This window comes from Prosthecobacter fusiformis (assembly GCF_004364345.1).
Lineage (GTDB): Bacteria > Verrucomicrobiota > Verrucomicrobiia > Verrucomicrobiales > Verrucomicrobiaceae > Prosthecobacter > Prosthecobacter fusiformis.
On record NZ_SOCA01000002.1, the window covers coordinates 75,711 to 306,396 of the forward strand.

The 230,686-nt window shown below is 57.5% G+C and carries 186 protein-coding genes and 1 tRNA gene (1 of these 187 running past the window's edge); 88 read left to right on the forward strand and 99 right to left on the reverse strand.

Translation table 11 applies throughout. The annotated features are described in order from the left end of the window. The 5 genes from EI77_RS06305 to EI77_RS06325 all read left to right on the forward strand — a co-directional run. Nucleotides 1–2,411: COR domain-containing protein (locus tag EI77_RS06305; protein ID WP_208300290.1), on the forward strand; the 2,411-nt coding region annotated here is incomplete at its 5' end. A gap of 78 nt (nt 2,412–2,489) precedes the next feature. Beyond that, nucleotides 2,490–3,164, forward strand: coding sequence for a DUF1573 domain-containing protein (locus tag EI77_RS06310; RefSeq protein ID WP_166647077.1), 675 nt, complete (start codon nt 2,490–2,492; stop codon nt 3,162–3,164). After that, nucleotides 3,161–3,598, forward strand: coding sequence for a rhodanese-like domain-containing protein (locus EI77_RS06315; RefSeq protein ID WP_133793946.1), 438 nt, complete (start codon nt 3,161–3,163; stop codon nt 3,596–3,598). The genes EI77_RS06310 and EI77_RS06315 overlap by 4 nt, the downstream gene beginning before the upstream one ends. An 11-nt stretch (nt 3,599–3,609) precedes the next feature. Next, complete coding sequence (locus EI77_RS06320) at nt 3,610–4,359, forward strand: M14 family metallopeptidase (RefSeq protein ID WP_133793947.1); 750 nt, start codon at nt 3,610–3,612, stop codon at nt 4,357–4,359. Nucleotides 4,360–4,368: 9 nt separating this feature from the next. Continuing rightward, the gene (locus EI77_RS06325; RefSeq protein WP_133793948.1) at nt 4,369–5,340 is read left to right on the forward strand and encodes an alpha/beta fold hydrolase; all 972 of its coding nucleotides are present in this window, start codon (nt 4,369–4,371) and stop codon (nt 5,338–5,340) included. A 3-nt stretch (nt 5,341–5,343) separates the two neighbouring features. On the opposite strand, the gene EI77_RS06330 is transcribed toward EI77_RS06325, so the two are convergent. From EI77_RS06330 to EI77_RS06340, 3 genes are all read right to left on the reverse strand, one after another. Next, nucleotides 5,344–6,453, reverse strand: coding sequence for a substrate-binding domain-containing protein (locus EI77_RS06330; RefSeq protein ID WP_133793949.1), 1,110 nt, complete (start codon nt 6,451–6,453; stop codon nt 5,344–5,346). 9 nt (nt 6,454–6,462) lie between these two features. Then, on the reverse strand, nt 6,463–7,956 hold the full coding sequence (locus EI77_RS06335) for an efflux transporter outer membrane subunit (RefSeq protein ID WP_133793950.1): 1,494 nt from the start codon (nt 7,954–7,956) through the stop codon (nt 6,463–6,465). Nucleotides 7,957–8,144: 188 nt separating this feature from the next. After that, nucleotides 8,145–9,482 (reverse strand): DUF1501 domain-containing protein, encoded by a 1,338-nt coding sequence (locus EI77_RS06340; protein WP_133793951.1) that lies wholly within the window; start codon nt 9,480–9,482, stop codon nt 8,145–8,147. A 138-nt stretch (nt 9,483–9,620) separates the two neighbouring features. Between EI77_RS06340 and EI77_RS06345 the strand changes: the two genes are divergently transcribed. Next, nucleotides 9,621–10,628, forward strand: coding sequence for an ABC transporter substrate-binding protein (locus EI77_RS06345; protein WP_133793952.1), 1,008 nt, complete (start codon nt 9,621–9,623; stop codon nt 10,626–10,628). A gap of 6 nt (nt 10,629–10,634) precedes the next feature. Here EI77_RS06345 and EI77_RS06350 read toward each other — a convergent pair whose 3' ends face one another. Next, nucleotides 10,635–11,483 (reverse strand): FAD:protein FMN transferase, encoded by an 849-nt coding sequence (locus tag EI77_RS06350; RefSeq protein WP_133793953.1) that lies wholly within the window; start codon nt 11,481–11,483, stop codon nt 10,635–10,637. Further along, nucleotides 11,480–13,228, reverse strand: coding sequence for a flippase activity-associated protein Agl23 (locus EI77_RS06355; protein WP_133793954.1), 1,749 nt, complete (start codon nt 13,226–13,228; stop codon nt 11,480–11,482). Before EI77_RS06355 ends, EI77_RS06350 begins: the two co-directional genes overlap by 4 nt. Before the next feature lie 176 nt (nt 13,229–13,404). On the opposite strand from EI77_RS06355, the gene EI77_RS06360 reads away from it, so the two are divergent. Next, nucleotides 13,405–13,479: transfer RNA gene (locus EI77_RS06360), tRNA-Gly, on the forward strand. Between the two features lie 51 nt (nt 13,480–13,530). Further along, on the forward strand, nt 13,531–14,379 hold the full coding sequence (locus tag EI77_RS06365) for a 50S ribosomal protein L11 methyltransferase (RefSeq protein ID WP_133793955.1): 849 nt from the start codon (nt 13,531–13,533) through the stop codon (nt 14,377–14,379). Here the strand turns inward: EI77_RS06365 and EI77_RS06370 are convergent. Continuing rightward, complete coding sequence (locus EI77_RS06370) at nt 14,376–14,837, reverse strand: cytidine/deoxycytidylate deaminase family protein (RefSeq protein ID WP_208300291.1); 462 nt, start codon at nt 14,835–14,837, stop codon at nt 14,376–14,378. The two genes, EI77_RS06365 and EI77_RS06370, sit on opposite strands and share 4 nt — an antisense overlap. A gap of 79 nt (nt 14,838–14,916) precedes the next feature. Between EI77_RS06370 and EI77_RS23295 the strand changes: the two genes are divergently transcribed. The 4 genes from EI77_RS23295 to EI77_RS06385 all read left to right on the forward strand — a co-directional run bounded on the left by EI77_RS23295 (nt 14,917) and on the right by EI77_RS06385 (nt 20,284). Next, nucleotides 14,917–15,186: a hypothetical protein gene (locus EI77_RS23295; RefSeq protein WP_166647078.1), complete on the forward strand. Its 270-nt coding sequence runs from the start codon at nt 14,917–14,919 to the stop codon at nt 15,184–15,186. 200 nt (nt 15,187–15,386) lie between these two features. Next, complete coding sequence (locus EI77_RS06375) at nt 15,387–17,171, forward strand: porin family protein (protein ID WP_133793956.1); 1,785 nt, start codon at nt 15,387–15,389, stop codon at nt 17,169–17,171. A 51-nt stretch (nt 17,172–17,222) separates the two neighbouring features. Continuing rightward, nucleotides 17,223–17,948: a polysaccharide biosynthesis/export family protein gene (locus tag EI77_RS06380; protein ID WP_133793957.1), complete on the forward strand. Its 726-nt coding sequence runs from the start codon at nt 17,223–17,225 to the stop codon at nt 17,946–17,948. 149 nt (nt 17,949–18,097) lie between these two features. Further along, a complete protein-coding gene (locus EI77_RS06385; protein WP_133793958.1) occupies nt 18,098–20,284 on the forward strand; it encodes a polysaccharide biosynthesis tyrosine autokinase in 2,187 nt (728 codons plus the stop codon). Between the two features lie 388 nt (nt 20,285–20,672). Here the strand turns inward: EI77_RS06385 and EI77_RS06390 are convergent, their stop codons facing one another. Beyond that, nucleotides 20,673–21,560, reverse strand: a complete 888-nt coding sequence (locus EI77_RS06390; protein ID WP_133793959.1) for a TerC family protein — start codon at nt 21,558–21,560, stop codon at nt 20,673–20,675. A 152-nt stretch (nt 21,561–21,712) separates the two neighbouring features. On the opposite strand from EI77_RS06390, the gene EI77_RS06395 reads away from it, so the two are divergent. Beyond that, entirely contained in the window at nt 21,713–22,690 is a 978-nt protein-coding gene (locus EI77_RS06395) for a L,D-transpeptidase (protein ID WP_166647079.1), read from the forward strand. Nucleotides 22,691–22,778: 88 nt separating this feature from the next. Here the strand turns inward: EI77_RS06395 and EI77_RS06400 are convergent, their stop codons facing one another. Further along, nucleotides 22,779–23,495: a carboxylesterase family protein gene (locus EI77_RS06400; protein ID WP_133793961.1), complete on the reverse strand. Its 717-nt coding sequence runs from the start codon at nt 23,493–23,495 to the stop codon at nt 22,779–22,781. 374 nt (nt 23,496–23,869) lie between these two features. Here EI77_RS06400 and EI77_RS06410 point away from each other — a divergent pair, with 374 nt between their 5' ends. Next, nucleotides 23,870–24,070, forward strand: coding sequence for a PIN domain-containing protein (locus tag EI77_RS06410; RefSeq protein ID WP_133793963.1), 201 nt, complete (start codon nt 23,870–23,872; stop codon nt 24,068–24,070). Nucleotides 24,071–24,090: 20 nt separating this feature from the next. On the opposite strand, the gene EI77_RS06415 is transcribed toward EI77_RS06410, so the two are convergent. From EI77_RS06415 to EI77_RS06430, 4 genes are all read right to left on the reverse strand, one after another. Further along, nucleotides 24,091–24,654, reverse strand: coding sequence for a DMP19 family protein (locus tag EI77_RS06415; protein ID WP_166647080.1), 564 nt, complete (start codon nt 24,652–24,654; stop codon nt 24,091–24,093). A gap of 61 nt (nt 24,655–24,715) precedes the next feature. Continuing rightward, the gene (locus EI77_RS06420) at nt 24,716–25,912 is read right to left on the reverse strand and encodes a 3-dehydroquinate synthase (protein WP_243838700.1); all 1,197 of its coding nucleotides are present in this window, start codon (nt 25,910–25,912) and stop codon (nt 24,716–24,718) included. Between the two features lie 89 nt (nt 25,913–26,001). Beyond that, entirely contained in the window at nt 26,002–26,970 is a 969-nt protein-coding gene (locus EI77_RS06425) for a UbiA family prenyltransferase (protein ID WP_133793965.1), read from the reverse strand. 76 nt (nt 26,971–27,046) lie between these two features. Next, the gene (locus EI77_RS06430; RefSeq protein ID WP_133793966.1) at nt 27,047–28,291 is read right to left on the reverse strand and encodes a phospholipase D-like domain-containing protein; all 1,245 of its coding nucleotides are present in this window, start codon (nt 28,289–28,291) and stop codon (nt 27,047–27,049) included. A 225-nt stretch (nt 28,292–28,516) separates the two neighbouring features. On the opposite strand from EI77_RS06430, the gene EI77_RS06435 reads away from it, so the two are divergent. The 4 genes from EI77_RS06435 (at nt 28,517) to EI77_RS06450 (ending at nt 33,882) form a co-directional block, all read left to right on the forward strand. Then, on the forward strand, nt 28,517–30,790 hold the full coding sequence (locus tag EI77_RS06435) for a TonB-dependent receptor (protein WP_133793967.1): 2,274 nt from the start codon (nt 28,517–28,519) through the stop codon (nt 30,788–30,790). Nucleotides 30,791–30,875: 85 nt separating this feature from the next. Further along, nucleotides 30,876–31,568 (forward strand): Fe2+-dependent dioxygenase, encoded by a 693-nt coding sequence (locus EI77_RS06440; protein ID WP_133793968.1) that lies wholly within the window; start codon nt 30,876–30,878, stop codon nt 31,566–31,568. Between the two features lie 78 nt (nt 31,569–31,646). Next, nucleotides 31,647–32,978: a PepSY-associated TM helix domain-containing protein gene (locus EI77_RS06445; RefSeq protein WP_133793969.1), complete on the forward strand. Its 1,332-nt coding sequence runs from the start codon at nt 31,647–31,649 to the stop codon at nt 32,976–32,978. Between the two features lie 154 nt (nt 32,979–33,132). Continuing rightward, entirely contained in the window at nt 33,133–33,882 is a 750-nt protein-coding gene (locus EI77_RS06450; protein ID WP_133793970.1) for a metallophosphoesterase family protein, read from the forward strand. 10 nt (nt 33,883–33,892) lie between these two features. Here EI77_RS06450 and EI77_RS06455 read toward each other — a convergent pair whose 3' ends face one another. Together EI77_RS06455 and EI77_RS06460 are read right to left on the reverse strand one after the other, a co-directional pair. Beyond that, a complete protein-coding gene (locus tag EI77_RS06455; RefSeq protein WP_133793971.1) occupies nt 33,893–35,359 on the reverse strand; it encodes a sensor histidine kinase in 1,467 nt (488 codons plus the stop codon). A gap of 14 nt (nt 35,360–35,373) precedes the next feature. After that, nucleotides 35,374–36,660, reverse strand: a complete 1,287-nt coding sequence (locus EI77_RS06460) for an OmpP1/FadL family transporter (protein ID WP_166647081.1) — start codon at nt 36,658–36,660, stop codon at nt 35,374–35,376. A gap of 524 nt (nt 36,661–37,184) precedes the next feature. Here EI77_RS06460 and EI77_RS06465 point away from each other — a divergent pair. From EI77_RS06465 to EI77_RS06485, 5 genes are all read left to right on the forward strand, one after another. Further along, complete coding sequence (locus EI77_RS06465; protein ID WP_133793973.1) at nt 37,185–37,688, forward strand: hypothetical protein; 504 nt, start codon at nt 37,185–37,187, stop codon at nt 37,686–37,688. Between the two features lie 254 nt (nt 37,689–37,942). Next, nucleotides 37,943–38,833 (forward strand): ParA family protein, encoded by an 891-nt coding sequence (locus EI77_RS06470; protein WP_133793974.1) that lies wholly within the window; start codon nt 37,943–37,945, stop codon nt 38,831–38,833. 4 nt (nt 38,834–38,837) lie between these two features. Further along, on the forward strand, nt 38,838–39,455 hold the full coding sequence (locus tag EI77_RS06475) for a hypothetical protein (protein ID WP_133793975.1): 618 nt from the start codon (nt 38,838–38,840) through the stop codon (nt 39,453–39,455). Between the two features lie 3 nt (nt 39,456–39,458). Beyond that, nucleotides 39,459–39,920, forward strand: a complete 462-nt coding sequence (locus EI77_RS06480; protein WP_133793976.1) for an endonuclease NucS domain-containing protein — start codon at nt 39,459–39,461, stop codon at nt 39,918–39,920. A gap of 67 nt (nt 39,921–39,987) precedes the next feature. Beyond that, entirely contained in the window at nt 39,988–41,277 is a 1,290-nt protein-coding gene (locus EI77_RS06485) for a DUF1501 domain-containing protein (RefSeq protein WP_133793977.1), read from the forward strand. A 58-nt stretch (nt 41,278–41,335) separates the two neighbouring features. Here the strand turns inward: EI77_RS06485 and EI77_RS06490 are convergent, their stop codons facing one another. From EI77_RS06490 to EI77_RS06505, 4 genes are all read right to left on the reverse strand, one after another. Continuing rightward, nucleotides 41,336–41,881: a hypothetical protein gene (locus EI77_RS06490; RefSeq protein WP_133793978.1), complete on the reverse strand. Its 546-nt coding sequence runs from the start codon at nt 41,879–41,881 to the stop codon at nt 41,336–41,338. Continuing rightward, a complete protein-coding gene (locus EI77_RS06495; protein WP_133793979.1) occupies nt 41,878–42,333 on the reverse strand; it encodes an ExbD/TolR family protein in 456 nt (151 codons plus the stop codon). The genes EI77_RS06490 and EI77_RS06495 overlap by 4 nt, the downstream gene beginning before the upstream one ends. Nucleotides 42,334–42,359: 26 nt before the next feature. Beyond that, nucleotides 42,360–43,007 carry a MotA/TolQ/ExbB proton channel family protein gene (locus EI77_RS06500; protein WP_133793980.1) on the reverse strand — a complete coding sequence of 216 codons (648 nt, stop codon included), beginning with the start codon at nt 43,005–43,007 and terminating at the stop codon, nt 42,360–42,362. 81 nt (nt 43,008–43,088) lie between these two features. After that, nucleotides 43,089–43,958 (reverse strand): energy transducer TonB, encoded by an 870-nt coding sequence (locus EI77_RS06505; protein WP_133793981.1) that lies wholly within the window; start codon nt 43,956–43,958, stop codon nt 43,089–43,091. A 101-nt stretch (nt 43,959–44,059) separates the two neighbouring features. Here EI77_RS06505 and EI77_RS06510 point away from each other — a divergent pair, with 101 nt between their 5' ends. Then, nucleotides 44,060–45,136 (forward strand): hypothetical protein, encoded by a 1,077-nt coding sequence (locus tag EI77_RS06510; protein ID WP_208300292.1) that lies wholly within the window; start codon nt 44,060–44,062, stop codon nt 45,134–45,136. Nucleotides 45,137–45,238: 102 nt separating this feature from the next. Beyond that, nucleotides 45,239–47,260, forward strand: coding sequence for a monovalent cation:proton antiporter family protein (locus tag EI77_RS06515; protein ID WP_133793983.1), 2,022 nt, complete (start codon nt 45,239–45,241; stop codon nt 47,258–47,260). Nucleotides 47,261–47,271: 11 nt separating this feature from the next. On the opposite strand, the gene EI77_RS06520 is transcribed toward EI77_RS06515, so the two are convergent. The 3 genes from EI77_RS06520 to EI77_RS06530 form a co-directional block, all read right to left on the reverse strand. Continuing rightward, nucleotides 47,272–48,129: an FAD:protein FMN transferase gene (locus EI77_RS06520; protein ID WP_166647082.1), complete on the reverse strand. Its 858-nt coding sequence runs from the start codon at nt 48,127–48,129 to the stop codon at nt 47,272–47,274. Nucleotides 48,130–48,257: 128 nt separating this feature from the next. Further along, nucleotides 48,258–49,529, reverse strand: a complete 1,272-nt coding sequence (locus EI77_RS06525) for an adenylosuccinate synthase (RefSeq protein ID WP_133793985.1) — start codon at nt 49,527–49,529, stop codon at nt 48,258–48,260. A 131-nt stretch (nt 49,530–49,660) separates the two neighbouring features. Beyond that, nucleotides 49,661–50,155, reverse strand: coding sequence for an FHA domain-containing protein (locus EI77_RS06530; protein WP_133793986.1), 495 nt, complete (start codon nt 50,153–50,155; stop codon nt 49,661–49,663). A 145-nt stretch (nt 50,156–50,300) separates the two neighbouring features. On the opposite strand from EI77_RS06530, the gene EI77_RS06535 reads away from it, so the two are divergent. Continuing rightward, nucleotides 50,301–51,314 carry an SAM-dependent methyltransferase gene (locus tag EI77_RS06535; protein ID WP_133793987.1) on the forward strand — a complete coding sequence of 338 codons (1,014 nt, stop codon included), beginning with the start codon at nt 50,301–50,303 and terminating at the stop codon, nt 51,312–51,314. A 27-nt stretch (nt 51,315–51,341) separates the two neighbouring features. On the opposite strand, the gene EI77_RS06540 is transcribed toward EI77_RS06535, so the two are convergent. The 4 genes from EI77_RS06540 to EI77_RS06555 form a co-directional block, all read right to left on the reverse strand. After that, nucleotides 51,342–54,002 carry a protein kinase domain-containing protein gene (locus EI77_RS06540; protein ID WP_133793988.1) on the reverse strand — a complete coding sequence of 887 codons (2,661 nt, stop codon included), beginning with the start codon at nt 54,000–54,002 and terminating at the stop codon, nt 51,342–51,344. A 112-nt stretch (nt 54,003–54,114) separates the two neighbouring features. Beyond that, nucleotides 54,115–55,194 carry an ABC transporter ATP-binding protein gene (locus EI77_RS06545; protein ID WP_133793989.1) on the reverse strand — a complete coding sequence of 360 codons (1,080 nt, stop codon included), beginning with the start codon at nt 55,192–55,194 and terminating at the stop codon, nt 54,115–54,117. 88 nt (nt 55,195–55,282) lie between these two features. After that, the gene (gene speA / locus EI77_RS06550) at nt 55,283–57,229 is read right to left on the reverse strand and encodes a biosynthetic arginine decarboxylase (RefSeq protein ID WP_133793990.1); all 1,947 of its coding nucleotides are present in this window, start codon (nt 57,227–57,229) and stop codon (nt 55,283–55,285) included. Nucleotides 57,230–57,394: 165 nt separating this feature from the next. Next, nucleotides 57,395–60,148, reverse strand: a complete 2,754-nt coding sequence (locus EI77_RS06555; protein ID WP_208300293.1) for a PVC-type heme-binding CxxCH protein — start codon at nt 60,146–60,148, stop codon at nt 57,395–57,397. Nucleotides 60,149–60,307: 159 nt separating this feature from the next. Here EI77_RS06555 and dnaB point away from each other — a divergent pair, with 159 nt between their 5' ends. Continuing rightward, nucleotides 60,308–61,843: a replicative DNA helicase gene (gene dnaB, locus EI77_RS06560; protein WP_133793991.1), complete on the forward strand. Its 1,536-nt coding sequence runs from the start codon at nt 60,308–60,310 to the stop codon at nt 61,841–61,843. 24 nt (nt 61,844–61,867) lie between these two features. On the opposite strand, the gene EI77_RS06565 is transcribed toward dnaB, so the two are convergent. From EI77_RS06565 to EI77_RS06595, 7 genes are all read right to left on the reverse strand, one after another. Then, complete coding sequence (locus EI77_RS06565; protein WP_133793992.1) at nt 61,868–62,497, reverse strand: class I SAM-dependent methyltransferase; 630 nt, start codon at nt 62,495–62,497, stop codon at nt 61,868–61,870. Further along, nucleotides 62,494–63,675, reverse strand: coding sequence for a BtaA family protein (locus tag EI77_RS06570; protein WP_133793993.1), 1,182 nt, complete (start codon nt 63,673–63,675; stop codon nt 62,494–62,496). Before EI77_RS06570 ends, EI77_RS06565 begins: the two co-directional genes overlap by 4 nt. A gap of 71 nt (nt 63,676–63,746) precedes the next feature. Further along, nucleotides 63,747–65,411, reverse strand: a complete 1,665-nt coding sequence (locus EI77_RS06575; protein ID WP_133793994.1) for an ABC1 kinase family protein — start codon at nt 65,409–65,411, stop codon at nt 63,747–63,749. 67 nt (nt 65,412–65,478) lie between these two features. Next, entirely contained in the window at nt 65,479–67,119 is a 1,641-nt protein-coding gene (locus tag EI77_RS06580; RefSeq protein ID WP_133793995.1) for a fumarate hydratase, read from the reverse strand. Between the two features lie 364 nt (nt 67,120–67,483). Next, a complete protein-coding gene (locus EI77_RS06585) occupies nt 67,484–69,100 on the reverse strand; it encodes a sialate O-acetylesterase (RefSeq protein WP_166647083.1) in 1,617 nt (538 codons plus the stop codon). A 105-nt stretch (nt 69,101–69,205) separates the two neighbouring features. Next, nucleotides 69,206–70,693, reverse strand: a complete 1,488-nt coding sequence (locus EI77_RS06590; protein WP_166647084.1) for a LysM peptidoglycan-binding domain-containing protein — start codon at nt 70,691–70,693, stop codon at nt 69,206–69,208. 173 nt (nt 70,694–70,866) lie between these two features. After that, nucleotides 70,867–73,479 (reverse strand): beta strand repeat-containing protein, encoded by a 2,613-nt coding sequence (locus EI77_RS06595; RefSeq protein WP_166647085.1) that lies wholly within the window; start codon nt 73,477–73,479, stop codon nt 70,867–70,869. A 203-nt stretch (nt 73,480–73,682) separates the two neighbouring features. On the opposite strand from EI77_RS06595, the gene EI77_RS06600 reads away from it, so the two are divergent. Both EI77_RS06600 and EI77_RS06605 read left to right on the forward strand, forming a co-directional pair. Continuing rightward, complete coding sequence (locus EI77_RS06600) at nt 73,683–74,387, forward strand: zinc ribbon domain-containing protein (RefSeq protein ID WP_133793999.1); 705 nt, start codon at nt 73,683–73,685, stop codon at nt 74,385–74,387. 9 nt (nt 74,388–74,396) lie between these two features. After that, complete coding sequence (locus EI77_RS06605; protein ID WP_133794000.1) at nt 74,397–74,741, forward strand: DMT family protein; 345 nt, start codon at nt 74,397–74,399, stop codon at nt 74,739–74,741. Nucleotides 74,742–74,748: 7 nt separating this feature from the next. Here EI77_RS06605 and EI77_RS06610 read toward each other — a convergent pair whose 3' ends face one another. From EI77_RS06610 to polA, 4 genes are all read right to left on the reverse strand, one after another. Further along, nucleotides 74,749–75,174: a rhodanese-like domain-containing protein gene (locus EI77_RS06610; RefSeq protein WP_166647086.1), complete on the reverse strand. Its 426-nt coding sequence runs from the start codon at nt 75,172–75,174 to the stop codon at nt 74,749–74,751. Nucleotides 75,175–75,221: 47 nt separating this feature from the next. Continuing rightward, nucleotides 75,222–76,751: a molybdate ABC transporter substrate-binding protein gene (gene modA / locus EI77_RS06615; RefSeq protein ID WP_133794002.1), complete on the reverse strand. Its 1,530-nt coding sequence runs from the start codon at nt 76,749–76,751 to the stop codon at nt 75,222–75,224. A 9-nt stretch (nt 76,752–76,760) separates the two neighbouring features. After that, nucleotides 76,761–77,753, reverse strand: coding sequence for a hypothetical protein (locus tag EI77_RS06620; RefSeq protein ID WP_133794003.1), 993 nt, complete (start codon nt 77,751–77,753; stop codon nt 76,761–76,763). Between the two features lie 95 nt (nt 77,754–77,848). Then, on the reverse strand, nt 77,849–80,749 hold the full coding sequence (gene polA / locus EI77_RS06625; protein ID WP_133794004.1) for a DNA polymerase I: 2,901 nt from the start codon (nt 80,747–80,749) through the stop codon (nt 77,849–77,851). 114 nt (nt 80,750–80,863) lie between these two features. Between polA and EI77_RS06630 the strand changes: the two genes are divergently transcribed. After that, entirely contained in the window at nt 80,864–82,138 is a 1,275-nt protein-coding gene (locus EI77_RS06630; protein WP_133794005.1) for a DUF3142 domain-containing protein, read from the forward strand. Between the two features lie 39 nt (nt 82,139–82,177). Next, nucleotides 82,178–84,451, forward strand: a complete 2,274-nt coding sequence (locus tag EI77_RS06635) for a tetratricopeptide repeat protein (RefSeq protein ID WP_133794006.1) — start codon at nt 82,178–82,180, stop codon at nt 84,449–84,451. Nucleotides 84,452–84,470: 19 nt separating this feature from the next. Here EI77_RS06635 and ilvD read toward each other — a convergent pair whose 3' ends face one another. Further along, complete coding sequence (ilvD, locus tag EI77_RS06640) at nt 84,471–86,156, reverse strand: dihydroxy-acid dehydratase (RefSeq protein ID WP_133794007.1); 1,686 nt, start codon at nt 86,154–86,156, stop codon at nt 84,471–84,473. Between the two features lie 91 nt (nt 86,157–86,247). Between ilvD and EI77_RS06645 the strand changes: the two genes are divergently transcribed. Beyond that, complete coding sequence (locus tag EI77_RS06645; protein WP_133794008.1) at nt 86,248–87,141, forward strand: LysR substrate-binding domain-containing protein; 894 nt, start codon at nt 86,248–86,250, stop codon at nt 87,139–87,141. An 11-nt stretch (nt 87,142–87,152) separates the two neighbouring features. Here the strand turns inward: EI77_RS06645 and EI77_RS06650 are convergent, their stop codons facing one another. The 4 genes from EI77_RS06650 to EI77_RS06665 are packed head-to-tail and all read right to left on the reverse strand — an operon-like array spanning nt 87,153 to nt 92,034. Next, nucleotides 87,153–88,199 carry an NHL repeat-containing protein gene (locus tag EI77_RS06650; protein ID WP_133794009.1) on the reverse strand — a complete coding sequence of 349 codons (1,047 nt, stop codon included), beginning with the start codon at nt 88,197–88,199 and terminating at the stop codon, nt 87,153–87,155. Nucleotides 88,200–88,250: 51 nt separating this feature from the next. Then, nucleotides 88,251–88,562: a hypothetical protein gene (locus EI77_RS06655; RefSeq protein WP_133794010.1), complete on the reverse strand. Its 312-nt coding sequence runs from the start codon at nt 88,560–88,562 to the stop codon at nt 88,251–88,253. Between the two features lie 16 nt (nt 88,563–88,578). After that, entirely contained in the window at nt 88,579–89,460 is an 882-nt protein-coding gene (locus EI77_RS06660) for a transglutaminase family protein (RefSeq protein ID WP_133794011.1), read from the reverse strand. Between the two features lie 36 nt (nt 89,461–89,496). After that, nucleotides 89,497–92,034, reverse strand: coding sequence for a circularly permuted type 2 ATP-grasp protein (locus tag EI77_RS06665; protein WP_133794012.1), 2,538 nt, complete (start codon nt 92,032–92,034; stop codon nt 89,497–89,499). Between the two features lie 585 nt (nt 92,035–92,619). On the opposite strand from EI77_RS06665, the gene EI77_RS06670 reads away from it, so the two are divergent. The 6 genes from EI77_RS06670 (at nt 92,620) to EI77_RS06695 (ending at nt 97,880) form a co-directional block, all read left to right on the forward strand. Continuing rightward, a complete protein-coding gene (locus tag EI77_RS06670) occupies nt 92,620–93,414 on the forward strand; it encodes a DUF3450 family protein (RefSeq protein ID WP_133794013.1) in 795 nt (264 codons plus the stop codon). A 29-nt stretch (nt 93,415–93,443) separates the two neighbouring features. Beyond that, the gene (locus EI77_RS23740) at nt 93,444–94,952 is read left to right on the forward strand and encodes a MotA/TolQ/ExbB proton channel family protein (protein ID WP_243838704.1); all 1,509 of its coding nucleotides are present in this window, start codon (nt 93,444–93,446) and stop codon (nt 94,950–94,952) included. Nucleotides 94,953–94,955: 3 nt separating this feature from the next. After that, nucleotides 94,956–95,363, forward strand: coding sequence for an ExbD/TolR family protein (locus tag EI77_RS06680; protein WP_133794014.1), 408 nt, complete (start codon nt 94,956–94,958; stop codon nt 95,361–95,363). 28 nt (nt 95,364–95,391) lie between these two features. Further along, nucleotides 95,392–96,069 (forward strand): energy transducer TonB, encoded by a 678-nt coding sequence (locus tag EI77_RS06685; protein WP_166647087.1) that lies wholly within the window; start codon nt 95,392–95,394, stop codon nt 96,067–96,069. Further along, nucleotides 96,066–97,436, forward strand: a complete 1,371-nt coding sequence (locus EI77_RS06690; protein WP_133794016.1) for a tetratricopeptide repeat protein — start codon at nt 96,066–96,068, stop codon at nt 97,434–97,436. The genes EI77_RS06685 and EI77_RS06690 overlap by 4 nt, the downstream gene beginning before the upstream one ends. Before the next feature lie 123 nt (nt 97,437–97,559). Continuing rightward, entirely contained in the window at nt 97,560–97,880 is a 321-nt protein-coding gene (locus EI77_RS06695) for a PadR family transcriptional regulator (RefSeq protein ID WP_133794017.1), read from the forward strand. Between the two features lie 21 nt (nt 97,881–97,901). Here the strand turns inward: EI77_RS06695 and EI77_RS06700 are convergent, their stop codons facing one another. The 4 genes from EI77_RS06700 to EI77_RS06715 form a co-directional block, all read right to left on the reverse strand. Continuing rightward, on the reverse strand, nt 97,902–99,299 hold the full coding sequence (locus tag EI77_RS06700) for an efflux transporter outer membrane subunit (protein ID WP_133794018.1): 1,398 nt from the start codon (nt 99,297–99,299) through the stop codon (nt 97,902–97,904). Nucleotides 99,300–99,313: 14 nt separating this feature from the next. Then, a complete protein-coding gene (locus EI77_RS06705) occupies nt 99,314–102,445 on the reverse strand; it encodes an efflux RND transporter permease subunit (RefSeq protein WP_133794019.1) in 3,132 nt (1,043 codons plus the stop codon). Between the two features lie 318 nt (nt 102,446–102,763). Beyond that, on the reverse strand, nt 102,764–103,855 hold the full coding sequence (locus EI77_RS06710) for an efflux RND transporter periplasmic adaptor subunit (RefSeq protein ID WP_133794020.1): 1,092 nt from the start codon (nt 103,853–103,855) through the stop codon (nt 102,764–102,766). Next, complete coding sequence (locus EI77_RS06715) at nt 103,852–104,553, reverse strand: CerR family C-terminal domain-containing protein (RefSeq protein ID WP_133794021.1); 702 nt, start codon at nt 104,551–104,553, stop codon at nt 103,852–103,854. The genes EI77_RS06710 and EI77_RS06715 overlap by 4 nt, the downstream gene beginning before the upstream one ends. Nucleotides 104,554–104,785: 232 nt before the next feature. Here EI77_RS06715 and EI77_RS06720 point away from each other — a divergent pair, with 232 nt between their 5' ends. From EI77_RS06720 to EI77_RS06730, 3 genes are all read left to right on the forward strand, one after another. Continuing rightward, a complete protein-coding gene (locus tag EI77_RS06720; protein ID WP_133794022.1) occupies nt 104,786–107,980 on the forward strand; it encodes an efflux RND transporter permease subunit in 3,195 nt (1,064 codons plus the stop codon). A gap of 57 nt (nt 107,981–108,037) precedes the next feature. Beyond that, nucleotides 108,038–109,096, forward strand: a complete 1,059-nt coding sequence (locus tag EI77_RS06725) for an efflux RND transporter periplasmic adaptor subunit (protein WP_133794023.1) — start codon at nt 108,038–108,040, stop codon at nt 109,094–109,096. Nucleotides 109,097–109,438: 342 nt separating this feature from the next. Further along, nucleotides 109,439–110,743: a TolC family protein gene (locus EI77_RS06730; RefSeq protein WP_166647088.1), complete on the forward strand. Its 1,305-nt coding sequence runs from the start codon at nt 109,439–109,441 to the stop codon at nt 110,741–110,743. Between the two features lie 24 nt (nt 110,744–110,767). Here EI77_RS06730 and EI77_RS06735 read toward each other — a convergent pair whose 3' ends face one another. Then, complete coding sequence (locus tag EI77_RS06735) at nt 110,768–111,679, reverse strand: TlpA family protein disulfide reductase (protein WP_133794025.1); 912 nt, start codon at nt 111,677–111,679, stop codon at nt 110,768–110,770. Between the two features lie 33 nt (nt 111,680–111,712). Here EI77_RS06735 and miaA point away from each other — a divergent pair, with 33 nt between their 5' ends. Together miaA and aroB are read left to right on the forward strand one after the other, a co-directional pair. Continuing rightward, the gene (miaA, locus tag EI77_RS06740) at nt 111,713–112,654 is read left to right on the forward strand and encodes a tRNA (adenosine(37)-N6)-dimethylallyltransferase MiaA (protein ID WP_133794026.1); all 942 of its coding nucleotides are present in this window, start codon (nt 111,713–111,715) and stop codon (nt 112,652–112,654) included. Next, nucleotides 112,612–113,709 (forward strand): 3-dehydroquinate synthase, encoded by a 1,098-nt coding sequence (aroB, locus tag EI77_RS06745; RefSeq protein WP_133794027.1) that lies wholly within the window; start codon nt 112,612–112,614, stop codon nt 113,707–113,709. The genes miaA and aroB overlap by 43 nt, the downstream gene beginning before the upstream one ends. Before the next feature lie 151 nt (nt 113,710–113,860). Here aroB and EI77_RS06750 read toward each other — a convergent pair whose 3' ends face one another. Further along, nucleotides 113,861–114,670: a hypothetical protein gene (locus EI77_RS06750; protein WP_133794028.1), complete on the reverse strand. Its 810-nt coding sequence runs from the start codon at nt 114,668–114,670 to the stop codon at nt 113,861–113,863. Between the two features lie 297 nt (nt 114,671–114,967). Here EI77_RS06750 and EI77_RS06755 point away from each other — a divergent pair, with 297 nt between their 5' ends. The 4 genes from EI77_RS06755 (at nt 114,968) to EI77_RS06770 (ending at nt 120,266) form a co-directional block, all read left to right on the forward strand. Next, nucleotides 114,968–116,341, forward strand: a complete 1,374-nt coding sequence (locus EI77_RS06755; protein WP_133794029.1) for a sigma-54-dependent transcriptional regulator — start codon at nt 114,968–114,970, stop codon at nt 116,339–116,341. A 94-nt stretch (nt 116,342–116,435) separates the two neighbouring features. Then, nucleotides 116,436–117,143 carry an outer membrane lipoprotein-sorting protein gene (locus tag EI77_RS06760; RefSeq protein WP_133794030.1) on the forward strand — a complete coding sequence of 236 codons (708 nt, stop codon included), beginning with the start codon at nt 116,436–116,438 and terminating at the stop codon, nt 117,141–117,143. A 109-nt stretch (nt 117,144–117,252) separates the two neighbouring features. Next, nucleotides 117,253–119,976, forward strand: a complete 2,724-nt coding sequence (locus EI77_RS06765) for a DEAD/DEAH box helicase (RefSeq protein WP_166647089.1) — start codon at nt 117,253–117,255, stop codon at nt 119,974–119,976. Between the two features lie 50 nt (nt 119,977–120,026). Next, nucleotides 120,027–120,266, forward strand: a complete 240-nt coding sequence (locus EI77_RS06770) for a hypothetical protein (RefSeq protein ID WP_133794032.1) — start codon at nt 120,027–120,029, stop codon at nt 120,264–120,266. A 65-nt stretch (nt 120,267–120,331) separates the two neighbouring features. Here the strand turns inward: EI77_RS06770 and EI77_RS06775 are convergent, their stop codons facing one another. The 15 genes from EI77_RS06775 to EI77_RS06845 form a co-directional block, all read right to left on the reverse strand. Beyond that, complete coding sequence (locus EI77_RS06775; protein WP_133794033.1) at nt 120,332–123,040, reverse strand: secretin N-terminal domain-containing protein; 2,709 nt, start codon at nt 123,038–123,040, stop codon at nt 120,332–120,334. A gap of 47 nt (nt 123,041–123,087) precedes the next feature. Beyond that, nucleotides 123,088–123,738, reverse strand: coding sequence for a hypothetical protein (locus tag EI77_RS06780; RefSeq protein WP_133794034.1), 651 nt, complete (start codon nt 123,736–123,738; stop codon nt 123,088–123,090). A gap of 12 nt (nt 123,739–123,750) precedes the next feature. Next, nucleotides 123,751–124,302, reverse strand: a complete 552-nt coding sequence (locus tag EI77_RS06785; protein WP_133794035.1) for a hypothetical protein — start codon at nt 124,300–124,302, stop codon at nt 123,751–123,753. Nucleotides 124,303–124,335: 33 nt separating this feature from the next. Continuing rightward, a complete protein-coding gene (locus tag EI77_RS06790; RefSeq protein ID WP_133794036.1) occupies nt 124,336–125,646 on the reverse strand; it encodes a PilN domain-containing protein in 1,311 nt (436 codons plus the stop codon). A gap of 19 nt (nt 125,647–125,665) precedes the next feature. Then, nucleotides 125,666–126,634 carry a type II secretion system minor pseudopilin gene (locus EI77_RS06795; RefSeq protein WP_133794037.1) on the reverse strand — a complete coding sequence of 323 codons (969 nt, stop codon included), beginning with the start codon at nt 126,632–126,634 and terminating at the stop codon, nt 125,666–125,668. Next, a complete protein-coding gene (locus tag EI77_RS06800; protein ID WP_133794038.1) occupies nt 126,631–127,476 on the reverse strand; it encodes a prepilin-type N-terminal cleavage/methylation domain-containing protein in 846 nt (281 codons plus the stop codon). Before EI77_RS06800 ends, EI77_RS06795 begins: the two co-directional genes overlap by 4 nt. Continuing rightward, entirely contained in the window at nt 127,451–127,858 is a 408-nt protein-coding gene (locus EI77_RS06805) for a type IV pilus modification PilV family protein (RefSeq protein WP_133794039.1), read from the reverse strand. Before EI77_RS06805 ends, EI77_RS06800 begins: the two co-directional genes overlap by 26 nt. 14 nt (nt 127,859–127,872) lie before the next feature. Then, nucleotides 127,873–128,532 (reverse strand): pilus assembly FimT family protein, encoded by a 660-nt coding sequence (locus EI77_RS06810; protein ID WP_166647090.1) that lies wholly within the window; start codon nt 128,530–128,532, stop codon nt 127,873–127,875. A gap of 143 nt (nt 128,533–128,675) precedes the next feature. Continuing rightward, the gene (gene gspG, locus EI77_RS06815) at nt 128,676–129,125 is read right to left on the reverse strand and encodes a type II secretion system major pseudopilin GspG (RefSeq protein ID WP_133794041.1); all 450 of its coding nucleotides are present in this window, start codon (nt 129,123–129,125) and stop codon (nt 128,676–128,678) included. Between the two features lie 64 nt (nt 129,126–129,189). Next, the gene (locus tag EI77_RS06820) at nt 129,190–130,428 is read right to left on the reverse strand and encodes a type II secretion system F family protein (protein WP_133794042.1); all 1,239 of its coding nucleotides are present in this window, start codon (nt 130,426–130,428) and stop codon (nt 129,190–129,192) included. 7 nt (nt 130,429–130,435) lie between these two features. Beyond that, entirely contained in the window at nt 130,436–130,732 is a 297-nt protein-coding gene (locus tag EI77_RS06825; protein ID WP_133794043.1) for a type II toxin-antitoxin system RelE/ParE family toxin, read from the reverse strand. Then, complete coding sequence (locus EI77_RS06830) at nt 130,729–130,968, reverse strand: addiction module protein (protein ID WP_133794044.1); 240 nt, start codon at nt 130,966–130,968, stop codon at nt 130,729–130,731. Before EI77_RS06830 ends, EI77_RS06825 begins: the two co-directional genes overlap by 4 nt. Before the next feature lie 36 nt (nt 130,969–131,004). After that, the gene (locus tag EI77_RS06835) at nt 131,005–132,699 is read right to left on the reverse strand and encodes a GspE/PulE family protein (RefSeq protein ID WP_133794045.1); all 1,695 of its coding nucleotides are present in this window, start codon (nt 132,697–132,699) and stop codon (nt 131,005–131,007) included. 113 nt (nt 132,700–132,812) lie between these two features. Next, nucleotides 132,813–134,639 carry a tetratricopeptide repeat protein gene (locus tag EI77_RS06840; protein ID WP_133794046.1) on the reverse strand — a complete coding sequence of 609 codons (1,827 nt, stop codon included), beginning with the start codon at nt 134,637–134,639 and terminating at the stop codon, nt 132,813–132,815. A gap of 123 nt (nt 134,640–134,762) precedes the next feature. Continuing rightward, nucleotides 134,763–136,127, reverse strand: coding sequence for a Gfo/Idh/MocA family protein (locus tag EI77_RS06845; protein ID WP_133794047.1), 1,365 nt, complete (start codon nt 136,125–136,127; stop codon nt 134,763–134,765). Nucleotides 136,128–136,372: 245 nt separating this feature from the next. On the opposite strand from EI77_RS06845, the gene EI77_RS06850 reads away from it, so the two are divergent. The 13 genes from EI77_RS06850 to EI77_RS06910 all read left to right on the forward strand — a co-directional run bounded on the left by EI77_RS06850 (nt 136,373) and on the right by EI77_RS06910 (nt 157,729). Continuing rightward, nucleotides 136,373–137,101 (forward strand): ABC transporter ATP-binding protein, encoded by a 729-nt coding sequence (locus EI77_RS06850; RefSeq protein WP_133794048.1) that lies wholly within the window; start codon nt 136,373–136,375, stop codon nt 137,099–137,101. 39 nt (nt 137,102–137,140) lie between these two features. Next, a complete protein-coding gene (locus tag EI77_RS06855; protein ID WP_133794049.1) occupies nt 137,141–137,899 on the forward strand; it encodes an ABC transporter permease subunit in 759 nt (252 codons plus the stop codon). A 37-nt stretch (nt 137,900–137,936) separates the two neighbouring features. Beyond that, entirely contained in the window at nt 137,937–139,922 is a 1,986-nt protein-coding gene (locus EI77_RS06860) for a GldG family protein (RefSeq protein WP_133794050.1), read from the forward strand. A 35-nt stretch (nt 139,923–139,957) separates the two neighbouring features. Further along, nucleotides 139,958–141,328, forward strand: a complete 1,371-nt coding sequence (locus EI77_RS06865; protein ID WP_133794051.1) for a DUF4340 domain-containing protein — start codon at nt 139,958–139,960, stop codon at nt 141,326–141,328. A gap of 237 nt (nt 141,329–141,565) precedes the next feature. After that, complete coding sequence (locus EI77_RS06870; protein ID WP_133794052.1) at nt 141,566–147,160, forward strand: hypothetical protein; 5,595 nt, start codon at nt 141,566–141,568, stop codon at nt 147,158–147,160. Between the two features lie 700 nt (nt 147,161–147,860). After that, complete coding sequence (locus EI77_RS06875; RefSeq protein ID WP_133794053.1) at nt 147,861–148,931, forward strand: Gfo/Idh/MocA family protein; 1,071 nt, start codon at nt 147,861–147,863, stop codon at nt 148,929–148,931. A gap of 33 nt (nt 148,932–148,964) precedes the next feature. Then, a complete protein-coding gene (gene lpxA, locus EI77_RS06880; RefSeq protein ID WP_133794054.1) occupies nt 148,965–149,759 on the forward strand; it encodes an acyl-ACP--UDP-N-acetylglucosamine O-acyltransferase in 795 nt (264 codons plus the stop codon). A gap of 131 nt (nt 149,760–149,890) precedes the next feature. Beyond that, on the forward strand, nt 149,891–152,314 hold the full coding sequence (locus tag EI77_RS06885; protein WP_133794055.1) for an LPS-assembly protein LptD: 2,424 nt from the start codon (nt 149,891–149,893) through the stop codon (nt 152,312–152,314). Between the two features lie 128 nt (nt 152,315–152,442). Next, entirely contained in the window at nt 152,443–153,759 is a 1,317-nt protein-coding gene (locus EI77_RS06890) for a UDP-glucose dehydrogenase family protein (protein ID WP_133794056.1), read from the forward strand. A gap of 57 nt (nt 153,760–153,816) precedes the next feature. Further along, on the forward strand, nt 153,817–155,070 hold the full coding sequence (rsmB, locus tag EI77_RS06895) for a 16S rRNA (cytosine(967)-C(5))-methyltransferase RsmB (protein WP_279586902.1): 1,254 nt from the start codon (nt 153,817–153,819) through the stop codon (nt 155,068–155,070). Next, nucleotides 155,067–155,474 (forward strand): RNA-binding S4 domain-containing protein, encoded by a 408-nt coding sequence (locus EI77_RS06900; RefSeq protein WP_133794058.1) that lies wholly within the window; start codon nt 155,067–155,069, stop codon nt 155,472–155,474. The genes rsmB and EI77_RS06900 overlap by 4 nt, the downstream gene beginning before the upstream one ends. A 172-nt stretch (nt 155,475–155,646) precedes the next feature. Beyond that, the gene (locus tag EI77_RS06905) at nt 155,647–156,576 is read left to right on the forward strand and encodes a D-alanyl-D-alanine carboxypeptidase family protein (RefSeq protein ID WP_166647092.1); all 930 of its coding nucleotides are present in this window, start codon (nt 155,647–155,649) and stop codon (nt 156,574–156,576) included. Nucleotides 156,577–156,637: 61 nt separating this feature from the next. After that, a complete protein-coding gene (locus EI77_RS06910; RefSeq protein WP_133794060.1) occupies nt 156,638–157,729 on the forward strand; it encodes a 6-phosphofructokinase in 1,092 nt (363 codons plus the stop codon). A 52-nt stretch (nt 157,730–157,781) separates the two neighbouring features. On the opposite strand, the gene EI77_RS06915 is transcribed toward EI77_RS06910, so the two are convergent. Continuing rightward, the gene (locus EI77_RS06915) at nt 157,782–158,279 is read right to left on the reverse strand and encodes a hypothetical protein (protein ID WP_133794061.1); all 498 of its coding nucleotides are present in this window, start codon (nt 158,277–158,279) and stop codon (nt 157,782–157,784) included. Between the two features lie 170 nt (nt 158,280–158,449). On the opposite strand from EI77_RS06915, the gene EI77_RS06920 reads away from it, so the two are divergent. Both EI77_RS06920 and EI77_RS06925 read left to right on the forward strand, forming a co-directional pair. Continuing rightward, nucleotides 158,450–159,130, forward strand: coding sequence for a hypothetical protein (locus tag EI77_RS06920; RefSeq protein ID WP_133794062.1), 681 nt, complete (start codon nt 158,450–158,452; stop codon nt 159,128–159,130). Nucleotides 159,131–159,190: 60 nt separating this feature from the next. After that, nucleotides 159,191–159,607 (forward strand): hypothetical protein, encoded by a 417-nt coding sequence (locus EI77_RS06925; RefSeq protein WP_133794063.1) that lies wholly within the window; start codon nt 159,191–159,193, stop codon nt 159,605–159,607. Between the two features lie 135 nt (nt 159,608–159,742). On the opposite strand, the gene EI77_RS06930 is transcribed toward EI77_RS06925, so the two are convergent. Then, the gene (locus EI77_RS06930) at nt 159,743–160,795 is read right to left on the reverse strand and encodes a Gfo/Idh/MocA family protein (RefSeq protein ID WP_243838708.1); all 1,053 of its coding nucleotides are present in this window, start codon (nt 160,793–160,795) and stop codon (nt 159,743–159,745) included. Between the two features lie 534 nt (nt 160,796–161,329). Continuing rightward, nucleotides 161,330–165,583: a CheR family methyltransferase gene (locus EI77_RS06935; RefSeq protein WP_133794064.1), complete on the reverse strand. Its 4,254-nt coding sequence runs from the start codon at nt 165,581–165,583 to the stop codon at nt 161,330–161,332. Between the two features lie 230 nt (nt 165,584–165,813). Here EI77_RS06935 and EI77_RS06940 point away from each other — a divergent pair, with 230 nt between their 5' ends. Then, the gene (locus EI77_RS06940) at nt 165,814–166,266 is read left to right on the forward strand and encodes a DUF4019 domain-containing protein (RefSeq protein ID WP_133794065.1); all 453 of its coding nucleotides are present in this window, start codon (nt 165,814–165,816) and stop codon (nt 166,264–166,266) included. A 67-nt stretch (nt 166,267–166,333) separates the two neighbouring features. Here the strand turns inward: EI77_RS06940 and xylA are convergent, their stop codons facing one another. After that, nucleotides 166,334–167,644 carry a xylose isomerase gene (xylA, locus tag EI77_RS06945; RefSeq protein WP_133794066.1) on the reverse strand — a complete coding sequence of 437 codons (1,311 nt, stop codon included), beginning with the start codon at nt 167,642–167,644 and terminating at the stop codon, nt 166,334–166,336. Nucleotides 167,645–168,067: 423 nt separating this feature from the next. Between xylA and EI77_RS06950 the strand changes: the two genes are divergently transcribed. Beyond that, entirely contained in the window at nt 168,068–168,571 is a 504-nt protein-coding gene (locus tag EI77_RS06950) for a hypothetical protein (RefSeq protein ID WP_133794067.1), read from the forward strand. A gap of 32 nt (nt 168,572–168,603) precedes the next feature. After that, on the forward strand, nt 168,604–168,981 hold the full coding sequence (locus EI77_RS06955; protein ID WP_133794068.1) for a hypothetical protein: 378 nt from the start codon (nt 168,604–168,606) through the stop codon (nt 168,979–168,981). A 12-nt stretch (nt 168,982–168,993) separates the two neighbouring features. On the opposite strand, the gene thrH is transcribed toward EI77_RS06955, so the two are convergent. Next, entirely contained in the window at nt 168,994–169,602 is a 609-nt protein-coding gene (gene thrH, locus EI77_RS06960; protein ID WP_133794069.1) for a bifunctional phosphoserine phosphatase/homoserine phosphotransferase ThrH, read from the reverse strand. A 183-nt stretch (nt 169,603–169,785) separates the two neighbouring features. On the opposite strand from thrH, the gene EI77_RS06965 reads away from it, so the two are divergent. After that, a complete protein-coding gene (locus tag EI77_RS06965; RefSeq protein ID WP_133794070.1) occupies nt 169,786–169,995 on the forward strand; it encodes a hypothetical protein in 210 nt (69 codons plus the stop codon). A gap of 12 nt (nt 169,996–170,007) precedes the next feature. On the opposite strand, the gene acpS is transcribed toward EI77_RS06965, so the two are convergent. The 5 genes from acpS to EI77_RS06990 form a co-directional block, all read right to left on the reverse strand. Continuing rightward, nucleotides 170,008–170,388 (reverse strand): holo-ACP synthase, encoded by a 381-nt coding sequence (acpS, locus tag EI77_RS06970; RefSeq protein WP_133794071.1) that lies wholly within the window; start codon nt 170,386–170,388, stop codon nt 170,008–170,010. Then, a complete protein-coding gene (locus EI77_RS06975; protein WP_133794073.1) occupies nt 170,385–171,140 on the reverse strand; it encodes a pyridoxine 5'-phosphate synthase in 756 nt (251 codons plus the stop codon). The genes acpS and EI77_RS06975 overlap by 4 nt, the downstream gene beginning before the upstream one ends. An 18-nt stretch (nt 171,141–171,158) precedes the next feature. Next, nucleotides 171,159–172,697 carry a bifunctional phosphoribosylaminoimidazolecarboxamide formyltransferase/IMP cyclohydrolase gene (gene purH / locus EI77_RS06980; protein WP_133794074.1) on the reverse strand — a complete coding sequence of 513 codons (1,539 nt, stop codon included), beginning with the start codon at nt 172,695–172,697 and terminating at the stop codon, nt 171,159–171,161. Nucleotides 172,698–173,180: 483 nt separating this feature from the next. Further along, nucleotides 173,181–175,271 carry an SGNH/GDSL hydrolase family protein gene (locus EI77_RS06985; RefSeq protein ID WP_133794076.1) on the reverse strand — a complete coding sequence of 697 codons (2,091 nt, stop codon included), beginning with the start codon at nt 175,269–175,271 and terminating at the stop codon, nt 173,181–173,183. A gap of 110 nt (nt 175,272–175,381) precedes the next feature. Then, complete coding sequence (locus EI77_RS06990) at nt 175,382–179,881, reverse strand: DUF7133 domain-containing protein (protein WP_133794078.1); 4,500 nt, start codon at nt 179,879–179,881, stop codon at nt 175,382–175,384. Between the two features lie 153 nt (nt 179,882–180,034). Between EI77_RS06990 and EI77_RS06995 the strand changes: the two genes are divergently transcribed. The 5 genes from EI77_RS06995 (at nt 180,035) to EI77_RS07015 (ending at nt 184,133) form a co-directional block, all read left to right on the forward strand. Then, nucleotides 180,035–180,295: a type II toxin-antitoxin system VapB family antitoxin gene (locus tag EI77_RS06995; RefSeq protein WP_133794080.1), complete on the forward strand. Its 261-nt coding sequence runs from the start codon at nt 180,035–180,037 to the stop codon at nt 180,293–180,295. Continuing rightward, nucleotides 180,282–180,650: a type II toxin-antitoxin system VapC family toxin gene (locus tag EI77_RS07000; protein WP_133794082.1), complete on the forward strand. Its 369-nt coding sequence runs from the start codon at nt 180,282–180,284 to the stop codon at nt 180,648–180,650. The genes EI77_RS06995 and EI77_RS07000 overlap by 14 nt, the downstream gene beginning before the upstream one ends. A gap of 57 nt (nt 180,651–180,707) precedes the next feature. Next, a complete protein-coding gene (gene plsY, locus EI77_RS07005; RefSeq protein WP_425606516.1) occupies nt 180,708–181,334 on the forward strand; it encodes a glycerol-3-phosphate 1-O-acyltransferase PlsY in 627 nt (208 codons plus the stop codon). Between the two features lie 39 nt (nt 181,335–181,373). Then, nucleotides 181,374–182,330: a uracil-DNA glycosylase gene (locus EI77_RS07010; RefSeq protein WP_133794084.1), complete on the forward strand. Its 957-nt coding sequence runs from the start codon at nt 181,374–181,376 to the stop codon at nt 182,328–182,330. A gap of 105 nt (nt 182,331–182,435) precedes the next feature. After that, nucleotides 182,436–184,133: a glutamine--tRNA ligase/YqeY domain fusion protein gene (locus EI77_RS07015; RefSeq protein WP_133794085.1), complete on the forward strand. Its 1,698-nt coding sequence runs from the start codon at nt 182,436–182,438 to the stop codon at nt 184,131–184,133. A 125-nt stretch (nt 184,134–184,258) separates the two neighbouring features. On the opposite strand, the gene EI77_RS07020 is transcribed toward EI77_RS07015, so the two are convergent. The 5 genes from EI77_RS07020 to pyrF all read right to left on the reverse strand — a co-directional run bounded on the left by EI77_RS07020 (nt 184,259) and on the right by pyrF (nt 189,301). Then, a complete protein-coding gene (locus tag EI77_RS07020; protein WP_133794087.1) occupies nt 184,259–185,269 on the reverse strand; it encodes a dihydroxyacetone kinase subunit DhaK in 1,011 nt (336 codons plus the stop codon). Nucleotides 185,270–185,344: 75 nt separating this feature from the next. Beyond that, on the reverse strand, nt 185,345–185,896 hold the full coding sequence (locus EI77_RS07025) for a YraN family protein (protein ID WP_166647093.1): 552 nt from the start codon (nt 185,894–185,896) through the stop codon (nt 185,345–185,347). Continuing rightward, nucleotides 185,893–186,588, reverse strand: a complete 696-nt coding sequence (gene surE / locus EI77_RS07030) for a 5'/3'-nucleotidase SurE (protein WP_133794091.1) — start codon at nt 186,586–186,588, stop codon at nt 185,893–185,895. The genes EI77_RS07025 and surE overlap by 4 nt, the downstream gene beginning before the upstream one ends. Nucleotides 186,589–186,649: 61 nt before the next feature. Next, entirely contained in the window at nt 186,650–188,455 is a 1,806-nt protein-coding gene (locus EI77_RS07035; RefSeq protein WP_133794092.1) for a bifunctional lysophospholipid acyltransferase family protein/GNAT family N-acetyltransferase, read from the reverse strand. Nucleotides 188,456–188,548: 93 nt separating this feature from the next. Further along, nucleotides 188,549–189,301: an orotidine-5'-phosphate decarboxylase gene (gene pyrF, locus EI77_RS07040; RefSeq protein WP_133794094.1), complete on the reverse strand. Its 753-nt coding sequence runs from the start codon at nt 189,299–189,301 to the stop codon at nt 188,549–188,551. Nucleotides 189,302–189,375: 74 nt separating this feature from the next. Between pyrF and purE the strand changes: the two genes are divergently transcribed. After that, entirely contained in the window at nt 189,376–189,876 is a 501-nt protein-coding gene (gene purE / locus EI77_RS07045) for a 5-(carboxyamino)imidazole ribonucleotide mutase (RefSeq protein WP_133794096.1), read from the forward strand. Between the two features lie 225 nt (nt 189,877–190,101). Here purE and EI77_RS07050 read toward each other — a convergent pair whose 3' ends face one another. Then, nucleotides 190,102–190,983, reverse strand: a complete 882-nt coding sequence (locus EI77_RS07050) for a LysR family transcriptional regulator (protein WP_133794098.1) — start codon at nt 190,981–190,983, stop codon at nt 190,102–190,104. Between EI77_RS07050 and EI77_RS07055 the strand changes: the two genes are divergently transcribed. The 4 genes from EI77_RS07055 to EI77_RS07070 all read left to right on the forward strand — a co-directional run bounded on the left by EI77_RS07055 (nt 190,982) and on the right by EI77_RS07070 (nt 196,964). Next, on the forward strand, nt 190,982–192,646 hold the full coding sequence (locus EI77_RS07055) for a proton-conducting transporter transmembrane domain-containing protein (RefSeq protein WP_133794100.1): 1,665 nt from the start codon (nt 190,982–190,984) through the stop codon (nt 192,644–192,646). The two genes, EI77_RS07050 and EI77_RS07055, sit on opposite strands and share 2 nt — an antisense overlap. Nucleotides 192,647–192,665: 19 nt before the next feature. Next, complete coding sequence (locus EI77_RS07060) at nt 192,666–195,167, forward strand: YbcC family protein (RefSeq protein ID WP_166647094.1); 2,502 nt, start codon at nt 192,666–192,668, stop codon at nt 195,165–195,167. A gap of 88 nt (nt 195,168–195,255) precedes the next feature. After that, nucleotides 195,256–195,582 (forward strand): hypothetical protein, encoded by a 327-nt coding sequence (locus EI77_RS07065; RefSeq protein ID WP_133794104.1) that lies wholly within the window; start codon nt 195,256–195,258, stop codon nt 195,580–195,582. Between the two features lie 239 nt (nt 195,583–195,821). Then, nucleotides 195,822–196,964 carry a 5-(carboxyamino)imidazole ribonucleotide synthase gene (locus tag EI77_RS07070; protein WP_133794106.1) on the forward strand — a complete coding sequence of 381 codons (1,143 nt, stop codon included), beginning with the start codon at nt 195,822–195,824 and terminating at the stop codon, nt 196,962–196,964. Nucleotides 196,965–197,165: 201 nt separating this feature from the next. On the opposite strand, the gene EI77_RS23965 is transcribed toward EI77_RS07070, so the two are convergent. After that, nucleotides 197,166–197,528 carry an RNA recognition motif domain-containing protein gene (locus EI77_RS23965; protein WP_133794108.1) on the reverse strand — a complete coding sequence of 121 codons (363 nt, stop codon included), beginning with the start codon at nt 197,526–197,528 and terminating at the stop codon, nt 197,166–197,168. Nucleotides 197,529–197,758: 230 nt separating this feature from the next. Between EI77_RS23965 and EI77_RS07080 the strand changes: the two genes are divergently transcribed. Continuing rightward, entirely contained in the window at nt 197,759–198,787 is a 1,029-nt protein-coding gene (locus tag EI77_RS07080) for a tRNA dihydrouridine synthase (RefSeq protein ID WP_208300295.1), read from the forward strand. Between the two features lie 95 nt (nt 198,788–198,882). Here the strand turns inward: EI77_RS07080 and EI77_RS07085 are convergent, their stop codons facing one another. The 5 genes from EI77_RS07085 to EI77_RS07105 form a co-directional block, all read right to left on the reverse strand. Next, complete coding sequence (locus EI77_RS07085) at nt 198,883–199,419, reverse strand: ferritin (RefSeq protein ID WP_166647095.1); 537 nt, start codon at nt 199,417–199,419, stop codon at nt 198,883–198,885. A gap of 121 nt (nt 199,420–199,540) precedes the next feature. Then, nucleotides 199,541–200,155, reverse strand: coding sequence for an arginine-tRNA-protein transferase (locus EI77_RS07090; RefSeq protein WP_166647096.1), 615 nt, complete (start codon nt 200,153–200,155; stop codon nt 199,541–199,543). A 107-nt stretch (nt 200,156–200,262) separates the two neighbouring features. After that, complete coding sequence (pstB, locus tag EI77_RS07095) at nt 200,263–201,036, reverse strand: phosphate ABC transporter ATP-binding protein PstB (protein WP_133794114.1); 774 nt, start codon at nt 201,034–201,036, stop codon at nt 200,263–200,265. A gap of 139 nt (nt 201,037–201,175) precedes the next feature. Further along, nucleotides 201,176–202,996: an ABC transporter permease subunit gene (locus EI77_RS23755; protein WP_243838711.1), complete on the reverse strand. Its 1,821-nt coding sequence runs from the start codon at nt 202,994–202,996 to the stop codon at nt 201,176–201,178. After that, a complete protein-coding gene (locus tag EI77_RS07105; RefSeq protein ID WP_133794115.1) occupies nt 202,996–205,377 on the reverse strand; it encodes an ABC transporter permease subunit in 2,382 nt (793 codons plus the stop codon). Before EI77_RS07105 ends, EI77_RS23755 begins: the two co-directional genes overlap by 1 nt. Before the next feature lie 622 nt (nt 205,378–205,999). On the opposite strand from EI77_RS07105, the gene EI77_RS07110 reads away from it, so the two are divergent. After that, nucleotides 206,000–206,611 carry a superoxide dismutase gene (locus tag EI77_RS07110; protein ID WP_133794117.1) on the forward strand — a complete coding sequence of 204 codons (612 nt, stop codon included), beginning with the start codon at nt 206,000–206,002 and terminating at the stop codon, nt 206,609–206,611. 214 nt (nt 206,612–206,825) lie between these two features. Here EI77_RS07110 and EI77_RS07115 read toward each other — a convergent pair whose 3' ends face one another. Beyond that, nucleotides 206,826–207,887, reverse strand: a complete 1,062-nt coding sequence (locus EI77_RS07115) for a phenylacetate--CoA ligase family protein (protein ID WP_133794119.1) — start codon at nt 207,885–207,887, stop codon at nt 206,826–206,828. A 160-nt stretch (nt 207,888–208,047) separates the two neighbouring features. Here EI77_RS07115 and EI77_RS07120 point away from each other — a divergent pair, with 160 nt between their 5' ends. Beyond that, complete coding sequence (locus EI77_RS07120) at nt 208,048–208,473, forward strand: hypothetical protein (protein WP_133794121.1); 426 nt, start codon at nt 208,048–208,050, stop codon at nt 208,471–208,473. Nucleotides 208,474–208,538: 65 nt separating this feature from the next. Here EI77_RS07120 and EI77_RS07125 read toward each other — a convergent pair whose 3' ends face one another. Beyond that, nucleotides 208,539–209,081, reverse strand: coding sequence for a glutathione peroxidase (locus tag EI77_RS07125; RefSeq protein ID WP_133794122.1), 543 nt, complete (start codon nt 209,079–209,081; stop codon nt 208,539–208,541). A 130-nt stretch (nt 209,082–209,211) separates the two neighbouring features. Here EI77_RS07125 and EI77_RS07130 point away from each other — a divergent pair, with 130 nt between their 5' ends. The 3 genes from EI77_RS07130 (at nt 209,212) to smpB (ending at nt 210,990) form a co-directional block, all read left to right on the forward strand. Further along, nucleotides 209,212–210,177 (forward strand): sugar phosphate isomerase/epimerase family protein, encoded by a 966-nt coding sequence (locus EI77_RS07130; protein ID WP_133794124.1) that lies wholly within the window; start codon nt 209,212–209,214, stop codon nt 210,175–210,177. Between the two features lie 99 nt (nt 210,178–210,276). Then, entirely contained in the window at nt 210,277–210,486 is a 210-nt protein-coding gene (locus tag EI77_RS07135) for a DNA-directed RNA polymerase subunit omega (protein WP_133794126.1), read from the forward strand. Between the two features lie 39 nt (nt 210,487–210,525). Then, on the forward strand, nt 210,526–210,990 hold the full coding sequence (gene smpB / locus EI77_RS07140) for an SsrA-binding protein SmpB (protein WP_133794128.1): 465 nt from the start codon (nt 210,526–210,528) through the stop codon (nt 210,988–210,990). 148 nt (nt 210,991–211,138) lie between these two features. Here smpB and EI77_RS07145 read toward each other — a convergent pair whose 3' ends face one another. From EI77_RS07145 to EI77_RS07170, 6 genes are all read right to left on the reverse strand, one after another. Further along, nucleotides 211,139–211,561, reverse strand: coding sequence for a secondary thiamine-phosphate synthase enzyme YjbQ (locus EI77_RS07145; protein WP_133794130.1), 423 nt, complete (start codon nt 211,559–211,561; stop codon nt 211,139–211,141). 49 nt (nt 211,562–211,610) lie between these two features. Next, nucleotides 211,611–212,180 (reverse strand): hypothetical protein, encoded by a 570-nt coding sequence (locus tag EI77_RS07150; protein WP_133794132.1) that lies wholly within the window; start codon nt 212,178–212,180, stop codon nt 211,611–211,613. A gap of 9 nt (nt 212,181–212,189) precedes the next feature. Beyond that, nucleotides 212,190–212,573: a HesB/IscA family protein gene (locus EI77_RS07155; protein ID WP_133794134.1), complete on the reverse strand. Its 384-nt coding sequence runs from the start codon at nt 212,571–212,573 to the stop codon at nt 212,190–212,192. Between the two features lie 17 nt (nt 212,574–212,590). Then, nucleotides 212,591–213,388: an Hsp33 family molecular chaperone HslO gene (locus EI77_RS07160; RefSeq protein ID WP_133794136.1), complete on the reverse strand. Its 798-nt coding sequence runs from the start codon at nt 213,386–213,388 to the stop codon at nt 212,591–212,593. A gap of 75 nt (nt 213,389–213,463) precedes the next feature. After that, nucleotides 213,464–214,165 (reverse strand): 3-keto-disaccharide hydrolase, encoded by a 702-nt coding sequence (locus EI77_RS07165; RefSeq protein WP_133794138.1) that lies wholly within the window; start codon nt 214,163–214,165, stop codon nt 213,464–213,466. A gap of 44 nt (nt 214,166–214,209) precedes the next feature. Then, nucleotides 214,210–215,226: an NAD(P)H-dependent glycerol-3-phosphate dehydrogenase gene (locus EI77_RS07170; protein WP_133794140.1), complete on the reverse strand. Its 1,017-nt coding sequence runs from the start codon at nt 215,224–215,226 to the stop codon at nt 214,210–214,212. Between the two features lie 161 nt (nt 215,227–215,387). Here EI77_RS07170 and EI77_RS07175 point away from each other — a divergent pair, with 161 nt between their 5' ends. The 3 genes from EI77_RS07175 (at nt 215,388) to EI77_RS07185 (ending at nt 218,375) form a co-directional block, all read left to right on the forward strand. Then, nucleotides 215,388–216,599 (forward strand): AGE family epimerase/isomerase, encoded by a 1,212-nt coding sequence (locus EI77_RS07175; RefSeq protein ID WP_133794142.1) that lies wholly within the window; start codon nt 215,388–215,390, stop codon nt 216,597–216,599. A gap of 129 nt (nt 216,600–216,728) precedes the next feature. Continuing rightward, nucleotides 216,729–217,367, forward strand: a complete 639-nt coding sequence (locus EI77_RS07180; protein WP_133794144.1) for a TetR/AcrR family transcriptional regulator — start codon at nt 216,729–216,731, stop codon at nt 217,365–217,367. An 87-nt stretch (nt 217,368–217,454) separates the two neighbouring features. Next, on the forward strand, nt 217,455–218,375 hold the full coding sequence (locus EI77_RS07185; RefSeq protein WP_208300296.1) for a dihydrodipicolinate synthase family protein: 921 nt from the start codon (nt 217,455–217,457) through the stop codon (nt 218,373–218,375). A 202-nt stretch (nt 218,376–218,577) separates the two neighbouring features. Here the strand turns inward: EI77_RS07185 and EI77_RS07190 are convergent, their stop codons facing one another. The 6 genes from EI77_RS07190 to EI77_RS07215 form a co-directional block, all read right to left on the reverse strand. Beyond that, nucleotides 218,578–219,375, reverse strand: coding sequence for a thymidylate synthase (locus EI77_RS07190; protein ID WP_133794146.1), 798 nt, complete (start codon nt 219,373–219,375; stop codon nt 218,578–218,580). 22 nt (nt 219,376–219,397) lie between these two features. Then, a complete protein-coding gene (gene ilvE, locus EI77_RS07195) occupies nt 219,398–220,294 on the reverse strand; it encodes a branched-chain-amino-acid transaminase (RefSeq protein WP_133794148.1) in 897 nt (298 codons plus the stop codon). Between the two features lie 109 nt (nt 220,295–220,403). Further along, nucleotides 220,404–220,856, reverse strand: coding sequence for a hypothetical protein (locus tag EI77_RS07200; RefSeq protein WP_133794150.1), 453 nt, complete (start codon nt 220,854–220,856; stop codon nt 220,404–220,406). 52 nt (nt 220,857–220,908) lie between these two features. Further along, nucleotides 220,909–221,334 carry a DUF6941 family protein gene (locus EI77_RS07205; protein ID WP_133794152.1) on the reverse strand — a complete coding sequence of 142 codons (426 nt, stop codon included), beginning with the start codon at nt 221,332–221,334 and terminating at the stop codon, nt 220,909–220,911. Nucleotides 221,335–221,355: 21 nt separating this feature from the next. Further along, complete coding sequence (locus EI77_RS07210) at nt 221,356–223,395, reverse strand: penicillin-binding transpeptidase domain-containing protein (protein ID WP_133794153.1); 2,040 nt, start codon at nt 223,393–223,395, stop codon at nt 221,356–221,358. Nucleotides 223,396–223,472: 77 nt separating this feature from the next. Beyond that, nucleotides 223,473–224,078 (reverse strand): riboflavin synthase, encoded by a 606-nt coding sequence (locus EI77_RS07215; protein WP_133794155.1) that lies wholly within the window; start codon nt 224,076–224,078, stop codon nt 223,473–223,475. A 174-nt stretch (nt 224,079–224,252) separates the two neighbouring features. On the opposite strand from EI77_RS07215, the gene EI77_RS07220 reads away from it, so the two are divergent. Beyond that, the gene (locus EI77_RS07220) at nt 224,253–226,520 is read left to right on the forward strand and encodes a heparinase II/III family protein (RefSeq protein ID WP_133794157.1); all 2,268 of its coding nucleotides are present in this window, start codon (nt 224,253–224,255) and stop codon (nt 226,518–226,520) included. 55 nt (nt 226,521–226,575) lie between these two features. Continuing rightward, nucleotides 226,576–227,013 carry a hypothetical protein gene (locus EI77_RS07225; RefSeq protein WP_133794158.1) on the forward strand — a complete coding sequence of 146 codons (438 nt, stop codon included), beginning with the start codon at nt 226,576–226,578 and terminating at the stop codon, nt 227,011–227,013. A gap of 86 nt (nt 227,014–227,099) precedes the next feature. On the opposite strand, the gene EI77_RS07230 is transcribed toward EI77_RS07225, so the two are convergent. Then, a complete protein-coding gene (locus EI77_RS07230) occupies nt 227,100–228,833 on the reverse strand; it encodes an NADH-quinone oxidoreductase subunit G (RefSeq protein ID WP_133794160.1) in 1,734 nt (577 codons plus the stop codon). A gap of 644 nt (nt 228,834–229,477) precedes the next feature. Between EI77_RS07230 and EI77_RS07235 the strand changes: the two genes are divergently transcribed. Further along, nucleotides 229,478–230,686: the start of an SdrD B-like domain-containing protein gene (locus EI77_RS07235; protein ID WP_208300297.1), read on the forward strand. The gene runs 22,227 nt beyond the window's last position; the window shows 1,209 of its 23,436 coding nt (coding positions 1–1,209); its start codon is at nt 229,478–229,480; its stop codon lies off the right edge, out of view.

The following is a 230,686-nucleotide window of genomic DNA, read 5'->3' on the forward strand; positions in this document are numbered from 1 at the left end:
TCAGCAGCCTGCCAGCCGAGATCGGTCAGCTCACCTCGCTGACATCACTTTACCTCTCTGGCAACGAGGTCAGCAGCCTGCCTGCCGAGATTGGCCAGCTCACCTTGCTGACAGAGCTTGACCTCTCTAACAATCAGCTCAGCAGCCTGCCAGCCGAGATCGGCCTCTTAAGCAACTTGGAACGCCTAATTCTTGAGCAAAATGACTTGCGCGACCTGCCTCTTTCATTGCTTGATCTGAAGAATCTTCAAGAGCTGACACTTCATGATAACATTTTATTGGAGCTTTCCATTGAGATGTTGGGGCCGCATTATGGCGATTCCGATAAGGAAAAAAATCCTCCAGCTCGGCCACAGGAAATCCTGGCCTTCTACTTTGCCCAGAAACGTGGGGCCCGCCGCCCCCTCAATGAGGTGAAGGTGCTAGTGGTGGGGGAGAGCGAAGTGGGCAAGACCTCGCTCATCCGCCAGCTACGGGGCGAAAATCACAACCCCAAGGAGGACAAGACCCATGGCATCGAGAGGCATCGGGTTCCCATGCAGTGCAGCGGTCTAGGTGCGGTTCGACTCAATGTCTGGGATTTTGGCGGGCAGGACATCATGCATGCCACGCATCAGTTTTTCCTGACCCATCGCAGCCTTTATATTCTGGTGCTGGACAGCCGCCAGAACGAGCGCCAGACGCGCATGGATTACTGGCTGAAATTGATTGCCTCGTACGGTGGCGATTCCCCCGTCATCATCGTCTGCAACAAGGCCGACCAGGAAGTGATGCAACTCAACTGGACTGGCCTGCAGCGGGACTATCCACAAATTAAGGGCTTCGCTAGAGAAGTCTGTTGTTACCACTTTGAGGGTACAGACCGCCGCAAGGGCCTTGTGGAACTGAGCCAGCTGATCGCCCAGACCGTCGAAGACCATGTGGCCGAGGTGGACCGACCCATCTTGACATCCTGGCTGGATCTGAAAGACGAGCTGGAAACCGATGGCCGTCCCTACCTGACGCTCGATCAGTATCATTTGTTAGCTGAAAAACGTGGCATCACGATCCGTCAAGATCGGGAGATTCTGCTCAGCCTCATGCATCAGCTCGGCAGCGTGCTGCATTTCAGTGAGCACGCCATCTTTGAAAAGGACAAAGCCCTCGATGCAACTCCCGCCCATGTGGAGGAGTTGAATGTCCTGGATCCAGGCTGGGTCACCGGCGCCATCTACAAGCTGCTCAATGACGCCGATCTCATCCGCGCCGGGGGACGAATGGACCGTGGCAGCATGGCAAGCTCCCTGGCCAAGCTGAAGGGCCATGAGTATCCGGGCAGCAGAAAAGACTTCATCATTGCCATGATGCGGCGGTTTGAGATCTGCTTCGCCTTCGATGGGGAGAGGGACCAGTGGTTCCTGCCGGACCTGCTGCATAAGGATGAGGTAGATACCGGGAACTGGCAAGGTGCCACGACCTTTCGCTACAAATACGAAGTGCTGCCCGGCAGCATCATCAGCCGCCTGATGGTGAGGCTGCATCACCACATCGCCAAACACTGTCTGTGGCGCACAGGGGCTAAGTTTAACCAAGGCCCATGCGAAGCCCTGGTCCGCAGCGATATGGAAAACGCACGAATCGACCTCTACGTGCGCGGAGGCAGCAAGGGCCAAAGGCAGGCTTTCCTGATGCTCATCCGTGGAACGCTTGAGGACATCCACCGCTCTTTCTCGGGTCACCTGGGAGTGGAGGAACAATTGCCCCTGCCAGCGCACCCGGAGGTTTATGTGGACTATGAAAAGTACCTGCTCATGGAAGAGGACGGCACTCTTCTCGATCACGTCAAAGTAAACGGAAAGGTGGAAGAGATTGAGGTGACTGCCGTGCTCAACCAGGCGAGCCAACGACCTCAGCGGAATTCCGAACGGGAACGTCGTAAACCCAAAGACGAGTCCAGGCTGGGGCAGCTTAAAAGAGGCCGAAGCATCCAGTTCCACACTTCCGTTCATCTCGGAGACGTCATTAACAACAACGATCAAAGCACCATGAAAACCATCCACGACGACCACAGCACCGGCAAGACCAGCATCACCGACAGCTTCAAAGGAAACGTCAACAGCCAGGTGGGCCAGACGCTGAGCCAGTGCACCCTCATGGTGCAGCAGCAGACCGCAGGGGAGGTGAAAAGTCTGCTGGAGAGCCTAACCAAGGATGTCAAAACGCTGATCGAAAAGCTGCCTGAGGACAAGCAGGAGGAAGCGGCCACCAACCTGGAACTGCTGACCAAGGCCGTCACCATCGCCAAGCCCAACCGCGCGTGGTACTCGGTGTCTGCCGAAGGGTTGATTGAAGCGTCGAAGTTTGTTAAAGATTTCACGGGCAACATCGCGGGCACGGTGGGGCAGTTGAGGAAGCTGGTCTTCCCAGACTAAACCGCCCGGAGCGCTCTAGCCCCCCTGAAAATGTTGACGGACGCCCACGAGAAGCGTTCATTTAGCATAGCCATCGATATGAAAACCCTTTCCATCCTCGTCCTGCTCACCTGTTTTCTGCCTTTGGCCTCCCAGGCGGAGCTGGCGCTGGAGGTCCCGCTCATTGAGCTGAAGCCCAAGCCCCAGGATGAATCCGTCACCACCACCTTTGTTTTTCATAACAAAGGCACGAAACCGGTGCGTGTCCTCTCCATTGACAGCGCCTGTTCCTGCTTGAGCGCCGCGCTGGACAAAGCCATTTACCAACCCGGTGAAAAAGGCACGGGGACCGCAGAATTCCAGGTTTCCAGTTTCGTCGGGAGGCATGAAAAATCTGTCCATATCCAGACCGATGATCCAGACCAGGCGGAGTGGATTGTCCCATTTATGCTGGAAGTGCCCGAAGTCATCCGCATTGAGCCGAAGACCCTGCAATGGTGGATCGGCGACGAGGCCCAGTCGAAGACCGCCAAGGTCATCATGACTGGCGAGGTCCCCATGGCCATCAAGGGCATCACCTCCACCCGCGAAAATGTGGAGTATAGCTGGAAGGAAATCACCCCCGGCCGCGAATACGAAGTTACCGTCAAGCCCAAGAACACCACGGATGTCATGCTCGGTGCCTTGAGGATCGAGACCGATAGCACCATCCCCAAATACCAGCGCCAGATGGCCTTCTTCTCCGTGTATAGAAAGCCCGCCTCCCAGCCATGAGCGCATCTGTCCTTCAGGCTGCCCTGCTCGTCGTACTCGCCGCAGGTGCTGCTGCCATCACTCACGCAGTTCATCCCCGCGCCCCGGCCCTGTATCTGAGCGAGGCCCCGCTGCGGGAGGATGAGGTGAGTTTAAAACAGATCCAGGAACGCTGGCAGGGCGATGTCATCTGGCTGGATGCACGTCCGCAGGAGGTCTTTGAAAAAGGCCATATTCCAGAAGCGCGGATGCTCAATGAACAAGGCTTTCAGGAGCAACTCCTGGAACTGCTGGATGTGCTTCAGACAACAGATAAACCCGTCATCATCTACTGCGGGGGCGAGAAGTGCGAAGCCAGCCGCACCATCCGTGAGAAACTCCTCCCCCTCGTGCCCCTGGAGCATTGTTATATCCTCAAAGGCGGCTGGCCTGCCTGGCAGGCTGCGCAGAAATAGCCCCCTCTCGAATGCCGCTTCTGCCCCTCCATCAAGCCCACGACTACCGCGCCCTCATGGCCCGCTGGCGTGGCCTCGCAGGACGGCTGAAAGTGAAGTTTCAGACCCTCACCGAGGTGCAGGGAGTCAAAGTCCACTGGCTGGAAACAGGCCACGGGGATGAACCCGTCATTTACCTTTCCTCCGGCGTGCATGGGGATGAGGTGGGTGCCGCTTGGGGCTTGCTCTTGTGGGCGGAGGAAAACGAAGCCCTCCTGCTCAAGCATCGCTTCCTCATCTTCCCCTGCCTGAACCCTTTCGGGCTGATGCTCAATACCCGTGCCGACCATCATGGCCAGGACCTCAATCGCCGCTTTCATATTGAGGATGACGATATCTGCGGCCCCTGGCGCAGGCTCATGGTCGGCCGCTCACTCGGCATCGGCCTCTGCCTTCATGAGGACTATGATGGCCAGGGCTGTTATGTGTATGAGCTCAGCCACCACCGTCAGGCATTAAGCCAGGACATCATGGCCAATCTCCGAACCTTGCCGCCGGATCCCCGCAAGTCCATCGATGGTAGCCGGGCTGTGCTGGGTGTCATTCGGCGTAAGAAAGTGCCCCTCCGTCTTCCTGGCTTGCCGGAAGCCATCGTGCTCCACCAGCTCGGCTGCGAGACCACGCTCACTTTTGAAACACCTTCCGAATTCAGCCTGGATGACCGGGTTCAAGCGCAGGTGGAGTTTGTGAATGCGGTCTTGTCAGCCGCGCAGATCCTTTAATACTGCGGCATGACCAACCCTGTCCGCCGGATGCCGGGCCTGTGCCTGCTGCTGCTGGCCATGCTGCTCAGTGCCTGCTCCTCCATGCCTCAGGCCCAGCCGCGTCCAGAGCTCCGGCCGCAGGAATGGGTGAGCTATGATGGCAAGGTCATGCCCTCGCAGACTTGGGCTGTGCCGGTCGGCAGCAAGCCGCGCGGCATCGTCATCGCAGTGCATGGCCTCAGCGGGGCCTCATCGGACTACTGGCTCCTCGGCGAACGACTCCCGGCAAAGGGATACACCGTCTATGCCTACAATGTTCGCGGGCAGGGGAAGGACCCCGTCATTGCGGACCGTGGGGATATCAAGTCATCACGTCAGTGGCTGCGGGATCTGGAGACGTTTCACCTGCTGGTACGTCGCCAGCATCCCGGCGTGCCCGTCTTCTGGTATGGCGAGAGCCTGGGCAGCCTCATCTGCCTGCACACCGCCGCCAGCCGCCTCAATGCCCGGCAGGATCCCGCAGGCATCGTGCTGGCCTCCCCCGTGGCCGGGCTTAAGGTTACCGTCTCCGGTTTCAAACGCTTCCTTTTGGAAACCGCAGCCACTTTGTCGCCTCGGTCACGTTATTCGTTAGGCGATCTGGCCGGCGTGGATGAAAAGAACATCCAGGTCACCAACAAAACGACCCATGGCTCCCAGATGGCGGTGACGGAGCATCACATCAGCAGCTTCACCCTGCGCCTGCTGACGGAAATTGGCGGTCTGCTGGATACGAACCCGAATGCGGCCAAGCGGCTGCGCATGCCGGTGCTCTTCCTGGCCACGCCGAATGACATCCTCTCCTCTCCAGATCAGGTGCAGACCCTTTTCAGCCAAGTGCGCTCGCCCAGCAAGCGGCTGCTCTGGTACACCCGCAGCTATCACCTGTTGCTGCATGATGTACAGCGGGAGGAGGTGGCGCAGGATCTGGCCCGGTGGCTGGATTTGCGGGCACGCTAATGCCTAACGAAAAGCGTGTTTGATGGGGCTGCGGGCTGCTGGCCCCAGGGTGCCGCCTTTCAGGAAATCCGGCATTAGCAGAGGTGCCGGGGCGCGTCCGGGGCCACCGTCACCAAAGGTGGTGATCAGCCGGGCCAGCTTCTTGGCAAAGGTCTCCGCACTGCGCCGGTAGCGGGTCGGTTCTGGGTGCAAATGCTGGAGGAAAGGCTCATCATCCCGGGAAATCAGGGACATCTGCCCAGGGATACTGACGCCCTGCTGCAGCAACCAGGTCAGCGTGGTGGCGAAGTGCTCCGCGCGCAGCACAAACAGGGCCGTCGGGGCTGCCTGCGCAGTGATGACCTGGCGCAGGCTGGCGATCACCCCCTCCGTCGTATCATTGTGCGTGGCCACCTCCACCCTCGCCTCGCCTGCGCCTTCGCGGAAACCGGCGATGCTTTCGGCATCCCCGGCCAGTTGCGCACGCGGCGTCAGGATGACAAGGTGCCGGTGGCCCAGGGCAGCGAGTCGGGCTGCGGCATGGCGGGAGGCCGCACGATAGTCCGTATCCACCTGCGGTAGGGAGCTGCCCTCATGCCGCGTCCCGGCGATCACGGCACGCATACCCTGTTTTTCAAACCATTGCTGCATGTTGGCCGTGGAGCGGTGGAGTATAAACACAGCACTGGATTGCTCCGCTGTCAGGCCTTCAAGTATATGCCCAGGGGAGCGGCGGTAGGCAGCGGATTCCACCCTCACCTGCATCTTCCATCCAGCTCCGGCCAGTCGCATACGCAGGGCTTCCATCCACAGAAGAGTGGAGGAGGCCAGCGCGTGGTAGGGGATGCCTAGCAGCAGCACGGCCAGTTGCGTCGGGCTGTCAGTGGGTGGATGGACGGTGCCGGTGACTTCGCGGCGGCGGCCGGACTGGGTCTTCAGGAGGTTTTCGGCCTCAAGCTGGGCCAGCGCGGCCCGGATGGTATTGCGGCCCACTTGAAGCTGCCGGGCCAGCTCCATCTCCCCCGGTAGCAGCCGGGGCCAGGCTCCCGCCAGCAGCCGCTCACGTAGAAAGGCCGCAGCCTCTGCCGCACGTGAAGCACGCCGGGGTAGGGCAGGGGCAGTCTCCAGGCTCATGGATGCACATCACTTGCTTACACCCGCCCAACCGCCACCGATGGCGCGCAGCATCTGGACCGTGGCGGTGAGACGCTGACCATCCAATTGGGCCAGGGTCAGTCGGGTGGTCAGGACAATGCGGTCCGCATCCACCACTTCAAAATAACTCGCCAGCCCCTTCTCATAACGCAGGCGTGACAGGCGGCTGGTTTCCTGGGAGGAGGCGACCGCCGCCGCGACGGCAGCCCGTTGTTTGCTGAATCCTTTGAGGTCCAGCATGGCATCTTCCACCTCTCTCAGGGAAGTCAAAATAGTCTGTTTATAGCTGGCGAGGCTCTCGTCATACCTCGCTTGGCTGGCGCGCAAGTTTCCGCGCAGGCGACCCCCTTGAAAGATGGGCAGGGTGACCTGAGGACCGATGCTTCCCACGCGGCTGTTCCATTCCAGGAAATCTTCAGCGCCCAGGCTTTCGAGACCGCCGCTGCCGGTCAGGCTGAATGCGGGATAAAAGCTGGCTTTGGCCACGCCGATGTCAGCATTGGCAGCGCGGAGGTTTTGCTCCGCAGCGCGGATGTCCGGGCGGCGTTGCAGCAGGCTGCTTGGCAGGCCGGCAGGAACGCGGGGCGGTGCGGGCAAACGACGGTTTTTACCCAAGCGAAATTCAGCCGGGATCTCTCCACAAAGGACAGCCAGGGAATGCTCGATGGCCCCGCGCTGTCGCTCGATAGCCGCGAGGTCGTTCTTGGCCAGTTCCAGCTCCGTGCGCGCACGGGCCACATCCATTTCATTGGCCAGTCCCCCTTCAAAGCGGGACTGTTGCAGGCTGCGGGCCTCTTCACGCAGGGAGATAGTTTCGCGCAGTACCTGTTCCTGATTGTCTAGTGAGGCCCCCAGGAAATAACTGCGGGCGACTTCGGCCGCGATGACCAGCCGTTGGGCGGTCAGGTTGTCAAAAGCGGCATCCTCACGGGCACGTGCACCCTCCACCCGGCGCCGGACTCGGCCCCAAAGATCCACCTCATAGTTCAAGCCTAACAGAGTGGAATAACTGTCCCGCTCCAGATCAATGCCTCCTCCTCCCCCACCGACCCCGCCGATGCCCCCGGCTCCGCCTCCCCCTCCCCCCTGTCCACCACCTATCAGATTGTTTTGAGACAGCCGGTTAAAAGTGGCAGTGCTCTGCAAATTAAGCTGGGGAAACCAGTCCGCCCTCTCCACACCCGTGAGTGCGCGCGCCTGCGCCACTCGGGCCTCACTCCCTCGCAGGTCCTGGTTGTTCACCAGCGCCCGCTCCACCAGGCCATTGAGAGTGCGGTCTTTAAACAGTGTCCACCATTGGTCCGGCACGGGCAGGTCAGAGATATCCGTGGTCTGCTTCCAGCGTGAGGAAAGCCCCAGCAGCGGCCTTTCATAATCCGGCCCGACGGTACAAGAGGCGGCTGTCAGCATCACCGTACCCATCAGGGCGATCCGGGAGTGCCTGGACAAGGACGAAGTCAGAAGGGGGAAACTGAAAGGCATGAGAGGATGATTAGAGATCGTCTTGGAAACATTATTCGCTCTTTTTTTTCGATTCGCACCTCGTAAAGACTTCTCTGATCACCGTGGCCGTAGCCTGTAAAATGCCCGCTTCTTGGCACAGGCACAGAAGATACTGCTCTTCTCGCTAGCGGGAAGCGGGATTGGCTACACCCACAGGGAGGGCAGGTTTATACAAACAGCTCCTTGATCACCTTGCCGCCGTTCACGAGCTGTACCGGACGCCCCGTGCTGGTATGCAGAGTCTGATGCGGATCAATGCCCAGCTTGGTATAGAGCGAGACGGCAAAGTCCTCCGGCGAATAGATGTTCTCCGCAGCATAATAGCCTTTGGGGTCGGTCGCGCCGACGATCTGTCCGCCAGGGATACCGGCACCAGCCATCACCACGCTCATCGCGCCTGGCCAGTGGTCACGCCCAGCATCTTTATTCACCTTCGGTGTCCGGCCAAATTCGCCCAGACAGATGACGAGCGTGCTATCCAGCATGCCGCGCTGGTCCAGATCCGTGATCAGGCCGCTGAGACCCTGGTCCAGCTTTGCCGCATAGCTGTCTTTAAATGTCTTGAACAAACCCCGATGATGATCCCACCCACCCCAGTAGGCGACGGTGAATGAGACCCCCACCTCAGCAAGACGACGTGCCAGCAACAAGCGCTGACCGAAGTCATGCTCGCCATAAAGTTTGCGAGTCGCTTCCGGTTCCTGGCTCAATTCAAAGGCTGCCTGCGCAGTGTCCGAAGTCACCAATTCCATGCCTTGCTGGTAAAACTGGTCAAATCCCACAGTCGGGTCTTCCGCCGCCTGATGGGTGATGCGTTTCATCTTGTCCAGGGAGGCACGCAGGCTGTTGCGGCTGAGCGCACGGCCCTCGCTGATGTCCTGGGGAATCGCCAGATCACGCACGCGAAAAGTTTTGCTGTTAGGGTCCCCGCCGATCACGAAAGGGGCATGCTGCGCACCCAGGAAATTGGGACCGCCGGAGCGTGAGACATTCGGCAGGCTCATGTAACCTGGCAAGCCACCGCGCACGCCACGCTCATGGGAGACCATGGATCCAAAGGAAGGATGAAAGGAGACGAAGGCACCGCAACCGACCGGCACCGGAGTCGGCGTGCCGGTCATCAGGTAATGATTGCCGCCGCCGTGGTTGGGATCCTTGTGGCAGATCGAACGCACCACGGTGAACTTGTCGAAACTTTTGGCCAGTTTCGGCATCGTTTCACAAAAGTGCACACCAGGGACGCTAGTGGGGATGGATTTAAACTCGCCCCGGATTTCCTTCGGAGCATCCGGCTTGGGATCGAAGGTTTCGTAATGTGAGGGTCCCCCGTCCAGCCACACAAGGATGCAGTTGATCTGGTCCGGGCTGGCCTTGCCACGCGCGGCCGCAGCCTGGGCCCGCAAGGCCAGGATGTCTGAAAAGGCCACACCCCCAATGGCACCCAAGCCAAGCTGGAGGAAATCGCGGCGGCCTACGCCAGCGCAGTTGTATCGGGGGCCATTCATCACTGCCTGAACCTACGCAGGTGCAGGCATGCATCTTGCGGGGCGTTTTTCGGATGACCCACGCCGCAGGTGCAGTGGGATGAGATTCCTCACAGCTTGCCCTTGCCCCGTGGCAGGGATGGCGTTTCCTCAGCAATTATGAAGGCACTCTGGTTTTTGCTTCTTTCCACCCTCACCCTCACCGCTGCCGAGACGCTGCATGTTTATACTTGGGCCGACTACATCTCGCCAGATATCGTGGAGAAGTTTGAGGATAAGAACGATTGCCGCGTGGTCATTGACACCTTCGATTCCAATGAGGCCATGTTTGCCAAACTGAAGGCTGGTGCAGCCGGTTATGATGTTATTTTTCCCACCACGTATATGATCCAGGTCATGGTGGCGGAGGGCATGCTCAGCAGCCTGGATGCAGCCGCCCTGCCTAACATGAAGCAGGTGGATCCAGCCGTAGTGGAGAAAATCGGCAACGGGGGCATGAAGCACAGTGTTCCTTATACGGTAGGTTATGCCATCACCGCCTATCGCAAGGACAAGGTGACCACCGCCCCGGCTTCCTGGACTGCCTTTACACAACCGGCGCTGGCGGGACGCATGACCCTGCTAGATGACATGCGCGAGACCATCGGCGCAGCTTTAAAAAGCCTCGGCTACAGCATCAATACCCGTGATGAAAAGCAGCTCGCCGAAGCGCAGCAGGTGCTCCTGGGCTGGAAAAAGAACATCGCCAAATTCGATAACGAGGGGTACAAAGCCGGACTGGATTCAGGGGAATTCCTGCTGGTGCATGGCTACAGCGGTGACCTTTTCCAGGTAGCGCAGGAAAACAGCAAGGTAGGCCTGCTCATCCCGCAGGAAGGCGTGACCATGAGCTGTGATGAAATGGTCATCCCGAAATCAGCCCCCAAACCTGCCCTCGCCCATGCGTTCATCAATTTCCTACTGGACCCAGAGATCGCGGCGGAAAACATGGAGTGGATGGGCTACCTCTGCCCCAACCCAGATGCTCTGAAAAAAGTCAGTCCCGAGTTTTTACAAAATCCGGCGGTCATCATCCCGGAGGACATCAAGGCTAAAAGCGAGGTCATCCAAGACGTGGGCGCGGATCTGGCGAAATATACCCGTGTATGGGATGCTGTGAAGAAGTGAAGGTCCTCACAGCTCCAGCCAGGCGACTCCGGGATAACGGGTGCAGAGGGTGTGGATCTCTTCCGGACTCATAATCATGAAAGCCGTCGAAAGCGCATCGGAAAGGGCCGCCGTGGGGGCCAGGGCGTAACTGCGTTTCTCCTGGACGGGCACAGGCCGTAGAGTCCGCGGGTTCATGAGGTGTGCGCCCTGCACCATGAATCCGCTGCCGCTTAGCGCCTGATCCCGCAGGGTTTTTTCCAGCGCACCCTCCGCCAGTGTCACTGGCCAGGCTTCCTCCCCAGAGGGACCGTCCAGCGCCAGCAGGGTGCTGTCCCCTGCATTGAGAAAAACACGGCTGATTTCCCAATCCTGCAAAATCTGCACCGCCTGATCCAGCGCGTAACCTTTCCCCACAGCTCCCAGGTCAAAGACCATGTGGTCCGCCAGTGCGCGCACTCGGCAGCCATCTTCCTCCAGTTCAAAAAGCTCGCTGCCGATGCTCTTGCGTGCCAGGGCCAGCCTTTCCGCCTCCGGCTCATGCAGGCTGCCATCCGGGCTGCGCCAAAGCTGCATGAGCGGGCCGATGGTGATGTCAAAGGCACCGTCCGTCTCTGCATGGACACTTTTAGCCAGATTCAGGCAATCCCAGGCGGCCAGGGAAACGGCCAGACTTTCGCCGGCGCGCAGGCGATTTAGACGGGAGATTTCACTGGTGGGGCGGAAGCGGCTCAGCTCATCCTCCAACCGGTCGATCTCCGCAAACACCGCCTCTGCCGCCTGGGCCGCATACGTTGCATCCACATCGTCCTGCGCAATGATGATCTCAAAAGCGGTGGCCATGGCCTCATGGCTGAAGCGATGATAATCCGTCATGGCTGCGGAAGTGGCACCAGGGTACTGCCCGGCATCGCTGGGAGGGAAGGGGAAAAGCTCGGCGGGGCAGAAAGCGTGCCCTCCGGCGGCAGCGGCGGCGGGGCATTATTGGCAGGCTGGACAGAATCCAGTGGGGCAGGGGCGGGGACTGGCTCTGGAGCCGGAGCGACTGGTTTCTTGAGCAGGAGAGTCAGAATGATTCCCGGGCGCAGGCCGAAGGGGTAATGCTCCGTATAGGCATCCGCAGGTAACCGCGTTTTCACTTCATCATAAAATTCTGCGTCAGCCACGATGACATCCGCATCCACTGTTTCAGGGACGGTTTCCTGATAACCGACGTTTTTCCAAGTCCGCCAATACCACGGCAGCGGCCAGCCGGAATCCCGAGTGATGACCTGGATCTTCACCTCGGCGTCCTGTTTTTTAACGTAGGCCTCCACCTCGCCCATCATTTTCAGCAGGCTTTTCTGAGTATGCGAATAGACGTATGGGTTGCGGGCATCGGCTGAATAATCGAACTGCGGATTCCCGCTAGTCCCGGTCAGGCGCATGCTTTGCAGGCACAAATGCCAGATGCCCACCAGCAGACCTATATTAAACAGCAGTCGCATGAACTTGCCGGGCATGACCCTGGACCACATGGCCGCAGCACCCACGCCCGCCAGCAGAGTCAGCGAATGCTGGGCGCTCAGGATGGACCAGGGCGTCTTGTAACTGAGAATCGAATAACCTCCCAGCAGTGCCAGGGTATAAACAGAGAGAAAGACGAGAAAGGGCTGCCGACCTGGGGTCTTTTGAAAATCACCTGCCACGGAATAAATCATGCCGATGACGGCTAAGCCGCAGATCAGGGCCTCGCTCCAAACGAGGGTGTCCTTGTGCCAAAAAAGCAGCATCAGATAGTAGTGCCAGGGCTTCTCATGCCCGCTGCCGCCGCTACGCTCTAAATAATTCAGGTACGTGGTGAAACTGTCCTGTACGTTATGCCAGTCGCGGAAGCCATTGGAATAAGCGGCCACGGAGACCACAGCCGCCGGAATAGCCACCCAGAGCCAGGGGCGGGATGGGCGCCCTTTGCTACGGGAGGGGCCAATACGGAAACTGCTGCTTTTGCGCGGCTCGAATTCGCCCACCATGGAGCGTGCGGCTGCCCAGCCGACAAACGCCGCAGCGACATTCAAAACAAACGTTTCCTTCGTGGCATGCTGAAAACCCAGAGCACAGCCGCCCACCAGCAGCCAAAGCCGGGTGCCTCCTTGCGAATATCGCCAAAAACAACCGAGGCTGAGCGAGACCAGCAGCACCAGTTGCATCTCCATGATGAAATAGCGGCTGTAAAAAACCATCATGGGGGAAACTGCCGTCAGCAGCATGGCCACGGCGGTGCCATACCTCCCCAGGGCATCTGCAAAAAGCAAGGTCGTCAGCAGAACCCCCATGCCACAGAGCACGGCGACTAAACGCAGGTCTGCCTCAGTCCAGGTCTCAGGCGCACCCCACCCTGTCATCTTTCCCCACAGCATACTGGTCTGATGGAGACCAGGGCCGTGGAAATCGCTCGGATCATATTGGAAGTGTCCGGTATTCCAAAACTCGCCCAGCTTAACCCCGAGGATGGCTTCATCCGTATGCATCGGCCTCAGGTCCAGTCCCGCGAAGCGGTAATGAGATGCCAGACCGAGGGCCAGGAAGACCAGGAGAAGGAATGCGACCAGGGAGAGGGTGACTTCTTTGCGGGGGGGCATGCTCCTTTATGATGGCGGCTCTCCGTCCACGTGCCAGCGGGAATATTGCAATAGAATATGCTTCTATCAGGGGGAGAGAACGGGTGCGACCTCTTGGGATCAGAAAAAATGCAAAAATATCAATTTTAAACTTGCACGGTTTTAGACTCTGAACCATAATCACGGCCCGCCGAAAAGCGGGTGTAGCTCAGTGGTAGAGCACTTCCTTGCCAAGGAAGATGTCGCGCGTTCGAATCGCGTCACCCGCTCCAGTTCTAAAATCAAAGAACTGGAGGCCCTCCTCAGCCCCTTTATACTCATCCATGTTCGTTTGGTCCAAGCTGTCGTCTGAGAAATGGAGTGATGCCTGGGAAGAAAGATTCGCCGGAAATCCAGCACTCAGTTTGGTCATCACCACCGTGCCGGGACGCACGACCATTCGGGTAGAAGCTTATGCTGAAAAGCGACGCGATGTTACTGCTGTGCAGAAGATGTTTGGTGGCAGCGTTAGGGAGATTAAGAACCGCAACTGGGCGGCCCTATCATCGGAGCCGCTTCCACCCATTCAGGTACGGGGAAAGCTGGTCGTTTGCAGTGCCCGTACTGTGGCTGAATACAAAAAAGCACAGAGCCTTCATGCGGGTAAACAAGTCATTGCTATCCCTGCGGATATGGCTTTCGGCACCGGGCACCACGCGACGACGGCTACAGTTCTTCGCATGCTCGTAGATGCGGCCTCACCTCTCCTGGATACAAAATGGAAAATGGCGGACCTCGGCTGCGGCAGCGGGATCTTGGCGATCGCGGCAGCTAAGCTGGGAGCCTCCAAAGTTTGGGGCTGCGACTTTGACCCAAAAGCTGTCGAAGTTTCCCAAGAGAACGCCATTCGCAATGGCACTCCGGACATTAAGTTTACCGAGACGGATGTACTCAAGTGGAAAGCCAAGGAGCAATACGACATCGTCATTGCCAATATCTTCTATGACATTTTAGAAGCAGGTTTTCCTCAGATCGTCCGGGCTGTTCGTCCGGGCGGCACTCTCATGGTCTCCGGCATCCTCAAATCCCAGGCTGCACCTTGCTTGGCTGTCGCTTCTGACTTGGGTGTTACTTGGGACCGCATCGTCACCCGTGGCAAATGGGTTTCCGCCTCCGGCACGGTTCCCGCCTAAAACTGGGGTTCCTCAAAGGCTGAAACGATCTGCGGGTAATCAGTTAACTGGACCAATTGGATACTGTAGCGGTGGGCAATCGCGTCCGCTTCGGATTCAGGATAGTCATCCCGGTAATAGACCTGCTTGACCCCATAAGCGCAGAGCATCTGCATGCAACTCGTGCAGGGTTTCGTCGTACAGGCCACCAATCTGACATTCCCTCGGGTGAAAAGGCTGCACAGATTCACCTCCGCATGCAGCATGTATTTCCGACGCTCGTCTCGGTCGCTCCAAAAATCGGGTGTGGCATCATAGCCCGGAGCCAGTCCGTTATACGCCGTGCCAATAACACGATTATCAAAGTCGATCGCCACAGCCCCGACTTTTCGAAAAGGGTCTTCAGAGCGCAGACTGGCCACGTGGGCCAGAGCCATCGCGTACTCAGGAATGGTGAGACGGGTGCGTGAGGTGGGCATCGCCTGACTGAGGCGGGTCCGTGTAAATCGTCAATAAAGAAGGCTTAAAGGCGAATAATTATGACAAGTGTTCAATTGAGTGCTTGATAAATATGTTCATATGAACTTAAATCCTGTTCATCCACCTTATATTATGAACCAAATGCGCCAGACCAAACTCTCCCGCCTCTTTCGTCATCTCAAACATGTCATTCATGCAGATGAAGGTACTCTAGTTCGCCGCCGTGATTTGCTCTCAAGCCGACAGGGAGATGTGCAGCTCGAGCTAGATTTAGGGGACGGACGTTCTTTGCTGAGCCGTCAAAAGTGGTTGGAAATGGGTGTCCCCGGTGAATCGTCAACTTGTTGATGGTGAAGAAGCTGAGTGCCAGCGGAAGGGTTCTGAATGCGTGCAAAAGTGGCTCCAAGTGATAAAAATGTGACATTTGCAATGTGTCATCGGCTCATTAGGTCGTTTTTAGTATAGACAAGCGGGGCCGCAGTTGCTTTTATAAACTTTTTAGCGAATCGGAATTTATCGCCCCCCCACTCCGTTCTTCACCTTTACGTATGACAGCACGCCCACTTTTCCTTCATCGTTCGTCGTTGATCGCCATTGCATTAGGTGCGGTGCAGTTGATGAGCCTGTCTTCGGTTTTTGCTCAGTATGGTGCGTCACCTACACAGACCGGCTTGTTTTTCGATGATCTGCGCGCACGCCAAAAGGCGGAAAAAGCAGCCACGACTGACGATACACGGGATGGCGACGTGACGTATGATTACGACAGTGGCGTTTACCGTGCCAATGATGACGGTGGAGACACCATGGGGCGGCGCACGACGGATTATGAATCTGCACGTGAGGTCAGCCGTCCCTCCGTACGCAGTGGCAGCAGTGCCTTCGCTGCTCGCACGGTCGGGGACTATACGAACTACGCGGGGCAGTACACTTCGCCGACGGGCTTTTTCGCCCCCACCTACATTTCAGATCCTTTCCTGAGCGGCCGCCGCAACGTGCGTCTTGGGCCTATCAATGTCGGTTTTGGCCTCTACCAGGGATTCGAATACAATGACAACGTTAACCGTTCGGGGACTAACCCTGAGGAAGACTTCATCAGCACCACTCTTCTGAATATTGATGCGAACTATCAGATCACGCAGAACAACCGTCTGTCCCTGAGCACGGCCATCGGATTCGACCACTATTTTAATAACCCTGATCTGGCTCCGTATGGTGGTGGCGATTTCGTCCTGAACGTCCTGCCTGGCAGTACCCTGGCCTTCGATATCAAAGCCGGCCCGGTTTACATCACCATCTACAATCGCACATCGGTCCGTCCAGCCGCGCGCAATGACTTTGCTCTGACTCGCAGCCAAGTCTTCGGCGTGCTGCAAAACGACACGGGTGTGGCTGCCAACTGGCGCATTAATTCCGCCTGGACTCTGGCGATGAACTACATGCATTCCATTGCCAGCCCGCTAGATACTGAGCAAAATGACGGAGTCGATCCCGTGGATGACACCAACAATTTCGGACGCACCACAGACTCCCTGCACGGTTCCCTTTCTTTCAGCCCCAGCGGCACCTGGGTGCTGGGTGCAGAAGGCGGTATCACCAGCCTCAAGTATGACGGTCGCTTTAATAATGATGGTACTCTCCTCAATGCCGGTGCCTTCCTGGTGATACCTGTCGGCGACAAGACTTACATTCGCCTCGCCGGTGGATATCAGCACTTTGAATTCAAAGATATTGCCACTCTGGCTGATGGGACCTTCCCTCGTATTGGGCCTGTTCCCGCCACGGCTGCTCCTTTGACCAACGAAGATAATTCTGACCTGAGTGATTTCTACTACGGTGTCACCATCAGCAACCAGCTCAATTCACGGGTGAGCCAGTCTCTCAATTTCGGTCGCGAATCTTCTCTGAATGTGACGTCTAACTACATCACATCGAACTACATCAACTATGGCATGTCCATCATCGCTTGGAAAGGCAGCCGTGTTTCTCTAAGTGGATACTATGAACAGGCAGAAGGGTCCGGGGGTGTCTATGCTCAGGAATTGAGCCAGTATGGTCTGGATGCTTATCTGTCACATCGCATCAATTCCAAAATCACGGCCGGTTTCGGTTACCACTTTGGGCGCACGGATACAAACGCTGTGGGTGACAAAGCCATTCGTGGTAACTTCGACCAGCATGCTCTGAATTTCGATATCACCTATGCTCTTTCTCCCAAGTCTAGCATGGTGCTCGGGTATCGGTTTTTCATGACCGATGTCACCACTGGGCCGAGGTTTGATGACCAGGACTTTGAGCAGAATCGCATTATCCTGGGCTTCAATTACAACTTCTGATTTTTACTGAGTTCGTTTTTCGTTCCTGTTCGTTATTCAATTTAGATCTCCATGTTTGTTACACGCACATGCGCTTTTTTGCTGATTGCTTCAGCTTCTGTCGGTCTGGCTCAGGATCCCGGCTTTCGTGAAATTGATGACCGGCGTCCTGCCGCTCCGGCACCCGCTCCGACGGGGGATGTCGCCCGTTCTGCGGCTGTGCTCAATTCCATGGATGTGCTGGATGACAGTCAGGTCATTGAGTCTGGAGACCTCATCAGCATGCGCGTCGTGGAGGATCGTGGTGCCCCCCAGCAGATGCGTGTGGGTGCGACAGGAGAAGTGAATGCTCCCCACATTGGGTTGGTCAAAGCAGCAGGACGTACTTGCAGACAGCTCGCCTACGAGGTGAAGCGTCGTCTCGAAATGAATTACTACAATTCCGCGACCGTCGTCGTGGCCATTGACTTGAAGCGTCAGGACGATCCAAACGCTCGTGTGCGTTACGGCAGCTCAGAAATTGATTTCTTTACCGTCTATGGCCAGGTGCTGCGCCAGGGAAAATACGAACTGCCAGCGGATGAAGATATCACCATCAGCCAGGCCATTCTGCGCGCTGGCGGCTTTGCCCAGTTCGCTAATCCACAGCGTGTGAAGCTGGTTCGCAAGACTCCTCAGGGTAACAAGACCATTCTGGTCAATCTTGACAGCATCATGCGTCAGGGAAATCTTGATTTTGACGTCTATATTCGTAACAATGACGTGCTGATTGTGGACGAGAAGAAAATCAATTTCTAAGCGCAAGAGGGGCTTGGGGAGACCTCTGACCTGTGCGTGTATCGTTTTTTAAGTGCAGGCAGCTCTGCAACATGGCATCCTGACCATCTGCGTGGCACCAGCACGCATCCAACCCCATTTCTGTTGTGAATAATCCGCCTCCTTTCCCCATGGACCCCAATCTGGCTTTGCCTGGCCAGGGGACGTCCAATAACATGAACCGGATTCATGAGACTTCGGCCAAGTTTCAGCGCTATAAGATCCTGCTTTCCCGCCGCTGGTGGTTTTTGCTGCTGACCGCCAGCATCGGTGTCTGCATCGCCGCGCTGAACATCATGAATCAGCCGGTAAACTATACCTCCCTGGCTAAGCTTGTGGCAGGTGGTCGTATGGTCGCGCAGGGAGACCTGAACTGGCAGGAAACGATGCAGGACTTTTATGGGACCATCATTGAGACCCTGGAAAGTGCAGACCTGAAGAAACGTGCTCTCACCCGAATTCAGGCTCTGCATCCCGAGATGAAGGATTCTGAGGTGGAGATTCGCGTCAGCCAGACTCGAGGATCGGCCATCTTCAATGTTTTCGCCATTGGACCGGAGCAAAAGTACACCCAAATTTTCCTGGAATCCTTGTTGGAAGAGTTTGTGAACTTCCGCCAGCAGATCCGTGAACAGGGGCTGGAACGTGCTCTGAATACGTTCACGGAAACCGTGGTCATCAAGAGCAAAGAACTCGAAGAACGCGGGGCCAAGCTGGAGGCCTTTCGCAAGGCCAATAACATTGTCACCCTGACGAACGGCAACAACGAGGCCGCAGCTTTTCTCATCAATCTCAAAATCAAAAAGAAGTCTCTTGAGACTGAACTCAATGACATCTCCCTGGCCCTTCAGGATGTGGATCAGGCGATGATTAATCGTGAGCGTGGCATGACCACCGGCACCCAACAAGGAGGTGCCGGCTCAAATCCAACGGCCGTAGATAAATCTGCGCCTTCTGTTGAAACCGCTCAAAACAGCTTGGGACTGACCTCGGTGGAGCGTGATTATCTCGAAACCCGCAAGGGAATCCTCCGGCTTGAAAACGAGCGTCTTAAGCTGCTGAAATCCTTCAAGGGGCAGCATCCAAGTGTGGTTCAGGTGGACGAGCAGATCGAATCTGAAAAAGCTCTCCTCGCCAATTTCCAGGAGGAGATCATCAAGGAGCTTCGCGGCCAGCAGGCAGATTTAGAGCGCCGTATCCGTGGCCTCGATCAACAACTCATTGCTCAGGAAAAAGAAGCCATCGAGCTGGGATCTAAGCTGGCTCAGCATGAACGTCTCGAGGAAGAGTTCAGGGCAACGAAGCTGGCTTACGACCGCATGTTTGAGCGCGTCCAGGAGTTTCAGCAGTTGCAGAATGTGCAGACTGACTTTGTGGCCATCCAGGAACATGCCTCATTGGCCCTCAAAGCAGAGCCAAAATGGGTGCCCCCGCTCTCCATCGGATTCATCCTGGGACTGGGCCTCGGTATCCTGATTCTGCTCATCTTTGACCATTTGGATGACCGCATGAATTCCTTCAGCGAGTTTCAGTCCTTGTTCCCCAACGAGGCGGTGCTTGGCCAGGTGCCAGACCAGCGCCAGCGCGGCGATGTGCAGCTACTGCAACCGAATGACGAACGGCATCTGTATGCGGAGGCCTTCCGCAATATCCGTTCCTCCATCCTCTTCAAAAACTGGCAGGGTAAGCCACCCAAGACCATCTTGGTCACCAGTGCTGTCCCCAATGAAGGCAAGACGACGGTTACCTCCAATCTGGCTGTCACGCTGGCTCTGGGCGGGGCGCGTGTACTCCTGGCGGATTGTGACTTGCGCCGTGGTGGTGTCAGCGAGCTTTTCAAGCTGCCTTCCAGTCCTGGTCTGACGGAGGTTCTTCGTGGTAGCCTTCACTGGCGTGATGCGGTGCAGGAGACAAGTACACGTAACCTCCACCTTTTGGCCCGTGGTGAAGTCTTTGACCAGACCTCGGAAATGCTTCTCTCCAAGAAGGCTGAAGAGGTATTGAAGGAAATGGGAGCTGAGTATGATTACGTCGTCTTCGACAGTGCTCCGGTATTGGTCGCCGATGATACGGGCAGCTTTGCTCCGAAACTGGATACCGTTCTATTCGTCGTCCGTATGTCCTCCACCATTGCCCGCCTCAGCAGTAAGGCATTGGATTCACTTTATGAGCGCCAGGTCAATGTGGGTGGCGTCATTCTCAATCGCGCCTCCACCAGCCTCAAAGAGTACACGTATTACAATTACGCCAGCTACTACTACACACCCGTGGCCAGCAAAAAGAGCCCGGTGCCCGTTCCTCCCAAGAGTCTTTCTTGATCGAAGGTAAGCAGGGGGCAGGGGATGGCGATAGCTATCGCAGCCCGCAGCTCCCCTATGCGAATAGGGCCGTAGCTCCACATCTATACCCAAGGGTGGATGAATCTGGTGAAATGAATGCCGCGTGAGGCAGGCGGAACCGAAGTACTCCAGAGCTTTAGCTCGCCAAAACCCCGCTTTTAATTCGGCTCGATTTTCGTCGGCATGGTATAGCGAAATCACAGAATTGATTTCCGAAACTTGAGTCCGCGCTCGTAAGCTGGCCCCGCTTCAACATGCAAGGCTGGATGTGTTTCTCGCATCACCGCATCGTCCACGCCTCTCGCCCCTTCGCAACCTATCCGGCTGTTTCCTGAACGTGCGGAGTCCAATGCACCACCCTCCCCCCTTACATCGCAGGAGGTGGAGTGGGGGCTACTGAGGCTTTGCTTTTGAAGAGTCCAATGATGAGGGTGAATGGCAAAAGCACGATCTTCAGAACCAGTCCGACAGTCATCGCGACGATCTTCATGGGCACACGTAGGGCTTTGAAGAGGGGCCGCAGGGCGACCTGGACGCTCGGGACTTTGGCATAGAGGAGAGAGATGCCAAGGATGAGGAGGATGCCGATGAACTTGCGACCTGTGCCGACATGGACGGGACCCGGGAAGACCTGGAAACCACTGCTTGGATCGCTCAGGAGCTCGAAGACGAGGATGCCACCGACATAGCCGATGAGGATAAAGGCGGTGTCTGCGAGGATGGGGAATTTTTCCAGCAGCTTGATGCAGGCACCGGCGACGAAACGGAGGGCCAAAATGCCGATGAAGACGCCTGTGCACACGACCCAGAGCTTGGGGCTCATGGCGACAGCTGCGACGACGTTGTCCACACTGAGGCTGAGGTCCATGATCTCGATGCCGATGACAGTGGGCCAGAAGCCGCGCTGATTGGGACTGTCTGGGGTACCGTCGTTGTTTTCATCTCCGGCACCGGTGAAGTGCTCACTCATGAGATAGAGGAGATAGGCGGCACCGCAGATTTTCAGCCAGGGGTTGGCGATGATCCAGAAGGCGAAGGCCATGCAGAGACCGCGGAAGAAATAGGCACCGATGATGCCAAACTTGAGGGCAAGATACTTTTGCTTTTCTGGAAGATGGTTAGCCATGGCGGCGATCGCCAGGGCATTGTCCACGCTAAGCAGGCCCTCAATGATGATGAGGGAGATGATGATGGGGATAGCATCAATGATTTCTGCGGAGGTAGGCAGGGCAAATGCGAGCAGGGTGTCGAGCATGGGGAAAACGGTAAACGCTTAACTACATGGAGCGGGACGGATGCCAATGGGTTTTTTGGGAGTGGATTTTTTTCCTTAGGCCTGGGAAGGGAAGGGCGGAGGTGTAAGCAACGTGTGCTCGCCAAATGCCGATTTTCATTCATGATCAGGAGATGCGAACAATCGTCTTTTTCCTGCTCATGGTCTGTTCCCTGCAATGGAGCTGGGCGCAGGATCCAGGGCCGCCTCCTGAGGATGGGGCTGTGCCCACGGATCCGAACGTGGTGCTGCAGTTGCAGATCTTTTTAGACCGTCATCTATTCGGCCCTGGCAAGCTGGATGGGGCGGCAGGGGAGTTCACTTATAAGGCGGTGGTGAACTATAACTTCGCCATGGGCTATCGTGATCTTTATGACTGGACACCTGCCCTGCGTGCGGCGGCGGAGGAGGTGCCAGTGATCTTTGCGGCCTTCAATATTCGCGGGGACCTGGATACATTTGTGAACCCCGCGCTGCCGGAAAAACCGGAGGAGCAGGTGCATCATTCATACATGGCGTATCGCAGTTATGCGGAGCTGGTGGCTGAGCGGTTCCACACGGACGAGGGTTTTCTGGCCAAGTGCAATCCTGAACTGGACGTCACGCGGTTGAGGCCTGGGGATGTGGTGGTGGTGCCCAATGTACGCTCCTTCCGCATTGAGGAGGTGAAGTCCATGCAGAGCTTTGGCAAGGATGTGAAGCTGAGCGCGAATACGATCGTGGTGGATACCACGGAGCGGATGGCAGCGGTGTATTCGCCGGATGAGCGTTTGCTAGCGGCTTTTCCCATCACCCCCGGGAAGCCGGAATTCATCCCTGTGGGCACCTGGAGTATGAAGACGATGATGACGACGCCGAGCTTCCGTTATGACAAACAATTCCTGGAGGGCGGCGTGCGTGGCAAGGAGGCGTATCAACTGCCACCGGGACCGAATAGCCCAGTGGGCATCATCTGGTGCGGATTGAGCAAATCCGGCATCGGCCTGCATGGCACGGCACTGCCGAGGACGATCGGGCGGAGCCAGAGCGCGGGCTGTGTGCGGCTGGCCAACTGGGATGCCATCCGGCTGCCGACGCTGGTGAGGCCGGACTCACGGGTGATTGTGAGGTGAACGGAAAGTATTCCCGAGCTTCAGATCGGCAAGCGGCTGTCAGCTCATGCGATGCGGAACTGTTGTCCTACCTTCTTTCGGGAGTACTTTACGGACGCTTTTGGGCAAAGAGCCAGGTCCAGAATTCTTCGTTGTCGTAGGTCTGGGTCCAGGAATCGTGGCCCACGCCAGGGTAAAGGGTGAGCTTGGCTGAGCTGCCGATTTTTTGCAGGGCCCCATGCATCTTGATGGAGAAGTCCACAGTGACGGCACGGTCGTTGTCACCATGGAAGATCCAGCAAGGAAGGTCTTTGATACGCTCAGCCATGACATGGCCGACACCTGCCCCGCCGCAGATGGGCGCGATGGCAGCATAAGTATCCGGATAGGCCAGTGCGGTATCCCATGTGCCAAATCCTCCCATGCTAATGCCGGTAAGGTAGATCCGGGAGGTGTCCACCCGATGGGTGCGGACCATCTCGTCCGTGAGGGCTTTGACGCCGTGCTCGTTCCAGATATTTTTCAGCGGCACCTGGGGACAGACCACGATGGCTTCGAACTTTTTGCCAGCCGCGATGAGCTTGGGCGGGCCGTGCTTTTTGAGGAGTTCCAGGTCGTCTCCCCGTTCACCGGCACCATGGAGAAAGACCAGGAGCGGCCATTTTTTAGCGGTATCGGCCTCATATCCTTCGGGGAGCGTGAGGAGGTATTTGTAACCGACTTTCAAGGTCACTTCGCCTTCGAAGGACTGTGGGGTCTGTTCGGCAGCGGGGAGGAGAGTGGTCATGGCGAGCGCCAGGAAGAGAGAGAAGAGGGGGCGGGGCATAGTCGTTAAACGCGCATCTGAGGGAGCTCTAGCCAAGTGTTTTTGAGGAGAAAGAAGATGAAAAATCCCGCATCCGGGGCCATGCTTGCTCAATCAGAAGCAAGGTATGAAAATGAACGAGGTTCAGGCGGCCAAGACTCATCTCTCTCGTCTTGTTGAAGACGCAGTGGCCGGAGAGGAAATTGTTTTGGGAAAAGCAGGCAAGCCCATGGTTCGTCTTGTTCCTGATGTGGTGCCCCAGGGAAATCGTGTGGGAGGGCAGTTTCGAGGCCAAATTTGGGAAGCTGAGGACTGCTGGGCGCATTCGGAAGATCTGCGGAGGGATTCAGTTTCAGGGCCGCATCGCGAAGGGAAAGCTAAGGATGCCGCAGGGAATGCTGGCGATCCTGAAAGTAGATGGCATTGAGCCTTTGGACATTACCTGCGCCCATGCTGAAGCCTCCCTGACCCTGGCTCCCATTCATGCGGCTCCCTTTGACCGGCTGCTTGTGGCTCAGGCCATGATTGAGAACATGATCCTGGTAACACGGGATGATGTGATCCCTGGTTATCCAATCCAGGTGATGAGGGCGTGATGGGTGCTTGATGAATGGGGTCATTCGGCACAGTAGTCTTCGAGATGGGAGAGAATATACTCGCCCATCAAGTGGTAGGGCGTCACAGGTTGTTGGTAGAAGGCGTCGTCGATTGGTTCCAACTCGGGCAATCTCTCGGTCTTGTTAGGCGGGGCATTGTAGTACAGGTCTCGTGCCTTGGTGTATAACTGCAAGAACTGAGTGGCTCCAATAAAGCGTAAATCGGATTCCGTCTCAGCATCAAACTCACCTCGATTGTTCCAAAAAAACTGGTCGTGGCCCCCATTTTCCACCTCGGCTTGCAGCCAGCAAACGGTATAAACAGCCCGCCAATGTTGCGGTAGCTTGTGAAGATTTTTGGCCTCTTCCTCCCCACTTGTATTTTTAGAACCCGTGGTATCCAGAACTTTGAAATATAAGTAATCTGCAACTTCGGCTGGAGATTTCTTGAAAAGTTCTTGCCTTGTGACGTTTGGCAAGTTGGTGGAAGAGCCTGATGAGTTGATGGGAGATTCAGCGAAACTAGAGGTCGTATTGGGTGTCTTGGGGTTGCAAGCGCCTATCGCAACAAGACAAAATGCCATAAAAGGGTGTGTGAGGTGCATATGATTCAGTCGTGCTGACCTCAATTCAAAGAACGTCGATTTACCTCCCGACCGAAGCCAGGCTGTGCACCTCTGCGCTGACTCTCAGCTCCTCCATCGCCGCCAATATCAGGTCGCGGTCCATTTCATGGACTTCGATTTTTTGACCGATTTTGGGGACGAGGGTGACGGTGAGTTCGCCGCCGAGGTGCTCGCGGAATTCTTCGAGGCCTTCGAGGATGGTGGCGTCGCCCGATTTGCCTTCAGCGAGGAGATCGGGGTGATAAGTCTCGAAGCCGATGCGCTCGATGAGTTCAATCACGCGGCGGGCGGTGGCGGCATCGAGGATGCCTTTTTTGACGGAATAGACGAGGTCCACGGCGATGCCGATGGCGACTGCTTCACCATGGCTGACGGCAAAGTGGGTGATCTGCTCCAGCTTATGGGCGGCCCAATGGCCGAAGTCCAGGGGGCGGGCGCTGCCGAGTTCGAAGGGGTCTCCGCCTGTGGCGATGTGCTCCACATGGAGCTCGGCGCTGCGCTGGACGACGCGCTCCAGGGCAGGCTGCTCCAGGCGTGAGAGGGCATCGGCCATGCGCTCCATTTCCTCAAAGAAAGCGCGGTCGCGAATGAGGGCGACCTTGATGGCTTCGATGATGCCGTTGCGGCGCTCGCGCTGGGGCAGGGACTCGAGAAAAGCGAAGTCATTGACGACGGCAAAAGGGACGGAGAAGCTGCCGACCCAGTTCTTTTTCTCGAAAAAATTGACGCCGTTTTTCACACCGACTCCGCCATCGCCCTGGCTGAGAGTGGTGGTGGGAAAGCGTATGTGGCGGATGCCGCGATGGGCGGTGGAGGCAGCGAAGCAGACGAGGTCCAGGGTAGCACCACCGCCGATGACGAAGACGTAGCTGTGGCGGTCCAGCCCGGCGTCGTTGATGGCCTGCCAGCAGTGTTGAACGAGGGAGAAGTCGTTTTTACAAGACTCACCACCCGGGAGGATGACGGGATCTCCGGCCAGGTCCAGTACCTCGGCATGGGCGCGGGCATAGGTGCGCAGGCTGTCCATGAGCTGTGGATTGGCGGAGGCCACATGGTCATCCACAAAGACCAGGACGCGGGGCACCTTGTTGGGGTGATCCAGGAGGAGCAGGTCGCGGATGGTCGTGTTTGCAGGGGCAAACACATCGCGGGTGAAAAGGATGCGATGGGCGTATTCGAGCCTGATTTTCTTCTCCAGCATGGGCAGTTGGGTCACAGAGAGCTTACGCCAGAGGCGTGCAAAGGGAAAGACTAGAACGCGGTTTCACACGCTTTCATGCAGCCAGGAATGCGGGAAATGCAGCCTCAGGTGGCGGCGATCCAGCGCTGCCATAGGCGGAGAAGCGGGGCCGTTAAGACAAAGCCGCAGGCCAGGGACAGAGAAACCTGCATGACGGCCAGGGCATCCACCACGGCAATGCCTGCCAGGAGGATGCCGACGGCGCGGCCGATGGCGGGACCACCCCGGCGCATGAGGCGGGTGGCATGGAAGACCATGGCGATGAAGATGAGGATGAAGGGCAGGGGAGCCAGCGGGGTGAAGTCTGCCAGGAGGGGGATCAATCTCCAGTTAGCCCGGCTGAGCCAGAAATACAGGGCGACCAGGGCAGGTGCATAAAGGAGACCTTTGGCAAACAAGGCACGCAGGGGTATGGTGACGGCTCCTCTGGCCTCCATGCGGGCGACCATGGTGAGTCCGACGATGTAAGAGCCGAGGGTGAGGCCCATGATCCATACCCCTGGAGGCATGTGGGCAAGCATGGCCAGTGTCTGCGGGTAACCCGGGCAGGCCAAAACAGTCCTCTGAGCATCCAAGAGCAACGGAATCACGGCTGAGCCGGCCATGCAAAAAAGCAGTACCCGGCAGGCTCCCATGACCCATACTGCGCCCGGCCAGGGCTTGTGGTAGAGGTCATAAAACAGGATGGCCAGCATGAGCGCGCCGATAATCGGCACACTGGCGGATGTGAAAAGAAAACCGATGAGGCCCCCGCTAAGCATCATGCCAAGGCCCACCGTCCAAGCGGCGGCGAGGCTGACTTTGCCACTGGGGATGGGGCGTTCCTTACGTTGCTCACGATCATGTTGAACATCGGCGGCATCGTTCAGGATCATGCCGCCGGTATAGAGGAGTGACCCGGCGAGGAGGAGCCAGCCAAGCTGCGCATTCACTGGCAGCCACGCCCCACCCGCTAGCAGCCAGGCGGCGGTGACGTTGGTCCAGACGGTGGGCAGGTTGGAGATGCGGGCGAGTTCGAGCCAGGGACGGAGCATGAGGACTTTTGGAGTTCTTTTAGCAGGAGAAAATGGGTAGTGCTCGCGAAGGTACTGCCGATGCGGGCTGGCGGGGTCACATCTGGTATTCAAAGATCCGGCAGAAGGCGGCCTGGAAACGGCGGCCTAACGAAAGGTTCAGATCGGCACGCTCAAGGCGTTTGCTGCGCTGCTTGTCCCGCTCCACCATGTCCAGCTGGCGGGCGCTGAAGGCGGCATCGAGCACGTTGAGGTTGTTCTCGTCATTGATGAAAAAGGAGCGCTGATCCAGGTTGGTGGATCCGGCGATGCTGAGGTGGCCGTCCACGATCACAAGCTTGCCATGGGTCATGGTGGGCTGGAATTCATAGAGCTCTGCGCCTGCGGCGACAAGCTGGCGCAGGTAGCGGGTATTCACGGAGCGTGAGGCGGGGAAATCAATGTGCTTTCCGGGGATGATGATCTGGACCTTCACGCCACGTTTGAGGGCGTCCTTCAGTGCATCCCGCAGGGGGGCATTGGGGATGAAGTAGGCATGAGCGATGACGATGGATTTCTGCGCGGCGCGGAAGGCGAGAAGGTAAGTGCTGCCCAGGGTATCCCCGAGTTTTTCGGGTGAACCCAGGGCCATCTGGGCTTTCAAGTTTCCTGCTTTGGCCAGGGGAGGATAGTAGTCCGGGCCAGTGAGCCTGTGACCGGTAAGCTCTTCCCAGTTGTCATTGAAGTTATCTTGAAGTTGAGCGACCACGGGGCCGCGCAGCTCATACTGGGTATCTCGCCAGCGGTGCACGTTTTCCGCATGGCCATCCCAGCAGTAGGCCCAGCCAGCACCGCCCATAAAGCCCACCTTTCCATCGGCGACGAGAGCTCTGCGGTGGGTGCGATGGATGAACTTCCACGGCACCAGCAGATTCATGGGGCGGTACAGGTGAAGCTGCACCCCGGCATCCCGCATGACTTTGAGATTGGCCTCTCCATACTTGGAACAGCCGAAGGCATCCAGGAGCACATGCACTCGGACACCAGCCCGGGCGCGCTCGGCAAACATCTGGCTGAAGCGCTGGGTGGGCTCACTGTCCACACAGACGTAGGACTCGAAGGTGAGGGTCTTTTTCGCCTCGCGCATGGCTTTGAGCATCGCGGGAAAATAGTTACCCCCATTTTCCAAAGTCAGGATCGCATTACCCTCGGTCCACGGGGTTTTGGCGATGTGGGACAGCTCCTGGGCAAAGGCCGGTGTCTGCACCGGGGGAGGGGATTTAGAGACGCGCTGAAAGCCGGTGGCGACGCAGGAACTGAGCAGCGGCAGGCAGAGAAAGGCAATGAGAAACAGTCGGGTCACAATCAGCAGCACTATGCACGGCGCTAAGCTATGGACAACGTTGAGGGTGACTTCCCGCGCGTAGCTGAGCGAAATTTGGTCTTAATCGCTCTAATTTTGCGCTGACGCGACAAATTCTCAAAAAGAAATTGACTGTAATGCTTCTGAGACTTAATCGCACAATGCAATCTCTATTGCGACTGAAACTCATTCCGTTTCCACCCACGAGACGATTGACTCCCATACATGAAACTCAACACATCCTCGATCCGATCCCTGCCTCAGGGACTCGCCTGGACGTCCACTCTGGGCTTCCTCGGCAGCTTGGCCGCCCAAACAGTCGCACCTGCGCCTATCACACCTAAACCTACTGCAACAGCTGAAGATAGCGACGAACTTCCTGAAGTGGTCGTCACGGCTGAGACGGAAAAGGTCTATAAACCAGAGCGCCTACAGTCCCCTAAATATACAGAGCCATTGCGTGATGTTGCTCAGACCATCACCGTGATCCCGAAAACGGTGATCGAAGACCGCGGCGCATTCAGCTTGCGCGATGTGTTGCGCAATACCCCAGGCATTTCCATGCAGGCTGGTGAAGGTGGTGGTGGCCTGCCCGGTGACAACCTGACCATCCGTGGCTTTAGCTCCCGAAGCGACTTTTATCTAGACGGTGTTCGCGACATCGGCTCTTACAATCGTGACCCTTTCAACACCGAGCAGGTGGAAGTGACCAAGGGTCCAGCTTCCACTAACGCCGGACGCGGATCCACTGGAGGATCCATTAACCTTGCCACCAAGATGGCCAATCTGGAACAGGGCGGCGCGATATCCCAGTCCTTTGGCACGGATAACCTCTACCGCAGCACACTGGACTACAATCAGACAATTTCTGAGCATTCCGCCCTGCGTATCAATGCCCTGTACCATTCTGCCGATACCCCAGGACGTGACATCACCAATCAGGAGCGTTACGGCATAGCTGCCTCCTTGGCCTTCGGTCTGGGCACCGACACTCGTGTGTTCCTGAACTATCAGCACCTGACGGAAAACAACATCCCGGACTACGGTATTCCTTGGGTGCCTAACAACGGCACGTTTAGCGGCAGCGGTGCCAGTCTGGCTGGACATGAGGACGGACCGCCGCCCGTCAGCTTTGACAGCTTTTACGGACGTGAAAACACCGACTTCGAAGACGTGCAAAGCGATGTCATTACCGCCATCATCGAACACGACTTTTCAGACAATCTGAAACTGCGCAATGTGCTGCGTTATGGCCGCACCCACCGCAACTCCGTCATTACCGCGCCACGCTTCTTTGACACCGTTCCAACCGCACAAATCCCTGATCCCCTCAATCCAGGGGGATTCATCGATGATCCAACTACCGTAGGCAACCAATACACCAGCCGCATCAACCGCCAGATGCAGGCCCGTGAGCAGACCCAGGAAATCATTTCCAACCAGACAAACCTGAACGCCAACTTTGAAACAGGCCTTCTTAAACACGCCCTGGTGGCGGGGATGGAGATCTCGATGGAACGCCAGGTCAATGCCAACGCTGCCCGTGCTGATGCCGGATCGCGTGGAGATGTTCTGGATCCGAACTTTAACGATGACGCCTACACCGGTCGCCCACTATTGCCGACGCCTGCGGAATCCCACTTGGACACCGTCGCCTTCTATCTCTTTGATACGATTAACATCACCCGTTTTGTGGAACTGAACGGCGGCCTGCGCTTTGATCACATTGAGGCAGATGTCCGTGGTGTGGGTGCAACCCCTGACCAGTTCCGCCGGGATGACATGCTGAGCTGGAAGGTTGGCATCGTGCTGAAGCCGGTGGAATACGGCAGCATCTACTTTGGCTATGGCACGTCCTTCAACCCCTCCATTGACACCAATACCGGTCTCGGCCTGAGCACCGCACAAGTGAGCCTGGAGCCTGAGGAAAACCGCAACATGGAACTGGGCACGAAGTGGGACTTCCTGGACGAGCGGCTCTCGTTCACCGCCGCGCTCTTCCGCTCAGAAAAGACCAATGCCCGCACCACTGACGTCGGCGGCGCAACTGTCCTCGCCGGAAATCAGTTGGTAGATGGTGTGGAATTCGGAGTCGCGGGTTCCATCACCAAGGATTGGCAGATTTTTGCTGGTTATGCCTACATGCAGAGTGAAATCGAAGAGTCGGGCAACGCTGCAGAGTTGGGCCAGTCTCTTGGCAACACGCCAGACCATTCCTTCAACATTTGGACCACCTACAATCTGCCCTTCCGCGTACAGGTCGGCTTTGGTGCCCAATATGTGGGTGATCGCCAGAATGGTAACACCAACACGGCCCGCACCGCTCCAGGCTACTGGACATGCGATGCCATGCTGAACTATCAGGTCAATGACAAGTTCAATGTCCGTCTGAATGTTTATAACATCGCGGACGAACGTTACATCGACCGTGTCGGTGGCGGTCACTTCATCCCAGGTGCAGGCCGTTCGGCCGCCCTTACGGCCAGCTATAAATTCTAAGCCTTCTCTGCCGTGCAACCGGCCGGGGGCGATGACACGTGAAGACTGTGTGCATCGCTCCCGGCCTCTTCTCTTTTCATTACCTATGCTCCTCACCATTCCAGATGTCCTCACGCCAGGCCAGGTCGCCCATGCAAGGCAATTGCTGGATGCCACAGACTGGATAGATGGCAAGGCCACGACTGGCTACCAATCCGCCAAGGCCAAGGACAACATGCAGCTTCCTGAAAACAGTCCCGTGGCGAGGGAATTGGGAGACATGATTTTGGCCGCCCTTTCACAAAACCCGCTCTTTGTTGCCGCTGCCTTGCCTCTGCGCATCCTGCCGCCCATGTTCAATCGCTATGCCGGAGGGCAATCCTTCGGCACACATGTGGACAATGCCATCCGCCAATTTCCCAATGCGCCTATTCGCATCCGCACCGACCTCAGCGCGACACTCTTTTTTTCAGACCCGGAAGAGTATGAGGGCGGCGAGCTCTGCATCGAAGACCTCTATGGCGCGAAGGCCATAAAGCTGCCTCCTGGTCACATGGTGCTTTATCCTTCCACCAGTCTGCATCACGTTACACCAGTTACTCGCGGTGCCCGTGTGAGTTCGTTTTTCTGGCTGCAAAGCATGATCCGCGACAATGGCCAGAGGTCCCTCCTCTTTGATCTTGATCTCTCTATCCAGCGCCTCGGCCAGGAACTGGCCGGTAACGATGTGGCTGAAAAAACCGGCGTTCAGCTCACGGGTGTATATCACAACCTCCTTCGCCAGTGGGCTGAGATGTGATTCTCACAAAAAACAATCCAGCCTAACAACTAGCGCGCTCAAACGCTTTCTCCAAGTTTCCTACGTCAGCTCCCCTCAATGCATCTCACCTTCCATCGTACAATCTTTTGGGTCCACCTCATCAGCGGCCTCATTGCCGGTATTGTCATCATGTCCATGTCCGTCACCGGACTGCTTATTGCCTATGAAACCCAGCTTATGGAATGGGTAAACCGGGACCTGCGCGTGACACCGCCTGCCGCCAATGCGGTGCATCTGGATGTGGAAACCCTGCTGGCCAAAGTGCGTGAAACCAAGCCGGGTTTCAATCCCAGCGGCATCACTTGGAAAGGGGATCCGGAAGCACCGATGACGCTCAGCCTCGGCCGTGAAGGCGCTTTTTTCATCAATCCTTATACGGGGGAAGTGCTCGGGGAAGGGAACCACACCTGGCATGACTTTTTTCATGCGGCCACAGACTGGCATCGTTTCCTCTCTGGCACCGGGCTGTCGCGGGATGTGGGCAAGATGCTCACGGGTGCGGGCACTCTGGTTTTTGGCATCCTTTTGGTTAGCGGCATCTATCTCTGGTGGCCAAAGCACTGGCGCTGGAGCAACTTGCGTGCGGTCACTCTCTTCAACCGTAAGTTGAAAGGCCGCGCTCGTGATTGGAACTGGCACAACGTCATTGGTTTCTGGAGCGCATTTCCCATGCTCTTCATCATCCTCACCGGGCTCATCATGTCTTACTCTTGGGCCAACAACCTGCTTTACAGAGCTACAGGTAATGAACCGCCGCCACCACGCACCCGCACGATGGGAACCTTCGGCGGAGCCCCTCAAGGTGGCATGGCCCAAAGCGGTTCTCGGCCCGAAGGCGGACCCCGTGGTGAAGGTGGCGAGCGTCGCTCCGAAGGTGGAACTCGCGGCGAAGGTGGCGAACGTCGCTCCGAAGGTGCACCACGCCGTGAAGGTGAGCGCCCGGCCGGTGCGCCAGGAATGGGCATGCGTGGTGAGCGGCCCGCCGGTCCACCCCCATCATTGACAGGTCTAGCTCCTTTGCTAGCCCAGGCCCGGGCGCAAGTCGCCGACTGGACAAGCATGAGCCTGCGCATGCCGCTGAAACCTGGAGATCCCTTTCCGCTCATGGTGGATCGGGGTGGTCGCGGCCAGGTGCATTTGCGCACCATGTTTAATCTGGATGTGGCCCAACAAAAAGTGATCGAAAGCCCCGACAATCTGAGCAATCAAAATCTGGGACGTCGCCTGCGCATGTATTCCCGCTATCTGCATACGGGTGAGCTCTTCGGCTTCTGGGGGCAGACTGTGGCTGCTCTTTGCACCCTCGCTGGGGCCATGCTCGTCTGGACCGGATTTGCCCTTGCCTGGCGCAGGTTCTTCAAGCGTAAGAACAAGACTTCAGCCGCTTGATGCACATATAAAACACTGAGTCGGCATGCCCCGTGAGATCTTGTCGAATAGAGCCTCGGTTTTCTCCATTCTGTGGGAGGAACTGAGGCTAGGGTGGCGCTAAACGTATTATGAGCTGGATTCTGGAGCGATGGAGTCCATATCCTAAGCCTTTATGCGTCTCCGTATTCTCAGTGATTTGCATCGTGAGTTCGGCCCAACATCCATCCCAGCGATGGATGCAGATGTTGTTATCCTAGCCGGAGACATTGGGACAAAGCAGAATGCCTTGCCTTGGATTCATGAAGTCACAGGCAACACGCCAACCGTTTATGTATGCGGTAACCATGAATTCTATGGAGACAAGCTACCCCGCGTCACCGAACGGCTGAAGGAGCAAACGGCGGGCTCTCACATTCATGTTTTAGAAAACGAGGCCTTTGAGGTGGATGGATGGCACATTTATGGATGCACCTTGTGGACGGATCTGGCCCTGCATGGAGAATGGAGCGAGGGAGCCAACGAGGCTGGTGATCGAATGAACGATTACAAACGCATTCGAACCTCAAGCCAAGGCTACCGCAAGCTGTTGCCTCGGGACACTCGTGCCATTCATCTGGAATCCGTCCAACGTCTTAGCGAATTCCTTTCCACTCACGATCCGCAACGCACTATCATTGTCACGCACCACGCGCCTTCTGCCCGGTCTCTCCCAGAAAGTCGTCGAGCTGAGTTGATCAGTAGTGCTTATGCTTCACATTTGGATGGTTTCATCGAAAACCATCAACCCTACCTCTGGATTCATGGGCATATTCATCACAGCCAAGATTACTGCATTGGCACCACCCGAGTCATTGCTAATCCCCAAGGGTATCCAAATTATCCGAATATTGATTTCCTCCCACGGTTGGTCGTGGAGATCTGAGTTGTTCCCATTAAACAGGCGTCTGGCTCCCAGCCAGTTTCCAGGGCGGTGCCTGCGGCAAAGGAGGGCTGGCTAGGGGACGGGTGAGTGAGCGGAAAATTTTAGGCTGGAGGTCTTCGGGGGCACCTAGAGGAAGGCTGAGAGTGAAGGTGGTGCCTTTGCCAAGTTGGCTGTGGCATTCCACGCTGCCGTTCATGCCTTGGGCCATGCGATGCACGATCCAAAGGCCGAGGCCGTTGGAGCTTTCGCCCCCGGTGGGTCGTGGGGTGAGTTTGGAAAATTTCTTGAATAGGTTGGCTTGATCCGCCTCGCTCAGTCCAGGGCCTTCATCACAAATTTGAATAGCGACTGAATCCTTGGAGGTAGTGCAGACGCAGCGCACCACGGTGCCTTGGGGAGAATACTTGATGGCATTGGAGATCAGGTTGTCCAGGATCTGGTCCATGGCATTTTCATCCGCCATGACACAGGTGCGGGCCGTGTCCCCTTCCAGCAGCAGGCGGATGTTTTTGTTCTGCGCCCGGAGCTGATAGGTGGCGATCATTTTTGTCAAAACCGGCTCCACTGGACAGCCGACGATTTTCATCTTGATGGAGCCTTCCTCGATGCGCTGGACATCGAGAAGATTGGAAATGATTTCCAGCATGCGCTTGCATTGCTTTTGGATGACCGTGGACGTCTCGGCAATTTTCTCCGGGGTGGGGTTGGTATAATACCCCAGCAGTTCCGCATAACCACTGATGCCGCAAAGAGGGTTCTTCAGGTCATGCGCGGCGATGTTGAGAAACTCGTCCTTCTCATGGTGCAACTTCAGCAGCCTTTGATTGGCGGTGGAAAGCTGGTCCAGAGCCAGCTGCATTTGTTGGAAAGCACGTTTGCGGGTTAGCTCGAAGATGCATCCCAGCAGGGTCATGAAACAGATCAGCCCGCAATAGCCTGCGAAGCTGATGTACGGCTCCCAGCTCATGTCATAGGTATGGACGACCTCGATGCCAAAGACTCCCAGGAGGCCGAAAGCCCCTGCTGCCAGGAAGCATAGGCCTGACCAAATGAGAGCATCCTTGATCTCGAGTAGCAAGAGCACACAGAGCGGGATGGATGCGAGCCAGGCAATGGCATGCCCGTAAAGCCCACCCTCAATGGCGCAGAGTCCTGTAAAGCCACAAAAGAGGATGAGAGCAAAAAGGTGGCCCGTGAGGCGGAGGTTCCTCCCACGCCGGAGAATCACCGGAATCATCGCAAAGCACATGCTGCAGATGATGATAATGGCGGCTCCCCACAGATGATCCGCCAGCATGTAAAAAGAGGCGTAAGCGAGGCCAAAAAGAGCTCCCATCCAGCCAAAACGGAGCTGTAGGCGGCTGCGGCGCAGGATTTCTGGATCCTGGCTCAACTCCGTCGGGAGGTAAGTATCCCATAACTTTAACCCCCTGGACGGGATCATCGGGGTAGTGAGACTGGGGGGGACAATCATCATGGGTGGACGTTTTGTCAGAATGCAATCTTGGTGGTCAGTCCAATCCAGTGAGACTGCAATTTTACACGGCTGTCTTTGTATTCCGGCCCCTGGATGGAGCGGGCACTGGAATGCTGCACCGCAGGAAGGTCATACTGGTAGGCGAGGTCGATCTGGTAACGACCGCGAGTATAACCAAGACCGAGAGCAAGCGTATGCTCGGAAATGGCGGCCGTCGTGGGCAGCAATGTATCCGTGGAGACCGGGTTGCTGCCATAGGCATACCCCATACGCAGGGACAGGGATTCGGTGAGTTCGTATTCGAAACCAAGACGGAAGACAAAGCTGTCTTTCCAGTTGAGATCAATGTCGTCATCAAGCGATTTGGAACCTGTGGTGGCATTCACGGCCGGATTGGATCCATTGGCCAGCCGCACCTCCAGCACATCGTAGGCATTGCTCCAATCCACCCATTCCGCCTGACCGCCGACACGCAATTTTTTGAGGGCCTGCCAGGTCATCCCCACGGCGGCTTTCTGCGGCAGGTGGGTGGCCACTTTGGCATCGTATTTGAATTCTCCAGGTACACCCACCAGGCCCGCATCCACTAGCTGGCGGGTCACATCTCCTCGCGCCGTGCCCTCGGTATTGAACTGGGTGGCGGTGCGGTAGCTGAAAGCCATGGCGAAGTCCTTGGTGGGTTTCCAGTGCAGAGCCAGATCACCATTCGCCCCAAAGCCTTCCGTTTCCAGATCCAGCAGTGTTTTAAAGCCTTTAAGCGCGGGCTGCGTCTGGAACGTGTAGGGGGTGGTCAGTTCGTTACGGTTGTAAACAAGGCCGACACTCGCCCCGAGGGCTAATTGATCCGTCAGCCGCCAGCCCAAGCCCAGGGCAGCGCGCATATTGATGATGGAGGAGCGGTGATGCTGCTGGCCATAGCTGGTGGTGCCGGTGGCTCCGCCAGCAGGATCACGAAAGTACCAGTCCGCTAGGCGGGTGGAATCCGTAATCAGGCTCATGCTCATAGCCAGTCTGTCTGCCAAAGGCTGGCGATAGACGATTTCCGGCAGAAGACCCCATGTATCCGTAAGTTTCCCACCCTCATTTTGAGCGTTGTCATATCTGCCACTTGCCCACGCTCCCGCGATGCCCAGAGAGACGTCGGACTTTTCCAGGAAACCGAGTGCGGCAGGGTTCTGCGCTGCCGAAGTCACCGCATCCAGGTCATCCGCCAAGGTAGCTCCCGCCATGCCCATGCTGCGTGCGCCTATGCCATTTCGGTCAATGCCGCTAGCCTGCACTTCGGGCGCAAAAAAGCCCAAAATCCCGATAAAGGATCCAAGTAGCCACAAGGAGCTTTGAACTCTCTCAAGACTAAAGGAACGCCGGGGGAGCGAAAAACGACACATATGGAAAATATGGTTCGTGTTAATAATTAAACCATCTTCTTTTTGTGAATTTTCGCCTTAACGGCTTCATTTTCAGCGAAATTAATGGAATTTCAGGTATAAACAACGTCTGTTAATACGAAAAAGAATTATTTCAATTCGGCGGTTTATCCTTTCGGCCATAAGCGGAAGTTAGCCGTGTATAGGTCAAGAATGGTTATCTCTTTTGGAGGTATGAGGAATGGGTAAAGGTTTGGTTGAGAAAAAGCCTGATCGAGAAGCCAGGTTTTGGCAGATATGCCGCTGATTCTATTCTGATTTTGAGTCAAGCGGTGATAAGATGGCCTAACCAATGAAATATGATAAATTGAAGCTCAGCTTGATGCGGCAGGTGATGCTTTGTCAGTTGGTTTTGCTTTGCTTCTTTGGGTCGCTATAGATATGCCGAGAGTCATCTCATGAAACGTCTTGTTATAATCTCCATCAGCTCTCTCATCGCGGGCGGATTCCTGCTATGGGGCTTTTACATCTGGAAAACACGCAGCACACCGCACATTGCAGTCACAGGAGGGCGTCCACTATCCATCCTTTTGCCCGCGAATGGCACTCACTTCATGCAAAACGATACTCGTTGGGCGAAGGAGAAAATAGGTGGCTCGGAGGAGACGATCCGAAGTGTGGGATGTGCGATGTGCAGCGTGGCCAGTGCCGCCCAGTACCTCGGAGAAACAACAGATCCCGCCACATTCAATCGCCAACTGATTGCTGCTGGAGGATATACTGAGCAGGGCTGGCTGGTATGGTCAGCTGTCTCGAAGATTTTTGAAAAGCGCATCGAGGTTACCGTGCTTAGCCACCCCCTCCCATTCGGCGATGGATCGGGCCTTAGAGCGTGGAGAATATCCAGTCATCAAATTCATCCTCCCGGCAGGCATTCCCCATTGGGTGGTGGTGGTGGGTAAGGATGGATATGAATACCTCGTCCAGGATCCCCTCGTCGCATCAGCTAAGCCGGTCCCACTGTCCATCCGCGCCTCCGGCATTTATTCGGTAAGGGTAGTGAGGCGGAATGCTTGAGCAGTTTCCGGACCGCAGTTCAAGAAGCAAGCCAAGCGGGTGCCTATTCCTGGCTATGAAGGAGATTCTAACGAAATTTGCGCAATGGACTTGCCTAAGTGAAGAGACTGCCCACTGTCGTGATCTGTCCTGAGCAACTATGAGTGCTACCACAATCGCGTTCCTGAATTTCAAAGGCGGTGTCGGCAAGACAGCCACGACAGTGAATCTAGCGGCTGCGCTGGCGCATTATCACCAGCAAAGGGTGCTGATTGTGGATCTGGATCCTCAGTGTAATGCCAGCTTCTGGCTGATGCCACCGGCGGACTGGAAAGCGCATGTGGATGGCGGCAGGCATTCGAGCTTCCAGATTTTTCAGGATGAAATCATGGGGACGCACCGCTTTGATTTCGACAAGGCGGTGGTCAGGGCTGTGCCGCGCAAGGGCGGTATTTCGATGATCTCCCGTCTGGACATCCTGCCTGCGGCGGTGCAGTTGATCACTATTGAAGACCGCATCCACCAGAACAAGTATGCGCGTTTTTTTGAGTTTCTGTACAAGGCTCTAAAACCGCATTACAAGGATTACGACTACATTTTCTTCGATTGCCCACCGAACGTGTACTCCATTTCAAAAAATGCACTCTATGCTGCTGAGAACTGCGTAGTGCCTTACGTGCCGGACTTTCTCTCACTCTCGGGTTTCCAGCTTCTGGCCGAGCAGATCGAGCAGTTCAATGACCGGATCAGCGGTTTTAAAGGACTGCGCAGAAGAGCTTCGATCGTTGGCTTGCTGGCCAGTCATTACAAAGCCAGCAAAACCCATGACCAGGGGCTGAATGAACTGGAGGTGACGCTGGGCCGCCTGAAATCTGAGGGGTTGACGCATCATGAGGCGAAGTTGTTGCTTCCACCCATCCGCCATCTGGCGGATGTGTCTGAATCCACCAATGAGCATCTGCCCGTGATTCTCCACAAGCCTAACGGGTTGGGTGCGGAGGACTATAGCAAGCTCGCCAAATCCTTTCACCAGCATTTCCAATCTCTCTGAATCCATGAACGACCTTGCCCAACGTCTGCGTGCTCTGGCTGGCAGCCTTGAGAAACACGCCCCAAATCTGGACAGCGCGGCCTTTGTCAAAAAGGCGGTGACGTTCAGCAAAGCCCTGACCGGCTTTGAAAGCGCCACAGCGGAAGCACTCAGCGGGTTGGCTCCAGGGCTGCATGAACTGGAGAAACTTCTGGCGAGTCCAGATAAAAAAGCGCTGAAGGAGCCTGTGATGAAAAAGCTGTTTCAAGAGGTGCTGCAGACAAAGCCTCCGGCGGATGCCAAACTGCCTGCGCAGCACAAGCTGTTTTTGAAACTGGTCAAAGAGAATGGGGCGGGTGAACTGGCTTTGGCGGCTGTCCGTAGTGCCGTGAGCAAAGCTCAGCTACCGGTCGAGCCGCCACCGAAGGATAAGGAATCCCTACAGGCGGAGCTTCTACGCTTGGGTCGGCTGGATGAGGGGGGCTTTGCGGACGAATTGGATGTGCGCTACAAAAAACTGACGGACCTGAAGAGTCTGGCCAAGGCGAATGCGCTGCCTGTGCCCAAAGCGGTGGAGAAAGCCTGGTTAGTACGAGAGCTGCGACGTATCTCCCTCCGTGTGGCCAGTCACCAATTGACCTGAGAAATGGCACGCACCGCTCTGGAGATCCTGCGATACACCCGCACTGAGGCGTGGGTGGAGGATCTTCTTTTTGCGCATCCAGAACTCTTGTCCCCAAATCTGCCACCGCCACGGCGGCAAGTGTCGTTTGCTGGCAGCAGGGTGGACTTGCTGTTTGAGGATGAGGAACAGACAGTGCTGGTAGAGATCAAACGCGGCGTCATCGACCTAGCTGCATTGGCGCAGATGAAGCGATACCGGGTGCTTTTGAAACAGCCAGGCCGCCTTTTTACTGGCTATCTGGTGGGGGCTTCGATTTCGGACGAAGCGGCTGAATCTCTGAAAAAATCGGGAGGGCGGCTGAAGTTTCGGCAGATAGGCAGGGATATTCCAAGGGAGATTAACCTGTGCCAGAAATGCCGCCGGGCGAGGCATCAGGCGATCTCGGCCTGCCCATTTTGCGGGGAGAAACAGATTTTGCGCTGATCTTTTCCTGAAAGGTCACGCCCGGCCCCATCGTTTCGGCGGGCGTAACTGTAAATACCCCCTGTTTATGAACCCCACTTCCACCTCCTTTGGTCGCCGCCAGTTCGTCGCAGGCGCGGCGCAGTCCTTTCTTGGCGTGACGGCGCTCAGCCAGCTAGGTACGAAAGCCTTTGCTGCCGGGGAAAACACAAGCCCGTTGAAGCAGGTGCCGACGGCTCGCAATGTGATCTATTTGTACATGACTGGGGGCATGAGTCACCTGGATACATGGGATCCAAAGCCGGAGAGCGATGTGATGGGATTGACAAAAACCATCAAAACCAAGGTGGACGGCATCCGCCTGAGTGAAAACATCCCCCTGCTGGCGCGTCATGCGGACAAGCTGGCCATCCTTCGCGGCATGAATTCCACCCAGGGTGCGCATGAGCAGGGAAACTACTACATGCACACCAGCTACACGCAGCGGAGCAGCATCCGCCATCCCTCCATGGGCGCGTGGTTGCAGAAATTTCAGGACCGGGGTAACCCAACATTGCCGGGCAGTGTGATGATCGGTAATGACAGCCGCCATCCGGGAGCAGGCTTTTTTGAATCCCGCTTCTCCCCGCTGATGATCAATGATCCCGCCAGCGGCATCAATAACGTGCGTCCGCTGGATTGGTTCACGGAGGATCGCTTCGCCAGCCGTCTGAGCCTGGCCAAAAAGCTAGACCAGAAATTCGCCTCCACTTACGACGTCAAGAACGTGCGCGCCTATAGCGACATGTACGATGATGCGGTGAAGATGATGAAGAGCGAGGAACTGAAGGCCTTTGACCTGGATGCCGAGCCGGATGCTCTGCGTGAAAAGTATGGGCGTGACAGCTTCGGCCAGGGCTGCCTGCTGGCCCGCCGCCTGGTGGAGCATGGGGTGCGGCATGTGGAGGTGAGCTTTGGCAACTGGGATACCCACAATGCCAACTTTACCCGTGTGCCGGAACTCTGCGATGAACTGGACTCCGCCATGAGCGCCCTGATTGGCGATCTGGAAGCCCGTGGCATGCTGAATGAAACGCTCGTGGTGCTAGCCACCGAATTCGGCCGCACGCCCGAGATCAATGCCAATGATGGACGCGACCATCACCCTGCCGGATTTAGCTGTGTGATGGCCGGTGGTGGTATCCGTGGTGGCCAGATTTATGGGGCCACGGACGAGAACGGGGATAAGGTGGTGGAAGGTTCCACGACCATTCCAGATTTGAATGCAACCATTGGTTATGCCCTTGGCCTGCCTTTGGATCAGGTGCTGTATTCTCCGACAAAGCGCCCCTTCACCATTGCGGACAAGGGCAAGCCGCTGACTCAGCTCTTTGGCTGATTTGCTATAAAAAAGCCCTGGCCGCAATGCGCGGGCTAGGGCTTTTTTGTGGATACACTTATTGGGACTTGGCCAGCTTGTTATACTTTTCCACAAGCGCGTTGTATTCCCTCACCTGGGTATTCAGTTTGGTGATGGCACTGTCGCGTTCGCTAGCCAGTTGTTTGATGGTGTCATTCGCTTTCTCGATGGCAGTATTCTGGGCGCTGACTTCGCTGTTGCGGTCCTTAAGGGCATCCGTGCCTTTGCCAGCGAGCTGTTTATAGGCTGCCAACTCAGCCTTAGCCGTCCGGGCATCATTCATCCAGATGCCGATGCTGTATCCGCGTGAAGTCTGGTCCACGGTGAGGAGCTGTACCTGCTCCGTGGCATCGAGCAGGGCGGATTCAGTCTCGGCACGCAGGGTGGTGATGCGTGCTATTTCCTGTTCGAGGCGCAGGCCCTTTTCTTCGGCTTGGATGCGCAGTTCATTTTCTGCGATGAGCTGGGCCGTGAGCTCTTCAATGCGTTCATTGAGGACAAATTCGCGCTTCCATTGAACGATGCAGATGCCGCAAAGGCCGAGGACGATGAGGCTTAGCAGAAAGAATAGAAAGGCCTTCATTGAGCGGGAGCGGGGGCAGGGGAGCTAGCCGGTGCGGGTGCGCTGGCGGAAGGTTTGACATTGATGGCCACTTTATTGAAACCCATGCGGCGGACCGTATCCAAAGCGCGGACCATTTGGGACCAGACGGTGCCTGAATCACCACTGATATAAACAGGCGTATTGGGATCTTTTTTGAATCGCTCCGAAAGCCTGTTTTCCAGGTCTGGAAGGGAGATGGGATTCTTGTCCAGGAAGAGGTCACCAGCCTGGTTGACGCCCAGGTTGATCATGTCCGGCTTGAAGTCCGACTGGGCAGATGAAGCCACCGGAAGGTTCACCTTGATGTTCTGCTGCTTGGTCATCGTCAGACTGACCATCATGAAGGAGGCCAGGAGGAAGAACATCACATCAATGAGAGGGATGATCTCCAGCCGGGTTTTTTTATGGGCGATGGGGGAGTGAATTTTCACAGGAATGGTTAGGCTGTTGCCCGGGATCAATGCTTCTTGTGGACCTGGTCAAAGCCGTGCTGAGCCGCCAGGATAAGCACGTTGTTGGCTGCGGCCTCGAGATCAAACTGGAGCTTGGCCAGCCTGCTGTGGAAGTAATTCATCGGCACCAGGGTGGCGATGGCAATACCCAGACCGGCGGCTGTCGCGATGAGCGCTTCACCAATGCCCCCGGTCACTTTTTCCACGGCCAGCTCTGAGTCACCAATGGAGGAGAAGGAACCCATGATGCCGGTGACGGTGCCCAGAAGGCCCAGGAGAGGTCCGAGAGTGACGACGGTGTCCATGGCTCCGAGGAATCTTCCTGCGGCCTGCAGCTCATGGCCGGCTGCCACTTCCAGCGCGCCCTGCATGGAGCTATGCTGGTGCTTGAGGCCATGATGAATCATGCGCACCACCGGATCCGTGGTTGTTTCTGAAAGGGAGATGGCCTTGGCCTGATCTCCGCCCTCCAAAGCTGCATAGACCTGATCTAGCTGTTTGGCTGAGCGGCGGGCGCTGAAACGCAGCCACCAAAAGATACGCTCCACCAGGACGCAAATGGCAAAACCTCCCACAACAAGAATGGGATACATGATGGGACCACCATCGTGAATGAATTTGATGACAACGTTGGCGAGGGGGAGCTGGAGCATTGAGTGGAGGTTAAGGGGGAATGGGAGGCAGTTTCCTGGGGTTCAGGAAGCTGATAAGGCACTTGCCGGGTGGAGCATTGGCTACCTGAGCTGGAATCTGACGGGCAATCTGAGGTTGCCCATTCTGCCAGGAAGATACCAATTGCGGCAGATATAAGATGAAAGCTGGCTCTGCTCTGAAGCGGTGAATCCGCCGTTGCTGCAATTGCTGGAAACAACGGCCGCGTACTCGACTTTCCCAGCGGGGCTGACCCGAAGGCTAAAGGTCACTGTTCCCGTGACACCTCGTGAGCGCGCTCCAGAGGGGAATGGTGGCGTGGGCAGTCTGCCTTTACCTGCTCCGGCACCGGCTCTTCCTGTGCCACCACCGCCGCCGCCGCTGCCTGCCGTACCGCCAGCGGTTGTCATGGTGCTGGTGGCGGGGCGGCTGGCAGGTTTTGCCACCGCAGGGCGCGGCTGGGTTTTCGGTTTAGGCTTGGCAGGATCCACCGGCTTTTGCACCGTTTCGATCTTGGGGGCAGCAGGCACGGTGAAAAGATCTTCCGTCACCAGCGGTTCCATCATCTCCGGTAGTTCCAGTGTCTCGATCTGCACTTCGACGGGTTCCGGTATTTCAAGGGTCTCCTCCACCACCTCCTCGGTGGGATTCTCTTGGGACTCTTCCACCTCAGCCAGCAATTCAGCCATGGAGACATCGGTGGAATCATTATCCACCGCACCCAGTCCGGCTCTCCCGGCAAAGGTAATGGGCTCGAAGTTCTGAAACCGCAGCATTCCCACAATGCCGATGAGCAAAAAGGTGCCTGCGATGCCTGTCAGCCAAGCGACACCGCACAGGCTATCGTCAGGGCAGCGAAAGCGCCAGACAGTCGCCTGCTTAGGCGTGGCCACAGCTTCAGCCTTTTTGGAAAGGCTGAGTGCAGGGGATCCTAAAAGTGCCAGTTGCGACATGGTGGAGAGTGAATTGAGATACGTTTTCGATAATGACGATTGATCAGAGATCGTCAAGCGTCTATTGCGACGTAATCTCACAAAATGACATTTTGTGTCTCATGTCCTCTTTGATGCCTGATACCCCTTCTGACATTCACGCCGAAGCCAGCCGCTGGACGCTTCACGGCATCTCTCTGCTGGAAAAGGGGGATCACGATTCCTTGCAGCAAGCCCAGATCTGTTTTGAGCACGCCATCGCCTTGCGTGAAAATCTGTCCCTGGAGGAGAATCCGTTATTTCGTTGGGGACTGACGGCTGGCTGGATGAACCGGGGAGATGTATTGACCCGCCTGGGTGGCCCTGAGCGGCTGCAGGAGGCGCTGGGCAGTTACGATATCGCCATTGCACATCTGCACCAACTTCCTTTGGACCGTGACCCTGTTTTTCGCTGGCGGTTATGCGTTGCCTGGATGAACCGGGGAGTCACCGAACAAGCCGTAAAAGAGGCGGGTGCGCATGAGCGGGCACTGCGCTGTTTTGACAAAGCTATCGAGACGATGCATGGCCACGAATCCAGCGAGCGGGCTGACTACCAGCAGGTGCAGGCCAGTGCCTGGATGAACCGGGCCAATGAACTGCTGCAAAGCAGCCTCCCAGCCTGGCTGTCCGCTGTGGAGGCCGCGCGCCATTCGCTTGATCATTGTCGGCATCTTGATGAGAAAGACTTAGTGGGCAGGGAGGCTGGCATCAAGGCGCGGCATACTCTCTGCCGAGCGTTGGCCAGTCTGCTGGAGGCTCCTTCTGTCGATTCAGACCAAGCGGAAGCCTGGATCTTGGAGGCTACGGATGCGGTGGAGGATGTGATGCGACTGACCCAGGCTGATCCCCATTTTCAGCAGATCCGTGAAGAGATGTTTCACTTTGGCTGCCGCATGTATCGCGCTTTCCAACCTCACTTTTTGGCCGGATTTTTAGATGACGGCATGATGGCTGGCGGGATGTCTGAAGAAATGAGGCAGGCAGCCCGTGAAGCGCTGGCACAGGCGGCTTTCCAAATCCAGCAGGAGAATCTGGCGGGTTATACTCCCTCGCGTCTGGACCGCCTCCTCCATACCTTGCAATCGCTCAGTGAAGCAGGTGAAAAGCTGGGATTCAGGGATGGCTCACCACCCGGTAATCCACCTATCGGCACATGAAGGGTTGACCCCTTTGCCATCTGTGTGCAGTAAGTGATATGGCGGCAGGTGGCCAAGCCTGCCGGACAAGTGTGTACTTTGTCTTCCAGTGAGCTGACGCCTATGCACCATATTGACTTTCTCCAGGATCTGTCGGTCGTGATGATCATCGCGGCGGTGGTGACTATCTTGTTCCGGCAGATGAAGCAGCCCGTTGTCCTGGGTTACATCCTGGCGGGGGTGATCATTGGTCCGCATACCCCCCCGTATGCTTTGATCGAAGATGAGCATACCATTGAGACGCTTTCAGAGCTGGGAGTGATCTTCCTCATGTTCGCCCTGGGGTTGGAGTTCAGTTTAAAGAAGCTGACCAAAGTCGGTTCCACAGCCCTGATTGCAGCTTCTGCGGAAATCGTGCTGATGATCTGGGCCGGATACCATCTGGGGCGGACCTTTGGCTGGGGCACCATGGACAGCGTGTTCCTGGGGGCCATCCTTTCCATCTCGTCCACCACCATCATCATCAAGGCCCTGGAGGAGATCGGGAAGACGAAGGAGCGCTTCGCCCAGATGATTTTTGGTATCCTCATCGTGGAGGACATCCTGGCCATCCTCATGATCGCCATGCTGTCCGGTTTTGCCACGACTGGATCACTGGCCGTGGAGGATGTGGCACTCACAGTGGGAAAGCTGGTCACCTTTTTGGGTGTGCTGCTGATTTTTGGCCTGATCTTGGTGCCGCGTCTCTTGAACTGGGTGGCCAAGTTTAAGAGCAATGAGATGCTGCTGGTGACAGTCGTGGGGCTGTGTTTTGGCGTATCCCTGCTGGCGGTGAAACTGGGCTATAGCGTGGCTCTGGGCGCGTTCATCATCGGCGCCATCATTGCGGAGGCACGTCACATCGCACACATCGAGACACTGATGCATCCGGTGCGGGATCTCTTCAGTGCCGTGTTTTTCGTCTCCATCGGCCTGCTGATCGATCCTCAGGTTCTGAAGGAACAATGGGGGCCCATCCTGATCATCACGGCGGTGGTCGTCGTGGGCAAGGTATTGACCTGTGGGCTGGGCACCTTTGTGGCCGGAAATGACCTGAAATCTTCCATGCGCGTGGGCATGGGGCTGGCGCAGATTGGTGAATTTTCATTCATCATCGCCGCTCTGGGGCTTTCGCTGAAGGTGACCAGTGACTTCCTTTATCCCATCGCCGTTGCCGTATCTGCCCTGACCACGCTGCTGACGCCTTATCTCATTCGCAGCTCGGATGCCACGGTGAAAGGCATCAGCCATATCACACCGACGGGACTGATGAATGCCCTGGATGCCTACACGAAGTGGGTTGGCAGTCTCAGTTCAGGCAGCAACCGCAAGACCCCGGCCAAGTTCCTGCGCAAATGGGGCTGGCAGATCGTGGTGAACATCATCCTCATCGCCGGCGTTTTTATCACCGCTGCCTTCATGAAGGATCATGTGGAAAAATGGTGGCCTGATGCCCCTGGCGGATACAATGGCATCAAGGGCATGCTCTGGCTTGGGGCCATGATTCTCAGCCTCCCCATGCTGATCGCCATCGTCAGGAAGTGGCAGGCCTTTGGCATGCTGGTGAGTGAAATGAGCGTGTCCAGCGCGGTCGCCAAGGACAACACCATGCCCCTGCGCGGCATCATTTCGAACGTCGTCCTTACCGCCGGCTGCGCTGCCTTATTCCTCATCATCTTGGTTCTCAGTTCAGCTATCCTGCCTTCACGGAATCTGCTCATCGTGCTGGGGCTCCTGCTGGTCGCACTCACCATTCTGCTCTGGCGGGTCTTCGTGCGGGTGCATACAAAGGCCCAGTTCGCCCTCTATGAAACGCTGAATGAGGCCCCGCTGCCGCATCATGCGCCGGATGCTTTGGACATTCCCCCGCTGCTGCGCCATGCCGAATTGCTGACACTCAGTATTTCCCCGACCTCCATGGCCGCAGGAAAAGTCATTTCTGAACTGCAACTCCGCAGCCGCACAGGGGCGAGCATCGTCGGCATTGAGCGCGGGGGTGACAACATCATCAACCCTGGTATCTCTGAGGAGATCCGCCCTGGGGATTCCGTGCTACTCATCGGCAGTGCCGAGCAAATCCAGCTGGCAAAGGAAATGCTGGAGTAAGCAGCTCCCGTTCAGGGAGCGGTGGAGAAAAGCACTTCAATGCCTGGCAGTCTATCCGCCAGTTTCTCTCCCTTCTCCTTCCCGAGCACACACATCGCCGTGGCCAGCGCATCACTCGTCGTGCAATCCGGCGCGATGACTGAGCAGGCGATCCTTTCCGTGAGCCCCAGTCCGGTCTTGGGAGATAGGATGTGTGAATAGCGGATGCCTGCGATTTCGGTGTATTGGTAAAGATCTCCTGAGGTAGAAACAGCACGGTTTGCCAGGAGGAGAGTCTTCAGGCTGTCCTCATCCCCCGGTCGTGTAAACGTGCGCAGCTTGATCTCCCAGCCTTTTTGGCCGGGGGGCGCATCCCCCACCGCCGTATCCCCACCCGCCTGGGCGACGGCGCAGGGCAGGCCATGCTGGCGCATGATGCGCAGGCATTCATCTGCCGCATAGCCTTTCGCGATGCCCCCCAGATCCAGCAAAGTCCCGCGCTGTAGGGTGATTTGGCACTCGTCTTTCTCCTGTGTGATCCGCCGCCAGTCAGTGGCTGCGATGGCGGATCGCAGCCGGTCCGCCGGGGGCAGCCTGCCCTGACGCCGCGCCCTCCGCCAGAGCTGGGATAAATGGCCGCAGGTGGGGTCAAATGCCCCATCAGTAATTCGGGCGAACTCGATGGAGCGGTCCAATAAGTCCCGCATGGGCGTGCTGACGGCCATGGGATAAGTGGCGTCAGGAGCACAAAGCCGCATCAGCTCACTGGTCGGGTCGTAATCCGTGAAAATCTGGTTTAATACCGCAATGCGGGCGAAGCAGGCATCCGCTGCCTTTTCAGCCTTGGCCCGGTCATCCGTATAACAAGAGATGCGGAAGGTGGTGGCCATGCCTGGCCCGCTGAAATCATGCCTCTGGAGGGCAGGGGACTCAGCTCGGGCGTGAGCCGCCCAGAAACAAAACGCCCCGCATGCCAGGAGGCAGGCGGGGCGCAAGAAGGTCATGAACGCGTGTGCGGTTAGGCCACGAGAGTCTGGTCACGAGAAGGCCCGACGCCGAGGAGGCTGACGCGTGCCCCGGTCAATTCTTCCAGACGCTTCAGGTAGGCCTTGGCCAGGTCAGGAAGGTCAGCGAAGTTTTTGATCTGGCTGAGGTCCTGTTTCCAGCCCTGGTGGGTTTCGTAAACAGGCACACATTCCTCGATGTCCTCGATCGTGCTCGGCGGATAGTGGATGGTCTCACCACGCAATGTGTAGGCGGTGCAGATCTGGATGGTATCCAGACCGTCCAGGCCGTCCAGGTTAGTGATGGCCAGTTCATCGGCACCATTGATCATGACCGCATAGCGCACCAGCACTGCATCCAGCCAGCCGCAGCGGCGGGCACGACCCGTGGTGGCACCGTATTCACGGCCCATGTTGTGCAGCATGTCGCCGATGTCTTCATTCTCTGTGATGAAGGGGCCTGAGCCGACACGGGTGGTGTAAGCCTTGGCCACCGCCACCACTTTATCGATCATGCGTGGAGGCACGCCGGAGCCTGTGCAGGCTCCGCCGGAGGTGGTGTTGGAACTGGTGACAAAAGGATAGGTGCCGTGGTCGATGTCCAGGTAAGTCCCCTGGGCTCCTTCAAAAAGGAGGCTCTTGCCGGCACGGATCGCCTCGTGGCAATAGACGGCCGTATTCGTGATATGGGGAGCCAGGACCTTGGCTGCGGCCAGGACACTGGTGATGGTTTCTTCCACGGGCACTTCAGCCACGCCGACAGCGCGGAAAGTCTCATTGTGCATGAGCAGGCGGCTGCGCAGCTCACTTTCAAGCTGCTCAGGGCGGGTTAGCAGAATGGCACGCAGGCCACTGCGCTCCACCTTATCCGCATAAGCCGGGCCGATGCCGCGACCTGTGGTGCCGATCTTTTTATCGCCCAGCCGGGCCTCGCGGGCCTGATCCAGACCTTTGTGATAAGGCAGCACCAGGTGGGCCGTCTCGCTGATCTTGAGGTTCTCCGGGGTGATCTTCACGCCCTGGGCGCGCAGCTTGGCCATTTCTTCCAGCAGGCCCAGGATGTCCATCACCACGCCATTGCCGATGACGCACATCTTGTCTTCCCACAGGATGCCGCTCGGGATCAGGTGCAGGATGTATTTGGTGCCGTTGTTGATGACGGTGTGCCCGGCGTTGTTCCCGCCTGCAGCGCGTACGACGACGTCTGTGTGTTCTGTGAGGTAGTCAACGATCTTACCTTTTCCTTCATCGCCCCACTGGGCACCGACAACAATGGTATTGGACATTTACTTGAGCTTCTTTGCGGCGCAGGGAGGCCGCTTCCTTGGTTTGTTTTTTTTGGACAAATGAGTCACGCCAGCGGGCAGGTGGCTGCCGCCAGGGGATCGCTAAAAAAGGCGATCACCGGACCCGGTAGTTAAGCAGTCATTTGGCTGAATGAAAAGACGGCATAAGCACAGACCAGCAGCGCCAGGACTCCCAGGCCGATGAGCGGGGCATAACCATTGCTCTTGGGCTTGGCCTTGGTGCCGAAGCCGGAGCGGTGGCTGCGGTCGAGCGGGGTAGCGCCGTAACCACTGCTGGACACAGTGCGGGTCGGGGCGCTGTAGGCAGGGGCTTCCTCGAAGTCGCCAATGAAGACGCAATCCACATGACCCAGGGTAAAGGTGCCGCCGTGTCCCAGTTCCACGCGCTCGATGCGCTCACCACCGATCTTGGTGCCGTTGGTGGAGCCGAGGTCGGTCAGCACCCAGGAGTCACCCTCGATGGCCACTTCGCCATGATGGCTGGAGACGGAGTCGTGGGCGATGACGATCATGTTGTCATCGGCGCGGCCGAGCGACATGCGCTCAGCGGTCAACTCGACTTCGCCAGTGGTGCCTTCGGGGGTAGTGTACTGAATTTTTGCCATAGCGTCAGAGGATTTAGCAGGCCCGCGCGTAGCTGGCAAGCCGCAATCCTGAGTGCGGGGCAGGGGATTTTGAGGTGAGGTGGGCGCCGGGAGTGCCGTTTACGGCTCGCATGAGCGGATTTTCTGTGGCATAGGAGGGGGCTACATGCTTCCAACCTTCCTTTTTGCTACCTGCCGTTTCGGTTCTGAGCCCGCGCTCAAACGGGAGGTGGCCGCCCGATATGCGGGACTGCTGACACCGGCCTTCATGCGCCCTCAGCTCATTACTTGGAAGATTCAGGGGGAATTGCCGCCAGATTTCCGTTTTGGAGGTCTTTTTGCCCAGGTGGCGGGCATATCCCTGGGCATGGCGGAGTCTGCGGCGGAGGTGCCAGCCTTGTTGTCCACCCTTTCCCAGCGGCCAGCACTGCTCCATGTTTTCCCCCGGGAAGTGCCGGAAGATGGCGTTCCTGAGGAAACCTGGGCACGGGTGGATGCCCTGGAGGCGGAATTGACTGCACTTCTGGATCTGCCTACCGCCTCCGCTCCGCGTCCTGCGGAATACATCCTGGATGTGATTGTCGGTGCTCCGGGTGAGCCCATGCTGGTGGGCCTTCACCAGTACCAGCCTGGGGAATTTAAAACCGCAGGTGGCTTGTCCCGCATGCAACTGCCCCCGGAATCCCCGTCACGTGCGTGGCTGAAGATGGAGCAGTCACTGATCTGGCTAGGCGTTGAAAATGAACTGAAAGGCCGTGTGGTCCTGGAGCTGGGTTCCGCTCCTGGCGGTGCCACCTTATCGCTGCTCAATCGTGGAGCCACCGTTTACGGCGTGGATACCGGGGCGATGGATGAGCGGGTGCTGGCGCATCCTCAGTTCCATCACCTGCGTGTTTCTGCCGGGGATCTCCAGCCCTCCATGCTGCCGGACCAAGTGGACGTCCTGGTTTCCGACATCAATCTGGAGCCTCGCATCATCTGCCAGTATGTGGAAAAATTTGCCTCCCGCCTGCCACCTCTCGGGCTGATTCTGACACTGAAGCTGAACTCCGCCAAAGTGGAGCAGGAGCTTCCCCCGCTAATACAAAAGGTCCGCCACTGGGCACCAGGGCCAGTTTATACCCGTCAGCTTCCAGCCAACCGCCGCGAGGTGACGCTAGTCTCCTGGGCGGAGCGTTAGCAATGGCTGAACGGAATGCCGCAGCGGTTATTTAGGCAGGGCTTTGACCACCATTTTTTGCACGCGGAAGAGTTCACCTTCATGGGGGATTGTTTTGGCCCGCACACGCAGCCGGTAGATGCCAGGTTGCTCCACCTGCACATTGCCCACAACGAAGCCTTTAAAATCTGATGCGCCGCCAGTTTTGACTGCGGCAGTCAGCAGTGTTTGGCCAGCCAGCAGAACCTCATACGTGCCGAGCTGGTCACTGGTATGGGATTGATAAATGGCGATTTCATACGGGCCACTTTGCGGGAACTCCACCAGCCAGGAGGCCCAGTCCCCCTCTTGAGTCCAGTTGATCAAAATATCCTTTTCTAAGGCTATGGAGCTATCGGACCGGTAATCCGCCTTTTCCGCCGGCAACTGGGCTGTGCCGTTTGGTGCAACAGGAAGGACCTGGGTCAGTTTATTGCGAAAGATCTCGGCGAGGTCACGGGCCTCAGCTTTCAGGGAATCATCCGCCTCATTGGCGAATTCTTCAAAAAAGGCGGCAGTCCCCGGGGCGATGACGCGGCTCATGATGCCAGCTACATAGCGCTTCTCCTCAGTGTCACGGGTGTTGCTATAGAGGCTTTGCACCTGGAGAAAAAGAGTCTGCTGGGAGCTGGGGCCAGGATTGCCGACCAACTCTCGGGCCGCCAGGAGCAGATAAATGCGGCAGGCTTCATCCTCCTCTTTTAAAAAGCGGGTCGTGATGATGGCCAGCGGTTCATGCGTGGGATATTGTGCCAAGGTCGTAATGGCAGCCAATCGCAGCTTTTGCGATGGATCTGCGATTGCTTCGGTGACGATGTCCAAGGTTTCATCTCCACCCACATGCGTCAGCACATTGAAAAAGAGGGTTCGGTTTTCTGCCTGGCCTGTGGATTGACGGTAGGCACGCAGTACGTGCTGGGTGGCCACCTTCGGGTCCAAGGCTCCTCGGATCGCGGCGATCAGAGATTGTTCGACCATCTTCAGGTCACTGCCGCTGCTTTTGCGCGCTTGGGCCAGCACCTGAGGCAGTTTTTCCTCTGGAGTAATACGACCTAAGGCTAACCAAACGGCCTCCCGCACATCGGTGCGCGGATCATTCGTCATGCGCAGCAGGGGTTCGACAGCCGCAATGCTACGACGCTGGCCAGTGATCTGCACCAGACGTGCTGCCGCTCGGTGGTTTTTAATTTCCTCCAGGTGCTCGCTAAGGATGTCGTCAATGTAGCTGCCACCACGAATCTGGGTCAGAGCTTTGGCCGCTTGGTCCTGGTGGGCAGGATCTTGCAGAAATTCCAGTAACATCCGGATATCCACATCCGACCCCTCTGGCTGATCACTTTCACTCAATTGCAGCAGACGTTGCTCACGCGCCTCCCGACCTGCGTATTTGAAATAGCTGACTATGGCAAGCTGGGCCAAAAGGACGAATCCAAACGCAGTGAAGATCATCACCAAGCTGGATCGGCGTTTCGTCCCGGGCCGCATGGATGCCTGTGCAGGACGGCGCGCAGTCTCTGCCCGGCTCGTCGGCTTTGCTGGCTCTGCATGGGTAGCAGAAACTGCGGCGGGAAGCAGCGCGGGCTCCTCTGTGCGGAAGGATTTCGGCTCCAAAGCGGAAGATGTTTCAGGCTCAGAAGAAACATCCACCATGGGCGATTCCTCCTCCTCTCCATAAACAGTTGTAACGGGTGGTTCAGGAGATGTTTCTGGCTCATCGGCCAGCACTGAAAGGACCGATGTCTCCTCTTCATCCAAAGTGAGCAAGACTGGCTCTTCGTCGGGCTCATCGTCCGGAAGCACCGCAGGCAGTTCCTCATCTTCCAGAACCATGACTGCTGCTTCGGTGACGCTTGTCGCTGCCTGCACTTGCAGATTCGTGCCCAGCCTGCGGAAGGCGGCCAGGGCTGCCGCTGCACTCGGGGGGCGGTCGGTCGGTTTGACACGGATCAATTGCTCCACCCACAGGCACAAAGCATCGCTGAGATCTGGCCGCAGCTCTCCTAGTGGCTGGCGCGGCGGATACAGATGGGAGGTGATCACCTGCGCCTTCTCTTCCCCTGGAAAAGGAAGCTGGCCCGTGAGGGCAAAGTAATACACACAGCCCAGAGCATACAGATCCGTCCGCACATCCACATAACCGCTCCCGAACTGCTCCGGTGCCATAAAATAAATGGATCCGGCCATGGAATCCTGCAATCCGCCGTCAGCGGGCAGTTCCTGAGCCAGGCCAAAATCAATCAGCTTCACCTCCAGGTGCCCATGCTGATTCCATGGCAGCATGATGTTCTCTGGTTTCAGATCCCGGTGGATCAGCCCTGCATCATGGGCCGCACCAACGGCTTCCAGGGTTTGGGTTACCAGCAGCTTAAAGGCCGCGAGGTCCAGGGGCCCTCGGGACAGTCGCTTGTCCAGGGATTCTCCCTTGATCAGTTCCATCACCAGATAGGCCCCTTGGTCATCACTGCCGTAATCGTAAACCGTAACGATGTAAGGATGGCGCAGGGCATAAAGAGTGCGTGCCTCCCGTACCAGCGCCGCTTGATGGGCGGTATTGAGGTGGTTCAGGCGTTTGATCGCCACATCGCGGTTTTCAGTCCTGTCCCAGGCCTGCTGGATACTGCCGCTGCCTCCGGAGGCGAGGGTGGAGATGATGTGATAGCGCTCGTTCATTGATTCACCAAACTGACTGCCGTGGAGTGAACAAAGGTCCACTGGGGATTCCAGGTGCGCAGATATAACGCTGAAAAAAGGGCAGATAATGCGCCTTGAAACCGTGGAATGGTCATTCCCCTCTCAGCATCACAATGTCTTGCGGCATGGCCATGGCACGTACAGGTATGTCGGACGGCTGGCGGACAGGAGATGGATTCACTTCACTCACCATGATCTCCGGTCCATTCTGAATGCGCAGCTTGTACTGGGCTGTGGAGCCGAGGTAAGTGGTGTCCACAATATGACCCGGAAAATGGTTGGGGGAATTCAGCAGGTGGCCAAAGGTCAATGCCTCCGGGCGAATGGATAGCAGGGTCTTTTCCCCATGCAGCGGCTGCCAATCCGGGCTGGAAAGACGCGCCCGCAATGTGGCGAACGATGTTTGCACTTCATAGAGCCCGTCCGCTGCATGGGCCTGAACGGTCCCTGGAATAAAACAAGACTCGCCAATAAATTCCGCCACCATGCGTGAAGCTGGATTTCGATAGACTTCCTCAGGTGTGCCGGATTGCACCACACGGCCCACATCCATGATGGCTAGGCGGTCTGCCATGCTCAAGGCTTCATCCCGGTCATGGGTCACGTAAATGGCCGTCAGACCAAATTCCTTGCAGATACGTCGGATCTCAGACCGCATTTCGTGGCGCAGTTTCGCATCCAAATTGGAAAGCGGCTCATCCAGGAGCAGGCAGCGCGGGCGCACGACCAGTGCACGGGCCAGCGCCACTCTCTGCTGCTGCCCACCTGAAAGCTGGGCGATCTTGCGCGTGCCCAGTCCATCCAGTTTCACCACTTCCAGAGCTTCAGCCACTCGGTGCTCGATCTCAGGCCTGGGCCGGTTCCTTTCTTCCAGACCGAAGGCGATGTTTTGGGCCACGTTTAAATGGGGCCACAGGGCATAGCTTTGAAACATCATGCCAGTCCCACGCTTGTGCGCAGGCAGGCGGGTCACATCATCGCCATCAAATAAAATCTGACCTTCATTCGGCTGATAAAATCCGGCCAGATGGCGCAGCAGTGTGGTCTTTCCACATCCGCTGGGCCCCAGCAAAAAGAACAGCTCTCCCTCACCAATGTCCAGGCTCACACGGTCCAGCACCGTCTGGTTACCAAAGCGTTTGGTTAAGTCGCGGATGGAGATGTGAACCATGCTAAATAGCTCTAAACCAAAGCATTGCATCAAGCAAGCCTGCTGACAGCTTCACTGGGAAGCATGAAAGTCGTCTTGAATCTGGCGGCTAGGTTTCGAAGTAGGTGTAACCTCTCAGACCGGCGTCATAGGCTCCCATGATCTCGCGGCGCTCAGCAGCTGTGATACGCTTGGAAACGACCGCGCTTTCAGCCAGATTGCGGAAGCGGGTGGCCAGGTCCTTCGGATCATACTCCACATAGCTGAGCACTTCGGAGACGCTGTCGCCTTCCTGCTCACGGCGGTATTTGAGCTTGCCGTTTTCGATGCTGATGCTGACGACATTGGTGTCGCCTAACAAATTGTGCAGATCCCCCAGGGTCTCCTGGTAGGCACCGACGAGGAAGATGCCCAGCATGTAATCCTCACCTTTTTCGAAATCAGGATCATGCAGCGGCAAGCTGCCGCAGATCTCACCACCATGGGCAAATTTGTCAATCTTACCGTCACTGTCACAAGTGATGTCGGAAAGCACGGCATTGCGCGTGGGCTTCTCTTTCAGCCGGTGAATGGGCATCACCGGGAAAATCTGGTCGATGGCCCAAAGGTCAGGCAGGCTCTGGAAGACGCTGAAATTCCCGTAATAGTAATCCGTCATCACGGTGCTCATGCGCTCCATCTGGCTGCCGTCATGGCCCACAGATTCCAGCTTGCCGGAAATCCATGTCATGATGGACCAGTACATTTCTTCGCCTTGGGAGCGCTCGCGCAGGCCCACTTTGCCGTAGTTGAATTCGCTCCGCAGTTTGTCGCGGTAATAGACCGCATCGTTGTAGATTTCCTGCACGCGGTCACGGGTCAGCTTGGAGGCGTCTTTGCCAAATTCTTCCCGCAGTTCTGCCAGATTGCGCAGGAGTTGGGGGGAATCTTTTTTCAGCTCAATAGGGCCACGTCCTGGCTCGAAGCGGTTGACGTCCAGGATGTTGATCACCAAGACCGAGTAATAAGCCACCACTGCACGGCCAGATTCAGTGATGATGTCCGGATGCGGCACGCCTGCTTCAGCGGTAACTTCCGAAATGGCCTCAATGACGTCCGCGCAGTATTCCTTGGTGCCGTAATTGCTCGATGCAGAGGTGGCACCCTTGAATCCGTCATAGCTGATGGCCAGACCGCCGCCCAGATCCAGAATGCCCATGCGGGCACCTTCGTGTACAAGGCCGCAATAAACGCGCGTAGCTTCCGTCACCGCCTGGCGGATGGCACGGATGTTGGGGATCTGCGAGCCCTGGTGATAATGCAGCATGCGCAGGCAATCCAGCATGCCCTGGTCGCGCAGATGATCCACCACGCCCATGAGCTGGCTGATGTTCAGGCCAAAGACGCTGGCGTCACCGCCGGAGCCGCTCCAGTAACCGGCGCTTTCTGCACTCAGGCGAAACCGAACGCCGAGGGTGGGGCGAACGCCCATTTTTTTGGATCGCTCCAGGATCAGGGCCAGTTCGCTGGGCATCTCCAGCACCAGGATGACCTGCAGGCCCATCTTTTGGGCATTGAGCGCCAGGTCGATGAACTCCTCATCCTTGTAACCATTGCAGACAATGTAAGCTTCCGGGTCATGCATGTAGGCCAGCGCAGCGATGAGCTCCGGTTTGCTGCCAGCTTCGAGACCGTAATGATACTTGCGGCCATAGCGGGTGATCTCTTCGATGACCTCCTGCTGCTGGTTCACCTTGATCGGATACACCCCGCGATAAAGCCCCTGATATTTGGCCTCCTTGATGGCGGAGTGAAAACCTTCATTCAGCTCATCAATGCGCCAGCGCAGCAGATCACCAAAACGGATCAGCACCGGAAGCTGGGTGCCGCGCTCACGCAGACCCTTGACGATTTCAGAAAGAGAAACCGGCTTCGGTTTTTTGCCATCTTTCAGGTTCACGACGACCTCGCCCTTGGCGGACACATCGAAATAACCATGACCCCACTCACGAATGCCGTAAAGGTCGGCGCTGTCGTTGATGGTCCAGGGGGAGGTTTTGGGGGTGCGGCGTTCCATGTAAGTCTGAGCGCGCGATTATGGGGGCAATCCGGCGGATGAAAAGTGAAAGTCTTGGGATTGCGTGTCTCCCTGACATGTTAATAGGCTCTTTATTCACCCAAGGAACCTGTAAAAAACGCGGCAACAGTCTGCTGCCACGTTTCATAAGGCATGATTTAGGGCTTACTCCGCCTGGCGCATATAGGCCACAATGTCCGCAATATCCTGCGCCGTTAGGCCCAATTGCGATCCGCTGAGCATGAGGGAGCGAGTCATCTTGGTGCGGTTGGCGATCCTCTTGCGCGGCACAAACTGCGTCTGCCCGCCCATGCTGCGGACGATGAACACATCCCCCTCAGCCAAGACCATGCCATGGATTTTCAGGCCGTCCTTGGTCAGGATCTCCACGCCATCGAAGCCGTGGGCGATGTCCTTGCTGGGATCAATGATGGCCTGGGCAATGATATCGGTCGGCTGGCTGAGCCCCCATCCCTGAAGGCTTGGGCCGAATTCGACGCCTTGCCCATTGATCTGGTGACACATCACACAGCGCACGACCAGGGATGACCCGTTTTTGGCGTCGCCTTTGAGCTTGAGCACATCTTCAAGTTTCACCAGACTTTCACCTGCAGGTGGGATCTCAATGGTCACCAGCTTGATGGCATCGGGATCGAAGATGCCCTGGGCTTTCAGCTCTCCGGCGATGTTGTATTCATTCCAGTCATTGGTGCTGCGGTTGATCAGCCACCACATGGCATCGCCATGGATCGGGGATTCCTTGTCTTTGGCCACGGCCAGCATGGCATTGGCAGCACTTGGGTCCTGGGTAAAGGCCAGCGTATCCAGCGCCAGCTTGCGCTGTGGAGCGGAAAGTTTGGCAGAAAGCGCCCGTGCTTTCACATCTTCGACGGCCGCCACCGGATGCAGACGCCAGGTTGCCTGGGCGAAGGCATCGGACCAGTCTTCTGCGGCTGTTCCATTGCCTGCTTTTTTGAGGGCGGCCCACACTTCAGCTTCTTTGCCTGTGCAGCCGATGCCCCAGGCTTCCAGGTAGGAGCGGTCCTTGCCATTGTACCGCTTGGCCAGTTCCACTAAAATTTTACCGCTTTGGGCAAAGGGCACATCACGCATCGCCACGGCCACTTCGCTGCGCACTGCGGCAGAGCCATCCGCGGCCATGCTGTTGTAAAGGTCCAGCAGATCCCCACCGGCAGCCCGCAGGGCACGGAAGGCCACGAGCCGCTTGTCTGCATCATCAGACTCCAGCCATGGGCGGATACGCAGGCTAGCCTTTTCACCCATCTGCGCCAGCAGCCACACAGCACGCGCAGCGATGTACGGATTCTCGTCGTTCAGCAGCGCCGTCACCGCAGGCAGTGATTTTTCACCCTGCTCCTTCAGTTTCACAAATCCGCTGTGGCGCACATTCGTGGCCGGGGACTTCAGCGCGGCGATCTGGCCTTCCGTCGTGTCATAGCTGATCTTCGGCTGCTGGGCTTTGAATCCCTTTGGAGCGATGCGGTAAATGGTGCCGCTGCAGGTTTCATCCGTGTCCATGTGCCCGCCGGTGCGTTTGTCGAACCAGTCACTCACGTAGATGGCCCCGTCTGCACCCACGCACACATCACTCGGACGGAAGAGTGTGTGGCTTTCATCGGACATGTTATCCTTGCCGCCCACGAAGTCGCTGCCCTTGAAGACACCGGTTGTGTTGGTGGTGCAGAAATCAAAACGCTCCAGCTTGAAGCCCGCGCCATCTAGTTTTGGCAGGTAGCCAAAGACGACGTTGCGGCCGGTTTCACAGCTCAGCAGCAGGCCCTTCCATTTGTCACCCAGCGCACCGTTTTCATAATAGCACATGCCGGTAGGTGCGCCGCCGCCATAGACGTCACCCGCAGGGATGCTGCCCGGATCTTCCTGCCGCCATTCGGCGATGGCTGTGGTCTGCCCAGGCCGCTTGTCTGCCCGCCACTGGCGTTTGCCATCACGCGAGAAGAAACCAAAGCTGCCGCCTTCGATGAGGTGGCTGACCCGGCAAGCCGGCGGATCGTCATTGTCATTCAGAAACATGTTTCCAAAGGAGTTCTTCACGCCCTCATAGCTGTTGCGATAATTGAAGCCCAGGACGCGCGCATTATGCCCATTGGGTTCCATGCTGGCCGTGAAACCGCCCACATAGACGTGGCCGTCGTCGCTCTTTTCACCAACGTAAGTGTTGTTAAGGTAACCGCTACCGATGCGAAACGTGTTCCCGCTTTTGTCAGTAAACTGCGCACCGCAATTGCCATTGCTGAAATACCAGCGGCCATCTGGACCGGCATAGACGGAGTGCAGGCTGTGATCATGCTGCGGCTGCTCAAAGCCGGACAGAAGCACCTCGCGCTTGTCCACGGAGGGGTCGAATTTCAGGTCCCGGTCCACATCGGTATAAACGATGATGTTCGGCGTATTCGAGACCACGATGACGTTATCGAACACCGCCACCCCCAGCGGACATTCCAGCTCCTTTTCCCGGACGAAGACATGCGATTCATCCGCTTTTCCATCCCCATCGGTATCCTGCAGAACGCGGATAGCATCCCCTTCGCGGCTGCGGCCGCTATTACGGCGGTAGTTGATCCCCTCAGCCACCCAGATGCGGCCCGCGTGGTCCACATCCATATTGGCCGGGTTAAAAAGCATCGGCGATGTTGCCCAGACGGAGATCTCCAGTCCCTCCGGCACTTTGAACATACTCGTATCCAGATGCACGGGCACTGCTGCTTTTTCGTCAAACGCAGGCACCGCAGGATCCGCCGTGAAGGCAGGCTTGGCTGGGACGAATTCCTTGACGGGACGTACAGGCTTTTCCGGGCGGGCAGGCTTTTCAGGCTTCGCAGCGAAAGCAGTCACCGTCACAACGGCGAGGAGGGCTAGGGCGGTGGTGGGTCGGAGCATGGGGGCGGTTTCAACGAGCAATTTCCCCCTCATCTTACGCCGTGGCACAAGATCGTGACCAGCCCAGAGTTTTTCACAAACCGAACTAAGTTGTTCACAGACGTATACACAGGTTGCTCCCATTGCATCGTGGAGGGCCTCCGCCATTGGTAAGGTGACATGGCAGAATCCGTTTCCAACCTTGTCCAGGCCGCCGCAGCTTTGGGAGAACTCCCCGAAAAAGCTGCCCCGAAGCCGCAGGCCAATCCCTTTGGCCGCAAGCGCAATGAAATACCCACGGCTGAGGAACTCCTGGCCAACATCAACCGCGCCCTCCCTTTCAGTGACGAAGCTGAAAAAGGCGTCATTTCCAGTCTGCTGCAGGATCCCAACGAGCGTCTGAGCGAAAGCCGCGTAACCCTCCCGGCGGCTGCCTTTTATCACGAGGCGAACCGGACGGTGTATGAAATGCTTCTATCGTTCTACGATAAAAACTTGCCGGTGGATCCGGTGATGGTCACCAATGCCCTGCGCGACCAGGGCCTGCTGGATCGTGTGGGCGGCCCAGCGATGATCACGGAGCTGTTCACCTTCGTCCCGGTCCCTTCGCATTACAGTTACTACAAAAAAATCGTCCAGGACAAGCACATCCTGCGGCAGATGATCCATGCCTGCTCCCTTAACATCGAGGCTTCTTATGAGCACGGGCGTAGCGAACTGGAGGCGGACATCAATACCCTCATTGACCACAGTGAGCAGCGCATCCTGGCCGTGCGTGAAACCATGTCTGGCAAAAGCGATGGCGTGAAAAGCCTCTCCGCTCATGTCGCTGAGGCCATTGATTCCATCCAGTACATGCTGGAGCATCCCGGCCAGTTACGCGGTCTCTCCACCGGTTACAGCAAGCTGGACAGCATGAGCAGCGGCCTGCAAGGCGGGGAAATGTTCGTCATCGCCGCCCGTCCCTCCATGGGCAAGACCTCCCTGGCCATGAACCTGGTGGAGCACGTGGCCGTGGATTGTGATAAGGCCTGTGCCGTTTTCAGTCTGGAAATGAGCGCCACCATGCTGGTGCGACGTCTCCTTGTCTCCCGCGCCCAGCTCTCCATGCAGGACCTCTCGCGCGGCCTCATGTCCCGTGCGCAAATGGATGCGCTGACGAAGGCCACCCGAGAACTGCAAAAGGCAAACATCCTTATTGATGACACTCCCGGCCTGGACGTGCTGGAAATGCGCGCCAAGGCACGGCGCATGAAGAAGCAGCATAACATCGAGATGATCATGATCGATTATCTCCAGCTCATGACCTCCAGCAGCCGTCGTGCACAGGACAACCGCCAGATTGAAATCGCGGAAATTTCCGCCGGTATCAAAGGCATCGCCAAAGAGCTGAACGTGCCCGTCATCGTTCTCGCCCAGCTCAACCGTTCCGTGGAGTCCCGTAAAGGCCAGCGCCCAGTGCTTTCAGATCTTCGTGAGTCCGGCTCCATCGAGCAGGATGCCGACATGGTGGGCCTCCTCAGCCGTGAAGACTACGCCGGCGGCAAGATGGAAGTGGGCACCGAGGAAGAAGAGGAGCGCAAAAAAGGCCAGGCCGTCCTCATCCTCGCCAAAAACCGAAACGGCCCCACCGATGACGTGCCCCTGCGCTTCATCGACTACGCCATGCGCTTCGTGGAACGCTTCCCTGAAGAAGGCGAAGCCGAGTCCCCTTAGTGCAGCCGGGTTGAACCACGCTGACTAAATCACCGGCCTGCCCAGAAACAGCACATACCGCCACAGGTCACCATACCCATGGTGCACCTGGCAGAGCAGGGCAGGGAAGTCACGGCGCAGACATGCCAGCACCTGGCCCTCCATGCGCACATGGTTCACCCCCATCCAGCGGCGGAACCAGGCCCACCGGCTTTCATGGAAATCCACCACCGCCACCACACCTTGTGGGCTGAGATCCTGCTGGCAAATTTTCAGTACTTCATCATAGCCAGGGTTGATCATGGACAGCGAGTAACTGAAGACGATGAGGTCAAACTTCACTTCTCCCGCCACAGGCGCATCATAGGCCTGATGCAAAAGCGAAACCCGCTTCCCAAAACGCTCCATTTTGGGCCGCGCACGGTCCAGCATATCCTGGGACAGATCCAGCCCGATGACCTCCGCCTGCGGAAACGCCTCCGCCAGATGCACCAGGTTTTTCCCCGTGCCGCAGCCGATCTCCAGAATGCGCCCCGGCTTCTTCACATGCCCTGCCGCACGCTGCACCAGCCTGCGCCTGCCAAACAGGAACGCCCAGCGTGTGAGGTCATAGATGCGTGCATGCCAGCGGTAATAGCCAGTGAGTGATTGTTGGTTAGGTTGTCCGGTGCTCATGCGATAACGTCTGCCAAAAGGGTGCATCCATAAGTGCCCACGCGGTCCTGCAGGTGCAGGGCATCCGCCAGGGGTTGGTTCAGGCGCAGGCGCTGAAGCGCGCTCTCCGGGATGAAATCGATCACTGGGCTGGCCGAGCGCATGAGGATGCGTGTCCCTGGACGGCTGTTTTCCAGAATGAGCTGCCACTCCTCCGCCAGCGCTTGGGGCTTGTGCGCCGCCAGCCAGTCCTGATGATCCAGCAGCACATAGTGAGAATAAGCAGCCGGGTTTTCGCGCAGGAAATTGGCCACCGTGGTGCTGTGCGTGGTGATGCGGCTGCTGAGGGATTGCAGCATCGGCTGATGCTCCTCTTTCAGATAGTTTGGACAGCAGGACCGTGTATAATGTCCGGTTAGGTAGGCCCGCCAAAAGTAGTTATCTTGAAACGGCACCTCCGTCAGCACATGGGCCAGCTTTGATTGAATGAAACCCGTGAGTCCGCCTGGGAACTGCGTCTCAATGAGGCGGATCTGCGCCCTCGGCACCCCCAGCATCGTCATCGCCATCGGCTGCCGCACCAGCCAGGATACCAGGCCATTCCACAGCGCCGGTTTCACATGTTCATACAGGCGTTTTTGCTCATCCAGATTCTGCACATGCAGCATCGCGTCCACATAGTCCCGCACACGTGGGCTGCGCAGGAAGGTCTGCAAAGCGATCCACGCCATCTGCCCGGCAGTGCCACGATAATAAAACGAAGGGTTCAGGGGCGAACTCTGAAAGTAATAATGCTTCGCCTTCCAATACTCGCTGGCAAAGGGATGCATCTGCCCATCCAGTTCGTTCAGCAAGCCTTTGAATCCCGGATGTGAACCCTCGCCAAAGAGACGAAATAGATCCTCCTGATCCCCACGCCGGATCATGGCGATCTTCAATTGTAGCAGCGCATTCTGGCGGGGGTTCATGTCCACCGCATGGATCTCCGCCGGGCCATCCAGCAGATAATCCAGCGCATTGCAGCCCGCGCTGGTGATCATCACCATTCGGCTGTCCGCCTTCAGATCCAGCATCTCGCGGTCCAGCCGTGGATCCTCCCAGCAGGTGTTGTAAACTAGATTGCCACCATGGACCCGGCTGAAGATGGCATCATGAGCCCGTTGTGTCAGATGGGTTTTGGGAGGGGTGCGTACGACCATGGCCCATACACAAACCTGTGCCGGGCCATTTGGCAGGCAGCTTCGTGCAACGAATTCGACAGAGGCCCGCCTCAGTCCTTGGAGCTGATGTTGCCAGATTTTCGGATCGCCCGCATCAACCGCCAGCCTAGGTAAACGCTGATCACATACCCCAGCGCGCCGAAGATGGACACCCCCCACAGCAGTGGCTTGGCCTCACTGCTCCAGAGCTGCGAGGAACCCAGAAAAATCGCCGCCGTGAGCACTCCCAGCACCAGCCGGTTAATGATCGGATCTAGGTGCCGGTGATCCAGGTGCACCGTTAGCGTACCATCACGAAAACGCGCCAGCAGATCCGCCATGTCCCGGGGCAGGGAGCTCAGCAGCCGGTCCCAGTCACGGTAAGTGCGGCGGGCCCGCCTAACCAGGCGTTTAGGGGAGAGACGACGCAGGATCATGCGCTGGCAGAAGGGCTGCATCAGCTCCGCCAGGCTCACATCCGGGCTAAAGCGGCGGCTTGTTCCCTCCAGCACAATGATCGTCTTCAGCAGCACCGCCAGCGGTGGCGGCAGGGTGATGTGATAACGGCGGATGATCTCGATCAGGGAAGTCAGTGCATGGCCCACATTGATCTCGCTGAGCGGGTGACCCACGTAATCCGCCATGAAATCATCCAGATCCGTGCGCAGCCGTTCGCGGTTAAAGTCCGGCGGTACGGAGCCCAGCCTCAGCACCTGCTCGGTCACCTGGGTGGAATCATGTTCTACGATAGCGAGCAGCAGCGTCTCCACCTCATCGCGCAACTCATCATCAATGCGTCCCACCTGCCCACAGTCGATCACTCCCACCACGCAGCCGGGCAGCAGCATGAGGTTTCCGGGATGCGGATCCGCATGGTAGAAACCATCGCGAAAAACCATCTCCAGATACATGTTGGCTCCGCGTCGGGCGAATTCGTCCAGGTTTTCCCCGGAGGCTTTCATTGCCACGATATCCGTGCCGGAGATGCCATCCAGCCGTTCCATCGTGATGATCTGATGTGAGCACAGATCCGCGTAAACCCTCGGGATGCGCACATTCGGTTCATCCAAAAAGTGCTGGGTGAATTCATCAATGTTCCGCTTCTCATACGTGAAGTCCATCTCCCGCAGCAGCGCCTTGCGGAACTGCCGCACGATGGCCACCGGCTGGTACGGTCGAAGGGCAGGAGAATGCTTTTCCAGCAGCTCCGCCATCGCTTGGACGATTTCCAAATCTGTCGTGCTCTTCGCCTCAATGCCTCCCCGGCGGATCTTGACCACCACCTGTTCCCCGCTATGCAATCGCGCTGCATAGACCTGGGCGATGGAAGCCGCCGCCAGCGGAACCGTATCAAATTCCGCATACAGCTCCTCCAGCGGCAGGCCCAGATCCGCCAGCAGGATGGCCCGGGCAGATTCCACAGACTCTGCTGGCACATTGGATTGAAGCTCGGAGAGTTCGGTCGCCATCTCTGCTCCCACCAGGTCTGGCCGGGTGCTCAACATCTGGCCCAGCTTGATAAAGGTGGTGCCCAGTTCCGTCATCGCCATGCGCACACGGGCGGGCGTCGTCAGGTCGGAAAGCACCTGTCCGTCCGCACTGCGCAGACGGTTGATCAGCCAGGGATAATCAAAGCCGCCGAAGAGATCGGCCAGTCCGTACTTGCCCAGCACGGTGGCGATTTCGCCCAGGCGTTTCGCATGGCGTTCCAATCGGGCGAGCGGTTCGATCTTCATGATTGCAGTGTAGCCAGAAGCGCCAACTTCCAAGCACGTTCCTCAATCACGAAGACCTGTGGCCGCTTTAATGATGCACGGAGCAGCCCGTGCCCACGCTCTGAAAGAAGTCCGTCCCTTTGTCATCCACCAGGATGAAGGCAGGGAAGTCCTGGACCTCGATCTTCCAGATGGCCTCCATGCCCAGTTCCGGGAACTCCACGACTTCCACTTTCTTGATGTTCTCCTTGGCCAGGATCGCAGCCGGACCGCCGATGCTGCCCAGGTAAAAACCACCGTGTTTTTTGCAGGCATCCGTCACCTGCTGGCCGCGATTGCCTTTGGCGATCATCACCATGCTGCCTCCACGGCTTTGGAAAAGGTCCACATAACTGTCCATGCGACCTGCTGTCGTGGGGCCGAAGCTGCCGCTGGGCATCCCGACCGGTGTCTTGGCCGGGCCTGCGTAATAGACAGGGTGCTCCTTGAAGTATTCCGGCAGGTCTTCCCCTGCATCCAGGCGCTCCTTCAGCTTGGCATGGGCGATGTCGCGGGCCACCACGATAGGTCCGTTGAGCAGCAGCCGTGTCGTCACCGGATGTTTGCTCAGTTCCTCCCGGATGGCCGCCATTGGCTGGTTGAGGTCGATTCGTACCGCGTTGGTGTCTTTGCGGTGGCGCAGCTCTTCAGGAATGTATTGCAGCGGATGGGTCTCCAGTTTTTCGATGAAAACACCGTCGCGAGTGATCTTACCCTTCGCCTGACGGTCAGCGGAACAGGACACTCCGATGCCGATGGGCAGGGATGCACCATGCCGGGGCAGCCGGATCACCCGCACATCCAGGGCGAAGTATTTGCCGCCAAACTGCGCACCGATGCCGCAGGTGCGTGCCGCTTCCAGCATCTGGGCTTCCAGCTCGACATCCCGGAAAGCGCGGCCATGCTCATTGCCCGTGGTCGGCAGGTTGTCATAATACTTGGTGGAGGCCAGCTTGACATGTTTCATCGTCGCTTCAGCGGACGTGCCGCCAATGACAAAACTCAGGTGATAAGGCGGGCAGGCCGCCGTCCCCAGGGACAGCATCTTCTCTGTCAGGAAAGGCACGATACTCTTCGGATTCAGCACCGCACGTGTCTCTTGATACAGGTAGGACTTGTTGGCTGAGCCGCCGCCTTTGGAGATGAAGAGAAACTTGTACGCATCCCCCTCCGTGGCATACAGGTCGAACTGCGCCGGCAGATTGGTGCCCGTATTCTTCTCCGTAAACATGTCCAGCGGCGCATTCTGAGAATACCGCAGATTGTTCTCCGTGTAGGCTTCATACACCCCTTTAGAAAGGGCCGCTTCATCACTGCTGCCTGTCCAGACCTGCTGGCCTTTTTTGCCCATGATGATGGCAGTGCCTGTATCCTGGCAGAAGGGCAGGAGACCTGCTGAGGACACATCCGCATTCTTCAGCAAAGTCAGCGCCACCATGCGGTCATTCTCACTCGCCTCTGGATCGTCCAGGATCGCCGCCACCTGCTTGAGATGCTTCGGCCGCAGGAAAAAATTGATGTCATGAAACGCCTGGTTCGCCAGCAAAGTCAGCGCCTGCGGCTCCACACACAGGACTTCCTTCCCGCCGAATTCATTCACGCTGACATGCTCCTTCGTCAGCAGCCGGTATTCAGTCTCGTCCTGGCCGAGTTCAAACAGTTCCTGGTAATGAAAGGGAGGGGTGGGCATGGCTTATGGAACAGATACTTTTAAAAAGCATACGCGCCGGGGCAAATGGGAATGCGTTTTTGCGATCTACTCCAGGCCCTGAGAGAAAAATGGTCGTCAATTGACACATCAGCACCAGAATAAGCCATGAGACTGACTGTAATTTGGACACAGACATCTGCACGATTGCCAAATCTTTAGCGAAGTCAGACGCCTGCACTCTAAGCTCTGCCATAAACCGGCTTCTGAGGCGTTCATTGCCCATGAATGCATCCACGCCATCACCCACCAATCAAAATCCGGTCACGCGGAATGGTTTCATCGTTTCCAGAGGTGTTGCCCCATCACTCCTGAGATGGTAAAGGATATCTAAACTGGTCACCGCTCACCGCCCAGCCTTCATCACTTCCTGAAACGGCGAGGTCACACCCATCGTGCTCAGGATAAATTCGTCCGTGCGGAAGGAACTGGCGGGCAGACCTTCAGCATTGATGAGATTGGCACCTTCCGGCCAGGCTGCCCAGGCATAACGGACACCGACGGGAGCGGGTACTTCTGGACTGGAAACGACGACTTCGTTGCCTTCGATCTTCGCCTTCGCCCAGACCCATTTCTGGTCTTCTCCGGCGATTTGGAAATGCTTCAGCTCTCCCCCATCGCGGGTTTTCAGTCCGCCTCCCACGTAGTCGAACTGGATGCGCACCTGCCCGCCTTCGACCATGCTGTTTTTGAACAACGGACCGCTGGGTATGGTGCTGCTGCGGCCATAGTCTTTGGTCAGTGCCCACAGCGCCAGGCGGCGGCCCACTTCCTGTTTGTTCTTCGGATGGATGTCGTTTTCCTCACCGATGTCATTGATGACCGCGAGTCCGGTCTTTGGCAAAGTGATCGCAGTCAAATACTGGGCCTCCTGAAGCTCCGCCCAGGTATCCGCCACGCCTGCTTCTTTCGTCACCGGCAGCCGGTTGCCGTAGCTGGCCAGTTGCACAATGTAAAAGCTAAACTCGTCATTCCAGCGCGTGCGCCAGTCATTGATCATGTTAGGCAGCAGTTCCTGATATTGAAAAGCGCGGTTTTGGTTAGACTCGCCCTGATACCAGATCGCTCCTTGCAGGGTATAAGGAATCAGCGGGGCAACCATCGCATTAAAAAGCACGGCTGGGTGATGCGGGGTTTTATTCGGATCATCGGGCGGACGTGGCGCAGCGGGAGCTTTCTTCTTTTCGCCCTTGGCCAGTTTCGCATTCTCTTCATTGATCGCCTTCACCTGTGCCTGCCATTCGGCCTTGGCGGTTTCAAAACGTGCATTCTCCGCAGCCGCATCCCAACTACTGCGAATGCCATCCCAGTCACTGAGGAGCTGGGCCGCGCAAGGTCTCTCTCTCAGGGATTCGTGGCTGGTCCAGGCCTCCACTCGGGTGCCGCCCCAGGAGGTGTTGATCAGGCCCACCGGCACTTTCAGTACCTGGTGCAGGTGACGGCCAAAGTAATAGGCCACAGCGGAAAACTGGCCCACATTGGCTGGCCTGGCTTCCTTCCAGCTACCCTTCACATCCGTGGCAGGCTCCATCGCAGTCGCACGCTCCACATTGAACATGCGGATCTGCGGAAATTGCGCGGCTGGGATTTCCTGCTCAGCATTGGCCGCCTGGCTGACCGTCCACTGCATGTTCGACTGGCCGGAGCAGATCCACACTTCACCGACCAGGATGTCCTTCAGGGTTATCGTATTTTTTCCAGCCACGGTCATGTCTGCAGGCGTGGCATTCGCTGGCATGGGGTCCAGCAAGACGCGCCATTCCCCATCCAAATCTGCCTGTGTGACCTTCGCCTGACCGGCAAAAGTGATCGTCACATTTTCATCCGCCTCGGCTTTTCCCCAGATGGCCACGGATTTTTTCTGCTGAAGCACAAGGCCATCCGTGAAGATCGCAGGCAGGGTGACATCAGCCAGCACCGGAAGGCTGGTCAGGAGGAACAAGACAGAAAGGAAACACTTCATGGGCATGAGGAGAGGCCGTTTAAAACGTAAACCACTCTCCGTACGTAACAACGAACTTTAGGAAGCCACAAGTACAGATGCGAAATGCAATCATCGGTTTCCGGCTCACTGCCATGTCAGCGGGGTGCCCGCAGGCAGTAGGCGGACGGCAAATGCGATGTTCCAGTTGGTCATGCGGAAGCCGCCGATGCTCTCCTGCCGCCGCATGTATCCGGGGATGCTGGTGCCGTGCAGACCGTAGGGCAGGGGAGTGGCGTCACTGCCTTTGGCCAGATTGATCCAGATAAATCCCACGGGGTTATTAGGCCCTGGAGGCAGGACTTGAGGTACACTGGCAGGCATGACGGGGTCTCCAGGGCTCACCATTTGGGGACGCGGAATCGCGTCCAGAATCTTCCATGTCCCACGACCACGCAGTCCTGGGCGGGCGACCGCGACAGGCAAGTTGGCCACGAGTTTGCCACTGCGACGGATCTCCAGCCGCGAATTGCTGACGATGGTCGCAGTGACTGGTGTCGCAGGGTCGGCTGCGGGTTGCAACGGTTCCGCCAGGGCATTTTCGATCTCAAAGGGATGCACATTGGGCACGAAAAAAAGCGCACCCACCGTCACGGAAGATTTCAGGCCCGGGTTGATCCGGCGCAGAAACGACTCGGAGCAGTGATAACGCTCAGCCACAAATTCCCACACATTTCGATAGGGCAGAAAGCTGGCCGCTGTGAGTTGTTCCAAAGTGATGCCAGGCTCCGGTGACGCTGAATTCCCAGATTTGCGGGTGGCCGAAATTTTAGGCGGCTCAGGTGCGATCCAGCGGAAATCTTCGCGACGCAATTGATACTCCGCATAGGCACCGCCCATGTTTTGCAATGCTTCAGGTATTTGCCCCATTTCAGACCGGAGTTCACCTGGATACGCTGCCTCATAGGACCGCAGAGCGGCATCGTACAAAGGGCCGTCCGTCCCATCGATAGGTCCCGCAGAGAATCCCTTCCGGTCCAGATACGCCTGCATCAGCACCACCCGCGCCACACTGCTGGCGGCTGAGGGCAGCGGTCGCTTGAGCCGGGATTTGGTTTCCGCCGCCACTTCTTTGGTCTTCACGGATTCTGCTTTGGTTTCCGGCTTTTGCGCCACCTTGGGCTTGGGTGCGGGTTTGGGCACAGGTGCCATGGCCTGGATGTCCGCTATGCTGGGAATGCGTAACTTTTGATCAATCACGATAATGTCACGCTTCATCCGGTTGAACTCTTTGATCTGAGCCACCGTCACTCCATGACGTCGGCCAATCAAAGACAGCGAGTCTCCTTTTTGAACCACGTATTCGAGCGTCTTTTCCGGCGGTCCCTGCGGGTTGGGAGCGGAGACAGATGCCTTGCCAGCAACTCCGTGAGTCGAGTTTGCCATGCTGCTAGGTTCGGGCTGCATTTCCAAAGAAAGCCCCCATGCAGCAGGATTGGAAGGCTCCGGTGCCCAGCGCCATTTCACGGCCTGCTCCATTCCCGGTTCAACGGTCGCTTGAGCGAGGGATTGCCCGATCACCGGTATTGCCGTCATGCAAAGCCAGACCACGAAGCAGACCCAAAATGAATCCATGATCAAGGCATCGAAGAGGAGTCGTTTCTTAGCCATCATGGATCAAAGCCGGATATGGGGACATCACAAGCGCTGAGTGCCCAAGCTGCTCGCAGTGCCTCATAAAAAGGACACCGGATTAGCATCGTCAAGGTCGGTCATTTCGGCCCCTTATAAAATCATACGTGGCTCTGCTATCGCCGCCGCCGCCATCCCAGCCAAAAGAAACCCAGCCCCAGAAGCAGCGCCCGGCTCGGCTCCGGCACGATGGTCACAACCAGGGAGCCTCCATCATTGATGGCTCCGATATCCCATAGCAGTCCCCATTCAGTCAGATCAGGCAGATTTAAATTACCCTCATTGTTATCCAGATCCCGGCCTGTGCGGTTGTTGGTACCCAGCAGGAAACCCGTGTCATCCAGAAGCCCTGCCCAGTCAATCAATGTCCAGGAATGATCCTTCATCGGCACATAGTCATCATCAAAAGTGACCGAAAGGAAAGTGTCGGCTGTCAGCTTCAGATCCCCGCCAATCGTGATCTTGTCCGCCGCGCTTGCATTAAGGATCTGCAACTGTGCCACCGTCGTCGGAGCATCCGCATCAAAGGATAAATCCCCGCTGATGCTCAGGGTGCCGATGCCATCCCCTGCCGTGGAGATGTCTAGATTGTCAGAAGTCGTGCCCGGCCTCAGTTGCGCTACCCCGCCGATGTGGAGATCCCCCGTAATGCTACCGCTGCCGCTGATGATCTTTGTTCCGCTGGTGGGCGCATAAGTAAAACCCGACGTAAGGCTTCCCACATTAAAAACCGCCCCTGCATCCACCTGGATCCAGTTGCTGCTGGCGATGCTGCCCGTCTCAGCCAGCGTCAGGCTTCCCCCGCTCACCGTCGTCTTGCCTGTATAGGTGCTGGCCACATTGAACTGGAGTATACCGGCACCGGTTTTAATAACACCGCCACTGCCCACCATCGGCAGATTGGTGGTGGTCGTGCCGCTATTGATGGCAAAGGTTCTCTGCCCCGTTCCCAGATTGATTTGCGCCACTCCGTAACTGCCTGATGTCAGGTTAAAATTGTTGTTCCCCGTGGCGGTAAGGGTCCCCTTGAGAATAAGTTCACTACCGAGTGTAGCGCTGTTATTATCGGGTCCTTTGGCGATGGTGATGTTCTGGCCACTCAAAGTCATGCCGCCCGGACCGATGGTGAGAGAAGTAACCCGGCTGGTATTGTTGCCCCCGATGTTCAGCAGCGTTCCCGAAAACCCCGTCGCATTCAGTTGGTTGATCGTCATCGTCCCACCACTGTTGACCGTCAGCGTTCCCCCTCCTGACAGCGTCGCTGTCCCCGTGATCTCGACCACCCCGGCATTGTTGGAGCCTGAGGCAAAACCTGTCCCGCCAGTCTGTACATAGTTGGCAAAGACTTCATTGAATCGGCCTAACATAAACATCGGCCCGGAGGTGACAGTGATCGTCGCTGTGTCTGGAATCTGATCAGAATTTCCCCAACTCAGCGTACCTCCGTTCACCAGAATGTCTCCTGTGGCATTGAAACCCGCACTTTTTTTCATCGTCAGCCTGCCCGCGCTGACTGTGGTCACTCCGGCATAAGTATTGTGATCAATGCCCCCTAGTACAAGCGTGCCTGTGCCTGCCTTTGTCAACCCGCCTGCCCCCACAATCGCCAACTCCACGGTCGTGATGCTCGTATCATCACCGTTGATCGTCCAGGTGCGCGTGGCATTACCCATGTTCACTTGGTTGACCGCAGCAGCTCCCAGCGTGACAGCCTCGTTATAGGTGATGGAATTGACTCCTGTCGCGGTGACGTTGCCTCCTAGCAGCAGTTCAGAGCCTTTAAAAGTCGAATTGGCGGTGCGGTTCAGTTTCAAAATTTGCCCGCTCAGCTTCAGTCCGCCTTCCCCCACGCTCAGTCGGGTGACCGTGCTCGCATTGTCAGACCCGAGAACAAGCACCGCAGTCGTCGAACTGGCACCTACATACCCTGTAAAATCCACCGTATGCGCAGACCACTGCCCACGGCTGTTAATGGTGAGCGTATTCCCGCCGGAGATAGCCAGCGTTCCTTTGATGTCTATTATTCCAGAGTTGTTGTTAGAAGACATGCCTCCAGAGGTCTGGGTATAGCTGCCGATGGTCTCATTCCGGCTGCCAAAGGTAATGGTCCCTCCTGAAATAATCACATCGGCTGCGTCATCGATTTGGTTATTCGCTCCCCACACAAAAGTCCCACCGGTCGTCACCTCGATATCGTCATTGATCGCATCAACATTCACGCTTTTAGCTGTCGTCAGCGTTCCTCCAGAGACCGTGATCTTGCCTGTCAGCGTATTCCCATCCGCACCGCTCAAAGTCAGGTTTCCCGTACCGTTTTTAGTAAATCCGGCAGTACCCGCCAGGATGGACTTGATATCCACCGCCGCATTCGCCGCGATGATAGGTGTGCCTGCGAGTGTGAGCGTATTCCCACTCAGCACATACGTCCCGGACCCCGGCGTGTTAAAGGTCAGCCCTCCTGCCGTGATCGCCGTTGTCAGCGTGACGGTTCCCGCCGCTCCGCTGCCCACGCCAAAGACAGCAGTATCCCCATTCGCATTATTCCAGGCCTGATACCCCGGTGGCACACTCGCAGCGTTGTACCAGCGGTCGGTCACTGTCGTATCCCAGTTCCCGGTTCCGTCTTGAAGCCCACCAGTGGATATATTGCCATCCCACGTCAGGGTGGCAGCATTGAGCGAGAGATGGGTGCATAGCAGAGCCAGGAAAAGGGATGTCCTAAAAATCACAAGAAACGGGGGGATGGGGGGAGATATAAAAACACTCCTAAATAGCAGTTTCTGTCCCAAAAACACCACTCACAGCCTGAATCCACCCCTTGCTACGGCAAACCTTTACCCTGCCAAAAGAGGTATAGCCCCCTTGTTTCCCCCAAGTTTGGTGATTGATGCCTCTTGCACCCGCCCCAGACTCTGCGCCATCATAGAAGGCGATGCTTCCAGAAATCACCCAACTCCTCAAACTCCAGGAACGAGACCAGCGCATCCGCGCCCTTCAGAAAGAACTCAAGGACATCCCCAAAAACGAGGCGATGGCCAAAATGCAGCTCGCCGGGGATCAGGCCGCCGTGGAGGCCGCCAGCATGCGCGCCAAGGAGACCGAAGTGAAAATCAAGAGCGTGGAGCTGGACATCGCCACCCGCCAAAACTCCATCAAACGTCTCCACGACCAGCAGTTTGAAACTCGCAAAAACGATGAATTTCAGGCTCTGGGGCATGAAATCAAACGCTACGAAACCGACGTCCACGCCCTGGAAGATACCGAGCTGGAGCACATGGAAGTCCTCGAAGGCGCTAAGGCGGTGCTCAAGGAAGCCCAGGCCAAACTCGCCATCACCCAGGGGCGCGTGAATGAAGACCTGAAATCCCTCGCCATCCGCGCCGAAGGAGTGAAGGCCCGCCTCGCCGCCGAAGAGGCCGAGCGCAGCGCCCTCGCCACTCCTGTGGAAACCCCCGTGCTGGATCTCTACAACCGCCTCTTCACCAAAAAGGGCGATTCCGCCGTCGTGGCCCTGCTCAATGGCATCTGCGCAGGCTGCCACATGAAGGTCGTCATGGGCACCATCCAGCAGCTCCGCTCCGGTGAAACGCTCACCCAATGTGAAAGCTGCGGGCGCATTCTTTATTTGGTGGAATAGTCGCGCACCATGAACTGGGCCATCGTTAAAGCCGTCCTTCTTCTCTCCGCCTCGAATGTCTTCATGACCTTCGCCTGGTATGCGCATCTGAAGGACATGAAGGCCAAGCCGTGGTTCGTCGCGGCGGTTCTGAGCTGGGGCATCGCCTTCTTCGAATACGTCCTCCAGGTCCCGGCCAACCGCATCGGCAGCACCGCGCTGAACCTCCCCCAGCTCAAGATCATCCAGGAGGTCATCACCCTCACGGTCTTTGTCCCCTTCGTCTTCTTTTACATGAAGCAGCCCCTGAAATGGGACTACCTCTGGGCCGCCCTTTGCATGTGCGGTGCCGTTTACTTCATCTTTAGAAAGTAAAAGCCGCTTATTTCACCACCGGCCTGCCTTCTTTGAGCCAGGCATCGAGCCCGCCTTTGAGCAGCGCCAGCCGGGTGAACCCCATGCGGTGCATCTCCACTGCGGCCAGCTTTGACCGGCCACCCAGCGCACAGTAAACGAGCACCGGTTTTTGACGGTCCAGAGTGGCCAGGTATTCCTGGGTCGCAGGCTGTAGATAATCGTAGTTTTGGGACCCTGTCAGTTTCCCCTCACGCTCAATTTCCTCCGGCATCCGCAGATCCAGGATGAACGCATCCGGCGTCTGTGCCATCCAGGCAGCCGCTTCCGCAGGTCCCAGTTCCTGGACTCCGGCGGGCAGTGCGATACTGGGCGGCTCCGTTTCCACTTGCGTGGCAGGGACAGGTTTGCAGCCGAAAAGGGCCAGGCAGAGCAGGGGCAGGAGCAGTCGCATGTGGATGCCGCACTTTCCCGGAAAGCCAGCGCTTCGCAACGGCATCCTCACTTCTGTTTCAGCCATTCCGGGATTTCCAGCTCGCTGCTCTTCACCGCAGGGGTATCGCCTCTCCAGACGAAACCCGCATCTGTGAAGCTCTTCTGATGGTTCTTCAAATAGGCCAGCATCCGGTTGCCGAGCTGTTTGTTAGGGGAGTTTGTCCGCACGGCAAAAGGCTGCACGGCCTTGGCCTTGTCGGCTGGCAGCGGGATGGAGTCAAAGTGGTCCGCCTGGTTCTGAATATTGATCTGATAAACCACCGCCGCATCCAGGGATCCGGTGCGCAGCTGGTTCACCAAAAAGTCACCCGTCGGCACCTGGCTGGAGGCGTTTTTGCTCACGCTTTCCCAGAGGTTCATGGATTTCAGGATGCCCTGCGTCATGAAGCCCAGGGTGGACTGCTCCGCATTGCAGATGCCCACCCGCAGCCCCTCACGAGCCAGATCGGCCAGTGTCTGAATGTTCTTCGGATTGCCCTTTGGGACAGCGATGACGATCTGCGCCTCGGTCAGCAGCACTGCCTCCGGGAAATGCTCAGCCACCGGCGGGACAAAGCAGACATCGCAGGCATAATAAACATCGGGAAACTTCGGGCTGCTGCTGTCCTCCATTGTTTTCATCGCCGCACACAGGATGCCGCAGCCGTTAAAGACCGTTGTGATGCTGATGCCTTCCCGGGTGGCAAAGTCCTGCACCAGCTTTTCAATGGCAGGCCTGTTCACCCCGCCGCTGTAGAGGATGAGTTCAGGTTTCGCCGACCACTTGTCCCCTCCCGCTGCCAGAAAACCCAGCTCTTTAAACACCGCTCCACCCTTTTCCGGTGCCGCCAGATAACGGGCGAATTTCAATGCCTCTGCTGATGATGCGGCACTGGTCAGTACCGCCACACTCGCCTTTTCCGCATGACTGGAAAGCTCAGGCACTTTCACCATTTCCAGCCCCTTGAACTGTCCGATGACACTGTCCCAGACGATGGATGCATCCACCGCTCCCAGTTGGGTGTCCGCCGCCACTTCCGCCACCGTCGGTTTCATCACTGCGGCTGTTTTTGCCAGCGTCTCCCAGCGGTCACCGAGCAGTTTTTGGGTGATCTTGCCGATGCTGGCCGCCTCAGGATTCGTCAGCGCCAGACGGACATCCGGCTTTTCCAGATCCGCCAGGCTGCGAATGCCTTTCGGGTTGCCCTTGGCCACAGCGATCACCGCATGCTGGACCGCGATGGGCAGCAACTCCTGGGTCACCTCCAGCTTGCGTGCATCCGCCAGGGAGCCGTCGTCCGCAGCGATGAAAAGATCGCCCCGGTTGGCCACCCGCAGTTGCGTCAGCAGCGTCCCCGTGCCGCCAAATTGCAGGGACACCGGCACCCCCATTTCTTTTTCATACTGCGCCGCCACGGCCTCCACCGGCTTTTTTAAACCGGCAGCGCAATACACCGTCAGGCTCTGCTGGGTGGACCGGCTGCCTGGGCGCAAGCCGTAAAAGGCCAGGGCTCCGGCGGCCAGGATGAGGACGAGTGCGATGAGTTTACGGGGCATAAAAGGAATCTACTTTTTTCTCAGGAGCATCACGGCCGCAATGCTCAATAGAAGGGCGACCGCGCCAGCGGTCCATTGCCAGGGCCACTTGACGGCGACATAGGTCACGTGGTCATCGGCTGTGACCGTCACAGTGACTGGCGCATTGGAAGCAGCTGGTTCTTGTGGGATCACCGGTTCTGGCGGCGCGTCCGCCTTCACCGCGGCCAGCGCCTTTTCCCAGTCCACATTCATCAGGATATCCCAGCCCGGATTTTCATTCTTCAGTCGGCAGGAGCATCGGCCCACCAGGAACATGCAGGCATCTTCCAGCGAGGCATCATCCAGGTCCGCTAGCGGCCATGCCCCCAGGACACGCCCCCGGCCAAAGACCGCTGCTGCAAAGCTGGTCGTGGAGGCATCCACCTTGCCCTCCGGCCCCGCCAGCATTCGGATGAGCGGTTGCTCCGCGGCGTCATCACGCCTCAGCCGCAGTGTCGCAAACTTCAGCCTCAGTGGCGGCCCGGGCCCGAGCTGGCTGTCTGGGTCATTCGGATTTTGCACCGGCAGCGCCGCCACCTGCTCCAGAAAACCAAGCCGTTTTTCGATGCGCTCCGCCTCCGCCTTGTCCTCTTGACTGCCACCCTCTACGATCACCCAGATCACCGAATCGCCCGCCAGGATTTTTTTCAGCAGTTCCTGGCGTGCGGGGGAGTCCAGCAGCATCGGCAGCGTCTGGGCATTCAGGGCACCGGACCACACCAAGTGATCGCTTTCACGCGAGTATTTCAGCGCTGCCTCCGTGGCTTCCGGGGCGGAAGTGATGCTCACGTTCGCCTTGCCATTGGCCCGCAAAGGGCGCAGCAGATCACTCACCGCCGCATCCTGGGAAACCGATGGCGGCAGCACCAGATGGAAGGCATCCGCCTCCCAGCGGTCCAGCGCAAAGCGGAACACCGGGATGGTGCAGGCACTGGCCGTGGAAGCCAGAGCAAGGCCGAGAATGAACAGACGAAAAAGCATGGAGTCCCCAGGTCAACGAACGGCCTCTAGGTAAAGTTGCAGAGGGCTGGGGCAAATCTGCCACTCAGCCCCATCCTGCCGATTCTCAAATCCTGTCAGTGCGCCTGCAGCCAGTTCAGGCCGGTGCCCGCTTCCACACCCACCGGCACATCCCCCAGCGTCAGTGCATTCTGCATCTCCCGTAGAATGAGCTCCTTGGCCTGCTCGACTTCATCCACAGGCACTTCAAAAAGCAGTTCATCGTGCACTTGCAGCAGCATTTTGGTCTTCAGACCCGCATTGGTCAGCGCCTTGTCCACGTTGATCATCGCCAGCTTGATCATGTCCGCCGCTGTCCCCTGGATGGGCGTATTCATCGCCATCCGTTCCGCGCCGCCGCGAATGCTGGCATTGCCGCTGGCGATGTCGCGGATCACCCGCCGCCTGCCGGTGATGGTCTCCACATACCCGTAACGCTTCGCATCCTGGACGATCTGCTCCATGTAGCGATGGATGCCTGGGAACTGCTTGAAGTAGTTCTCAATGATCGTCGCCGCCTCCCCACGCGGGATGCCCAGTCGCTGGGACAGGCCAAAGGCGCTGATGCCGTAAATGATGCCAAAGTTCACCATCTTCGCCGTGCGGCGCATCTCCGGCAGCGTCCCTTCTAAAGTGACCCCATAGACACGGGCTGCTGTGGCCTGATGGATGTCGTGACCGTTTTGGAAGGCCTCGATCATCGCCGCATCCTCGCTCAGCGCCGCCATCACCCGCAGCTCCACCTGGCTGTAGTCCGCGCTCAGCAGCACCCAGCCTTCCTGGCCAGGCACAAAGGCCTTGCGGATTTCCTTGCCGGAATCGGACCGGATGGGGATGTTTTGCAGGTTCGGGTTGCTGGAGGCCATGCGCCCCGTTGCCGCCATCAGTTGATGGAAGGTTGTGTGCACCCGGCCTGTCACTTTGGAAACCGTGCCCGGCAGGGTGTCCACGTACGTGTTCTTCAGCTTCGTCACCTCACGATACTCCAGGATGTCGGCAATGATCGGATGCAGACCTGCCAGGGATTGCAGCACCTGCTCATTCGTCTGGTACTGTCCGGTGGAGGTCTTCTTCGGTTTGTCCGTCAGCTTCAGTCTTTCGAAAAGCACCTCACCGAGCTGCTTCGGGCTGTTCAGGTTGAAGGGCCCGCCCGCCACCTCCTGGATGCGGCGGTGCATTTCGTTGGCGCGTTTTTCCAGCTCCAGACCGAATTCACGCAGGGCCTGCACATCAATCGCCACCCCCGTGTTTTCCATCTTTGTCAGCACGGGCAGCAGCGGACATTCGATGTCGTAAAACACACGCTCCGCCCCATGCTTGGGCAGCAGCGGGCGCAACTTTGCCGCCAATTGCCAGGTCACATCCGCATCCTCGGCCGCATAGTCCGTGATCTTTTGGGGATCCGCCTCTGCCACATCTGCCATCGTGCTCTGGCTGAAAAGATCATTCTTCTCCGTGCCAATCAGGGCCGTGATCGGCACCGGGGTATATCCCAGCATGGACTCCGCCAGATAGTCCATGCCGTGCCGCTGATCCGGCTCGATCAGCGAATGTGCCAGCATGGTGTCGAAAAACGGCCCCACGACCTCCAGCCCGTGTGCCAGCATCACACTGAGGTCGAACTTCAAGTTATGCCCGATTTTCTCAATGCCCTCCGCAGCTCCGGCGGGCAGCACGGTATCGCCTCCGTCCCAGGGGGCGGAAAGGCTTTCCGGTGCAGGGGAGGTATTGGTGAAGACACCTCGGAATTCTTCCAGCACCGCTGCCGCTTCAGCCTTGTCCCGTGGAAACAGGACAAACCAGCCCTCACCATCCTTCCATGAAAAAGCGATGCCCACGATCTGTGTATCGCGTGGGTCCAGAGAAGTCGTCTCCAGGTCAAAGCAGAACTGCGGCTGCGCCTGCAGTTCGACGATGAAGTTCCTGCGTTCCTCCGGGGTGCGGATCAGATGATAAGCATGCTCGGTGTCGGCGATGCTGCGCATGTTGTGGGCCGTCTGCTGCGTCGTTTCCTCCATGGAAAAAAGATCGCCTGGCATGGCTGCGGCGGTCTCCGTCGGGGGTGCAGCATCCTTGGCGAGCTGACGTCCGCGCCCGGCCTTGAACTCATCTCCAAACATGCGCTTGCCCAGCGCGTTGAATTCAAATTCCGTGAACAGCCCCTTCAGCAGTTCATCGTCATGCGGGCGCACCGCCAGCCCGTCCAGCTCCACCTCCAGGGGCGCATCGTGCATGATGGTGGCCAGTTGTTTGGAAAGAATCGCCTTGTCCTTGTTCTGCTCCACTTTCTCCTTTTGCTTGCCCTTTAACTGCGCTGCATTGGCGATGAGATTTTCCAGGCTGCCAAACTGCTGGATCAGGCTCGTGGCCGTCTTTTCACCAAAGCCGGGGATGCCCGGAATGTTGTCCACCGCATCTCCCATCAGGGAGAGGATGTCCACCACCTGCTCTGGCCGCTCGATGCCCCACCGGGCGCACACTTCCGCCACGCCCAGGATTTCCACATCACTGCCCTGACGGCCTGGTTTATAAATCTTCACCGATTCCGACACCAACTGGCCGAAGTCCTTGTCCGGCGTCACCATGAAGGTCTCGAAATCTTTGCCTTCAGACCGCTTCGCCAGGATGCCGATGATGTCATCCGCCTCATACCCATCGCGGGTCAGCAGCGGGATGTTCATCGCCGCGCATAACCGGTGGATCTGCGGGATCGCCGTCACCAGGTCCTCCGGCATTTCCTCCCGCTGCGCCTTGTACTCCGGGAAGATTTCATGCCGCGGTGTCGGCGCGGAAGTATCCAGCACCACCGCCAGATGCGTCGGCTGCCAGCTCTTGATGATGTCCAGCAGCGTATTGGTGAACCCGTACAAGGCGGACGTATTCAACCCGTCGCTGGTGCGGATCGGGTTTTTGATAAATGCAAAGTGCGCCCGGTAAAGCAGGGCCATGCCATCAAGCAGAAAGAGACGTTTCGACATTGCCGTCAGCCTAGCAGCCTCCGCCGGGGAGCACAACGGCAGGGGAAAATTTATGCACCCTGAAATTCCAGGCTTCCAACGTGACGCGTGGCCGGGACGCTGATAAATTGCCCCATGCTACGACACGTTTTGCGAATGGCTCTCTGCGCTGTGTTCGCGATCAGCTTCCTGGGTTGCAAGCCTGCCCTGGTAAAACGCACCGCTGCGCTTCCATCGGAAGTGTATGTCTGGCAGCGGTCGTGGAAGCCGGAGATCACGGCCAGTGTCAGCAACTCCAAGGGCTGGCTGCAGGCTTATCATTTGCTGGCGGCAGAAGTCCGTTTTGAAAAAGGGGAGGTGAAGACCACCAGGATCCAGCCAGACAAAGCGGCCATGGCCGGGCTGCGAGTGGGCCTGGTCATCCGCATTTTTCCCTCGGCGGCCAAAACCGGCTGGGATGTGAAGGCGGTGGTGGAAGTCGTGGATCTGGTCAAATCCCTGGTGGCCGAATGGCCGGAGGGCAGTCTGGCGGAGGTGCAACTGGACTACGACTGCCCGGACTCAAAACTGCCCGATTTTACCCGTCTGCTGACCGCTGTGAAAGAAGCTGTTTCTCCTTTGCCCGTTTCCTGCACGGCCTTGCCCTCCTGGTTGAGGGAGAAAGAGTTTGCCGACCTCGCGGCCGTTGCCCCGGGTTACGTCTTGCAGGTGCACTCGCTGCATTTGCCAGATTCGCGAGGCAAGAGAGTCGCCCTGGTTGATTTGGAAGAGACGGATGAAGCGGTGGCCAGGGCGGTTAAAATCGGGGTTCCTTTCCGCGTGGCCCTGCCGACTTATTCTTGTGTGGTCGAGTTTGATGCGGCCGGCAAGGTGCGGGAGGTCTATGCTGAAGATGTGCCTCAGGCACTGCCTCTGCAGAGCTCGAATTATCTGGTGCTGGATGCGGATGCCTATGGGATGACCACCCTCGTTTCTAAATGGAGAAATGAGGCATCACCACTGATGAAATCGGTGGTCTGGTATCGCCTGCCAGTGGCGGGGGACCGACTGAACTGGAGCCTGGATGTAATGAAGCAGGTCGTTGAGGGGACGCCTTTGAAACGCGGGTGGAAAGCTGAATGCAAGGCCAATGACAGCGGCGTCCATGAGATCCGCCTGCGTCAGGCTGGCGATGCGCCGGATGATCTGCCTCTGGTGGCCGTTGTGACCTGGAGAGGCGCTGAGCCAGCCGCCGCAGATGCATTGCGGGGGTATCGCATGATCGGCTCCGGCCCAGGCTATCTGGGATTGGAGCTGGAAGATCCTGGGCGGTTGCCCAGGGCGGCTCCGGGGACTGAAATGGTGATCGGCTGGCTGCGGTTGGAAAGGGAGGCGAAAGAGATGAATGTATCTTTAAAAGCTGCGCAGTGATCCTTGTCAGGTTGAGGACTTGAGTGATAATCTGGTCCCATGCATGCATGGCGACCATTGATTGGCTGGACGGTTCTTTTGGGCCTTGTGCCCGTGTTTGCCTGCGGTCCTTTCTTTCCTGAAAACGCGTTGGACAAGCCGAAGGGCATCCTGCAGCCGCCCCTGTTTGAATTCTCCGGGGAGCTGTATCAGTTGAAGGATCCTTGGTTAGGCGAAAAGCTGGCGGCCAGGAAACCGGGCTCGCCCGCTTACACTCTGGATTTGGAGATGGCGGAGATGGAAACCGTCATGCAGCCCCGCCTGCCGGATGAGGCGGCACGTAAAGTCTGGCTGACGGCGTATCGAGAGTTGCGCCGGACTATGATCCATCACAGCGACCGGTCAGCCTCTTCGCTGACAACCCAGGACCGCGAGGGCATTGCCGGTATTGAAACGGCGAAACCGAAGGCTGAAAAGCTGATGCCGGACATGCCAGAAGATGTGCGCCTGTACCTGGAAGGTGCGCTGCTGTATCTCTCGGCTGAGGATGACACCGCCGCCGTGGTGACTCAGGCCCGGGAAAAGTGGCAGCAGGTCCTGGCCTTACCAGCGGCCCAGCGGCAGTGGCGCTCCACTTGGGCAGCCTGGATGCTTTTTCGCACAAGCGATCCTGCTGACGATGCGGCCTGTGGCCAATGGCTGGCGGAGACTCGAAAGCTGAGCCTGGAAGGCTTTGCGGACTGCCTGTATCTCGGCACCGAGGCCACTTATATCCTCGGAAGGCCCGCCAGTGATCTGCCGGAGAAATCGCTGGTCAGTGAGGCTGCCTGGAAGCGGGCTGCGTTTCTGCGGGCCATCCTCGGCATGGGCTGGGGCATGCGTGACCTCCGTCATGATCGCTGGAAATATGGCACGTGGAGTGAGGAACTGGCGCAAGAAACTCTGGCGGACCCTTTCCTGCGGCAGGCGCAGCTTCTTCACCTGATCGAAGTCGCCCAAAATGCGCTGGACTGGCAGTTTGGCAACCGGACGGACACCCCAGAATTTCCAGTGGGGGATCTGGAGCTGTGGCTGCAGAGCTTTGAGAAATCCGGTCTCAAGGAACAGCGTGAGGCTGGTCTGATTGCCTGGATCTATTACAATGCGGCCAAGTTTGACGAGGCAAAACGCTGGCTGAAACTGGCCCAGTCCGATGACGTCATTGTCCTCTCTCTCAAGGGTAAGCTGGCGGCCATGGATGGACGAAAAACGGAGGCCGTGAAGTCCCTGGAGGCAATGGCCAAGCTGCTGCCGAATGATGAAGACGAGGAGCGTGCCATGATGGAGGACGCGGCACAAAGGGAAATCACTCCGTTGAGTGCGGATAACTATCTGAAAGTGCGGCGCCATCATTTCCTGGCTGATTATGGCCGGGCACAACTGGCGACGAACGACTTCACCGGAGCGCTCAGGACTTTTTCCAAAACGGATTTCTGGGTGGACACGGCCTACATCGCGGAGCGCCTGCTGTCGGTGGAAGAGTTGCTGGCCATGCAGCGGGCCGAACCCATGGCTGAAGCGGTCAAGACCTGGAGGGTCGAGGAAGAGAGCGAACCGAAGGGCGAGGTCAAAACGATCCGCGGCCTGAGTGAGAAGTTCGGTGGCTGGGGACGTCCCACGGATGCTCCTGTGATGAGGCACCTGCTGGGCCGGAGGCTCTTGAGGGAGCAATATTTTAAGAATGCCCATCTTGTCCTGCCCGGGGAGCTGTCTTCTGCCAGCAAGGTCTATGCAAAAGCCTGCCGGGATGGGCATGATCGCAAGCTGCCGAAGGCGCAGCGAGCAGAGGCCCTTTGGCAGGCGGCCCAGCTTCATCGTATGTTAGGCATGGAGCTGGTTGGATTTGAAACGGGGCCGGACTATTATGCAGCAGGCGGTTCTTTTGAACTCCGGGACATGGCGGCCTTTCGCCGCCAGAAGGTCTGGTTGGACGAGTGGGAGCATGATGAAAATACCCTGGTTGCCGGGCAGCAGGTGCCCACCTTTGCCGCAACGCCGGACGAGGTCTGGCGGGCACGCCACTATGGACCAAAGGTGGACAAGCGTTTCCATTATCGGTACGTCGCGGCAGAGATGGCCTGGCAGGCGGCTGCGCTGATGCCGGATGATGATCCGAAAACGGCGGAGGTGCTCTGCATCGCTGGCAACTGGCTGCAAAACCGCGACCCGAAAGCGGCGGACCGCTTTTACAAAGCCCTCGTCCGGCGAAATCCAAACGTACCCCTGGCCCAGCAGGCTGATAAGAAACGCTGGTTTCCAGAGGTGAAGTGGGAGTTTGATATGAGTTTGAACTGACTGCAAAAAGTCAGCGTTATCATCCTCCCACCTTCAGGATCGCTCCCTGATCGGCGCTGGTGACCATGGCCGCATAACGAGCCAGATAACCGCTGCGGGCTTTCGGGGCAGGCGGTGTCCAGCGTTGCCGGCGCTCGCTCAGCACCTCGGCGGAAACCAGCAGATTCAAACCGCGCGCGGGAATGTCGATCTCAATGCGGTCACCCGCTTCGATGAGGGCGATGGGGCCCCCGGCTGCCGCTTCCGGGGACACATGACCGATGGCTCCGCCACGGGTGGCACCAGAGAAACGGCCATCGGTGATGAGGGCCACGGAATCTCCGAGCCCGCGTCCCGCGATGGCTGCGGTGGGAGCCAGCATCTCCTGCATGCCGGGCCCTCCGCGCGGGCCTTCATAACGGATCACCACCACATCACCCGCCTTCACCTGTCCGCCCAGAATCCCCAGGTTGGCCGCTTCCTGGGATTCAAAGATGACGGCGGTGCCGGTGAACTGCATCATCCCAGGGCTCACGCCTGCGGTCTTCACCACGCAGCCATCCGGTGCCAGGTTTCCAAAGAGCACGGCCAGCCCGCCCTTGGGCGAATAAGCTTTGTCGAGCGAGCGGATCACATCCTCATCCTTCACTTCAGCCGTGGAGATGGTTTCACCCAAAGTTAGGCCGCTCACCGTCATGCTGTCTGGATGGATAAGGCCCGGTCTGGTAGCCAGGGATTTTAAGATGGCCGATATCCCCCCTGCGCGGTCCACATCCTCCATGTAATAGGAACCGGAAGGGGCGACCTTGCAGATATGCGGCACCCGTTCGGCCAGGGTATTGAAGTCGGCCATGCTCAGCGGCACCCCTGCTTCATGGGCAATGGCGATGGTGTGCAGAACTGTATTTGAGGAGCCGCCCATGGCCATGTCCAGAGCCAGGGCATTCTCAAAGGATTCACGGGTCAGCAGATCCGATGGCCTCACATTGTCCCGCACCAGACGCACGATGGTCCGGCCTGCCCGTTGGAAAAGGGCATCGCGTGCCGGATCGGTGGCCAGGATGGAACCATTGCCAGGCAGCGCCCAACCCAGGGCCTCGCACAGGCAGTTCATTGAATTCGCCGTGAACATGCCCGAGCACGAACCGCAGGTGGGACAGGCATTCTTTTCGATCGTCGTGAGCTGCTGTTCGGTGATGGTATTGGAGGATAGCTGCCCCACGGCCTCGAACACCGAGGCCAGATTCAGGGATCGGCCGGTCACCGGATCTGTGCCTGACTTCATCGGGCCGCCGGAAACGAAGATGGAGGGGATGTTCACCCGGGCTGCTCCCATCATCATGCCTGGCACGATCTTGTCGCAGTTCGGGATGCACACCACACCATCGAAGCAATGCGCCCTCAGCATGGTCTCGATGCAATCGGCAATGAGCTCTCGTGAAGCCAGGGAATACTTCATGCCGCCATGCCCCATGGCGATGCCGTCATCCACACCGATGCAGTTGAACTCAAATGGCACGCCGCCCGCTTCCCGCACTGCTTCGCGCACCTTGCGGCCCACCACATCCAGGTGCGCATGCCCCGGAATGATCTGGACAAAGGAATTGGCGATGGCAATGAAAGGCTTGTCCCAATCGTCTTCGGACTGGATCACGCCGGTGGCGCGGAGGAGGCTGCGGTGCGGGGCGCGCATCGCCCCTTTTTTGATGGTGTCGCTGATGGCCATAAGGGTGGGTGGTTAACTGTGCCCACCAGAATCCCTCATGAAGATGCATGATAGAATGACTGCTTTTGCTCATTAGTGATATCAAATCGGTATGAGTTATTCCCTTCGCGAAATTGAGTGCTTCATCGCTGTGGCCGAGGCCCTGTCCTTCACCCGTGCGGCCAAACGCCTGAACATGGCCCAGCCGCCTTTGTCCCGGCACATCCGCACGCTCGAGGAGAAGATTGGGGCGCAACTTTTCTCGCGTGAACCCAGGCGTGTCTCCCTCACCGCCGCGGGCAGTCTGTTCTATGATGACATCCGCAATGTGCCCCGCCTGTTAAACAGGGCAGGGGAGGCGGCCCGGCGATGCTCTGCCGGGGAGACTGCAAGGCTGAGGCTGGGTTTTGTGAGTGCGGTGATGAATGATGAACTGGTGGACAGCTTTCGCCGCTACCGCGAGCGCCATCCGGGGGTGCAGATCATGCTGCATGACAGCTCTCCCAACGACCAGCTCAAGGCGATCGCCGAGGGGCGGCTAGACGGCGGTTTTGTCGGAATCATCCCTCCGGTTAGGCCGCCGGGCATCCAGTTCATGGCCTGGCATCAGGAGCCGTTGGTCTGCTTTGTACCCTCGGGACATCGGCTGGCAGGTTCCCAAAGCGTGGCTTTAAAAGCGTTGGCGGAGGAGTCCTTCATCGCAGTCTCGCATGAGTCCGCTCCGGCCTTCGCAAGCCATATGCAGGAGCTTTGCAAAGCGGCAGGTTTCCGCCCGCGCATCATTCTGGAATCCCCTCGTGCACAGGCGGTGGCGCTGATGGTGGCAGCAGGCTCCGGGGTGGCCTTGCTGCCTGCCGCACTGGCTCAGTTCATGAAGACCTCCGTTCATGCCATCCCGTTGAAGGGCAGCCCGAAGATCACCCATGTCTTTGCCTGCCAGAAAGGTCGCGCGGTGGGGCCGCTGGGCCATCTGCTTCAATTGCTGAAGGCACGGAAGCTGGCCTGATGCTGATCGGGTTATACTTTCCTGAGCTTATAAGGATAGGCCTTGTCCGCATTCCACTGGCAGCCATACAGGTCACCGGCATCATCCACGCATACATCGTGGACATTGCGGAAGACGGGCTGGTCTTGGAGCAGCAGCTTCACCTGGTCTCCCTCGTATTCAGGAGCCTGGCCACCGGGGGCGGAGATGACGCGGTTGTCCTTGTCCAGAATGAGGATAAAGCCCCGGTCCCGCCACATGCGATAGTCCCCCGGTTTCATGCCAAAGCAGACACCTGAGAGCAACAGGTCGCCAGAGATGACCGGCCGACTCATAAAGGCACCCGGCAGGTAGACCGAGCGCACGTATTCCCCCGCCAGGGTAAACCAATGGAACTCATTGCGGATACGCTCCGTGCAAAGCACCAGGGGTTCCGGGCCACGAAGGTCGATGGTGACGCCATGGGCCTGCATGAACTTGCCGGGGTTCATGGCCTGGCTGCTGAGACCGCCGAACTTGCGGATAAACTTCCCCTGGGCATCGAACTGAAGGATGAACTGTGAGCCATAACCGTCCGCCACATAGACATCGCCATTGGGAGCGACGGCAGCCTCAGTCGGGGCGTATTTGCTGGTTGCATCATAGGCTCCGCAGTCCTTGGCATGCGGGAGTTTGAGGAGCACCTCCCCCTTGAGGCTGGTCTTGATGACGGATGCGCCTGAGGAATCGCATAACCACAAGTATTCCTGGCCATCGCGGGTATCGAGTGAAAGGCCATGGCCCGCTTTAAGGCGGAGTGTCCAGGCATCGAGGACGTGGCCCTCTTTGTCGAAAATCAGGATGTTATTGCGGGCCTCGTTGGTGATCATGATCAGGCGCTTCTGGGCGTCCATGACCATTTCGTGACAGTCCTTGACGGGGTGTGTCTCCCGCTTTGCCTTGCACCATTCCAGGTCCACCTGATAACGATGGGCTCCATGGCCGATGATGGCACCCTGGAGGGAGGTCTTGCTTTGAGCCTTGATAAAAGGGGCACTCAAGACGGTGCCGGCGGCGGCGAGGAGGGTACGGCGTTTCATGACGGATAAACTCTGCTGGCGGGGACAAACTATCGCCGCACCCGGCTAATGCTACTTTTTCACCAGCACCTGTCCGTCAGCATAATGGAGAAGGTGCCGCGCAAGCCCCTTCAAGGTCTGGCGTGAGAGGGCGATCTCGGTGCTGCCAATCTCAAAGCGGTTCTGCGAAGGAACCGTGTGAAGGGAAATCCAGTCGAGCTGCCACCAGGCATTGCCCGCCTGGCTGCCTTCCCGGCAGCGGATGTAATCGAGGGCCAAAAGTTCACCGGGATGCTCAGAGCTTTCCCTTTCATGCTTTTGGTTAAGAAAATCGGCGAAGGGTTGCGAGTAATAAAAACCGCAGGGATGGCGGTGAAGCTGCATGGAACAGGACGGCTTGCTACTCAAGGTCTGGCAGCACATCCACGGCGACCGCGAGATGTTGTTTGCCAGCACCGATGGTGACGCCGCGCAGGGGGCTGACATCGCTGAAATCACGCCCCCAGGCGACGGTGATGTGGCGCTCGGAAGGCAGTACGTTGTTGGTGGGGTCGGCATCCATCCAGCCGCAGGTCTCACCGCAATAGACGGAGACCCAGGCATGGGAGGCATCGGCACCGACGAGTTTCACAACTCCGGGAGGAGGCATGGTTTCGAGGTAACCGCTGACGTAGCGGGCAGGCAGACCGAGGGAGCGGATGCAGGCGATCATGACCTGGGCGAAGTCCTGGCAGACACCACGCCGCTGCTTCAAAACTTTCTCAACGGGGGTGGCGACATCGGTGGCCTTGGGGTCGAAAATGAAGTCCGTGTTGATGCGGCGGTTGAGGTCGCTCACAGCTTCAAGGATGGGACGCTTGGGGGGGAAAGAAGGCCGTGCATACTCGGCAAACAGCGGGCCGATAGGAATAAGAGTGGATGCAAAAGTGAGCTCGCCAGCCGCAGTGGCAGGGTTGAAGACATCACTGCGGCAGGCGTCGCGGATGGATTCCCAGGCGGGAGTTTTGGCTGGATCGAAGGGTTCAGCACGCTCCACCTCGACCAGGCTGCGGGCGATGACTTCCAATTTCTGGTGAGAGCCTTCAATCTCAAAATAGACATTGGTATTGCCATAGTAGTCTGAGCGTTCAGACCGCTGCATGGGCGTCGGGCGGATAGTCAGCTCATGCCACGGGCACTCCTGAAAGGGCAGCGCGCGCGGCTCCAGGCGAGCCATGTAATGACCGACGGTGACCGCACTTTCATACGTGTAGGTGGTGCGATGAATAATGTTGTAGCGCATGATGGCTCAGAGGTTCCGTGCTTTAAACTGATCCATTCATTCGGTCCGCCGGATGGCGTGGCTGAAGTAGTGCTCCGTGATGATGTCGGAAAGTTTTTCGAGGCCTTCAGTGAGGGTGTCACAGATGGCAGAGACTGAATGGACGAGCTGGTCTGGAGTGCGGGCTAGCGCGGGGATATTCAGGGAATGAAGGTCGGAGAGCAGGACATCGGTCTGCTGCTTTTCCGGCATGAGGGATTCAAGAGTGGGATCGGTCGGTAGCTCGGCCGCCTGGCGTTTTAAAACCAGGAGTTGGTGAGCTACGGAACGGGGATTGATGTCATTGAGCAGCAGCAGGTCCATCACCGGGGCCAGGACAGGAAGGGCAAAGTGGAGGCGGCGATAGGTCATGGTGCTATCGCAAATTTCCAGCAGAGGGCTAAGGAGGCTGTCATCCTGGGCCTTCTGCTCCATGGTTCCTTTGATGAGGGTAAGGATGATGGTGGCGCGCTCGAGACGACGGCCTATTTCGAGGAAACGCCAGCCGTGGCCGCGGGTCATGTTTTCCTGCTGCATGCCGCTGAGGGCGGCGAGGTCCAGGATGAGGGTATCGAGGGAGCTTTGGGCTGCGGAGAGGCTGAATGGACCCGCTGGCAGGCGGGCATCCCGGTCAATGCGGTTGAAAAGACGCCACATGTCATCCGAGAGACGATCTCGTGCGGCGGAGGCGTTGTAACGAAGGCGGCTGAGCAGGCCGGGCACGCTGCCTTCACGCTTGGGATCTTGGACCAGGGCCTGGAGGTGATCGCGGAGCACCGTCGCATCCTTGGGCAGAAGACCAATTTCAACCATGAGGGCGACGCAGCTCTGAGCCTCGCGACTTTGAACAAGGCCACGCTCACTGGCGAGGCGCTGCATGATGACACGGGTCATCCGGACGGTGAGCTCAAGGCGCTCCGCATAACGGCCTAACCAAAAGAGGTGGTCTGCCGCACGGCTGGGCACGCCGCTGGGCGGACGGGCAGGGCGGATGACGAGGGGCTGCTGGTCCAGGTGGCCAAAGGCGGTGTCCTCCGTGCCGTCGCCGAGCACCCAGGTATCCTTGCTGATGCCGCCGCTGCGCATTGTGACGAGCCAGCGCTCTGGCTCCGGGCTGACACGGGCGAGGCCACCAGGCATGGTCGCGAAACGTTCTCCTTGGGAGATGGCAAAGGCACGCCAGACGAGGGAGCGTGGTTCCATCTTAGTGCCTGTCCAGGTGGGTGTGGTGGAGAGGCTGAGGACTTCCTGGGCGACCCATTCGTGGGGAGCGGCGCGGATGGTATCCAGCAAACGGGCTTTCTGCTCCTTTTCCAGATCGCGGATGAAAACGGGATCACGCGAGCCGCGGACGAAGGCAGGTTTGACCACCCAGCGGTCAGGGTCGGACATGACCATAGCGAGCTCGCGCCGCTGGCCGCACCACCAGGTGGGAACGCAGGGAAGTTTGAGCTCCTCACCCAACAGATGACGGCACAGGCCGGGCATGAAAGGGTGCAGGGCAGGGGTTTCGATCACGCCCGTGCCCAGGCCATTGGCGAGGGCGATGTTTCCGCTGCGCCAGGCCTCCATGAGGCCGGGGGTACCGAGCAGGGAGCCGGAATTCAGTTCCAGAGGGTCGCAAAAAACATCGTCTACATGGCGCACCATGACCTCCACACGGCGGAGTCCTTCTAAAGTCTTCAGGTGGGCGTGGCGGTCACGGACGGTGAGGTCAGCACCTTCGACGAGGGGGAAACCGAGATAACGGGCCTGGAAGGCGTGCTCAAAGTAGGTCTCATTGTAGGGACCGGGGGTGAGCATGAGGATGCCTGCATCCCCATGACGATGCTTCGGGGCTAGGGAGCGCAGCATCTCACGCTTCAGCTCAAAGTAATTGGCCAGGCGGCGCACGCGGGAGGCATTGAACTCCTCCGCATAAACGTTGGACATGACGATGCGGTTTTCCAGGGTGTAGCCGTGGCCGCTGGGGGCCTGGGCACGGTCCGCGAGGACGCGCCAGGAGCCACCTGCATCCCTGACGAGGTCACAACCCAGGGAGAAGATGAAACGGCCGCCGGGGGGATTGACGCCGACAACGGGACGCAGGAAGCCAGGGTTCGCCTGGACGATGCCAGGGGGGAGCAGGCCGTCCCGGAGGAGATGCTGGGGACCGTAGAGGTCCAGAAGGATGGCATTTAAAAGGCGGCCACGCTGGTCCAGACCTTCCTGAACACGCCGCCAGTCCTGCTCGGCAACGATGAAGGGGAGGAGGTCCAGCATCCAGGGACGGCTGGCACCCTGGACGTCATCATAAATATTATAGGTGGCACCATGGTCCACCAGGAGGCGCTGGATGGTATCCGCGCGTTGTTTGAAGTCGGCATCCGTGCATTGGGCCAGGAAACTGCCGAAGGTCTTCCAATGGGCACGCAGCTCTCCACTGGGCATGACCATTTCGTCAAAGACGCCCGGTACCGGCCGATAATTCAGCAGGCAGGCCTCCAGGGCAGGCGCGCGCGCAGTCGCACCGGATGGCGACGGAGGTTCAATTGAGACAGACGATGGGTTGGGCATTAGGCGGGTTGTTCCTTCATCGCCACATCGGCGGGTTCAAGCAAGCAAACAGATTCAGTGCCAAGGCAGGCAAAAGGATTTCAAGAATTCACATTCTATACGCCCGGAAGGTGGGCGCTGACAGGGTGTATAATGGGTAATTATATTTAGGTAATTGAATCAGATGGCCAGCATGGGGAGAGATTTTATTTTTTCCCCATTTGGGGATTTGATAGCTTAAATCCTTGGTTATCAATAGATTGTGATGGGGATTTCATGGGGATTATTTTCCCCATGGGGGATCTTGGGGAATGGCTGGCAGCGGCTGGGGATAGCGACGAGAGACTGGCCATAGTCATGAGATGAGTATCCAGCGTGGAGGTGGTGGGTGCAAGCGGGTGCCAGGGCCAGTTGGGCCAAGTGGAATTTTTTGTTTTGTCATTGGAGTGGGCCATGAGCACAGCGTTTCAGGGGGGAATGCGTGCCTTTGTGTCTGTTTTGTCACCGTAATCGTCTTTGGTTTTTGGGACGGGAGGACATTGTCGGGACTGCGAGAATGCACCCGGAAGGCTCTTTGAGCCTGAGTGTTTTTCCTTCATCTCATCCATGAATATTTTTGTCTTTAGATACCTGCCCTGGCTGGGCATTATGATTGTGACGGGGCTGCTTTCCGCTGCGGAAGTGCCAGCGGCCAAAGATGCTGCCGAGTCCATGAACCATGCGCGCGCCCTGCTGCAAAAATGGGCGGAAACGGAGAGGCTGACCGCTGCTGAACGCCACGAGTGGGAGCAGGGCAAGGCGCTGCTGGAGGGGCGAATCACCCTTGTGAAGCAGTCCATCAGCGAGATGAAGAAAAAAATCGCCGAGGCGGAAGCCAAGCTGGCCGATGCAAAGAAGCGTACAGAAGAGGCTGAGGTAGAAAAGGCACAGGCAAAAGAAGCCAGTGATGCACTGCTGACTGCGGCCACTGAATTAGAGACAGGTGTGCGTGGCCTGATCCTCAGAGTGCCCGCAAACGTGAAGGAAAAGGTGAAGGTGCTGGCGGACCGCATTCCCAAAGAAGGAGCGGAGGTGAAGAACATCACGGCTGCGGAGCGGTATCAAAATGTCCTGGGTATCCTCAACGAACTGAACAAGTCCAATCTGGAGATTGCCTCTCTGCCAGAGATTCATGATGTGGGGAATGGTAAAAAAGCGGAGGTGAAGACACTTTATGTCGGATTGGGGCAGGCCTATTTTGTCAATGCGGCGGGTGATATCGGTGGTGTGGGAACACCGGGGGCACAGGATTGGGAATGGACGACAGATCCAAGCATCGCAAAGCGGGTGATCGAGGTCGTCGAAGTCATGAAAAAAACGGTGAGCCCGAAGCTGGTCGAGCTGCCTGCCTCCATTGATTGAAACCCAGCTAGCCGATGCACTTTTTTAATATGAAACGTTTTGTTATTCTTTTGGCTCCCTGGCTCGCCTTTGCTCCGGCAGGTGCACAGGAAACTTCGCCGTCTGTCTTTAACTCGGCTTCTGCCTCTGCGCAGAAGGATTATGATCAGAGCCTGGCCAACCTGACACGGGTGAGGGCTGAAATCGACAAGGATAAAGAGCCCATGAACCGTGAGCTGGCAGAAGCTGAGGCTGAACTGGCTGCATTGCAGGAGAGATACGGCCCGCTGACATCCGAACTGGACCAGGCGGAGCTGAATGTGGTGAACCTGAAAAACCAGGTGAAATTGGCCACCGATGAAAGCAACTACCTGACGAACATCATGGATGAATTCACCAAGGGCTATGAGTCCAAGGTGCATGTGAGCGAGCTACAACGTCTGGGTGAGGTGCTGAACAAAGCCAAGGCGGCGAGCGATGATGAAAAGGGGACATTGAAAGACCGCTTCATGGCACAGGTGGGGCTGATCCGCTCAGCCATCGTGCGCCTGTCCGAAGTCATCGGCGGCACTCGCTTTGAGGGCCAGGCGGTGGACAGCCAGGGTTTCGTGATGGATGGCAAATTTGCACTGATCGGCCCCATGGCCTTTTTCTCATCCACTGACGGGAAGGGATCTGGAATCGCGATGCCCCAGGTGGGATCGCCTATGCCGATCATCCGCAGCATCACGCCGGAAATCAATGCTTCCATTGCATCTCTGGTAGAGACTGGCAAAGGACTGCTGCCGCTGGATGCAACGCTGGGCGGTGCGATCAAGGACTTTGTGACGAAGCATACTTTGTTAGACACTTACAAACATGGTGGGCCGATCATGCATCCGCTTTTACTCGTGAGCGTTTTGGTTTTCGGCACGGCGCTTGAGCGTATCTTTTTCATTCTGCGTGAGAAGAAGCGCCGCAAGCCCCGTGATGTGCATGAACTGCTGGAAGCTGTGGAAGCAGGAGACTTCGACAAGGCCATCGGTCTGGGCCGGAAATCCCAGGACTATGTGGCGCGTGCTCTCTCCCATGCGCTGGAGCATGTGGAAACAAACATCAGCGATGCGCTGGGCCTGGCTGCCTCCATGGAGATCAAGCGCTTCAAGCGGGGTTTCTTCGTGCTGGATACGGGGATGACCATCGCCCCGCTTTTGGGACTCTTGGGCACAGTGACGGGGATGATGGCTTCCTTTGCGGCCATCGGAGCTGACATGGGCGCGCCTTCTGCCATTACGGGAGGGATTGCGGAGGCGTTGATTGCTACGGCCTTTGGTCTGGTCATCGCGATGACGGGCCTGGTTCCCTTCAACTACCTCAACAACATGGTGGAGGATGCCGAGCATGAGCTGGAAGTGGCTGCTTCGAAGCTGGAACTGATCATCGAGAAGAACAAGAAGCATGAGGAGGAACTGCGCCACCGCCACAAGCAGATGCTGGCGAGCTCTGAAGGTGGCCTGCAGCAGATCTCTGGCCCGGCTAAGTCTGGCAAAATCATCGGTCAGGATCCCTTACCTGCGTAATTCATGAAATTTAAAAAGCGTCCTAAAAAACACGCGAAGATCGAAGTCGTGCCCCTGATTGACGTGGTCTTCTTCCTCCTGGCCACATTCGTTATGGTCTCCCTGTCCATGACAAAGAATGAAGGCATCACCGTGAACAACCCGGCGGCCTCCACGGCGAGTCCGAAGGACAATAAAGAGGAGACGTTGACGCTGAGCCTGGCCCAGACGGGCGAAATCTTCTTTAACAAAGAAAAGATCAATGTGGCCCAGTTGCCTTTGCGCCTGCAAAATTTCAAATCCGCCAACAAAGAAGGTCAGGTGGTGGTGAATGGTGATGGCGAAGTGCCCTACAAATTTATTGTGACGGTGCTGGATGAAGCCCGGAAGGCGGGGTTCACCAAGATCGCCCACTCAGTGGAGCGTAAGTAAGTGCGGGCACGGATCTGTTTACCACGACATGAAACAAGCGCTTTTCGGCCTCCTTGCTGCCCTGGGACTTCATGCGGTCGTGTTTTTGTTTGGCGGCTTTTTGATTCCGAAGGGAGATGGGGAAGGGAAGAAAAAGGAGGTCCTGGTGGAGGTGGATGTGAGCAAGGAGGAGGACAAGAAAGAGGAAGAAGAACCGAAGGAGAAGATGGATGAGCCTGCGGCTGACATTGAGCAGGAAATGCCTGATTTTCGTGAACTGTCCTCGCCCGCCGCATCTCCGGGGCCGGCGCTGGCGGCGGTGAGCTTGAGTGATCTTGGCTCCGCCTTGTCTGGTGTGGGTGGGGAAGGCGGCTTCGGACCCTCCGTGGGATTTGGCAGCGGGGTCATTGGCGGCAGCGGCTCCGGGGGCATGGGCGGCATGGCGGACATGCTTTCCAGCGGACAACTGGATAACAAGCCGGAGCCCATCAGCCGTGTCTCGCCGAAACTGAATGCTGAGCAGCGCGCGCGCGCCAAAGGGGTGGTGAAGCTGCTATTGATTGTGGGGCCTGATGGCAGTGTTTCCAAAGCGGAGGTGACGGAAACTCCGGACCCGTCCGTCAATGCTCCGTGCGTGGAGGCGGCCCGCCAGTGGCGGTTCAAGCCTGGAATGCGCGGGGGAAAACCTGTGTCCTTTAAACTGAAACTTCCTTTCCGATTCGAATGAACCGATTTGTTTTCTGCCTGTTGCTCCTGGGGAGCATGCCACTCCATGCGGCACCTACTCACAAGGCTCCCTATGCCCTCGAGCTATGGAGCAACCCACGTTTCGCGCGTTACTTTGTGGGTACCTATGGGAATATCCCGGACGTGGAGCCTGTGCTGAGTGACGCTGACCGGCAGATTTTGCAGCATCTGCTGACCCTGATGCCGAAACCTTTGGAGGCGATTCAGTTCCTCGGAAAAGTGGTGAACAAGGATTCGAATGCGGTGTTCGATTATCAGGTGGCCAGCCTGTACTTTGACAATGGAATGCTGGATTCCTCCGAGGAATGGTTCAAAACTGCACTGGAGAAGTTCCCCACCTTTCGCCGTGCCTGGCGGGGTCAGGGAATGGTGCAGGTGAAGCTGGAAAAATGGCGTGAGGCCGTGACAAGCCTGGGCACTGCCATTGGCCTGGGAGTGCAGGATGGACCCACCTACGGTTTGTTAGGCTACGCACTGCTGTCTCTGGAGAGAGCTTCAGCGGCCGAGAGTGCTTATCGTCAAGCATTGATGTTTGATCCCGATTCCCTGGACTGGAAGATGGGCCTGGTTCGGGCTGTTCTGACCCAGCTGAAAGCGGCGGAGGCTGCGGCTTTGTGTGATGAGATCCTGCGTGATCATCCTGAGCGGACGGAACTGCTGAGCCTGCAAGCGGAGGCGTACATTGCGATGAAGGAAAATTCTAAAGCCACGCAGAACCTGGAGATCCTGGTGCGCGGAGGGCAGGCGAAGGGGGACGATATTCGTCGCCTGGGGGATATTTATTTGGCCACCGGGGAAGGGGCTCTGGCTCTGAGCGCCTATACCCGCTGGCTGGAGCGTGCGGATAAAACCCCGGCTGAAGATGTGACGCACATCGTCACGGTGGCTGAAAATTTATCGGCCCAGAATTCATTGCCCGAGGCGACTCTCCTACTGGCCAAAGCGAAGGAGGTGTCATCCAGCAAGCTGCCCCCGGAAGCGGAATCCCGCCTGCTGAAAGTGGAGGCGCGCCTGCAAATGGCGGCGGGTAAAGGTGAGACTGCGGCTCCCATCCTGCAGCGTGTGGTGGAACTGAACCCCATGGACGGCAGCGCGCTCATGCTGCTGGGGCAGCATTTCAATGACACTAATGATCCGGTGAAGGCCACGGCCTACTATGAGCGTGCTACCAAAATCAAGGACACTGAGCCCGATGCGCTCATCCGCCTGGCGCAGATGAACATTGCCAACAGCAAGCTCCCGGATGCACTCCTGCTGCTGAAACGCTCCAATGATCTCAAGCCGCGTGACAGTGTCCAGAAACTGATTCAGGACCTGGAAAAATACCTGAAGAAGGGTACGAAGTAAGATCTGCTCTGCAAGCTCTGTCCTGAGGCCGCGAAAATCATGGACATCTTATGACCGGGGTGTGGGATGAATGATTCCACGCTTGGCAGGGGCCGTATATGCGACCATGTTTCAAGTTCTGCTATGGACCTGAAACTGATCAACCGCGAGATTTTGCTCTCCTTCTGGAAGGTGCATATCTTGTATCATGCCGCTGATGGTGAGGTGATCGGCCAATGGATGATCAAGGAGCTGAGGCATCATGGCTATGAAGTGAGCCCAGGGACGCTGTATCCTTTGCTCAAACGCATGGAGAAGAATGGCTGGCTGGTATCCACCGTGGATGCAGCGCGCGGACCGAAGGCACCGCGTGCCTACCGGATCACGAAGGATGGCCGGGAGGTCCTGAAGATCGTCCGCCAGCAGCTCAAGGAGCTGGGGGTGGAGGTGGGAAAGCACGGCTAGAGAGACCCTGACGCGGTGGGTTTACCAACCGCCGCCGAGGGCCTTGATGAGGCGGACGGTGGAGATGTGGCGCTGGGCGGAGATTTGGGCGGTTTGGCGCTCGGTTTGGAGGCGGGTGCGCTCGGCGTCGAGATACTCGAAGTAGCTGAGGGTGCCGCGCTCGTAAGATTCGCGGACGAGGTCGGTAGCCTTGGTGGAGGCGGCGAGGGCTTCACTGACTGCGCTGGCTTGCTCTCGCAAATAACGTGTCTGGGCGAGGCTGGTTTCCACATCCCGGATGGCCGAGAGGACGGCTTGGCGGTAATTGGCGATGGCTTCTTCCCGCGCGGCTTTTTGACGCTTTACATTGAAACGAATGACGCTGAGGCCGCTGATGGGCAGGCTGATGCTGGGGCCGATGCTCCAGACGCGGCTATCGCCCCCCAGCAGGGTATCCACTTCATTGCTGAGGTAACCGGCGGTGCCCGTGAGCTTGACGGCGGGGAAGTAAGCGGAGACGGCGACGCCGATGTCTGCATTGCGGGCGGCGACGGTACGCTCTGCGGAGGCGACGTCTGGGCGGCGCTCCAACATGGCGGCGGGGAGTCCGGCGGGGATGACGGGCGGGGCCTTGGCGGCGATGGGATTTTCGCGCACGATGAAGCTGCTGGCTGGGCGACCACACAGGAGGGCGAGGGTATCGCTGGCCTCCTGGCGCTGGCGTTTGACATCGGCCAGTTCGGCCTTGGCGGTGGCGACCTCCGTGACAGCGCGGGCAAAATCGGTCTCGGGGATGGCTCCGGCTTTGAACTTGTCATCCAGGAGGTTTTTGAACTTCTCGCGCAGGGCGATGGTACGGCGCAGGGCATTGAGCTCAGCATCCGCAGCGCGTAACAAGAAGTATTGCGCGGCGACATCACCCGTGAGGGTGAGGATGGCGTTGTGGTAACTGGCGGAGGTGGAGTCCGCCGTGGCGCGGGCGCTTTCCACCTCTCGGCGGATTTTGCCCCAGAAGTCGATCTCGTAGCTGAGATCGAGCAGGGTGCTGAAGCTGTTGACACGGCCACGTGGGATGTCCACGGGGATGGGGGTGGGGAGGTTGGCGGAGGTTTGCTCGCGCTTGCCATCGGCATTGAGGCGCAGGTCTGGCAACCAGTCGGCAGTGCTGATGCGGGCGGCGGCGCGCGCTTGGTCCACACGGGCGGCTGCGGCATGCAGGGTGGGGCTGCTCTGGAGGGCGAGTGCCTCCAGGCGGTCGAGCTCGGGCTCGCGGAAGATTTTCCACCATTCGCCACGTGGGGAGTCGTCGCGGGGAGCGGCGGTCTGCCAGCTCCACTTGGCGGGGGTGATGTCTGCGATGTCTGGCGCGGTGTGGTCCGGCCCGACGGTGCAGGCGCTGAGGGCCAGGGCGGCGATGAAGAGAGGTGAGCGTGTGAGCATGGCGCTGGGGGGGATCAGAGGGTAGCGGTGCTGGGGGCGGGAAGGGGAGATTTGGCGGCTGCTTTCGCGGCGCGTTTTTCGCGGCGGTTTTGGCGGAAGTGGATCATGTCATCGAAGAGGGAGTAGATGACGGGGGTGGCCAGAAGGGTGAGCAGCAGGGAGAGGCTCTGCCCTCCGAGAATGACGCCGGCGGTGGCGTTGTTGTATGCGGCCCCGACACCGGTGGCTGTCATCATAGGCACCATGCCCGCCACGAAGGCGAGGGTGGTCATGAGGATGGGGCGGAGGCGTTCCTTGTTGGCCAAAAGGATGGCGTCCAGGCGGTTCATGCCTTTTTCACGCAATTGGTTCGTGTGGTCAATCTGGAGGATGCCGTTCTTTTTCACCATGCCAAAGAGCACCAGGATGCCCAGCATGGAGAAGATGTTGATCGACTGGCCGAACAAAATGAGTGACAAGATGGCAAAGGGCAGCGTCAGCGGCAGGGCCAGCAGGATGGTGAACGGGTGAACCCAGCTCTCAAACTGCGCAGCCAGGATGAGATACATGAAGATAAAGGCCATCAGGAAGGCCACACCAAACGCCTTGCCCGCCTTGGCGATTTCCTTCGACCTGCCTGCGCTGCCGCTGGCATAATCCGCTGGTAATTTAAGGCGGTTCACGGCGGCGGAGATGCCGTCCATGATCTGCGTTTCACCCACTCCTGGCGCATTGTTGGCGGTGATGGTCACCTGGCGGCGGCGGTTGAGGCGGTTGATCTGCGAGGGGCTGTCCGTATTGTCCAGGGTCAAAAGGTTGGAGATGGCCACCGGGCCAGCCTTCAGGGAAGGAACGGTTAGCAGATTGAGGATTTCACTCGTGTTACGATACGATTCCTCAGCCTGGAGATGGATGTCGTATTGTTCTCCATTGTCATCATAAGTGGACACATCTACTCCGCCGACCAGCAGGCGCAGGGTGTTGGAAATGTCCGCGATACTGGCACCCATTTCACCGGCCTTGTTGCGGTTGACGGTGCCGGAGATTTCGGGCTTGCCCGCGATGAGGGAGCTGTCCAGGTCTCGCAGGCCGGGCAGGTCTTTTACTTCTTCCATCACCTGCTGTGTGGCGCGGGTGAGTACGTCCAGGTCTGGCCCGGCGATGAAATACTGTACGTTAGCGCTGGAGGCACCCGTGTTGAAAGGCGGCACGGCCAGCACGCTGATGCGCCATTCTTTGGGGAAATTTGGCACGATTTCCTGGCGCACCCGGTCCATGAGAGTCTGCTGGTCCTGGCGCAGGGCGGGATCATTGAGGCGGACAAAGATGCCGGCGAGGTTGGGCGTGCGCTGGTCATTGTCACCGATGGTTAGCAGGGTGCCGTCCACACCGGGCAGCTTACGCACCTCACGGGCGAAGCGCTCCACCATGAGGTCCGTGGCGGCCAGGCTGGTGCCTTCCGGCGTGCGGATGTTCACCACAAACTCGGCCTCCTCCACCGGTGGCAGGAAGCTTTTCTGCACCGTCTTCATCAGGATGGGCATGCAGGCCAGGATGCCGATGCAAGCCAGCACGATGACCCAGCGATGGCGCATGGAAAACCGCAGCAGCACCATGTAAACCGCCTCCACAGGCTTGTAGAAAATGTTGACCAAATGCTCCAACCAGCGGTCAAAGCGGGTGCCATGACCATTCTTAAACATGCGGGCGGAAAGCGCGGGAGTGAGGGTGAAGCTAACCAAAAGTGAGACTGCGATGGCAAAGGCCATGGTCAGGCCGAAACTCTTCAAAAACATGCCGACGATGCCGCTGAGGAAGGCCACTGGCACAAACACAGCCAGCAGGGAAAGCGTGGTGGCCATGACGGCGAGCCCGATCTCTTTCGGCCCTTCGATGGAGGCAGTGTAGGAGTCTTCCTTTTTGTCCTCCATGTGGCGGAAGATGTTTTCCACCACAATGATGGCATCATCAATCACGATGCCCACCGCCAGGGCCAGCGCCACAAGGCTGATGACGTTCAGGGTCACGCCCTGTGCCCACATGATGCCGAAGGCGGCAATGATGGACGTGGGAATGGCGAGCGCGGAGATGAGGGTTGCGCGGGAGTTGCCGAGGAAAACGAGCACCACGATGGCAGCAAAAAGGGCCCCCAGCACCAAGTGCTCTTTCACCGCATGCACGCTGGTGCGGATCACGGTGGAGGTATCGCGGACGACCTCCACATTGTAACCCTCAGGTAGCAATTTTTTAACATCGGTCAGCTTTTCATTCACCGCATCCACCACCGCCACGGTGTTGGTGCCGCTTTGCTTGCGGATGGAAAGGACCACGGAAGGCACCCCGTTGTTTCGCGCGACGGTGAGTTGTTCTTCAGCCCCGTCTTCCACCCGGGCGACATCCCGCATGCGTACCAGGCCGCCGCTGTTTTCCGTCACCACCAGCATGTTGATTTCATCAATGCTGCGCGCCTTGCCCAGAACGCGGAAACCTGCCTCACTGGCGGCGTTTTTCACCGTGCCTGCGGGGATCTGCACGTTTTGTGAACGGAGTGCGCGCTGCACATCTGTGGCGGTCAGGTTGTAGGAACGCAGCCGCATCGGGTCTAACCAAACGTTGATCTGCCGGAGGCGTCCGCCAAGAAGCGTGATCTGGCCTACACCTGGCACACTCTCAAGCTGGCGGCGCAGGATCTTGTCTGAGTATTCAGTGATCTCACGCACCGGTTTGTTCGCCACCAGGGCGATATTCAAAATGGGTGCAGCATCGGGATCCAGCTTTTCGATGATCGGGGCATCCACATCCTCCGGCAGTTCCGGGATGATGCGGGCGATGCGGTCGCGGACTTCCTGGGCGGCAACATCAATGTTCTTTTCCAGAACAAAGGTGACCAGCACCTGGGAGATGCCCTCGCTGGAGATGGAGCGGAGTTCGTCAATGCCGGCGACGGTGTTGACTGCCTCTTCGATCTTGTCGGTGATTTCCGTTTCGATTTCCTTGGGCGTGGCACCGTCCTGGCGGGTGACGATGCTGACGGTGGGGAAGTCAATTTTTGGGAACCGGTCCACCGGCAGTTTCGTGTAACCAAGCACACCCACGACCACGAAGACGAGGATGAGAACGCTGGCGAAGACCGGGCGTTTGACAGAGATTGCGGCGAGCCATTGCATGGGGGGAAGGCGGGGGATAAGGTTTTAGCTCAGGGAGGAATTCAGGATCTAAAGACCACAAAGATGCCGACTGTTGCCAGGGCTTGCGCTCGTTAGACTCGCAGCGGGATCCCGCCATAGCTCACTGTGTGGAGCGGGTGGCAGCAGACTGCCTCCCAGGAGAAAATGAAGGAGCGTGTTGTGCGTGAACTCCTGCTCATCCAGACCCTCTGAGGCGGGCTCATGATCGTCCTGGAGAACATGAATGTTGAGCCTAATCAACGATGCTGAATCGTTGGGTGTTTGCCGTTCTTGTAACATGGCTTGAGAAAAAGGGCTTCAGGCAGCAGGTTGGAATGGCAGGCCGTCCGCTGCTTCGGCGGGTGGTTTCACGAGCACGGTCTCGTCCTTGCTCACGCCGCGCCGGATTTCCGTAAATCCCTCGCGTGTTTCACCGACTTCGACCAGTCGCTCAGACAAGGTGTTGCTATCCTGAATGACGACGAAAACTTTGCGGCGAGAGCCCTCAATGCGAAGGGCATCCGAAGGCACGGCGATGGCTTTTTCTTCTCTCATCTGAATGCGGGCATCGCAGAAAAACCCGGCGCGCAATTTACCATCGGCATTGTCCACTGCGGCTTCGATGACGAGGTCACGAGAGGCTTCGCGCATGGCGGCCCCGAGGAACTTCAGCTTACCGGTAAAGGTCTCTCCGGCAAAAGCTGCGGTGGTGAATTCCACCGTCTGGCCGATTTTCAGGCCACCTACTTCAGTCTCGGGAACATTCAGCACCAGCCGCATCGTGGACTGGTCCACCACGCGAGCAACAGCGGAGTCCACACGCACGTATTCGCCTGGGTCCACCATGCGTTCGGCCACGACGCCGCCGGTCACTGCGCGGATTACACAGTCATCCAGAGTCTTTTGTGCCTGTTCCTGCCGGGAGACTGCACCGGCCAGTTCAGCCTCACGGGCGGATACTTCGGTGAGCAGCTTTTGATAGTCAGCATCGGCAACGGCCTTTTTCTCGGCCAACGGCTTGTTGCGCTCCTGCTCGTTTTTTGCCAGGGCAAGACGGGACTTGGCCAGTTCGGCAGAAGCGTTGGCTTCATCCAGGGCGAGCCTGGCCTGGCGGTCATCCAGGGTGGCTAATACATCGCCAGGTTTGACCATGGAGCCGCGCTCCACCGGCGCGGTCATGACACGCCCGGTGGAGTCTGCCGCGACCACGGCATCATGCTGGCCAGTGAGCTGACCGGTCACGCGGAGGAAGCGTGGGAAAGTGTGCTCCTGAGCCGTAGCGGTGCTGCCTTTGACCGGAGGAGGTGCGGCCTTCGGAACTGCGTCTGCGGCAGGATCTGGAGCGGCCTTTTGGCAGGATACCAGCCAGTAAGCGGCGGCCAGCAGGAGGATGAGGGAGGTCCTTTTCATGGGGTGGGGGGAGTCTTAGAAGGAGATTTAGATGACCGGGTTTTCGCGTCCTTCGGTCTGCGTGCTGTCAAGCCGTAGAGGGCCATATCGGCGATGCTGTTGGCCAGGCGGGAGAAGTCAGCTTCAGCTTCTGGGGCGGAGAATCCCAGCAGGCCCACCACATCACGGCTATGGTCAAAATGGACGCACATGGCGATGATCTGGTGGGCAGCCATCTCGCACTCCGTCTGTGTGCGGGAGGTTCCTCCAACGGCAGTCACCAGTCCGATCAGGTCAGTAAACCGAGGCTTGATGACGAGTCTAACCAGTTCTCCCAGGGCTGCTGTGGGCTGATGCATCTCATGGGCCATGAGGCGTCCCAGGACCGGGTGCGCTTTACGTTTCATCAGCACAAAGCGCAGGCAAAAATGGATCCATTCCCGCAGTGCCACTTCAGGGTCTTTGGAAAGCTCTGGAAGCACTTGCTGTTCCAGCGCATGAGCATGTGCAGCCAGCAGCACCTCCCGGTAAAGGCCCTCCTTGCTGCCGAAGTAATAGTTGATGGAGGCCACGTTCACATCCGCCTTTTTGCTGATCTCACGCACACTGCCTTCTGCAAAACCGGTGCGGGCAAAGACCTCACCCGCGGCAGCCATGATGCGCTCTTTTCTGGCGTCGGGATCACGCTCTCTGGCGGCGGATGGAGCAGTCTTTGGCATAGGAGTTAAACGAGTGTTTATAAACGCTTGTTTAATAGCGCGTCATTTTCTGACGTCAATGCTCATTTTTCCCGGGGAGACGCGAGGCGAAGTCTGCTGCTGCTAATTTTTTCCTTGGGCGCTTACTTTTTTGGATAGAAACCGACTTGAGGTCGTTTTACGGTGCCCGTAATCGCAGCCCGTTTAAATTGGGCGTCGATTCAGCATCCTGCTTTATCTCCCTCAATCCCGCATGTCCCTTGCCCGTTTTGCCCTTCGTCATCCCTGGACCGTCATCGTCGCCGTGGTGGCTGTGTGCCTGGGAGCGTGGCTGGGAATGCAACGAATGACACGGGATATTTTTCCGCCTCTGGGCATCCCCACCATCTATGTGGCCCAGCCGTATGGCGGCATGGATCCGCTGCAGATGGAAGGATACCTGACCTACCGTTACGAGTATCACTTCCTCTACATCGCGAACATTGAGCATGTGGAGAGCAAGTCCATCCAGGGCGCTTCCATCATGAAGCTGCAGTTCCATCCCGGCACGGACATGAGCCAGGCGATGTCGGAAACGGTGGCTCAGGTGAACCGTTCCCGTGCCTTCATGCCGCCAGGAACGGTGGCACCCTTCATCATGCGATTTGATGCGGGCAGTGTGGCGGTGGGGCATCTGGTTTTCTCCACGGATGATCCGAACATTACGCTAAATCAAATGCAGGACCAGGCGCTGAACCGGGTGCGCCCCGCCTTTGCGACCTTGCCTGGGGTGTCTGCTCCGCCACCCTTTGGGGGCAGTTCACGGGCGGTTGTGGTGAACGTGAATCCGGACCGGATGAGGGCTTACGGGCTTTCGCCGGATGACATCGTGAAAGCCATCTCGCGGGGAAATCCCATCAGCCCATCAGGAAACATCAACCTGGATGGCCGCTACCCCATTGTGCCGACCAATGCCATCGTTTCCAACGTGAAAGATTTGGAGGCGGTGCCGCTGAAAAAGACGGAGGCAGGTGCGGTGTTTATTCGCGATGTGGCCACAGTTTCAGACGGGGCGGACGTGACGACCTCTTACGCCCTGGCCAATGGCAAGCGCACGGTTTACCTGCCGGTGACAAAACGTGCGGAAGCCTCCACGCTGGAGGTGGTGAAAAAGGTGAGGGAGAGCCTCCCTGAATTCCAAAAACTGCTGCCGGATGGGATCAAGGTGGACTTTGCCTTTGATCAGACACCGGTGGTGAACCGGACCATCCGGGACTTGGTGAAAGAGGGTGCGCTGGGAGCAGTGCTGACCGGACTCATGGTGCTGGTTTTCCTGCGGGATCTGCGCACGGCCTTCATTGTCATCATCAATATTCCGCTGTCCTTGCTGGCGGCGCTTTTTGGCCTGTGGATCACTGGGCAAAACATTCACCTCATGACCTTAGGCGGGCTGGCGCTGGCAGTGGGCATCCTGGTGGATGAAGCCACCGTGACAGTGGAAAACATCCATACCCATCTGGGCCGGGGCAAGTCACTGGCGCGCGCCGCTCTCGATGGCACCCTGGAGACAACCCTGCCGCGACTGCTGGCGATGCTGTGCATCCTGGCGGTGTTCATTCCGGCCTTTTTCATGGTGGGGGCGGCGCAGGCCTTGTTTGTGCCGCTGGCCCTGGCGGTCGGGTTTGCCATGTTCGCCAGTTTCATTCTTTCGAGCACACTGGTGCCTGTGCTGTCGGTGTGGTTTCTTGGTGGAGCGCGTGCGTCCCGCGTGCCGCATTCGGCTTCCTCGACGGATGCCGTTCGTGGACTTGCGAAAGGTTATCAGAGTTTGGTCAAAGCCACCGTCGCCATCCGCTGGATCCTCGTGCCCGCCTATCTGGCAGGGGCCGTGCTGATTATCGTGAGCTTCGCTCCCTTCCTCGGCACAGAGATTTTCCCAAAGACGGACAGTGGCCAGTTTGCCGTCCGGTTTCGTGCGCCGAGCGGTACCCAGGTAGGCATCACGGAAGAGATTGCGCAGCAGATCCTCAAGACCATCGCGACTGAGGCTGGGGGTGAAGACAAGGTGGAGATGACCATCGGCATGGTGGGAGTGCATAACTCCAGCTTTCCAGTGAACCTAGTGCACCTCTGGAATGGCGGGCCTGAGGAAGGCTGGCTGGCGGTGCAATTGAAGCCTGAATCCGGCGTTCATGTGGAGGCTTTTCAGGAAAGGCTGCGTGGGATCTTCGCCCGCGAACTGCCGGATGTTCGCTTATCCTTTGAGCCGCAGGACATTGTCAGCCGTGTGATGAGCTTTGGTTCGCCAACGCCAGTGGAAATCGCTGTCAGTGGACCGAGCCTGCCTGCGAGCAAGGAGCATGCTGAGAAGATTTTGGCCAGGCTGAAGGAACTGCCTTTCATGAGGGATGTACAGATCGCCCAGACACTGGATGCGCCGACGGTGAATGTACAAATTGACCGTGAGCGTGCCGGTCTGCTGGGGGTGGATGTGGAGGATGTCACCCGCTCCTTGGTGGCGGCGACGACCTCCAGCCGGTTCACCGCCCCGGTCTTCTGGGCGGATCCAGGCAGCGGCATCAGCTTCAACGTCCAGGTGCAGATTCCTGAAGAGAAAACGCAGTCCATCGAGGACCTTGGCAACATGACGGTGACGTCGAAAACCGGTACTCCCGTGCTGCTTCGCAATCTGGCGAAGATCGAGCAGGGAACCGCCGTCGGAACCTATGAGCGCTACAACCTGGTGCGAATCGTCAGTGTCACGGCGAACATTGTGGATACGGATTTTGGCCGTGCAATCGCGGCAGTGAAACAGGTGCTGGCGGATCTGGGGCCTGCACCGGATGGCAAAACGAAAGTGGATGTGCGCGGCCAGGTGATTCCGTATAACCAACTTTACGAAGGATTCGGCAATGGACTGGTCATTGCCATCGTGGTGATCTTTCTGCTGCTGTGTGCGAATTTCCAGTCTTTGCGTCTGGCCTTCGTGGTCATCTCCACCATGCCTGCGGTGATTGCAGGCGTGGTGATGGCTTTGCTCTTTACGGGAACAACGGTGAACATCCAGTCCGCCATGGGAGCGATCATGGCGGTCGGTGTGGCGGTGGCGAATGCCATCCTGCTGGTCACGTTTGCGGATCGTGCCCGTATCACGCATCAGGGAGACCGTCGGCGGGGTGCCATTGAAGGTGCGGTCAGCCGCTTGCGGCCGATCGTGATGACCAGCTTTGCGATGATCGCCGGCATGATGCCGATGGCCCTGGGCCTGGGGGAAGGGGGGGCGCAGTCAGCACCCCTGGGCCGTGCTGTGGTGGGTGGGCTGGCCCTGGCGACCGTGGCGACACTGCTGATCCTGCCTGCGGTCTTTGCGATGCTGGCCAGCCAAAAGGCCACTTCAGCCTCTCTGGACCCCGATGATGAAGAAGGGGCGCTCTTTGAAAAAGCGGAGCCAGTGCTCAGTTCTCAGTAAGCAGTGCTCAGATGAATTTGATAAACCACCTTTTTGTTATTCTGACACTCCATCATCATGTCTCCATTGGTCCCGAACTGTGCACTGAATAACCGTAAACCGATCTCTTTCCTTCCTGTGAATCCTGTTTATAAAATCATCACCCTCCTGTGGATGTCGATCACCTACAGTGCCCTTGGCATTGAACTGCCGGCTGCAAAGCCGCACAAAGGCACCATCCATCGGTGGATAAGCCTGCCTGCCAGCCTCGCTGCGTGGCAGCAGGTGGCTCTGAAAGCGCGGGTGGCCGGGTATGTCAAAGATGTGTCTGTGGACAAAGGGGATGTTGTTAGTGCTGGCCAGACGCTCATCGAAATAGAAGTGCCCGAGCTCCAGGCGGATCTCATCAGCCACCGCGCCACCGTCACTGCGGCTGAGGTGGAAGTGAAGCGCCTGCATGAGGCCCGCAAAAAGTCCCCCGACCTCATCCTGCCGCAGTCCGTAGATGATGCCGAGGCCAGGCTGGCCATCGCCAAGGCAGGCATGGATCGCGCTGAAACGCTGCTCCAGTTCGCCCAGATCAAGGCTCCCTTTGCGGCCACCATCAGTGACCGCCGGGTGGATCCCGGCGCTTATGCTGCGGCCGGTGGCGAGACGCTGCTGCATCTGGTGGATGCCACGACTCTGCGCCTGCAAGTGCCCGTCATCGAAATGGAAAGCTCCCTGATCAAGCCCGGCCAGCAAGTGGAGGCCCGGTTGGAAGCCCTCAGCGGAAGCGTGGTCAAAGGCAGCATCTCCCGCACCTCCACCGTCCTGGATCCCGCCACGCGCACCTTGCTGGTTGAGGCCGACCTGAAAAACGAAGATGGTCGCCTCCGCCCCGGCATGTTCGTCACCGCCCGCCTCGCCGTCGAGCAGCATGACGGGGCCACCCTTATCCCTGTGGCTGGCCTGGTGAAGGAAAAGGCCAGCAGCTTTGTTTTTAAACACGTCAACGGCAAGGCCGTGAAGACGGCTGTCAAACCCGGCTTCAATGATGGCGTGAATGTCGAACTGCCCGAGTTGAAAGCAGATGATGTCATCCTGTTGCCAGGAACAATCATTCTGACAGACGGCCAGGATGTGACGGTGAAATGACTTCCACATTATATACAAGGGATGACTGAAAAAAGCCAGCAATGCATCAATCGGATCGCGTCTCCCCTCGTCTGGTTGTCGATCCTGATATTGTTATTTTTGATGATGCCTGACTTTATTGTGTGCAATCCTGCAGTAGCAGCTCAGAAGCTTTGCTCCGCCCTATTGCATACATGGCTGGCAGTGCCGGGACTCATTCTTGGGGTCATGTCTACCCGACTCGAGAGTCGTCTTGTCGCATGGACAGGCTGGACAGTCATCGTGTTTATTTGCTGGGGATCCTACCGCACCATGTATTCGTGAATTCCCTGCCAGCTACCTTTCACTCTTATTGTTATGCACATGGTTGTTCAATACTCATCTACACTGCGTCAGATCCTCCTCTTTCTCCTGACGGCCGCCTTTGCCTCCGCCGCTCCCATGCACGTCAGCCTGCCTACCGTCATGAAGCTGGCGGGTGCCAACAATGACGAGATCGAGCAAGCCAGTGTCAAGCACTTGGAAACCATCGCCGAGAGCAAGCAGGCCTGGCAGCGCTTCTGGCCCACGCTTTCTTTAAACGCCGGTTATCGCGGTCATGAGGGCAATGTCCAGGACATCGGCGGGGCCATCTTTGATGCGCGAAAGCAGCAGTATACAGTGGGCACGTCCATCATGATCGACTGGTCTCCAGGCGACATTTATTACAATGCGCTTGCTGCGAAACAAAAGGCCCTGGCCGCTGAGCACCTGGCGGAAAAATCACGTCGCGACATCATTCAGGAAGCCATTGAACGTTATTACGATCTCCTGGCTGCCGAGGCTGATCTGGCCGTTATGGAGGATGATCTTCGCCTAACCGAAGGTTACGCTAAACAGCTTGATGGGGCCGTTACCGCAGGCACGGCCTTCCGTGCGGATCTGCTGCGGGTGAAGACTCAGGTCAGCCGCGCCCGGATCGCCATCCGGCAGGGCCAGGAAAAGAGGGATCTGGCTGCTTCGGCTCTGGCTGAGATCTTGCGTTTGGCCCCCGAGACTGCCCTCCGCCCAGCCAAGGCTGACCTGGTGCCTGTGTCCCTGATGGCCACAACCGGGGTGGCTTCTCTTCTCTCTCAGGCAGGGCAGAACAGGCCTGAGCTGCGTGCTGTGGGTGCCGCCCATGTTGCGGCTTCTCTGGAAAGCGCACGCACCCGCATTGCGCCTGCCATTCCCAGCGTGCAGGCGGGATACAGCGTGGGTGGGCTGGGTGGCGGATATGCCGGGGAGTTTGGCAACTTCGATGACCAGCAGGATTTCTTCGTTGGGCTCGGCTGGAAGATCGGCCCTGGCGGGCTGTTTGACCGGCAGCGCCAAAAGATCGCCGAGGCGCGTGAGCAGGGTGCCGCTCTTCAGACCGGTCAGGTCAAAGCCGCCATCGGTCGCGAGGTCGTTGATGCGGTGCTCAAAGCCCAGTCGGCAAAGGATCAGCTCAGCATCAATGAAGAGGCCGTGAACGCGGCTGAAGAGATGGTGAAACTGGCCCAGGACAGGCAGGCCAGCCAGCTCGGCGTCGTGTTGGAATATTTGTTAGCGCGGGAGGAACTCACCCGGGCACGGCAGGGGCGTGTGAAATCCGTCACGGATTTCAATAAGGCCCAGCATGGGCTCAAACGTGCCGTGGGAAAGTAAGCGGTTTCATGCGGGCCGCTGGCCTCAAGGGGCCTTGATGTCTGGATTCACCTTTTGCAAGGCGACCCACAGGGCAGGATCCTGGGGATGTCCGTTGAAGAGCACCTGTCCATTGGGGGCAATGAGGACCATGCGGGGGATGCTTTCAATCTCCAGCAGCTTAGTGAATGGGCGCTCCGCAGGCTCGATCAACCAGGGGAATTCGATGCTTTGCTCGTCATGGATTTTAGCAGTGACGGCCTGGGCATCTTTGTCGTCCTTGTTCATGCCGGCGACGACGATGCCGTGCTTGGAAAGTTCCGCCGCTTTCTTCTTCAGCTCGGGCATGAGCTGCATGCACGGGCCGCACCAGGAGGCCCAAAAGTCCACCAGCAGAGCCTTCTTATCGCTGAGCTGGTCCCCGAGGGTGGTGGCCTCGCCATCATGGGTGGTAATCACCAGGGCTAGATCCACCTTCAGGTTGGCCATTTTAGCCTCCATGCGTTTCTTTTCGATGATCTGGGTGAAGATCTGGGCCTGTCCTGGGTTTAGCCAGATGGCCTCTAAAATTTGTGATTTGAAACCAGCCTCATCGTTTTTATCCTGCGCCTGGAGAGCCTTCGTGTATGCAATGAAGGAGCGGATCTCATCGGCGGATTTGAGTCCTGCGGATTGGCTACGGTCAAAATTGGCGGCGAGTACTTCCAGCTCGGGAAGGATTTTTGTAAGCCATGCGCTGTCCTGATTGCGCAGGCCCCAGACGAGTTTGGCCTCGATGAGCTGCTGACGCGGAATACCCGCCATGCCGGCCTTCTTGACTGCTTCCATCAGCTGCTCCTCGTTGGCCTTGGGGTCGAACAGGCGCTGCATCAGCTCCTGGGGGGCGGGGGCTGCTTCCTGTGCCTGGAGGCTGGCAGAAAGAAGGGCAGCTAGAAGGAATGGGCGAATGGGTTTCATGGACAGTGGAGAATACGTCAGTTAGTTGAAGATATGTCGAACCGGTTTTGTATCCCTTTTTTCATTGTTGGCCCCACGGCCAGCGGAAAATCGGCGCTGGCTCTGGCCCTGGCAGAAAAGGTGGGCGGAGAGATTGTGAACGCGGATGCTTTTCAGCTCTATCGCGGCATGGACATTTTGACCGCGAAACCAGCCGCTGCCGATTTCGAAAAAGTGCCCCACCATTTGTATGGAGTGATACCTCTGAAGGAAGCCTGCGATGCTCAAAGGTATCGTGAAATGGCGCTTCCGGTCATCGCAGACATCGCGGCACGGGGAAAGCTGCCCGTGGTGGTGGGGGGCTCCGGGCTTTATGTGAAATCGCTCTCTCACGGTCTGGCATCGTTACCGCCGACGGATCCGGATGTGCGGTCGCGCGTCGCCGCCATGGCAGCGGAGGATGCACGGGATTTGCTGCTAACGTTGGATCCGCAGGCCGGGGATAATGTGCCGCTGGCCAACCCCCGCTATGTGAGCCGGGCACTGGAGATCTGCCTGATGACCGGACGCCCGCAATCCGAACTGCGCCAGACCTTTGCGCAAACCGAGCCCGCAGGCTGTGGCGTGGTCCTCCAATGGGAACGTGAGGATCTTTATGCGCGTATCAACCAGCGTGTGGAGGCCATGCTGGAGGCAGGACTACTAAAGGAGGTGACGGACCTTCCCGAGCTGGGCCTGACGGCGAAAAAGGCCATCGGTCTGCGGGAAATGCGGGCGCATCTGGCAGGGGAGCTGCCCATGGTGGATGCCATTGAATCCATGCAGCAGACGACGCGACGTTATGCGAAGCGGCAGATGACGTGGTTTCGCCGTGAGACTTGGCTGCAAACGATTTGCCTGGATTCACAGTCCACGGCAGAGTCAGCGCTCACTCAACTTATTGACCGTTTTCCATGGCTGCTGTCCCCGCTCTCCAATCCGTCCCCGTCAACCTAGGTCCACGCAGCTATACTGTGCAGGTGGGGAGCGGGCTGCTGTCAGGGATCGGCACAGAAGTCGCGGAAAAGATGGGTGAGCGGAAAAGCTGCGCCGTCATCACCGACTCGAACGTGGGACCGCTGTATGCAGATGCGGTACTGGAAAGTCTGCGTGCCGTAGGCAAGAATGCACATCTGATCACAGTGCCTGCGGGGGAGGCGAGCAAATCCCTGCTGAGCGCCCAGACGGTGTGTGGTGAAATGGTGCGTGCGGGGCTGGATCGCAAAAGTTTTGTGGTGGCCCTGGGCGGTGGTGTGATTGGCGATTTGGGTGGCTTTTGCGCCAGCATTTTTCAGCGTGGCATCCCCTATGTGCAGGTGCCGACGACGGTTCTGAGCCAAGTGGACAGCAGTGTGGGGGGCAAGACGGGTGTAAACCTGCCCGATGCGAAAAACATGGTGGGTGCCTTTCACCAGCCTCTGCATGTGATCGCAGATGTGGCCACACTGGACTCTCTGCACAAGCGTGAGTGGAACGAGGGGTTTGCCGAAATCATTAAACACGCCTGCATTCGTGATGCCTCCATGCTGGAAGCGATAGATGCCGTGGCCGATGGGGCAGGGGACATGGCGGATCTGATCCGGCGGAATATTGCGATCAAGGCCGCGATTGTGGAGGCGGATGAGTATGAAACTCTCGGCTTGAGGGCGCTGCTGAATTTTGGCCACACTCTAGGGCATGCTGTTGAAGCGGCCGCTGGTTATGGAGCCATGCTGCATGGAGAGGCCATCTCCCTAGGCCTGCGTGCAGCCGCCTGGTTGTCGGTCAAACGGGCGGGCCTGTTGCAAACGGACTGTGATCGGATCATCGCCTTGCTTCAAAAGTTTGAATTGCCAACTCGGCTGCCGGAGGGCTTCGATACGGATGAGCTGCTGCGCATCACCCGCATGGATAAAAAGTTCGAAACTGGAAAAATCCGTTTCGTGCTGCTGCCGAAGCTGGGTGAGGCTTTTGTCAGCAAGGATGTGACGGAGGCCGATTTGATCGCCGCGCTGGATGAAATCCGCAAGTGAGGCAGCCTCGAGAAGTTTCTCCTGAGCGGAGAACATCATCGTTAAAAAAACAAAGGCAGAAAAGCCGGGATTAAATCCTTCGAGCTTTTCTGCCTTCGTTGTTTTGATTCGTTACTGGCCGGGTCTTACTTCGACTGCGAAATATCTGCTCTTAGGCCATGGCCTTGATGAGGGGGCGCTTTTTAAGGGCGTATTTGCGAATGGAGTTAGGCCGTGAACGCGAGCGGAGTCTCGTCGTCGTTAAAGCCACTTGTAGGGAAGCGTTTTTTTTTTCGGCCTCCGCAAGCTTCTCTTCCAGTTCCATCACCTTCTCTTCATCCACGATGACGACCGGCTCAGGAGCAGCAAAGGCTGCTTGAGTAGGTGGCGGCGGCGGTGGCGGGGCGAAGAATTTCGGCATCGCGAAGGCTGGGGGCGGTGGAGCTTCAGCGACTTCTTCTTCTGGAGTGGGAGCCGGGGTATCATTGCCTCCCAGGTCAGGCATCGGAGTCACAGGCGCGGCGGGAAGGCCACCATCATTGCTGCTCGGGGGGGCCGGTGGCGGCGGGGGAGCTGCGGCAAGCAGGGACTCCAGATGCAGCACACGAGCCTGGGTGGATGGCAGCTCCGAACACATTTGTTTGGCGATGTCCAAGGCCGCCTGCAATTCGAATTCCCGGCGGGTGGATTTTGCCAGCAGGTCATTGAATCGCTTTTCCTCCACACTCAGTTGATCACTGGCCATGTGACGGAACAGATCAAACTGACGCTGCATTTCGATGCGCCAGGCACTGGACTCCTGTCGCACGGTCATGAGGTCTTTTTGCTGAAGAACGACCTGTTTTTCAAGGGCGGCCTTGTTTTTAAGCAACTCATCTTCAACGGAGCGTAGAAGCCACAGGCGAACCATGGCTGCGACGAAGAATGCCGCCATCAGGGATGTGGCAAGAACATAGATTTGGTATTCGGTAGGAATGGCCATCGAGCGGTCATGCAAGCAGGTGGCAAACCAAGTGGCAAGACTTCAGTGCTCAAAATGCAATAATTTTAGCTAAATGTCTGTCATCTTACGAAAATCCAGTGCTTCCAGACGTCTTACAGACTACATCGTTGAAATCGGATGATAGGACTAGCCTATCTCCCTTGTTTGAGCGGAGCCAGCCATCATGCAATTAGCACTAAGAGAATCTCGCCATGCGAAATGAAAGGCCATTGACGGTTGAGAATATTCATTTAGCATATTTAATAATCAATTCTGACTCTCAATTTATAACTATTTATGGCTAAACTGGTAATCATTGATGACGAGGCCGCCATCCTTGAACTGATGAGCAAGCTCTGCCGCGCGGCAGGGCATACGGTCTTTGGATGCACGACTGGCATCGATGGTATGGCAGCTATCCGCAGCCAGCAGCCAGATCTAGTGATTGTGGATTTGCGCATTGGCGATGTGAACGGATTAGACTTGGTGAGCATGTGCAAGGACCAGTTTCCTAGCACGGCCGTCATCATGGTGACGGGTCATGGTACCGTGGAGACTGCGGTTGAGGCGATGCGCCTGGGAGCTTTCGATTACCTGACGAAACCCTTTGATCTGGGGGATCTCATCAAGACGGTCAATCAAGCCCTGAATCGCAATAATCCGACGGCAAGCACCGTGACGCCCACTTTGAGTAGCACATCCAGCGTGCGAAGTGCAGCATCCTCAAAATTGATCGGCCACAGCGATGCCATCCAACGCATCTTTGAGATAGTTCGCCGGGTGGCTGATAATGATAGCCCGGTGCTTTTAGAGGGGGAATTTGGCGTAGGAAAACACATGGTCGCCCGTGCGTTGCATGAAGCCAGTCGGCGCAGCTCGGCCCCATATAAAGAACTGCAATGCAGTGCCATGCCTGAAGAGGCTCTGGAATCCGAACTTTTCGGTCATACAAATGGCCAGGGTGGCATTTTTAGCCGTGCCAGCGGCGGCACGGTCCACTTGGCGGAAGTGCATGTTCTCCCTGCGCGAATCCAGGCCCAGCTCAATACTTTCTTGGACGAGATGCAGTCTCGCCGTAGCGCTTGGAGCAGCAACAGTGGCTCGGATTTCCGTCTCGTTGTCAGCACCACCATCTGCCTGGAGGAGGCTTCGAAAAAAGGCATCTTCCGTGAAGACCTCTATTATAAGCTATCCGTCGTTCCTCTGAAGATTCCACCGCTGCGTGAGCGCCGGGAAGACATCAAGCCCCTCGTGGATCACTTTTTGAAGGATTTGACGGATCGTACTGATTCACGTCCCAAGACGATGGATGCTTATGCTCTGGAGTTTCTGGAGAAGTATCCGTGGCCCGGCAATATCTCTGAACTGCGCAATGCCGTGGAACGTGCCTGTGCCTTTGCAGAAAATGACCGCATTCGTCCCGCCGATCTGCCAACCAAGGTGACTCAGCAGATTGAGGTGCCCACGACTTCTGTTTCCGGTGGAACCACTCAATTGCCCATTGGCTCCACCCTGGATGACTTTATCCGTGGCCAGGAGCGCCTGTTTATCCAGGAGACCCTGAAGTATAATAATGGCTCTCGTGAAAAGACAGCCTCCATGCTTGGGGTCAGCATAGCCACGCTCTACCGCAAGATGGGGCTGAATGTGGACCGCAAGACAACCGCCTAAAAGATATGGATGGAGCAAATGCGGCTTTGTGTTTGCCCCTGAACAAAATCAGCGATTGAATGAATGACCCCGCTGCTGGGTCTATAGATCATCCATGAAACGCCGTCTCCTTCTTGCCTGCCTTGCTACTGTCGCCTCTTCCAGTATGGCCCAATCGGTAGCCACACCGACTGCGGCTGAAATCCTGGGTCTAGTTCGACGCAGCTACGCCATGCAGGATCACAAGATGACCGGCAAGCTGAGGGATGAAGATACAGGCAAGGTGGAGCCGCTAGAGCTGACCCTGACAAAATCCGTCATGCGGTTCCGTTTTTCAAATCCCCCTGCAGAAATTATTCACTTGGATCTCACCACCTCCCCCGCCACGCTATGGCAGGTGAAGGCAGGTGGCAGCAGCCAAGTGCCTTTGAAGAATGCGGCGGATTCCGTGCGTGAGATGGACTTCAATTATGAAGATCTTTCTCAGCGGTTCTTGTACTGGAAAGACGTGAAGATGATGAACGCCAATGCCCGCATCACTGCGGCCCGGATCAAATGCTGGCTGGTGCGCGTGACGGCTCCAGATACGAGCGGCCCTTATTATACGGTGGATCTCTGGGTGCACCAGGAAAGCGGTGGCGTGGCCAAGATGGAAGCCTACAACTCCGCCAGTAAATTGGTAAAGCGTTTTGAAGTCATGAAAGTCTGGAAGGTCGGTGAGGCCAGTGCCTTGCGGGAAATGCGAGTACAATCGTTCAATCCTCTGAACGGCGACCGCAAAGGCATGACCTACATGACCATGGATAAACCGGAGAAGCAGTAGTTTTCACTCGCTGGTGACCGCACAGGAGACGGATGAGTCTCCTGTTTTTTGCTCCTTTCTGTAAAACCGCTTGGCACAGCCCCTCAGCATGCTAAGCCAAAAGGCCCCCGTGCCTGACTCGTTCCCTTTTACCCAGCTTTGGTCCCAAGTGCGCCGCAAGTCCTGGATGTGGCTGTTCAGGCGGCAACAGATTGAGGCCGCATCAAAGTGGGTAAAGCTATATTCGAAGGTGAAGGAGGTGACCCTCATCCGTGCGGATGAAATCGAAATGAGCGGGGTGGTGGGGCGCAGTGACCTGACCCATGAAGAACCCCGGTTGCGACTGCGCCTGGCGGCAAATGGAGATCTGCATCTGACGACGGAGTGCACCTGCCATGCCGGCTCCCTCTGCGAGCATGCGGCTGCCTTGATGCTATTTTGTGAAGCGGAAGCCAGCCGTGAATTGATCGAAAAAATGGCCCGTCCTGGGCAGGGAACGGTAGGGGCTGAGGCGCCCAGTGGGACCGCCAGCGGTGCGGATGATGCCCTGCAACTGGACAATGAGCGACCGATGCCGCACCTGCGCCTGCGCCGCATCATGGTGGAGCGGCCACAGGTGAAAATAGGCCGCAGCCAGCCTGTTCAGGTGCAGATGAGCATTGGTGTTGCTGAACTTTTTGTTAGCTATGAGGGCTGCTCACAGCAGTTTCAACTGCCTGGCCGCAATGCAGGTTCACGCTGGAAGGATGCAGAGGGGGCTACTTGGGCGCTCACCCGCAATGTGCGCACGGAAAGGCTGTTCCTCACGGATTTGATGCAGACTAAATTACTGCCCCTGACCCAGGCAATGCCGGATGTGAGCGCCACGGAGCCTCTGTCGGCCTTGTTTTCCATGGGGGACCGGGAGCATTCCCTGCACTGGTCCCAGTTCCTGCGGGATCATGTGCCGCTGCTGTGTGCAGAGGGCTGGCTGGTGGAGGTCCCTGAGGACTTCGGCTTTGGCATCCATGAAGTGGGGGAGGAGGCTTGGTTCACTGAACTGGAGGACGACATTGCCGGACGCGATACGTTTTCACTGGATCTGGGAGTGGATGTCAAAGGCGAGCGCATTTCCTTGGTGCCATTGCTGGTGGACTGCATCGACCGGGGGCTCACACCCGCCGTGCTGGAAGCGAACCTGGATCAAAACTACCTCATCGCCTTGCCTGGGGTAGGAAATCCGGTACTGGCCGTGCCTGCGCGGCGCCTGCTAGTACTGCTTCGTTTCCTGGATGAACTGCTGGCCACGCGCCCTGTGCAAAAAGGCGGTCGGCTGCAACTGGACAAGCTGCGTGCAGCCCAGCTCGCCAGCCTGGATGGTCTGCCGATCCGTGTTCCTGCGGAGCTGGCGGCACTGAAGGAGCGCCTCCAAGGCTTTACCGAAATGTCCCAGGTGCAGCCTCCTGAGGGCCTGCGGGCTTCCTTGCGGCCTTACCAGCAGGAGGGGTTGAGCTGGCTGCAGTTTTTACGCGAATTCGGCCTCCATGGCGTCCTGGCGGATGACATGGGACTGGGCAAGACTTTGCAGACCCTGGCGCATCTGCTTTTGGAAAAGGAGGCTGGTCGCATGGACCGCCCGTGCCTGATCCTGGCACCCACCTCGGTGCTGAGAAACTGGGCCCGTGAGGCCGCCAAGTTTGCTCCGGCATTGCGTGTGCTTTTGCTGCATGGCGAGGAGCGGCGCAGTGAATTCCGCCGCATCGGCCGGTATGATCTCATCATCACCTCCTATCCACTGCTGGTGCGGGATGCGGAGTCTCTGCGCCCCATCGAATGGCACATCGTGGCGCTGGATGAGGCCCAGCACATCAAGAACCCGAAGAGCAAGGTGGCCCAAGTTTGTGGCACGCTGAAGAGCCGGCATCGCCTGTGCCTGACCGGCACCCCCATTGAAAATCATCTCGGGGAGTTGTGGAGCTTGTTTCAATTTTTAATGCCGGGCATCCTCGGGGATGCGGATAGCTTCCGCAGCTTTTATCGAAATCCCATTGAGCGGGATGCTGACTCAGAACGTCAGCAGCAGCTCGCTGCGCGTCTGCAACCGCTGCTCCTACGCCGAACCAAAAGTGCGGTAGCCAAGGACCTGCCGCCGAAGACGGAGATCCTGCACACCATTGAGTTAGGCAAGGCGCAGACGGATCTTTATGAAACCATCCGCGCAGCCATGGACCAGCGGGTGAAAGAAGCCATCAATGCCCAGGGGTTGGACCGCAGCCAGATCATCGTGCTGGATGCGCTGTTGAAGCTCCGGCAGGTGTGTTGCCACCCGCAGCTCCTTAAAATCGAAGCTGCCCAAAAATTGGCCGAATCGGCCAAGACCGCCTTTTTGATGGAGGATCTGTTACCGGAGCTCATTGATGAACGACATCGGGTACTTATCTTTTCCCAGTTTACCCAGATGCTGGCCATCATTGAGGCTGCCTTGAAGGAGGCACGGATCCCCTTTGTGAAACTGACTGGGGAAACCAAGGACCGGGAGACCCCTATGCGCCGTTTCCAGGCCGGGCAGGTGCCTGTATTCCTCATCAGCCTGAAGGCAGGCGGCTCCGGGTTGAACCTCACCACTGCGGATACGGTCATCCACTATGATCCTTGGTGGAATCCGGCGGCAGAGGCGCAGGCCAGTGACCGGGCACACCGTATCGGCCAGACAAAACCGGTCTTCATTCACAAGCTCATCTGCCAGGGCACCATTGAGGAGCGCATCGTGGAGATGCAAAAGACCAAGGCTGCTCTCATTGAAGGCCTGCTATCGGGCCGAACGGAAAAACTGCGCCTGACCCAGGACGATATTCAGCGGCTTTTGGAAGCGTGAAGAGGTTTACCTTTTTGCTGGTCGTTTTCTCTCCCTTTGGATAAAAGGTGATGATGATCGAAATCGAAGTTTATGCCCCTGGTCTCCGTGCGGAGTCCAGACTGCTGGAATTGCGCGGCCAGATGGACCTGATTCCCCAGGTGCGTTACAAGGTGGATACCCACCATGAACTCGTTTATTTCGAACTGGACGAACCCACCGAGGTCTCCATGAAAGATGTCATGGAGGTATTTACCAACATCGGTTTGCAGCCGCGCCTCGTCGGTCAGGTTCCTGAGGAACTGGTCTGAAAAAGTCCTCTGTCTGCTTGCGCCGTTGTTGGACGGTGCAAGTCAATCAATGGCTCGGGAAACGCCTACCTCCTCACGCCAGGAGGCGGATTGGTGATGGCCTTTGGCGTATTGCTACGGCGGAACATGCGTGAGAAAAATCCGCCTTTGCTTTGGGCTTCCAGTTCCAGGACTTCCTTGTCATGGCTGAGGCGTGCAGTTTCTACGTCCACACTTTCAGGGAAGCGTTCAGCGGCATCGGCACCCACCTGCGTGCGGTAGTCCTCACCCAAAGAGGTGCTGCGTAACTGGGCATTGTCATGCACGACCTGAGGCTGGATGAAGATGATCAATTCGCTGCGCGTGTTGCTATCCTTCGTGTCCTTGAAGAGATTGCCGACGCCAGGGATACGGCTCAGGAATGGGACGCCGTTGGTAGCTTTATCACTCTTTTCAGAGATGAGGCCCCCCAGCACGATGGTATTGCGGTCGGGTACGGTCACTGAAGTGACGATCTGCTCCGTGCCGATGATGGGGATAAGGTTGGGCTCCACCAACTGCGTGCCGATGACGGTGTCATTGACCTGGGCGATGGTCAGTGTGACCTCACCATCCACGTTGATGAGCGGTACCACTTCCAGTTTCAGCACCACATCGCGATACACCACAGTTGTGGTGACGTTGTTTCCATTATTGTTACCGTTGGTGTTGGTCGTGGATTCAGAGGGGACAGGAATGAGCTGCCCGGAGGTGATGGTGGCCTTTTTATTGTTCAGTGCAAAGATGCTGGGGCGTGAGAGAACCTTGAAGCGGTTCGTGCTCTCCAGGGCGGTGACAAAGATATCCAGGCTGTCCCCAATAGCTCCATAGAGATTGAGCCCGGCCGCAGGGCCAAAGGCATTGGTGATGACGTTGTTTCGCAGGTCGCCGATGGCTCCGGCTGTGGTTGCGGTCCCCAAGATGTCCTGACGGGTGAAGATGCTGCCCGCGCTGAAATTTGTGCCGTTTCTGTTGGTCAGAGCGCTCAGATAATCCACACCAAATTCAAAACCATCACCCAGCGTGAGCTGGCCGATGACGGTGGAAAGGTAAACCTGAGCCGGTTTGCGGTCGAGCTTGTCCAGCAGACCATTCACCTTGTCGATGGCTTCTTTGCGGCCCATCACCAGGATGGAATTCGCCATCGGATCTGCAACTACACGCGTTTTGCCGACTAAAACTGAGATGGGTGCATTGTCCTCGCTCGGCCCCTGGATCAGGTCAGCGCGGGAGGATCCTGCGCTAGTGGCTGAGGCGGTCTCATCGGTGGAGGTGCTGCCGCTGGTGGTCAGCACCTGGCCACCACGGGTGCCTGTGGTGGTGCGCCCGGTCAGCAGCTGGCTGCTGCTGGAGGCCAGGGGCTGGGTGCGCTGTTGCTGAATGGTGCCACCACCAGGGAGCTGGACGGTGCCTCCGCTGTTTGTGTCCTGGAGCAGGTCCGTGATGGCACTGAGGACGTCCACTGCGGCTGCATATTTCAGCTTCCTCTCATAAGGCTCATCCACCTGGAGGGGCTTGTCGAATTCTGAAATCAAGCTGGCGATGTACGCATAATCAGCCGGGGAGGAGACCACCAGGATCTGATTGAGCCGGGTATCCGCCACCACTTGAGCGGAAGGCACGGGTGCCAGCATACTGACCTGTCCGTTCTGATTGTTTTGATTGTTAGCTGATTGCTGGCGTGCGGGTTCCTCTTTGCGCTCTTCCCGATTACCCCGACCATCGCTGGTGACGTTTCCGCGGATGGTATTGACACCCTTGGTCTCCTTCTCCTGGGCCTGGGCATTGAGTGTGGCCTGGATGATCTGGGCTATGGTCGCTGCTTCGGCGTATTCAATCGGGATGAATTTAGTGACGAGGGAGGAGCCTGTATCCCCCACATCAATCGCTTCGCGGATGCTGATGAGCTGCTTAATCACGGTGCTGCTCTCCGTGAGAAGCAGACCTGGAGGCGTGAGCACCGGCGTGATGCGACCATAGACACTGAGGCCGACATGACCGGAGAACATGGCGGCCGCCTCTTCTGGATCAATGAAGTCCAGCTTCATAAAGTAGGTGACGATGGTCTCCCCATCTGGCAGGTCCAGGGCTGAGGTATAAAAGCGCACACCGTGGGAAAACTGGACCGCATTGGCGCTCTGGTTGCGCGCGGGCAGGATACGGGCGCTTTTGCCATCCGGCTCCATGACGATGGCATAACCATTGGTTAACAAGGTGGCCTCGATGAGCTTCACCGCTTCATCTTTGGTGACGGCTCTGGGCGTGGCCAGGCTGACCGCAGCACCATCGGTGAAGATGTTCGTGTCTTTGATCAGCGTGATGTTAGTCAGCAGTTCATAGATGCTGAGCATGTCCGCCACGGGGTTATTTGGAAATTGGAGGACAATCTTGTCCCCCTCCATACGGATGGTCTGGGCCAGCGTGCTCTGGATGTTTTCGCCACCAGGTCCCATGCCTCCAGGGGGACCACCCATGGTGCCGCCAAAACCCGGGCCGCCAAATCCGGGTCCACCTTCGCCACCACGGCGACGTCCTCCAAATCCACCTGGGCCGCGCCCTTCTGGGCCACCTGGTGGGCGTGCCCCGTCTGCCGGCGGGGCAGGGGCATCAGGGCTGGGCGCTGGCTCAGCGCTCGCATTATTGGGGGCTTCAGGTGGTGGTAGAGCCGCCTCATCCTGCGCACGCATGGAGCAGGGAATGAACAGGAGTGTGCTCAGTGATAGGATGTGGAGAGGGCGGAGCCGGGAAAAAAACATGAAGGGATGGCTGGGAAAAGGGATGGGGGAGGCTGGTTGGGAGGCTGTTACTTGCCGCCTTTGTCCTCTTTTTCGATTCGTTCGAATTCTTTGCGGATGATATTGCTCCGCTCTTCTGGAGGAGCGTTGCGGAATTTTTCGTCGCTAAATTTAGAGCGCATGGTTTCGCGCAATTTTTCACGGCCCTTTTCAGAAAGGGATTCATAGCGCTTGCGATCCTCCTCAGACGGGCCTCGTGGCCCGCCTTTGTAGCGGTCGCCTCCAGGCGGGCCTCCGCGCTCACCACGGTCCTTTTCAGGCTTGCCGTCTGGCTTCATGTCTTTAGCTGTCAGTGCGGCATATCGGACGCTGACAGTTTCCCCACCAATGGTGATGCGGGCCTGGCTGCGGGTGATGTCCGGCGCAGGTGAGGCCTCCTGAAGAGTCCAGCCCTGAAAATTTGGCTCCGTGCTGACGATGTGAGATTCTTTCGTCTCCAAGTTAAAGACCGTGGCCACGGGTTTACCATCAAAGTAGGCTAGCCCCGTGAGCACGAGGTTATCCGACATGTTCACCATCCGCGTGAAGGGTGAGCTGGTGACGACAGGGGAGAGCGTATTGGGATCGAACGGCTGAGGCAGGTCTGGATCCGGCTCGGCGGAAATAGCCACCATAGCATGCATCAAAAGGCCAAGAGGCAGGAGAAGGAAAGTTTTCATGGGCTAAGGGGGTTAAAGGCCTGTCTCAGGTTTGAACCACCGTGCAACGGTCAGGTTGCACACCACTTGCGGCGTCTTTTCGCGGGAGCGGGTATCCATCTCCAAATCCAACAGCCGGATAGCCTGAAATTTCTCCGGTGACTGCATGGTAGAAAGCCAGCGCAAAACCGTGATCTGGTCCCCTCTCAGCCGCATGGAGACAGTGACTTCACGGTAGTTTTCATTGGGAGCTGCCAGTGGTGGCAGCGTGGGTTGCTCAGAGATAATGCCGTATTCCAGCGCCTGGTTTTGCAGATCTTCCAGTAACTGCCCCTGGGCACGTCCCAGGCTTTCGGTCACTGGCATTTTCTCGATCAACCAAGCCCGGCGTTTTTCCCAAAAGGCACGGTCGGCCATCCAGGTATCATTTTCACTTTTCTGCACCTGCAAGGCAGAGATTTTTTGCAATGCCGTACTGCGCCGCTGCATGAATTCATTGGCCAGGATGGCGAACCCCATGAAAACGAGCACACCTACACAGCCGAGCAGGAGGTTCTTTTCACGGGGGGTTAGTTTTTGAGCCATGGGTAGGAAAGGTTAAGGGTGGGCGGGCTCAGATTACTGGAGCTTTCCCTGGGCGCGGAACTGGGCAGTCTTTTCACGCACGGTAGGTTGGGGCTTGCTCCATACATATTGGCCCAGAACTTTGTGTTTTTGCAGGTCTTCCACAAACTGAACGGCGACCTGCGCGTCCCGTGCCTCACCGCGGATATCGATCTCGGTGTCTTTGACCTCGAACTCACGAATGACGATCCCACTCGGCGGCATGAGTTTAGTGACCTCGGCCAGCAGGACCATAGGGTAACGTCTTGGCTCGATGGCAGGTGCGAGCGCTTTCCATCGGTCCACCGTCTTTTTCACCTGCATGGCAGGTTCTGCCGTGGCTTCCACGGCGGCGACCAGCTCTGCTGCCGTGGCTTCCTGCATGCGCAGATAGGCGTAGGAAACAAACGCCAGGGCGATGAAAAGCAAAACGCCCAGGATGCCAAAACGCATCAATTTACTGCGCCGTGCGGTACTGTTCTGCGCCAGGCGGACGGACGTTGGCAACAGGCGCGGCCACGTGCGGGTATCCAATTCTGCATTTGGCGGCAGGTGGGGTACTAGCCTCACAGTCAGACCGGTCAGGCTGGTGAGCGTTTCCGCCGTTTCATCGTTCCATGAAGTACCTGCCAGAGCGATGCCAGAAATGCCACCGACCCCCAGATCCTGTTCCAGGGCTAAACGGGAAATCAGGATTTCCTGCGCAATCTCATCCATGGAGGCAGTGGCCGGCGCGAAAAGATGGCTGTGATAAAGCTTCCCCTGATAATTGGCAGCCAGCACCAGAGAACCATGCTCCTCAGTGATCAACACATGGCCGTTCGGCAGCGTCAGCAGACGCAGGGCAGACGTATAGTCCGAGGCCTGCGGTAGTGCCAGATCCTGTGGAAAGGGCTCGGCCAGGATATCTACACTGACCGTCGCCACGGAGGCGTTTTGAGTGAGCAGATGCCAGCGAAAATTACGCTGATCTCCGCCCTCCAGTTTCAGGCCCTTGCGGTCCATCTGGGTGATGATGATCTGCTCCAAAATTTCATGGTCAGCATTCGGCAGCACCAAGCCCACCGTGCGGCATGCGGAAGCCGGCAGGCCAACGATCAGCGGCTTTCCCTGGCTGGAGACTGAGGCGGGCGTTTCCACAGACTCGCCACCGGTTGCACTCCTTGGTTTCCAAACACGCCAGGTGGCATCAGGGGAGGGCAAAAGGAGTGTGGTGGCTGCAAACGACATGCGGTATTCTTTCAACGTCGGCTTTGAGGGGAAGTTGCGGGGGAAAGTGATCTTCCGTTGATACCGTAAAATCAGCGGTGGGACAGATGGAATCATCCCGCCACGCCCAACCTTGTTATTCCTCCAACCGAGCGAGGTAGGTCAAAGAACGGTCATCACCACGCCGCGCGATGATGATGATCTGCGCCCGCTTTTCCCCTACATAACCGGTGCTGGTGATCCGGCGTAAATCATCGTCACTGGTCAGGATGCTGCCCATGCTGCGTGCCTGGTCGCCCGTGATGCCGAGCATGCGAAATGCTTCACCATCCGAGATGCGCTGGTCATCCTCCGTTCCCGCGATGCCATCCGGCCCGTCCCGGCGGCTGATGTAACTGTCCACATCTGTCTCCGAAGCTCCAGATACGGCAATGAGCGTTTCTTTAAATGCCGTGCGCAGATCAATAGTTCCATCCCCATACACGCTGAAAAATTCACGCCAGTCCGGCTTCAGGCGATCCACCATGCCCATGCCACGCACCAGAAGCATTTCATCCACGTTGATGAAACCTTTCTGGCGCGGCAGCTCAAAGACGCCCTGGCTTTCGTAAAAGGCAGTCTCAGCACCATTGCTGCGCACTTCATCATTGTTATCCACCCAGTCAGCCAGGGATTCACTGGCGATGCTGGCTTCATCACTGTTCAGTCCCCACCTGACAAAGAGCTCATAAACCGCCTCCCTCAGACGTTCATCCGTGATGAAATTGATGGGGATGCGGGCCCCTTCATAATTGATGACCACATCGAAGCCGCTGTCGGGACCGATCTTCTGCTTCAGCACCTTGTCCCCGCGCCGGGCATTGGGATGAAGTCCCACCGCCAGCCCGCTTTCCGCCAGATGCAACGCACGAAATTCGGCTGAGGCCAGCACTGCCTCTTCCGCACTGTAGCGGATGTATTCCACCACCCCCATCACAGTGACAGACATAAGCAACAGCGCCCACACCATCAGCATCAGTGCTGAGCCTGAACGATGGGGCAATCTTGTCGCGCTATGGACGCCATCGGCATTCACAGGTGAATCATAAAACAAAAGCGTCTTCATTTCTTCTCCTCCCCTCCGCCATCTTGTTCACCGCGTCCGCCAGCCTGATTGCCGCCGCCCCGGTTGTTTTGATTGCTTTGAGTGCTTTGATTTGCAGATGAAGTGCTAGTGCTGCTGCTGCGCGTGCTGGCTGCGATGATGGTGATCGTCGGCACGCTGTACACCATGCGGATGGGAGTGGTTCGGTCCTTCATCACAAGCTGCACCTCAATGAGCGCCGGCCACTCGCTGTCGTCCCATTCCTCCAGCCAAGTATCGTCATCCTCCTTGTAAAAGCGCCATTTGAGCTGCACCACATCCGGCAGCAGCGGCATCCAGTAGCGGCCCTGCTCATCCGGTGCACTCAAACCGGATGTCTCCTGGCGCAGAGCCATGCCGCTGTCACTCTGGGGGATCAGGTCGTCGCGGGAAAGGCTCAGGTATTGGAGCAGGAGGCCGTTGGCATCCGTGGCACCGTTCGGGTCAGGCCGCAGTCCCAGGATGGTATCCTCATAAGAAATGGGGTTGATCCCAAAGCTGAAACAGTGAGTGGATCCACTGATCGTCAGTTCCTGTCCCGAGGAGGTGGGATTGTTCGGATCCAGTGCTGTCAGCGTCAGGGTTGCCGTACTGGGAAGGGTGGTAAAAGCCTTGCGGCAGATGTCCAGGAAACGGTTGATGGAATCATTCTCCCGCTGGAGCTGCTCCACCTGGCTCGCCGCACGCACGCTTCCTTGGATAATGGAAAAAAGTGTCCCGGTGATCATCCCGAGGATGGTCAGGGCGATGACCACTTCCATCAGGCTGAATCCCGGCAGGAGGCTTCCAGGACAGTTTTTATTTGGTGGCAGGTTTATAAACATACACGTCCACACTTTCCTCCTGTTGGTCGTTGCCAGCCACAAAGGTGGCCACGATTTTGAGGTTGTATAAATCTTCCAAAATCTCTCCCCGTGTTGTGGTCAGGGCCACCCGTTCCACAGCGCTTGTATACGTCACGCCTATGGCGACGTCCGTGTAAGTAGTGGACATCTCATTGAGCGGCTTCCGCCTCACTTCCTCCAAAAAGGATCTCATGCCGATGCGCACCCGTTGGTCCTTGTTCAGGATATTGGCCACCTCCATGGAGGTATTCAGTGCCCGTGCCAGCCCCAGGACACCGATGGCAAACATCGATAGAGCAATCACCAGTTCAAGCAGGATATAGCCCCCTGGAACTCGCACTTGAGCGTCAGATCGGCGCACGCTAAAACTCCGTTTCATCGCAGATCAATGGCCTCCCTGATGATGTCAGCCGTCAGTGCGCCGAACTCCACATCAAAGACGGCACTTGGTTGCTCCAGATGCAGCTTCAGCGGCTGGCAAATACCGCTTGGTTGAAAGACCCACAGTTTCACCATCTCCCCCTCAACGAAGGTCTCTTCTAGATCCTGCCAAAATTTGAGCCGGTATTGCACATCTGGTGCCAGACTATAGTGCTCCTCCCAGTTATCGTCCAGTTTGGGTCCCGCAGGTGCCAGGGGCAGGTCAGTCTTGCTGGTTTCGCCAGCCCCGGCATCCAGGTCGGCATCATTATCGTCTGCATTCGGATTGAGCCGATACACCCCGCTTTCGCCTTGCTGGAGAAAAGTCGTCAGTTCCGCCAGTTGCAAATACGGGCTGAAATAGCGCGAGGCCACAAACCCGCCCGGGTAAAAAGCCACCTGATAAGGTCGCTTCTCCCTCATGGCCCGGATACGCGCCTCCTTGGCCAGCCGAGCCAGTTCAATGATCGGCTCCCGCGCCTGTTGCTCCTCCCGCAACCCCTTGAACATCGGCACCGCACCTGCCGCAATGACGATGATGATCGTCAACGAGATGACGATTTCAACCAGGGTGAAACCACGGTTGAATGAGGAATGGCGAACAAGGCACGGCAAAGCCCCGGAATGATCCGGCTTTGTGCAGTTCTTGATCCTGGATTTGCCATTCTTCATTCTGGATGGTTCTGGGGCCATTACTTCCAACCCCGTACATCATCATCGGTTTCATCCAATTTGTCGGGCACGGGGATCGGCTTAACTCACTTCGTCGCGCCAGCCTTCCAGTTACCCACATCGTCTTCATTGCCGTCCACTCCGTCTTTGCCAACGGACCAGACGTCATAAGCCTTTTTGGATTTCTGGGCTGGATAGCGATACTTGTATTCCTGTCCCCATGGATCTTTGGGCACTTCTTCCATGAGTGCCGTCCATTTTTCTGGAAGCGGCTCAGTGGTGGGTTTTTCCACGAGCGCTTTCAGCCCCTGGTCCGTGGTCGGCGGGCGCATATTGCGGGCTTCATAAAGCTGGATCTGGGTCATGATGTTTTGCAGATCTCCGTCCACCCGGGTTTCCTTGGCCACATCCACGTTACCTTTCAGCATGTAGATGGAACCGGCGGCCAGGATAGAAATGATCGTCAGCACGATAACGATCTCGATCAGGGTGAAGGCGTGGCGCGGGAGGCGTTGGAGTTGGCGTGGGATGTTCATGGTATTGGATGAAACTGAATGAGATATGAGACTTTAAAAAGATGAAACCGTTGAGTGTAGGACCTCACACCCGGCTCTTGATGCCGTTTACAGATTGGAAAACGGCCGAAATGATGGAGTATGCCACCACCCCGACAATGACGGCCATGAAGACAATGATGATGGGGGAGATGAGCGCAGTCATACGCTTGATACGCTTATCCAGCTCTTTGTCGTAACGCGCAGCGGCCTTCTCCAGGGAACGGCCCAGCATCCCGGTCTGCTCACCCACGGCGATCATGTCAATGAGTGTCATGGGAAAGTGGGATACCTTTTTGAGGGAATTTGAAAGCGCACCGCCTTCGGCCACCAAGCCTGTTACCTTGGCCAGCAGGGACTGAATATACACATTCGCGGAGATTTTCGATACCAGACGGATGCTGTTAAGCAGCGGAACTCCATTCCCCACCAAGCTGCCCATGGAGTGGGCGAACTGGGCATAAAACCGGGTGGCGATCACCGGTCCAAAAAGTGGCAGCTTCAAACGCGTCTCATGCCACCACATCAGCCCCTTCGGAGTAGCCACATACGCTTTAAACGAAAGCGAAACAGTGATGATCACCGTCAGCATCAACCACCACCACTGAGCCAAAAAGTTGTTAAAGCTGATGAGCATCTGCGTGGCAAACGGCAGCTTTTGACCGCTCTTGGCCAGCAGGTCCGTGATCTGCGGAACCATCACCGTCATGAATACAATCATCAGGACAATGCATGCACCGATAAGGAAGGCCGGATAGATCATGGCCGAAGTCACCTTGGCCTGAAGCTCCGCCATGACCACAAGGTTCTGCGCTAGCCGTCGCAGGATTTCGGGAAGCGAGCCGCTCACTTCACCGGCCGCGACGAGGTTGCAATACAACTCGTCAAAACTGGGCGAGGCTTTCTTCAACGCCTTGGACACTGAGGAACCCTCACGCAACTGGTCCCGCAAAATGGCCGAGACACGGCGCAGGCCCACGTCTTCTTGGCGCTCCGCAATGACCCTCAGCGCTTGGTCGATCTGCAACCCGCCATCGAGCATGTCTGCCAGCTCTTCGGTGAAAAGAATGATCTGCGCTCGTTTCAGTCGTACTGGCTGATTATCCAAAGTTTTGGCCGCCGTCTCCGCCGCCGACTTTGCGGATTTCGCTTCCTCCGCCACCTTCACCGGCGTCAGTGCCTGCGCTTCAAGCTTGCGAAAGGCCTCCGCCTTGGACCCCACAGCAAGGCTACCCGTAACGGTCTGGCCGGTGGCGTTTAAAGCAGTATAGGAGAAGGAAGGCATGAGGAAGTTAGCGAGTGCGGAGAATGTCTTGAAGCAGGCTGGGATGGCGACGGCTGTCTAGAATGGCCGCTATTTTAACGGTATCATGTTCAACTTGATAAAACACGCCGTGTGGAAAACGCCGGGATGCATAGAAATGAAAGCCATGGCGTTTGCGATGAATACCTCCGATCTGACCTAGGGAACGAATCTCCTCCTGAATCTTTTCGAGAAAATACCATCCTGCACCGGTTTCATTTTCCTCATAAAAGTGAAAACTTTCCCGCAGGTCTTGCTTGGCATCTTCTTCGAGGACGACTTTCATTTCAGTTCGTTTCGCAAGTCATCAAAAGCCTGATCCAGATCCTGCCATACAGCTTTGCCACTTTCGATTTTTTCAAGGCGTTGGCGAAGAATGGGTTCATGCCATGATGGAGGTGCAATATCGTTTTCATGATCCTCAACCACATCTTGCCATAGAAATTGAAAAAGCTCCCATTTCTGAGCTGCCGTCAGCTTCTCAATGGGCAGATCAATAGGGGGATTTGCAGAAAAGATCATGGTCTGAGGATAAGGTTTAGCTGCGGTTTTGCAATCCTACTCGCTGGCTGCCGTCACGGTCATCACTTCTTCCAGGGTGGTGATGCCTTGGAAGGCTTTGCGGAAGCCATACTGGCGCATGGGGATCATGCCATCCTTTAGCGCCTGGGCTTTCAGTTCCATGCTGGTCGCGCGTTGGTTGATCTTCTCCTGGAGTGTCTCTGTCATCAGGCAGATTTCCATGATGGCCAGGCGTCCGGTGAATCCGGTATTGCGGCAGGAGCGGCAGCCGACGGAAGTAAACAGCTTGTCCTTCCATTCCAGGGGGAATCCGCACGCGCGCAGGTGGCTGTCCTCATAATGCGCCGGGGCTTTGCAATGCGGGCACAGGGTGCGCACCAGCCGCTGGGCCTGGAAGGCACGTACGGAGGAGGAAACCATGAACGGCTCGATCCCCATGTCCAAAAGACGGGAGATCCCGCCCACCGCATCATTGGTATGCAGGGTGGAGAATACCAAGTGCCCGGTAAGGGCACCACGAATGGCGATTTCCACCGTCTCCTGGTCGCGCATTTCCCCCACCATGATCACGTTCGGGTCACCACGCAGAATGCTGCGCAGACCGGCGGCAAAGGTAAGGTCAATCTCCGGTTTCACGGCGATCTGGATGATCCCATCCAGCTTGTTTTCCACCGGGTCTTCGATGGTGACGATGCGGCGGTCCTTCGTATTCAGCTCCTTCAGCAGGGTATAAAGCGTGGTGCTTTTGCCAGATCCGGTCGGCCCGGTGATGAGGATGATGCCATTCGGCGCGGCCAGCAGTTTGCGGAATTTCGCCTCCGTATCCGGGTCCAGGCCAATGGCTCCCATGTCGAACTTTTTACGGGTCAGCAAACGTAGCGCCACGGATTCTCCATTGACGCTGGGAATGGTCGCTACACGGACGTCGATCGGCTCGCCATCCAGTTCCAGGTTGATACGGCCATCCTGCGGCATGCGGCGCTCTGCGATATCCAGATGCGCCATGATTTTCAGTCGGGAAATGAGCGAATTTTGCAGCACCCGCATGTTCGGCGGCACGGGCACCTCGATCAGCTTGCCATCCACTCGGTAGCGGATGCGCAGGTCACGTTCCAGCGGCTCCACATGGATGTCCGTTGCCCGTTCTTTCAGCGCCTCGCGGAAGACCTGGTTCACAAAGTTCATCACGGTGGCTTCCTCGTCCGCCTCATCCAGGACGTTGACCTCCTGTTTCATGTCATCGTCCTGGTCGCTGCCATCGCGGCCTTCCAGCAGCTCCTCAAAGTTTTCCGCCCCCACGCCGTATCCCTGATGCAGCGCTTCCAAGATGCGATGACGGCTGGCGATCTGCCAATGCACGCGTTTTTGCAGTTCCTGTCCCACCGCCTGGCGTGCGCTGAGGTCAAAGGGGTTATAGGTCAGCACCGTCACTTCTACGGCACTCACTTGCGTCGGAAAGATGCGATGGCGCAGCGCCAGTTTCGCGGGAAAGCGATTGTGCAGCCCTTCTTGCTCCTGGGATTCTTCATTCGCATATGGCAGGCTCAGTTGCCCCGCCAGATTGGAAAAGAAGCTCTCCTCATCCACCACATTGGCGTCCAGGACCGCATCAATGAGCGGCAGGCGTTTGTCTGTTGCTTCCTCCAGCGCATGGCGCAGCCGCGACTGATCCCGGCAGCCCGCGTGGCTGGCGGTTTGGAAAAGGACATCAGAAAGGGAAAGCAGTGCCATGAGGTAAGCGGCTAAAACGCTGGTATTCGGCCAAGGTTGCGCAAGAAATGCGTATTCGGGTCTTCCCGCAGATTAATTGAAAAGGAAATGCCTGAATCAGCATCCGGGTATCCCTACCTCGTCGCCTTCACCATGCAGACCCGCTCCTCCGGCAGCATCCGCGCTTGGGCTTCGATGGTATTCACCACATCCCGTGCCGCTTGTTCCGCATTGTTAGCCCCGCTGTCACGGGCAATGGCCGCATAGATGGCTTTTTGGCCGGATGAAAGCTGGCTGACGTCCATGTCTTGTAGGAATGGTGTAGCGGCTTTGAAATCCATCAGGCGCCAGTGGCCCAGAGCAGCCATTAGGCGACGCACTTGGTCTTGAGGGCGCTGCTCCAATAGCTTCAGGCATTCGGTCAGCGTCAGTTCCATCTGTCGACCCGTCAGGAGGTTAACGTATAAAAAACGCTCGACGTATTGAGGGTCGTCGGGCCAGCGCCTTGCCGCTTCCGTGGCGGCTTCAAGTAGACCCTCGGTATTGCCATTGGCCTCGGAGGCACGCAGCAGCCCCTTATACCCCAGGCGGTCTGTACGTGGATTTAGGGCAGCACTTTTATAAGCATCTTCTGCGATGTCCGGATGTCCCCGGGCCTCGGCGTATTCGGCGATTTTCATGCAAAGCTCCCCGCGTCGTTCGATGTCCGCTGCATTCTTGGCCGCAATCAGGGCCGCCCGCACTTCTTCCGGCGGCTTGTTCATAACGAAGGCCAGATGCGCCCGGTAAAAGGCACTGACACTTTGATTCAGTATTCCTGCCACTTTGGGGTCTTTGACCAGTCTTTCCAGGTCGGCAAACCGTTTCAGCATCGTCAGAGCCGTGAGGTAGTTTTCCAAAATAGGCTGATAACCCTTCGCCTCATCTTCACTCACCAGGGCCAGCACTTGCAGGAATTGCTGCTCCTCCACCAGCCAGCGTACCATGGGCACCAAGTCCTCGCGCGATTTGCCGCGTGCCAGTTCAATGGCTTCTTGGATGAGCGCGACTCGTTGTGCAGGGTTCAGGCGCAGTTGGCGTTTCAATGCCGCCACCTGATGCCAGCCAGTGGCCTTTGGATGTGAGCGTAATTTTTTGATCAACTGCCCCGCCTCGTCGGGAGGCAGGTTTTCAAAACTGTCCAAAAACTCCAGGGCTTGAAGGCCCAGCGCATCCTCCCTTTCGGCCACTGCCCAGGCCCGGCGCATTCCATCAGAGCTTTCGGTACTGTCCCCAGAATCCGTCTGGATCTTGGCCAGTCGCAGTCCATGGGCAGCATCGTCCGGGTGCTTTTCGGCATAGGCTTTCAGCGTTTTGACAAGCATGCTGTTTTTCTGGCTGCTGTCCCATACCTCTTCCGCCAGTTTCATGGATGCCAGGTCCGTCGGGGATTCAGCCAGCACTTGCTCCAGGAGCGTCGCCGCTTCTTTGCCCCGGTTCAGGTTGATCAGTGCTTTGACACGCGTCTGTTTGTCCTTCAGTTCCGTGGCACCACTGGCTTCCAGGCGGTCCAGAAAGTAAAGAGCTTCTGGGCGGCGCATCGCGGTCAAAAACTCTGTGTTTAGCCGGATGGCATTCACATTGTCGGGGGCCAGGCTGACGGCTTCCTGGGCTTTGAACACCGCATTGACGATCTGACCGTCCTCAGCCATCTGACGGGATTCAGCGACCAGCTTGTCTGCCTTCCAGTCCTGATAAGTATCCTGCATGGGCTTGGCGAAATAGATGGCCAGGCCCATCAGAAGAAGGCAAAACGCGATGACACTGATCCGCGCTGCCCATAGCGCCCCCTTCGACTGACGATCCTTGTGGGCTTGAGTCGGAGGCACCAGCCAGTGCCACACCATCAGAAAAGGGCGGAAAAGAATAAAGGGTTTCGGCTGTCCGTTCTGGTTCGGATCAATCGTCTGGTTGGTAAGCACTGCGTATGGAAGGGGGGCGGTTGGGGGAGTGTACCCAAAGATAACGACTGCGCCCCGTCTCGTCACGGTTAAATTTTCTCTTTGGAACCCCAGCCGGGTGAGGATGCGCCTCCGCAAAGAAGATCAGCCTTCCAGCTTCCACGGGCTGCGATATTCCCGCGTGAGCAATTTGGAGGCCTCCGGATCATCCATGATCACTTCATTCACGGGATCCCATCGGATGGGTCGGTTGACCAGGAAGGCGATGAGGGCCAAATGACCGGGCGTCGCGCTGCGGTGGGCGGTCTCCACCGGAGTCACAGTGGGCTTGCGGCTCTTCACGCAGTCCAGGAAATTGCGGTGATGACCGGGCGTCTCGTAAAGGCGGGTCTTGATGACGTCGTCCCCTAGTTTTGGGGCCGCCGCCGCTTCAATGATTTGATCTCCATCCCGTTTTTTGATGATCTTTTTGAGCTCAGGTTTGGAGGCGTCATAGGCTCCGTTGCGGTTCACATACACCCAGCCATCGGTGCCGATCCACTTGGTGCCCATTTTAATATCCTCGTGACCGCCAGCGATGGTCATCAGGATATCGCCCGGGTAGGTGGCCTCAGCGCGATAGCGGGTGGCTGTGTTCCAAATGTCCGTGCGGGGTGGCATATCCACCTGGATGGGTTTGATCAGGGTAGGGCCGCTGCTGTCCATATCCATGCCCCAGTGGGCGATGTCGCAATGGTGGCCAACCCAGTCCAGGAGCTGGCCGCCGCCGATGTTATAATCCCAGCGCCAGTTCTTATGGACGCGGCACTCGATGTAATCCTGCATGGCTGCCGGACCGATCCACATCTCATAGTCCAGGCTTGGCGGGGGAGGGGAGACTTCCCGCTTATCCCCGGTTTTGGCAAAGTCGTTGTGGCCGGAAGGCAGGCCCACTTCCACATGCGTCAGCTTGCCGATCAATCCGTTGCGGACGATCTCGGCACCGATGCGGAAGTTATCCTCACTCCGCTGCCAGGAGCCTGTTTGCCAGATTCGGCCATAGCGCTTCACGGCATTGACGATGGCCTGCTGCTCAGAAATCGTGCGCGCCAGGGGCTTTTCACCATAGATGTCTTTGCCGTTTTTCGCGGCTTCGATGGAGGTAAGCGCGTGCCAGTTGTCCGGGATGGCCAGCATCACTGTGTCAATGTCATCCCTGGCCATGACCTCACGGTAATCATGGTAGGCTTTGCAATCTGTGTTTTTATAGGCGGCATTGACGGTGCCGACGGCTTTTTCCAGGTTCTGCTTGTCGATGTCACAGGCAGCCACAATCTGGCAATCCGCCTCCGCCAAAAATTTATTCGTATTGCTCGGCCCCATCATGCCCCAGCCGACCACAGCCATGGTGATTTTGGTGGAAGGAGCGTTTTCACCCAGAACGGAAGCTGGGATGATGGCAGGAAAGCCAAGGACCCCTGCCGACTTGGCCAGGAATTGACGACGGGACGAAAGGGGAACGCGTTTCATGGAAGTCTGTGGTTTTAGCCAGTTCGGCCCATTTATGTCGAGAATGAATTGGCAGATTCACAGTCTTCGCACGCCATTAGCTGCAGCCCTGGATTAAATCTGTAGGTTCTGGATGGAAAATCCGTTTGCAAAATGAGCGATGGCAACCATAAAGCGCCCCCGCGCTTTTTTGAACGCATCAGAGTGCCTCTGTGTCACAGAGCGCTCTTATCAAGACAACCCCAAACAACCATGATAGTGACAGTATGATCCAAGTGCAAAACCTCCGAAAAGTGTTCGGCAGCAAGGTGGCGGTGGACAACGTCTCCTTCTCTGTCGAAAAGGGTCAGGTCCTCGGCTTCCTTGGCCCGAACGGTGCTGGCAAATCCACCTCCATGCGCATGGTCACGGGCTATTTCCGCCCCACGTCCGGCAGCATCAAAATCGGTGGCGTCGATATGCTGGAAGAGCCAGAACTGGCCAAACGTTCCATCGGCTACCTTCCTGAAAATGCCCCTCTCTATTCCGATATGACGGTGGCCAGCTTCCTAGGCTTCTGCGCCGAAGTGCGCGGGGTGACCGGCGCTGCTAAGAGCAAGGCGATTGATCGTGTACTGGAACTTTGCTTCCTGGAAAGCGTGCGCAACCAGAGCGTGGATACCCTTTCCAAGGGTTACCGTCACCGCACCTGCTTCGCCCAGAGCATCATCCACGACCCCGAGGTCCTCATTCTGGATGAGCCGACCGACGGCCTGGATCCTAACCAGAAGCATGAAGTGCGCGGCCTCATCAAGCGCATGGGTGAAACCAAGGCGATCATTTTCTCCACTCACATTCTGGAGGAAGTCGAGGCGGCCTGCTCCCGTGCCATCATCATCGACCGGGGAAAGATCGTTGCCGACGGCACCCCCGACCAGTTGAAGAAACTCGTGCCGGGTGTGAACACCCTGGACGAAGTCTTCCGCGCCATCACCCGTCCTGACACGGTGAAATAACCCCTTCAGAACCTCTTTACTCCCATTTCTAACAACCTCATGAAAAGCAGAGATCTGGAAAACACCCTCGCGATTTTTAAGCGGGAGTTCCTCTCCTACTTCAATTCACCGGTGCTCTATGTCATCGTCGTGATCTTCCTTCTCGTCTCGATGAGCTTTACGTTCATCTTTGGCCAGTTGCTGATGAGTGACAATGCCTCCCTGGCACAGCCATTCTTCATCTGGCATCCGTGGATCTACATGGTCCTGGCTCCTGCCGTCGGGATGCGCCTCTGGTCGGAAGAGCATCGTTTGGGCACCTTTGAATTGCTCATGACCATGCCCATCTCCCCCTGGCAGGCCATTGTTGGCAAATTCGTCGCCGCTGCCCTGGTCTGGCTGATTGCGCTGGCGCTCACGTTTCCCGTCGTCGTCACCGTTTACTGGCTGGGTACTCCGGATTCCGGTCCCATCATCACCGGTTATGCTGCCAGCTACCTGTATGCTCTCGGCTGCCTGGCCGTCACCAGCGCAGTGAGTGCGTATACCCGCAGCCAAGTCGTTTGTTTCATCGTCTCCGTGACCGTATGCGCTGGCCTCACCCTAATTGGGAATCCCGGCATTGTGGAAACGGTGGTCCGCACCCTGCCTTCCTCCCTGGAATTCATCGTGCGTTTCATCAGCTACCTCAGCTTCATGGATCATTTTTATGAAATGACCAAGGGCATCTTCGTCTTCCGCGACGTGCTTTACTTCCTTTCGGTGATCGTCGTGGCGCTCGTTGTCACCCACATGGGCCTGCGTTCTAAACGCGCCTGATTTCCCACGGACATCCACACACCCTGAGAATCCTTTTATGAATTTAAATAGCAAAGAAGGCAGCGCAGGCATCACGGCCCTGCTCGTCATCGCCATCGTATTCGCCGTGAACTTCCTCGTTGGCGGCCTCGGCTTGGGCAACTTCCGCATGGACCTCACCCAGGACGGTCTTTATACACTGACCCCTGGAACCAAGCGGATCCTGGAACGCCTGAACGCCGATAAGCCAGTCACCATCCGTTATTATGTCACGACAGAGGACCGGGTCATGCCGCCTGTGCTCAAAACATTGGCCGGCACCGTCCAGGACCTCCTTGTGGAATTCCAAAAAGCTTCCCAGGGCAAAATCATCCTGGAAAAGCTGAATCCGAATCCCAACACAGAGGAAGAAGACCGCGCTCGCGAGGACGACCTCCAAGGCATGACCGTCAACCAAAATGGTGACAACATCTACCTGGGCATGGCCATCCAGAGCGCCGCTCAAAAGGAAGTGCTGCCATTCATCAGCCCAGACAGTGAAACCAGCATGGAATACAACATTGCACGCGCCATCCAAAAGGTCTCTCAGGAGAAGAAGACCGTCATCGGCGTCATGAGTGCCATGCCCATCATGGGTTCTCCCATGTTTCCTTACCAGCGTCAGGCTGGGCAGGATCCCTGGATCGTCATTCAGCGCCTGCGCATGGATTATGAAGTGCGGGACATCCCGATGGGCACCGAGAAAATTGATTCCGATATCAGCACCCTCCTGCTCATCCATCCGGCGGACATCATTGAATCGGCCGAATACGCCATCGACCAATACTTGATGAAAGGTGGCAAAGTCATCGCACTGGTGGATCCTTTCAGTGTCGTAGCCCAGCGCGTGTATAGCAATCAGCAAAACCCCGCGACTGGCCAGCCCGGTGGTGTCGTCAATCCCACTTCAGATCTCACTAACCTGTTCAAGGCCTGGGGCATCACATACAACAAATCCCAGGTCGTCGCCGATGTAAACTACCGTGGCATGGCCCAGGCAGGCCAGAACCCAGTGGAGTTGCAGCTTCCCCGTGAAGCCCTCAACGACAAGGAAAGCATCACGGCCAAGCTGCAATCCCTGCGCTTGTACATGGCGGGTTCTTTCAAGGTGGAAAATCAGGCTGGAATCACCGCCACGACACTTTTCAGCAGTTCGGAAGCCAGCGAAATGATTGATGCCACCGAGGCCGAAAAACTGATTCGGGATCGGCTTACCAATTTCACCCCCAGCGGTCGTAGCCAGATCATGGGCCTGCAATTGAGCGGTAAATTCAAGACCGCCTTCCCTGGGGGCAGACCCAAGACACCTACGGCCAGCCCGGAAACAGGCGGTCCTGAAGACGATGCCACCGCCCCTAAACCTGAAGCGCCTGCACAGCCTGTGGCAGACGCGGCAACTCCTAAAACGGAGGAAAAAGCGGAAGCGTTTAACATCAGTGACGGCACCATCAAAGAATCCGTCAATGACGAAGGCGTGGTCATCCTCTTTGCAGATGCTGACATGATGTATGATGCCCTCTGCGTGGAGCAGGACCGCACCACCGGTGAACTGGTGGCCGCCAACTCCAACCTTCCCCTCCTGCTGAACTCCATTGAGGCACTCAGCGGCGGTGGCGATCTGCTCCAGGTCCGCAGCCGCGCCTCCACCAAGCGCCCGTTCGCCAAGATGGATGAACTGCGTGAAAAAGTGGAAAGGGACTACCGTCCAAAGCTCCAGGCCCTTCAAAACAAACTCAATGACACCGCTCAAAAGATGGGACCCCTCCGTCTCAAAGACGGGCAGATCGTTGCTGACCAGAGACAGATCAAGGAACTGGATGAGCTGAAAAAAACCCAGGTGGACATCAATCGCCAGATCCGTGAAATCAAAAAGAGCCAGAATAAGGAGATCAATTTCACGGAATCCATGATCGTCGCGCTCAACTGCCTGGTTGTGCCGCTCCTGGTCGTCTCGGTGGGTATCTTCCTGGCCATCCGGCGCCGGGTCTCCACGGCTGCCGTCTAATCCCTTCTTACCTCTTCAATTCTCCATTCACACTCATGAAGAAGATACTGATCCTTCTCATCATCCTTGGCGGACTGATCGCGACAGCCGTCGTCTATCAAGGCCAGCAGAATGCCATGCTCAACGGCACCGCCAGCCAGGGGGTCAAATTACGTGAACGCCTCCTGCCTGACCTCAACGTTGCCGCCGTTAAAAAAATCCGCATCGTGGATGCCAAATCCGAGGCCACCATCGCCATCAACAATGATGGCAAAGGGGCCAAGGTGGTAGAGCGCAGCGGTTATCCCGCCAGCGTCAGCCGTGTCAAAAGCATCCTGAGTGAGCTGTATGAGCAGTTCATCGCCAGCAAGCAGGAAGTCCGCAAAGGTGCCTGGGCTGAAATTCAGGTCCACCCTCCCGGTGATGGTAAAGAAGGCACCGGCACCCTCGTGGAACTCATCGGAGACGAAGGCAAGGTTATCCGTTCTCTGGTTCTCGGCAAGCAGATCGAGGTCATGGGTGGCCGCAGCAGCACTCAGTTTGATGGTGGCACCCAGCGTTTTGTGCGTATCCCGGAGGATGGGGATACCATCTGGGTCATCTCCAACAGCTTCATGGATCTGGAGCCCAATCCCGATGGCTGGCTGGATAAAGCCTTCTTCAATGTCGGCAGTATCAAGGAAGCCTCCGTTACCCATCCCCAGCCTGAAGAAAGCTGGAAGGTGAGTAGAAAAGTGGAAAACATTCCGGATTATGAACTTGTGGACGCCAAGACCGGAGAAGGTCTGGACGCCACCAAAGTGACCATCAACAGCCTGCTTTCCACTCCGGTCTTCAATGACGTCTTCCCTAAAGAACAGATGGCCGAAATCTTCAAAGGCGCCTCCAAAGCCAAGCTCGTGACCTACGACGGGTTCACCTACGACCTTCAGATCGTTAAAAAGTCAAAAGATGGCTCTGACCGTTATTACCTGACGGTGGATGTGAGTGCGGATATTCCAGCCACGCGGCCTCCTGTGAAGGATGAAAAAGAAGCGGACAAAAAGGCAGCAGATGAAGAATTCGCCGCCAAAAAGAAGACCGCTGAAGAAAAGCTCGCCAAAGAGAAAGCTTTCTCTGGCTGGGGATTTGAAGTGTCTGAATACACCATCAACAACCTGCTCAAAAAGCGCAGTGAGATCGTTAAGGTCGTCGCCACAGCCACACCGGTCCCCGATTCTGCCCCAGCCGCTTCACCAGCGCCTGCCGCAGAACCCTCGGCACCCGCACCTGCCCCAGCACCGCCTGCACCTTCAACCCCACCTGAGCTCAACCCGAAACCAGCTTCAGTCAGCACCCCGGCCGTTCAGATTCCCGCGGTCCCCGCCCCTGAAATTAAACCCGAGGCAGATCCAGAGGCTGCCCCTGTGATTCCAGAAAAAAACTGATTCGCCCTCAACGCTTCATTATCCTAACGGCAACCTGCTTCACGTGGGTTGCCGTTTTTTGTGTCTTCAGATAAAGCGAGCCACAAAACCGAACGGCGTCCGTATTTTCGTCACCGCCTAAGCCAGAGCTGGGGCCAAAGTCCCGGCATAATGCTTTGTGCTGATCGGATATTTCCTCGGATTTCATCCATTGTCGGGTGACATTGTTCTGTGAGCGGCTACAGGTCAGTGGTCGCCATGTTCCCCTGCCATCCAGGTTTTCATCACACCTCCATCCTCAGCGCCCTGAGGATCTTCATCGCGACAGTTTCGCTTCTGGCGTTGCTACAGCTCCCTGCCGCCACCGCTTCAACAACGCCGCTTGAGCCGGAGTTGGTGAAAAATATCCACACAGGTGCAGCATCGCGACGCGCCCTGCAATCGGACTCCTATGTCACCGCCTGGGTAAACGACCGCTGCCTAGTTACGATGCCGAGTCTGGGTTATGGGCAGGAACTGTGGGTCTCCGATGACACCCCGGCAGGCATGCACCTGCTGGCAGACATCTCCCCCGGCCCCACCTCGTCGAGTCCCCACTCCTTCACGCCCAATGCCGAGGGCAGCAGGGTGTTTTTCTCGGCGGCGGATATCCTGAACGGCAGGAACCTATGGGTGACGGATGGCACGGAGGCGGGCACTCTGCGGCTGACGGACCCGATCAACGCCGCCGGGAAGGGCGTCTGGCCGAGCGACATCCGGGCCTTTCGGGACGGCGTCCTGTTTCATTCGCTCTATGATGGCAACCAGACGGCGCTGTGGTTTTCCGACGGCACCGTCGTCGGCACCCGGCCACTGGTGGTCCTGCCTTCCCCCTACAGGCAGGTCAATTGTCTGATCGACGGAGAGGTCTGCTACCTCTGGACTCAGGGCGGGACCGACTCCGAGCTTTGGCGGACAGATGGCACCACCGCTGGCACCTGGCGGGTCGGGGTCTTTCCCTGGGCTTCGTCGGCGCTGTTTCACATGCTCGGCGACCGCCTGTATTTCACCGCAGGAGATGCCAAAAAGGGCTGGCAGATCTGGTGCACGGACGGCACGCCTGAGGGCACCCGCAGCCTCGGTGTCCTGGATCGCGGGCCGGATGCGCCGCAGATCGTTCAAGCAATGGCGACAGCGAACCGCCTTTTCTTCACGGCGGTGACTAAGAAGGACGGTCTGGAATTGTGGAGCACCGATGGCACCGCAGGCGGTACAGGCATCGTGAAAAACCTGGCTCCAGGGCGAGCGGATGCGGACATCACGCTGCTCGGCACTCTGGGGAACAGCCTCTGCTTCACGGCCAGGACCAAGGCCTACGGCAAGGAGTTTTGGCTCACCGATGGGACGCCGGGGGGCACGGAGATGAAGGACATCCATCCCGGTAAAGGCGACGCCAACATCGGTTGGCAGCACGTTGCCGCTGGTGATCATCTCTACTTCACGGCCTCGAATGGTCTGCAGTATGATCTCTGGACCACGGACGGCACGATGGCCGGGACGGTCCCGGCGGCGAGCTTTTTCCCAGAGCGGAATTACATCAATCCGAGTGAGCTAAGTGTTCAGAAAGGCCGCTTGTCCTTTGTCAGTCAGCCTAACCAAGGGGATGACCAGCCGATGCAGGTCTGGCTCAGTGAGGATGGCACTCCCGGCGGCATTCAGCCTCTTTTGGCGGATATCTCGCCCTTCAGTCCCCGGGGGGCCGTGCGTCCGGTTCAGGTAAATGGGAAGGTGCTGATCCCGCACGGTGAGATCGACAGCTACCGTACCGATATTCCGGTGGATCTGATCAGTCATGATCCGAGCACGGGGACGACGGAGAATCTCTTCAGAGGCTCAGTGACTTATTTTACGTGGCTCTGGCAATCGCCCATCCATGCGATGTTCAGTTACCGCACGTCAGCCTCAGCCACTGCGGAAATCGTTCTTCAGATCACCGATGGCACGGCTGCCGGGACCCGCGTCCTGGCGGAGATCCCTGCCAATCTGGCCAGGTCCATCCTGACGACCGATGACACGGTGTGGTTCATGGGTCCAGATGCCGCGCAGGACGACCGCATCACACTCTGGAAGACCGATGGCACGGTTGAGGGCACCGTCGCGGCTCAGCTTCCTGCCGCTGCGGACGCGAACTCCTTCCCTTTCCTGAAGGCCCGTCTGGGAGATCTGGCCATCTTCACGGCGGAGGATGCCACCCATGGACGTGAACTCTGGCGTAGCGACGGCACGGAGGCGGGGACCTTCATGCTGAAGGACATCATCCCCGAAACTGACTCCACCCCGCTGACCATCCATGGCACCTATGCGGGCCTGCTTTACTTCACCGCTGCGATCTCAGCTCAAAACAAGCAGCTCTGGCGCACGGATGGCACAGAGGCAGGCACCTTCATGCTAAAGGAGGTCAGCTCCTGGCTCAGTTCAGCCGATCCCTCCGAGTTCACGGTCATGGACGGTGTGGTGTATTTCAAGGCTCCTGGGGCCGGCTTCCAGATCTGGCGGACGGATGGCACCGTGGCCGGGACCCGGCAGGCGACCAACATTGCCTCCCACTACAGCAACGAGGCTCCCAGCCAGTTCACGTTGTTCCAAGGACGCCTCTATTTCGTCGGATCAGGCTCTCATGGCCGGGACATCTGGTCCACCGACGGCACTCCGCAGGGGACCTTGCCACTGTCTCTGAATGACCAGGGCTTTAGCCAGTTCCAGGTCTCAAGCACCGCTGTGCTCAGAGCTGCGGGTGAGTTCCTCTACTGGATCGAGGGCGGCAGTCTCTACCGGACAGACGGCACCCCGGGCACGCGCACCACCCTCACTTCCACTAACTTTGACATTTCGTCTCTGCTCGTCCGCCCGCCCATGCCGGGGGCCTCCGTCTCGCCAGACCAGCACGTCGTCTTCTTCCTCAGCAACGGCAAGCTGTGTCGCTGCAGCAATGACGAAACCGCCGCCGTGGAGATCTGTCAGGCCGGTGCCGCGAGCATCCTGTTATGCGGGGACCGGATCGTCTATACGGAGGCCCCTCTGGGAGGCGGCCTCTGCAGCCTCTGGTCCAGCGATGGCACCGCCGGGAGCAGGCAGCAGCTCCTGCCTGTGCTGGTGACGAACCCTCTCCTGGCCAGCACCGCGCAGCGCCTTTACTACACCTGCACAGATGCCGGCGGACGGCTGAATCTGGAGTGCATCCGCCCGGACGGCAGCGACCGCACCGTGCTGCATCCGGCGGATCCGGGCGATGTCTTTTACCCGGAGCTCATCGAGGGCGAGCATGTGATCTTCCGGAGACAGCTATCGAAAGCTTACAGTCAGACGGTGGCGGATCAGCTCCTGGTGGAAACCAGCGGCACTCTGGAGAGCACCCGCCAGTCCGGTTTCATCAGTGCGCCCAACTGGGGCGGCATGGTTCGGGCAGGCAGCCTGGTTTTCCTGGCCGCCAATGACCCCGCCGCAGGCCAGGAACTGCACAAGCTGGCCATCGACGGCCCGCCTGCACTGATACTCGGCCAGAGTGCCGGGCAACCGTCTCTGGAGATTGGTGAGGATGACCTCATCGAGCTGCCTCCGCAGGTCCTGCATCAGCCGCGTGTGCGCACCCTGCATCTGCGCAATACCGGCCTGCAGGCGCTCACGGACATCACTTTTTCAGCCCCCAGTCTGACGGACTTTGAGATCGCTCCTGCCAGCATCGCCTCACTGGCCCCGGGCGCGGTGGCGGAGGTCCAGATCACCTTCACCCCGCAGCAGACCGGCTTGCGGGAGACGACCGTCCAGTTCAGCAGCACCCTCGGCGCCTCCTCTTTCACCCGCACCCTGCACCTGCGCGGTCGCGGATTGGCTCAAGATGCCGCCCCGGAGAACCTAACTGCGCCCAGCTCCCGCCTCGTCCTGGCCGGGCAGTCCGTGACCTTTGCGGCAGACATCCTCGCCCCGGCGGGCATCACCACGGCGGGCTGGCAGCGCACTCCCGGCACCGCTTTGGCCGAAACCGGTCCTGTCCTCACCTTGCCCGCCGTGCAGGCGGAGGATGTGGGCGTTTACACCTACCACGTCAGCACCCCGGCCGGAGAGGTGACCACTCGGCCTGCCAGTCTCGGCGTGGTCGCAGCGGCCATTCCCTTGCTCCGGGTGACCCTCGACACCGGGTTTGTACTGAGCTGCACCGCCCAGGCTCCCCCCGGCAGCACTCTGAGCTATCAGTGGACTTTTAAGAACCATCCCCTGCGCTCCGGTGGCCGCATCCAGGGCAGCCAGACCGCCCGCCTGCACATCGAAACCCTGAGCCCTGACGATATCGGTTCTTATGAGTGCCTCGTCACCCTCCACGCCCCGGATCGCAGCGTCACCCTCAGCCATGGCCGTACCGAGGTCACCCGACTGCTGCCGCCGGAGATCCTCGTGGGCGGGGACACGTATTATTACATCGGCCAGGCCATGCAATATCAGGTGCCGACCAGCCAGCCAGCGGATAGCTTTACCTTCAAAGGCCTGCCTCCCGGCCTGACCGCCAGCGCCTCCGGCCTGATCACCGGTCGCCCGACCAAGTCACTGCCCCTGGATCCGGCAACCGGGTTTCCGCGTCCTTACAAAGTCAGCGTCATCGCCCGCAATGCCGCGGGGATCGGCCAGCCCGGGATCGTGCCCATGGTCGTCATGTCGGTCGCCCTTCCCGGCACCTACCATGGCCTCATCGCGCGCAGCACCGAAGTGGCCGGTGGCAAAAACCTCGGTGGCAGGGTCACCATGACCGTCGCCGCAGCAGGCGGCTTCAGCGGCCAGCTCGTCCACGGCGGCAAAACTTATCGCTTCACCCGCCCTAGTCTGGCGACCGAGGTCACTCAACTGGGGGCTGCCGTGGAGTATGAAGTCCCCATCATCCCCGACCGCAAGCTGCCACCGCTGCGGCTCATCCTCAGCGGTTCCGGCGGCCCCGACTTGGTCGCCACCCTCATGGATGCCGAGGGCCATAGCACCTTTGGAATGCTGGAACTCCAGGTAACCCGCACCTCCACCGAGATGGTCCATGCCTCTGGCATCTACAACGTCCTCCTCAGCCCCCGCCCTGCCCAGCCAGAGGACAGCGATCCCACACCCCCCGTCGGCCCCCAGGTGCCCGGCGGGACCGGCTATCTGGTCGTCAATGTCGCTAAATCCGGCACCGCCACCTGGAAGGGTAAACTGGCCGATGGCACCGCCGTCACCGGCACTTGCCCCATCGTCTCGGCCTCCCGTCCGCAGGTTTTCCTTCACTCCCCCGTCAATAAGGAGACTGGCTCCCTGCACGGCTATCTGACCCCCGCCTCCGGCAGCATCAATCCCAGCAGGAGCTCCCTGAGCTGGATGAAGGCCCCGCACCAAAGCCGCAGCTACGCGGACGGCATCCTCCTCCACCGCCTCAATGCCGACGGCTCCGTCTGGTCCAAACCGGACCGGTATAATTTTTTCTGGGATCTCCAATACATCGGCTACAACCTGAAGATCAACCTCTCTGGCCCGGGCCTGTCGGAGGAGGGTGTCCTGCAATATGCCGGCATCAGCACCGCCTACCGCGTGACCCTGCCGCTGAAGATCTCCGGCAACATCATGCAGAAGCTGAGCATCTCCACCACCACGGGTCTCTTCAAAGGCAGCTTCCGCCTCTATGCCCTGCCTGGCCCCGACCTGCCTCCCAAGGCCGTGGACATCCCCTTTGAAGGCGCCTTTACCACCCGCGGCCCCGCGCGCGGCTTCTTCCTCCTGCCCGTGCTCGATGAGGAAGGCTGGCTCCCCAAAACCCCCCAGCTTCAGTCCGGCACGATTGAATTCATCCCCAACACGCCCTGAGGCGGGGAATGACGAACGACCAGGCTTCGAAAGCTTGTTGGCTTGACCGCCCGCTTGCAAATCTGATTTTTTCACAAAGAAACCAAGATTTGATCCTCATTCCATTATTGTAAAATTATGTCAGGGATGTCTGACAATGACTGCGAAAGCACCTTGTGAAGAAACTGCTGTCAACCACCCTTTTTGAGCATTTTTATCTACCTTTTTCGGTTGCAAAAGTTACCGTGAAATATGCATCACAGGATCAATTTCCCAAAGGCTCACATGACGTGCAATATGCATTAAAATGCAGTTTAAGCATTGTCACATTCCTGTCACTGTAACACTGAGAGTAGAAAAATATTTCGCGGAAGTTAATATGTCTTCGAATAATGTATCGTAATACGTTCATTTTCAATACATTATGAGGTTTCTATTTCCGAGGTTTGACGCAAGTCTAACCAATGCAGGTGGAAGGGTGCCTGGTAACAGCTTGCAGTTCCTCTCTGAAGATCTGCATGTTCCACAGCTCTGAGTCTCTTTTCCCAGTCGTAAACTAGCCTCATGAATGGCTGCAAAAATGGGTGCAAAAAGAGTTGCGATCAGTTCTTCAGAGTGATTGTGAATAACTTGTGAATTGATGTGGCTAACCCATCCAGTTTTTGAGAAAAAGAAGCTGGCTTGAATTGAGGTAATCTTCCGAAATTGTTGAAACTGAACCATGAAACGCTGGCGCATCGCAGGAATTAATTTTGAACATTTTCACATGGGTGACCTGCTGCGTCAGGTTTTTGAGCATCCCTTGGCTGACATCGTGGGGATCTGTGATGAGCAGCCCCAGCGGATGGTCGAGGCGGCACGGCAGTTCGGATTGCATGACGGTCAGGTCTTCACAGACTTTCGCTCATGTCTGGAATTCACTCGCCCGGACATCGTCATCATGTGCCCCGCCGCTAGCAAGCATGGAGAATGGGTGCACAAAGTGGCCCCTTTCGGCACGCACATCATGATAGAAAAGCCTTTCGCTGCCTCATTGGCCGAGGCGGATGCCATGGTCACTGCCATGAAACCCCATGGCAAAGTCCTGGCGGTGAACTGGCCACTGGTTTGGGATGCAGGGCAGCAGACCGCTCATCGCTTAGTGCAGGAGGGGCTGATTGGCCAGATTGTTGAGTTTCATCACCATGGCGGAAACCGTGGCCCTCTTTTTCATGGAGCGGACAAAGCTGACCACATTCCTACCGCCGCCGAAAAGGCTGAAAGCTGGTTTTACAGTCAGGCGCAGGGCGGGGGATCGCTGCTGGATTATATGGGCTATGGCACCACCCTCGGCTCCTGGCACATGAGTGGTCAGGTACCCCTGGAGGTGACTTGCACCTGGGACCACCCCAGTGGCTTGGAGGTGGATGAGCACAGCGTCACGGTCATCCGCTATGCGACTGGACTTAGCAAAACCGAAACCCGCTGGGGCACCTTTACAGATCCCTGGACCCACCAGCCCCAGCCCAAATGCGGATTCGTCCTGCGCGGCACAGACGGCACCCTTTCCTGCTACGACTATGAAAAAACCCTGTGGGTGCAGACGCGGACCCGCCCTGAAGGCTACGCAGTGCCTGTGGATGTGATCGCCTCTCCGAATCGCAATCCTGTGGAGCATTTAATCCATTCGCTGGAAACGGGCACTCCACTGATCGGCCCGCTCACACTGCAAATCAGCCGCTTGGGACAGCAAATCGTGGATACAGCCTTCCAGAGCGCTCAACAAAAGCGGACCTTGTCTCTGCTCGGTTGATTCCTCTCACGGATTCTGCCATTGCTAAGCCCAATGATCCATCCCACAGCCCTGATCCACCCTTCTGCCCAGATTGATTCCACTGCGGAAATTGGTCCCTATGTGATTGTGGACGGACCGGCTGAAATTGGCCCAGGCTGCCGCTTGGAAGCTCATTCCCAGATCGTCGGCCAGGTTAAAATGGGGGCAGGGACCGTGATCGGACGTGCCGCCATCATCGGCGGAGATCCCCAGGATCTGGGATTCAAGACTGAAACAGAGAGCGGCGTCATCCTGGGGGAGGCGAATGTCATCCGGGAACACGTCACCATCCACCGTGGCAGCAAGCCCGGCAGCTTCACCCGCATAGGCGATGGCAATTTCATCATGGCCAGCGCCCATCTGGCGCATGACGTTGTTCTGGGGAATAAAAACATCCTGGCCAATGCCTGCTTGCTGGCCGGTCATATCACCGTGGGCAGCCATACCTTCATTGGTGGCGGTGCCGTTTTCCACCAGTTCATCCGCATCGGGGATTACTGTGTGATTCAGGGGAATGGAGGTTTTGGCAAGGACATCCCCCACTTCTGTGCCGCTCATCGCATCAATCGCCTCATGGGGCTCAATGTCATCGGTCTCAGGCGTCAGGGCTTCAGCTCAGAACAGCGCGCCAGCATCAAACAAATGTTCCACCTGCTCTTTAGTTCTGGAAGAAACCTCTCCCAGGCAGTCGCCGCAGCGCGTGAAAAGGAGTGGTCTGAGCCTGCACAGCGCCTCCTGGATTTTGTCGCCACCCCCTCCAAAAGAGGCATTTGTGCGCTCCAAGGTGGCAGGGAAGGGGAGGATTGAGAATAAGCAGGAATTTTTCCACCTGCTTTTTCTTGTCACCTTTGAGGCGGTGGCCTATTGAATGGCCTGCTTGGATCAGTTCCCGGTTTAGTTTCCCTGTTCCTGGCTTTTTTCTCAATCTCTACGGCATCATGACATTCTCCCGACTGTGCGTCGTTCTCGGCTTTGCAGCTCTGATGGTCGCTCCTGGCGTTCGCGGCCAGGCTCTGCTCGACTCTCTGACCAGCAACCTCAACATTGAGGGGCTGGAAACCACCTATGACCCTGAAACAGGCCTGGCCACTGCCAACGGTGACGTGCGCATTAGCTACACCGATGTCGAGATTCGCTGCGGCACGGCCAGTTACAATGCCACCACTGGGGAAGTCATCGCCAGAGACAATGTCGTCATCTGGAAGGCTGGCACCACCTACCGCGGTGACAACATCATCTACAATGCCAATTCCGGCGAACTCAGCGGTGATGCCGTCCGTAGCGCCATGCCCATGGACATGGGGAACTTCTTTTACGAAACCACCAAGTTTGAGACCGAGACTAAACTGATTCAGAAAGTGGAGGGGGAGGACACTTACTTCACCACGCATGACGTGCAGAATCCAAACTTCCGCCTGCGTGCCCGTAAGCTGACCATTTATCCCGGGAATCGCATCGTCATGCGCAATGTCACCGTCCTGGCTGGCAATACCCCTGTCTTTTACTTTCCCTACATTTCACAGCCCTTGGAGGATGAGGTGGGCTACCGTTTCACCCCTGGTTTCCAGAGCCGCTGGGGCGCTTTCCTCCTGGCCCAGTATGGCGTCATCCATGGCGACCACACCCTGGCCAAATATCGCCTGGACCTGCGCTCAGCACGCGGTGTCGGTGTCGGGGCTGATTTCCTGTCTCTTCGCCACAAAGAGAACCGCAACAATTTCGGTAACCTGAAGCTCTACTATCTGAAAGACTCGGATCCGGATAAAAACCGCACCGGCGTGGCCCGTGGCCCGGTGGGTGAGGACCGTTACCGCATTAATTTCCAGCATCGCATCTATCTGCCTGGACCTGAAAAGAGCACCTGGTACCTGGATTTTGACATCAATAAGGTCTCCGATGCCCACTTCTACGAAGACTTTTACTTCAATGACTTCCGTGAGACACCTGAGCCAGAAAACCAGATCTCCCTCGTCCACAATAACCCCGCCTACCTCGCCACTTTGATGGCCCGGTTTCAGGCCAATGACTTTTATACCGTTGGTACCAAGCTTCCAGAGCTCGCCATCGACTGGACCCGCCGCCAGCTTTGGCACACCGGCATTTATCATCAGGGCACATTCAGCGCAGGCATCCTCAAGGATGAACTTGGTGATGAACAGGAGCGCGACTTTGCCGGCCTTATCACAGAAGGCAGGGGCGGTGTCCTCAGTGCGGATTCTACCCGTCGTTATCAGGATATCCTCGGCCTTGGCACTGGCTCAGTTTTGGGTGCAGGAGATATTGCCCGCGGGGTGGATCTCTTCTCGGCACAGCTTGAAGGTGCAGGTTTCGCCCGAGTCCACACTTACCAGGAACTCCTCTACCCCAAGACTTTGTTTGGGTGGCTGAATGTCGTCCCTCGCGTGGGTGGTGGTGTGACCCACTATTCGGATATCGACGGAGCATCACCTGAGCTTTCCTCGGAGACGAAGACCCTTTTCCATGCAGGTCTGGATGTCTCCTTTAAAGTGACAAAAACCTGGAGCGACTACTACAAGCCTGAGTGGGGCCTGGACGGCCTGCGTCACGTCCTTCAGCCATACCTGAATTACTCCTACTTGGATGCTTCCCAGGCGACCGGTTTCCGTGGTGTGGACCGTCTTTCCCCCACCACCCGTCCCCGCTCCATTGACGTCCCTCTTTATACCGCTGTGGATGATCTCCAGTCCTGGAACATCGCTCGTATCGGGATGCGCAACCTCCTGCAGACGAAGCGTGATTATACCAGCACCAAGAACGGCACCTTTTACTCCGCTACGAGCGAAGGGCCGCAGACTTATACCTGGGCTGGTCTGAATACGTATGTGGATGTCTTCCTCAAAGACCCTGAATTCGACCGTAATTTCTCCAACCTTTACAACGAACTGTTCTTCCGTCCGGTTCCTTGGGTGAATTTCTGGATGGACTGGCAGATGCCGCTCGAAAGTGGTGAAGGCAGCTTCACAGAACTCAACCAGGGCGTGACATTCATGCCAGGGCGTAATATGCAGCTGACTCTGGGTCACCAGTATGTGAGTGACAGCCCTTACTTTGCGGATTCCAGCCTGGTCTTCTCCCGCATCTACGCCCGCTTGACGGACAATTGGGGCTTCTCCATGAACCACATTTTCGAAATGGATGACGGCACGATGGAATTTCAAAGCTACAGCGTCTCGCGGGATCTCTCCAGTTGGGTGGCTTCAGTCGGTGCCATGGTCCGGGACAACCGCAATGGCCTCTCAGATTACGGTATTCTCTTCTCCCTGACTCTGAAGGACTTCCCTCAGCTCAGCATGCCGCTGGATATCGACCCCAACCCATCTGGCCGTGGAGGCAATCAGTAGGGCAGTTTTGCTCTTGAGAGTGAATGGCGTTGAGCGCAGTGTTGTGCTCTCATAATGGACCCGGTGATTCACAGCAGCAGCCACTGCTGGTAATCATCGGATTTCCTCGCCGTTTTCTCCTATATTTCATGAAGCTCACCATCATCGGTTCTGGATACGTCGGTCTCACCACAGGGGCTTGTTTTGCCGAGGTTGGGCATCAAGTGCTTTGTGTGGATAACGACGAGGCCAAGGTGAAATCCCTACAGGCCGGAGAAATCCCCATTTTCGAGCCGGGCCTGGAATCTCTCGTGAGAAAAAATGTGGCCGCACGCCGACTTCAATTCACCACTTCGACCGAGGAAGGCGTGGACCATGGGGAGGTGCTCTTTATCGCCGTCCCCACACCTCCTCAGGCCGATGGCAGCGTGGATCTCAGTTTCATCGAGAAGGTGGCCCGCGAAATCGCCCAGTACCTTTCCAGTTACCGCGTCATTGTGGACAAGAGCACCGTCCCCGTGAAAACCGGTGAACGCGTGGCCTCCACCATCCGCCGCCATGCCAAGCCAGGGGCAGAGTTTGATGTGGTCAGCAATCCTGAGTTTCTGCGCGAAGGCTGTGCCGTGGCCGATCTCATGCGGCCTGACCGCATCGTCATCGGCGGAAACAGCGACAGGGCGCTCGCCTTGATGCAGAAAATTTACGAGCCCTTTGTCGCTCCCGTCCTCGTCACTGATATCAACAGCGCCGAACTCATCAAACACGCAGCCAACAGCTTTCTGGCGCTGAAGATCAGCTACATCAATGCCCTGGCGGAAATTTGCGAAGTCAGCGGTGCGGATGTCCTCAAAGTCGCCGAAGGCATCGGCGCGGATAAACGCATCGGTCGCGGTTTCCTCAATGCCGGCCTGGGCTATGGCGGCTCTTGTTTCCCCAAGGATGTTTCCGCCTTCATAGCCATCGCTGAGCAGTTAGGCCTTCCCTTTGACCTGCTCAAAGAAGTCCAGAAAATCAACATCCGGCAGGTGGACCGCTTCCTGGATGCCATTCGTGAGGCGCTTTGGGTGCTGAAGGATAAAAAAATCGCCGTCTGGGGACTCAGCTTCAAGCCGAATACCGACGATGTCCGCTCTTCTGTCGCCGTGAATCTGGTGGAGCGTTTGGTGGCGGAAGGCGCTTTGGTCAGTGCTTACGATCCCCAGGCGATGCCAAAAGCGGCTGAGTTACCCATGGCTTCTAAAATTCGTTTCGCCAGCAGCGCACTGGATGCTGCCGCAGATGCGGAGGTCCTCATCATCGCCACCGAATGGCCGGAATTTGCCTCGGCGGACCTCGCCTCACTGCGCAGTACCATGCGCACCCCTTTGATCTTTGACGGTCGTAATCTGCTTGATCCTGTCGCCGTTCGCGATTTTGGCTTCCAATACCGTGGCATTGGCCGCGGCATCGTGGCTGAGCGTGGATAGACCGCCTGCCTGTCTGTTGTTAAGTCTGAGCCTTCCATTCTGAATCCGCTGAAAACCATCCATTCATCCTCCCCTGCCACCAGCGTCCGCAACCACGCCCTGGACGTCTTGACCGACTGGCAAAAATCCGGCCGCTTTGCCACAGACCTGCTGGACGAGCGCGTCCGCCGTGCCGTGCTTTCACCTCCCAATGCTGCTTTCCTTCACGATATCGTCTTTACGACGCTGCGGAATCTCAGCCTGCTGGACTTCTGGGCGGATCAAATGACTGATGGAAAGCATCTGGACCATCGCACCCGCTGGCTGCTGCGCATCGGCCTCTGCCAGCTCCTGCTTTTGGGCGTGCCATCCCATGCCGCCGTCAATGAAACTGTCGCTGCTGCCGGTCGTTCCGGGGCTCTCGTCAATGCCGTCCTGCGCCGTGCTGGGCGTGAGGAAGCCAGGCTGCATGCTCTCGTCGAGGCTCAGCCGCTGACCGTTCGTTATTCGCACCCAGAATTCATGGTCCGCCGCTGGATCAAGATCATGGGCAAGACCAAGGCCGAAAGCCTCTGCCAGTGGAATCAGGAACCCCCACCCGTGTTTGTGCGCCTGAATGCCCTTCACGAAGAAGCCTTCCTCCGACTGTCCAAAATGCCCGAGCTCACCGATATCGGTGAAGGCTTTTACCAATGCGAAAGTGCCCCACGCGAAGCCCTGAAGCATGGCCTTTGTTATGCCCAGGACCCCAGCACTGCCCATGCCCCGCGCATGCTGGCACCGAAACCGGGTGAAACCGTGCTCGATGCTTGCGCTGCCCCGGGTGGCAAAACCGCACTCCTGGCCGAGATCATGTGCAATGAAGGCCGCATCTTTGCCTGCGATTCATCTCCCGCCCGGCTCACCCGCCTGCGTGAAAATCTCACCCGTCTGAAGGTCCGTATCGCCCACGTCCACACCTTCGATTTATTAGGGGATGCGCCCCCACCGTTTGGCGATCTGCTCTTTGACCGCATCCTTCTGGATGTTCCGTGTTCGAATACAGGCGTCATGCGCCGTCGCATTGATGTACGCTGGCGCCTCCAGGAGGAAGAATTCGCCGTCCTGGCGGATACCCAGCGCCGCATTGTGGCTTCCGCCCTTCGTTTCCTCAAGCCTGGCGGTTCCCTGGTTTACAGCACCTGCAGCATTGATCCGGATGAAAATCAGTCCGTCATCAAAGCCATCCTGGAGGCTCATCCAGATATGGAATTGATCGAAAGCCGCCTCATCTTCCCGCCCAAAGAGCAGACGGATGGAGCCTTCGCCGCACGCTTGGTCAAGAAGGCATGAGCGAGGCCGTCCAGACCCAGCGGGCCGATAAATGGCTGCACCACGTGCGCGTCTTTAAAACCCGCAGTCTGGCCACCCAGGCCTGTACGAAAGGCAACGTCACCCTCGATGACCAGCCTGTAAAACCCGCGCGCGATTTGCGGGCAGGGGACGTCATTGAGGTGGTGCGTGGAGACCTGCGCCTGCGCTTGCGGGTGACCGCCTTTGCCCCACGCCGACTCAGTGCCCCGCAGGTATCGGAATTCTACGAAAACCTCACCCCCCAGGAGTGGATCGAAAAAGCTGCCGAGCTCCGCCGTCAAAAGGAGCTCGAAACCCCTCACGAGCACGAAATGGTGACCAAGCCTAACAAACAGCAGCTTCGCCAGTTGCGTGAATGGCAGGAGCAGAATCATTCCATGTAGCCGAGCACTGCCTGGCCCGAATTCACGGGGCTGAAGACAAAGAATAGACGGGGCGGAAACAGGGAAGGGGAGCTGCAATCCCCGGTTGCCCCTGGTCCATGAGGTGCTAAGAAGGAAGTGCCCTATGCCGCGTTTTTTCCGCCCTCTCCCTCTTTCAAAATGCGTCTCTGCCATGCTCTCCCTCGGGAGCATCTGGTTGGTTTTTGCCCCGGCTACCGCCTCTGCACAATCCGCAGTCCTGGCGGCAGATAGCTTCAACCGTAAGATTCACGTGGCCAATCAGGCCAATGAGAAGCGCCCCGTAGGCGGCCTAGCCAAAATCGCCACCGCCATGGTCACGCTCGATTGGGCGGAGGCCTCCAAAGCCGGCGTCAATATCCTCGCCACCGTCCCTGCCTATGCGCCGCAGGTCGCCGGTAGCAATACCCTCGGCCTCCAGCCAGGGGACCGCCTCACCCTGCGCGACCTCATTTATGCCACCCTCATGACGGCAGATGACATCGCCGCCATCACCCTGGGGGACTTCGTCGGGCGCGATCACCTTCAGCGGCTTCAGCGTGGCGGCGATCCGCTCAATGAATTTGTCCGTCAGATGAATCAGCTCGCTGCCCGCGAAGGTGCAAGCAATACCCGGTTCACCAATCCTCACGGGTTTGAGAATACCCGCACCATGCCCTATTCCACCGCAGCGGACATGACCCGCCTGGGGCTTTATGCCATCTCACGTCCGGCCCTGCGTTTTTATACCAACCAGCGCTCCCGTGAAGTCACCGTTTACCGTGCCACCGGCCAGCTTAGCCTGCCGTTAAACAACACCAATGAACTGCTCGGCGTATCCAGCATCGACGGCATCAAATACACCTCTACTCCCCGTTCCGGTGGCTGCATCGTCGTCACCGCAGAGCGCCCCGCTTCCGTCACCAAGCAGCCGGATGGATCCAGTCTCATCTATCGTCACCGCATGGTCGTCACCGTCATAGGTTCTTCCAACCCCGCTGCTGAAGCCCACGCGCTGCTTCAGCAAAGCTGGGCCGCCTATGATCGCTGGCTGGCCGCAGGCCGTCCCATCACAGACAAGCGCCAGCTTTTGAATAACTACTAATCTGGCTGCAACTCCGTAGTCCACCGCGCACACTTTTTCACACCCAACCCATACGAACGACATGCGAATCGGTATCCTCAACAGTGGCGGCGATTGCCCCGGTCTCAATGCAGTCATCCACGGCGTCGTTGGCGCTGCTCATAATCTTGGCTGGGAAGTCGTCGGCTTCCGCGATGGTTTCGAAGGCCTGCTGCCTCCGGGGGATTACATGATGCTGGACCCCAGCCGCACTGTCGGGATCATGAAGCTCGGTGGCACCATTCTGGGCACCACCAACAAAGGCCACTTCGTCGCCAAAGTCGGTGAAGGCAACGTCGCTGAAGTCCCCAAGGAAATCGTCGAAAAAGCCAAAAACACCCTCCGTCATTTGGAGATCGGCGCACTCATCGTCGTCGGCGGAGACGGCTCCCTGACCACCGGCCTGCAGCTTTACAACATGGGCGTGCCCGTCATCGGCGTGCCCAAGACCATTGATAATGACATCCAGGCCACAGCCATGACCTTTGGCTTTGATTCCGCCTGCCACGCCGTGGTGGATGCCCTGGACCGCCTTCACACCACCGCAGAAAGCCACAAGCGCGTCATCGTGCTCGAAGTCATGGGCCGCCACGCCGGCTGGATCGCCCTTTATGGCGGCATGGCAGGTGGGGCCGATGTCATCCTGCTCCCGGAAATCCCCTTCCACATGGAGCACGTGGCCGATGCCATCCGCCAGCGCGATGCCCGCGGCCTGCACAGCACCCTCGTCGTCGTCGCTGAAGGCGCACGCATGGAGACCGGGGAGCTTTTGAAAAAAGAAAACGTCGGTGGCAAAGGCGAGGACCGCCTGGGTGGCATCGGCGATTACGTGGCCAAAAAGATCGAAGGCATGACGGGCAAGGAAACCCGCGCCTGCACCCTTGGCCACCTTCAGCGTGGTGGCGCACCCACCGCCCTGGACCGCATCCTCGGCGTCCGTTTCGGAGCCAAAGCCGTTCACTTGATCGAAGAAGGCAAATTCGGCCGCATGGTCAGCTACCAGCATTATCAAGTCGGCGATGTCAGCATCGAGGAAGCCGTCAACCAGCTCCGTCTCGTGCAGCCAGATAGCGAAATCATCCGCGCAGGCCGCAGCATCGGCATCTGCTTTGGGGATCGCAACGTCTCTCGTTGATCCACCTCACGCCCCTGTTGTAAATGAGTCCGCGCCTTTGAGTGGCGCGGACTCAATTCAGTATCATTCGCCGCCGTTCCAGCCCTAGCTGGTTTCGGCGGTCCCGGCGCAGGCGAAATTCCTCCTTCTTCGGCTGCGTATAGCCCGCCGCCCCATACTCCACCACCACCGTCACCACCTGCGGTGCAGCATCCAGACTCACCATCCGGAATACAGGCTCCCTTTTGATGCGGAAAAAAGTATGCAGCGGGATGTGCGGATGCCCCGCATTCCACAGCCAGCGTCCGGGTGGAAAATCGCTCAGCTCAGACAGCGCCAGCAGCACCTCCCGCACCAGCGTTTCTTCGTGATGTTTCAGCAGCTTGGCAGCCGCCCGTCGGCAGAGCATCTGCTCCACGAAAGCCGCTGCCGGATTGAGGTGATCCTCCTCCATCTCCTCGATCACCTCCCGCGCATGAAAGGCCATGGACTCACGAAACTGCTCAGGGGTGATGCTGCCCGTATCGAGCAAGTGGAAAAGCTGGCGGGGGCTGGGGGGGACTTCGGACACGGCTGGATTAAAAAAGAACGTGCCATACCGCTGCAAGGATGATTTCCACTTTCTGCTCATTCCGGTAAGCCCCGCCCGTCCGTGACTTCCTGCTTGCCCTGCACCCCTTTTAGGCGTGATTATACACCGCCTTGGCCCCCTGCTGCGGTCACCGGATCCATCTCACTGCCATGAAGACACCCATCCAGCCTGCTTCCAGCATCCTCCAGGCGGCATGCGCCACCTGCCTGCTGCTGGCCATGACCAGTTGCGAAATGCCTCCCCGTGAGGCCTGGCGCATCATTCAGCGGGACGGTCTTTTCACGTATATGGATCGTGAGTACAATCCCAGCATCCTGCCCAGCCGCTATCTCACGTCCAATGGTCGGCCCTTCGTCCCGGCCCGCAGTTCCCAGGTACCCTACCGCCCCGGTTATCATCAAAGCCGTTACTTAGCCTCCACTTCCACCGTTCCTTATCGCACACGCCCACGGCCAGAGCCCCAGCGTTACTCACGGCCCAAGCCCGCACCCGCACCGGAATCCAAGATTCTTCTGGAGCCGTCTAAAACCGCATCATCCACACCTCGCAGCAGTCCCAAGCCGCCTCCAGCATCCGCCCCGGCTCCTTCCATGGATTCCCTGCCTTACGGCACCCCGGTCCCCGGTCGCCCCGGCATGGTGAATAGTCCATTCGCCACTCAGCAGCAGCTGGTCGATGTCACCGGCATGGCCGCAGGGGAAGCCGTCAAAGACCCTTACAGTGGAAAACTTTTCCGCGTTCCTCCCACCCAGCAGGCCGCAGCCGAACCGGCCGAATCGTCCCCTCCACCGCCTCCCGCACCCGCTGAAGAGCCGAAAGTACAGCCTTAAAACGGTTTCTGTGACCGTTCTCAGCGTTTAGAGTGACATTCGGGCTTGATTCCCCCTGTGATGGTGTCACTCTCCGCCCCCGCTTTTAGCATTCCAATACCAGCCACCATGGGCCAGCAACTCAACAAAATCGTCAAACGTCGCCGTCGTAAACTCTATGCCGCTCGCAAGAAAGCTCTTGTGAAGTCCGGTCTGAGCCGCAAGTCCATCGTCCGTGAGCCCAAGGCCGCCAAGAAGACTGTGAAGAAGGCTGCTGCCCCCAAGAAGGATAAAGCACCTGCCAAGGCCAAGGCTGCCCCCGCCGCTGAAATCGTGGAAACCACCGCCGCCGCTCCTGAAGTGGTCACACCGGTGGTCGAAGAAGCTGCTGCTCCTGCTGCCGAAGTGGCAACCGAAGAAGCTGCTCCAGCCGCTGAAGAGACCGCTCCTGCCACTGAGGAAGCCGCTCCTGCTGCTGAAGAAAAGACCGCTGAATAAGCTTCGCTTCTCAGCTCATATTTCTAAAAACCCGCGCATGCTCTGCGCGGGTTTTTTGTGTCTGGATATGCCACTCAAAAAGAAAGGCCCGGGTGGGAGCCATGGCCTTTCATGCTTCTCTTCAGATCAAATCCCTCACCCCAGCTCCGCGATCGTCACCGGCTTCCCACCCAGTTCCGCACTGCGGTCGGAGGCAAAGATCACCTCAAAGGTCCGCAGGGATTCGTTAAAGCTCGTCAGCGCCATGTCCTGGCCCTCATCCAGCGCATCGAAGAACACCTGAAACTGCGTCTGATACGGGTGGTCGCTCACATCACCGGAGTCCAGCATGTGCATGGACAGATTGCCCCAGGCCTTCTTGTCGCTCTTCAGCTTGTTGGAGTGGATCTTGTTATCCAGCAGGCTGCCCTCACTGCCCACCAGATGGGTGTGGAAGTAATACGGCTGCAGGCAGTCCACCACCGCCGCCGTCTTGCCCACCGCCCCGTTCTTAAATTTCACCAGCGTCACACTCGTCGTGTCATACTCATACGGGGCGAAGGTCGTGCTCTTGGATTTCGTGCTCAGGCTCGTCACACTTTCCACCTCCCCCGGCATCACCATCAGCAGCGCATCCAGCGCGTGGCAGCCCGCCGTCAGCAGCGCACTGCCGCCATCCTTCTTGCCGGTGTTCCAGCGGAACTGCCCATACCACGGCCCGATGCCATGATAGTAATCCACCTCACCATAATGGATCTCCCCCAGCAGCCCCTCATCCAGGATCGCCTTGGTGGACTGGAACTGGCCTGAAAAACGGCACTCGAAGCACACACAACCCTTCACCCCGTTCGCATTCGCCGCCGCCACGATCTCCCGCACTTCCTGGAGAGAGTTCGCCATCGGCTTTTCCAGAATGATGTGCTTCTTCGCATTCGCCGCCGCCACCGCTTGTTTGCGATGCTGGCTTGGATAGCTCGTGATGTCCACGATGTGGATGTCCGGATTGGCCAGCATTGCATCCAGGTCCTGATACGCCGTGATCGTGCCACCATGCTTCGCACTCAGCTCCGCACCATCCAGCGGGCGGGAGGAGTAAACCGCCGTGACCTGCGCCTGCTTGCTGGCGTTGATCGCTTCGATGTGGGCAGTCGCTGCCCAGCCATAACCAATGATGCCGACGTTGTATTTTTTCATGAGAAGAAGAGTCATTGCTCCCAAACCTGGGAGCCTTGTCAAATCAATACCCGCCCCATCGCCCCCGCCTTTCACTCTCATTCACTCCCCCGTGCCCCAATCACATACTTCTGTGAGCCTACTCCCATCTCTGTACTTCCTGCCCCCTCTGCCTCTCCGCCCCTCTGTGGCCAAAACGAATCACCAAACCAGCCCGCCTCACCGCAAAGGCACCTAGTTTCAGTCCTCTTGGGCCTGATCGGCATCCCTATCCCTCTTTCCCAGCTGCAGAGCGGTGTCCGTATTTTAGCCGCGCCTTTTAAGGCGCGGTTTCTCCCCCAGCACCGCCTTCACTCATTGCGTCGCAGCGCGCCGCGCGATCCTCCGCGATTTCACCACTCCATGACGCTAAGCCGTCTCATTCACTCCCCGTGCCCAATCCCATCTCTGCTCTTCCTGCCCCCTCTGCCTCTCCGCCCCTCTGCGGCCAAAACGAATCACCAACCCACCCCGCCTCACCGCAAAGGGGCTAAGGAGCAGAGAACGGTCACACCCGTGCCTGCTGAGTCGTCACACCCCTTGTGGCAGATGGTTCAGCAACAGCCTTAGCTGGTCGAGATTCACCGGCTTGACCAGATGGGCAAAGAACCCTGCCTCCTTCGTCTGGCGGAAGTCCTCTTCCATCCCGTATCCGCTCAGGGCGATGCCTGGAACTGGCCGCTGCCGCTGGATCTCCCGCATCAGGTCCAGGCCGCTGCCATCCGGCAGACCTAGATCTGTGATCACCGCATCAAAATTCGCCGCCGCAAACGCGGCCAGCGCTTCGCGTGAGTTCGTCGCCGTCGTCACCGTGTGTCCGCGGCGTATCAGCAATCGGGAAAGCACCGCCAGGGTCGCCTCATGGTCCTCCACCACCAGCAGGCGCAGCGTACGGTCCGGTTGAGCGGGCGTTTTCGGCTTTGCGGGCACAGAGGGTGGTGCTTTTACAGAGGCCATTTCCACGGAGAAAGTCGCGCCATGCCCCTCGCCTCGGCTCTCGGCATAAATTTCACCGCCATGTGCCATGACGATAGCCTTGGAGATCGCCAGGCCCAGCCCCAGCCCGCCAAAATGGTGTGACCCTGTAGCTTCAATCTGCTCAAAGGCATTGAAGATTCTAGTCAGTGAATCGCCCGCAATGCCGATGCCCGTGTCTGCAACAGAGACGATGATGGAGCCATCATTATCGGTTTGCGTATTCACCGTGATGGTGCCGCCTGTGGGGGTGAATTTCAGTGCATTCTTGATCAGATTCCAAAACACCTGCTGCAGCCTGGCCGGATCCGCCATCACATGGTGGTGTTCTGCTTCCAGGGTGAAACGGATGCGCACCTGCTTGCCCTGTCCATCACTGCGGACGATCTCCGCCGTATGCTTCAGCAGCTCATGGATGTCTGAAACCACCGGGGATATTTTCAACTTGCCATGACTGATGCGTGTCAGGTCCAGCAGATCGTCGATCAGGCGCGCCTCCAGCTCCACATTGCGCCGGATCACACCTAGCTGGCTGCGCACATCCTCGGACAGGCAGGTATCACTTTCCAGGGAGGCTGCCGTCATCAGCACCGGAGTCAGCGGCGTCCGCAGCTCATGGCTCAGCGCCGCTAGAAATTCATCTTTGGCACAGGATGACCTTTCGATCTCAGCCATCGCCCGGCGCAGGGACTTCTCCGCCTGCGTCCGTTCCGTAATGTCCTCGATCGCCAGCACGATGCGGTCCGGCGTCCCGTCCATGCTATCCACCTGCCGCGCATTCAGCAGCATCGTCCGGCGGCCCAGGCTCTCAAACTCATGCGTTACCTCATACCCGTTGAAGTAGTTTTTCTGCGGCAGGATGTCCTCCAGCAGCTTGCGCAGATCAGGGATGTCCCATTGCCGGTTGCCCAGTTCATAGATCAGCCGCCCCTCACTCTCCTTGGCATCCACATCAAACGCTTTGTAAAACACATCGCTGGCGGAGTCCACCCTCAGGTCCGCACGGAGGATTAGGAAAGGCACCGGCAGCGTCCTCAAGATCGCTTCAGCATAGTCTCGGGACGCCACAATCTGCTGCTGGTGGCGTTTCAGATCATCAATGTCATTGAGCACCAGCACCACGCCGTCGATCCTCTTGTCCAGCGTAATGTAGGGACGCACATGCAGGGAATACCAGCACCCTTCGTGATCCTTCACTTCCAATTCACGCGGAATAACGGTCTCCATCACCTCGGTGATGATGTCAGTCAGACCGGGCAGGTTAAGATGATGTCTCAGGCTGACAAAATTCCGCCCCAGATCAGCCGCCACCAGATTGAATATCTTCTCCGCTGATGCGGAAAAACGGCGGATCGAAAGATCCCTGCCCAGGAGCAGAATCGCCGTTTGCAGGCTGGCTTGCAGGTTGTTCAGGTCCGCATTCAGTCGGCTCTGTTCAGCGTCCCGATGCACCAGCTCCTCATTGATCGTCGTCAGCTCTTCATTGGTGGATTCCAGCTCCTCCTTGGAGGTTTCCAGCTCTTCATTGATGCTTTGCAGCTCTTCATTCGCACTCTGCAATTCCTCACTGGAGGCCTGCAAATCGTCTGTGACGGACTCATTTTGCTCCTGGATGGAAAGCAGATAGTCCCGCGTTTCAGCCAGTTCCTGCTCCAGTTCCGTGATGCGGCTGGCCGCATCTTTCTTCCCCTTGGGGAAAGGTGGAGTGGGCGGCTTCACCTTTCCCACCGGGCCGTTCTCAGCATTTTCAAAGAGTACCAGCAGGCACTGCTCCTTGAGGTTTCGCAGTGGGATCACGCGCAGATTCACAGTCCGCTGGTCACCGTATTTGCGGATCTGCACATTTTCCCGGCAGACCGTCGTGTTGTCCCGCCGCGCCACCTGGATGGCTGCACGCAGCGGCAGCATCAGTCCTTCAGGAGCCATCTTCAGCAGGTCAAAGCTGGCCTTGCCCGTCGGTGGTTCCAAAAAGGCTCCTGTTGCCCCCCGGAACTGCAGGATCTGCCCTTCTGCATTGATCAGCACCCCCGGTGGCGCAAACAGGCTTACCGAGATTCGGTCCGCCTCCCGCTGGGCATTGAATTCGCCACCTGGAGCATGCGCGAACTGCCCTTCAGCCAGGCTGCGTTGGCCTTGACGTTGTGCTGCGGGCTCCTTGGGCTGCGGAGAATGGAAGGACGGAGTCGTCGCCGATTTCCGGATAAAGATCTTCTGTTTTTTGTCAGCGGCCGTGAACAGATCCGTGAACTGACCGATGGACTCGCTAGCCCCCAGAAACAGATAGCCTTCCGGCTTCAGCGCATAATGAAATGCGGGAAAGATCTTTTTCTGCAACTCTGGTTCAAAGTAGATCAGCAGATTGCGGCAGGAGATCAGGTCCATCCGCGAAAACGGAGGATCACTCATCACATTCTGTCGGGCGAAGACCACCTGCTCCCGCAGGGCCTTGTTCACCCGGTAGCCACCTTCTTCTTCGGTGAAAAAACGCCTCAGTCTTTCAGGCGTGATATCCATCGCCAGAGACTTGGCATAAAGCCCCGCCCGTGCCTTGTCCAGCAGCGCCTCATTGAGGTCCGTGGCAAAGATTTGCAACTTCATTGGATGCGGATTCTCTGTGACTGCCTCAGCAAATGTCATGGCCAGCGAATACGCCTCCTGCCCGGTCGAGCAGCCCAGCACCCAGATGCGCAGGAGACCATTCCTTTTGGGCTGCGCCAAAAGTTTTGGGAAAACCTTGTTCTTGAGAATCTCGAACGCTTCTGGATTGCGGAAAAAGCTCGTCACACTGATCAGCACATCAGAATAGAGAGCATCCAGCTCCTTGGTGTTGCCATTCAGAAATGTCCCGTAAGCCGCCAGCGTCTCATGCTTGTTCAGCACTAGCCGCCGTGCTACCCGCCGCTGGATCGTGCTTGATTTGTAGAGTGAAAAATCCACCCCGCAATGTTTCCGCAGCAGCCCCAGGATTTTCACATAGCCTTCCAGGCTTTCCTTGCCTGGCTCATCCCTGGCTTCTGTCCGCGCCCGGCGTGAGTCCGTGCGTGGAGTGCCGTGTCCGCCGGATGCCAGCGCCGTATCTGCATCATCACTCTGGTCGCTCTCCCTCTCCGCCTCAGATGCTAGCCGCCCAGGCTGTGGCCCGGTGGCGGCTGCCATCACAAAAGGGTGCTTCGCAATGCGCGCCAGCTCCTTCGCTATGGCCTCTGGAGACAGCACAAAGTCCACGCAGCCTGCGGCGATGGCACTGTGCGGCATCGAGTCGTATTTGGCCGTTTCATCCTGCGCAAAAGTCAGCCCTCCTTCAGCCTTCACCGATTCCAGGCCCATAGTGCCATCTGTCGCCGTACCGGACAGCACCACCCCGATAGCATTTTCACGCTGGTCTTCCGCCAAAGACTCAAAAAAGCAGTCGATGGACCTCGCTGGACCCCTCACCCGGCCACGCGGAGTCAGATTCAGCACGCCTTTGGAGATCTCCATCATCACATTAGGCGGGATGATGTAAATGTGATTCCGCTCCACCTGCATCCCATGGGTCACTTGCAGCACCGGTATCGGCGTGCAACGTTGCAGGAGCAGCACCAGCGCACTCTCATGCTGCGGGTCCAGATGCTGGACGAGCACAAAGCCCATGCCCGTATCCGCAGGCAGATGTTTCAGCAGTTCTTGAAACGCCTCAAATCCCCCGGCTGAGGCCCCCACACCCACAATGGGAAAACTGCCCTGGATAGCAGGCGTCGTTTTCAGTGCCCCGGCACCTTTAGTGAGCCGCGGTTTGCGTGTCGAGGCTTTCGGCGCGGCTTTAATCAAGAACTTATCATACAGGTCCGCACCTCCAGGGCTAGAGAAATCGGTGAGTCAATCCTGCGGCACAAGATCCGTCTCGATTTACCAAATGACTATACCCCCCATAATGACAAGTCTTCTGCCTCCTCGAGTTAACCCCATAAGGAATCTTATACGATTTCACCACACCGCTTGATGAAACCAGGAATTCACCAGTCTTGCGTGCTGACAAGTTTTAGCGTTAGCTCAAACGCATGAATATCATTTCTGTCGCAGCAACCCTCTTAGCATCCATTCTGCTGATCGGCTGCAATCCGATCAAGAGCACTGCCGAGGCTGAAAAGGCAGCCGTCGAATTCCATGGGCTGTTCGATTCCCAGGATTATGAAAAGATTTACGATACTTCTCATCCTGATTTAAAAGCTGCCCAATCCAAACAAGAGCTGGTCGCTTTTATCAAAGCCGTTCGCGAAAAATTGGGAACCGTGAAGTCATCCGACAGAAAAGGCTGGAAGGCCAATTCATACAACCTCAAAACCACCGTTGTTCTTAGCTACGCAACCGTGTTTGAGCACGGACAAGGAACCGAAACCTTCACCTATCGCATTGAGGACGGTAAAGCATCTTTGCTCGGATGGCACATCAACTCGAATGCTCTAATGAGCAATCCGGCTCCATTGACAGCTGAAGCCGATAAACCGCAATGACCTTCTTCAGAAACCCGGACGCCGGGGACTTTCATCCCCGACGTCTTGAGTATCACTTGTTAGGCAGTCAGATAAAATCGTTCACCAGGTTCTCCAGCATCTCCTGGCGACCGCTGCCGATCATCGGCTCGCCATTCTCCAGCGTATAAGCCTCCAGCTCTGCAAAGCTTGCTGTGCCTGCTTCGATCTTTGCGCCGATGCCCTGATCAAAGGTGCTGTAACGTGCTTTTTTGAAGGCATCCAGACGGCCGTCTTCAATGATCGCTGCTGCGATTTTAAGGCCACGGGCGAAGGCATCCATACCGCCGATGTGTGCATGGAATAGATCCACCGGCTCGAAAGATTCACGGCGTACCTTGGCATCAAAGTTAAGTCCACCCGTGGTGAAGCCACCGCTCTTCAGCATCACCAGCATCATCTGCGTGGTCATATAAATATCCGTCGGGAACTGGTCCGTATCCCAGCCGATCAGTTCATCCCCGGTATTCGCATCCACAGAGCCCAGTGCTCCCGCAGCCACGGCCACCTCCATCTCATGCCACATCGTATGCCCGGCCAGTGTGGCATGGTTCGTTTCCAGGTTCAGCTTGAAATGCTCCATCAGCCCATGCTCGCGCAGGAAGTTCAGACAGGCTGCCGCATCGCTATCATACTGGTGCGTGGACGGCTCACGTGGTTTCGGCTCAATATAAAACGGTCCCTTGAAACCGATCTCTTTTTTATACGCCACGGCCATGTGCAGAAACTTCGCCAGGTGGTCCAGCTCCCTCTTCATATCCGTATTCCATAGGGAGGCATAGCCTTCACGGCCACCCCAGAAGGTATACCCTTCACCACCCAGACGGTGGGTCACCTCAATGGCCTTTTTCACCTGGGCTGCCGCATAGGCATACACACTCGCATTGGGGCTCGTCGCCGCGCCCTGGTTATACCGAGGATGAGCAAAGAGGCAGGCTGTACCCCAAAGAAGCTTTTTGCCCGTCGCCTTCTGGGCCTTCTCCAGTTCATCCGCCACAGCATCCAGATTCGCATTGCTCTCCGCCAGGGTTTCCCCCTCTGGAGCCACATCGCGATCATGGAAGCAGTAATAATCCACGCCCAGCTTGTCCATGAATTCAAAGCACGCCCACACGCGCCGCTGCGCATTGGCCACCGAGTTCGTCCCATCATCCCAAGGCCGCTGCGCCGTGCCTGCTCCAAAGGGATCCGCCAGCGTGTTGCGCATGGCATGCCAGTAAGCCACGCCAAAGCGGAAATGGTCCCGCATCTTCTTGCCGGCGATCACCTCGTCCGCATTGTAATGTTTAAAGGACAGCGGGTTCTTGGACTTGGGGCCCTCGTACTGGATTTTTTGAATGTCTGGAAAAGCTTCGCTCATGGTGTGAGCCGCCATTGGAACCGCTCCCCAGGAAAGCGTCAAGCCTTGTTCATGGCTTGCTTCATTTTCAACTCAAGTGAACGGCGACCCTAATGCAGCCGGACCGCTTTTTTTTCAAAAGCGGCCCGGTGGGACCCAACCAAAATCCCACCGGGCCTTAATTGACCGGGCTGTCCCCAACCATGAAGTGACAGTCCAGCTCGTTGTGGTGAAGCTCGCGCTTCGAATAAAGAATTAAGCAGCTAGCAGGCCAACTTTTGTGGCTTCTTTCATTAAAATTAAAAGTCTGCATTACCCGTCTCCAGCCTAGGCAGGCGGGAACAAACATTAATTGGGGCGTAACCAGTGATCGTGCAATTCTCAACATCTGCATTGACACGCAATAAAGGTAGTTCGTAGTTCCTGCCTGTCCTTAGCTACTCTATGAAATCACGCCTAATAAATTCAGTCTTGGCCTCCTGTGTAACTCTGATGGTCTCCTTGTCAGCCCAGGCTGATCAAACCATCAACTATCCTGACAAGAACCCTATCTTCTCCATTTCCTTCCCGGATAAATGGACGGTCGAAGAAGCTGACCAGTCCGTTTCCGCCTCTTCTGAAGATGAGTTGGTAAACATGGAACTGCTCGCCCTGGATGCTGAGGCTCTCGATAGCGCTGTGGACATCGCCAAGGAATCTCTCGAAGAAGAATTTGAAGGCATGAAGTTCAAGGATGCCCCGGAAAAAGGCGAGCTGAATGGCATGCATGTCGTTTTCCTCAATGCTCAGACCACCATGGAAGGCGTCAAAATGGCGGTGAACTGCTGTATCTTTGCCCCCAAAGGCGCAGACAAATTTTTCATGCTCTTCAATGTGGTGCCGTTTGAGTCTCTTGAGGCTCATGGCGAAGACATCTCCAAGATCATCAATTCCATCAAGGGCGAGTAACGCTCTCCATCTTGCACCTTTAATCCACGACAATGAGCGAATCTTCACTGCCGCCGTCCTCCGTTCCGCAGGTTGCTCCGGTATCCCCGGTACTCATTGTCGTGGGCATCTTATTCATCGTCGGATGGATCCTTGTATCCATCACGGTGGTGGCCATGTCCCTGATGGGCACACTCATGGCCAATGATTCCAGCGCCGCCTCCACGGATAGTCACTCGGCCCTGATCCTTGGCGTACTCGTCAGCCAGATCATCACCGGCATTTCTGGGATCCCTGGTGGTCTCGCCTTTTTCTGGAGGACCAAGCGCCGACTCATGGTCCTCCTTTTCATCGGCCTCTTCGTCCTTGGCGTCCTCGGACAGGTCGCCGCCTTCATGTCCTTCCTTCCAGGCGGCAGCCCTGAATCCTAGCACTGGTCAAAGTCAGAGCTCGGCTTTGATCGCCGCGAGCAAGTCTTCATACTGCTCAAACGGTGTAAACTGGGGAAACTGGGCCTGGATGCTGGCCGGGCTGTGGAAAAGGAAACCTTTATGCGCTTCCCCTAGCATCGTCGTATCGTTAAACGAATCCCCAGCAGCGATGAGGTGGTAATTCAGGCTCTTGAATGCTTCGACGGCTCTCTGCTTTTGGTTAGGCTGACGCAGCTTGTAATTTGCAATACGGCCATCCGCATCCGTTTCTAAATAGTGGCAGAAGATGGTCGGCCAGCCGAGCTGACGCATAAGCGGCTGGGCGAATTCTTCAAACGTATCGCTGAGGATGATCACCTGCGTCAGTGACCGCAGCTCATCCAAAAAGTCCTTGGCTCCTTCCATGGGTGACAGGGTGCCGATGACCTCCTGGATGTCCTTCAACTTCAGCCCATGCTGATCCAGGATGTCCAGGCGCCCCTTCATGAGCACATCGTAATCAGGCTCGTCACGGGTGGTGCGGCGTAGTTCGGCGATGCCGGTCTTTTCAGCAAAGGCGATCCAAATCTCCGGCACAAGCACGCCTTCGAGGTCCAGGGTGACGATGGTCTGTTTTTTCATGGAAAGCGCTTCTGTGTCATCACTTCAGGTCAATGTCCAGTTACAGCGACTAACAAAGCATCTTTCCGGCATCCAGATTTCCTACGGGTTGCGTATTTTGATACCGCGCCAGATCTTCACCAAGCTGTCTTCGGCGGCTGGCAACTATGGATCTGAGTTGCAACCCCCCCCACCAAATCCGACATGATGTATATCTCTCGCGGCCTGCTGGCCGCATCCGTGGGCCTGCTCATTGCTGGCACCAGTTGCAGTCAGATTCAGTCTGCTGGCTCCCTCGGTTATATGATGCACGGCAGCACTTTGCTGCGCCCGACCCCTGATAATTTCCGCCATGTTCCTCCACGTGATCAGGATCGCACTCCGACTCCCATGCAGTGGGGCTTGGACTTTTAAATCAAAGCTGGCTCATACTAAAATCACCTGCGCCTGCGCCAGATCGCGGGTGTGAGTGAGTGAAACGAGGAAACGCGTTACACCCTGAGCTTCTGCATGGCGCTTAGCCCCTCCATGCAGGTTCAGTATCGGCTTGCCTGATGCCTCACGGGTGATCTCGAAGTCTTTCCAATCCACGCCTTCGGCCCATAAGCCGGTGCCGATGGCTTTGGCCGCAGCTTCTTTGGCAGCAAACCGAGCCGCATAATGCATGGCTGGATCTGCGCATGCATCACAGTAGGTGATCTCTCCAGCCGTAAAGGTCTTCTCTTTGAATCGGACCCCATGTTTAACGATGAGGTCTCGTATACGCCCTACCTCGACCAAGTCTATACCAATGCCGATGGGGTTCATGCGCGGGTATACCTGGCCATGACCTCAAGGAATTCGGCGATGGCCTGACGCAGACCAACGAATACCGAACGGGCGACGATGCTATGGCCGATGTTCAGTTCGGTCAGATGCGGGACGGGGAACAGATCAGGCAAGTTCAGGGTCGTAAGGCCATGCCCGGCATTGATTTGCAGGCCCAGGCTGTGGCCCAGTTCAGCCGCAGCGATGAGGCGCGCAGTCTCTTGCGCCCGTTTTTCACCCAGCTCATTGGCAAAGGTGCCCGTATGCAGCTCCACCATGCTGGCACCGATTTCAGCGGAAGCACGAATTTGGTCCAGGTCCGGGTCGATGAACATGCTCACGCGAGTGCCATTGGCTTCCAATTGAGACACACTGGAGCGAAGCGCCTCTTTTTGCCCAACGACATCCAGCCCGCCTTCGGTGGTCACTTCCTCGCGGTTCTCTGGAACCATGCACACAAAGTCCGGCTTCACCTCCAGGGCGATGCCCAGGATCTCGGCCGTATTGCCCATCTCCAGGTTCATCTTGGTGCCGATGTTTTGGCGCAGCAGGCGGACGTCCGCATCCACGATGTGGCGGCGGTCTGCCCGCAGGTGGATGGTGATGGACTGTGCGCCTGCGGCCTCCGCCTCAAGCGCGGCCTCCAGGATGGAAGGCTCCACATTATGTGCTCCCAGCATGGTCCGATAACGAGCCTGACGGAGAGTGGCGACGTGGTCAATATTGACGCCGAGAAGAAGGTTGGGATTCATCAATGAAGGGTTGTTCTCTCAATGCAGGAAGTGGCGGTGGCCGGTGAAGACCATGGCCATTTTCCGCTCGTCTGCGGCGGCAATGACTTCTTCGTCACGCATGGATCCGCCGGGCTGGATGGCGGCGGTGGCACCGGCTTCGGCGCAGGCGATGAGGCCGTCGGCGAAGGGGAACATGGCATCGCTGGCGACGACACTGCCGGCCAGGGAGAGGCCGGCTTCCTTGGCTTTCCAGATGGCGATGCGGCAGGAATCCACGCGGCTCATCTGGCCGGCACCGATGCCGAGGGTACGGTCATGGGTGGCGAAGACGATGGCGTTGGACTTCACATGCTTGACCACGCGCCAAGCGAAGCGCATGGCCTCGAGTTCATCGCGGGTGGGTGGGCGCTGGGTTTTGACCTTGTTTTCGAGGTCTTCGAGGCCGAGGGCACGTGGATCGCTGTCCATCACGAGCACTCCACCGGGGGCGCTGCGGATGATCGGGTCGCTGAAGGTCTTGGTGACCTCGGGCAGCATCTGGATGAGGCGCAGATTCTTCTTCTTCTGGAGAAGGGCGCGGGCATCGGCATCGAAGTCCGGTGCGATGATGATGTCAGTAAAGATTTCCGAGATGATGCGGGCCAGGCCGAGCGTCATGCTGCGATTGATGACGATGACGCCGCCGAAGGGGGCCTGCTTGTCCGTCTCAAAGGCTTTGGCCCAGGCTTCACGCAGATCTTCATCCGCACAGCCGATGCCGCAGGGATTGGTGTGCTTCAGGATGGCGACGGTCGGGCGGCGGAACTCATGGATGAGACCGGCGGCACCGTGGATGTCCAGGATGTTGGTGTAGCTCAGTTCTTTGCCGTGCAGTTTGACAAAGTAATCGCTGAAATTCCCGTAAAGGGCGGACTTCTGGTGGGGGTTATCACCGTACCGAAGCTCGCTGTGAAGGGGCAGGCTAAGGGAGAAGGTCTTTTGGGTGACCTGTTCCTTGTTCAGGAAGCTGGCGATGGCTGCATCGTAGCTGGAGGTGCGCTGAAAGACTTTGCAGGCCAGACGCTCACGGGTGGCGAGGGTGGTTTCACCTTTGTTTTCCTTCAGTTCAGCGAGGACAATGGGGTAGTCAGCAGGATCAGAAATCACCGTCACCCAGCGGTGGTTTTTGGCTGCGCTGCGCAGCATGGAAGGGCCGCCGATGTCGATGTTTTCGATGGCTTCCTCGAGAGTGACATCTTTTTTGGCGATGGTCTGCTCAAAGGGATAAAGATTGATGGCCACCAGGTCGATGACCGGGATGTTGTGCTTGGCTGCGTTCTTTTTGTCCTCGTCATTGTCCCGGCGCTGAAGGAGACCGCCGTGGACCTTGGGGTGGAGAGTTTTGACACGACCATCAAACATCTCGGGGAAACCGGTGTGTTCGGAAACATCAATGACAGTCAGGCCTGCGTCTTTGAGATGCTTCGCAGTGCCGCCAGTGGACAGGATTTCGATGCCGAGCTCGGCCAGACCTTTGGCAAAGTCGAGAAGGCCGGTTTTATCGGAGACAGAAAGAAGAGCGCGAGCGATGGGCATGAGGACGAAGTGGTGTTACGGGAGGGTGGAGTAAAGGGGGAAAGCTGGCGGCGGCAATGACGAATATTGAGAGTAATGGAGGATGATGTCTGAATATCCGGCTACAGGTGGTCAGGAATGGGGATGAAATTCATTTTTTCCCCATTTGGGGATTTTAGGGGTTAATCAGTTGTGAATCAAGGGATTGCCAATGGGGATTGTATGGGGATTTTTCCCCATGGGGACATTTCGGGGATTTCTTGGAAGGTTGGGGATGCTGGTAAAGCGACAGGAATTTCATGGGAAAATTTTGGGGTGATCCCTGGATGGCAGCCAAATGTGAATACAGTCAGCTGATGGTGTATAATATTATCTTATACTATCAATAAAAGCGTCCGTATGCAAGTGGCTGTGCCCTGGCTCGATTTTCCAAAATCGAGATGTATCGATGCCCGGTCTATACTCCCGAGCCCGGACACTGCTGGCTGAATACGGCACGGCGCCCTATTCCACGTCGGCGGTGACGCGAGAAGTTGGCTGTTTGGCGAGTTCCAGGACGACGAGGGCTTCGACGTCGTTAATGGGCTTGGCGGTGAGGGGGAGGGAATGGGTGAGGTAACCGTCCGGCCCCTGGAGGGTAAGCCTGACGGAGAGGCCGAGCTGGCTGTTGCCGTTTTCCAGCGCCCATTCGTGGAGATACAGATAGGTGCGCGGAATGGTGAAGGTGATCTGGCGTTTTTCTTTGGTGCTGCTCAGAGCGGCTTTGAATTCCTTGGGGTCAAAGGAGGCCGCATACCCATTTCCAAAGGCCCAGGCGGGAATGGGGTGGACTTTTCCTGGCCCATCGGTGGCTTTACCTGTGGCACGCAGAGGGGAGGTGCCGCCCGGCTCAAGACGTTTGCCGTAACTGCGGGCATCCAGGTTGACTTCGACCTGCCATGCGGGACCCACGCCATCGGGTGATTCCTGGGGGAGATCGGTGGATGGGATGTCCAGGGTGAGCGTCAGGGAATTGGCATCCGCACTCGGTGTGAGGGTGATGGGGGTCGGAAGTGACTGGGCGGAGGTGGCCGGAGTCAGGGGGACGCTTTGGTCGAGACCGAGATTGCGGGTGAGGGTAACGTTTCTTGTGGAAACGAGAGTTTGAGAGCCGATTTTGACGGTCAGACGAAGTGGGATCGTACTTACCGACGGGCTGTTTTTAGGCAGATTAAATCGGAGGTTGAGCGGGGTGGTGGCCTGGCCAGGGAGATTGAAGTTGTCATCCAAAGTCTGGGAACCGAATTCGGCCTGCCAGCTTCCTTTGATGGTGCCCTTGCCGGGATTAACGATCTGACAGCCGGCGAGGAAAGCTTCTTCCTGGTTAAAAAGGGTCTCAAGGCCCCAGACGATGGAGACTGGTTCCAGGGTGGCATGCAGAGTCTCAATGCGGGCGGCGGTCTCGGTGCAGATGAGCACGGGCTGGCGGAGCAGGGCTTCCTGGAGAGGCGGGGCTTCACCCTGGCAGGTATAGCTGACGGTGAGGGCCTGAGAAGTACCTGCTTCAAGTGTGAGTGATGATCTGGCTTCGACGGGTTTCCACCCGTTAGCGATGAGAGGAAGTGCCTTGAGGACCAAGGCTGTGGTGCCTACGTTTTTCAGCTTGTAGGTGAGTGCCAGTTTGCCGGGTTCTGTTTCACGGGCGCTGGCGCTAGAGATTTGCCAAGGGAGCGTGGAGCGGGGTTCCAGCAGGTCCTTATAAATCAGGGAACCGAGCTGGCGGTGGAGGCTAGGGCGGGGGATGAAACTGCTGTCGGCCTCTTGATAGAAGAACTCGCGGTAGGTGCGCTCGATGCGATCAAAGACCTGGCCTTCATCCTGGGGCTGGGTGGTGGCCAGGGAAAGGAGGCGGGAGAGGTCCCCGAGGTCCACATGCAGGATGCCAAGCCCGGAGGCTGTTTCTTCCAGCACATCCGCGAGGGGCCGTGTAAGGCCGAGGACACTTTCAGACTGCTCAGCTACCGGCAGCCAGGGACTGCAAAGGATGACTTCGGCCCCGAGTTCCCGTGCCCCGGCGATGGCGGCACCGATGGCGCGTGAGAAGGTGGGGGGCTGCATGGCAGCATCGTTTTGGCCATAGCAGATGATGACCAGATCCACCGCAGTCTGGCGTGCGGCGGACTCCAGGATGGGGGCTGCATCCACGACGCTAGAGTCTGAACGGGCAAGGCTACGAAGGACGATGGTCGGCACGCCGGTGGCGACTACCTTGCCGGTTTCCTGGACGCCGCCTGTATAGAAAAACTGGGTGGCTAGGTGGCTGGCGAAGACGCCTGGAAAGGTATCTGTGATAGGGGCGTCCTTAATCTGGACAGCCGTCGCATCCCCGAGCACGAGCAGGTGGAGGGGCTCGCGCTGGGAGAGCTTGCGGTAAGTTTTAGGAAGGAATTTTTCCAGGCGCTCCTGGCGTGCAGGGCTGAGATCGAAATTCGTCTTGGGCGTGAGGCTGGGGACGGGGAGGCGTTTTTCGAGAGCTTCAGCCTCAGCTTTTTTCTGTACGAGATCTGGCGCAGTCTGGGCGATGAGAGGGCTGGCGAGAAGGCCAAGGCATCCCATTGCCCAAATTGCGCTGCTGATCGTCCTGTTGCCTGAAGTCATAAGACGGCTCATTTCAGCGAGTTGTGCGGTCTTTTCCAGCAAGAAGATGCGGGTGAGGTGCCTTTCAGTTACTTCTTGGCGAGAGCTTCCAGGTAATCGAGGAGGGAGGCGAATTCGCGGACGGTGAAGTTCATCATGAGGCCAGGAGGCATCATGGACATGGGGAGTTTCTGACGCTCCTTGATGTCGGTGGTTTTAAAGGCGAACTCCTGAGCGGCGATGTTGCGCAGTTTCACCTCGCTAGCACCTTCTAAGGTGATGAAACCCATCTGCTGGGTGCCGTCCTTCAGGGTGATCATCTCGCTGGCGAAGCCTTGGGCGATGGTCTTGTTGGGATCGAGGATGTTTTGGGCCAGCTCGGGGCGTTTGTAGGTCTGGGCGATGTTACCAAGATAAGGGCCTTTTTGCGCTTCGGATTCCTTCGTGGTATGGCAGGCCACGCAAGTAGCGCGGGTGAAAACCTGCTCTCCCAGGGCCAGATCACCCTTGGTCTTGAGGACAGCAGCGATGGCGGCTTCCGGTGTCATCGTGGCTAGCTTGGGTGTGGTGTCTGCCACTTTTGTCAGCTTCATGCCTTTGGCGGCGCGTTCGGCAGCGGCTTTGACCTTGGGATCAGGATCGTCAGTGGCAGCGAGGATTTTCGGTGCGGAGGCCATGTGCTTGATGGAAGCGATGGCATCAATGATCTGGATGCGACGCTTGGCATCCTGCCAGCCATGGTCGAGGGCTTTTTGGGAAAGCTCGCGGGATTCCGGACTGCCCGTGGTGCGGGAGGCGAGGTTCAGCAAAGCGGCATCGGCATGACGGGAGGCGGGCGCTTCAAGTTTTTCGGCGATGCTTTCGATGAGCTGGTGATGGTTTTCGAGTTTCGGAGAGGTGAAAAAGGCCGTTGAGGCGGCTTCGTAGTCCTTGAAGGCACCCGGCATTTTTTGCAAAGGACTGAGCGCGGTGAGGGTGGTGCTGACGCCCTCCGCGCTGTCGGTTTTGGTGAGGGCGATGATGGCCTGGGAGATGGTGGTGCTGGAGACTTCCGGCTCGACGAGATTGTCGGTGACGGGCGTGGGAGTCGTCTGGCCTTTGGGTGTCTGGGCGAGCTGAAGCTCGGGAGTACTTTTCAAGACGCTGACCAGCATCGGGATGGCATCCACTGGAATGGTCTCTGCAACAGCAAGCTGGGCGACGGCATCGGGAATGACTTTCGGGTCCTGCTTGGCCAGCGTGAGGATGCGCTGGAGGGCATCGTCTGACTGGATGCGATTGCGGTTCATCTCCTTCACCAGGAAGGCGGCTTCTTCGGGACCGGCTTTGGCCAGGGCTTCTTTGAGAGCGGCGGCGATCTTGGTTGTTTCGCTCCAGGGTTCCGGCTGGTAATAAGGGCCGCGTGTGTCCGGGCGTGTGCCCCAGGAATCGCCTTTCCATTCGCCTTCGGTGAAGTGCAGTCGGCAGATGGCGGCGAGGATGCCCTGGCGTAGGGCGGGATCGGTAGCCTGGTCGAGCTGCTCAATGAGTCCGGTGACGACCTCGGGTTTGTGCATCATGGCGAGGGCACGAAGAAGAAGTTTTGAGGAAGCATGCGAGGTTTGCTTCAAGCTCAACTTTGAGAGTAACAGTGAAGGTTCAGCTTTGCTGGCCGCTTTGACAGCCAGATGAGAAAGAACTTCATCGTTTTGAGCAGCGATGAAATCGATGGTTGTGGCTGGATTCATCATCTTGCCGGTCAAACCTTCAGTGACCAGACTTGCGGCACTTGCTCTCTTGGGGCTGTAATCAGATTCCTTTTTACCACTAGTTCTAGACATGGTGATGTTGAGGGAACCGGCTTTTGCCGGAACATTGAAAGCTCGCTGCATCGCTTCAAGGGCATATTGGGACCCCACGTCTTCGCTGCTTCCAAAATCAATGCCCGAGGTTCTCCCCGGGTGCTGAAAATATAGATGGGTAGCGGCGACTCGAGAACTGACACCTGCTTCTATTTTGACAATCAAATCGCTGAGGGCATCACTGCCAGCGAGCTCCTTGCGCCCAAGCAACTGCCTTTGCGCTTCCATCCTGCGCCGGTTGCTCGGCGACTCGAGTTCCTTTACCAGATCAGCATCACTGGCTTTGGTGTAATCCGGCAGGGCAGGGGCTTTGTAATCCTTCGGTCTCATCTGCACGATAAAGCCCACATCAGGTCCGGCCCAGTTGAAGGTGGCACCTTTCCAGCTTGAGGCATAGACGCGGCTGAACCCATCCACATCGGCATCGGTGGGGCGGGTCATTTTGATGAAGGGCTCGGGGGCCTTCACTTCTTCAAAGGTGGCACCTTTGGGCCTAACGGAATGTTTGTAGATGGCGTTGGTGCCCCAGTCGGCGGTGAAGGGAGCGTTGTTCCAGGCTTCGCCGAATCCAGGCTCGTCAATGTAAACAGCTCCGCATCCGGAGCCGCCGCCGTAGTCGGCCAGAGGCTGGATGGCCTCGTCATTGAAGTTCTTGTAAAGGCGGGGGTAGCCGTGGTCATCCAGGCCAGTGAAGTGGTGGAAGCGAACGTTCCAGCCGCCGCCGTCGTTGGTGTTGTCGCGGGCGAAGATGTCCATGAGCGGGCTGATGGCGACCTCCAGGATATTGCGGGTGCCGGTGGAGTAGATTTCCAATCCGGTGCCGTCAGGACGGACGCGGATGACGCCGCCACCACGATGCTGGAGGGTGCGGCCATCGGTGCCGGTGGCTTTCATGAAACCGAAGTCTCCACCTGCGATGTAGAGCCAGCCGTCGATGCCCAGGCTGAGGCCGTTGGTGGTGTGGTCGGCAGGGCGGTCTTTGAAACCGAAGGCGATGTCCTTGACCAAGATGTTTTGTTTTTCAGCGGTGCCATCGCCATCGGCATCGATGAATTCACTGAGGTGCGGAGGATGAACGAGGTAGAGGCGGTCGTGATCCCAGACGAGGCCACGGGGGCTGTCCACTTCGCAAAAAACCTTTGTTTCATCGGCCTTGCCGTCGCCGTCTTTGTCACGCAGGCGAATGATGCGGCCACGCTTTGGGCTGCGACCCAGGGAGCCGTTGCCGTCACTGCTAACGTAAAGTGTGCCATCGGGAGCGGCGGCGACGTAAACGGGATAGTTAGCAGCGGCGGAATTGGCGAAGAGGGTGACTTCGAAGCCTTCGGGCACCTTGACATCCTTGAGGATTTCAGCCTCCTGCTGTGGGGTGAGCTTGACAATGGAAGGGGGGATGTTGCCCTCGTTTTTGTAGGGATCTGATTCTTCCTTCACTACTTTGGCAGCGGTGGCCTGCTGCTGGGCGCTCATCTTTGGGGCGAGGGACTTGATGCTTTCACCTTTCAGCTTCACCTCCCTGATGCTGGCCCAGCCGCCGCTGTTTTTGCTGAGGGCGTGGATTTTGATGAACTTGATGTTATCCGATTTGGCGAAGTCGTCGCTGTAGGGGGCTCCTTTGTTGTTGGTGGAGGCATCGACGAGTGTGCTCCAGGTCTTGCCATCGGTGGAGCCTTCGACTTTGTAACGATAGACGCCTTTGTTTTCCCAGATGGTGGCGATGCCGGTGAGGGCCTGCGGTTTTTCAAATTCAAGCTGGAGCCACTGCGGGTACTGCTCGTTGCTGGCACACCAGCGGGTGGCTTCGTCGCCATCCACGGCCCGCCAAGCGAAGTTGTTTTTGCCACCTTCCTCACTGCTGGCCGTTGCGGTGACGAGGGTGGCGTCTTTCGGCGCTGGAGGCGGTGTGGCTGCGGCCGGTTTCGGCTGGGGCTTGGGCGGGGCGGGGTTGCCTTTGACAAAGGTGACTTTGTTCTGGCCTTTAAAGGGCGTCAGGTAGTCGGGGGTCAGTTTGTCACAGGCCCAGAGGAGGCCACGGGTGAGGAGGTCAAGGTAACGGGCATCGGCGACGGTGTCGTTGTTGTGGCCAATGGTGGTGCTGAAGCTGCGTGCCCCCTGCTTTTCATTGGTCCAGGCGACGATGTATTCGACGTCCTTGATGGTGCCGTCCTTTTGTTTAGCGGTCTGCTTGCCCATGGCCAGGGGATGGGCATCGAAGATGTTGACGTTGTTATAGAGCTCTTCCTTGACCGTGGTCCAGTCCGCCAGGGGCTGGGTGATGGGGTGCTCTTTGTCCACATAAGTGATGGCGATGGGCTCCTGTGGGCCGTGGGAATTCGACTGGAGACCGAGGTGCTTATACCAGGAGTCGTTACCGGGGCGGAAGCTGTGCATGGCGCAATGCAGGTGCACGGCGGGGACGGTTTTGTGGACATCCAGGATGCGCTTGATCGCCTTGAAGTCTTTATGACCGGCAGCGCATTCGTCGTGGATGATGATGTCGTAACCTTTCGCCCAATCCGGATTGTCATAGAGGGGCAGGGGAGGATTGGTGGATTTATCATCGGTCCACACGACATCCACCTGCACATTGGCGCGGGACTGGATGCCCTGGCTGAGGATTTCATGCTGCTTGGCGTAATCATGGCAGCAGCCGCCAGCGATGAGGAGTGCTTTGAGTGGCTGAGGAGTCGCTGCGTGGGCGATCAGGGACGATGCAAAAAGCAGGGCGAAAAGGGCGTGACGGAGCATGATAAAAAAGGCGGCGGATAGAATCGCGCTAAAATACCAATTTCGAGCAGAAAAGTGAAGGAAGCGGAAGTCCTCAGAGAATTTGGTTTTAGAAAATCAAAGCCTTGAATTGAAAACACGTGAATATGCATATCAATGAGCATAAAATCGTGCATGAGAACAACCCTACTTCTAGATGAAGAACTCATCGCCAAAGCCGGAAGGCTGACCGGCATCACTGAAAAAACCAAACTCGTGCATATGGGACTCGAAGCACTCATCACCCGTGAATCTTCCCGGCGTCTGGCCGCCCTGGGGGGCTCCATGCCTGAACTTAGCGTTCCGCCCCGGACCCGTCCGACGGAGGAGCGCCTGGATCTCGCTCATCTGACCTTCAAGGCCGCTGAAGACCCCAAGCCGTATGGTACTCGCTGATACCAACGTCTGGGTTTATTTCCTGAATGGAAAGAACAACGACCCAAAGCTGGGGCAGATGCTGTGGGCAGGAGAAATCGTCACCCACTGGAACGTCATAGGCGAGCTGGCAGCAGAGAGTGTGGCCAATCGCGCCCAGTTTCTGACTGATCTGCGGGAGCTGGAGCGTGTGGAGCCGGCTACGGAGAGTGAGGCTCTGGTGCTCATTGAAAATCGTAAGCTCTACGGGCGTGGCATCGGCTGGAATGATATCCAGCTCCTGGCGAGCTGTTTGATCCATCAGGTGCCGCTGTGGACTCATGACCGGCGTTTGCATGAAGCGGCCGTGGAGCTGGGATGCGCGTGGAAGGAGTGAGTTTTTACTTGGCGCAAGGCGGCATGCTCGGGATACATAGCGGCAATGAATCCCGCAGTGGCAATTTTGATCTCCGCAATCGTCGGCTACATCAGTGGCGCGATGCCGTTTGGCTATTGGGCAGGCAAGCTCAAGGGCATGGATATTCGGCAGCATGGAAGCGGTAACATCGGGGCGACAAACGTCATCCGGGTGCTGGGGAAGGGGATTGGCATTCCAGTTTTTATCCTGGATGCGCTGAAGGGCTGGCTGCCTGCCTGGCTGGCGGGGTATTTTTTGGCGAAAAACGGGGCTGCGCAGGAGATCGTCTCTGCCGGGGCAGTTGTGGCGGGCCTGGCTGCGGTGCTGGGGCACATGTTTACCTTTTGGCTGGGTTTTAAAGGCGGAAAAGGCGTGGCGACGACGGCTGGTGTGCTGCTGGGGATTGCCCCGCTGGCGATGCTAGGCGGGCTGGTGGTGTGGCTGGTGTTTTTCTTCATGACACGTTACGTGTCCCTGGCCTCGATGATGGCCGGGGTGGGCGTGGTGGCCACAATGGTGGCGCTCATGCTGCGAGATCAGCGCTGGGATTTTGTCATGCTCGGTTTCGGGGTGCTGATCATGCTGCTGGTCATCCTTCGGCACCGGGCGAACATTGGCCGTATCTTTGCGGGGACTGAGCCTAAGGCAGGGCGTAAAAAATAAGATCGTTTGGATCTCTAGCTGATTCCTTTTTCTCTAACCATGTCTCAACAAGCTGAAGCTGCCGGACTCCTGAAACACTACCTGGAACAGCGCCAGGTGGCGGGGCAGACGCATGTGGGGCTGAGGCCCGGGATGGTGGACCGGCTGTTGCATCGGCGTGGCCTCGGGCCACAGACCAAGGCTGCGGCGGAGATGCCCCGGCCTGTGCGTGCGGCACCACCTGCTGGCGAAAGTGTGGCTGCTCCGGCCTCATTGCTACGCGAAACCTTGGCGGCTCCAGCTTCCGTGAAACCTGCCCCTGCTGCGGTGACGAGTGCCCCGACAAAAGTGCGCTTGGAGCCGACAGTGATCGAAGTGCCCGGCGCCACCAAGGCAGAAAAGCTGGCTGCGCTGGCGCAAATGGCGGAACATTCGCCTGAGGCGCGTGCTCTGGGTACCCTGCGGGAGACGATGGTCTTTGCGGTGGGCAGTCCAGAGGCAGAGATCATGTTCATCGGTGAAGCGCCGGGGTCTGAGGAAGAGCGCCAGCAGGAGCCCTTCGTGGGGCCAGCGGGTCAAAAGCTGACGGGCATCATCAAGGCCATGGGTCTGGACCGGAGCGAGGTTTACATCAGTAACATCTGTAAATTCCGTCCGGCAATGGAGAACCAGGGTTACTCCAACCGGCCGCCGACAACGGTGGAAATGAAGACCTGTCTGCCGTACATATTTACGGAGATCGCCATCATCCAGCCGAAGATCCTGGTGGCGCTGGGCAAGACGGCGGCGGAAGGCCTGGGACTGAGTGGTCCGGTGAGCAAGCTGCGCGGCCAGTTTTACCAAGTGCAGGGACTGCCTGCCATGGTGACCTTTCACCCCAGCTACATCCTGCGGGAAGAAAAACTGGCTGGTGGCGGCATGGTGGCCAAGCGTCAAGTCTGGGAAGACATGCTGCAAGTGATGGAAAAGGCCGGGCTGCCGATCAGTGAGAAGCAGCGTTCGTATTTTAAGAAGTAGAGGCTCCGCTAATGAGCGTAAACGGCTCAGCGGTTCCCTTGAAAGTAGTCCTGTATCCTCGCCCGGCTTGACTCTTCAGTCTTCCGGCCCAAATCTCCGCCTCCCATGTCCGACGCCAACGCTGCTGCCCCTGCCTCCCTGGATTTCATCCGCGAAATGATCGCTGCCGATGTGGAGGCGCAGCGCAATGATGGCTGGGTGATCACGCGGTTTCCGCCAGAGCCGAACGGCTATCTGCACATCGGCCATGCCAAGAGCATCTGCCTAAACTTCGGCCTCAGCCTTGAAAACGCACCCAAGGCCCGCTGCCATCTGCGCTTTGATGACACGAACCCGACGAAGGAAGAGGTGGAGTATGTGGATAGCATCCAGGAGGATGTGAAGTGGCTGGGCTTTGACTGGGGCGACCATCTTTTTTATGCCAGCGACTACTTTGAAAAGCTCTATGGCTTCGCCGTCCAGCTCATCGAAAAAGGCCTGGCCTATGTGGATGACCAGACGCCAGAAGAGATGCGCGCCACCCGTGGCACGTTGACCAGTCCCGGCACGGCCAGCCCGTTCCGTGATCGCAGTGCTGCGGAAAATCTGGACCTGTTTGCGCGCATGCGTGCGGGTGAATTTGCCGAAGGTAGCCGCGTCCTGAGGGCCAAAATTGACATGGCCTCGCCGAACATGAACATGCGGGATCCAGCCATCTACCGCATCCTCAAGGCCCATCATCACCGCACGGGCGATGCCTGGTGCATCTACCCGATGTATGACTACGCACACCCGCTCAGTGATGCACTGGAAGGCATCACGCACAGCCTTTGCACGCTGGAGTTTGAGCATCACCGTCCCCTTTATGAATGGCTGATCGCCAATGTCAGCGGCCTGCCGGGCCAGCCTTATCAGCGCGAATTTGCCCGCCTGAACCTGACGAATACGGTGATGAGCAAGCGCAAGCTACTGCGTCTGGTGAAGGAAGGTCTGGTCAATGGTTGGGATGATCCCCGCATGCCCACCATCAGCGGCATTCGCCGTCGTGGTTATACTCCGGCGGCTGTGCGGACCTTCTGCAAAACGATTGGCCTAACCAAGTATCCATCTTTGACCGAACTCACCCTGCTGGAGCATTGCGTGCGTGAAGACCTGAATAAGCATGCCCAGCGCGTCTATGGCGTCCTGCGGCCTATCAAGGTTGTCCTGACCAATTACCCCGAAGGCCAGGTGGAGCATGTGGAGCTGGTGAATAATCCGGAAAACGAGGCCGATGGCAAACGCCAGGTCCCGCTCAGCCGCGAGCTTTACATTGATGCCGATGACTTCATGGAAACCCCGATCCAGGGTTTTCACCGGCTCGTCCCCGGCGGCGAAGTGCGTCTGAAATACGCCTTCTGCATCATCTGCCAGGAGGTCATCAAGGATGACGCGGGCAACATCATTGAACTGCGTTGCACTTACGATGACGCGACGCGTCACGGTGTGAAACCTGTGGGTAGGCCAAAAGTGAAAGGCACGATCCACTGGGTCAGCGCTGCCCATGCTCTGGATGTGGAAGTACGCCTCTATGACAAGCTCTTCACGCAGGAGCAGCCGGAAGAGGCCGCAGGTGAAGACGGTGACTTTACGCAGCTCATCAATCCCCAGTCTCTGGAAGTGATCACGGCGAAGATCGAGCCCTCCGTGGCCGATGCCAAGCCTGGCTCACACTTCCAGTTTGAACGCGTCGGTTATTTCTATGCCGACCCAAAAGACAGCCAGCCCGGCAAACCTGTGTTTAACCGCACTGTGGCGCTGAAAGATGGGTTTGTGAAAAAGTGAACAAATCTCCCGCATTGTAGCGGGACTAGCCCCCTCACTTCGCGTGCGGGGGGGCTGAAAGAAGAAAAGATCAGGAGGCGGATATGGCTTGTGCCATCGTTCTGCCTCCTCACCAGCCGTAGAGATTACAGCTTCGTATACCCCACGCTTTCGCAAGGCAGGTCCCAGAGAGCTTTCAGCTCGGCATCCAGCTTGGTGATGCTGAAGCTCACGCCGGCCATTTCCTGGCAGGTGACGATGCTGTCCACGATGGTCTGATGTATTTTGATGCCACGGGCATCCAGGATAGGCCGGGCGGCACGGAGCATGATCAGCAGCTCCATCATATGCGTGCTGCCCAGGCTGTTGACGAAGAAGACGATCTCATCTCCTTCACTCAGTGGCAGGTCATCGCCGAAAAGGAGATCCAGCATCTTGACGGCCAGTTCATCTGCCGTGCACATGGGGATGAGGCCCACGCCTTTTTCACCGTGAATGCCCATGCCCAGGCCGATGACGTCATCCGCCAGTTCAAAGGTAGGGGCACCTGTCGCCGGGATGGAGCCGGGTTTGGTGGAAACGCCGACCGTGCGTGTTGCGTCCACGGCCTTCTGGGCGATGCGGGCCAGTTCATCCAAAGTCTCCACCTGCGTGGCGGCGGCACCGGCCAGCTTGACGATGGGCACCAGGCCGCCGACGCCACGGCGCTTATGTTTTTCATTCGGCGGGGCGGAGCAAACGTCGTCATTGATAATGACGGTCTTTACCGTGATGCCTGCGTCCTCGGCGTCCTCCGCACCGATGTCGAAGTTCATGATGTCCCCGGCATAGTTGCCATAAAGATAGAGCACGCCTTTGCCACGGTTCACCGCCTGCGTGGCCTCCAGGACGATGTCCGGCGGGGGGGCTGCGAAAATGTCACCCACAGCCGCGCCATCACCCATGCCTTTGCCGACGAGGCCATGATAAATCGGTTCGTGACCTGCACCGCCACCAATCAGCAGGGCAGGGGCATCCGGGCGCAGATCGTTCATGACGATGGAGCGCTTGCCCACACGCCGGGCTTTGCCGTCATAAGCCAGCACGAGGCCCTCGAAGAGTTCGTCGGCACATTTCAGGGGATCGTTGATGATCTTCTTCGCGGTGTTTTTGCTCATAGGTCGGTGGCAGTGGGAATTCGGGCCGCAAGGTGTAGCGGGTAGGCTTTGCGATGTCAAAGCAGGAAAGTGGGCTCATCTCCCGGCCAGCACCGCATCCGGCATCGTGAAGGCGTTTTCGATGACGTTGATTGCCGGCACCTGCCCAGGGGTGAGGACGACCTCCACGATGTCGAATCGGTAGGCCACCTTGGGGTTTTTCAGCAGCCGCAGCCAGGCCAGGGCACCTCGTTGGAGCAGGCGGCGTTTTTCCGCATTCACCGCATCTGCCGGGCGTCCAAGGCTGGTGTGCGAGCGGGTTTTCACCTCCACAAAAGTCAGCACCTGACCGTGCCGGGCCACGATGTCCAGTTCCCCACCGAAGAGACTGTCGTGGTTGCGTTGCAGGATCTTGCGCCCGCGCCTGCGCAGCCATTTGGCAGCCAGGATTTCTCCTGCGATGCCCACTTCCGCATACGTCAGGCGATGGCCGAAAAGAATGGGCTGGTAGGGAGATCGCAGCCTGACATGCCAGCCCAGGGACCGCCGACGCAACCACGGCAGCAGGCGCCGCCGAATGCCGGGCAGGCGTAGAAAAGGCTGCCAGAGACCACCCTGGCGTGGGGGATCCTCCGGCAGTGATTTCATACTTTCAAACGGGAGACTGTGATTTTGCCGCCGAAGCATTCATCCACATCGGAGCCGGGGATGCGTGGCCTCTTGGAATACTGCGCCGTGTATTGATACTGGCCTTCTGCGGTCATTTCGTAATTCACATCCAACGGCATCCGCTCAGGGATGCAGCGGACCATTTCAGGCATCGGCAGGAGCCCGGGGGCGTGGTGGGGAAAGTTCACGTTCCAATACTCGCCATCATGCAAAAGCTCTCCGGATAACCGCGCCATGATCTCCGTGACCCAACTGGCGATGCGCGGCCAGTCCATCGCCACTCCTTTGACCAAATAATGGGAAAAAGCCATCGCCGGGATTCCGTGATAGGCGGCCTCCCGTGCCGCTGCGACAGTGCCAGAAATAACGATGTCCTGCCCCAGATTTCCCCCGGCATTCACTCCTGAAAGTACCCAGTCTGGCTTCAAATCCAGCCCGAATAGGGCGATGCGTACGCTGTCTGCCGAAGGGCCGCGCACAGCCCAGCGCCCTTCTCCCCGTGGCTCCACCACCAGGGGCTTTCGCGTGGTCACACAATGCCCGCACATGGACTGCTCATCAGCCGGGGCGACGATGGAAACACGCGCGCCGGGCACTGCGGCGACCGCTTCAGCCAGTGCCTTAAGGCCGGGTGCGTCGATGCCGTCATCATTGGTCAGGAGGAAATGCATGCCCAGAGTATGGGCAGTTTATCCGGCCGTGCATCTCTATTCCGCCGGGTGAGGTCACGGCTCAAGCCGCCGCATGCCGGGCCAGATAAGTCCGGCAGTTTTCCTCACCCATGTACTTCGCCAGCAGCTTGGGGTCCGTTTCGGTCAGATCCACCAGGATCAGCCCATCAATGACGGAGGAGAAATCCTTGTCCACATTGAAGCTCAAAATGGTTCCGCTGAGGCGCAGGTAGTGCTTTAGCAAAATAGGGATGCCTTTGCCATCCGTCTCCACGCTGGAGATCAGGGCGGAGCAGTCATCCACATCCTGGAGATTCGCGCTGATGAATTCCCGCATCAGTCGTCGTGTGCGCAGGTAGCGGAAGGGATTGCGCGGTTTCACAAAACTGGCCAGGTCCTCATGCAGGCAGTTTCCCTGGAGAAACTCCACCATCATTTTTTGGCTCAGGCTATCGTAATCCCGGCTGATGCTCACCGGCCCGAAGAGCTTTTTATACCCCGGATTTCTCACCATCCAGTGAGCGATGCCCTTCCACAGCAGAGGCAGGGAGGAGAGGTTACGCTGGTATTCCTTAATGATGAAACTGCGGCCCATCTCCACGGCGCTTTCCAGATGAGCCAGGAAGGGTTTTTCAAATTTGAACAGGGTGCTCGTATAAAGCCCCTTGGGGCCATACTCACGCAGGATGATGTCTGCCCGGCCTAACCGATACGCCCCGGCGATCTGCTGCTTGTCCTCATCCCAGAGGAACAGGTGCTGATAGTAGCGGTCGTATTTATCCAGGTCCACCTCGTTACCGGTGCCCTCGCCCACCGCACGGAAGGTCAGCTCACGCAGTCTGCCGATCTCCTGCAACGTGTCTGGGATCTCATGGGAATGGGCGGCATAGACGCTCAGATTTCCCTGGCCTGTCAGGCGGCCACCACGCTCATGCAGGGACATTACCTCATTCAGGATGCGCTCCCGGTGCTCGGCTGCCAGCACGCTTTCACGGGTGGAATCCAGGCTTTCTATAGCCGGTGCAGTCTCTGCCGTTTTGCGGCGGTTGGCCAGGATGAAGGTATGAATGCGCAGGTATTTAGTCAGCGCCTCATCGTCCTCAAACTTGCGCAGCTTGGAAAACGCGATGGGACTGCCCACCCGCATCTCCACACGGGTGTTGCGTTTGTTGCAGAATTCTCTCAGCAGCAGGCCAGTGCGCAGACGTGGATGCAGCAGGCCTGCCGCATGGAAAAGGGAGCTGTTGCTGCCAGGAAAATAGACCGGCAGCACGGTGGCCTTGCTGCGTCGTACGAGGGAGCCCACATGGGTGCTCCACACAGGCTCCTGCAGGCCGGTGCCAGGTTTGTAACCAGCCACTTCACCGGCCGGGAAAATCACTAGCGCGCCCCCTGCCTTCAGGTGCTTGATCGCCTCTTTCATCGCACCCAGGTTGCTGCGCGCAGCCTCTTCGCCGCCAAAGGGATTCACCGGGATGATGTGCGGGCGCAGGGCAGGGAAGGCAGCCAGCATGGAGTTCGTCATCACCTTCACTTCCGGGCGGTGCTGAGCGGCATAATGGGCCACCAGCACCGGGTCCAGAATACCATAGGGATGATTGGCGATGATGATCAGCGGCCCGCTCTGGGGAAACTCAAAGTCTGCAGCCGTCTCCACATCGCCCGCCGCATTCATCGTCTTCAGTACCGATTCAAACCACGAGTGGCAGGTCTGGCCTTCAGGATGTGTCTTTTGTAGATCACAGGCACCGTTATAAATTTCATCCAGCCCTCGCAACCCCAGTCCCCGGTCCAGAAGGGGACCCAGCACACGGTAGGCGCTCCGCTGCAGCGGTGTGCGCAAATAGTCACGAAGATCGAGAATCATTAAAGATGGGATACCTGCCAAACTTGCGGTGCCATCAGGCTGCGCAAGGAGAGAATTCGTGCCCTTCTTGTCACAAAAGAGCACCGAATACCTTTAACCCAGAGCTTCCTGGATCCGCAATTTCCAATCCGCTGCGATGGTCCCAAAGCTACAGGATTCCTGGTGATACATAATCCCCCGTGAAACATTGACCAGAAGGGGTGCCTTGCGCCCACTGCCTTTGAGGGCTGAAAGGTCCCCTCCTTGGGCACCGAGACCGGGGATAAGCAGCGGCACATCCGGCGTCTTGGACAGCACGTTTTCCGCCGCATTCGTGAGACCGATCACCAAGCCTACCTGGGGGCTCGCCTGGGTCATATCCGCCACCAGTTCGAAGACCTTGCGGTCACCCGTCGGCTGCAGTTCGATGTCCACCGCACCGGGGTTGGAGGTCACCCCCAGGAGGTAGATACCCTTATCCGGATACTTCAAAAACGGTTCCAGCGTGTCCTTGCCCATGTAGGCATTCAAAGTCACGGCATCCACGCCATAGGCGTCATACGCGGACTTGGCATAATAGCCCTGGGTCTCCCCAATATCCCCACGCTTCACATCGAAAATCACGGGGATGTCATTCGGAATCTCTTTGAGCACCTGGGATAAAATTCGCATACCCTTCCAGCCCATCGCTTCGTAGTAAGCGGAGTTCGGTTTAAAGGCGGCTGCATGGGCTGCTGTTTCTTCGATCACCTTGATAATGAACCGCTTGGTGCTCTCATCCGCCTGATCCATGCGCACATCTAGGCCCACGCACAGGTTCGATCCCGTAGTGGCGATTCTTTTTTCCAGTTTCTCGCGAAAAGTCATGACCCCTTATCATGGAAAGAAGACACGATTTTGGCAAATGGTTGCAGCCTTGTTTTCTCCGCGCTAGTTGCGTGATGAGTTCACCCCTTGTCGGCATCATCATGGGATCCAGTTCAGACTGGCCCACCCTGGAAAACGCAGCCCGCGTGCTGAAAGACTTTGGCGTCCCTTTCGAAAAGAAGGTCGTCAGCGCCCATCGCACCCCTCAGTTGCTGTATGATTATGCCACCACCGCCCAGGAGCGCGGGTTGAAATGCATCATCGCCGGTGCCGGCGGTGCCGCCCATCTGCCCGGCATGACCGCCAGCATGACCACCCTGCCCGTGCTCGGCGTGCCTGTGCAGAGCAAGGCCCTCAGTGGGGTGGACAGCCTTTATTCCATCGTCCAAATGCCCGGCGGCATTCCCGTGGCCACCTTTGCCATCGGCAACGCTGGAGCCCTCAATGCCGGCCTCTTCGCCATCTCCATGCTCGCTAACGAACAGCCCGAACTGGCCGAAAAATTAAAAGCCTTCCGGGAGAAGCAAACCGCGAAAGTCCTGGAGAGCCAAGCGGAGATCGAAAAGGAGGCGTGAATGAAAGTGCTCAGTTTGATGAAATGACTAAGTCGTTAAAAATGGTTATGGTAGCGCTGCCAGGATGCAAAGCCACCTGACACGAAAGGGTGCCACTGACAAACCTACATACATCGTTATAGCCTCCAAGAAAATTCACAGCTCCGCTGATGTCGTTCCAGTTGTTCCACAGCAGTAACGAAATCGATTGTAGCAAACACAACATGACGATCTTTATGCAGATCGTCATCGCTTCTTCTTAACCATCAGCTCCCGCAAAATCGCATTAGGGAAGCGGCGACTTGGGGTGATCGCGTAGAAGGTCTCTTTGATTTCAGGGAACTTATGCCTTTCCACCAGAGAACCGCTTTCCAATTCGTCTTTGACGACCACGGGCGGCACGAGAGTTACTCCTTTCGATTCACGGGCCATTAGGCGCAGCATCGCCATGTCATCCACTTCGGCGGCGATGATAGGGTGGATGCCGGTTTGATCCATGAGCACGTCAAAAGCCGCGCGAATACTACTTTCGAGGCTTGGGAGCACGATGGGGACGGTACGCAGATCATCGGGAAAGCGGAAGGGCTTCATCCCTCGTGTTTTGTGGCCAACGAGGCTAACTGCTTGCTCGTCCAGCAGATGACTATGCCAGCCTGTTTCCTTATCGCGTCGTACAGGCGTATTTGACAGCACGACATCAAGCGTGTGGGTCTGGAGTTGCGCTAGAAGCTCTCGCAGAGTCCCTGAGTGGATGATCAGTTCTAAATCATCACGCTTGATGAGCGGACGCAGAAAGTTCAATTGGAAATTCCGCGAGAGATTGGATGCTGCGCCCACTCGCAGAAAGTCACGGCTGTGTCCTGCGCGGTTTTGCATTAAATCAATGAGCTCCTCACCGCTGCGGAAGATGGAATCTGCATACTCCAAAGCTATGCGGCCAGCCTCAGACAGAACGAGCGCTTTGTGCTTTCGTTCGAAGAGCTGCTGACCAAGATTTTTCTCCAAACTACGGAGCTGCACACTGAGCGCCGACTGCGAGATTTTTAAATGCCGCGCTGCCTTTGTGAGACTTCCCTCATGCGCGATAGCGCGAAAGTAGCGGAGGTGGTGGTAGTTCAAAAATGCCATGAATTCTCGCTTTTACCAAAGCGAACGATTCTTGGCAAAACATGAATTGGAGGGAAGTGAGAAAACAGCCAGAGCTTTGAGTGTCAAATCCACTCTCCCTATGAATCACCTTCCGCTGACGACTCCCGCTCTCCTCGAAGCCTATGAATGGATCACACCGCTGCTACTTCTTGCTGTGCTCGCAGTCTCCATGCTCCTGCGAGATGGAAGACAGGCAGCGGAGGGCGCAGCCGGGGTGGCTAGGCTGTTTTTTGCCGTTGGATTGATGTTCTCTTTCGGCGTCATGCTCGCGGGGCCGATGCGCATCGAATTGGCAGCTTGGGGACCAGCGAGACTGGCGCTACTAGTCGATCCGCTATCCGCGCTAATGCTCGTGCTGGTGAGCTTCCTCGGCGTTGTGGTAACGCGTTACGCGATTAACTACCTCGACGGCGATCCTGGGCAGGCGCGGTTCTCACGCTGGTTGGTGCTGGCACTCACGAGCGTGCTGGCACTGGTGCTGTCCAGCAATCTGCTAATGTTTGCCGCCGCATGGATAGCAACGAGTCTAAGCCTTCATCAACTGCTCACCTTTTACCGCGAGCGTCCTGCGGCAGTGATGGCGGCACGGAAAAAATTCGTCATCAGCAGACTTGCGGATGCGTCCATGATCACCGCGCTGGTGCTGGTGTGGCACGGGCATGGCACTTGGGAGTTTCATGAGTTGTTTGCTAATCCAGCGGGACCATATGCAGGTTTGCTAGCTGGTTTCCTCGTCTTCGCGGCGATGCTGAAATCCGCGCAATTCCCCTTCCATTCATGGCTGCCGGACACACTTGAGACACCCACGCCGGTCTCCGCTCTGATGCACGCAGGCATCATCAATGCAGGAGGCTTCCTCATAGTGCGGCTGAGCCCGCTCGTCACGCAGTCACCAACGGCTCTGAACACGCTGGCGTTGTTCGGGGCCTTCACGGCTCTCTTTGCCAGTGTGATCATGATGACGCAGACGAGTATCAAGAAGTCGCTCGCATGGTCCACTGTGGCGCAAATGGGCTTCATGATGCTGCAATGCGGCCTCGGTGCCTTCGCACTGGCAATGATGCATATCGTGGCGCACTCGCTCTACAAAGCACATGCCTTCCTGAGCAGTGGCAGTGTGGTGAATCTTGCTAAGTCCGCTTGGACACCGGTTGGGCGACCGTCAGCGCACCCGCTGGTGGTGCTCGGCTCACTCGCAGTTTCCACCCTGATGGGTTTTTGTTTCGCAGCAGCACTTGGTGTCACTTTGCAAAATGATCCGGGCACCATGCTGCTCATCGCAGTTTTCATCATGGCGATGGCGCATCTGCTCTGGACACTGTGGAGTAGCAGCATGAGGCAAAGGCTTATCCTGCGCGGGCTTGGCATCGTCGTGGCGGCCACGACAGCTTGCTTCGCGGTGCATGCCGGGTTTGAGCACCTGCTGGCCGCCAGTCTGCCTGCTTATGCGCCGATACGCAGCGGTGTAGAGCATGCCGTGATGATACTCGTGGCACTGCTCTTCCTCGCTGTGCTCATCTTCCAGTCCCAACTGCCAGCCTGGGCCGCACGCCCGGCCTTTGCGCGGCTCTACGTGCATGCCAGTAACGGCTTTTATATCGGCACGCTTTTCAACCGGATCACAGGCAAATTTCTCTTCTGATCACACGCATTCCCATCTCATGACCACTCCCCTCACCGAGTTACCTGAAAGAATCGTCCAGAAACCCGTCGTCGCAGCGCTGGAAACACCGAATTTTCTCAAGCTCGCCCGTCAAGCCTGCCTCCGCATCTCGCCGCTGTGGCCGCTGCAAAGCTTTGTGGCCGTCAATCCCTTTGTCGGCCTCGTCGGCAAGCCGTTCACCGATGTCTGCAATCTCATGCAGAGAGTCACTGGTGAGAGCATGCTCATGAGCGTTGAATACTTCCGCCAGCAGTTTGCCAGCGGGCGCCTTACCTCGCAAGACCTCGCCGAGGCGGTCACGCGCTCAAAGTCTGACCTCACGACCACGCAGTTACTTGCCTGGCTGAAGAATCCCGAGCCACAGCCGCACATTCGCCTGCAAAGCATCGCCGACATCGCCACCACAAAGTTTCAGCGAGACTGGAGCGGTCTCGTCACTGAGGAGATCTCCAAGTGGTGCGCCGCTTATTTCGACGAAGGCCAGTCTGTCTGGCGCATTCCTTGGAAGAAGCTGCCGCTCTTCACCGCATGGAAACAGGCCGCCGAAATCGACGCCACACCTGAAATGCTTGGTTTCAATGGATTTCGCAGTCTCGCTGCCGGGCTTCCGAAAAACGCAGCTGAAGCCATCCCCGCGCAGCTAGATATACTTGGCATCTCCCCCCTCTGTGCGGAGGAATATCTTCACCGTCTGCTCATGACGCTGCCCGGCTGGAGCAGCTATGTGCAGCATCATGTGCGGGACAAAGCCATGCGCGGCACACATGACGAATCACTGCTGGACCTCCTCGCTGTGAGGCTGGTTTTTGAAGTCGCTCTTTTGAAGCAGTTCGAATCCGTTGGCATCCGCGAACATTGGCTCAACGGTCTCAATGGCCAAAAGCCCGGCTTTAGCCCGACCACGCAAAAACAGCTTCTCTGGCACTGCGCTCTCGAAATCAGCTTCCAGCGCGAGCTTTGCAACAAGCTAACGCGAGCCGCACAAAACCAAACGAAGACCAATCACGAACGCCCAATCGTGCAGGCCGTATTCTGCATTGACGTGCGCTCAGAGGTCATGCGTCGCTCCCTGGAGTCCGCTTCCCCAGGCATTGAGACACTCGGCTTCGCGGGCTTCTTTGGTATGCCGATCGAATATGTGCCATTCGGACAAAGGCACGGTACCTTACAGCTTCCGGTGCTCTTCTCGCCGAAGTATCGCGTGCGCGAGCATCTTCCACATGCCACTCCAGAGGAGGAGAAGCATGCCCGCAGTCAGCTTCAGCTAGGACGCCGCGTCTTACACTCCTGGAATGCCTTCAAAACTTCCGCAGTGAGTTGCTTCAGCTTCGTCGAAGCTGCTGGCATCGGCTTCGCCTGGAACCTTGTCAAAGACAGCTTTCAACTTGGTAGCAGAAAGGATGCTCACTTCTGTCATTCCTGCGCCGCCCCGAATCTGCATCAACATAAACGCCTCGCGCATGATCCAATGGACACACACACCGAGGCGGGCATTCCGCCTGAAGATCAAATACAGCTGGCTCTCGGTGCGCTGAAAAACATGGAACTTACTTCAAACTTCGCACGGCTTGTCATGTTCTGTGGTCATGGCAGCAACACGACCAACAATCCGTATGCTGCTGGACTCGATTGCGGTGCTTGTGGGGGGCACGCAGGCGACTCTAATGCCCGCGTCGCGGCCGCCATCCTCAATCAAAACGCTGTCCGCACCGCCTTGCAGCGACACGGAATCTTCATCCCAGAGGACACCTGTTTTATCGCGGGGTTACACGATACCACGACGGATGATATTCGCATCTTTGATACCGATTGCATGCCGTCCTCTCATGAAACTGATCTGCATCAGCTTCAACTCTGGCTAGATCAAGCTACGCATTACAATCGGCAACAACGCGCAGCCAGTCTCGGCCTCGCCAGCGCCGAGGAGGTAGATCTCAAAAAGCTCATCATCAAGCGCAGTCGCGACTGGTCGCAGGTACGGCCCGAGTGGGGTCTCGCTGGCAACGCCGCCTTTATTGCCGCGCCCCGCGAGCGCACGCGGAGCCTCAACCTCCACGGCCGCGTCTTTCTTCACAACTACAGCCATACCGATGACAGCACGAAGAGTACGCTCGAACTCATCATGACCGCGCCAATGGTCGTTACGAACTGGATCAACTTGCAATACTACGCCAGCACAGTGAACAACCGCCTCTGGGGCAGCGGTAACAAAGTTATTCATAATGTCGTCGGCACCTTCGGCATCCAGCAAGGCAATGGCGGCGACCTTCAGACCGGCCTGCCGCTGCAAAGCGTTCACAATGGCGAAAATTGGATGCACGAACCCCTGCGCCTGAGCGTCTTCATCGAAGCTCCTCGAGGCGACATCGACATGGTGATAGCGAAGCACGAAGGCGTAAGCCAGCTTGTGGACAATGGCTGGCTGCATCTATTTTGTATTGAAGATCAAGGACGCTTGATTTTGAAAAGGCAGGCTTGTGGCAGTTGGATAACCGCCTGAGCATTGATTGTTAGACCTGTGGCTTCTCTAAATTTCGGCGATTGATTTTACCCAATGGCACAAATGGAAACAGGGCAGCGGCCTCTACATGCTCTCGCGCTGCAAACTGCGCCGCTTGGGCCTTGACACCCTCGCCCAGGAAAAACTCGAAGCCATCCGCAAACGCTGCTGCGACCTGTCCATCTACGTCAAAGAAGTCAAACAACGCTTCAGTCGCTGGTTCAATAAACGCCGTGGAAGGCGCGGCACCTTGTGGATGGACCGCTTCAAAAGCGTGATGGTCGAATGCGGCGGCGAAGCCTTGCGGACGATGGCCGCCTACATTGATCTGAATCCCGTCCTCGCCAAGCTAATCGATGATCCCAAAGACTACCGCTGGTGCGGCTATGGCGAAGGCAGCCGGCGCGCAAAATGATGCCGCCATTACAATGACTCTCTTCGATCCTGCAAAATGATGCAATTTTGTGCTATACACAGCACCCGTCTGACTATGGTAATCGCTTGATTCCCACGGATTTCGCTCGTGTGGAAAGCCAAGTCATTCATTCTGAACGAATTAAAATCCTCCCAATCACCCGTCATAATCTTCTATCCCCGAGCCTCTTGTCCCGAGACTGCTGGATGAGCACCACCTCCGGCTTCGCCCCACTTTCCATGTCCTTTTCTCCCTTTCTTCCTCCTTCCACGATTGGCATCCTCGGCGGTGGTCAATTGGGCCGTATGCTGGCTTTAGAGGCGCGGCGCAGCGGCTATCGAGTGGCTGTTTTTACGGATGAACCGCCGGGCTGCCCGGCGGGTCAGTTTGCGGATGTGGAAATCAATGCGGCTTATGACGACACTGCGGCGCTGGAGCGTTTCCTTGCTCAGGTGGATGTGGTCACGGCGGAGTTTGAAAACATTCCCGATGCCTGCCTCCAGGCGGTTGAGGCGGTGAAGCCGTTGCGCCCAGGTCGCAAGGCGATTTATACCACCCAGCATCGCGAGCGTGAAAAGCTCTTCCTTCGGGAGAACGGAATCGCCTGCGCCGGGTTCCGCATTGTCGAAACCCTGGAGCAGCTTGAAACAGCCGTGGCTGAGCTGGGCCGTCCCTGCGTCATCAAAACCGCCGCTTTTGGTTACGATGGTAAGGGGCAGGCGAAGGTGAATACAGATACGGATCTGGCCACTGCTTGGCAGCCCTTTGAAGGTCATCATGCTGTGGTGGAACAGTGGATCCCCTTTGTCTGTGAAGTTTCCGTGGTCGGTGCACGCAGTGTGGATGGCCGTATGGCGGTGCATGGGGTGGTGGAAAACCAGCATGCGCATCACATCCTGGACGTCTCTCTGGCACCTGCACGCGTCAGCCCTGAGATCGCTGAGCAGGCGCTGGAACTCTGGGAAGCTGTGGCTACAGGATTGGAATACGTCGGCACCATGGCGGTGGAGCTTTTTGTGACGGCGGAAGGTCGTGTGCTGGTAAACGAGGTGGCCCCGCGTCCTCATAACAGCGGGCATTACACGATTGATGCCTGCGTGACTAACCAGTTCCAGCAGCAGATGCGCGCCATTTGCGGCCTTTCATTGGGAGACCCCACCCAGCATACCCCTGCCGTGATGGTGAACCTGCTCGGTGACGTCTGGCCGTCTGAGCATGTCCATCCCGACTGGTCTCCGATCCTGGGGCATCCTCGTGCCAAGCTGCACCTATACGGTAAGGCCAGCGCTAGGGCTAAGCGCAAGATGGGACACTATACGGTGCTGGGGGATAGCCTGGACGAGGCCCTGGATAGTGTTACGCAGCTCCGGACACGGTATTGATCAACTCCCTGTCCCGCGACTGCGGGATCCGAGTGATGCGATCCAGGGATGGATGTCTATGGATAGTTAAGTTTGCCTTTCACCATTCGCATCACTCGGAGAGTGATGGGTACTGTACTGGCCGCAAAAAACCCGTATTCCTCAAGCGGTGACGCTCAAGCAATACGGGTTCGAAAACAGTTTTTAGGCTGTCAGCAGAGATTAGTAGCGACCGCCGCCGCCACCACCACCGCCGCCGTAGCCGCCACGGCCACCGCCGCCGCCGCCACCACCACGATTGCCACCACCACCACCGCCGGAATAGGCAGGACGGTCTTCTTTCGGGCGGGCTTCGTTGATGGTCAGAGCGCGACCACCGAAGTCTTTGCCATTGAGAGCTGTGATCGCTTCATTCATGGCCATTGCGGAATCCATGGTCACGAAAGCGAAACCACGCGGGCGACCGGTGGCATGATCCATCGGCAGGTGCATATCGGTCACAGTGCCGTAGTCATTGAAGAGTGCACGGAGTTCGGACTCCATAGCAGTGAAGGGCAGGTTGCCCACATACATTTTGGTATTCATAACGTTAACTTGATTACCGTTCCCCCTGACGGGACACCGACCAAGCTCCGTTATCGGATTTCAGAACATCACTGAATCCAAAGAATCACCTGATGAACAACTTAGCATAGCCTTCACCAGGGTAACTTGCGATGTGAGGTTCGTCCGCTTCCTGGCAATAGCAAACGATAGTTGTCTTTGTTTCGCGGCTCCGGCTTGACGGGCAGGCTCTCTGCACGCAGGCGTGGCAGGTGCGCAGTCTTCTTCCCAGTCATCGTCCGGCCCTCGTCCTCGCTCCTATGCAGGACGTGACGGATCTGCCGTTCATGCGGCTCATCGCCCGCTACGGTGGGCCGGATCTTTTCGTCACTGAATACTTCCGTGTTACACCCGATTCGAAGTTGGACGCCACCATTCTGAAATCCATCACCGAAAACGAAACGGGTATCCCCGTCATCGCGCAGATGATCGGCCAGGACATCCCGGCTTTGATCCGCACGGCTAGGCAGTTGGAAAAGTATCCTGTGGCAGGCATTGATCTCAATCTGGGTTGCCCGGCCCCAGTGGTCTGCCGAAAGGATGCGGGTGGTGGCCTGTTGCGCCAGCCTGCCCGTGTGGATGAGATTGTGGGAGTGCTGCGGGATACCATCCAGGGGCGGTTTACGGTGAAATGCCGCGTGGGCTTTGCCGAAAAGACGGAGTTTCCACGGCTTTTGGAGGTCTTCCGAAAACATGCCATCAATGGCCTGACCGTCCATGGGCGTACTGTCCGGGATGCTTATAAAACGGCCGTGCATCCAGAGTGCGTGGCCATGGCGGTGCAGGCGATGGCTTGCCCGGTGATCGCGAATGGCAATGTGGTGGATGTGCCCACGGGGCTCGCCTACCTGCGCCAGACGGAAGCGGCGGGTCTGATGCTGGGGCGTGGGGCTATCCGTCATCCGTGGTTGTTCGATGACCTGCGCGCGCATTGGGAAGGGCGGAGCGTGCGGAGGCGGACAGGCCGTGACATGCTGGAATACATCCAGGCTCTGTATGACATGACGGCCGCCTTTCATCCGCACTTTGAGACGAACCTGCATGTGCAGAAGATGAAGCGCTACATGGTGTATATCACCACCGGCATTGCTGAAGGTCAGCTAGAATACCGCATCCGCCGGGTGACCAGTGAGCCGGAGTTCTTCGCCGCCTGTCACGAATACCTGGATAACGATGAGCCGCTGCCTTTACGCCCCCCGGAAGCCTCCAGTGTCTTTTGCGGCTTTGCGGAACTGAAGTGATGCTTTGCATCTGAGTCTGTTCACGCGCGAGTTCATCATGATAAGACCGGTCCTGGCGCAAGGCCGGGACCGGTCTGGTCTAACTTTAAGTGTGATTACTTGCCGTGGCCGTGGCCGCCGTGACCGCCAGATCCTGTCGGGCTCTGGCGTTGGGCTGCTTCGCGGTCCAGGACCAGCAGGCTGGCTGGGTCTGTGCCGGCCAGCTTCAGGCGGTCCAGCATGTCACGTACAGTCTTCTCTTCTTCGATCTGCTCATTGAGGAACCAAAGCAGGAGGTTCTTGGAGGAGTGGTCCTTCACCTGTTCAGCCACATCATAGAGGTCATTGATCTGCTGGGTGACGAGCTGCTCCTGCTTGAGGCTGTGCTCAAAGACATCAATTGGGGATTCGAAGACGGCCTTTGGCTGGGCGATGGGCTGGAGCACCACGACGGCATCACGGTCCACCACGTATTGGTAGAACTTCAGCGCGTGCATGGTTTCTTCACGGCTCTGGTTAAACATCCAGCTCGCAAAACCCATGTAAGGGGTCTGCTCGAACCAGGCTGCCATGGCCAGGTAAACATAGCTGGAGGACATTTCGTTGTTGATCTGCTCATTGAGCAGTTGGGTCAGTTTTGGATTCAGGATCATAATTGTATTTCTGGTAAGGGTGGTTCGGTGAATACAAAAGGCATAACGAACGCAACGCAAGGAATGGATGGTAGGTACCCTCTGATGTTGATGCGAATCAGTAGCATGAAAGCGCTCCAGTTCATGCATTCAGGCGGCTTTGGGGCATCCAGACCCCGCATTCCCAGTCGAGGTATTCGAGGCCGTGGAGTTGCTTTTTATAATCGTATGGACTGGGCTCTGCGGTGGCATAACCCGGGTAATAATATCGGCATCCGATAGAATGGCTGTACTCTATTTCCTTGAGCATGGTGTAAGTGCCAAGGCTGCGGTCCGAATGATCCGGCTCAAAGAGTCCATAGACCCCGGAAGTGGAGTTGAGCCCCACATCCAGATAACTGATGGCGATGAGATCCTCTCCCAAATGCACGCGACATTCCACACAAGGGCAGGGGATGGTGGCGGGAGATTCCGAAAGGAAGGTATCCAGATCATCGGGCACCTGGCTGGTGAACCGGGCCTTGTGACGCTGGAACATGAGGCTTGCCTGTGGGGAGTGGCTGGCGGGTACAAACTCGCAATGGACGTCCTCATTCTTCCGCAAGACGCGGCGCTGGCTTTTGCTGAGTTTAAACTTTTCCAGGTCCAGCCGCAGGGGGGTGATGGTGCGCGGGGCATCCTCATCCATGGAGATGCTGTACCGGAAGAAAGTGATACCAAAGTGACGCCAGCCGGACTCCCATAAACGGTCCATCATCTCCGGCGGTACGAAAGCGCATTGGAAGGCCTGATCAAGCATCTGTGACACCTGGGAACATAACCCAAGAGTGCGGTGCTGGAAACGGGTTGTTGAAGGGGTCGCCGTCAGCTGAATTTGCCACGGACGTAGGCTTCCGTCTGGGGATCTTTGGGGGTGATGAAGAGCTCCAGGGTGGGGCGGAATTCGATGAGCTGGCCGAGGTAAAAGAAGGCAGTCTGGTCGGCGCAGCGTTTGGCCTGCTCCATGTTGTGGGTGACGATGACGATGGTAAACTCCTGTTTGAGCCCATGCATGAGTTCTTCGATCTTCAGTGTGGCCACGGGATCCAGAGCGGCACAGGGCTCGTCCATGAGGAGGATCTGTGGGCGGTTGGCGATGGCACGGGCGATGCAAAGACGCTGCTGCTGGCCACCGGAAAGGCCAAAGGCACTTTCATGCAGCTTGTCTTTGACCTCATCCCAAAGAGCGGCACCGCGAAGGCTTGTCTCCACCACTTCATCCAGCTCGCTTTTGCCGTTCCGCCCTGCGACACGGAGGGAGAAGATGACGTTCTCGTAGATGCTCTTGGGGAAGGGGTTGTACTTTTGGAAGACCATGCCCACACGCTTGCGCAGGGAGATGACTTCCACATCGGGATCGTAGAGGCTCTGGCCGTCAATGAAGATATCGCCTTCGTGTTTGATGCCGTCCACGAGGTCATTCATCCGGTTGATGTTGCGGAGGAGTGTGGTCTTGCCACAACCGGAAGGGCCGATGAAAGCGGTGATTTCTTTTTCCGGGATGTCCAGACTGATGTTGTGCAGGACCTGCTTGGGGCCATACCAGAAGGAAAAGTCGTCCACCTTGATGAAAGCAGGGCTGGGAGGGGGCGGGGACATGAGGGAGGAGAATAGGTGCTTGAGTGCTCAGTTCTCAGTGCGCAGCGCACAAGCAAAGAGAAGCATAGCTTAACGTTTTAAACTGAGGACTGCGCACTGAGAACTGAACACTGAAAGGTCTAATAAATCTGACGGGCGGCTAAAATGCGCTGGCCTGATACTTCTTCCGCAGGCGGGCGCGAATCTGGATGGCGGCGAGGTTGAGAGCGACGACGAGGAGGATCAAAAGCAGGGTGGTGGCAAAGACCATGGGCTTGGCACCTTCAGAGTCTGGAGACTGGAAACCAAGGTCGAAGATGTGGAAGCCGAGGTGCATGAATTTGCGCTCGGCATGGATGAATGGCCAGGAGAGATCCAAGGGGAGAGAAGGGGCCAATTTGACCACACCGGTGATCATCAGCGGGGCGACTTCGCCTGCGCCACGGGCCATGGCCAGGATGACGCCGGTCATGACGCCGGGGAGTGCGCTGGGCAGGACGATGCGCTGGATGGTCTGCCACTTGGAGGCTCCACAAGCCAGGGCGGCTTCACGCACGCCACGTGGAACGGCCACGAGGGCTTCCTCGGTGGCGACAATGACCACGGGCAGAGTCATGAGGGCCAGGGTGAGCGATGCCCAGAGGATGCCGCCTGTGCCGAAGGTGGGGGAGGGCAGGCTGTCGCTAAAGAAGCCATGAAAATACGGGCAACGGGCGACGGTGACGATGACCAGGAAGACACTGGTGATCCAGAGCAAGCCTTCCACCTTGTGCAGCAAGCGCTGGCGTTTCTGCTGGGTGGGGATGGCGGTGCGGTTATGAGTGGAAAGGTAAACGGCGATACCGATGCAAGCGATGGCACCGAATCCAGCGGCGAACCACCAAGAGGGTGCCATGGGATATTGGACGCCGCCGTCGATAAACCCGCCAACCCCATAGACAAAGAAACCCAGGCCGAATACGCCGAATACGATAGAGGGCACGCCAGCGAGGTTATTGACGCAGATACGGACGATCTGGACCATCAATCCCTGGCGGGCGTATTCCCGCAGATAGATGGCGGCGATGATGCCAAAAGGGGTGACCATCACTGCCATGAGCAAGGTCATGACAAAGGTGCCAAAGATGGCGGGAAAGATACCGCCTTCGGTATTCGCCTCACGGGGTTCAGCCAGGAGGAATTCTCTGATGGCATGGAGGAATACTCCGGTGCGGCCAAAGATGCCAATGTCATTCGGCAGGTAAAAATGCAGGATGTCGCCGACGTTTTGTGTGCGCTCCTCCCCGGAGGCCAGTTGGTAAACCAGCTTATCCGCCGTCTGGGCGGTGCGGAGCTTTTGAGCTTTGTCGGCCAGGGTTTGATAAAGGGCCTGCTCCTCAGCAATTTCAGCCTTCACATCTTCCGTGCGGGAGCGGATTTCCAGCCGCTTCATTCGCGCGTTGATGTCACCGATCTGGTGTTTCTCGATCTTCAGGATCTCCGCCCGGCGGTCATTGCCATCCTGGATGAGGCGGCTGAATTCAGACGCGAAGTTTGCCGCACTGCCTGCTACCTTGGTGCCATCGGCCAGTTGCAGCTCGACGGGGGTGAAAACGGCATCGCCGTATTCCATGCGCTCAGCCACATAGATGCCTTTGGCATCGCTTTGAGAAAGAATGTCCTCGGCATTGATGAAGCGGAAGGCTAGGTTGTAGGCGTCTTTGTTGCCGGTGAAGATCTGGTGCTCGGTGGCGAAGCTGCCATCCGGTTTGCGCCGCTGCTGGGTCTTCACCAGACTGCCGGCGATGCGGGTTTCTTTATCGCCTTCACGGATGGTGAAAACGGCCACGCGGTCCGGCCAGAAGACGGACAGGCCGTTCATGGCGATGAGCAGCAGGAGGCCGCTGATCATGATCAGGCCAATGGTGAGTCCGGCGGCGGTGAGCCACACTTTGACCTCGCCTTTGGTGCGGGCAGGCAGTTTGGGAGTCGCTTCGGGCATCAGACGATTTTGAATTTTTCGCGCAATTTCTGGCGCATGACCTCAGCCACAGTGTTGAGGACGAAGGTCATGGCAAAGAGGACGAGGGCACCGAGGAAGAGGGTACGGTAATGAGTGGAACCTTGGGCGGCCTCGGGCAGTTCGACTGCGATATTGGCAGAAAGGGTTCTCATGCCGTTGAAGGGATTCCAATGATCGGCCAGGGGAAACTGGCCGGAGCCGATGCCGAAGTCGCCAAAAAAGAAGTTTCCTGATTCATCAAAGAATGGAGTGTTACCGGTGGCCATAACCACAACCATGGTTTCTCCGACAGCGCGACCGAGACCGATCATGATGGCGGAAAGGATGCCCGCCGAGGCGATGGGCAGGACAACCGTGCGGACGACCTGCCAGCGTGAAGCGCCCAATGCCTCTGACGCGGAGGTGAGGGAGGGGGGAACGTTGGAAAGGGCATCTTCAGCGATGGTGAAGATCACCGGGATGACGGCAAAGCCCATCATGAAGCCGATGACGAGGCAGTTCCGCTGGTCATAGGACATGCCCGTGAAACGGGGCCACCACATGCGGAAGTCGGCAATCTGTGAGCCGTCAGGCATGGTGGCGACAAAGACGGCTTTTTCAAGGGCAGGCCCCAACTGCCAGCCGACCCAGGCGAAGAAGATCATGACAGGGGCAATAAGCAGGTATTCGGTGCCTTTAGGAAGACGGTTGCGGTGGGCGATGGGCAGGCGGCCCCAGAGGATGCCCAGCAGGCTGGCGGAAATGGGGATGGAGATGACCAGCAGCAGGATGGACGGGACGCGGTTCTCGATGAGCGGGGCCAGCCAAAGAGCGGCAAGGAAACCGAGGACAACGGAGGGCAGGGATGCCATGATTTCCATGGCCGGTTTCACCACTCGCTTCATACCGGGGGCCAGGAACTGGGAAGTATAGATGGCTGCCAGAAGTGCGATGGGCACGGCGAAAAGCATGGCATAGAAAGTGCCTTTCAGGGAACCGATGATGAGGGGAACCAGGGAGAGCTTCGGCTCAAAATCATCCGTACCACTGGTGCTCTGCCATTCATACTTAGGCTTGGCAAAACCTTCATACCACACCTCTCCAAAGAAGGCGCTGATGCCAGCCTCTGGATGCGGGTCGCTGATTTCATACAGGTGCATGGTGCCCTTAGTATCCAGGAAGCCGAGGTGCTCAGCCTTGGCATCCATGGCGACGGAGACGGATTCAAAAGGCAGGTCCACCTGACGGCGTACGCTGGCGGTAGTGGCATAGCAGAGGGCGCATTCCCGGGCATTGCCGACGAGGAACGATTTATTCCGCTGGCTGGCCCGGTAATAGGTGATAGGGCCGTAGATCGGCTGGAACTCCTTGGTCAGGCCGAAGAGGCGGGTAGTGCCGCCTTCAGGAACAAAAAGGCTGAAGATGCGTACCTGCCCCTGCTCATTGTAGCAAACCACACTGACCTGCCCAAAGAGGTAATCCACACCCGTGACCTGCCCGCCATCGAAGGGCTTGAATCGCTGGCGTAGCTCCCAGCCGCTGCTGAGGCGGTAAAAGTAGAGCACTTCCCCAGCATCCGTGAGGGTGAGGAGGCTGTCGGCAGTGCCAGCAACAAGCACGTGACGGGGAATGGCGCCCGCGAGCAGGGCGGTGAGGTCATCACGGGCATCGATCTCCGTTTTGCCTTTGCCCATGAGGCTCTTTTTCTGCTTCAGGCTGAGGGTGGTGATGACGCGGCTGCCCCCCACCTCCTGGATGGCGGCAAAGAGTTTTTTATCCCCTGAGTCCGCATAGTCCATGTCCAGGACTGGGGCGGATACTCCTTCGCGCAGGGGCAGCAGCGGCTCAGCACTGACGGAAGGTTTGACGATTGAGGAACCTTTAGCCTGGTATTCAGAAAGGTAGCTAACGTTGACAAAACCGACCTCACCGCTGGACGTGCCGATGACCACCCGGCCTTTGAGCGGATCATGACGTTTGGCAGTGACCAGTGTGCCTGCGGGCAGACCGGTGGGGAGGCGCTGGGCATTTCCACCTTTGGCAGGCTGGAAAACGACATCACTGCCACCATCATAATAAAAGGGAAGCTCTGACCATTCGTCCATGCCGACGACGGCTCCTGCGGGAGCGGCGAGGGCGACCTTGGTCTTTTCTTCGATCCTGGCTCCCTGGAACAAAGGCGCGATCTCCAAGGCGATGAAGGCGAAGATGCCAAACACGGCAACGATGATGCCTATGCCGCCAAAGACAATGGCGGAACTCATGAAGCGGTCCCAGCGGAGGGTGCCTTTAGAGACGATGAAACGCTCTGGGACGGGACGTGGGGACCCCTGGGCGCTGCTGGTCGTGGGGGAATGAGCGTCTGAGGGACTGGGTGACATGTCTTGGGGAAAATCAGGTCCTCACCAGACCTGAACTGCTAGAAAGGCGGAGCCAGGTTCTTTTGCAAATGACAAAAATGACGCAAAGGTGACGGAAGTGTCACATTCACTAGCTTTGTATTTAAGAGAAAGATACAGGTTTATCCAGTGATCACAGTTCTGTTGCCAGCGGAACAAACTTGGGGATGGGGAAAGGGTTGTATTTTTCCCCATTTGGGGATTTTTGGCCATTCGGTGTTGATAACCAATGATAGACGATGGGGATTTGCTTCCCCATAAAATCCCCACGTTTCCCCATGGGGAAATCCAACCCCGGTTATTTTGGAGGCGAAACTGGAGGGGGCCGACCATGGAATGCAAACACAGAAGCAATGACAATATCCGATATGGGCGACTGAGACGCAAGGGGCTGGATTGGCACTTTGGCGATGAATGCGAATTGCAGAGGCGCAAAAGCGGGGTGGTTTTCGAAGTGTGAATGAGAGGCGCTGCTGACGTGAGGGCGAGTTTGTCCGCGCCTCTTTGGATGTGTCCTGTTTTTTCAAGAACAGCTTTGGCACCTTCCTCTTGCTCTGTGCCGTATCGCCCTTTACCTACCTGACTCTAACCCAAACCAAACATTATGGCTTATACACTGCCCGCACTCCCTTACGAAAAGACGGCGCTCGAACCGCACATTGACGCCGCCACGATGGAGATCCATCACGGAAAGCATCACAACGCCTATGTGACCAACCTGAACGCCGCCATCGCTGGCAAGGCGGACATTGAATCCCTTTCCATCGAAGACCTCTGCAAAAACATCAGCTCCGTGCCTGCCGACATCCAGGCTGCGGTGCGTAACAATGGTGGTGGTCATTTCAACCACAGCCTGTTTTGGAGCATCATGGGCCCTGGCGCCGGTGGTGAGCCAACCGGTGAACTGGCTGAGGCCATCAACGCGGCCTTCGGCAGCTTTGCGGCCTTCAAAGAAGCCTTTGCCAAGGCTGGTGCGACCCGCTTCGGCTCCGGCTGGGCATGGCTGGTGTTGAAGGACGGCAAAGTGGCCGTGACATCTACACCGAACCAGGACAACCCGCTCATGGACGGTAGCGGAACGCCAATCCTGGGCTGCGATGTCTGGGAACACGCCTACTACCTGAAGTATCAGAACAAGCGTCCTGACTACATCACCGCCTGGTGGAATGTGGTGAACTGGACGGCTGTGGCAGACCTCTTCGCCAAGGCTAAGTAAGTTGTCTCTTTTGAAAGCGGGGCTGTCGCGAGGCAGTTCCGCTTTTTTGTGGTTATTTGGGGCGGTGTTTGAGAATCGTACCAAGCTGGCGAATTTGGAGCAGAGGCTTGGCGAGCTGAAGCACTGGAGTCATTGGGCTCCGCCTGTTTCAGGTAACCGTTTCCAAAAAAAAGCCCCACCTCCTCGGGGGAGATGGGGCGGGAGGCAGCGGGGATTAATAGACGCCTTCGACGATGGTCTTTTCCATGGCACCGAAGGGGCGGACATCGGCGACTCCATCCCAGGAGTAAGGTGCACGCGGGCGGCGGCGCATGGCTTCATCACGCTCAAGGAAACGAGGCATGAAGAATTCCTTGGTCAGGGTGGTCAGTTCTACACGGCCCCAGGTATCGTAATCGACGACGGTGGAGGTGTTTTTAGGATCCACCACACGCAGGACGGCGCGGGGCTGCGGGGCGTAATAGGTGACGGAGAACTGGTCTTCCGGCGTGATCGGCACGCTGGCGGCGAGGCCCATGAGGGTGTTGCCATAGGTGGGGTAAAAGCCGATCTGGCCTTCCAGCACTTCTTCCACCATGAAGCGGACATATTGTGGAGTCATGGTGGTGCCGCCGACGAAGGCACCGCGAATGCCTGCGGCATACAGGTCCACTTTTTCAGCCAGGGCTTCGAGCAATTTGGGTGTCGTGAAGAGGCCGGTGACTTTACGGTTCTTCAGGATGAGGGTGGCCTGGTCCACGACGTGGTCCATGTATTGGCGGGCGACATCGAACTGCTTATTGGAGATGAGCTTCTTCACGAAGCGGGGATCCAGGTCGATGAAGTAGCAGGAACTGCCACGGAAATTGGCCAGATGCTCAATCGCCAGGCGGAGGCGGCGGGGGCCGGTGGGGCCGACCATGAGCCAGGCACCGCCAGGGGGAAAGTGATCGTCACTGATTTTACCGCTGAACTCTTCGTAATCGGTTTTGTAGTCGTTCCAGCCGATGCGCTGCTTTGGCATGCCGGTGGTGCCGCCTGTTTCAAAGATGTTGAAGGGCTTGCCCTTGAAGGCGGCGGGGACCCAGACTTCGGGCTGGAGGTCACGCAGATTTTCGTCCTGAAAGTGGTCGAACTTGGCGATGAGATCGGCGTAGCTATTGACGACGCCACGAGGGTCAAAGTTCTTTTTTGCCCAGTCGAGCCAGAAAGGGCAGCCTGTTTCTGGGCTGAAATGCCACTGGATGGTTTCGCGGACTTGCTGGTCGAGTTGGGCTTGGGCTTCTTCAGGGGTCATGATGAGGGAGAGAAAAGAGGGCAGTGGTGGGAGCAGTCAAACGAAAGCTGCGGCCCGTCCCTTTCTACGTCTGGCGAGAGAAGTTTGAATACAATGCATTGCAATAAGTCCAAAAAGGGCCTGTCATGCGATTAACTGACAGGATTCAGTCCCTTTAACCATGAAAACTCCCTCTCTCCTCCTGGCCTTGGTGCCAGCCCTGCTTCTGACTTCGTGCTATGTCACGCCAGTGGGCGGACCTTACAGCACGACTTCCGGAAGCTACCGCACGCCGCCGCGTCCGGGCAGCAGCTATGACAATCACCGTGGGCATGATCATGACAATGATCGCGATCGCCGTGACAATGACCGCTATGATCGCGACAACGATCGCTATGATCGTGACGGAAGAGACCGGGATGGTCGTGATCGTGATGGCCGTGGCCCCTCCAGCAGCTACCGTGGCCCTGGCGGCCCAAGTGGTGCGATGGCCCTGCCAAGTGGCACACGGCGTGTGAGCCATGGCGGCAATACGTACTATACCAATGGCAGTTCGTGGTACCGCGCTTCGGGCTCCGGGTATATCCGTGTTTCCCGCCCGTATTGAGTTGTCTTTTGTCTGAGCTTTTGGGGCGCGCGGCCATGGGCTGCGCGCCCCTTTTTTATTAAGCGTTACTTCTTAGCAAGGGCGTCTTTGATGGCCGTGGTCACGGCGATATCATCTGGCTTGGTTTTTGGCTCGAAACGGGCAAGGATTTTGCCATCGCGGCCGACGAGGAATTTGCCGAAATTCCATTTCACATCGCCAGGGAAGGGGGAATCTTTGCCGCTGAGCTCCTGATAAAGGGGATGCTTGTCCGCACCTTTGACGACGACTTTGTCATACATGGGGAAGGTGACGTTGTATTTGGTGGAGCAGAATTCTTTGATCTGCTCATTGGTGCCGGGCTCCTGGCCACCGAAGTCATTGCTGGGGAAAGCGAGAACGGCGAGGCCTTCTTTTTCGAACTCCTGATGGAGGGCCTGGAGCTCGGTGTATTGCTTGGTGTTGCCACATTTGGAGGCGACATTGACGATGAGCATGACCTTGCCCTCATAAGGTTTCAGGGTGGTGTCTTTGCCATCAATGTCCTTGAGGGGGACATCATACAAGGAGCCTGCGGAGGCTGAGGTGATGAAGGCGGCGAGCGCGAGGAGTGAGTGAAGTACTTTCATGGGCAGACAGAACGCCTGGAGGAGGGGCAGGGTTTCACGGATTCATCGCTGGGCAGTGGCTAAAGAGGGATTTGGGAAGGAAAGAGATTGCCAGATGGACGGGTTTCGTTTGAACTGACTTTCTAAAATCATGACCACGCGCACCCCCTCACGCCGCCAGTTTCTCCAGATCGCCGCCAGTGCCCTGGCTGCCTCCGCCACAGGCCTGCGGGCAGCCGACAAAGAGCCGCTTTTCAAAATCTCGCTGGCTGAATGGTCGCTGAACAAGGGGATGTTCAAGCGGGAAGGGGCGGAGCCTTTGGAGCACCTGGATTTCTGCAAAATCGCCCGCAGCCTGGGCATTGAGGGTGTGGAGTATGTGAACCAAATGTTCGCCGATAAAGCCGGGGACAAGGCGTATCTGGAAGACATGAAAAAGCGCCAGGACGGTGAAGGCGTGAAGGGTCTGCTGATCATGGTGGACCGCGAAGGCAACCTGGGCGATCCCGATGATGCCAAGCGGGCGACGACGGTGGAAAATCACCTGAAGTGGCTGGATGCGGCAGCTCTGCTGGGCTGTCACAGCATCCGTGTGAATGCGGCCAGCGACCCTAAACTGAGCTACGATGAGCAGGCCAAGCACGCGGCAGCGGGACTGCACGCGCTGTGTGTGGAGGCGGACAAACGCGGTCTGTATGTGGTGGTGGAAAATCACGGTGGCCTGTCCAGCAACGGCCTGTGGCTGACCGGGGTCATGAAATTGGCAGACCATGCACGAGTGGGCATCCTGCCGGACTTTGGCAATTTTTATACGGACCGGAACAAAGGGGAACTGTATAACCCCTACAAAGGACTTCGCGAATTCATGCCGTGGGTGAAGCAGGGGATGAGCGCCAAGGCCTATGACTGGGATACGGGTGCGGGGAAATTTTATACTGAAGACCGTCGTGAAGGACGTGAGATGACCCTGGACTTCCAGCGCCTGATCGAAATCGTGGTAAAAGCAGGGTATAAGGGCTACATCGGCATTGAATACGAAGGTGCGAAGCACACGGAGATCGAGGGTATCAAGCGGACCAAGCAGGCCCTGGAAGAGTTGCGCGCGGCGATGAGCTGATTCTTGAGTGACGAAATTCCCGCTTGCCAGGCTCTAAACACCCCCTACAGTGGGTTTCCCCCTGTGCTCAGTGGAGCGGGGGCAACCCTGCAAACTCTGATGAAAGCTGAACTCGTTGAACAAGCCCTCGCCGTCGTCAAAGATCCGCCGATCCTGATCAACATGGTCTCGAAACGCGTGAAACAGCTCACTTCTGGCCGTGCTCCTCTCGTCGAGCGCCGTCCTGGTCAGCGTGAAGCCGATACTGCCCTGCTGGAAATCATCCAGGGCAAGATCAAGGCTGAGTATCATGTGGTGGCTGAGGCCTAACGTTTTTTCGTCGGCAGGTTCGCCTAGCCGCTCCGGCTTATGACCACCGACGAAATCGCGACGAATCGCAAGGCGCTCCGGGATTTTCATATCCTTGAGCGTTATGAAGCGGGTGTGGAACTCCGGGGAACGGAGGTGAAATCCATCCGCCTGGGCAAGCTGAATATCAGCGATGCCTTCGCCCGTGTGGAACGCGGGCAGGTCTGGCTCTACAACATGGATGTGCAAATCTATGAAAAGGCCAGCTTTAGCCAGCATGAACCGCGTCGTACCCGGCGGCTGCTGTTGCATAAAAGGGAGATCCTGAAGCTTTTCGCCCATACCCAGCAGAAGGGGCTGGCCCTTCCAGTGCTGCGTGCTTACTGGAAAGATTCACGCGTGAAGATCGAGATCGGCGTCGGCAAAGGCAAGACGAAGGGTGACCAGCGTGAGGATCTGAAGGAGAAGGCTGTGAAGAAGGAAACGCTGCGGGTGGTTTCCAGCTTTAACCGCAAACATGGTTAGGCTGGTGGGGGGAATGGGGGTTTCGAGACTTCGGGGAACCACGCCCTGGCGGGCGCAGCCACACGAGCATCACGCCCTGGCGGGCGCGGCCACAACACAAGCCACCACGCCCTGGCGGGCGCGGCCACGTGAGAGTGCTGCCTTGGGGCTATGGGTCGCCGACGATGCTGATGACGATGCTGCGGGTGTGGGGGGCGCGGCGGTGCTCGAAGAGGAAAATGCCCTGCCAGGTCCCGAGGGCGAGGCGGCTGTTCATGACGGGAATCACTTCGCTGGTGCGGGTGAGGACCATGCGCAGGTGGCTGGGCATATCGTCTGGCCCCTCATGGGTGTGGACGAAGTAAGGGGTGTCTTCGGGGACGAGGTGATCGAAGAAGCTGTGAAGATCCGTCCGGGCGGAGGGATCGGCATTTTCATAGATGACCAGGGAGCAACTGGTGTGCTGAACGAAGATCGTGGCCGTGCCGGTGCGGATGCCGCTGCTGGCGATGATGCGCTGGCATTCAGCGGTGATCTCATAGGTGCCTTTGCCACGGGTGCTGAGGCGGAAACTTTCGGCGTGGGCGGACATGGAAAGGGTGCGTTGAAGTGGGGACGCGGAATCTGCAGCAGTCAGTGAATCAGAGCATCAAACCGAGCAAGACTTCGCGTACTTGAGCCCGCCATTTGGAGAGATAGGCGAGGCGGGCCTGGATGCCCTGGAGGTCGGCCCAGACGGTAGAGTCTGCTTCGGTGACACGCGTATCGTAGATGCCAAGTTTGGATTCGATCTGCTGCCAGAGTTCATCAATGCGGAAACCGAGTTCTTCGAGGGATTCGCGCAGTCGCATTTCCTCGCTGGCAAGGAGCGCGCGGGCGAGTGCGGTGGAAGCAGACTGTTTCTTTTTGATGCAGGCGGCACCGGCTTGCAAAAGGGGGCCGAGCTTTTCAAAGATACCCATCAAGGCGGCATCCAGGGGGACGGCACGCCAGGGGGTATCCGAGTGTTTTTCGATGAGATGCTTGAGCCGGGTGACGGGTGACTTGAGAGTCTCCAGAGCGGCATTTAATTCAGCGCTTAAGTGGGTATCACCGCCAGCCTGGTCCGGATGGGCACTGCGCGTGGCGGTAAGGTAGGCGGACTGTAAGGTTTCCTCATCCAGAGCGGCACGAGGGGGAAGGCCGAGGAGGGCAAAGGCATCGGCAGACATGAGGCGGAATCAGGCTGCGAAACTTTCGCCGCAGGAGCAGGTAACGATGGCGTTGGGATTGGTGACCTTAAATCCGCCCTGCTGGAGGTCGTCGCTGAAATCGAGTTCGGAGCCGCTGACGAAGAGGGCGCTTTTGGGATCAATGACGACGCGCACGTCTCCGGAAATGACCATGATGTCACGATTGGCGGGGCCGTCCACGAGGTCCATTTTGTATTGAAGACCCGAGCAGCCGCCACCGACGACGGCCACGCGCAGGGCACCGTTTTCTGCGCGGCCCTGTTTGGTGAGCAGGCCGGTCAGCTTGCGTGCGGCGTTGGGCAGCACCTTGATGAGCTTTTCGTTGCCGAGCTTGTAGTTAGGGGCGGCTTGGGGGGCGGCGGTCGCGGTCATGGTGAAAGGGGGCTGGCTCAGGCGGGCTGGCGTGCTTTCCATTCGACGAAATCAGACTTCGGCGCATGGAAAATAGCTGCGCAGCGAGGGCAGGTGATGGTGGCGGAACCGTCTTCGAAAATGAAGTCCAGATCCTCCTCACTGAGGCGGGAGAGCATGGGGAACATGCGGTCGGCTGTGCAGCCGCAGTCAAAGACGTAGGTGCGGGTCTCCAGGAGCGTGAGGTGCTCCGCCTGGTCCAGGGTGAGGATGTCGGCATCGGTGAGGCCAGCCAGCCATTCTTCATCGGCATCAGGCTCGGCGGAAATTTGGACGAAGTCCTCATCATCCAGGCGGAAGATGCGGGTCAGGCGTTGCTCGCTCTGGGTATAAAATTGCTCGACGGCGGAGAGGACATCGGTGCCTTGAAATTCGATCATGCTCTGACGTGGCTGCTGCTGGCCGCGGGTGGTTTGAGCGATGAAGAGGGATTTGCCTGTGTCTTTGACATCCTCTGTGAAAAGGCGGCCGGTGACGCGTCCGGGAACGGTGGCACCGGTGACGAAGATGTTTAGCAGAGGGTCGCTGAGGTTGATGGTCCAGGCGCAGACTTCGTCATGCGGGCGCGAAGCCAGATGGAGCGCGATGCCCGTGAGGCTATCCTTGAGCATGCCGTCCAGGCGGTCCGTATGCTTGATGCCGTGCTGCATGAGATGCAGGTAATAATCCATGTAAATGGGGCTGAAGCGGCCACGTACGAGAAGGCAGTTCCGCTTCCGCACAAAGTAGCAGCGGATTTCGGTGGAGGAAAGATCTGGGCTGAGCATCTGGCTCATAGGATGATGGAGGGGTAAAAGCGGGGGCGGGTGAGGCCCCCGCTAGAAGATTGCGGCAGAGATGCCGCCGCTTGCTTAGAGGGCCTTGATGTAAAGGTCCTTATAATATACGACGCTCTTCGGGTCATGGGCTTGAATTGCCATGGTGCCGGAGGTGAGTTTACGGCCAGCCATGTTTTTCAGGGCGGTGGCGGGATCCCAGCCTTCTGGCTCGGTCCAGTCGGTGGTGACTTTGCCGTTGATGCTGATGGTGATGTGCTTGCCATCGACTTTGATGCTGTAGTCGAACCATTCGTCATCGGCCACGGGGGCAGTATCGAGGACGTCCTTGACGGCATAAAGGCCGCCGGTCTTTTTCGGATCCTTGTGGGAGGTGCTGTTGACCTGGCATTCAAAGCCTTTTTCAGGCCAGCCTTTTTCCTGGTATTCAGTATGGATGTAGAGGCCGGAATTGGAGCCGGGCATGTGCTTCACTTTGCCTTTGAATTCGAAGCTGGTGAATTTGGCGTCGCCATTTGGGCCGACATAAAAGAGATGGGAGCGGCCATTGCTGACCTTGATGGTGCCGTCTTCTACAGAAAAGCTGTTCGGCGTTTCTTCATTGGATTTCCAGCCGGTGAAGTCCTTGCCATTGAACATGGAGACCCAGCCATCGGCTTCCGAAGGAGCGGTGGCGGTCGGAGTGGAGGCGGGGGCGGCGGCGGATTTTTCATCGGCCGGTTTGCAAGCGGCCAGACTGAGAAGGATGGCCAGGGAGGTGAAGTGGTTGAGTTTCATCGAGAATGGGGACTTACACGGGAGCGGGCAGGGAGGCAAGGGGGCTATTCCGTCTCCGAGCGGGGATCGCGGGAGAGTAAGGCGCGCATCGCTTCTTTGGCGGGCTTGGCCTGGTAGAGCATGGCGTAGATTTCATCCAGCAGGGGAGTGCGCACGCCTTTGGCCTTGGCGGCTTCATGCAGGCTGGCGGTATTCGGCACACCTTCCGCCACCATGCGGGTGCTGGACATGATCTCCTGAAGTGGCATTCCCTCCCCGAGGAGGCGGCCGACACGGTGATTGCGACTGTGCTCGGAATAGCAAGTGGCCATGAGGTCGCCCACGCCGCCGAGGCCCATGAAGGACTCCGCCCGGCCGCCCATGGCGATGCCCATGCGGACCATTTCAGCCAGGGCGCGGGTGACGAGGGCGGCGATGGCGTTGTCTCCGAGTTTCAAACCCAGGGCGATGCCTGCGGCGATGGCATAGGGGTTTTTCATGGCGCCTGCCCACTCGACACCGGTGACGTCGTCGCTGGTATAGGTGCGGAACCAGGGGAGGGTAAAGCAGCACTGGACATCCCGGGCGATGTCGTCGTTTTCACAGGCGACAACGGCAGCGGTGGCCATGCGCTGGGAGACTTCCTCGGCGTGATTAGGACCTGTGAGGACGGCGAGGGGTGTGGTGGGAAAGGATTCGTGAAGGATCTGGGTGAGACGCCTGCCGGTATTCATTTCGATGCCTTTAGCGCAGGAGATAAGCACCCTTGCTGACTGGAGCGCGGGCAATGAGGCCATGGTGCTGGCGGTTTCACGCACGGCTTTGGAAGGAACGACGAAGACGACTAAGTTGGCTGGCTGGAGGTCATTCAGACTGGCGGTGGCCTGGATGCTGGAAGGGAGCACGAGGCCGGGGAGGTAACGGGAGTTCCGCCGGGTGCTCTGGATTTCATCCATGAGTTCATGGTCACGGCCCCAGAACTGGACTTGCAGCCCCCGGTCAGCCAAGACGGCGGTGAGGGCGGTGCCCCAGCTTCCGGCTCCGATGACGAGTGCGTTGGTGTAGGGCAGGGGGGATGGCATGGTGATTTATTAAACGCTATCAAAGAGCAGCCGAGGCAGTCCTGCCAGTGTCTTCTGTGCATGGATGCAACATCGGCGTGATGTGGCGCAAGATGAAGCCGCTGGAAGTAGTGGGCACGAATACCAAGGGTAGCGTATCGCCCTCTCTATTATCTCCACGTATGAATCCCCTCACCCATCTGGCAGGCCGCCGTGAACTGGCTGCTTTTTACCAAAAGACCCTGCTGGAAGATGTGATGCCCTTTTGGCTCAAACATGGGATGGATGCTGAGCTGGATGGAATCTTCACGGCGCTGGACCGAGATGGCAGTCTTTTGGATACGGATAAAAGCATCTGGTTCCAGGGGCGTGCGGGCTGGATGTTTTCCACAGTGTATAACACGGTGGCACAAGATCGGGCCTGGTTTGATGCAGCGGGTTCATGCTTGGCCTTTTTGGAAAAGCACGGTTATGCGACGGATGGAAAACTTTTCTTCACGGTGACACGCGAGGGCAAACCCTTGCGCATGCGCAGGTATGCTTACAGCGAGGCCTTTGCTGCGATGGGCCATGCGGCCTATGCCAAGGCATCCGGGGATCATCATTATGTGGAGGCAGCGGTGCGGGATTTTTCTTTTTACCTGCGGCACTCCTTTGAGCCGGGGTACATGATGCCAAAGGTGGACTCGAATACGCGGCCGATGGTGAGCATCGGAGCGCTGATGATCGGCATCGTGACGGCGCAGGAACTGCGCGCGAACTTGGGGCATGTGGATGTGGCGGGGCGCAGTGCGACGGAATGGATCGATCTTTTCATCCTGGATATTCAGCGGCTGTTTTTCAAACCGGAGCTGGAGGTGCTGCTGGAAACGGTGGCCCCGGATGGCAGCATTTTAGATCATTTAGAGGGACGAATTTTGAATCCGGGGCATGCCATTGAGTGTGCTTGGTTCATTCTTCATGAAGGGCGGATGCGGGGTGAAAAGAGCTACATTGATCTGGGGCTGCGCATCCTGGACTGCATGTGGAAGTGGGGCTGGGATGAGGAAATGGGCGGGCTGTTTTACTACCGCGATGTGTATGGAAAACCGGTGCAGGAATACTGGCAGGATATGAAATTTTGGTGGCCGCATAATGAGGCGATCATTGCCACACTGCTGGCCTATGAAGTGAGCGGGGATGCCAAATATGCCGCGATGCATCAGCAGGTGCATGATTGGAGCTTTGCCCATTTTCCAGACGCTGAGCATGGCGAATGGTATGGGTATCTGCATCGAGATGGCAGTGTGGCGCAGAAGGCCAAAGGCAATATGTTCAAAGGCCCCTTTCATCTACCGAGGATGCTCTTGTATTGCGGTGAGCTTTTGAAGGAATCAACCATCGCCCGCGCCTAACAGGCAGAAGTCCGCTCCGATAACTAACTTTTTAGACGCATAATGATACAGACCTGTCTCATCACTGGATTGTAAATAGATAGACAGGTCTGTCCAAATCGAGCATCCTTGAAATAGTCGCCTGAAGCCATGGATGAGTCCTTGAAGAAACAGCCCCGGCTTGGTGCACGTGAGCGCATCGTCGAGACGGCTTTAAAATTGTTTTATCGCGATGGATTGAGGGCGACAGGGATTGATAAAGTGATCGCCGAATCCGGGGTGGCAAAGATGTCTTTGTACCGGCATTTTCCGTCAAAGAGTTTGCTTGTCGCAGAGTGTCTGAGGCTGCGGAGCCAAAGCTGGATTTCGTGGTTCCAACCTGCGGTCGAAAAGAAGCTGCGAATGCCTGGCGCTGGGCTGGAAGTGATCGCTGATGTACTGCGCACCTGGTTTGCGAAAGCTGATTTTCGAGGGTGTCCTTTTATCAATGCACAGGCTGAGACGCCTGCTTCTGATGAAGACGTCCTCGAAGTGATTCGCGAGCACAAGAGGGTGTTGGAATCCTGGCTGGTGGAGCTGGCGATACGACTGGAATATGCGACCCCCAAACAAACGGCGGCGGCGGTGATGATCGTGATGGATGGGATGATGGTGCGCGCGCAAATGACGCGAGATGCGACGGTCAACGACGCAGGCCACGTTTTGCTGAAGAAATTCAGCCGTCATGTGCATAGGGATGAACTGCAGGAAGAGGGGGAGGCAGCGCAATTATATTTGCCTGGTTTATAAGGATGAAGAGACGAACATGTTCCAGAAAAGAACAGGTGATCAGTTGACGTATAGACAGGGACTGCTGCGTTATACTGTTTCACTTCCATGATCTCCCATCCCATTACCGGTCTCGTTGCCGCCACACACACGCCTTTTCATGCTGACGGCTCCTTGAATCTGGGGATGGTGGAAAAGCAGGCGGCGCATCTTCAGCACACGGGTATTGCGGCGGCCTTCATCGGTGGCACCACAGGTGAAAGCCATTCGCTGAGCCTGGATGAACGCAAGGCGCTGACGAAAAGGTGGATGGAGGTGACTGCTGGCAGCAGCCTAAAGGTGGTGGTGCATGTGGGGGCAAACTGCCTGGGGGATGTGGCGGCATTAGCTGCCCAGGCCCAGGAGGTGGGGGCGGATGCGATCAGTGCGCTGGCACCGAGCTACTTCAAACCGCGTAGTGTGGCGTCTCTGGTGGACTGCTGTGTGCAGATCACGGCGGCGGCTCCAGAGCTGCCGTTCTTTCTGTATGACATTCCTTCCTTCACGGGGATCTCTCTTTCGATGCCGGAGTTTTTGACGATGGGTGCTGAGCGTCTTCCGACACTCGCGGGAATCAAGTTTACTAACCCCGATGGGATGATGTTTCAGCAGTGCCTCTATCACAGTGATAGCGCTTTTTCCATCCTGTGGGGGACGGATGAATGCTTGATCGCAGGTCTGGCGCTGGGCGCGACGGGTGCGGTGGGCAGCACGTATAATTTTGCGGCACCGATTTATCAGCGGATCATCCGGGCCTTTGGCGAAAACGATTTTGTGACGGCACGGGCGGAGCAGAAACGCTCGGTCGAACTGGTGGCTCGCCTGGCCTCCGTCGGCTACATGGGCGCGGCGAAGAGTGTTATGAAGATCCTGGGTGTGGACGTGGGTCCGGCGCGGCTGCCACATACCAATCTGGATGCGGCTCAGGAGAAGGCATTGCAGGCGGATCTGGAGGAGATGGGGCTGCTGAGCGCGGAGTTTAGGGTTTGAGGCAGGGGTTGGAGGGAGCAGTGCTCAGTGCTCAGTGCTCAGTGCTCAGTGCTCAGTGCTCAGTTTAGGAGGATTATGGGGCCTATGGAAGTTATTCGACGGTGCGGGCAGACTCTATCTGAGAACTGTGCACTGTGAACTTAGCACTGTGAACTTAGCACTGTTTTTTTGAATGCCGACGGATCGTCGGCGCTCCATGGCCTTAGACCGCGATGGCGGCTTTAATCGCCGGGTGGGGATCGTAGCCTTCGAGGGTGAAGTCCTCGTAGCGAAAGGCGAAGAGGTCTTTGACCTCTGGATTCAGCTTCATCACGGGCAGGGGACGAGGCTCGCGGGTGAGCTGGAGGCGGGCCTGTTCCAGGTGATTGGCGTAGAGGTGGAGGTCACCAAAGGTGTGGACGAATTCGCCGGGCTGGAGGTCGCATACTTGGGCGACCATGAGAGTGAGCAGGGCGTAACTGGCGATGTTGAAGGGGACGCCAAGGAAGAGATCGGCGCTGCGTTGGTAGAGCTGGCAGCTCAGTTTGCCCTTATCTACGAAGAATTGAAACAGGCAATGGCAGGGCGGGAGGGCCATCTGATCCACCACGGCGACGTTCCAGGCGCTGACGATGTGACGGCGGCTGTAAGGGTTTTTGCGGATGCCTTCGACGAGCTTAATGATCTGATCCAGGGGCTCAGCACCGGGGGCACCCTGCCAGCGCCGCCATTGGGCTCCATAGACGGGACCGAGGTCGCCGTTTTCATCGGCCCATTCGTCCCAGATGCTGACTTTGTTTTCCTGAAGGTAACGGATGTTGGTATCCCCCTGGAGGAACCAAAGGAGCTCGTGAATGATGCTGCGGAGGTGCAGTTTTTTAGTGGTGACGAGGGGGAAACCGACGCTGAGGTCGTAACGGCTCTGCTCGCCAAAAACGGAATACGCGCCTGTGCCAGTGCGGTCTTCACGGTAGCTACCGTGGGTGAGCACTTTCTGGAGCAGGCGATGGTATTCGATCATTGCGGCTTATTCTTCAAAAGCCTTAGTCACGAGTGCTGTAAACTTCCGTGCCCGAGGAATTCGCCAGTTCTTTGAACTTGGTGATGATCTGGGCGGTGAGTTTGCCAGGCTTGCCATCGCCGATAGGGCGGCGGTCATACTGGACAGCGGGGATGACCTCGGCGGCGGTGCCGGTGAGGAAACATTCATCGGCGGTATAGACTTCATGCCGGGTCATGGTGACTTCATGGACCTGAAGGCCCATTTCACGCATGACATCCATCACCGCCTGACGGGTGATGCCGTTGAGTGCACCGCTGGCGATGGTGGGGGTATAGACCTGCCCGCCTTTAATGACGAAGATGTTGTCTCCCGTACATTCGGCCACGTAACCCTGCTCATTGAGCATGATCCCTTCTTCACATCCGGCCTGGATGCATTCGATCTTGGCCATGATGTTGTTGAGGTAATTCAGGCTTTTCACCTGCGGGCTGAGGGCGGCCGGAGGTGGGCGGCGGGTGGCGCAGGTGATGAGGTTCAGGCCGGTTTCATACTTCTCCTTCGGATAAAGCGTGATGCCGCTGGCGATGATGATGATGCCTGCTTTCGGGCACTGGTAAGGATTGAGACCCAGGGAACCGACACCGCGGGTGATGACGAGGCGGATGTAACCGTCGCGCAGGTTATTCGCGGCGACTGTTTCCACGGTGGCCTTTTCCATTTCCTCGATGGAGATGGGGATGGTCAGGCAGATGGAGCGGGCGCTTTCATAAAGCCGCACCAGATGCTCCGTCAGACGGAAGACGCGGCCATTGTAAATGCGGATACCTTCAAAACAGCCATCACCATAAAGCAGACCATGGTCGAAGACGGACACCTTGGCCTCGGATTCAGGAACAAGCTTGTCGTCGAGATAAATGAGCAGAGGGGATGATGCCATGATGGGTGAATGGAGGGGCAATGAGAATGGCAGGGACCCGCTCATTTGCAAGTCTCTGCTTGCAGATGGCTGCGGGCGGGTGCTCTCGATAGAAGAATGGGCGGGCAGCTTAACGGCTGAGATCACCCTGGCAGAGGACTTTGAATCCGGCCTGACTGAGCACATCTGCCCCCATGTCCACATCGTCGCAATGCAGGGCAAAGAGAGGGAAAAGGCCTGGGCGGACCAGCAGCGGGTAGCAAAATTCGATGTTCAGCTCGGCAGCAAGCAGGGCTGAAAGGCATTCGGTGAGGCGGCGGTCGGATTCGCTCAGCTCGACGACGATGATGAAACAATCGGCATGCGGGATGCCTTTTTCGATGAAAAGCATCGCCGCGCTGTCGGGATCGCTCAGGATGAGACGGACCAGGGTCATCTCCGTGGTGTCCTGCATGGAGATGCCGAGGACCTCGATGGAGTGCTCCTGAATGAGCTTGATAAGCGCCATGAGGGAGCCGACGCGGTTTTGCAGGAAGACCGAAAGCTGGCGAATGGGGGCGCTCTTGGCCGTGGCGGGAGGCATTTCTTTAAGAATGTTAGACTCCATAGGGGTGGCTTAGTGGGGGTGGTATTAGCTAACCCGCTGGTCCGATGGCGGAGCGGGATTCATCAAAAAGGGTCACGCGCAGAGGGATCGTGAAGAGGACATTGCCAGCGAGTTCTAGGACCCAGCGATAAACGCCCTGACGCTCGATACGCAAGCGTTGGAGATTCAGGACGATATTGCGCGTGACAAAAGGAACAAAATTGGAAGGGAAGCTGACGTCCACGACAGGATCAAAAGGCGGCAGGCATTCCTGACCGCCTGGATCCATGCAGCGGATGATGAACTGATGCCGACCTGTGTCCAACGGCTCAAACATGAGCCGGATGACGAGGGAACAGTGGGGGTGGACGACAGGAAACTCGCGTGCACAAAGGGTATCGAAGGCACCCAGGAGGCAGAGTTTACCTGAATAATCAGAGGCGGAATCGCAGAGGGTGGCGAGTTGGACCGTCATCGGGTGGGAAAGAGAAATGAATCAAGGCGTACGCTTGAAAAGGCGACGGAAGAAGCCACCCAGAGTTTTTTGTTCTGGCGGTGGGGGCGGCTCCATCGGCTGGGCAGGACGGGATTCAATTTCAGGGACGCCTTCCATTTCGCCTTCGTCCACCGCGAGGGCCTGTGGGACGTCTTTCATGGCAGCGACGAGAGGATCATCGGTGGGGGCACCCTCGAAGTATTTGGTGAAGACTTCATTGACGATCGGGGCGGCAACGGCACCACCGCTAACGGTTTCACCGGGGCGGCCTTCATAAACGACGGCAAAGGCCAGGACGGGTTGACTGGCGGGCAGGAAGCCAGTGAACCAGGCGAGGTTTTGGTCTTTGGCTACGCGCCACTGAGCTGTACCTGTCTTGCCGGCGATCTGGGCTTTTTTGATGCCTGCCGCACGGCCAGTACCGCCGCTGCCGGAAACCACGGCAACCATGCCTTTAATCACAGCATCCCGGTGGGCGGGATCCAGATTGACAGGGCGGCGGGTGGTGGGCTCCGCTGCATCCACGACCATTTCACCGATGGTCTGCACCTGTTTGACGAGACGGGGCTGCGGCATGTTGACGCCATCTCCCAGGGCGGCCATGGCCTGGCAGGCCTGCAACGGGGTGACGAGAACGGCCCCCTGGCCGATGGCAATGTTGGCAAGTTCACCGCCGAGAATGCGGTGGTCTGCATTGGTGGGGACATTGCCTTTGGATTCCGCCTTGATAGGAATGCCGGTGCGCTCGCCAAAGCCCAAACGAAGGGCCATGTTGGTAACGGGATCTGAACCTGCGGCGAGGGCGGCCTGATAAAACCAGGTATTGCAGGAACGCTTGATGGCCGTGATGACGTTCATGGCACCTTCATCAGATTTGAGGTTCCAGTTATGGAAATAGCGGTCGCCGACGAGGTAGGAGATGCCGCAATTGAAGGCGGTGCTGGCCGTGACTTTGCCACTCTCCAGTGCGCCGAGGGCAGTGACGATCTTAAAGGTGGAGGCCGGTGGATATTCGCCACGGAAGGCGCGGGCGAGGGTGGGCTGCTTGGGATCGCTGGTCAGTTCCTCCCAACGGGCGGAACGTATGCCAGGGACAAAATCGTTAAGGTTGTAACCTGGGTTGGAAGCCATGGCCAGGATGTCGCCGTTGCGGATGTCCATGATGACCATGGCACCGCCGTTGCGTGCTGCTTTTTTGAGGGCGTTTTCGGCGTATTTTTGGAGGTTGTAATCCAGGGTGGTGACGACGGTGCGACCAGGGGAAGGGCGGCGCAGGACTTCATCGGCCAGGAGTTTTCCATCCGGATCGAAGAGCAGGTTTATCTCACCTGGAATGCCTTTGAGCCAGCTATCGAAGGTGACTTCCAGGCCTTCGCGGCCTTCGAGTTCTTCAAAGAGCTGGTCGCCGTCAGCAATAGGGCCGAGGGGCAGGGGGCGTGTTTTACCGGTATAACCAACGATGTGACAAGCGCTGTCAGCCTTCGGGTAATAGCGGATGTAGGCAGGCTGAAGCAGCAGGCCGTCTTCGAGGAGGGGCCGCAGGGCTTTCTGTTGGTCGGCAGTGATCTCCACATTCAGTCCTTCCTCAATGGAAAAGACGAGGGGCAGCCAGCGGCGGTGCTCGTAGTGGCTGAGCAGGCGGTCATCGGGAAGGGACCAGGTTTTACCCAGGACGCGGTTGGCGGCATCAATCTTGCCTTTGGCGAAGGCGAGGATTTTCTCCGGCGTGGCCTTGTCCATGAATGGAAAGTTCAGAGCCAGATAGTTGACGACGCGATTTTGGGCTAGGGCGATGCCATTGCGGTCCACAATCTGGCCGCGAGGAGCCGGAATGCTGAGGCGCATGGTGCGGGCCTCTTTCTGGGTGAGCAGGGTGGCTGAAAGGTCGCCTTTTTTCTTGTCATCGCCAGTATTGCCCACGGTGACGTTTTCCACGGGAAGCGCCTTGGGTGCATCCTGTGCCGACAGGGATGGGGCGGTGCTGAGAAGGCCAAAGCTGAGGGCCAGCAATGGCCAGGGGTGGTGAAACACAGTCTGCATGGATAAGGGGCTTACGTCTGGCGGCCTGGGGACGCCACGCAAGATGCCGGGTGAGTCCCTCCCCGTCAAGGTACACGTCAGTTTCCAGTGTGCGCCTGCATAAGGTTGCGTACGTATTTGCCCAGGAGGTCAAACTCGACATTCAGGCGCATACCTGCTGATTTGGTATGCAGGCTGGTCACTTGATGGGTGTGAGGAATGATCCAGCAGACGACGCTGTTTGGAGTCACTTCGGCCGCCGTGAGAGAAATGCCGTCCAGGCAAATGGAGCCTTTGGGAATCACCAGGCCGGCGTGCTCGGGCGCCAGTTCCACCTCAAGACGGTGATCCTGGCCGTGGGTGCTCCAGTCCAGGATACGCACGGTGGCATCCACATGGCCTTGGACAAAGTGGCCGCCAAAGCGGGCGTTCATGCTCATGGCGCGCTCCAGATTGACGAGGCTGCCGGGCTGCAGATCCCCCAGGCTGGTGACTTTCAGAGTCTGCATGAGCAGGTCAAAGGAGGCGGTTTGTGCTGAGACGTCCCACTCTGTGACGGTGAGGCAGCAGCCATTGACGGAGACGCTTTCACCCTGGGTCAGCTCAGATGCGAGGGGGCCGACACTGAGAACAAGATGTGCGCTTTCGCCGCGAGATTCCAGGGCAAGGACGCTGCCAGTGCATTCGATGAGGCCGGTGAACATGAGGCTTGCTACGCAGAAAACGAGGTGTTTTCAAATTTCAAACTTCGCGTCGTGACTTTATTTTAATGCGCAAGGGTGCTTTCCTGGGCGTTGTTTTATTGCTGAGAGGTATTTTTTGCCTTGTCGCACGGACTTCAGAAACTCAAACTCTTAACAGTCCTTTCTATCAGACCCATGAACGCTGCCGTACATCGTCCTTTTGCCACGTTATTGCTCACCCTGAGTCTTCCCTGGCTGGCCAGTGCAGAGATGCGAGCCTGGAAAAATAAAGCCGGGGCATCCATTGATGCGGAAATGGTGGCGGTGGATGTGACTGCGCGGACGATCACCATCAAGCGTGCAGACGGACAGACATTCACGATCCCCATTGATTCCCTGAGTGACGAGGACAAGGCCTTCGCCGCTGAGCAATGGAAGAAGATGCAGGGGGCACCGGCCGCGCCTGCTACGGCGGACGCCCCGGCTGCTAAAACGCCTCCTGCGGCAGGCAAAGCGACTGCACGTCCGGCACCACCCCGGCCTGCATTGACCATCACTCCGGTGAATAAATTCAAGGTGCCTAACAATGCCGAGTATATGCGCGTGGTGCTGAAAACACGCCCGCGTCTCATTCATGCAGCACCGGGTTGGACCTATCTGAAGGGACTGCCAGCGGCGGATCCGGTTGCAGCTAAGATGATCGAGAACTTAAAAGCGGGGGGTGAAAAGCTGCTGGAAGCACCTGAGCTGACACGCATCTTTGGTGAGCAAAAAAGCACGGTGACGCCGGGATCCAAGGCGATGTTTCGCATGGCTGCGCTGGGGGTATTGAATTTTGTGGATGGCGACCCGCGCTGGAAGGAGCGTGGTGTGCGTGAGATGATCGCAATCACAGACCCGGCGACATTTCAAAACTGGTATGTGGATGAGCCGGCAGTGACAGCTGATTTCCTGATCGCCGCGTCACTGGGCTATGATTACTTCCGGGATGGAATGAATGCAAAGCAGGCGACGGATGCACGGACTTACATGATTGAGAAAGGCATCGGTGCGCTGGTGGCGCTCCTCAAAGGCGAGCCTGTACCGGAATCAGCACGGGGAAAAGCGGCTGGGGTGACGAATGCACCCAAACCCAAGGGAACTCCTAAAGGTGGAGCCAAAGATAAAGAGGAAGTGGAACCGGATGCAGAACATATGGCGGCAGCATCGGCACTGATCCTGGCGGGGATCTGTCTGCAGGATGAAGATCCCAGCGCAGCCAAGCAGGCCATCGATGCGGGTGGAAAGGTCTTTGGTAAAGGCATGCTGCGTTTCGCCCCAGACGGAATCTGGCCTGAAGGAATGGAAGCAGGTGAGCAGGTGCTGGATTATGCCATCATGGTGATGCAGACGCTGAAGGCGAATGCGGGCACTGACCTTGGTTTCAGCCTCCTGGAAGGCATTCCCCAGGCAGGGCTGGCGCGGTTACATCTGGTAGGGCCGAGCAATCAACTCTTCAATTATGGGGATGCGCAGGGGACAACGTTATCGCGCCCATGGGTATCCACCTGGCTGGCAGGGGCCCACGGAAATATGGGGACCAAAGCCCTGGCCGCTGGTGCAGCCCCGAGTGCGGATACGGCCTTTTTGAATTTGGCTGGCCATTTCATGTATTACAATCCGCATGCGGCTGGCGATGGGACGCCCGATAGCCCTGACTATGTCTTTCCAGGTGGGGCGGTGGCTGCACTGCGGAGTTCCTGGGACAAGGACGCTTATTACGTGGCTGTCAAAGGGGGCGATAACAGCATCCCGACGGCGCAGTTGGATATCGGCAGTTTTGTTTTAGAAGCAGGGGGTGTGCGCTGGGGAATCGAACTGGGTGCGGAAAGCGACCGGGCTCCTGGTTTCAGCCCTGCTGCGGACCGGACGAAACGGTATGCGCTTTATGTGGAAGGCACTCCCGGACAGAATACAGTGATGATGGGGGGGAACCAGGAACTGGATGCCCAGTCGGCCGTACTGTCAGGACACAGTACTCCAGAATTAGGTATCCTGGCAGTGGATCTGACCAAGGCATATTCCAAACTGGCCAAGGATGTCTATCGAGGTGCGATGATGGTGCGCGGAGCGAAGCCCTATCTGGTGCTGCAAGATGACATGGCTGTGAAGAATACGACGCCCGTGACTTGGTCCATGCATACACGCGCAGAAGTCACTGTGGATGGCAGCAAGGCGACACTGACGGAGAAAGATAAAACCCTGCATGCGGTGATTCTGTCTCCCGCAGGTGCCACCTTTACAACGGAAGATCCGCCAGAGCCTGCCAGTGAGCAGATGAAGAAGCTGACGGGAATCAAGGTGCTGAAGGTCAGCCTAGGGGCCGTGAAAGGTCCACAGACCATCAGCATCGCCTTCTCCCTGGATGGGGCGCCTGCCAGCGTGCCTGTGAAGCCGATCACGGAATGGGTGCCGAAGAAGTGAGCGGTGCAGGCACTCTGGGGGTTCCTTGCTGAGTCTTGCCGACATGACCGAATGTATGAAAACGAGCTACATGACACTGAAGTGCGTTTGCTTATTGGCGGTCGCCTTCTCAGGAGCGCTTCGTCCAATAAGCGCACAGACTCTGCCGAAGCCAGCCACCCCCGCCAGTGAGGTGCAACCTCCAAAGGAACCTTTGGCCGAGGCGGAAAAATTGGAATGGAAGGACATTTACATCGTGGATGTCAAGGATATGCAGCTTGATGCAATGGCCGGTGTTTTAATCTTCAGCGTCTCTGGAACCGAATATCTTTATCAACCCAAGCAAGGGGAGAATTCCAATGCGGCGACGAACGTTTCAGCTTGTGCTGACGTGGTTGAGCGATTGAAGCACTGCGGGAGCTTTAAAATACGGGTGGCTAAAAAAACGGAAGGATCTGGGCGAAAGGACCCTGTCTGGATTTCCGAGCTGCGCATCCCTCTGGACCTGAGGTAAGGCGTGAGCGTTTACTTCAAGCTAACACAAGGTAGCCATCAAAAGCAGGCACAGTGAACTGCGCCCGAGATGAATCCTCATCCTGATTATCCGACGATGATGCCCTTGGCTTTGCGCTCTTTTTCACGCTCAAGCAGAGGGATTTTTTCGTCAGTTTCAATGAGCGGGATGCCCTGATCGCCAATTTTGGCAAAGGTCAAACCATTGAAAGCAGGGATGTCATTGGCCAGGCATTTGAAGACGTCTTCAGCGCTGTAAAGACCGTTGGACCCACCGCAGGCGACGACGAGGTCGCGCAGGATTTCCCAGGTGTCGCGAGCGTTGCCTGGAGGATTGACGGCTTTGTTCAGGCGCTGGAGGCGGCCAGTGACGTTGATCATGCTGCCGCGTGTTTCGGCATAGGATGTGCCAGGGAGAACGGCGTGAGAGAGCTCGGCGGTGGCATTGGCCAACACGTGCAGAGTGGTCAGGAAGCCGATTTTTTCCAGATCCCGACGCTCGAAACCTACCTTCAGCAGATTTTCACCGAGAGCCAGAACGGCACGCAGGCGACCACGGCTCATGAGTTCTGTAATGCCAGCGATGCGGCTGCCGGGTTCAATTTCGAGAATCTGCCGGACACCCAGGGTGTTGGCATTTTTATCAGCAGCGGAGAGATAGTTGTCGCCCTCACCGATGCGTGGAATGACATCGACATTTTCGGTGCCGAGAACGCGGGCGAGCTGCCGGACGAAGAAGAGTTCTTCATTGGTCATGCGCGCGCTGGCGATGATGGCAATCTCATCACCTTTGATTCCCGAGAGACCTGCGGCGACGGCCTGGATGGTTTTCTTCCAGGTGGAGATCTCGTGCTTGCCGCCTGATTTGAGAAGAGGATCGGTGAGGCGGTACTCGCTGTTCACAAAGTGAAAGTCGAGACGGCCACGGTCACACATCCAGGAGGAATTGACGTCGTTGTTGTCACGAGGTGTCTGGCGGTAGATGGTATCACCACGGGCACCGATTTCCATGTTGCAACCGCGACCGCAACCGGTGCAAATGCTGTTGGTCTCGCTGAGGAACCAGACGCGCTGCTGGAAGCGGAAGTCATTGGAGGTGAGGGCACCCACGGGACAGATGTCCACCGTGTTGAGCGAGTAATTGTTCTCTAAACGCTTGCCTGGATGCACGGCCAGGGTGGTATGGCTGCCGCGCTCGGTGAAGCCAAGGACTGGATCGTCAGCGATCTCGGCAGTAAAGCGAATACAGCGGCTGCACATGATGCAGCGTTCATCATCCAGACGGACGCGAGGCCCAATGTCCACATTCTTTGGCTTCTTGACCTTGTTTTCGCGGAAGCGGCTTTCGCCTTTGCCGTGCTCGACGCTGAATTCCTGGAGTCGGCATTCGCCTGCCTGATCACAGATGGGGCAGTCGAGGGGATGGTTGATGAGGAGAAACTCCATCACCCCTTTGCGGCATTCCTGGGTGAGGACGGATTCGGTGCGAATGCCCATGCCCTCAGCCACGGTGTTAGCACAAGCGATGACCGGACGGGGCATCCAGCCAATCTTGGGCATGCCGTGTTCGTCTTTCTCAGCTTCCTGGCCAGGTGCGGGGCGTGGAGGCATACCCATTTCCACCAGACACATGCGGCAGTTGCCGGGGCTGGAAAGCTTGGGGTGGTAGCAGTAGTGAGGCACTTCTTTCTTGGCCTGCTTGCAGGCTTCGATCATGCGGGTGCCCTTGGGAAATTTAAGCCAGACACCGTCGATTTGCACATTCACCAAATCAACTGGTGGAGGCGCGGTGGGGGAGGCGGCGGCGGCTGGAGCAGACATGGGCAGTAAAACGAGTGTTTGGGCGATTATCGGAGCCGCTGGGATAGGGGCAACCCGAATTTGTGAAAAATTTCACAAGCGGCGAATTTGATGACGCTTTTCAACCTGACCTCTCATCTGAGGAATTCTACTATTGCACAAGGTAGTGAGATAGAAAGGTGGTTTGGTCCATTCAAATCAAGTCCCGGTTAGAAGCGGTGGCACGTTATATTTCAAAAATTTAATACTCATTAAAAATAAATGGGTTTTGGGGTGAGTCTTCTTTACTGTAAATGCAGCGTATTGTTTATATAAAATCATTTTAATAATCAAAAAAATTATAAAGATTAAAATCTTGGCTTAAATCGTGGCGTTGCCTGGAAGTCAAAAGACAATAATTGTCAGATTGAATGAAATATTGTTTTGCAGAAGTCCAGTGGTGGCGGATGTTTCTGGTATTTCTGATAAATATATCCATTCATTTGGGCAAAATGCATATGAATTTCAAAACATCCTCTCAAGAACAGGGGGCGATCTCGTCGGAGATGGTCTCCCGCAGCTCACAGAATCGGGAAGAGAAGATGAAAGGAAGCGTGATGACGGCTGTCAGGCAATCAGAGGACGCCATGAGAAAGGGCTTAGTGAATTTCAAACTTGCTTCGGGAATGTATAAATATTTGCTGGCTTGGTGTGTCCTGGGACTCGTCACTCTTTTCAGCAGCGCGGCCAATGCGGCTGTGGAAATTACAGAAGTTAAGCTGGCTAGTGGAACTGCTACCGTGTTAATCGGTGAGACGCGGTGCTTGGACATCAAGTATAGAAATGCATCCACGCTTCAAAATGCGGTGAATGCAGTCATCAATGTTCCTATCCCAAGTCCCTTGGCTGGCGATAATGTTTCAGATGTGACGCTGACAGGCTCGGTTCATACGACGGGCACGGTTTATAATCCACTCACCAGAGTGGCCAGTTTTATCTTTGTGGATCCTTTGCCAGCGGGATCGACCGGAACGGTGCGAATTTGCGTGGGTTTTCCAGCCGGGGTGACCCCCACGGGGCAGACAGTGGCCATCACTCCTGTTTTTACAGCCGATGGGGATCCGCCGAGTTCAAAAACGACTAACCTGACATCGGTCGCTGTGACAAGTCTCGAAACCACAAAAGAAATCGTGGCCGGTGGTGCCTACGACGGGGAAGTGATCTATCGGGTGACGGTCAGCAATGGCACTGCGAATGGAACGCTGAACATCAACAGTGCTACTCTGACGGATACCCTGCCTGCTGGTGCGGTGCTGCGTGAGATCATTCCGGCTGGTTCAGGTACGCATAACAGTGGACCCAATACGGTGACGTGGAATATGGGAACGCTGAATGCGGGTGAATCGGTCAGCTACCTGCTGCGAGTTGCATACCCGGCAGGGAGTTTTTCACCCAACCAAGTGGTGACGAATAATGTGACGGCTACGGGAACACCCGTGGGTTTAAGCCAGGTTTCCGTGAGTGATTCGGTGCCCCTTACTTTGGGTGGCGGCGCGGCGAGCATGTCTTCCAACAAGAGCTTGTTTTCGAGCACGCCAGCTCTGAATTTTGACCCGACTTATTATAACATCTATATCTCAAATACGGGCTCTTCCGCGCTGAACGATGTGGTGGTGGAAGATGTGCTGCCGCCGGAATTTTTCCCATCCAGCATCCAAACGGGGTATGACACCGCCTACGGTGGTGCGACGAACGTGAAGTTGGAGATCCTGACCCAGGACAATCCTGTGTATGTGGAGGTGCCGGGGTCTCCCTTTGCTGTGACTTCAAGCTCTGCCGTGGTGAATCTGGGGCCGCCACTGGTACCCGTGACTGATGTGGTGACTCAAGTGCGC

What these genes read in the sequence shown, in the direction of transcription:
- EI77_RS06310 (WP_166647077.1), top strand. Translation starts at nt 2,490, where the DNA reads ATGAAAACCCTTTCCATCCTCGTCCTGCTCACCTGTTTTCTGCCTTTG.
- EI77_RS06315 (WP_133793946.1), top strand. Translation starts at nt 3,161, where the DNA reads ATGAGCGCATCTGTCCTTCAGGCTGCCCTGCTCGTCGTACTCGCCGCA.
- EI77_RS06320 (WP_133793947.1), top strand. Translation starts at nt 3,610, where the DNA reads ATGCCGCTTCTGCCCCTCCATCAAGCCCACGACTACCGCGCCCTCATG.
- EI77_RS06325 (WP_133793948.1), top strand. Translation starts at nt 4,369, where the DNA reads ATGACCAACCCTGTCCGCCGGATGCCGGGCCTGTGCCTGCTGCTGCTG.
- EI77_RS06330 (WP_133793949.1), bottom strand. Translation starts at nt 6,453, where the DNA reads ATGAGCCTGGAGACTGCCCCTGCCCTACCCCGGCGTGCTTCACGTGCG.
- EI77_RS06335 (WP_133793950.1), bottom strand. Translation starts at nt 7,956, where the DNA reads ATGCCTTTCAGTTTCCCCCTTCTGACTTCGTCCTTGTCCAGGCACTCC.
- EI77_RS06340 (WP_133793951.1), bottom strand. Translation starts at nt 9,482, where the DNA reads ATGAATGGCCCCCGATACAACTGCGCTGGCGTAGGCCGCCGCGATTTC.
- EI77_RS06345 (WP_133793952.1), top strand. Translation starts at nt 9,621, where the DNA reads ATGAAGGCACTCTGGTTTTTGCTTCTTTCCACCCTCACCCTCACCGCT.
- EI77_RS06350 (WP_133793953.1), bottom strand. Translation starts at nt 11,483, where the DNA reads ATGACGGATTATCATCGCTTCAGCCATGAGGCCATGGCCACCGCTTTT.
- EI77_RS06355 (WP_133793954.1), bottom strand. Translation starts at nt 13,228, where the DNA reads ATGCCCCCCCGCAAAGAAGTCACCCTCTCCCTGGTCGCATTCCTTCTC.
- EI77_RS06365 (WP_133793955.1), top strand. Translation starts at nt 13,531, where the DNA reads ATGTTCGTTTGGTCCAAGCTGTCGTCTGAGAAATGGAGTGATGCCTGG.
- EI77_RS06370 (WP_208300291.1), bottom strand. Translation starts at nt 14,837, where the DNA reads ATGCCCACCTCACGCACCCGTCTCACCATTCCTGAGTACGCGATGGCT.
- EI77_RS06375 (WP_133793956.1), top strand. Translation starts at nt 15,387, where the DNA reads ATGACAGCACGCCCACTTTTCCTTCATCGTTCGTCGTTGATCGCCATT.
- EI77_RS06380 (WP_133793957.1), top strand. Translation starts at nt 17,223, where the DNA reads ATGTTTGTTACACGCACATGCGCTTTTTTGCTGATTGCTTCAGCTTCT.
- EI77_RS06385 (WP_133793958.1), top strand. Translation starts at nt 18,098, where the DNA reads ATGGACCCCAATCTGGCTTTGCCTGGCCAGGGGACGTCCAATAACATG.
- EI77_RS06390 (WP_133793959.1), bottom strand. Translation starts at nt 21,560, where the DNA reads ATGCTCGACACCCTGCTCGCATTTGCCCTGCCTACCTCCGCAGAAATC.
- EI77_RS06395 (WP_166647079.1), top strand. Translation starts at nt 21,713, where the DNA reads ATGCGAACAATCGTCTTTTTCCTGCTCATGGTCTGTTCCCTGCAATGG.
- EI77_RS06400 (WP_133793961.1), bottom strand. Translation starts at nt 23,495, where the DNA reads ATGCCCCGCCCCCTCTTCTCTCTCTTCCTGGCGCTCGCCATGACCACT.
- EI77_RS06410 (WP_133793963.1), top strand. Translation starts at nt 23,870, where the DNA reads ATGCTGGCGATCCTGAAAGTAGATGGCATTGAGCCTTTGGACATTACC.
- EI77_RS06415 (WP_166647080.1), bottom strand. Translation starts at nt 24,654, where the DNA reads ATGGCATTTTGTCTTGTTGCGATAGGCGCTTGCAACCCCAAGACACCC.
- EI77_RS06425 (WP_133793965.1), bottom strand. Translation starts at nt 26,970, where the DNA reads ATGCTCCGTCCCTGGCTCGAACTCGCCCGCATCTCCAACCTGCCCACC.
- EI77_RS06435 (WP_133793967.1), top strand. Translation starts at nt 28,517, where the DNA reads ATGAAACTCAACACATCCTCGATCCGATCCCTGCCTCAGGGACTCGCC.
- EI77_RS06440 (WP_133793968.1), top strand. Translation starts at nt 30,876, where the DNA reads ATGCTCCTCACCATTCCAGATGTCCTCACGCCAGGCCAGGTCGCCCAT.
- EI77_RS06445 (WP_133793969.1), top strand. Translation starts at nt 31,647, where the DNA reads ATGCATCTCACCTTCCATCGTACAATCTTTTGGGTCCACCTCATCAGC.
- EI77_RS06450 (WP_133793970.1), top strand. Translation starts at nt 33,133, where the DNA reads ATGCGTCTCCGTATTCTCAGTGATTTGCATCGTGAGTTCGGCCCAACA.
- EI77_RS06455 (WP_133793971.1), bottom strand. Translation starts at nt 35,359, where the DNA reads ATGATGATTGTCCCCCCCAGTCTCACTACCCCGATGATCCCGTCCAGG.
- EI77_RS06465 (WP_133793973.1), top strand. Translation starts at nt 37,185, where the DNA reads ATGAAACGTCTTGTTATAATCTCCATCAGCTCTCTCATCGCGGGCGGA.
- EI77_RS06470 (WP_133793974.1), top strand. Translation starts at nt 37,943, where the DNA reads ATGAGTGCTACCACAATCGCGTTCCTGAATTTCAAAGGCGGTGTCGGC.
- EI77_RS06475 (WP_133793975.1), top strand. Translation starts at nt 38,838, where the DNA reads ATGAACGACCTTGCCCAACGTCTGCGTGCTCTGGCTGGCAGCCTTGAG.
- EI77_RS06480 (WP_133793976.1), top strand. Translation starts at nt 39,459, where the DNA reads ATGGCACGCACCGCTCTGGAGATCCTGCGATACACCCGCACTGAGGCG.
- EI77_RS06485 (WP_133793977.1), top strand. Translation starts at nt 39,988, where the DNA reads ATGAACCCCACTTCCACCTCCTTTGGTCGCCGCCAGTTCGTCGCAGGC.
- EI77_RS06490 (WP_133793978.1), bottom strand. Translation starts at nt 41,881, where the DNA reads ATGAAGGCCTTTCTATTCTTTCTGCTAAGCCTCATCGTCCTCGGCCTT.
- EI77_RS06500 (WP_133793980.1), bottom strand. Translation starts at nt 43,007, where the DNA reads ATGCTCCAGCTCCCCCTCGCCAACGTTGTCATCAAATTCATTCACGAT.
- EI77_RS06505 (WP_133793981.1), bottom strand. Translation starts at nt 43,958, where the DNA reads ATGTCGCAACTGGCACTTTTAGGATCCCCTGCACTCAGCCTTTCCAAA.
- EI77_RS06510 (WP_208300292.1), top strand. Translation starts at nt 44,060, where the DNA reads ATGTCCTCTTTGATGCCTGATACCCCTTCTGACATTCACGCCGAAGCC.
- EI77_RS06515 (WP_133793983.1), top strand. Translation starts at nt 45,239, where the DNA reads ATGCACCATATTGACTTTCTCCAGGATCTGTCGGTCGTGATGATCATC.
- EI77_RS06520 (WP_166647082.1), bottom strand. Translation starts at nt 48,129, where the DNA reads ATGGCCACCACCTTCCGCATCTCTTGTTATACGGATGACCGGGCCAAG.
- EI77_RS06525 (WP_133793985.1), bottom strand. Translation starts at nt 49,529, where the DNA reads ATGTCCAATACCATTGTTGTCGGTGCCCAGTGGGGCGATGAAGGAAAA.
- EI77_RS06530 (WP_133793986.1), bottom strand. Translation starts at nt 50,155, where the DNA reads ATGGCAAAAATTCAGTACACTACCCCCGAAGGCACCACTGGCGAAGTC.
- EI77_RS06535 (WP_133793987.1), top strand. Translation starts at nt 50,301, where the DNA reads ATGCTTCCAACCTTCCTTTTTGCTACCTGCCGTTTCGGTTCTGAGCCC.
- EI77_RS06540 (WP_133793988.1), bottom strand. Translation starts at nt 54,002, where the DNA reads ATGAACGAGCGCTATCACATCATCTCCACCCTCGCCTCCGGAGGCAGC.
- EI77_RS06545 (WP_133793989.1), bottom strand. Translation starts at nt 55,194, where the DNA reads ATGGTTCACATCTCCATCCGCGACTTAACCAAACGCTTTGGTAACCAG.
- speA (WP_133793990.1), bottom strand. Translation starts at nt 57,229, where the DNA reads ATGGAACGCCGCACCCCCAAAACCTCCCCCTGGACCATCAACGACAGC.
- EI77_RS06555 (WP_208300293.1), bottom strand. Translation starts at nt 60,148, where the DNA reads ATGCTCCGACCCACCACCGCCCTAGCCCTCCTCGCCGTTGTGACGGTG.
- dnaB (WP_133793991.1), top strand. Translation starts at nt 60,308, where the DNA reads ATGGCAGAATCCGTTTCCAACCTTGTCCAGGCCGCCGCAGCTTTGGGA.
- EI77_RS06565 (WP_133793992.1), bottom strand. Translation starts at nt 62,497, where the DNA reads ATGAGCACCGGACAACCTAACCAACAATCACTCACTGGCTATTACCGC.
- EI77_RS06570 (WP_133793993.1), bottom strand. Translation starts at nt 63,675, where the DNA reads ATGGTCGTACGCACCCCTCCCAAAACCCATCTGACACAACGGGCTCAT.
- EI77_RS06575 (WP_133793994.1), bottom strand. Translation starts at nt 65,411, where the DNA reads ATGAAGATCGAACCGCTCGCCCGATTGGAACGCCATGCGAAACGCCTG.
- EI77_RS06580 (WP_133793995.1), bottom strand. Translation starts at nt 67,119, where the DNA reads ATGCCCACCCCTCCCTTTCATTACCAGGAACTGTTTGAACTCGGCCAG.
- EI77_RS06585 (WP_166647083.1), bottom strand. Translation starts at nt 69,100, where the DNA reads ATGAAGTGTTTCCTTTCTGTCTTGTTCCTCCTGACCAGCCTTCCGGTG.
- EI77_RS06590 (WP_166647084.1), bottom strand. Translation starts at nt 70,693, where the DNA reads ATGGATTCATTTTGGGTCTGCTTCGTGGTCTGGCTTTGCATGACGGCA.
- EI77_RS06600 (WP_133793999.1), top strand. Translation starts at nt 73,683, where the DNA reads ATGCTTCCAGAAATCACCCAACTCCTCAAACTCCAGGAACGAGACCAG.
- EI77_RS06605 (WP_133794000.1), top strand. Translation starts at nt 74,397, where the DNA reads ATGAACTGGGCCATCGTTAAAGCCGTCCTTCTTCTCTCCGCCTCGAAT.
- EI77_RS06610 (WP_166647086.1), bottom strand. Translation starts at nt 75,174, where the DNA reads ATGCGACTGCTCCTGCCCCTGCTCTGCCTGGCCCTTTTCGGCTGCAAA.
- modA (WP_133794002.1), bottom strand. Translation starts at nt 76,751, where the DNA reads ATGCCCCGTAAACTCATCGCACTCGTCCTCATCCTGGCCGCCGGAGCC.
- EI77_RS06620 (WP_133794003.1), bottom strand. Translation starts at nt 77,753, where the DNA reads ATGCTTTTTCGTCTGTTCATTCTCGGCCTTGCTCTGGCTTCCACGGCC.
- polA (WP_133794004.1), bottom strand. Translation starts at nt 80,749, where the DNA reads ATGTCGAAACGTCTCTTTCTGCTTGATGGCATGGCCCTGCTTTACCGG.
- EI77_RS06630 (WP_133794005.1), top strand. Translation starts at nt 80,864, where the DNA reads ATGCTACGACACGTTTTGCGAATGGCTCTCTGCGCTGTGTTCGCGATC.
- EI77_RS06635 (WP_133794006.1), top strand. Translation starts at nt 82,178, where the DNA reads ATGCATGCATGGCGACCATTGATTGGCTGGACGGTTCTTTTGGGCCTT.
- ilvD (WP_133794007.1), bottom strand. Translation starts at nt 86,156, where the DNA reads ATGGCCATCAGCGACACCATCAAAAAAGGGGCGATGCGCGCCCCGCAC.
- EI77_RS06645 (WP_133794008.1), top strand. Translation starts at nt 86,248, where the DNA reads ATGAGTTATTCCCTTCGCGAAATTGAGTGCTTCATCGCTGTGGCCGAG.
- EI77_RS06650 (WP_133794009.1), bottom strand. Translation starts at nt 88,199, where the DNA reads ATGAAACGCCGTACCCTCCTCGCCGCCGCCGGCACCGTCTTGAGTGCC.
- EI77_RS06655 (WP_133794010.1), bottom strand. Translation starts at nt 88,562, where the DNA reads ATGCAGCTTCACCGCCATCCCTGCGGTTTTTATTACTCGCAACCCTTC.
- EI77_RS06660 (WP_133794011.1), bottom strand. Translation starts at nt 89,460, where the DNA reads ATGCGCTACAACATTATTCATCGCACCACCTACACGTATGAAAGTGCG.
- EI77_RS06665 (WP_133794012.1), bottom strand. Translation starts at nt 92,034, where the DNA reads ATGCCCAACCCATCGTCTGTCTCAATTGAACCTCCGTCGCCATCCGGT.
- EI77_RS06670 (WP_133794013.1), top strand. Translation starts at nt 92,620, where the DNA reads ATGAATATTTTTGTCTTTAGATACCTGCCCTGGCTGGGCATTATGATT.
- EI77_RS23740 (WP_243838704.1), top strand. Translation starts at nt 93,444, where the DNA reads ATGAAACGTTTTGTTATTCTTTTGGCTCCCTGGCTCGCCTTTGCTCCG.
- EI77_RS06680 (WP_133794014.1), top strand. Translation starts at nt 94,956, where the DNA reads ATGAAATTTAAAAAGCGTCCTAAAAAACACGCGAAGATCGAAGTCGTG.
- EI77_RS06685 (WP_166647087.1), top strand. Translation starts at nt 95,392, where the DNA reads ATGAAACAAGCGCTTTTCGGCCTCCTTGCTGCCCTGGGACTTCATGCG.
- EI77_RS06690 (WP_133794016.1), top strand. Translation starts at nt 96,066, where the DNA reads ATGAACCGATTTGTTTTCTGCCTGTTGCTCCTGGGGAGCATGCCACTC.
- EI77_RS06695 (WP_133794017.1), top strand. Translation starts at nt 97,560, where the DNA reads ATGGACCTGAAACTGATCAACCGCGAGATTTTGCTCTCCTTCTGGAAG.
- EI77_RS06700 (WP_133794018.1), bottom strand. Translation starts at nt 99,299, where the DNA reads ATGCTCACACGCTCACCTCTCTTCATCGCCGCCCTGGCCCTCAGCGCC.
- EI77_RS06705 (WP_133794019.1), bottom strand. Translation starts at nt 102,445, where the DNA reads ATGCAATGGCTCGCCGCAATCTCTGTCAAACGCCCGGTCTTCGCCAGC.
- EI77_RS06710 (WP_133794020.1), bottom strand. Translation starts at nt 103,855, where the DNA reads ATGAAAAGGACCTCCCTCATCCTCCTGCTGGCCGCCGCTTACTGGCTG.
- EI77_RS06715 (WP_133794021.1), bottom strand. Translation starts at nt 104,553, where the DNA reads ATGCCAAAGACTGCTCCATCCGCCGCCAGAGAGCGTGATCCCGACGCC.
- EI77_RS06720 (WP_133794022.1), top strand. Translation starts at nt 104,786, where the DNA reads ATGTCCCTTGCCCGTTTTGCCCTTCGTCATCCCTGGACCGTCATCGTC.
- EI77_RS06725 (WP_133794023.1), top strand. Translation starts at nt 108,038, where the DNA reads ATGTCTCCATTGGTCCCGAACTGTGCACTGAATAACCGTAAACCGATC.
- EI77_RS06730 (WP_166647088.1), top strand. Translation starts at nt 109,439, where the DNA reads ATGGTTGTTCAATACTCATCTACACTGCGTCAGATCCTCCTCTTTCTC.
- EI77_RS06735 (WP_133794025.1), bottom strand. Translation starts at nt 111,679, where the DNA reads ATGAAACCCATTCGCCCATTCCTTCTAGCTGCCCTTCTTTCTGCCAGC.
- miaA (WP_133794026.1), top strand. Translation starts at nt 111,713, where the DNA reads ATGTCGAACCGGTTTTGTATCCCTTTTTTCATTGTTGGCCCCACGGCC.
- aroB (WP_133794027.1), top strand. Translation starts at nt 112,612, where the DNA reads ATGGCTGCTGTCCCCGCTCTCCAATCCGTCCCCGTCAACCTAGGTCCA.
- EI77_RS06750 (WP_133794028.1), bottom strand. Translation starts at nt 114,670, where the DNA reads ATGGCCATTCCTACCGAATACCAAATCTATGTTCTTGCCACATCCCTG.
- EI77_RS06755 (WP_133794029.1), top strand. Translation starts at nt 114,968, where the DNA reads ATGGCTAAACTGGTAATCATTGATGACGAGGCCGCCATCCTTGAACTG.
- EI77_RS06760 (WP_133794030.1), top strand. Translation starts at nt 116,436, where the DNA reads ATGAAACGCCGTCTCCTTCTTGCCTGCCTTGCTACTGTCGCCTCTTCC.
- EI77_RS06770 (WP_133794032.1), top strand. Translation starts at nt 120,027, where the DNA reads ATGATGATCGAAATCGAAGTTTATGCCCCTGGTCTCCGTGCGGAGTCC.
- EI77_RS06775 (WP_133794033.1), bottom strand. Translation starts at nt 123,040, where the DNA reads ATGTTTTTTTCCCGGCTCCGCCCTCTCCACATCCTATCACTGAGCACA.
- EI77_RS06780 (WP_133794034.1), bottom strand. Translation starts at nt 123,738, where the DNA reads ATGAAAACTTTCCTTCTCCTGCCTCTTGGCCTTTTGATGCATGCTATG.
- EI77_RS06785 (WP_133794035.1), bottom strand. Translation starts at nt 124,302, where the DNA reads ATGGCTCAAAAACTAACCCCCCGTGAAAAGAACCTCCTGCTCGGCTGT.
- EI77_RS06790 (WP_133794036.1), bottom strand. Translation starts at nt 125,646, where the DNA reads ATGATTCCATCTGTCCCACCGCTGATTTTACGGTATCAACGGAAGATC.
- EI77_RS06795 (WP_133794037.1), bottom strand. Translation starts at nt 126,634, where the DNA reads ATGAAGACGCTTTTGTTTTATGATTCACCTGTGAATGCCGATGGCGTC.
- EI77_RS06800 (WP_133794038.1), bottom strand. Translation starts at nt 127,476, where the DNA reads ATGTTTATAAACCTGCCACCAAATAAAAACTGTCCTGGAAGCCTCCTG.
- gspG (WP_133794041.1), bottom strand. Translation starts at nt 129,125, where the DNA reads ATGAACATCCCACGCCAACTCCAACGCCTCCCGCGCCACGCCTTCACC.
- EI77_RS06820 (WP_133794042.1), bottom strand. Translation starts at nt 130,428, where the DNA reads ATGCCTTCCTTCTCCTATACTGCTTTAAACGCCACCGGCCAGACCGTT.
- EI77_RS06825 (WP_133794043.1), bottom strand. Translation starts at nt 130,732, where the DNA reads ATGAAAGTCGTCCTCGAAGAAGATGCCAAGCAAGACCTGCGGGAAAGT.
- EI77_RS06830 (WP_133794044.1), bottom strand. Translation starts at nt 130,968, where the DNA reads ATGATCTTTTCTGCAAATCCCCCTATTGATCTGCCCATTGAGAAGCTG.
- EI77_RS06835 (WP_133794045.1), bottom strand. Translation starts at nt 132,699, where the DNA reads ATGGCACTGCTTTCCCTTTCTGATGTCCTTTTCCAAACCGCCAGCCAC.
- EI77_RS06845 (WP_133794047.1), bottom strand. Translation starts at nt 136,127, where the DNA reads ATGAAACGCGTTCCCCTTTCGTCCCGTCGTCAATTCCTGGCCAAGTCG.
- EI77_RS06850 (WP_133794048.1), top strand. Translation starts at nt 136,373, where the DNA reads ATGATCCAAGTGCAAAACCTCCGAAAAGTGTTCGGCAGCAAGGTGGCG.
- EI77_RS06855 (WP_133794049.1), top strand. Translation starts at nt 137,141, where the DNA reads ATGAAAAGCAGAGATCTGGAAAACACCCTCGCGATTTTTAAGCGGGAG.
- EI77_RS06860 (WP_133794050.1), top strand. Translation starts at nt 137,937, where the DNA reads ATGAATTTAAATAGCAAAGAAGGCAGCGCAGGCATCACGGCCCTGCTC.
- EI77_RS06865 (WP_133794051.1), top strand. Translation starts at nt 139,958, where the DNA reads ATGAAGAAGATACTGATCCTTCTCATCATCCTTGGCGGACTGATCGCG.
- EI77_RS06870 (WP_133794052.1), top strand. Translation starts at nt 141,566, where the DNA reads ATGTTCCCCTGCCATCCAGGTTTTCATCACACCTCCATCCTCAGCGCC.
- EI77_RS06875 (WP_133794053.1), top strand. Translation starts at nt 147,861, where the DNA reads ATGAAACGCTGGCGCATCGCAGGAATTAATTTTGAACATTTTCACATG.
- lpxA (WP_133794054.1), top strand. Translation starts at nt 148,965, where the DNA reads ATGATCCATCCCACAGCCCTGATCCACCCTTCTGCCCAGATTGATTCC.
- EI77_RS06885 (WP_133794055.1), top strand. Translation starts at nt 149,891, where the DNA reads ATGACATTCTCCCGACTGTGCGTCGTTCTCGGCTTTGCAGCTCTGATG.
- EI77_RS06890 (WP_133794056.1), top strand. Translation starts at nt 152,443, where the DNA reads ATGAAGCTCACCATCATCGGTTCTGGATACGTCGGTCTCACCACAGGG.
- EI77_RS06900 (WP_133794058.1), top strand. Translation starts at nt 155,067, where the DNA reads ATGAGCGAGGCCGTCCAGACCCAGCGGGCCGATAAATGGCTGCACCAC.
- EI77_RS06905 (WP_166647092.1), top strand. Translation starts at nt 155,647, where the DNA reads ATGCTCTCCCTCGGGAGCATCTGGTTGGTTTTTGCCCCGGCTACCGCC.
- EI77_RS06910 (WP_133794060.1), top strand. Translation starts at nt 156,638, where the DNA reads ATGCGAATCGGTATCCTCAACAGTGGCGGCGATTGCCCCGGTCTCAAT.
- EI77_RS06920 (WP_133794062.1), top strand. Translation starts at nt 158,450, where the DNA reads ATGAAGACACCCATCCAGCCTGCTTCCAGCATCCTCCAGGCGGCATGC.
- EI77_RS06925 (WP_133794063.1), top strand. Translation starts at nt 159,191, where the DNA reads ATGGTGTCACTCTCCGCCCCCGCTTTTAGCATTCCAATACCAGCCACC.
- EI77_RS06930 (WP_243838708.1), bottom strand. Translation starts at nt 160,795, where the DNA reads ATGACTCTTCTTCTCATGAAAAAATACAACGTCGGCATCATTGGTTAT.
- EI77_RS06940 (WP_133794065.1), top strand. Translation starts at nt 165,814, where the DNA reads ATGAATATCATTTCTGTCGCAGCAACCCTCTTAGCATCCATTCTGCTG.
- xylA (WP_133794066.1), bottom strand. Translation starts at nt 167,644, where the DNA reads ATGAGCGAAGCTTTTCCAGACATTCAAAAAATCCAGTACGAGGGCCCC.
- EI77_RS06950 (WP_133794067.1), top strand. Translation starts at nt 168,068, where the DNA reads ATGAAATCACGCCTAATAAATTCAGTCTTGGCCTCCTGTGTAACTCTG.
- EI77_RS06955 (WP_133794068.1), top strand. Translation starts at nt 168,604, where the DNA reads ATGAGCGAATCTTCACTGCCGCCGTCCTCCGTTCCGCAGGTTGCTCCG.
- thrH (WP_133794069.1), bottom strand. Translation starts at nt 169,602, where the DNA reads ATGAAAAAACAGACCATCGTCACCCTGGACCTCGAAGGCGTGCTTGTG.
- EI77_RS06965 (WP_133794070.1), top strand. Translation starts at nt 169,786, where the DNA reads ATGATGTATATCTCTCGCGGCCTGCTGGCCGCATCCGTGGGCCTGCTC.
- acpS (WP_133794071.1), bottom strand. Translation starts at nt 170,388, where the DNA reads ATGAACCCCATCGGCATTGGTATAGACTTGGTCGAGGTAGGGCGTATA.
- EI77_RS06975 (WP_133794073.1), bottom strand. Translation starts at nt 171,140, where the DNA reads ATGAATCCCAACCTTCTTCTCGGCGTCAATATTGACCACGTCGCCACT.
- purH (WP_133794074.1), bottom strand. Translation starts at nt 172,697, where the DNA reads ATGCCCATCGCTCGCGCTCTTCTTTCTGTCTCCGATAAAACCGGCCTT.
- EI77_RS06985 (WP_133794076.1), bottom strand. Translation starts at nt 175,271, where the DNA reads ATGGGATGCCTTGGCCTTCTCGCCAGCCCTCTCATCGCCCAGACTGCG.
- EI77_RS06990 (WP_133794078.1), bottom strand. Translation starts at nt 179,881, where the DNA reads ATGCTCCGTCACGCCCTTTTCGCCCTGCTTTTTGCATCGTCCCTGATC.
- EI77_RS06995 (WP_133794080.1), top strand. Translation starts at nt 180,035, where the DNA reads ATGAGAACAACCCTACTTCTAGATGAAGAACTCATCGCCAAAGCCGGA.
- EI77_RS07000 (WP_133794082.1), top strand. Translation starts at nt 180,282, where the DNA reads ATGGTACTCGCTGATACCAACGTCTGGGTTTATTTCCTGAATGGAAAG.
- EI77_RS07010 (WP_133794084.1), top strand. Translation starts at nt 181,374, where the DNA reads ATGTCTCAACAAGCTGAAGCTGCCGGACTCCTGAAACACTACCTGGAA.
- EI77_RS07015 (WP_133794085.1), top strand. Translation starts at nt 182,436, where the DNA reads ATGTCCGACGCCAACGCTGCTGCCCCTGCCTCCCTGGATTTCATCCGC.
- EI77_RS07020 (WP_133794087.1), bottom strand. Translation starts at nt 185,269, where the DNA reads ATGAGCAAAAACACCGCGAAGAAGATCATCAACGATCCCCTGAAATGT.
- EI77_RS07025 (WP_166647093.1), bottom strand. Translation starts at nt 185,896, where the DNA reads ATGAAATCACTGCCGGAGGATCCCCCACGCCAGGGTGGTCTCTGGCAG.
- surE (WP_133794091.1), bottom strand. Translation starts at nt 186,588, where the DNA reads ATGCATTTCCTCCTGACCAATGATGACGGCATCGACGCACCCGGCCTT.
- EI77_RS07035 (WP_133794092.1), bottom strand. Translation starts at nt 188,455, where the DNA reads ATGATTCTCGATCTTCGTGACTATTTGCGCACACCGCTGCAGCGGAGC.
- pyrF (WP_133794094.1), bottom strand. Translation starts at nt 189,301, where the DNA reads ATGACTTTTCGCGAGAAACTGGAAAAAAGAATCGCCACTACGGGATCG.
- purE (WP_133794096.1), top strand. Translation starts at nt 189,376, where the DNA reads ATGAGTTCACCCCTTGTCGGCATCATCATGGGATCCAGTTCAGACTGG.
- EI77_RS07055 (WP_133794100.1), top strand. Translation starts at nt 190,982, where the DNA reads ATGAATTCTCGCTTTTACCAAAGCGAACGATTCTTGGCAAAACATGAA.
- EI77_RS07050 (WP_133794098.1), bottom strand. Translation starts at nt 190,983, where the DNA reads ATGGCATTTTTGAACTACCACCACCTCCGCTACTTTCGCGCTATCGCG.
- EI77_RS07060 (WP_166647094.1), top strand. Translation starts at nt 192,666, where the DNA reads ATGACCACTCCCCTCACCGAGTTACCTGAAAGAATCGTCCAGAAACCC.
- EI77_RS07065 (WP_133794104.1), top strand. Translation starts at nt 195,256, where the DNA reads ATGCTCTCGCGCTGCAAACTGCGCCGCTTGGGCCTTGACACCCTCGCC.
- EI77_RS07070 (WP_133794106.1), top strand. Translation starts at nt 195,822, where the DNA reads ATGTCCTTTTCTCCCTTTCTTCCTCCTTCCACGATTGGCATCCTCGGC.
- EI77_RS23965 (WP_133794108.1), bottom strand. Translation starts at nt 197,528, where the DNA reads ATGAATACCAAAATGTATGTGGGCAACCTGCCCTTCACTGCTATGGAG.
- EI77_RS07085 (WP_166647095.1), bottom strand. Translation starts at nt 199,419, where the DNA reads ATGATCCTGAATCCAAAACTGACCCAACTGCTCAATGAGCAGATCAAC.
- EI77_RS07090 (WP_166647096.1), bottom strand. Translation starts at nt 200,155, where the DNA reads ATGATGGACCGTTTATGGGAGTCCGGCTGGCGTCACTTTGGTATCACT.
- pstB (WP_133794114.1), bottom strand. Translation starts at nt 201,036, where the DNA reads ATGTCCCCGCCCCCTCCCAGCCCTGCTTTCATCAAGGTGGACGACTTT.
- EI77_RS23755 (WP_243838711.1), bottom strand. Translation starts at nt 202,996, where the DNA reads ATGCCCGAAGCGACTCCCAAACTGCCTGCCCGCACCAAAGGCGAGGTC.
- EI77_RS07105 (WP_133794115.1), bottom strand. Translation starts at nt 205,377, where the DNA reads ATGTCACCCAGTCCCTCAGACGCTCATTCCCCCACGACCAGCAGCGCC.
- EI77_RS07110 (WP_133794117.1), top strand. Translation starts at nt 206,000, where the DNA reads ATGGCTTATACACTGCCCGCACTCCCTTACGAAAAGACGGCGCTCGAA.
- EI77_RS07115 (WP_133794119.1), bottom strand. Translation starts at nt 207,887, where the DNA reads ATGACCCCTGAAGAAGCCCAAGCCCAACTCGACCAGCAAGTCCGCGAA.
- EI77_RS07120 (WP_133794121.1), top strand. Translation starts at nt 208,048, where the DNA reads ATGAAAACTCCCTCTCTCCTCCTGGCCTTGGTGCCAGCCCTGCTTCTG.
- EI77_RS07125 (WP_133794122.1), bottom strand. Translation starts at nt 209,081, where the DNA reads ATGAAAGTACTTCACTCACTCCTCGCGCTCGCCGCCTTCATCACCTCA.
- EI77_RS07130 (WP_133794124.1), top strand. Translation starts at nt 209,212, where the DNA reads ATGACCACGCGCACCCCCTCACGCCGCCAGTTTCTCCAGATCGCCGCC.
- EI77_RS07135 (WP_133794126.1), top strand. Translation starts at nt 210,277, where the DNA reads ATGAAAGCTGAACTCGTTGAACAAGCCCTCGCCGTCGTCAAAGATCCG.
- smpB (WP_133794128.1), top strand. Translation starts at nt 210,526, where the DNA reads ATGACCACCGACGAAATCGCGACGAATCGCAAGGCGCTCCGGGATTTT.
- EI77_RS07145 (WP_133794130.1), bottom strand. Translation starts at nt 211,561, where the DNA reads ATGTCCGCCCACGCCGAAAGTTTCCGCCTCAGCACCCGTGGCAAAGGC.
- EI77_RS07150 (WP_133794132.1), bottom strand. Translation starts at nt 212,180, where the DNA reads ATGTCTGCCGATGCCTTTGCCCTCCTCGGCCTTCCCCCTCGTGCCGCT.
- EI77_RS07155 (WP_133794134.1), bottom strand. Translation starts at nt 212,573, where the DNA reads ATGACCGCGACCGCCGCCCCCCAAGCCGCCCCTAACTACAAGCTCGGC.
- EI77_RS07160 (WP_133794136.1), bottom strand. Translation starts at nt 213,388, where the DNA reads ATGAGCCAGATGCTCAGCCCAGATCTTTCCTCCACCGAAATCCGCTGC.
- EI77_RS07165 (WP_133794138.1), bottom strand. Translation starts at nt 214,165, where the DNA reads ATGAAACTCAACCACTTCACCTCCCTGGCCATCCTTCTCAGTCTGGCC.
- EI77_RS07170 (WP_133794140.1), bottom strand. Translation starts at nt 215,226, where the DNA reads ATGCCATCCCCCCTGCCCTACACCAACGCACTCGTCATCGGAGCCGGA.
- EI77_RS07175 (WP_133794142.1), top strand. Translation starts at nt 215,388, where the DNA reads ATGAATCCCCTCACCCATCTGGCAGGCCGCCGTGAACTGGCTGCTTTT.
- EI77_RS07180 (WP_133794144.1), top strand. Translation starts at nt 216,729, where the DNA reads ATGGATGAGTCCTTGAAGAAACAGCCCCGGCTTGGTGCACGTGAGCGC.
- EI77_RS07185 (WP_208300296.1), top strand. Translation starts at nt 217,455, where the DNA reads ATGATCTCCCATCCCATTACCGGTCTCGTTGCCGCCACACACACGCCT.
- EI77_RS07190 (WP_133794146.1), bottom strand. Translation starts at nt 219,375, where the DNA reads ATGATCGAATACCATCGCCTGCTCCAGAAAGTGCTCACCCACGGTAGC.
- ilvE (WP_133794148.1), bottom strand. Translation starts at nt 220,294, where the DNA reads ATGGCATCATCCCCTCTGCTCATTTATCTCGACGACAAGCTTGTTCCT.
- EI77_RS07200 (WP_133794150.1), bottom strand. Translation starts at nt 220,856, where the DNA reads ATGCCTCCCGCCACGGCCAAGAGCGCCCCCATTCGCCAGCTTTCGGTC.
- EI77_RS07205 (WP_133794152.1), bottom strand. Translation starts at nt 221,334, where the DNA reads ATGACGGTCCAACTCGCCACCCTCTGCGATTCCGCCTCTGATTATTCA.
- EI77_RS07210 (WP_133794153.1), bottom strand. Translation starts at nt 223,395, where the DNA reads ATGCAGACTGTGTTTCACCACCCCTGGCCATTGCTGGCCCTCAGCTTT.
- EI77_RS07215 (WP_133794155.1), bottom strand. Translation starts at nt 224,078, where the DNA reads ATGTTCACCGGCCTCATCGAATGCACTGGCAGCGTCCTTGCCCTGGAA.
- EI77_RS07220 (WP_133794157.1), top strand. Translation starts at nt 224,253, where the DNA reads ATGAACGCTGCCGTACATCGTCCTTTTGCCACGTTATTGCTCACCCTG.
- EI77_RS07225 (WP_133794158.1), top strand. Translation starts at nt 226,576, where the DNA reads ATGAAAACGAGCTACATGACACTGAAGTGCGTTTGCTTATTGGCGGTC.
- EI77_RS07230 (WP_133794160.1), bottom strand. Translation starts at nt 228,833, where the DNA reads ATGTCTGCTCCAGCCGCCGCCGCCTCCCCCACCGCGCCTCCACCAGTT.